206 protein-coding genes and 4 tRNA genes (1 of these 210 cut by a window edge) are annotated in these 220,784 nt (G+C 68.1%); 122 read left to right on the top strand and 88 right to left on the bottom strand.

Annotation, left to right across the window (positions count from 1 at the left end):
• Positions 1-204: 204 nt before the first annotated feature.
• Positions 205-483, top strand: coding sequence for a hypothetical protein (locus CDO46_RS20250; protein WP_140416887.1), 279 nt, complete (start codon positions 205-207; stop codon positions 481-483).
• A 136-nt stretch (positions 484-619) separates the two neighbouring features.
• Positions 620-1,396, top strand: coding sequence for a hypothetical protein (locus CDO46_RS20245; protein ID WP_140416886.1), 777 nt, complete (start codon positions 620-622; stop codon positions 1,394-1,396).
• A gap of 43 nt (positions 1,397-1,439) precedes the next feature.
• Here CDO46_RS20245 and CDO46_RS20240 read toward each other — a convergent pair whose 3' ends face one another.
• From CDO46_RS20240 to CDO46_RS20230, 3 genes are all read right to left on the bottom strand, one after another.
• Positions 1,440-2,369: an IS5 family transposase gene (locus CDO46_RS20240; RefSeq protein WP_087840257.1), complete on the bottom strand. Its 930-nt coding sequence runs from the start codon at positions 2,367-2,369 to the stop codon at positions 1,440-1,442.
• A 180-nt stretch (positions 2,370-2,549) separates the two neighbouring features.
• Entirely contained in the window at positions 2,550-3,518 is a 969-nt protein-coding gene (locus CDO46_RS20235; protein WP_087840256.1) for a LysR family transcriptional regulator, read from the bottom strand.
• Entirely contained in the window at positions 3,500-4,405 is a 906-nt protein-coding gene (locus CDO46_RS20230) for an SDR family NAD(P)-dependent oxidoreductase (RefSeq protein ID WP_087840255.1), read from the bottom strand. The genes CDO46_RS20235 and CDO46_RS20230 overlap by 19 nt, the downstream gene beginning before the upstream one ends.
• Before the next feature lie 135 nt (positions 4,406-4,540).
• Between CDO46_RS20230 and CDO46_RS20225 the strand changes: the two genes are divergently transcribed.
• Positions 4,541-5,314 carry an IclR family transcriptional regulator gene (locus CDO46_RS20225; protein WP_087840254.1) on the top strand — a complete coding sequence of 258 codons (774 nt, stop codon included), beginning with the start codon at positions 4,541-4,543 and terminating at the stop codon, positions 5,312-5,314.
• A 66-nt stretch (positions 5,315-5,380) separates the two neighbouring features.
• Positions 5,381-5,457 (top strand) — tRNA-Val (locus tag CDO46_RS20220).
• A 51-nt stretch (positions 5,458-5,508) separates the two neighbouring features.
• Here the strand turns inward: CDO46_RS20220 and CDO46_RS20215 are convergent.
• Positions 5,509-5,790 (bottom strand): helix-turn-helix domain-containing protein, encoded by a 282-nt coding sequence (locus tag CDO46_RS20215; protein ID WP_087840253.1) that lies wholly within the window; start codon positions 5,788-5,790, stop codon positions 5,509-5,511.
• On the bottom strand, positions 5,787-6,140 hold the full coding sequence (locus CDO46_RS20210) for a type II toxin-antitoxin system RelE/ParE family toxin (RefSeq protein ID WP_243724355.1): 354 nt from the start codon (positions 6,138-6,140) through the stop codon (positions 5,787-5,789). The genes CDO46_RS20215 and CDO46_RS20210 overlap by 4 nt, the downstream gene beginning before the upstream one ends.
• Positions 6,141-6,368: 228 nt before the next feature.
• On the opposite strand from CDO46_RS20210, the gene CDO46_RS20205 reads away from it, so the two are divergent.
• Together CDO46_RS20205 and CDO46_RS20200 are read left to right on the top strand one after the other, a co-directional pair.
• Entirely contained in the window at positions 6,369-6,821 is a 453-nt protein-coding gene (locus CDO46_RS20205) for a (2Fe-2S)-binding protein (protein WP_176400802.1), read from the top strand.
• Between the two features lie 8 nt (positions 6,822-6,829).
• The gene (locus tag CDO46_RS20200; RefSeq protein ID WP_087840250.1) at positions 6,830-9,010 is read left to right on the top strand and encodes a xanthine dehydrogenase family protein molybdopterin-binding subunit; all 2,181 of its coding nucleotides are present in this window, start codon (positions 6,830-6,832) and stop codon (positions 9,008-9,010) included.
• Positions 9,011-9,054: 44 nt separating this feature from the next.
• Here the strand turns inward: CDO46_RS20200 and CDO46_RS20195 are convergent, their stop codons facing one another.
• Together CDO46_RS20195 and CDO46_RS20190 are read right to left on the bottom strand one after the other, a co-directional pair.
• Positions 9,055-9,783 (bottom strand): class II aldolase/adducin family protein, encoded by a 729-nt coding sequence (locus CDO46_RS20195; protein WP_087840249.1) that lies wholly within the window; start codon positions 9,781-9,783, stop codon positions 9,055-9,057.
• A gap of 48 nt (positions 9,784-9,831) precedes the next feature.
• Positions 9,832-10,812, bottom strand: coding sequence for a tripartite tricarboxylate transporter substrate binding protein (locus CDO46_RS20190; protein WP_087840248.1), 981 nt, complete (start codon positions 10,810-10,812; stop codon positions 9,832-9,834).
• 124 nt (positions 10,813-10,936) lie between these two features.
• On the opposite strand from CDO46_RS20190, the gene CDO46_RS20185 reads away from it, so the two are divergent.
• From CDO46_RS20185 to CDO46_RS20145, 9 genes are all read left to right on the top strand, one after another.
• Positions 10,937-12,277, top strand: a complete 1,341-nt coding sequence (locus CDO46_RS20185) for a citrate synthase (RefSeq protein ID WP_176400795.1) — start codon at positions 10,937-10,939, stop codon at positions 12,275-12,277.
• Positions 12,278-12,511: 234 nt separating this feature from the next.
• Positions 12,512-14,461, top strand: coding sequence for a threonine--tRNA ligase (thrS, locus tag CDO46_RS20180; RefSeq protein WP_087840247.1), 1,950 nt, complete (start codon positions 12,512-12,514; stop codon positions 14,459-14,461).
• Positions 14,462-14,560: 99 nt separating this feature from the next.
• Positions 14,561-15,112: a translation initiation factor IF-3 gene (gene infC, locus CDO46_RS20175; protein WP_087840246.1), complete on the top strand. Its 552-nt coding sequence runs from the start codon at positions 14,561-14,563 to the stop codon at positions 15,110-15,112.
• A 252-nt stretch (positions 15,113-15,364) separates the two neighbouring features.
• A complete protein-coding gene (gene rpmI, locus CDO46_RS20170; RefSeq protein ID WP_087840245.1) occupies positions 15,365-15,562 on the top strand; it encodes a 50S ribosomal protein L35 in 198 nt (65 codons plus the stop codon).
• Positions 15,563-15,591: 29 nt separating this feature from the next.
• Positions 15,592-15,951 (top strand): 50S ribosomal protein L20, encoded by a 360-nt coding sequence (rplT, locus tag CDO46_RS20165; protein WP_087779861.1) that lies wholly within the window; start codon positions 15,592-15,594, stop codon positions 15,949-15,951.
• Positions 15,952-16,105: 154 nt separating this feature from the next.
• Positions 16,106-17,125 (top strand): phenylalanine--tRNA ligase subunit alpha, encoded by a 1,020-nt coding sequence (gene pheS, locus CDO46_RS20160; RefSeq protein ID WP_087840244.1) that lies wholly within the window; start codon positions 16,106-16,108, stop codon positions 17,123-17,125.
• Between the two features lie 73 nt (positions 17,126-17,198).
• Entirely contained in the window at positions 17,199-19,610 is a 2,412-nt protein-coding gene (gene pheT, locus CDO46_RS20155; protein WP_087840243.1) for a phenylalanine--tRNA ligase subunit beta, read from the top strand.
• A 15-nt stretch (positions 19,611-19,625) separates the two neighbouring features.
• Positions 19,626-20,030, top strand: coding sequence for an integration host factor subunit alpha (locus CDO46_RS20150; protein WP_303395837.1), 405 nt, complete (start codon positions 19,626-19,628; stop codon positions 20,028-20,030).
• A gap of 8 nt (positions 20,031-20,038) precedes the next feature.
• Positions 20,039-20,440 carry a MerR family transcriptional regulator gene (locus tag CDO46_RS20145; protein ID WP_087840242.1) on the top strand — a complete coding sequence of 134 codons (402 nt, stop codon included), beginning with the start codon at positions 20,039-20,041 and terminating at the stop codon, positions 20,438-20,440.
• Positions 20,441-20,446: 6 nt separating this feature from the next.
• On the opposite strand, the gene CDO46_RS20140 is transcribed toward CDO46_RS20145, so the two are convergent.
• Both CDO46_RS20140 and mdeB read right to left on the bottom strand, forming a co-directional pair.
• Complete coding sequence (locus CDO46_RS20140; protein ID WP_087840241.1) at positions 20,447-21,565, bottom strand: helix-turn-helix transcriptional regulator; 1,119 nt, start codon at positions 21,563-21,565, stop codon at positions 20,447-20,449.
• 104 nt (positions 21,566-21,669) lie between these two features.
• Positions 21,670-24,366: an alpha-ketoglutarate dehydrogenase gene (mdeB, locus tag CDO46_RS20135; RefSeq protein ID WP_176400794.1), complete on the bottom strand. Its 2,697-nt coding sequence runs from the start codon at positions 24,364-24,366 to the stop codon at positions 21,670-21,672.
• Positions 24,367-24,492: 126 nt separating this feature from the next.
• Here mdeB and CDO46_RS20130 point away from each other — a divergent pair, with 126 nt between their 5' ends.
• Positions 24,493-24,969, top strand: coding sequence for an Lrp/AsnC family transcriptional regulator (locus tag CDO46_RS20130; protein WP_087840296.1), 477 nt, complete (start codon positions 24,493-24,495; stop codon positions 24,967-24,969).
• A gap of 302 nt (positions 24,970-25,271) precedes the next feature.
• Here the strand turns inward: CDO46_RS20130 and CDO46_RS20125 are convergent.
• Positions 25,272-25,348, bottom strand: a tRNA-Pro gene (locus CDO46_RS20125).
• 428 nt (positions 25,349-25,776) lie between these two features.
• Here CDO46_RS20125 and CDO46_RS20120 point away from each other — a divergent pair.
• The 3 genes from CDO46_RS20120 to CDO46_RS20110 are packed head-to-tail and all read left to right on the top strand — an operon-like array spanning position 25,777 to position 30,502.
• On the top strand, positions 25,777-27,699 hold the full coding sequence (locus CDO46_RS20120; protein ID WP_165962998.1) for a PrkA family serine protein kinase: 1,923 nt from the start codon (positions 25,777-25,779) through the stop codon (positions 27,697-27,699).
• A gap of 11 nt (positions 27,700-27,710) precedes the next feature.
• Positions 27,711-28,970 (top strand): YeaH/YhbH family protein, encoded by a 1,260-nt coding sequence (locus tag CDO46_RS20115; RefSeq protein WP_087840239.1) that lies wholly within the window; start codon positions 27,711-27,713, stop codon positions 28,968-28,970.
• Positions 28,967-30,502, top strand: a complete 1,536-nt coding sequence (locus CDO46_RS20110; protein WP_087840238.1) for a SpoVR family protein — start codon at positions 28,967-28,969, stop codon at positions 30,500-30,502. The genes CDO46_RS20115 and CDO46_RS20110 overlap by 4 nt, the downstream gene beginning before the upstream one ends.
• A 277-nt stretch (positions 30,503-30,779) precedes the next feature.
• Here the strand turns inward: CDO46_RS20110 and CDO46_RS20105 are convergent, their stop codons facing one another.
• From CDO46_RS20105 to CDO46_RS20075, 7 genes are all read right to left on the bottom strand, one after another.
• On the bottom strand, positions 30,780-31,097 hold the full coding sequence (locus CDO46_RS20105) for an NIPSNAP family protein (protein WP_087840237.1): 318 nt from the start codon (positions 31,095-31,097) through the stop codon (positions 30,780-30,782).
• 56 nt (positions 31,098-31,153) lie between these two features.
• Entirely contained in the window at positions 31,154-31,669 is a 516-nt protein-coding gene (gene fabA / locus CDO46_RS20100) for a 3-hydroxyacyl-[acyl-carrier-protein] dehydratase FabA (RefSeq protein WP_087840236.1), read from the bottom strand.
• Between the two features lie 43 nt (positions 31,670-31,712).
• On the bottom strand, positions 31,713-32,681 hold the full coding sequence (locus tag CDO46_RS20095; protein WP_087840235.1) for a sterol desaturase family protein: 969 nt from the start codon (positions 32,679-32,681) through the stop codon (positions 31,713-31,715).
• A complete protein-coding gene (locus CDO46_RS20090; protein ID WP_087840234.1) occupies positions 32,668-33,474 on the bottom strand; it encodes a polysaccharide deacetylase family protein in 807 nt (268 codons plus the stop codon). Before CDO46_RS20090 ends, CDO46_RS20095 begins: the two co-directional genes overlap by 14 nt.
• Positions 33,458-34,426, bottom strand: a complete 969-nt coding sequence (locus CDO46_RS20085) for a hypothetical protein (protein ID WP_087840294.1) — start codon at positions 34,424-34,426, stop codon at positions 33,458-33,460. The genes CDO46_RS20090 and CDO46_RS20085 overlap by 17 nt, the downstream gene beginning before the upstream one ends.
• 202 nt (positions 34,427-34,628) lie before the next feature.
• Positions 34,629-35,798, bottom strand: a complete 1,170-nt coding sequence (locus tag CDO46_RS20080; protein WP_087840233.1) for an ABC transporter substrate-binding protein — start codon at positions 35,796-35,798, stop codon at positions 34,629-34,631.
• An 84-nt stretch (positions 35,799-35,882) separates the two neighbouring features.
• On the bottom strand, positions 35,883-36,923 hold the full coding sequence (locus CDO46_RS20075; protein WP_087840232.1) for an aromatic ring-hydroxylating dioxygenase subunit alpha: 1,041 nt from the start codon (positions 36,921-36,923) through the stop codon (positions 35,883-35,885).
• A gap of 157 nt (positions 36,924-37,080) precedes the next feature.
• Between CDO46_RS20075 and CDO46_RS20070 the strand changes: the two genes are divergently transcribed.
• The 3 genes from CDO46_RS20070 to CDO46_RS20060 all read left to right on the top strand — a co-directional run bounded on the left by CDO46_RS20070 (position 37,081) and on the right by CDO46_RS20060 (position 39,166).
• Positions 37,081-37,752: a TetR/AcrR family transcriptional regulator gene (locus CDO46_RS20070; protein WP_087840231.1), complete on the top strand. Its 672-nt coding sequence runs from the start codon at positions 37,081-37,083 to the stop codon at positions 37,750-37,752.
• A 283-nt stretch (positions 37,753-38,035) separates the two neighbouring features.
• The gene (locus CDO46_RS20065) at positions 38,036-38,359 is read left to right on the top strand and encodes a hypothetical protein (protein ID WP_087840230.1); all 324 of its coding nucleotides are present in this window, start codon (positions 38,036-38,038) and stop codon (positions 38,357-38,359) included.
• Between the two features lie 90 nt (positions 38,360-38,449).
• Positions 38,450-39,166 carry an MgtC/SapB family protein gene (locus CDO46_RS20060; protein WP_087840229.1) on the top strand — a complete coding sequence of 239 codons (717 nt, stop codon included), beginning with the start codon at positions 38,450-38,452 and terminating at the stop codon, positions 39,164-39,166.
• 6 nt (positions 39,167-39,172) lie between these two features.
• Here the strand turns inward: CDO46_RS20060 and atpC are convergent, their stop codons facing one another.
• The gene (gene atpC, locus CDO46_RS20055) at positions 39,173-39,556 is read right to left on the bottom strand and encodes an ATP synthase F1 subunit epsilon (protein WP_087840228.1); all 384 of its coding nucleotides are present in this window, start codon (positions 39,554-39,556) and stop codon (positions 39,173-39,175) included.
• Between the two features lie 241 nt (positions 39,557-39,797).
• Between atpC and CDO46_RS20050 the strand changes: the two genes are divergently transcribed.
• The 3 genes from CDO46_RS20050 to CDO46_RS20040 are packed head-to-tail and all read left to right on the top strand — an operon-like array spanning position 39,798 to position 42,109.
• Positions 39,798-40,343 (top strand): PadR family transcriptional regulator, encoded by a 546-nt coding sequence (locus CDO46_RS20050; protein ID WP_087840227.1) that lies wholly within the window; start codon positions 39,798-39,800, stop codon positions 40,341-40,343.
• 34 nt (positions 40,344-40,377) lie between these two features.
• Complete coding sequence (locus CDO46_RS20045) at positions 40,378-41,193, top strand: siderophore-interacting protein (RefSeq protein ID WP_087840226.1); 816 nt, start codon at positions 40,378-40,380, stop codon at positions 41,191-41,193.
• A gap of 4 nt (positions 41,194-41,197) precedes the next feature.
• Positions 41,198-42,109 carry a D-hexose-6-phosphate mutarotase gene (locus CDO46_RS20040; RefSeq protein WP_087840225.1) on the top strand — a complete coding sequence of 304 codons (912 nt, stop codon included), beginning with the start codon at positions 41,198-41,200 and terminating at the stop codon, positions 42,107-42,109.
• A gap of 15 nt (positions 42,110-42,124) precedes the next feature.
• On the opposite strand, the gene CDO46_RS20035 is transcribed toward CDO46_RS20040, so the two are convergent.
• Positions 42,125-43,108 carry a tripartite tricarboxylate transporter substrate binding protein gene (locus tag CDO46_RS20035; RefSeq protein ID WP_087840224.1) on the bottom strand — a complete coding sequence of 328 codons (984 nt, stop codon included), beginning with the start codon at positions 43,106-43,108 and terminating at the stop codon, positions 42,125-42,127.
• A gap of 100 nt (positions 43,109-43,208) precedes the next feature.
• On the bottom strand, positions 43,209-44,375 hold the full coding sequence (locus tag CDO46_RS20030; protein WP_243724353.1) for an MFS transporter: 1,167 nt from the start codon (positions 44,373-44,375) through the stop codon (positions 43,209-43,211).
• A gap of 130 nt (positions 44,376-44,505) precedes the next feature.
• On the opposite strand from CDO46_RS20030, the gene CDO46_RS20025 reads away from it, so the two are divergent.
• Positions 44,506-45,303, top strand: coding sequence for a helix-turn-helix domain-containing protein (locus tag CDO46_RS20025; protein WP_087840222.1), 798 nt, complete (start codon positions 44,506-44,508; stop codon positions 45,301-45,303).
• A gap of 45 nt (positions 45,304-45,348) precedes the next feature.
• Positions 45,349-46,257 (top strand): EamA family transporter, encoded by a 909-nt coding sequence (locus tag CDO46_RS20020; protein ID WP_087840221.1) that lies wholly within the window; start codon positions 45,349-45,351, stop codon positions 46,255-46,257.
• A gap of 44 nt (positions 46,258-46,301) precedes the next feature.
• Here the strand turns inward: CDO46_RS20020 and CDO46_RS20015 are convergent, their stop codons facing one another.
• Entirely contained in the window at positions 46,302-46,940 is a 639-nt protein-coding gene (locus tag CDO46_RS20015) for an FMN-dependent NADH-azoreductase (RefSeq protein WP_087840220.1), read from the bottom strand.
• 146 nt (positions 46,941-47,086) lie between these two features.
• Between CDO46_RS20015 and CDO46_RS20010 the strand changes: the two genes are divergently transcribed.
• The 6 genes from CDO46_RS20010 (at position 47,087) to rlmD (ending at position 53,048) form a co-directional block, all read left to right on the top strand.
• Entirely contained in the window at positions 47,087-47,998 is a 912-nt protein-coding gene (locus CDO46_RS20010; RefSeq protein ID WP_087840219.1) for a LysR substrate-binding domain-containing protein, read from the top strand.
• A 228-nt stretch (positions 47,999-48,226) separates the two neighbouring features.
• Positions 48,227-48,991 carry a 5'/3'-nucleotidase SurE gene (gene surE / locus CDO46_RS20005; protein ID WP_087840218.1) on the top strand — a complete coding sequence of 255 codons (765 nt, stop codon included), beginning with the start codon at positions 48,227-48,229 and terminating at the stop codon, positions 48,989-48,991.
• A gap of 218 nt (positions 48,992-49,209) precedes the next feature.
• Positions 49,210-49,896, top strand: a complete 687-nt coding sequence (locus tag CDO46_RS20000) for a protein-L-isoaspartate(D-aspartate) O-methyltransferase (RefSeq protein WP_338619168.1) — start codon at positions 49,210-49,212, stop codon at positions 49,894-49,896.
• Between the two features lie 17 nt (positions 49,897-49,913).
• A complete protein-coding gene (locus CDO46_RS19995) occupies positions 49,914-50,855 on the top strand; it encodes a peptidoglycan DD-metalloendopeptidase family protein (RefSeq protein WP_087840216.1) in 942 nt (313 codons plus the stop codon).
• Between the two features lie 8 nt (positions 50,856-50,863).
• A complete protein-coding gene (locus CDO46_RS19990; RefSeq protein ID WP_087840215.1) occupies positions 50,864-51,646 on the top strand; it encodes a 3'-5' exonuclease in 783 nt (260 codons plus the stop codon).
• Positions 51,647-51,677: 31 nt separating this feature from the next.
• Complete coding sequence (gene rlmD / locus CDO46_RS19985) at positions 51,678-53,048, top strand: 23S rRNA (uracil(1939)-C(5))-methyltransferase RlmD (RefSeq protein WP_087840214.1); 1,371 nt, start codon at positions 51,678-51,680, stop codon at positions 53,046-53,048.
• A gap of 336 nt (positions 53,049-53,384) precedes the next feature.
• On the opposite strand, the gene CDO46_RS19980 is transcribed toward rlmD, so the two are convergent.
• Entirely contained in the window at positions 53,385-54,086 is a 702-nt protein-coding gene (locus tag CDO46_RS19980) for a Bax inhibitor-1/YccA family protein (RefSeq protein WP_087840213.1), read from the bottom strand.
• A 212-nt stretch (positions 54,087-54,298) separates the two neighbouring features.
• On the opposite strand from CDO46_RS19980, the gene ndk reads away from it, so the two are divergent.
• The 12 genes from ndk (at position 54,299) to hflC (ending at position 66,851) form a co-directional block, all read left to right on the top strand.
• The gene (gene ndk, locus CDO46_RS19975; protein ID WP_087840212.1) at positions 54,299-54,724 is read left to right on the top strand and encodes a nucleoside-diphosphate kinase; all 426 of its coding nucleotides are present in this window, start codon (positions 54,299-54,301) and stop codon (positions 54,722-54,724) included.
• Positions 54,725-54,756: 32 nt separating this feature from the next.
• Positions 54,757-55,971, top strand: a complete 1,215-nt coding sequence (gene rlmN, locus CDO46_RS19970; protein ID WP_087840211.1) for a 23S rRNA (adenine(2503)-C(2))-methyltransferase RlmN — start codon at positions 54,757-54,759, stop codon at positions 55,969-55,971.
• A 54-nt stretch (positions 55,972-56,025) separates the two neighbouring features.
• Positions 56,026-56,958 carry a RodZ domain-containing protein gene (locus tag CDO46_RS19965; RefSeq protein ID WP_087840210.1) on the top strand — a complete coding sequence of 311 codons (933 nt, stop codon included), beginning with the start codon at positions 56,026-56,028 and terminating at the stop codon, positions 56,956-56,958.
• A 7-nt stretch (positions 56,959-56,965) separates the two neighbouring features.
• Positions 56,966-58,249 (top strand): flavodoxin-dependent (E)-4-hydroxy-3-methylbut-2-enyl-diphosphate synthase, encoded by a 1,284-nt coding sequence (gene ispG, locus CDO46_RS19960; RefSeq protein ID WP_087840209.1) that lies wholly within the window; start codon positions 56,966-56,968, stop codon positions 58,247-58,249.
• A 118-nt stretch (positions 58,250-58,367) separates the two neighbouring features.
• Positions 58,368-59,663, top strand: a complete 1,296-nt coding sequence (gene hisS / locus CDO46_RS19955; RefSeq protein ID WP_087840208.1) for a histidine--tRNA ligase — start codon at positions 58,368-58,370, stop codon at positions 59,661-59,663.
• A 124-nt stretch (positions 59,664-59,787) separates the two neighbouring features.
• Positions 59,788-60,420, top strand: a complete 633-nt coding sequence (locus CDO46_RS19950) for a tetratricopeptide repeat protein (protein WP_087840207.1) — start codon at positions 59,788-59,790, stop codon at positions 60,418-60,420.
• On the top strand, positions 60,420-61,598 hold the full coding sequence (gene bamB / locus CDO46_RS19945; RefSeq protein ID WP_087840206.1) for an outer membrane protein assembly factor BamB: 1,179 nt from the start codon (positions 60,420-60,422) through the stop codon (positions 61,596-61,598). The genes CDO46_RS19950 and bamB overlap by 1 nt, the downstream gene beginning before the upstream one ends.
• A gap of 16 nt (positions 61,599-61,614) precedes the next feature.
• Positions 61,615-63,021 carry a ribosome biogenesis GTPase Der gene (gene der, locus CDO46_RS19940; protein WP_087840205.1) on the top strand — a complete coding sequence of 469 codons (1,407 nt, stop codon included), beginning with the start codon at positions 61,615-61,617 and terminating at the stop codon, positions 63,019-63,021.
• A 173-nt stretch (positions 63,022-63,194) separates the two neighbouring features.
• Positions 63,195-63,431: an RNA chaperone Hfq gene (hfq, locus tag CDO46_RS19935; RefSeq protein ID WP_087780232.1), complete on the top strand. Its 237-nt coding sequence runs from the start codon at positions 63,195-63,197 to the stop codon at positions 63,429-63,431.
• 34 nt (positions 63,432-63,465) lie between these two features.
• A complete protein-coding gene (gene hflX / locus CDO46_RS19930; RefSeq protein WP_087840204.1) occupies positions 63,466-64,617 on the top strand; it encodes a GTPase HflX in 1,152 nt (383 codons plus the stop codon).
• A gap of 44 nt (positions 64,618-64,661) precedes the next feature.
• Positions 64,662-65,963 carry an FtsH protease activity modulator HflK gene (gene hflK, locus CDO46_RS19925; protein ID WP_087840293.1) on the top strand — a complete coding sequence of 434 codons (1,302 nt, stop codon included), beginning with the start codon at positions 64,662-64,664 and terminating at the stop codon, positions 65,961-65,963.
• Between the two features lie 15 nt (positions 65,964-65,978).
• Entirely contained in the window at positions 65,979-66,851 is an 873-nt protein-coding gene (hflC, locus tag CDO46_RS19920; RefSeq protein WP_087840203.1) for a protease modulator HflC, read from the top strand.
• A 272-nt stretch (positions 66,852-67,123) separates the two neighbouring features.
• Here hflC and CDO46_RS19915 read toward each other — a convergent pair whose 3' ends face one another.
• A complete protein-coding gene (locus tag CDO46_RS19915; protein ID WP_165962995.1) occupies positions 67,124-68,143 on the bottom strand; it encodes a tripartite tricarboxylate transporter substrate binding protein in 1,020 nt (339 codons plus the stop codon).
• Between the two features lie 61 nt (positions 68,144-68,204).
• Positions 68,205-69,743 (bottom strand): UbiD family decarboxylase, encoded by a 1,539-nt coding sequence (locus CDO46_RS19910; RefSeq protein ID WP_254914642.1) that lies wholly within the window; start codon positions 69,741-69,743, stop codon positions 68,205-68,207.
• Positions 69,744-70,115: 372 nt separating this feature from the next.
• Here CDO46_RS19910 and CDO46_RS19905 point away from each other — a divergent pair, with 372 nt between their 5' ends.
• The 3 genes from CDO46_RS19905 (at position 70,116) to CDO46_RS19895 (ending at position 73,243) form a co-directional block, all read left to right on the top strand.
• Complete coding sequence (locus tag CDO46_RS19905) at positions 70,116-71,309, top strand: ATP phosphoribosyltransferase regulatory subunit (RefSeq protein WP_087840200.1); 1,194 nt, start codon at positions 70,116-70,118, stop codon at positions 71,307-71,309.
• Between the two features lie 38 nt (positions 71,310-71,347).
• Entirely contained in the window at positions 71,348-72,643 is a 1,296-nt protein-coding gene (locus tag CDO46_RS19900; RefSeq protein WP_087840199.1) for an adenylosuccinate synthase, read from the top strand.
• A 63-nt stretch (positions 72,644-72,706) separates the two neighbouring features.
• Positions 72,707-73,243 carry a phosphoribosyltransferase gene (locus CDO46_RS19895; RefSeq protein ID WP_087840198.1) on the top strand — a complete coding sequence of 179 codons (537 nt, stop codon included), beginning with the start codon at positions 72,707-72,709 and terminating at the stop codon, positions 73,241-73,243.
• Between the two features lie 127 nt (positions 73,244-73,370).
• On the opposite strand, the gene prpR is transcribed toward CDO46_RS19895, so the two are convergent.
• Positions 73,371-75,365, bottom strand: coding sequence for a propionate catabolism operon regulatory protein PrpR (gene prpR / locus CDO46_RS19890; protein WP_087840292.1), 1,995 nt, complete (start codon positions 75,363-75,365; stop codon positions 73,371-73,373).
• Between the two features lie 166 nt (positions 75,366-75,531).
• Between prpR and CDO46_RS19885 the strand changes: the two genes are divergently transcribed.
• Entirely contained in the window at positions 75,532-76,728 is a 1,197-nt protein-coding gene (locus CDO46_RS19885) for a CaiB/BaiF CoA-transferase family protein (protein ID WP_087840197.1), read from the top strand.
• A gap of 29 nt (positions 76,729-76,757) precedes the next feature.
• The gene (locus CDO46_RS19880; protein ID WP_087840196.1) at positions 76,758-77,735 is read left to right on the top strand and encodes a tripartite tricarboxylate transporter substrate binding protein; all 978 of its coding nucleotides are present in this window, start codon (positions 76,758-76,760) and stop codon (positions 77,733-77,735) included.
• Positions 77,736-77,827: 92 nt separating this feature from the next.
• On the opposite strand, the gene CDO46_RS19875 is transcribed toward CDO46_RS19880, so the two are convergent.
• Positions 77,828-77,912, bottom strand: a tRNA-Leu gene (locus CDO46_RS19875).
• 86 nt (positions 77,913-77,998) lie between these two features.
• Positions 77,999-78,083 (bottom strand) — tRNA-Leu (locus CDO46_RS19870).
• A 114-nt stretch (positions 78,084-78,197) separates the two neighbouring features.
• On the opposite strand from CDO46_RS19870, the gene rnr reads away from it, so the two are divergent.
• Both rnr and rlmB read left to right on the top strand, forming a co-directional pair.
• Positions 78,198-80,648: a ribonuclease R gene (gene rnr, locus CDO46_RS19865; RefSeq protein ID WP_087840195.1), complete on the top strand. Its 2,451-nt coding sequence runs from the start codon at positions 78,198-78,200 to the stop codon at positions 80,646-80,648.
• Positions 80,649-80,744: 96 nt separating this feature from the next.
• On the top strand, positions 80,745-81,485 hold the full coding sequence (gene rlmB / locus CDO46_RS19860) for a 23S rRNA (guanosine(2251)-2'-O)-methyltransferase RlmB (protein ID WP_087840194.1): 741 nt from the start codon (positions 80,745-80,747) through the stop codon (positions 81,483-81,485).
• A 106-nt stretch (positions 81,486-81,591) separates the two neighbouring features.
• Here rlmB and CDO46_RS28090 read toward each other — a convergent pair whose 3' ends face one another.
• From CDO46_RS28090 to lexA, 4 genes are all read right to left on the bottom strand, one after another.
• Positions 81,592-81,918 (bottom strand): hypothetical protein, encoded by a 327-nt coding sequence (locus CDO46_RS28090; protein ID WP_140416885.1) that lies wholly within the window; start codon positions 81,916-81,918, stop codon positions 81,592-81,594.
• Between the two features lie 16 nt (positions 81,919-81,934).
• Complete coding sequence (locus CDO46_RS28085; RefSeq protein ID WP_132978874.1) at positions 81,935-82,342, bottom strand: hypothetical protein; 408 nt, start codon at positions 82,340-82,342, stop codon at positions 81,935-81,937.
• A gap of 239 nt (positions 82,343-82,581) precedes the next feature.
• Positions 82,582-83,451: a hypothetical protein gene (locus CDO46_RS19855; RefSeq protein ID WP_087840193.1), complete on the bottom strand. Its 870-nt coding sequence runs from the start codon at positions 83,449-83,451 to the stop codon at positions 82,582-82,584.
• Positions 83,452-83,472: 21 nt separating this feature from the next.
• Entirely contained in the window at positions 83,473-84,123 is a 651-nt protein-coding gene (gene lexA, locus CDO46_RS19850) for a transcriptional repressor LexA (protein ID WP_087840192.1), read from the bottom strand.
• A gap of 190 nt (positions 84,124-84,313) precedes the next feature.
• On the opposite strand from lexA, the gene CDO46_RS19845 reads away from it, so the two are divergent.
• The 12 genes from CDO46_RS19845 to CDO46_RS19790 all read left to right on the top strand — a co-directional run bounded on the left by CDO46_RS19845 (position 84,314) and on the right by CDO46_RS19790 (position 93,018).
• Positions 84,314-85,273, top strand: a complete 960-nt coding sequence (locus CDO46_RS19845; protein ID WP_087840191.1) for an asparaginase — start codon at positions 84,314-84,316, stop codon at positions 85,271-85,273.
• 263 nt (positions 85,274-85,536) lie between these two features.
• The gene (rpsF, locus tag CDO46_RS19840; protein WP_087840190.1) at positions 85,537-85,908 is read left to right on the top strand and encodes a 30S ribosomal protein S6; all 372 of its coding nucleotides are present in this window, start codon (positions 85,537-85,539) and stop codon (positions 85,906-85,908) included.
• 94 nt (positions 85,909-86,002) lie between these two features.
• Positions 86,003-86,335, top strand: a complete 333-nt coding sequence (gene priB / locus CDO46_RS19835) for a primosomal replication protein N (protein WP_087840189.1) — start codon at positions 86,003-86,005, stop codon at positions 86,333-86,335.
• 28 nt (positions 86,336-86,363) lie between these two features.
• The gene (rpsR, locus tag CDO46_RS19830) at positions 86,364-86,636 is read left to right on the top strand and encodes a 30S ribosomal protein S18 (RefSeq protein WP_087780204.1); all 273 of its coding nucleotides are present in this window, start codon (positions 86,364-86,366) and stop codon (positions 86,634-86,636) included.
• Positions 86,637-86,654: 18 nt separating this feature from the next.
• A complete protein-coding gene (rplI, locus tag CDO46_RS19825) occupies positions 86,655-87,110 on the top strand; it encodes a 50S ribosomal protein L9 (protein WP_087840188.1) in 456 nt (151 codons plus the stop codon).
• 226 nt (positions 87,111-87,336) lie between these two features.
• Positions 87,337-88,728 (top strand): replicative DNA helicase, encoded by a 1,392-nt coding sequence (locus CDO46_RS19820; protein WP_087840187.1) that lies wholly within the window; start codon positions 87,337-87,339, stop codon positions 88,726-88,728.
• Positions 88,729-89,070: 342 nt separating this feature from the next.
• Positions 89,071-89,697 carry a DUF47 domain-containing protein gene (locus CDO46_RS19815; protein ID WP_087840186.1) on the top strand — a complete coding sequence of 209 codons (627 nt, stop codon included), beginning with the start codon at positions 89,071-89,073 and terminating at the stop codon, positions 89,695-89,697.
• A gap of 13 nt (positions 89,698-89,710) precedes the next feature.
• Positions 89,711-90,718, top strand: a complete 1,008-nt coding sequence (locus CDO46_RS19810) for an inorganic phosphate transporter (RefSeq protein ID WP_087840185.1) — start codon at positions 89,711-89,713, stop codon at positions 90,716-90,718.
• Between the two features lie 163 nt (positions 90,719-90,881).
• On the top strand, positions 90,882-91,268 hold the full coding sequence (locus CDO46_RS19805; protein WP_243724351.1) for a DoxX family protein: 387 nt from the start codon (positions 90,882-90,884) through the stop codon (positions 91,266-91,268).
• 36 nt (positions 91,269-91,304) lie between these two features.
• Positions 91,305-91,619 (top strand): Dabb family protein, encoded by a 315-nt coding sequence (locus CDO46_RS19800; protein ID WP_087840183.1) that lies wholly within the window; start codon positions 91,305-91,307, stop codon positions 91,617-91,619.
• A gap of 6 nt (positions 91,620-91,625) precedes the next feature.
• On the top strand, positions 91,626-92,054 hold the full coding sequence (locus tag CDO46_RS19795; protein ID WP_087840182.1) for a PaaI family thioesterase: 429 nt from the start codon (positions 91,626-91,628) through the stop codon (positions 92,052-92,054).
• Complete coding sequence (locus tag CDO46_RS19790) at positions 92,047-93,018, top strand: alpha/beta hydrolase (protein ID WP_087840181.1); 972 nt, start codon at positions 92,047-92,049, stop codon at positions 93,016-93,018. Before CDO46_RS19795 ends, CDO46_RS19790 begins: the two co-directional genes overlap by 8 nt.
• On the opposite strand, the gene CDO46_RS19785 is transcribed toward CDO46_RS19790, so the two are convergent.
• From CDO46_RS19785 to CDO46_RS19775, 3 genes are read right to left on the bottom strand one after another with little or no spacing between them, the layout of a single operon-like run.
• Positions 92,979-93,785, bottom strand: coding sequence for an NRDE family protein (locus CDO46_RS19785; RefSeq protein WP_338618951.1), 807 nt, complete (start codon positions 93,783-93,785; stop codon positions 92,979-92,981). The two genes, CDO46_RS19790 and CDO46_RS19785, sit on opposite strands and share 40 nt — an antisense overlap.
• Before the next feature lie 13 nt (positions 93,786-93,798).
• Positions 93,799-94,107, bottom strand: coding sequence for a DUF4936 family protein (locus CDO46_RS19780; protein WP_165962994.1), 309 nt, complete (start codon positions 94,105-94,107; stop codon positions 93,799-93,801).
• 20 nt (positions 94,108-94,127) lie between these two features.
• Positions 94,128-95,198: a folate-binding protein YgfZ gene (locus tag CDO46_RS19775; RefSeq protein ID WP_254914641.1), complete on the bottom strand. Its 1,071-nt coding sequence runs from the start codon at positions 95,196-95,198 to the stop codon at positions 94,128-94,130.
• Here CDO46_RS19775 and mltG point away from each other — a divergent pair.
• The 5 genes from mltG to CDO46_RS19750 all read left to right on the top strand — a co-directional run bounded on the left by mltG (position 95,197) and on the right by CDO46_RS19750 (position 99,591).
• Positions 95,197-96,255 (top strand): endolytic transglycosylase MltG, encoded by a 1,059-nt coding sequence (gene mltG, locus CDO46_RS19770; protein WP_087840178.1) that lies wholly within the window; start codon positions 95,197-95,199, stop codon positions 96,253-96,255. The genes CDO46_RS19775 and mltG overlap by 2 nt on opposite strands.
• On the top strand, positions 96,252-96,905 hold the full coding sequence (gene tmk / locus CDO46_RS19765) for a dTMP kinase (RefSeq protein WP_087840177.1): 654 nt from the start codon (positions 96,252-96,254) through the stop codon (positions 96,903-96,905). The genes mltG and tmk overlap by 4 nt, the downstream gene beginning before the upstream one ends.
• Positions 96,902-97,984: a DNA polymerase III subunit delta' gene (gene holB, locus CDO46_RS19760; RefSeq protein WP_087840176.1), complete on the top strand. Its 1,083-nt coding sequence runs from the start codon at positions 96,902-96,904 to the stop codon at positions 97,982-97,984. The genes tmk and holB overlap by 4 nt, the downstream gene beginning before the upstream one ends.
• Positions 97,985-98,038: 54 nt before the next feature.
• Entirely contained in the window at positions 98,039-98,809 is a 771-nt protein-coding gene (locus tag CDO46_RS19755; protein WP_087840175.1) for a TatD family hydrolase, read from the top strand.
• A gap of 95 nt (positions 98,810-98,904) precedes the next feature.
• Positions 98,905-99,591, top strand: a complete 687-nt coding sequence (locus CDO46_RS19750) for an ankyrin repeat domain-containing protein (protein ID WP_176400793.1) — start codon at positions 98,905-98,907, stop codon at positions 99,589-99,591.
• Here the strand turns inward: CDO46_RS19750 and CDO46_RS19745 are convergent.
• On the bottom strand, positions 99,588-100,667 hold the full coding sequence (locus CDO46_RS19745; RefSeq protein WP_243724349.1) for an ABC transporter ATP-binding protein: 1,080 nt from the start codon (positions 100,665-100,667) through the stop codon (positions 99,588-99,590). The two genes, CDO46_RS19750 and CDO46_RS19745, sit on opposite strands and share 4 nt — an antisense overlap.
• An 83-nt stretch (positions 100,668-100,750) precedes the next feature.
• Between CDO46_RS19745 and CDO46_RS19740 the strand changes: the two genes are divergently transcribed.
• The 5 genes from CDO46_RS19740 to recD all read left to right on the top strand — a co-directional run bounded on the left by CDO46_RS19740 (position 100,751) and on the right by recD (position 112,785).
• Positions 100,751-102,376 carry an iron ABC transporter permease gene (locus CDO46_RS19740; RefSeq protein ID WP_087840173.1) on the top strand — a complete coding sequence of 542 codons (1,626 nt, stop codon included), beginning with the start codon at positions 100,751-100,753 and terminating at the stop codon, positions 102,374-102,376.
• A gap of 77 nt (positions 102,377-102,453) precedes the next feature.
• Complete coding sequence (locus tag CDO46_RS19735; RefSeq protein WP_087840172.1) at positions 102,454-103,479, top strand: extracellular solute-binding protein; 1,026 nt, start codon at positions 102,454-102,456, stop codon at positions 103,477-103,479.
• Positions 103,480-103,535: 56 nt separating this feature from the next.
• Positions 103,536-107,018 (top strand): exodeoxyribonuclease V subunit gamma, encoded by a 3,483-nt coding sequence (gene recC, locus CDO46_RS19730; protein WP_087840171.1) that lies wholly within the window; start codon positions 103,536-103,538, stop codon positions 107,016-107,018.
• Positions 107,015-110,707: an exodeoxyribonuclease V subunit beta gene (recB, locus tag CDO46_RS19725; RefSeq protein ID WP_087840170.1), complete on the top strand. Its 3,693-nt coding sequence runs from the start codon at positions 107,015-107,017 to the stop codon at positions 110,705-110,707. Before recC ends, recB begins: the two co-directional genes overlap by 4 nt.
• Positions 110,704-112,785: an exodeoxyribonuclease V subunit alpha gene (gene recD / locus CDO46_RS19720; protein WP_087840169.1), complete on the top strand. Its 2,082-nt coding sequence runs from the start codon at positions 110,704-110,706 to the stop codon at positions 112,783-112,785. Before recB ends, recD begins: the two co-directional genes overlap by 4 nt.
• 13 nt (positions 112,786-112,798) lie before the next feature.
• Here recD and CDO46_RS19715 read toward each other — a convergent pair whose 3' ends face one another.
• The 3 genes from CDO46_RS19715 to CDO46_RS19705 form a co-directional block, all read right to left on the bottom strand.
• The gene (locus CDO46_RS19715; RefSeq protein ID WP_087840168.1) at positions 112,799-113,764 is read right to left on the bottom strand and encodes a tripartite tricarboxylate transporter substrate binding protein; all 966 of its coding nucleotides are present in this window, start codon (positions 113,762-113,764) and stop codon (positions 112,799-112,801) included.
• Positions 113,765-113,838: 74 nt separating this feature from the next.
• A complete protein-coding gene (locus tag CDO46_RS19710; protein ID WP_087840167.1) occupies positions 113,839-115,305 on the bottom strand; it encodes a benzaldehyde dehydrogenase in 1,467 nt (488 codons plus the stop codon).
• The gene (locus CDO46_RS19705; RefSeq protein WP_087840166.1) at positions 115,302-117,029 is read right to left on the bottom strand and encodes a thiamine pyrophosphate-requiring protein; all 1,728 of its coding nucleotides are present in this window, start codon (positions 117,027-117,029) and stop codon (positions 115,302-115,304) included. The genes CDO46_RS19710 and CDO46_RS19705 overlap by 4 nt, the downstream gene beginning before the upstream one ends.
• Before the next feature lie 135 nt (positions 117,030-117,164).
• Here CDO46_RS19705 and CDO46_RS19700 point away from each other — a divergent pair, with 135 nt between their 5' ends.
• Entirely contained in the window at positions 117,165-118,064 is a 900-nt protein-coding gene (locus CDO46_RS19700) for a LysR family transcriptional regulator (protein ID WP_165962992.1), read from the top strand.
• A 239-nt stretch (positions 118,065-118,303) separates the two neighbouring features.
• Here the strand turns inward: CDO46_RS19700 and CDO46_RS19695 are convergent, their stop codons facing one another.
• The gene (locus CDO46_RS19695) at positions 118,304-118,744 is read right to left on the bottom strand and encodes a GNAT family N-acetyltransferase (protein ID WP_087840164.1); all 441 of its coding nucleotides are present in this window, start codon (positions 118,742-118,744) and stop codon (positions 118,304-118,306) included.
• Between the two features lie 86 nt (positions 118,745-118,830).
• The gene (locus CDO46_RS19690; RefSeq protein ID WP_254914640.1) at positions 118,831-120,144 is read right to left on the bottom strand and encodes a serine hydrolase; all 1,314 of its coding nucleotides are present in this window, start codon (positions 120,142-120,144) and stop codon (positions 118,831-118,833) included.
• A gap of 219 nt (positions 120,145-120,363) precedes the next feature.
• On the opposite strand from CDO46_RS19690, the gene CDO46_RS19685 reads away from it, so the two are divergent.
• Together CDO46_RS19685 and CDO46_RS19680 are read left to right on the top strand one after the other, a co-directional pair.
• Entirely contained in the window at positions 120,364-121,893 is a 1,530-nt protein-coding gene (locus CDO46_RS19685) for a TerC family protein (RefSeq protein ID WP_087840163.1), read from the top strand.
• Positions 121,890-123,317, top strand: a complete 1,428-nt coding sequence (locus CDO46_RS19680) for an MFS transporter (protein ID WP_087840162.1) — start codon at positions 121,890-121,892, stop codon at positions 123,315-123,317. Before CDO46_RS19685 ends, CDO46_RS19680 begins: the two co-directional genes overlap by 4 nt.
• Here CDO46_RS19680 and CDO46_RS19675 read toward each other — a convergent pair.
• Together CDO46_RS19675 and CDO46_RS19670 are read right to left on the bottom strand one after the other, a co-directional pair.
• On the bottom strand, positions 123,314-123,883 hold the full coding sequence (locus CDO46_RS19675) for a FecR domain-containing protein (protein ID WP_087840161.1): 570 nt from the start codon (positions 123,881-123,883) through the stop codon (positions 123,314-123,316). The genes CDO46_RS19680 and CDO46_RS19675 overlap by 4 nt on opposite strands.
• A gap of 46 nt (positions 123,884-123,929) precedes the next feature.
• The gene (locus CDO46_RS19670) at positions 123,930-124,838 is read right to left on the bottom strand and encodes a LysR family transcriptional regulator (RefSeq protein WP_243724347.1); all 909 of its coding nucleotides are present in this window, start codon (positions 124,836-124,838) and stop codon (positions 123,930-123,932) included.
• Between the two features lie 94 nt (positions 124,839-124,932).
• On the opposite strand from CDO46_RS19670, the gene CDO46_RS19665 reads away from it, so the two are divergent.
• The 4 genes from CDO46_RS19665 (at position 124,933) to CDO46_RS19650 (ending at position 128,183) form a co-directional block, all read left to right on the top strand.
• The gene (locus CDO46_RS19665; protein WP_087840160.1) at positions 124,933-126,198 is read left to right on the top strand and encodes an MFS transporter; all 1,266 of its coding nucleotides are present in this window, start codon (positions 124,933-124,935) and stop codon (positions 126,196-126,198) included.
• Positions 126,199-126,379: 181 nt separating this feature from the next.
• Positions 126,380-127,219, top strand: a complete 840-nt coding sequence (locus tag CDO46_RS19660; RefSeq protein WP_087840159.1) for a universal stress protein — start codon at positions 126,380-126,382, stop codon at positions 127,217-127,219.
• A 43-nt stretch (positions 127,220-127,262) separates the two neighbouring features.
• A complete protein-coding gene (locus CDO46_RS19655; protein WP_087840158.1) occupies positions 127,263-127,661 on the top strand; it encodes a carboxypeptidase-like regulatory domain-containing protein in 399 nt (132 codons plus the stop codon).
• Positions 127,662-127,694: 33 nt separating this feature from the next.
• The gene (locus tag CDO46_RS19650; RefSeq protein WP_087840157.1) at positions 127,695-128,183 is read left to right on the top strand and encodes a universal stress protein; all 489 of its coding nucleotides are present in this window, start codon (positions 127,695-127,697) and stop codon (positions 128,181-128,183) included.
• Here the strand turns inward: CDO46_RS19650 and CDO46_RS19645 are convergent.
• The 7 genes from CDO46_RS19645 to CDO46_RS19615 form a co-directional block, all read right to left on the bottom strand.
• A complete protein-coding gene (locus tag CDO46_RS19645) occupies positions 128,173-130,143 on the bottom strand; it encodes a PhoX family phosphatase (protein WP_087840156.1) in 1,971 nt (656 codons plus the stop codon). The two genes, CDO46_RS19650 and CDO46_RS19645, sit on opposite strands and share 11 nt — an antisense overlap.
• A 158-nt stretch (positions 130,144-130,301) precedes the next feature.
• A complete protein-coding gene (locus CDO46_RS19640; RefSeq protein WP_087840155.1) occupies positions 130,302-130,796 on the bottom strand; it encodes a TPM domain-containing protein in 495 nt (164 codons plus the stop codon).
• Positions 130,797-130,798: 2 nt separating this feature from the next.
• Positions 130,799-131,710, bottom strand: a complete 912-nt coding sequence (locus CDO46_RS19635; protein ID WP_087840154.1) for a YgcG family protein — start codon at positions 131,708-131,710, stop codon at positions 130,799-130,801.
• Positions 131,707-132,288, bottom strand: coding sequence for a LemA family protein (locus tag CDO46_RS19630; RefSeq protein WP_087840287.1), 582 nt, complete (start codon positions 132,286-132,288; stop codon positions 131,707-131,709). The genes CDO46_RS19635 and CDO46_RS19630 overlap by 4 nt, the downstream gene beginning before the upstream one ends.
• Before the next feature lie 79 nt (positions 132,289-132,367).
• Positions 132,368-132,880, bottom strand: coding sequence for an anti-virulence regulator CigR family protein (locus CDO46_RS19625; protein WP_087840286.1), 513 nt, complete (start codon positions 132,878-132,880; stop codon positions 132,368-132,370).
• Positions 132,881-133,011: 131 nt separating this feature from the next.
• Entirely contained in the window at positions 133,012-133,818 is an 807-nt protein-coding gene (locus CDO46_RS19620; RefSeq protein ID WP_087840153.1) for an ABC transporter permease, read from the bottom strand.
• Positions 133,815-134,429: an ATP-binding cassette domain-containing protein gene (locus CDO46_RS19615; protein WP_207958564.1), complete on the bottom strand. Its 615-nt coding sequence runs from the start codon at positions 134,427-134,429 to the stop codon at positions 133,815-133,817. Before CDO46_RS19615 ends, CDO46_RS19620 begins: the two co-directional genes overlap by 4 nt.
• Before the next feature lie 159 nt (positions 134,430-134,588).
• Here CDO46_RS19615 and CDO46_RS19610 point away from each other — a divergent pair, with 159 nt between their 5' ends.
• Complete coding sequence (locus CDO46_RS19610; protein WP_087840151.1) at positions 134,589-135,554, top strand: tripartite tricarboxylate transporter substrate binding protein; 966 nt, start codon at positions 134,589-134,591, stop codon at positions 135,552-135,554.
• 88 nt (positions 135,555-135,642) lie between these two features.
• Here CDO46_RS19610 and CDO46_RS19605 read toward each other — a convergent pair whose 3' ends face one another.
• Genes CDO46_RS19605 through CDO46_RS19580 form a run of 6 tightly spaced genes read right to left on the bottom strand, consistent with a single transcriptional unit; the run spans position 135,643 to position 140,570 of the window.
• Positions 135,643-136,635 carry a tripartite tricarboxylate transporter substrate binding protein gene (locus tag CDO46_RS19605; protein ID WP_087840150.1) on the bottom strand — a complete coding sequence of 331 codons (993 nt, stop codon included), beginning with the start codon at positions 136,633-136,635 and terminating at the stop codon, positions 135,643-135,645.
• A 38-nt stretch (positions 136,636-136,673) separates the two neighbouring features.
• Positions 136,674-137,036, bottom strand: coding sequence for a cupin domain-containing protein (locus CDO46_RS19600; protein WP_087840149.1), 363 nt, complete (start codon positions 137,034-137,036; stop codon positions 136,674-136,676).
• Positions 137,033-138,043 carry a zinc-binding alcohol dehydrogenase family protein gene (locus CDO46_RS19595; RefSeq protein ID WP_087840285.1) on the bottom strand — a complete coding sequence of 337 codons (1,011 nt, stop codon included), beginning with the start codon at positions 138,041-138,043 and terminating at the stop codon, positions 137,033-137,035. The genes CDO46_RS19600 and CDO46_RS19595 overlap by 4 nt, the downstream gene beginning before the upstream one ends.
• 29 nt (positions 138,044-138,072) lie before the next feature.
• A complete protein-coding gene (locus CDO46_RS19590) occupies positions 138,073-138,954 on the bottom strand; it encodes a 3-keto-5-aminohexanoate cleavage protein (RefSeq protein ID WP_087840148.1) in 882 nt (293 codons plus the stop codon).
• Positions 138,951-139,718 (bottom strand): SDR family NAD(P)-dependent oxidoreductase, encoded by a 768-nt coding sequence (locus CDO46_RS19585; protein ID WP_087840147.1) that lies wholly within the window; start codon positions 139,716-139,718, stop codon positions 138,951-138,953. Before CDO46_RS19585 ends, CDO46_RS19590 begins: the two co-directional genes overlap by 4 nt.
• A 30-nt stretch (positions 139,719-139,748) precedes the next feature.
• The gene (locus tag CDO46_RS19580; RefSeq protein WP_243724345.1) at positions 139,749-140,570 is read right to left on the bottom strand and encodes a dioxygenase; all 822 of its coding nucleotides are present in this window, start codon (positions 140,568-140,570) and stop codon (positions 139,749-139,751) included.
• A gap of 127 nt (positions 140,571-140,697) precedes the next feature.
• Here CDO46_RS19580 and CDO46_RS19575 point away from each other — a divergent pair, with 127 nt between their 5' ends.
• The 3 genes from CDO46_RS19575 (at position 140,698) to CDO46_RS19565 (ending at position 144,064) form a co-directional block, all read left to right on the top strand.
• On the top strand, positions 140,698-141,744 hold the full coding sequence (locus CDO46_RS19575) for a LacI family DNA-binding transcriptional regulator (protein ID WP_254914639.1): 1,047 nt from the start codon (positions 140,698-140,700) through the stop codon (positions 141,742-141,744).
• Positions 141,745-141,791: 47 nt separating this feature from the next.
• Positions 141,792-142,652 (top strand): archaetidylserine decarboxylase, encoded by an 861-nt coding sequence (asd, locus tag CDO46_RS19570; protein WP_087840145.1) that lies wholly within the window; start codon positions 141,792-141,794, stop codon positions 142,650-142,652.
• 152 nt (positions 142,653-142,804) lie between these two features.
• Complete coding sequence (locus tag CDO46_RS19565) at positions 142,805-144,064, top strand: alanine--glyoxylate aminotransferase family protein (protein WP_087840144.1); 1,260 nt, start codon at positions 142,805-142,807, stop codon at positions 144,062-144,064.
• A gap of 200 nt (positions 144,065-144,264) precedes the next feature.
• Here CDO46_RS19565 and CDO46_RS19560 read toward each other — a convergent pair whose 3' ends face one another.
• From CDO46_RS19560 to CDO46_RS19530, 7 genes are all read right to left on the bottom strand, one after another.
• The gene (locus CDO46_RS19560) at positions 144,265-144,537 is read right to left on the bottom strand and encodes a PsiF family protein (protein WP_087840143.1); all 273 of its coding nucleotides are present in this window, start codon (positions 144,535-144,537) and stop codon (positions 144,265-144,267) included.
• A 92-nt stretch (positions 144,538-144,629) separates the two neighbouring features.
• A complete protein-coding gene (locus CDO46_RS19555; RefSeq protein WP_087840142.1) occupies positions 144,630-145,082 on the bottom strand; it encodes a DUF126 domain-containing protein in 453 nt (150 codons plus the stop codon).
• The gene (locus CDO46_RS19550; RefSeq protein WP_087840141.1) at positions 145,079-146,362 is read right to left on the bottom strand and encodes an aconitase X catalytic domain-containing protein; all 1,284 of its coding nucleotides are present in this window, start codon (positions 146,360-146,362) and stop codon (positions 145,079-145,081) included. Before CDO46_RS19550 ends, CDO46_RS19555 begins: the two co-directional genes overlap by 4 nt.
• 43 nt (positions 146,363-146,405) lie before the next feature.
• Positions 146,406-147,269 carry an IclR family transcriptional regulator gene (locus CDO46_RS19545; protein WP_087840140.1) on the bottom strand — a complete coding sequence of 288 codons (864 nt, stop codon included), beginning with the start codon at positions 147,267-147,269 and terminating at the stop codon, positions 146,406-146,408.
• A 76-nt stretch (positions 147,270-147,345) separates the two neighbouring features.
• Positions 147,346-148,317: a tripartite tricarboxylate transporter substrate binding protein gene (locus tag CDO46_RS19540; protein WP_087840139.1), complete on the bottom strand. Its 972-nt coding sequence runs from the start codon at positions 148,315-148,317 to the stop codon at positions 147,346-147,348.
• 49 nt (positions 148,318-148,366) lie between these two features.
• Positions 148,367-149,635, bottom strand: coding sequence for an FAD-dependent oxidoreductase (locus CDO46_RS19535; RefSeq protein ID WP_087840138.1), 1,269 nt, complete (start codon positions 149,633-149,635; stop codon positions 148,367-148,369).
• 29 nt (positions 149,636-149,664) lie between these two features.
• Positions 149,665-150,678, bottom strand: coding sequence for a tripartite tricarboxylate transporter substrate binding protein (locus CDO46_RS19530; RefSeq protein ID WP_165962991.1), 1,014 nt, complete (start codon positions 150,676-150,678; stop codon positions 149,665-149,667).
• 200 nt (positions 150,679-150,878) lie between these two features.
• On the opposite strand from CDO46_RS19530, the gene CDO46_RS19525 reads away from it, so the two are divergent.
• From CDO46_RS19525 to purT, 11 genes are all read left to right on the top strand, one after another.
• Complete coding sequence (locus CDO46_RS19525; protein WP_087840136.1) at positions 150,879-152,603, top strand: dihydroxy-acid dehydratase; 1,725 nt, start codon at positions 150,879-150,881, stop codon at positions 152,601-152,603.
• Positions 152,604-152,824: 221 nt separating this feature from the next.
• Positions 152,825-153,586: a crotonase/enoyl-CoA hydratase family protein gene (locus tag CDO46_RS19520; protein WP_087840135.1), complete on the top strand. Its 762-nt coding sequence runs from the start codon at positions 152,825-152,827 to the stop codon at positions 153,584-153,586.
• Positions 153,583-155,454, top strand: coding sequence for a feruloyl-CoA synthase (locus tag CDO46_RS19515; RefSeq protein ID WP_087840134.1), 1,872 nt, complete (start codon positions 153,583-153,585; stop codon positions 155,452-155,454). The genes CDO46_RS19520 and CDO46_RS19515 overlap by 4 nt, the downstream gene beginning before the upstream one ends.
• Positions 155,451-156,212 (top strand): SDR family NAD(P)-dependent oxidoreductase, encoded by a 762-nt coding sequence (locus CDO46_RS19510; RefSeq protein ID WP_087840133.1) that lies wholly within the window; start codon positions 155,451-155,453, stop codon positions 156,210-156,212. The genes CDO46_RS19515 and CDO46_RS19510 overlap by 4 nt, the downstream gene beginning before the upstream one ends.
• A gap of 85 nt (positions 156,213-156,297) precedes the next feature.
• Positions 156,298-157,434, top strand: a complete 1,137-nt coding sequence (locus tag CDO46_RS19505; RefSeq protein WP_087840132.1) for an ABC transporter substrate-binding protein — start codon at positions 156,298-156,300, stop codon at positions 157,432-157,434.
• Positions 157,435-157,492: 58 nt separating this feature from the next.
• Positions 157,493-158,539 carry a branched-chain amino acid ABC transporter permease gene (locus CDO46_RS19500; protein ID WP_087840131.1) on the top strand — a complete coding sequence of 349 codons (1,047 nt, stop codon included), beginning with the start codon at positions 157,493-157,495 and terminating at the stop codon, positions 158,537-158,539.
• A gap of 41 nt (positions 158,540-158,580) precedes the next feature.
• Entirely contained in the window at positions 158,581-160,368 is a 1,788-nt protein-coding gene (locus CDO46_RS19495) for an ATP-binding cassette domain-containing protein (protein WP_243724365.1), read from the top strand.
• Positions 160,369-160,385: 17 nt separating this feature from the next.
• On the top strand, positions 160,386-161,123 hold the full coding sequence (locus CDO46_RS19490) for an ABC transporter ATP-binding protein (protein WP_087840129.1): 738 nt from the start codon (positions 160,386-160,388) through the stop codon (positions 161,121-161,123).
• A gap of 11 nt (positions 161,124-161,134) precedes the next feature.
• Complete coding sequence (locus CDO46_RS19485; protein WP_087840128.1) at positions 161,135-162,877, top strand: acyl-CoA dehydrogenase; 1,743 nt, start codon at positions 161,135-161,137, stop codon at positions 162,875-162,877.
• Entirely contained in the window at positions 162,864-163,364 is a 501-nt protein-coding gene (locus CDO46_RS19480) for a MarR family winged helix-turn-helix transcriptional regulator (RefSeq protein WP_165962990.1), read from the top strand. The genes CDO46_RS19485 and CDO46_RS19480 overlap by 14 nt, the downstream gene beginning before the upstream one ends.
• A 78-nt stretch (positions 163,365-163,442) precedes the next feature.
• The gene (purT, locus tag CDO46_RS19475) at positions 163,443-164,666 is read left to right on the top strand and encodes a formate-dependent phosphoribosylglycinamide formyltransferase (protein ID WP_087840126.1); all 1,224 of its coding nucleotides are present in this window, start codon (positions 163,443-163,445) and stop codon (positions 164,664-164,666) included.
• Here purT and CDO46_RS19470 read toward each other — a convergent pair.
• Positions 164,653-165,582 carry a BMP family protein gene (locus CDO46_RS19470; protein WP_087840125.1) on the bottom strand — a complete coding sequence of 310 codons (930 nt, stop codon included), beginning with the start codon at positions 165,580-165,582 and terminating at the stop codon, positions 164,653-164,655. The genes purT and CDO46_RS19470 overlap by 14 nt on opposite strands.
• A gap of 144 nt (positions 165,583-165,726) precedes the next feature.
• The gene (locus CDO46_RS19465; protein WP_165962989.1) at positions 165,727-167,328 is read right to left on the bottom strand and encodes an ABC-F family ATPase; all 1,602 of its coding nucleotides are present in this window, start codon (positions 167,326-167,328) and stop codon (positions 165,727-165,729) included.
• A 416-nt stretch (positions 167,329-167,744) separates the two neighbouring features.
• On the opposite strand from CDO46_RS19465, the gene CDO46_RS19460 reads away from it, so the two are divergent.
• The 6 genes from CDO46_RS19460 to mnhG are packed head-to-tail and all read left to right on the top strand — an operon-like array spanning position 167,745 to position 173,829.
• Positions 167,745-170,660, top strand: a complete 2,916-nt coding sequence (locus tag CDO46_RS19460; protein ID WP_087840123.1) for a monovalent cation/H+ antiporter subunit A — start codon at positions 167,745-167,747, stop codon at positions 170,658-170,660.
• Entirely contained in the window at positions 170,651-170,992 is a 342-nt protein-coding gene (locus CDO46_RS19455; RefSeq protein ID WP_087840122.1) for a Na+/H+ antiporter subunit C, read from the top strand. Before CDO46_RS19460 ends, CDO46_RS19455 begins: the two co-directional genes overlap by 10 nt.
• Positions 170,989-172,635: a monovalent cation/H+ antiporter subunit D gene (locus CDO46_RS19450; protein WP_243724343.1), complete on the top strand. Its 1,647-nt coding sequence runs from the start codon at positions 170,989-170,991 to the stop codon at positions 172,633-172,635. Before CDO46_RS19455 ends, CDO46_RS19450 begins: the two co-directional genes overlap by 4 nt.
• Positions 172,632-173,123 (top strand): Na+/H+ antiporter subunit E, encoded by a 492-nt coding sequence (locus CDO46_RS19445; protein ID WP_176400792.1) that lies wholly within the window; start codon positions 172,632-172,634, stop codon positions 173,121-173,123. Before CDO46_RS19450 ends, CDO46_RS19445 begins: the two co-directional genes overlap by 4 nt.
• The gene (locus tag CDO46_RS19440) at positions 173,120-173,398 is read left to right on the top strand and encodes a K+/H+ antiporter subunit F (RefSeq protein ID WP_087840121.1); all 279 of its coding nucleotides are present in this window, start codon (positions 173,120-173,122) and stop codon (positions 173,396-173,398) included. Before CDO46_RS19445 ends, CDO46_RS19440 begins: the two co-directional genes overlap by 4 nt.
• A complete protein-coding gene (gene mnhG, locus CDO46_RS19435) occupies positions 173,395-173,829 on the top strand; it encodes a monovalent cation/H(+) antiporter subunit G (RefSeq protein WP_087840120.1) in 435 nt (144 codons plus the stop codon). Before CDO46_RS19440 ends, mnhG begins: the two co-directional genes overlap by 4 nt.
• 67 nt (positions 173,830-173,896) lie before the next feature.
• On the opposite strand, the gene CDO46_RS19430 is transcribed toward mnhG, so the two are convergent.
• Both CDO46_RS19430 and tadA read right to left on the bottom strand, forming a co-directional pair.
• A complete protein-coding gene (locus tag CDO46_RS19430; RefSeq protein WP_087840119.1) occupies positions 173,897-174,925 on the bottom strand; it encodes an LD-carboxypeptidase in 1,029 nt (342 codons plus the stop codon).
• Complete coding sequence (gene tadA, locus CDO46_RS19425; protein WP_087840118.1) at positions 174,922-175,422, bottom strand: tRNA adenosine(34) deaminase TadA; 501 nt, start codon at positions 175,420-175,422, stop codon at positions 174,922-174,924. Before tadA ends, CDO46_RS19430 begins: the two co-directional genes overlap by 4 nt.
• Positions 175,423-175,588: 166 nt before the next feature.
• Between tadA and CDO46_RS19420 the strand changes: the two genes are divergently transcribed.
• The gene (locus CDO46_RS19420; protein WP_087840281.1) at positions 175,589-177,469 is read left to right on the top strand and encodes a choice-of-anchor I family protein; all 1,881 of its coding nucleotides are present in this window, start codon (positions 175,589-175,591) and stop codon (positions 177,467-177,469) included.
• Between the two features lie 22 nt (positions 177,470-177,491).
• Here the strand turns inward: CDO46_RS19420 and CDO46_RS19415 are convergent, their stop codons facing one another.
• From CDO46_RS19415 to CDO46_RS19380, 9 genes are all read right to left on the bottom strand, one after another.
• Complete coding sequence (locus tag CDO46_RS19415; RefSeq protein WP_243724342.1) at positions 177,492-178,700, bottom strand: MFS transporter; 1,209 nt, start codon at positions 178,698-178,700, stop codon at positions 177,492-177,494.
• Positions 178,701-178,785: 85 nt separating this feature from the next.
• Entirely contained in the window at positions 178,786-178,965 is a 180-nt protein-coding gene (locus tag CDO46_RS28080) for a hypothetical protein (protein WP_140416884.1), read from the bottom strand.
• Positions 178,966-178,997: 32 nt separating this feature from the next.
• The gene (locus CDO46_RS19410) at positions 178,998-181,352 is read right to left on the bottom strand and encodes a CHASE2 domain-containing protein (RefSeq protein ID WP_087840117.1); all 2,355 of its coding nucleotides are present in this window, start codon (positions 181,350-181,352) and stop codon (positions 178,998-179,000) included.
• Positions 181,353-181,367: 15 nt separating this feature from the next.
• Positions 181,368-183,044 (bottom strand): FecR domain-containing protein, encoded by a 1,677-nt coding sequence (locus tag CDO46_RS19405; protein WP_087840116.1) that lies wholly within the window; start codon positions 183,042-183,044, stop codon positions 181,368-181,370.
• Positions 183,041-183,763, bottom strand: a complete 723-nt coding sequence (locus CDO46_RS19400) for a response regulator transcription factor (RefSeq protein WP_087840115.1) — start codon at positions 183,761-183,763, stop codon at positions 183,041-183,043. The genes CDO46_RS19405 and CDO46_RS19400 overlap by 4 nt, the downstream gene beginning before the upstream one ends.
• Before the next feature lie 123 nt (positions 183,764-183,886).
• Positions 183,887-184,342 carry a hypothetical protein gene (locus CDO46_RS19395; RefSeq protein ID WP_087840114.1) on the bottom strand — a complete coding sequence of 152 codons (456 nt, stop codon included), beginning with the start codon at positions 184,340-184,342 and terminating at the stop codon, positions 183,887-183,889.
• Between the two features lie 165 nt (positions 184,343-184,507).
• The gene (locus tag CDO46_RS19390; RefSeq protein WP_087840113.1) at positions 184,508-185,983 is read right to left on the bottom strand and encodes an efflux transporter outer membrane subunit; all 1,476 of its coding nucleotides are present in this window, start codon (positions 185,981-185,983) and stop codon (positions 184,508-184,510) included.
• A gap of 16 nt (positions 185,984-185,999) precedes the next feature.
• Positions 186,000-189,191, bottom strand: a complete 3,192-nt coding sequence (locus CDO46_RS19385) for an efflux RND transporter permease subunit (RefSeq protein WP_087840112.1) — start codon at positions 189,189-189,191, stop codon at positions 186,000-186,002.
• Positions 189,192-189,208: 17 nt separating this feature from the next.
• The gene (locus CDO46_RS19380) at positions 189,209-190,450 is read right to left on the bottom strand and encodes an efflux RND transporter periplasmic adaptor subunit (protein WP_087840111.1); all 1,242 of its coding nucleotides are present in this window, start codon (positions 190,448-190,450) and stop codon (positions 189,209-189,211) included.
• A gap of 140 nt (positions 190,451-190,590) precedes the next feature.
• On the opposite strand from CDO46_RS19380, the gene CDO46_RS19375 reads away from it, so the two are divergent.
• Positions 190,591-191,607, top strand: coding sequence for a LysR family transcriptional regulator (locus tag CDO46_RS19375; protein WP_087840110.1), 1,017 nt, complete (start codon positions 190,591-190,593; stop codon positions 191,605-191,607).
• A gap of 42 nt (positions 191,608-191,649) precedes the next feature.
• Here the strand turns inward: CDO46_RS19375 and CDO46_RS19370 are convergent, their stop codons facing one another.
• A complete protein-coding gene (locus tag CDO46_RS19370; RefSeq protein WP_207958563.1) occupies positions 191,650-193,380 on the bottom strand; it encodes a phosphoethanolamine transferase in 1,731 nt (576 codons plus the stop codon).
• Positions 193,381-193,510: 130 nt separating this feature from the next.
• Here CDO46_RS19370 and CDO46_RS19365 point away from each other — a divergent pair, with 130 nt between their 5' ends.
• Genes CDO46_RS19365 through CDO46_RS19345 form a run of 5 tightly spaced genes read left to right on the top strand, consistent with a single transcriptional unit; the run spans position 193,511 to position 198,550 of the window.
• On the top strand, positions 193,511-193,981 hold the full coding sequence (locus CDO46_RS19365; protein WP_087840109.1) for a MarR family winged helix-turn-helix transcriptional regulator: 471 nt from the start codon (positions 193,511-193,513) through the stop codon (positions 193,979-193,981).
• Positions 193,978-196,029 (top strand): FUSC family protein, encoded by a 2,052-nt coding sequence (locus tag CDO46_RS19360; RefSeq protein ID WP_087840108.1) that lies wholly within the window; start codon positions 193,978-193,980, stop codon positions 196,027-196,029. Before CDO46_RS19365 ends, CDO46_RS19360 begins: the two co-directional genes overlap by 4 nt.
• Positions 196,019-196,225: a DUF1656 domain-containing protein gene (locus CDO46_RS19355; protein WP_087840107.1), complete on the top strand. Its 207-nt coding sequence runs from the start codon at positions 196,019-196,021 to the stop codon at positions 196,223-196,225. Before CDO46_RS19360 ends, CDO46_RS19355 begins: the two co-directional genes overlap by 11 nt.
• A 4-nt stretch (positions 196,226-196,229) precedes the next feature.
• Positions 196,230-197,132: an HlyD family secretion protein gene (locus CDO46_RS19350; RefSeq protein ID WP_243724364.1), complete on the top strand. Its 903-nt coding sequence runs from the start codon at positions 196,230-196,232 to the stop codon at positions 197,130-197,132.
• Positions 197,129-198,550 carry an efflux transporter outer membrane subunit gene (locus CDO46_RS19345; RefSeq protein ID WP_087840106.1) on the top strand — a complete coding sequence of 474 codons (1,422 nt, stop codon included), beginning with the start codon at positions 197,129-197,131 and terminating at the stop codon, positions 198,548-198,550. The genes CDO46_RS19350 and CDO46_RS19345 overlap by 4 nt, the downstream gene beginning before the upstream one ends.
• Before the next feature lie 7 nt (positions 198,551-198,557).
• Here CDO46_RS19345 and CDO46_RS19340 read toward each other — a convergent pair whose 3' ends face one another.
• From CDO46_RS19340 to CDO46_RS19330, 3 genes are all read right to left on the bottom strand, one after another.
• The gene (locus tag CDO46_RS19340; RefSeq protein ID WP_087840105.1) at positions 198,558-200,210 is read right to left on the bottom strand and encodes a bifunctional aspartate transaminase/aspartate 4-decarboxylase; all 1,653 of its coding nucleotides are present in this window, start codon (positions 200,208-200,210) and stop codon (positions 198,558-198,560) included.
• A 32-nt stretch (positions 200,211-200,242) separates the two neighbouring features.
• Positions 200,243-201,934: an aspartate-alanine antiporter gene (gene aspT / locus CDO46_RS19335; protein ID WP_087840104.1), complete on the bottom strand. Its 1,692-nt coding sequence runs from the start codon at positions 201,932-201,934 to the stop codon at positions 200,243-200,245.
• A 179-nt stretch (positions 201,935-202,113) separates the two neighbouring features.
• On the bottom strand, positions 202,114-202,737 hold the full coding sequence (locus CDO46_RS19330; RefSeq protein ID WP_087840103.1) for a DNA-3-methyladenine glycosylase I: 624 nt from the start codon (positions 202,735-202,737) through the stop codon (positions 202,114-202,116).
• 83 nt (positions 202,738-202,820) lie between these two features.
• On the opposite strand from CDO46_RS19330, the gene CDO46_RS19325 reads away from it, so the two are divergent.
• The gene (locus tag CDO46_RS19325) at positions 202,821-203,156 is read left to right on the top strand and encodes a co-chaperone YbbN (RefSeq protein ID WP_087840277.1); all 336 of its coding nucleotides are present in this window, start codon (positions 202,821-202,823) and stop codon (positions 203,154-203,156) included.
• A 12-nt stretch (positions 203,157-203,168) separates the two neighbouring features.
• On the opposite strand, the gene CDO46_RS19320 is transcribed toward CDO46_RS19325, so the two are convergent.
• From CDO46_RS19320 to CDO46_RS19305, 4 genes are read right to left on the bottom strand one after another with little or no spacing between them, the layout of a single operon-like run.
• On the bottom strand, positions 203,169-203,894 hold the full coding sequence (locus tag CDO46_RS19320) for an ROK family protein (RefSeq protein ID WP_087840102.1): 726 nt from the start codon (positions 203,892-203,894) through the stop codon (positions 203,169-203,171).
• A complete protein-coding gene (locus CDO46_RS19315) occupies positions 203,891-205,228 on the bottom strand; it encodes a lytic murein transglycosylase (RefSeq protein ID WP_087840101.1) in 1,338 nt (445 codons plus the stop codon). Before CDO46_RS19315 ends, CDO46_RS19320 begins: the two co-directional genes overlap by 4 nt.
• The gene (locus tag CDO46_RS19310; protein ID WP_347944230.1) at positions 205,225-205,980 is read right to left on the bottom strand and encodes a glutamine amidotransferase; all 756 of its coding nucleotides are present in this window, start codon (positions 205,978-205,980) and stop codon (positions 205,225-205,227) included. The genes CDO46_RS19315 and CDO46_RS19310 overlap by 4 nt, the downstream gene beginning before the upstream one ends.
• A gap of 43 nt (positions 205,981-206,023) precedes the next feature.
• On the bottom strand, positions 206,024-206,335 hold the full coding sequence (locus CDO46_RS19305; RefSeq protein ID WP_087840275.1) for a hypothetical protein: 312 nt from the start codon (positions 206,333-206,335) through the stop codon (positions 206,024-206,026).
• Positions 206,336-206,537: 202 nt separating this feature from the next.
• Here CDO46_RS19305 and CDO46_RS19300 point away from each other — a divergent pair, with 202 nt between their 5' ends.
• Positions 206,538-206,912, top strand: a complete 375-nt coding sequence (locus tag CDO46_RS19300) for a hypothetical protein (protein WP_087840100.1) — start codon at positions 206,538-206,540, stop codon at positions 206,910-206,912.
• 11 nt (positions 206,913-206,923) lie between these two features.
• Here CDO46_RS19300 and CDO46_RS19295 read toward each other — a convergent pair whose 3' ends face one another.
• Positions 206,924-208,003, bottom strand: coding sequence for a sterol desaturase family protein (locus CDO46_RS19295; protein ID WP_087840099.1), 1,080 nt, complete (start codon positions 208,001-208,003; stop codon positions 206,924-206,926).
• 118 nt (positions 208,004-208,121) lie between these two features.
• Here CDO46_RS19295 and CDO46_RS19290 point away from each other — a divergent pair, with 118 nt between their 5' ends.
• The 3 genes from CDO46_RS19290 to CDO46_RS19280 are packed head-to-tail and all read left to right on the top strand — an operon-like array spanning position 208,122 to position 209,994.
• Positions 208,122-208,526 carry a group III truncated hemoglobin gene (locus tag CDO46_RS19290; RefSeq protein WP_087840274.1) on the top strand — a complete coding sequence of 135 codons (405 nt, stop codon included), beginning with the start codon at positions 208,122-208,124 and terminating at the stop codon, positions 208,524-208,526.
• Complete coding sequence (locus CDO46_RS19285; protein WP_087840098.1) at positions 208,517-208,960, top strand: Rrf2 family transcriptional regulator; 444 nt, start codon at positions 208,517-208,519, stop codon at positions 208,958-208,960. Before CDO46_RS19290 ends, CDO46_RS19285 begins: the two co-directional genes overlap by 10 nt.
• A complete protein-coding gene (locus CDO46_RS19280) occupies positions 208,957-209,994 on the top strand; it encodes a nitronate monooxygenase family protein (RefSeq protein ID WP_087840097.1) in 1,038 nt (345 codons plus the stop codon). Before CDO46_RS19285 ends, CDO46_RS19280 begins: the two co-directional genes overlap by 4 nt.
• A 9-nt stretch (positions 209,995-210,003) precedes the next feature.
• On the opposite strand, the gene CDO46_RS19275 is transcribed toward CDO46_RS19280, so the two are convergent.
• Positions 210,004-211,989 carry a protein-L-isoaspartate(D-aspartate) O-methyltransferase gene (locus CDO46_RS19275; RefSeq protein ID WP_087840096.1) on the bottom strand — a complete coding sequence of 662 codons (1,986 nt, stop codon included), beginning with the start codon at positions 211,987-211,989 and terminating at the stop codon, positions 210,004-210,006.
• Between the two features lie 293 nt (positions 211,990-212,282).
• Here CDO46_RS19275 and CDO46_RS19270 point away from each other — a divergent pair, with 293 nt between their 5' ends.
• Both CDO46_RS19270 and CDO46_RS19265 read left to right on the top strand, forming a co-directional pair.
• A complete protein-coding gene (locus tag CDO46_RS19270) occupies positions 212,283-212,639 on the top strand; it encodes an SRPBCC domain-containing protein (RefSeq protein WP_087840095.1) in 357 nt (118 codons plus the stop codon).
• Between the two features lie 120 nt (positions 212,640-212,759).
• Positions 212,760-213,908, top strand: a complete 1,149-nt coding sequence (locus tag CDO46_RS19265) for a putative sulfate/molybdate transporter (RefSeq protein WP_254914638.1) — start codon at positions 212,760-212,762, stop codon at positions 213,906-213,908.
• Here CDO46_RS19265 and CDO46_RS19260 read toward each other — a convergent pair.
• Both CDO46_RS19260 and CDO46_RS19255 read right to left on the bottom strand, forming a co-directional pair.
• Positions 213,898-214,953, bottom strand: coding sequence for an ornithine cyclodeaminase (locus CDO46_RS19260; RefSeq protein WP_087840093.1), 1,056 nt, complete (start codon positions 214,951-214,953; stop codon positions 213,898-213,900). The two genes, CDO46_RS19265 and CDO46_RS19260, sit on opposite strands and share 11 nt — an antisense overlap.
• A gap of 9 nt (positions 214,954-214,962) precedes the next feature.
• Entirely contained in the window at positions 214,963-215,838 is an 876-nt protein-coding gene (locus tag CDO46_RS19255) for a dimethylarginine dimethylaminohydrolase family protein (RefSeq protein ID WP_087840273.1), read from the bottom strand.
• A gap of 191 nt (positions 215,839-216,029) precedes the next feature.
• Here CDO46_RS19255 and CDO46_RS19250 point away from each other — a divergent pair, with 191 nt between their 5' ends.
• A complete protein-coding gene (locus tag CDO46_RS19250; protein WP_087840092.1) occupies positions 216,030-216,449 on the top strand; it encodes an Lrp/AsnC family transcriptional regulator in 420 nt (139 codons plus the stop codon).
• Positions 216,450-216,458: 9 nt separating this feature from the next.
• Positions 216,459-217,316, top strand: coding sequence for a PhzF family phenazine biosynthesis protein (locus CDO46_RS19245; protein WP_087840091.1), 858 nt, complete (start codon positions 216,459-216,461; stop codon positions 217,314-217,316).
• A 35-nt stretch (positions 217,317-217,351) separates the two neighbouring features.
• On the opposite strand, the gene arsC is transcribed toward CDO46_RS19245, so the two are convergent.
• Positions 217,352-217,720, bottom strand: coding sequence for an arsenate reductase (glutaredoxin) (gene arsC, locus CDO46_RS19240; protein ID WP_087840090.1), 369 nt, complete (start codon positions 217,718-217,720; stop codon positions 217,352-217,354).
• A 161-nt stretch (positions 217,721-217,881) separates the two neighbouring features.
• Here arsC and CDO46_RS19235 point away from each other — a divergent pair, with 161 nt between their 5' ends.
• The 4 genes from CDO46_RS19235 to CDO46_RS19220 form a co-directional block, all read left to right on the top strand.
• Positions 217,882-219,123, top strand: a complete 1,242-nt coding sequence (locus tag CDO46_RS19235) for an MFS transporter (protein WP_087840089.1) — start codon at positions 217,882-217,884, stop codon at positions 219,121-219,123.
• The gene (locus tag CDO46_RS19230; protein ID WP_087840088.1) at positions 219,120-219,614 is read left to right on the top strand and encodes an NUDIX domain-containing protein; all 495 of its coding nucleotides are present in this window, start codon (positions 219,120-219,122) and stop codon (positions 219,612-219,614) included. Before CDO46_RS19235 ends, CDO46_RS19230 begins: the two co-directional genes overlap by 4 nt.
• Positions 219,615-219,687: 73 nt before the next feature.
• Positions 219,688-220,290 (top strand): HdeD family acid-resistance protein, encoded by a 603-nt coding sequence (locus CDO46_RS19225; protein WP_087840087.1) that lies wholly within the window; start codon positions 219,688-219,690, stop codon positions 220,288-220,290.
• A gap of 86 nt (positions 220,291-220,376) precedes the next feature.
• Positions 220,377-220,784, top strand: partial view of an ATP-binding protein gene (locus tag CDO46_RS19220; RefSeq protein ID WP_087840086.1) — the 5' portion only. It continues 792 nt past the right edge of the window; 408 of the gene's 1,200 nt are visible here — the first part of the coding sequence; it begins with the start codon at positions 220,377-220,379; its stop codon lies off the right edge, out of view.

The raw sequence follows: 220,784 nt of genomic DNA, 5'->3' as shown, positions 1-220,784 counted from the left end.
CGCTTCCAAGTGCCTGGCCCACTGCGCCTGCGCTTCCGACATCCTTGACTCCGTCTTCAATCATGACGGATTGAACTGTGCTCTTCATTTGCACTGGAAAATAGGATGGGGTTCATGGAGCAGTTACAAGGCAACGCCAAAGTTAGTTGCAATCCGATATGGTGACCCTACAATTGCCGAACGACGATGCACAGGGGGGTTCACATGACGAATGAGGCAATTACCGAATTGCGATATCACGAACAGCAGGAAGGCTGGACCCATGAACGGCTGCAGGACGACAAGTGTGTCTGCATCCTGCGGCCGCGCGAACTGGGCGGCGGTTTCGTTACCATCGACTTTGAGCGGCGGATCTACGGCTGCGGGTATGGAAAGCCTCGCCAGCACGCCGGCACCCGCACCTATACAGGTAGGGGCTGGCAAGACCGCATCTTGCGCGATGCGATCGACCACCTCGAAGCGATCATGTCCGCTGCGAATTAAGCTTGATCACCGACCTGCATTCCCGCCAGAGTGGGCCTGGCCGCGCCAGCGAATCTATCCCCTTCGGCAAAGGGATCGCCGATGGCCGCATGTATGAGCCGCGGCAGGTCCCGATCGGAAAGCAATGTGGTTGCGTATGTCCGGCGTGCTCGCGTCCTGTATATGCGAAGCATTGCCGAGCGGGCAAGCGCGCACCCCATTTCGCGCATTCCCAGGAGCCGATTGCGCTTCTGCGACCGAGACATCAATCCATCTCGCGGCGAAGCAGCTGATATACGACCGAAAGCTTTTCTTCTTCCCTGCCCTCATCGCTTCGGTTGAGGTGCCCGACGCTATGGCGACGGTCCACCGGGCCAGCAGGATGATATGGGCCTCGGCCAGCCGCGAGCTTCTGCACGTCGAGCTGGAGCAGGCCGTTGGCTCCATTCGACCAGACGTGCTGGTCGACCTCGCCGGCTTCGGCAAAATCGCGGTTGAGGTCGCGGTCACGCATTTTGCCGACGAGAGCAAGATAGCGACGCTGCGAGAGCTTGGCTTAGCTGCTGTCGAAGTCGATCTGTCCGATGTCCGCGATGCCACATTCGAAATTCTCGAAGCGATTCTATTCCGAGGGTGCAGCGCCACTACTTGGCTACACCATCCAGCTGTGGAAGCGGCTGAGGCCTCTCTGCTTGAAGAAATCGAGCCGGCCCTGGCCGCGGCACGAGTAGCGGCATTAAAGGCAAAGCGAGCGCGGGAGGCGAAGCGATTACTGGAGTACGAGCAACGAAGCCAGGCTGAGAGTGAGCGTACCGATCAGCAGCGCCAGCAAGGGTTCGACCGCCAGGCGGCCGAGGTCGAGCAGCAGCGCCGTGAAGAAGCTCAGCAACAGAAGACGGAGCAGTTTCTTGCCGCCGGCGAGAGGCTTTGTTGAGCAAATTGAGCGGAGACCGAGCTGACGCTATTTGTGGTTCGTTTTATAACACTGGGACCGTGACCGGGGTACCCAGTCGAGTAAAGCGGTTCAGCACGGCAGCCCGCACTTGTAGCTCGGCGACCTGACGGTCAAAGTCGCGTGCCATCACACGTTCACCCAGCAGCTTGAAGCAGCGCATTTTGGTTTCTACAAGGCTGCGCCGGTGGTAGCCGCTCCATCTCTTCCATATTGCCCGTCCTACCCTTTTGGTCGCCTGGAGGATATCGTTACGCGCATCTGCACCACAGCGGTTCGCCTTCCAAGGCTTGGCGTTCTTGCGGGTCGGGATGATGGCATGCGCGGCGCGCAAAGCGATGGCCTCATGGCAGTCCTTGGTGTCGTAAGCGCCGTCGCCACTGACACTGGCAATCTTCTCGTCGGCAGGAATCTGGCTGAGCAGTGCTGGCAGGACAGGTGCGTCGCCGACACTGTTGTCGGTCACTTCCATGGCCCGAATCTCGAGCGTGGACGCGTCGATCCCGAGATGCACCTTACGCCATTGGCGGCGATAGTCTGCGCCATGCTTTTTCGTCTTCCACTCGCCTTCACCCAGCATCTTGATGCCCGTGCTGTCCACCAGCAGATGCAAGCCCGTCGTGGTCGGTACTGCCCCGATAGCAACCTGCAGCGTCTTTTGCCGCCGGCTGACCGTGCTGTAATCTGGCACCGACCAGTCAAGTCCAGCCAGGCTCAGCAAGCTTTGCGTCATGGCCATGGCCTGGCGCAGCGGCAGATTGAACAGGCATTTGATACTCAGGCAGAACTGGATCGCCTCGTCGCTGAACATCTGGCTGCGCCCGCGCTTGCCACTCGGCTGGCCGTGCCAGTTCATCTTCGGATCAAGCCAGATGAGCAGCGAACCACGTGCCTTGAGCGCTTCGTTGTACGTCTTCCAGTTGGTCGTGCGGTACTTCTGTGGAGATGGTTTCATCCGTTCAGGCTACCAGACGTGCGGGTCCCATGCTGGCCCAGCCTGATTTGCGCAACAAAGCCCATATCAATACCGTGTCAGGAAGGATGCGTCCATTCCATTAAAGCCCGGTCGAACAGGGAAACCTGCCGTCGGCATGCCGCGGCGCGACGACCTGAAGCGCCTGCGCCGGCCGGAAAATCAATCGCCCTGGATGACTGTCTTGGCCAGGTCGGCACGCTCCACATCGCGCGAGATCGATCCGAGTATGTTGCGCAGCCAGACATTGCTCGGTTCGTGGTCGTAGCGCTGGTGCCAGTATTGCGTCACGTCGAACGATGGAAACTGGAACGGTGGCTGGACCAGCCGCAGTTTCCATGAATTCACGAAGGTCGTGGCCAGGTTTCTCGGCACGGTCGCAATCAGGCCGGTGTTGGCGATCAGCGGCGCGATCGACAGGAAGTGGTTCACCTTGAGCACAACGTTGGCATTCAGCGTAGGCGCCTTGAGGATCTTTTCGATAACGCCGGTATGCGCGCCGCCCGGAAGATCGGCCAGGACGTGGCCCATCTGTCTGAACGCTTCGAGCGAGATCGCCGGCGACCTGACCATTGGGTGATCCTCGCGCACCACGCAAACGTAATCATCGCTGAACAATACGCGCTGGTAGATCCCCGGGATCTTCCCCGAGATGAAACCTATCCCCACGTCGAGCTCACCGGTCGCCAGCGCCTCGGCGACCGGGCCGATGGTCTTGTCCTGGGTTTCGATGCGGACGTGCGGTGCCTCGACGGCGAGCCGCTTGACCAGCATCGGCAGCAGGAGCTGTTCGCCGAGGTCGGTCATGGCAATCCGGAAGGTGCGGTTGGCCGTCAGTGGATTGAACGACGTTTTCTCAAGCGTGCCGCGGACTATCTGGAGCGCCGCGGCGACCGGTCCGGCGAGCCGTTCGGCAAAGGGGGTTGGCTGCAATCCCTGGCGTGAGCGTACAAACAGCGGATCTTCGTACATCTCGCGTAGCCGCGACAGCGAGTGGCTCATCGCGGGCTGGCTCAGGCCGAGGGACTGGCCTGCTTCGGTAAGGTTTCTGGTCCTGAATATGGCGTCAAACAGATCGAGCAAGTTCAGGTCAACCTGACGCGAGATTGGTTTCACTGGAGCTTCACGCATCTCAAACTTTCCAAATCACTGCTGGTTGCCGGCAGCCTCGTGCGGATTGCCGCGCGAGGCTGCCCTGTCCATACATCTGACGGACCCAACGGGTCGAGGTCAACGGTCATCATACATGCAAAGCTCATAAATACTGTCGACAAATCATTCATCAGGGTCTGGCCGGTGATGAAGTCGCTGTCCGGTGAGGCGAAGAACACGACGGCGCCGGTCAGGTCCTGGGGGGCCTGGACCCGTTTCAGGGCGCGTACGGAGGCGGCGTCGTTGCGCATCTTGAGCGTGCCCGCGTCGGGACTTTCTTCCGAGAGCGTGCTGCCCGGAGCCACGCAGTTGACGCAGATGTTGTGGGCGCCGACTTCGTTGGCGAGCGTCTTGGTGAAACCCAGGACGCCGGCTTTCGATGCCACGTAGTGGATGCGGCCGGGCGAACCCTTGATGGCGGTGCTGGAGCTGATGTTGATGATCTTGCCGTAGCTCCGTTCCCGCATGTGGGGGATGACCGCGAGACTGGCGAGCCAGGCGCCTTTCAGGTTGACGCTCATCATGCGGTCCCATTCTTCGATGCTGATCTGGTCGAAGGCCGCGCGCGACATCGGCACCGTGGCGAAGATGGCCGCGTTGTTGACCAGGATGTCGATCTTGCCGAGATGCTCGACCGCCGAGGCGGCCATGCGCTTCACGCTGTCCGGGTTGGAAACGTCGGTCTGGATCGCCAGGGCTCGGTGGCCGCCGGCGACCAATTCCTGCGCGACGGCCGAACCTGCCTCGCCATCCAGTTCGGCAACGACGATCGCCGCGCCCTCCTGCGCCAGGCGGTGGGCATAGGCCTTGCCGATGCCGTGTCCGCCGCCGGTGACGATGGCTACCCGTCCTTCCAATCTACTCATTTCGTCTCCTTTTTGTCCATATAACGGACTCAATATTTATCTTATGGACAATTATTGGAACTGTCAATTTCTGAGATAATTGTCCGTACAGAGGACAAAACAAGTATCCGCGAACGAGCGGGGGAACATCGAATAATGGGAATAAAAAGAAAACCGGCATCCACGAGCCAGAACGAAAGTGTCCGCGCGGTCAGCCGAGCGCTGGACATCCTGAAGGCCTTCACCGTGCAGGATCCGGAGCTGACGGCAACCGAATTGCTCGACCGGGTCGACCTGAGCCGGCCAACGCTTTACCGCCTGCTCTACACGCTCGAAGACAGCGGTTTTCTGGTCTCCTCGGGCGATCCGCAGAAGTTCAACCTGGGCCCCGCCGTTGCGCACTTGTCCCATGTCTGGACGGCGTCGCTGAATCTGGCCGAGTTGGCCGAGCCGGTACTGCGCAACGTCTGGAAGCTGACGGGCGAGACGGTGGCGTTATTCGTGCGGCAGGGCGACTACCGCCTGTGCATCGCCGAGTTTCCGAGTGCACACGCGCTGAGTTTCAAGCGCGGGATCGGACACCGGGAACGCCTGGTTTTCGGCGCGAGCGGCCATGCGATCCTGGCGCATATGGAGATGACGCCGCAGGAGCTGAAGGACTATCTGGCAGGGGTGGACGTGGACTTCGATGCCTATCGCGCGGAGCTGGAGTTCGTTCGCAGCCATGGTTATGCCGTCAGCAAGGAAGAACTGCTACGCGGCGCGGTGTCGATCGCCGCTCCCTTTTTCGATAAACCGGGCAAGGTCGCTGGGGCGATCGTGGTTTTCGGTCCCAGCGCCCGCCTGGGGAAAGAACAGGTCGATGAAATCGCTGCGCTGGTGTCGCAAGAGTCGCGTACGTTGACCCGGCTGTTGTGCGGCAGCGCGTGAGGCGATCACTGTTTGACACTCATGAAAAAAACCATGTAGAATTTAATTCTTCGCTGCACAAACAGCAGGCGCGTAGCTCAGTTGGTTAGAGCACCACCTTGACATGGTGGGGGTCGTTGGTTCGAATCCAATCGCGCCTACCAGATTCCAGGGGCCCGGTACGAATTTTCGTGCCGGGCCTTTCTGTTTTGGGGTCAGGTGGATTCCAGGATCCGCATCTCGATGTGCAGCCCGGCGGCCGTCGCCATGTTCACCAGAGCATCGAGGCCAAACAGGTTGATCTTGCCACGCATCAGATCAGAGACCCGCGGCTGGGTTACACCGAAGAGCTTCGCGGCCTGCTGCTGGCTCATCTCGGTGCGGGCGATGTGGTTCTTCAGCGCTGTCATGAGGACCGAGCGCAACTTCATGTTCTCCGCTTCTTCCGGGGTGTCCTCGATCGCATCCCAGACGCTGGTAAAGCGTTGATTGCTCATAGCCTTAGTTCCTTCAACAAATCGCGGTAACGCTTGGACGCCAATTCCAAGTCCGCCTTGCTGGTTTTTTCTGTCTTCTTCTGGAAGCAGTGAAGGACATAAACGGCATCAGCGAACTTGGCAATGTATATGATCCGGAACGCTCCTGCTGCGTCACGAATCCGGATCTCCCTTACACCTTGGCCCACGGTGGGCATGGGTTTCCAGTCGTCCGGCTCCTGGCCATTCTGTACCTGATCAAGTTGATGGCCGGCCTCGCGTCTAGGTCCAAGCGGAAACGCGCGGAGGTCGTCAAGGGCACTGCCTCGGAACTCGACGGATTTGGGATTTACCATGCATGAATTATACAAAATTTTGTATTTTTGAATAGAGGCATTGACGTCGGAGATTCACGTCGATGATCGAGCGACGGGTCATAGCGGCCGCGCTATTGATGAAGATGAGCACGTTCAAAAATCGTGGAATTTACGCCACTTATTCGCTAGCATGGGACCGAAGCGGCCGCTCGCAGAAACCCGGCCGCGCCGCCTGGCCCAGCGTAGCCAGGAACATCCAAGGAGGAGTCCGTGATCGAGTTCATGCTCAATGGCAAGCAGGTGTCGGCCGACGTCGCCGACGACAAGCCCCTGCTGTGGGTGCTGCGGGAGGATTTCCAGCTCACCGGGACCAAGTTCGGCTGTGGCATGGCGCAGTGCGGCGCCTGTACCGTGCATTTCAACGGCCAGGCCACGCGTTCCTGCGTGCTGCCGGCGGCGGCCGTGAAGGGCGCGTCGGTCACCACGATCGAGGGGGTGATGGAGACCCGTGCCGGCCAGGCGCTGCGCCAGGCGTGGATCGCGCACCAGGTGCCCCAGTGCGGCTACTGCCAGTCGGGACAGATGATGACCGCCGCCGGCATGCTGGCGGGCGCGGACGGGCCGATGTCGCGCGAACAGGTGCTGGAAGGCATGGCGGGCAATCTGTGCCGCTGCGGCACCTACAACCAGATCGCCGACGCGGTGGTCAGCGTCGCCCAGAAACCCGCGGCATAGGAGGCGCCATGGAAACGAACAAGCTCACGCGCCGCGCCTTCATCGCCGGCTCGGGCGCCGCCGCGGTCGGTATCGTGCTGGGAGGCTGGGGCGCCGCGCGCGGCGGCCTGGCTGGCCTGCTGCCCGAGGCGGCAGCCGCCACCGCGCGTTTCAGCCCGGTGGCATGGGTCGCGCTGTCGCCGGACAATAGCGCCGTGGTCTATTCGCCCGCCTCGGAAATGGGGCAGGGCACGATGACGGCGATTCCGCTGATCCTGGCCGAGGAAATGGAGCTGGACTGGAGCACCGTCCGGGTCGAGCAGGCGCCCGCCGATCCCCGGCGGTTCGGCAATCCCGGTTTCGGCGGTGCGATGGTGACGGGCTCCTCGCGCACGGTGAAGGGCTATTACGAGGCGCTGCGCCTGGCCGGCCTGCAGGCCCGGCTGGTGCTGGCGCAGGCGGCCGCCGACAAATGGGGCGTGCCCGCCGCCGAGATCCGCGCCGAGCGCAGCACCCTGGTCCACGGCCCCAGCGGCCGCCGCATGACCTACGGCCAACTGGTCGAGGGGGCGCGCGCGCCGCAGACGCTGCCCAAGGTGGACAAGAGCATGCTCAAGCCCATGTCCGCCTTCACCCTGATAGGCAAGGAGCTGCCGCGGGTGGACGTGCCGGACAAGTCCGGCGGCGGTGCCCGCTTCGGCATCGACGTGCGCCTGCCCGGCATGCTGTGGGCCGCGGTGCTGCATACGCCGGTGCAGGGCGAGCAGCCGCTGGAGGTCAAGGATGCGGCTGCGCTGGCGGTGCCCGGGGTCCGGAAAGTGGTCCGCCTGCCGGGCGGGGTGGCGGTGGTGGCGGACTCATTCGCCACGGCCCGGAAGGCGCGCGAGCTGCTGGAGGTGAAGTGGAGCGAGCAGGCCAAGGGCCGGTCCTACGATAGCGAGGCCGCGCTGGCGGAATTCGTCGCGCGCGCCGAACGCCTGGACGAAGCGGGCGCGGTCTGGCACAAGCACGGCGACGCGGCGGCGAAGATCGCCGGGGCGGCGCGTGTCTTCCGCGCCACCTATACGACCGACCATGTCGCCCACGTGACCATGGAACCCATGAACTGCACGGCGCGCGCGCAGGGCGACGCCATCGAGATCTGGGTGCCGTCGCAGTCGCCGTCGGGCGTGATCGGCATCGTGGCCGCGGGCGCGGGCTACAAACCCGAGAACATCACGGTCCACATCACGCTGCTGGGCGGCGGCTACGGCCGGCGCGCCGAGGCCGACTACAGCCTGCATGCGGCGCTGCTGGCCAAGGCCATGCCCGGCGTGCCCATCCAGGTCATCTGGACCCGCGAGGACGATTTCCTGCGGGCCCGGCCGCGCCCGATGACGGCCCAGCACCTGGTGGCGGGCGTCGACGCGCAGGGGCGCATCATCGGCTGGCGCCATCGCCTGGTGTCCGAGAGCATCATGGCGCGGACGGCGGCCGCCGCCTACGAAAAGTCGGGTGGGCGGGATTCGCCCGTCATGGAAGGCGCCGACGGCGTCTACGGTATCGCCGATCAGTTGATCGAGCACGGCCGCGAACAGCGCGGCGTGGACGTCAGCTTCTGGCGGGCGGTGGGAGCCGGCTACACGAAGTTCTCCATGGAGTCCCTGATCGACGAGATCGCCACGGCCTCGGGCAAGGATCCGCTGCAGTACAGGCTGGACCTGACCGCCGGCCAGCCGCGCGCGCAGGCGGTGCTGCGCGAGGCCGCCACGATGGCCGGCTGGGGCCGCGATCGGGAGGCCGGCCGCGCGCTGGGCCTGGCTTTCTCGGATGCCTGGAACACCTTCATCGCGATGGTGGCCGAGGTGTCGCTGCGAGAAGGCCGCCCGGTGGTGCATCGCATCTGGGCCGCGGTCGATTGCGGCCATGCGATCAGTCCGGCCAACATCCGGGCCCAGGTCGAAGGCGCGGCGCTGTTCGGCCTGTCGGCGGCGCTGGGCGAGCGCCTGGTCTACAAGGGCGGACAGGTGCAGCAGCACAACCTCGATACCTACACGCTCCTGCGGGCCAACCAGGCGCCTGCGGTGCAGGTGAAGGTGATGCCGACCGACAATGCGCCGGGCGGCATGGGCGAGGTGGGCTTGCCGCCGGTGGCTCCGGCGGTGGCCAACGCGGTGGCCAGGCTGAGCGGCAAGCGGCTGCGCAGCCTGCCGTTCCCGACGCTGGCCTAGGCGAAGGGATTCCGGTCGGGCGGTATGCGCCGCCCGGCCGGGACTCAGCCTTCCATCGCCTTTTTCTTCCACAGCTCCCAGGGGCGGAACATCACGCCGGCCATCATGGTGTCGGCCTTCAAGGCTTCCTCTTCGTCCAGGTAGGTGATCTCGCCGCCCAGCCCGATGGCCTTCTGTTGCAGGGCCGCGTTGCTTTCGGTGTACATCGCGCGATAGACCGCGATGCGCACGTCGCTGCCGACGGTGACGAAGCCGTGGCCGCGCATCAGCGAGATGTTCTGCCGGCCCAGGGTCTTGGCCAGTTCCTTGCCGTGTTCGCGGTTACGCACCAGCAGGTCGGTCGCGCCGAAACAGCAGCGGATGTCGAACACCGGCGCGCCGCCCGACAGGAAGCCGGCCATGTGATAGATGGGCCGCAGCCGCACCGACGAACTGGCGAAGGGGATGACCGAAGGCGAATGGCTGTGGACCACCGCGTTCACGTCGGGCCGGGCGCGATAGATCTCGCCATGGATGTAGCGTTCGAGATAGGGCGTGCGTGTTTCGCCGGCCACGGGCTCGGATTCGGCGTCGAATTCCATGATGTCGGCGGCGGTGACCAGTTCCGGCGCGAGCGAGCGCGACAGCAGGAAATGGCCAGGCCGTTCGGGATGGCGGACGCTGACGTGGCCGAAGCCGTCCAGCACGTTGTACTTGGCCAGTACGCGGTTGGCGACGACGAGATCGTCGATCACTTGCTGCAGCGAGCCGGCGGTCGGGGTAGGGGTGGACATGGCGATACCTGACGAGAGAAGTAAAAGAGAAGAGGAGCGGCGGCGCGGCTATTCCAGCTTGATGTTGGCCCGCCTGGCCAGTTGCCCGTACATGGACAGGTCCTTGTCCACCTGCCGGGCCATGCCGTCGGCGCCCAGGGCGTCGACTTCGTAGTAGCGCGACTGGAAGTCCTGGCGCAGCTTGGGGTCCTTGAGCGTGGCCATCACCGCCTGCTCGATGCGGCCGCGCACGTCGGCCGGCGTGGCCGCGGGCGCGAACAGTCCGAACCAGACGCTGATGTCCAGGTCCTTGAACTCCGGGGTTTCCGCGATGGCCGGCACGTCGGGCATGAACGACAGGCGCTTGGCCGAGGCGACGCCCAGCATGCGCAGCTTGCCGGTCTTGGCATGGGGCGCCATGTTGGGGATGGTGCTGAACAGGATGGGTACCTGGTTGCCCAGCGCGTCGCTGACGGCCGGGGCGCAGCCGTTGTAGGGCACGTGCACCATGTCGACCTTGGCGCCCTGGTTGAAGGCCTCGCCGGCGAAGTGCTGGGGCGAGCCGTTGCCGCAGGACGAGTAGTTGGCCTTGCCGGGGTTCGCGCGCAGGTGGCTGACGAGTTCCGCCACGGTGCGGGCGGGATAGCTGCTATTGACCCCGACCGCGACCGGTGAGGACACGAGCTGGGCGATGGGCCGCAGGTCTTTCCTGACGTCGTAGCCCTGGGTGAAGTTCAGCGCGGCGTTGATCGTGATGGTGCTGTTGGTCAGCAGCAGCGTGTAGCCGTCGGCGGCGGCGCGCGCGACGTAGTTGGCGCCGATGTTGCCCGAGGCGCCGGCGCGGTTGTCGACGATGACGCTTTGTCCGTTGAACTGGCCGGCGATGTGCGTGGCCAGCAGGCGGGCCACGGTGTCGGCGCCGCCTCCGGCCTGGAACGGCACGACGATGGTGATGGGACGGGACGGATAGGCGCCGGGCTGGGCGTGGGCCGACGCGGCCAGGGCGAAGGCCAGGAAGGCCCGGCGGGGGCGGGGCATGCGCGGGGTCATGGTGAGTCTCCTGTCTGCGCCGGCGCTGGCGTGCCGCCGGCAATGGTATGTGCAGCGGAGTGTATGGATCGATTTACGTCGAATCAATCTCGATTGCATAATCGATGTATTACCGATTCGACGGGTGTCCGAAGCTCCCCTCACCACCATGGATCCATCAGAGAACGGCGCGGCCGGACAGCCCTGGCAGGCCGGCGGCTTCGTCGATTCCAAGGAAGCGTGCCGCCTGCTGCAGGTCAAGGCCGCCACGCTGTACACCTATGTCAGCCGTGGCCTGCTGCATCCGGTCGCGCAGCCCGGCCGCAAGACCCGCCTTTACCTGCGCGACGAGGTCGAGGGGCTGCGCACGCGCAGCCAGGCAAGGATGGGCCACGGCGCGGTGGCGGCGACGGCGCTGCGCTGGGGGCAGCCGGTGATCGATACCGGCATCACCGAAATCACGCCGGCCGGGCCGCGCTACAGGGGGCGCCTGGCGGCCGAGCTGGTCGAATATCCCGGGGCGTTCGAGAACGTGGCCGAGCTGCTTTGGACGGGGGTGCTGCCCGAGGGGGCCAGTATCTGGCCGGCCCAACCGCTGCCGGATGGAGCCCGCCGCGCGCTGGAGGCATTGGCGCCGCAGGCCGGCGAGACGCCGCGCATGGTCCGGGTGTTCCAGGCGGCGGCGCTGGCCCTGGGTGGCGGCTCGGTGGACGAGGAGGTGCGCGGCGGCGGGGCGGTCCCGGCGGCGCGGCAGCTCGTGCTGGCGTTCGCCGGCTGCTGCGGCCTGCTCTCGGACCCGCGCCGCTGCCGGACGCCGGCCGGGGCCAAGCCGCTGGCCCAGCACCTGGCCGAGGCGATGGGGAAGGAGCCTGCTGCGGATCTGCTGCGGGCGCTGAACGCGATGCTGATCCTGAGCGCGGATCACGAGCTGTCGCCGCCTACGTTCAGCGCGCGCATCGCGGCCTCGGTCGGCGCGGAGCTCCACGCCTGCGTGGGGGCGGCGCTGGCGGCCTTGTCCGGCACGGGCCTGGCCGGCGGCTGCGACCGCATCGAGGACACGCTGGCGGGCGTGCGGACGCGCGGCCAGCTCGATGCCTGGGTGGCGCGAGTGGTGCGCGACCGCGCGCGCTCGTCGGCCTTCGGCATCGAATCCTATCCCCAGGGGGATCCGCGCGCGGCGCTGCTGATCCGCATGGCGCGCGAACACCCGCGCCCCGGCCGCCGCGCCGGGACGCTGCTGCGCTTCCTGGACGAGGTCCATGCCAGGGTGGGCGTGCCGCCCCGGATCGAGCTCGGCCTGGTGGCGGCCTGCGCGGCCTGGGACTTGCCGCCCGGCGCCGCCAGCGCGCTGTGGGCCATGGGCCGGACCTCGGGCTGGATCGCCCATGTGCTGGAACAGCGCCTCAACGGCTTCTTCCTGCGTCCGCGCGGGCAGTTCCACGCTGGGCCGCAAGGGGGCGCTGTGCTAAAATCCCAGGCAACGTAGACCCTTGCTGCAACACGAACGGACAACGGCATGCGCATCGCTTCCATGCTCGATCGAACTACCTCGGGGAACATCGCCGGCTAGCCGCGTTGGTTTCCTGGATCGCATCGTCCGTTCCGCCGGGCCCCCTGGGCCCGGGATCCTGCAGAAAGCAAGAAACGCGGCCCGGTGCCGCGTTTTTTTTGTTTCAGGTTCGCCCAAGGGTTTTTCTTCATCTCTTACGAGGTCGCTTCAATGATCAAGGTAACGCTGCCCGATGGTTCCCAGCGTGAGTTCCCGGCCCCCGTCACGGTGGCGGACGTCGCCGCGTCCATCGGTGCCGGGCTGGCCAAGGCCGCCCTGGCCGGCCGGATCACCTACGAAGGCAGCGAGCCCACCCTGGTCGACACCAGCCACACGATAGACCGCGATGCCCGCCTGGCCATCGTCACGGGCAAGGACGCCGACGGGCTGGACCTGATCCGCCATTCGACGGCGCACCTGCTGGCCTACGCGGTCAAGTCGCTGTTCCCCGAGGCCCAGGTCACGATCGGCCCGGTCATCGACAACGGCTTCTACTACGATTTCTCGTACTCGCGGCCGTTCACGCCCGAGGACCTGGCCGCCATCGAGAACAAGATGCTGGAGCTGGCCAAGAAGGACGAGGTCGTCACCCGCGAGGAATGGAAACGCGACGACGCGGTGGCGTTCTTCAATTCGATAGGCGAGAAGTACAAGGCCGAGATCATCGCCTCCATCCCGGACAACCAGACGATCTCGCTGTACCGCGAGGGCGATTTCATCGACCTGTGCCGCGGTCCGCACGTGCCGTCCACCGGCAAGCTCAAGGTGTTCAAGCTGATGAAGGTGGCCGGCGCCTATTGGCGCGGCGACAGCAAGAACGAGATGCTCCAGCGCATCTACGGCACGGCCTGGGCGAAGAAGGAAGACCAGGACGCCTACCTGACGATGCTGGAAGAGGCCGAGAAGCGCGACCACCGCAAGCTGGGCCGCGAGCTGGACCTGTTCCACTTCCAGGACGAGGCGCCGGGCCTGGTGTTCTGGCACCCCAAGGGCTGGACGATCTGGCAGCAGGTCGAGCAATACGTGCGCGGCGTCTACCGCGACAGCGGCTACCAGGAGGTCAAGGCGCCACAGATCCTGGACCGTTCGCTGTGGGAAAAGACGGGACACTGGGACAATTATCGCGACAACATGTTCACGACGGAGTCCGAGAACCGCTACTACGCGCTCAAGCCCATGAACTGCCCGGGCCACGTGCAGATCTTCCGCGCCAACCTGCATTCCTATCGCGACCTGCCGCTGCGCTACGGCGAATTCGGCCAGTGCCACCGCAACGAACCTTCGGGAGCGCTGCACGGGATGATGCGCGTGCGCGGCTTCACGCAGGATGACGGCCACATCTTCTGTACCGAGGACCAGATCCTGGACGAGTGCGTGGCCTTCACGGCGCAGCTGCAGCGCGTCTACCGCGACTTCGGCTTCACCGACATCCTGTACAAGATCGCCACGCGGCCGGAAAGCCGGATCGGGTCGGACGAGGTGTGGGATAAGGCCGAGCAGGCGCTGATCGAAAGCCTGCGCCGCTCCGACTGCGAGTACGAGATCAGCCCGGGCGACGGCGCCTTCTACGGGCCGAAGATCGAATACACGCTGAAGGACGCCATCGGCCGCCACTGGCAGTGCGGCACGATCCAGGTGGACTTCTCCATGCCCGGCCGCCTGGGCGCCGAGTACGTGGACCAGCACGACCAGCGCGTGACGCCCGTCATGCTGCACCGGGCCATCCTGGGCTCGATGGAGCGCTTCATCGGCATGCTGATCGAGAATTTCGGCGGCGCCATGCCGCCCTGGCTGGCGCCGGTCCAGGCCGTCGTCTGCAATATTTCGGAATCCACGGCCGAATACGCCCAAAGTGTCGCGCAAACCCTGAAAAAACAAGGGTTTAGAGTGGAATCGGATTTGCGTGGTGAAAAGATCACCTATAAAATCCGTGAGCACAGCTTGCAAAAAATTCCCTATATCCTCGTGGTGGGGGAAAAAGAACGGCAAGCTGCATCGGTGGCCGTACGCGCCCGCGGCGGCATCGACCTGGGGGTTCTCCCGATCGATGTGTTCTCGTCGCGGCTCGCTGCCGACGTGGCCGAGCGCCGCAACCCGGAAGCCCCGGCCAATCCGTCCTGATCGCGTGGTTGGCCGTTCCGGGGGCCGGGCACGGCTCGTGCTGGCGGCGGGGCAACCCGCCGCACGCGGCCGTTTCAATCAAATTCAGGAGTTTTAGACATCGCTACCGACAAGCCGAATCGCATCAATGGTGAAATTACCGCACCTGAGGTGCGCCTGATTGGGGTCGACGGCGAACAGCTTGGCATCGTCAAGCTGGCCGAAGCAGTTAGGCTTTCCGAACAGAATGATGTTGACCTGGTAGAAATTGCCCCGAACGCGCAGCCTCCGGTCTGCCGCCTGATGGACTACGGCAAGTTCAAGTACCAGGAGCAAAAGCGGCAGCACGAAGCCAAGCTCAAGCAGAAGATCATCCAGGTCAAGGAAGTCAAGTTCCGTCCCGGCACCGACGAAGGCGATTACCAGGTCAAGCTGCGTAATCTGCGCCGGTTCCTGGAAGAGGGCGACAAGGCCAAGGTCACGCTGCGCTTCCGTGGCCGCGAGATGGCTCACCAGGAATTGGGGATGCGCGTGCTGGAGCGCGTGCGCGACGACCTGGTGGAGATCAGCGCCGTCGAGGCGATGCCCAAGCTGGAAGGCCGCCAGATGGTGATGGTGCTGGCCCCCAAGAAAAAGGCCCTGCCGGCGGGCAAGGGCGCAGCCGGCGAATAACGCGGTATAATCATTGGTTTTCCGGGATGGCCGTACCCTTCGTGGGGGCATCCCGGCGAATCCCGGTGCGAAATTCCTGGCACCGGGCAATCCGGCCTCCTAGCGACGCCTTCAAATCCGCCAGGCGGGGTAGAACCCGCGCCGGCGGTGCGCCGCAGGGACCCGGAGCAGGTAAAACAAGTGAATGCGGGTCGTCAAGTCCGGCAGGATATCGCCGGCACCCGTGAGCATGTAAACGTACAGGAAGCAGTCATGCCTAAGATGAAGACCAAGAAAAGCGCCGCCAAGCGCTTTAAGGTCCGCGGTAGCGGTTCCATCAAGCGGGGCCAGGCGTTCAAGCGCCACATCCTCACGAAGAAAACCACCAAGAACAAGCGTCAGTTGCGCGGTTCCACCGCGGTCCACGAGGCCGATGTGAAATCCGTGCGGGCAATGATGCCGTTTGCCTGATCCCAACCCGCTGATATTGGAGTTTTCAAATGCCTAGAGTCAAACGTGGGGTAACCGCCCGGGCCCGTCACAAGAAAGTCATCAGCGCCGCCAAGGGATACCGTGGCCGCCGCGGCAACGTCTTCCGCGTCGCCAAGCAGGCGGTCATGCGCGCCGGCCAGTACGCCTATCGCGACCGCCGCGCCAAGAAGCGCACCTTCCGCGCGCTGTGGATCACGCGTATCAATGCCGCCGTGCGCGAGCATGGCGTGTCGTACAGCGTGTTCATCGCCGGCCTGAAGAAGGCCGCGATCGACCTGGACCGCAAGGTGCTGGCCGACCTGGCTGTGCGCGACAAGGCCGGCTTTGCCGCGATCGTGCAGCAAGTCAAGAACGCCCTGGCCGCCTGAGCTCGCTAGCGACGTACGCGGGGCGTGGCCGGAACGCCGGCCATGTCCGGGCGCGCGTCGCGAGCCACGAGTGCAACACCCGAACGGGGCTTCTCTTGAAGCCCCGTTCGTGTTTGTGGCGACCCATTTTTTCCCTTATTGATACGAATCCGCCATGTCCCAGAATCTGGACGATCTGATACGCCAAGCCGGGGAGGCCTTCGCGGCCGCGTCCGACCCCAACGCGCTGGAGAACGAAAAGGCCCGGTTCCTGGGTAAGCAGGGCGCCTTGACGGCGCTGCTCAAGGGGTTGGCCAGCCTGACGCCGGAACAGAAGCGCACAGAGGGGGCGCGCATCAACGAGGCCAAGGGCCGGATCGAGGGGCTGCTGAACGAGCGCCGGCAGGCCTTGGCCGATGCCAGGCTGAATGCGCGCCTGGCGGAGGAAACCATCGATGTCACGCTGCCCGGCCGCGGCCGTGGCCGGGGCGGCATCCACCCGGTGATCCGCACCTGGGAACGGATCGAGCAGATCTTCCGCTCCATCGGCTTCGACGTGGCCGACGGCCCGGAAATCGAGAACGACTGGACCAACTTCACGGCGCTGAACAATCCCGAGAACCACCCGGCCCGGTCGATGCAGGATACGTTCTACGTCGACATGAAGGACGACAAGGGCCTGCCGCTGCTGCTGCGCACGCACACCAGCCCGATGCAGGTGCGCTACGCGCGCGCCCACCAGCCGCCCATCAAGGTGATCGCCCCCGGGCGGACCTACCGCGTGGACAGCGACGCCACGCATTCGCCCATGTTCCACCAGGTGGAGGGCCTGTGGATAGACGAGAACATCTCGTTCGCCGACCTGAAGGGCGTCTACACCGATTTCCTGCGCGCCTTCTTCGAGACCGATGACCTGGTGCTGCGCTTCCGCCCGTCGTTCTTCCCGTTCACGGAACCGTCGGCCGAGATCGACATGATGTTCACTTCCGGCCCCAACAAGGGCCGCTGGCTGGAGATCTCCGGATCGGGCCAGGTGCATCCTGCCGTGGTGCGCAACTTCGGCCTGGATCCGGAACGCTACATCGGCTTTGCCTTCGGCTCCGGGCTGGAACGGCTGACGATGCTGCGCTACGGCGTGAACGACCTGCGCCAGTTCTTCGAAGGCGACCTGCGTTTCCTCAGACAATTCAATTAAGGGAGGTGCCCCCCTGCGCGCTGGCGCGCGCCCCTGGGAGGCGCGCGAAGCGCGCAGGGGGGAACTTACAGACATGCAATTTCCCGAATCCTGGTTGCGGGCCCTGACGAATCCCGCCATTTCGACCGACGAGCTGGCTCATCAATTGACCATGGCCGGTCTCGAGGTCGAAGAAGCCGAGCCGGTGGCGCCCGCCTTCAGCGGCGTGGTGGTGGCGCAGGTGCTGGCGCTCGAGCCGCATCCGAACGCCGACAAGCTGCGCGTGTGCAAGGTCGACGCGGGGCAGGGCGAGCCCTTGCAGATCGTGTGCGGCGCACCCAATGTGGCGGTCGGCATGAAGGTGCCGCTGGCCACCGTGGGCGCCCGTCTGCCCGGCGACATCAAGATAGGCGTGGCCAAGATGCGTGGCGTGGAGTCCTCGGGCATGCTGTGCTCGGCGCGCGAACTGGGCCTGTCGCAGGACCACGCGGGCCTGCTGGACCTGGGCGCGGATGCCACGGTCGGCATGTCCGTGCGCGAATGGCTGCAATTGGACGACACGGTCTTCACGCTCAAGCTCACTCCCAACAAGGCCGATTGCCTGTCGGTGCTGGGCGTGGCGCGCGAGGTCTCGGCCCTGACCGGCGCGCCGCTGGCCGCGCCGAAGCTGGATCCGGTGGCGGTCGCCATCGACGACCGCGTGCCGGTGACCGTGCATGCCCCGGATCTGTGCGGGCGCTACGTAGGGCGGGTCATCCGCGGCGTGGATGCGTCCGTTCCCACGCCGGAGTGGATCAAGCGGCGCCTCGAGCGCGCCGGCCAGCGCTCGATTTCCGCGCTGGTCGACATTTCCAACTATGTCATGCTGGAACTGGGCCGTCCCAGCCACGTGTTCGACCTGGCCAAGGTGCGCGGCGGCCTGCACGTGCGGTGGGGGCAGCCGGGCGAGCAGGTGCTGCTGCTGAATGGCCAGACCGTCGAGGTGGACGGGCAGGTCGGCGTGATCGCCGACGACAACGGCCCCGAGTGCCTGGCCGGGATCATGGGCGGCGAGGCCACCTCGGTGTCCACCCAGACCCGCGACATCTATCTCGAGGCCGCCTTCTGGTGGCCCGCCAGCATCGCCGGCCGCGCGCGCCGCTACAACTTCAGCACCGACGCCAGCCATCGCTTCGAGCGCGGCGTGGACTACGCCAACATTCCCGCCGACCTGGAATACCTGACCAGCCTGATCGTGCAGGTGTGCGGCGGCCAAGCCGGCCCGGTCGACGACCAGGTGGTCAACCTGCCCGAGCGCAAGCCCGTGCGCCTGCGCGTGGCGCGTTGCCACAAGGTCCTGGGCGTGGACGTGCCGGAAGACGAGATCGCCGGCATCTTCACCCGCCTGGGGCTGCCCTTCGTGCGCGAGCCCGGCGCCTTCGTCGTGACGCCGCCGTCGTTCCGCTTCGACATCGAGATCGAGGAAGACCTGATCGAGGAAGTCGCGCGCGTCCACGGCTTCGAGCGCATTCCCGACCTGCCGCCGCTGGCGCGGGCCGCGGTACGCGCCGTGCCGGAAGAGCGCCACACCTTCCACGCGCTGCGCCACACGATGGCCGACCTGGACTACCAGGAGGTGATCAACTTCAGCTTCGTGGAGGCCGATTGGGAGCGCGACTACGCGGGCAACACGGACCCCGTCCGCCTGCTCAATCCGATCGCGAGCCAGTTGTCGGTCATGCGCAGCAGCCTGATCGGCGGCTTGGTGGCCAACGCCCAATACAACGTGAACCGCAAGACCAGCCGTGTGCGGGTGTTCGAACTGGGCCGGGTCTTCTGGCGCGACGCGGCCGTGGCCGACGGTCCGCTGGCGGTGGCTGGCGTGAACCAGCCCATGCGCCTTGCCGGCCTGGCCTACGGGCCGGCGGTGGAAGAGCAGTGGGGGACGCAGACCAGGCAGGTCGATTTCTACGACGTGAAGGCCGACGTGGAGGCCCTGCTGGCCGGCGGTTCCACCCAGGCGCCGCGCTTCGTGCCCGATGCGCATCCGGCCCTGCATCCCGGCCGCAGCGCCCGTATCGTCATCGACGGCGAGACGGTGGGCTGGATAGGCGAGCTGCACCCGCGCTGGCTGCAACGCGCGGAACTGCCGCACGCCCCGGTGGTGTTCGAACTGGACGCCGACCGCATCGCCGTCCGTCCGCTGCCGTCGCTGCGAGAGATCTCGCGCCAGCCGGTGGTGATCCGCGATCTGGCGCTGTGGGTGGCCGAGGCGGTGACGGCACAGCAGATGCTGGATACGGTGCGCCATCTGGTGGCCAGGGAGCCCGAACTGGCGGTCGTCCAGGATGCACGGATTTTCGACGTTTGGCGGGATAAGTCCTTGTTAGAAAAGGAAAAAAGCCTTGCCTTCCGGTTCTGGCTACAGGATACTTCGGTAACCCTGGACGACGCCCGAGTCGAGGCGTGCCTGGCCCGTATCCGCGCCGCGCTCGAGTCCGAGCACGGCGCGCGGCTGAGGGTTTGATACCGCTTCCCATCCGTGTCTATGCATTCTCTCGTTTCCGATAGCTACGCTTCCCCGGACTCCCTCGACGCCGATCCCGAGTCCGACCTGCCGCAGGGCGGGCTCGATACGCGTACCCTGACCAAGGCCGAACTGGCCGACCTGCTGTTCGAGCGGGTCGGCCTGAACAAGCGTGAAGCCAAGGACATGGTCGAGACCTTCTTCGAGGAAATCCGCGACGCGCTCGAACGCGGCGACATGGTCAAGCTATCGGGTTTCGGCAACTTCCAGGTGCGCAACAAGCCGCAGCGGCCCGGACGCAATCCCAAGACGGGCGAGGAAATCCCCATCGCCGCCCGTCGCGTCGTCACCTTCCATGCGAGCCAGAAGCTCAAGAGCATGGTCGAACAGGTCGCGCTGCGCGAACAGAATCCGTCCTGAGAGGTCCTATGGCGCGCATCGAGCCACCCGTCGTTCTTCCGCCCATTCCCGCCAAGCGCTATTTCACGATAGGCGAGGTCAGCGAACTCTGTGGCGTCAAGCCTCACGTGCTGCGCTACTGGGAACAGGAATTCACCCAGCTCAAGCCCATCAAGCGACGGGGCAACCGCCGTTACTACCAGCACCACGAAGTGCTGCTGATCCGCCGCATCCGCGAACTGTTGTACGAGCAGGGCTTCACCATCAGCGGCGCCCGCAACCGCCTGGACGAGTCGCGCGGACACGTGGACGAGGCGCCCCAGGTGGCGCTGGTGTCCATCGAGGAGCCCGAGCTGCAGGCCATCCGGGCCGAGCTGGCCGACATCGCCAGCCTGTTGCAGTCCGCCCGCGAGACCAGCCTGGCGCGATAACGCGTTTCAGTCCATGTGGCCGTAGGTCAGCTTGCGCACCAGGTCGATGAGCTGGCTCTGGCGCGAGGTCTGGGTCCGGCGGAACAGCGACTTGAGCTGGGTCCTGGTCGTCTCCTGGGAGACGCCCAACTGCTGCGCGCACTCCTTGACGTGGTGTCCCTGCATCAACAACAGCAACAGCCGGTATTCCGCGGGCGGGATGCCGAACAGCGCATGCAGCAGGCGATGCGCGCTGATGGGGGTGGCATCGTGGGTATGGACCTTTACCAGTGCCAGGGGCTCGTACGTGGACAGCGGGAACGACATCGGTTCTGGCAGCGGCATGGCCACTACCGCGTAGCGGATCGGTGGCGTGCCGAACTCGACATGGGCGCCGGTGGCCAGCCGGGTCCGCCGGGTACAGGCAGCCACGAGCGCCTCGGCAAGCCGGGAACCCGCCCCGGCCCGCGATGGCTTCAGGCCCGAGGCGCCGAAAGGATTGCCGGGCAGGGAAAGCCAGGTCGCGCCGGCCCGGTTGGAAAGATACACGCGGCCCTGCGCGTCGGTGGCCAGCAGCGGGAAGCTGAAATCGTCGAGCAGTTGCTGCGCCAGCTCGGCCCGTTGCTGCAAGTTCAGGAATTCATGGCGCAACGTCGCGGCCTGTTGCAGGTGTGGAGCGAGCAGGCGCAGCAGCGGGGATTTGGACGGCTCATCGGTGTCGGGCTGCGACAAAGGGAATTGCAGTGAAAGGCAGCATTCGGCCACGCCGTTCTTCAGGATGGGAAGGGCATGCACGGAGCGCAGCCCATACGGCCGCATGAATTCCTGATAGAAGGGATCACGGTCGAGGGCGTGGCGGGTGAACCACTGCCAGTCGATGTACCAGTTGCCCAGTTGCAGCCGATGGCGCACGTTTTCCGCCGGGTCGTAGCGGCTGTAGCGATTGGTGTACTCGTCGAACGCCCGCTCGTCCCCGCCGCTGTGGTCGCCGACCGCGGCGGCCGGGGCGCGCCGGTCCAGGATGACCGTGCAGGCCGATTCGGCTCCCGTCAGGTTCCGGATACGCTTGAGCGCCGCATGCCATCCCTCTTGCCCAAGGACGCCGCCGTACAGGTCGTGGGCAATGCTAAGGGCCAGTTTTTCCATTCTCGTTCTTGCGACCGCTCCATCGTCCGCAAAGAATATTACGGCGGCGAACGGCGAGGCAAACAATGGCGCGGTCCGGCTTGGGCCGGTGTATCTCCGGCGCGTCAGGCCTCCCACGCCGGACGCGGATCGGTCCGTATCGGGTAGCGTGCGATGGCCTGCGCGCACCGTTCGCGAGGGCATGAGCCGGCGTCGGCCAGCGCATGCAGCGCGGCCAGGACGATGTGGAAACGATCGACCTCGAAGAACTGGCGCAGGGCGCCGCGGGTATCGCTGCGGCCGAAGCCGTCCGTTCCGAGCACCGTCATGCGCGCGGGGCAATGGGGCGCGATCAGCGACGGCCAGGCGCGCACGTAGTCGCTCGCTGCCACCACGGGGGCGCTCCCCGCCAGGCAGTGTTCGACGTGGCTGCGGCGCGCGGGCTGCTCGGGATGCAGGCGGTTCCAGCGCTCGGCCGCGCGCGCGTCCCGTGCCAGTTCCGCGTAGCTGGTCGCGCTCCAGGTCTCGCTGGCGATGCCCCAGTCGTCGGCCAACAGCTCGCCGGCGGCGATGGCTTCGCGCAGGATGGCGCCCGACCCCAAGAGACGCACGGCGGGCTCGCCCCGGCCGTGCACGCCGTACCGATAAAGCCCCTTGATCACGCCCTCGCGGGCCTCGGCCGGCAGGCTGGGCTGGGGAGCGTTCTCGTTGCCCAGCGTCAGGTAGTAGAAGACGTCTTCCTGTGTTTCGAGCATGGCCCGCATGCCGTGGTCGATGATGACAGCGACTTCGGCGGCGGACGCGGGATCGTAGGCGCGGCAGTTGGGGACGGCGGCCGCCGCGACCAGGCTGGAGCCGTCCTGGTGCTGCAGCCCTTCGCCGCCCAGCGTGGTGCGGCCGGCCGTGGCGCCCAGCAGGAAGCCGCGGGCACGCTGGTCGGCGGCGGCCCAGATCAGGTCGCCCACGCGCTGGAAGCCGAACATCGAGTAGTAGATGTAGAAGGGCAGCATCGCCGTGCCGTGCACGGCATAGCTGGTGGCGGCCGCCGTCCAGGAACTGATCGCGCCGGCCTCGCTGATGCCTTCCTCCAGGATCTGGCCGTCCAGCGCCTCGCGATAGCTCAGTACCGAACCGATGTCCTCGGGTTCGTAGCGCTGGCCGACGCTGGAGTAGATGCCGATCTGCCGGAACAGCGCCGCCATGCCGAAGGTGCGCGCTTCGTCGGCGACGATGGGCACGACGCGCGGGCCCAGCCGGCTGTCCTTGAGCAGGCTGGACAACAGGCGCACGAATGCCATTGTGGTGGACATTTCCTTGCCGTCCGCCTGAAGGGCAAAACCGGCGTAGCGTTCCAGCGGGGGCACCGGCACCGGATCGGCCTGCGGCGATCGGGCCGGCACGGGGCCGCCGAGTTCGCCGCGCCGGGCATGCAGATAGCGGATCTCGGCGCTGTCTTCGCCGGGGTGCAGGAAGTCCAGCGATGCGGCCTGATCGTCGCTCAGTGGCAGCGAGAATCGGTCGCGGAAGGCGATCAGGGCGTCGCGGTCCAGCTTTTTTTGCTGGTGGGTGGTCATCTTGCCCTGGCCTGCCTCGCCCATGCCGTAGCCTTTCTTGGTCTGCGCCAGGATGACGGTGGGGCGCCCCGTGCTGCGCGCGGCCGCGTGATAGGCGGCATGGATCTTCACCAGATCGTGGCCACCGCGCCGCAGGCGGTCGATCTCCTCGTCCGTCAGGCCCTGCGCCAGCCGGGCCAGTTGCGGGTCCTGGCCGAAGAAATGGTCGCGGTTGAAGCGGCCGTCCTTGGCGGCGAAAGTCTGCAATTGCCCGTCCACCGTCTGCGAGAAGACCCGCCGCAGGGCGCCGCCGGTGTCGCGCGCGAACAGGCCATCCCAGTCCGACCCCCATAGCAGCTTGATCACGTTCCAGCCGGCGCCCGCGAACAGGGATTCCAGCTCGTCGACGATGCGGCCGTTGCCGCGCACCGGACCGTCCAGCCGCTGCAGATTGCAGTTCACCACCCAGACGAGATTGTCGAGCCCCTCGCGCGCCGCCAGCGTCAGCGCCGACATGCTCTCGGGCTCGTCCATCTCGCCGTCGCCGAAGATGCCCCAGACCTTCCGGCCGGCGGTGTCCAGCAGGCCGCGGTGAGCAAGGTAGCGCATGAAACGCGCCTGGTAGATGGCGTTGATGGGGCCGATGCCCATGGAGCCGGTGGGAAACTGCCAGAAATCGGGCATGAGCCAGGGGTGCGGGTAGCTGGACAGGCCGAGCGCCCCGTGCGCCCGCGCGGTGATCTCCTGCCGGTAGTGCGCCAGGTCGGCTTCCTGCAGCCGGCCTTCCAGGAAGGCCCGGGCATAGATGCCCGGCGCCGAATGGGGCTGGCAGAACACCAGGTCCGCCTGGCCGGCCGGGCCGCCGCGGAAGAAGTGGTTGAAGCCGACCTCGAACAGATCGGCGGCACTGGCATAGCTGGCGATATGCCCGCCCAGTTCGCCATGGGCGAGGTTGGCGCGGACCACCATGGCCAGCGCGTTCCAGCGCATCAGCGCGGCCAGCCGCTCTTCGGTGGCGAGATCGCCGGGGAAGGGGGGCTGTGCCTCGACGGGGATGGTGTTGACGTAAGGGGTATGGCGCGGCGGTCGCCACCCGACCGCCGAATCGCCAGCCGCCTGCGCCAGCATGTCGAGGATCTGCCGTACGCGTTCAGGTCCGTTCGTCTCCAGCAGCGACAGCAGGGCGTCCCGCCATTCGGCGGTCTCCATGGGGTCGGGGTCGGCTCGCGGGCCGTCCAGCCGCGCCAGGTGCCGGGATTCGTCGTACATGCCTGCCTCTCCTCGTCTTTTCATGAAAAATTCTACGCTTGAAGGTCCGGAATTTTTCCCCGAAAATTCTTTGAATAAGCGGGATAAGCGGCAGAAAATTCTTTCAAGGGGAAGAAATCAAGCATGATCGATCTCGATGACATCGACCGGCGCATCCTGGCCGAGCTCCAGGCCGATGCCAGCATCTCCAACGTGGAACTGGCGCGCCGGGTGCATCTGTCGCCATCCCCGTGCCTGACCCGGGTCAAGGCGCTGGAGGCCGCCGGCCTGATCCGCCAGTACGTCGCCTTGCTCGACCCGCAGCAACTGGGGCTGCACCTGAACGTGTTCATCTCGATCAGCCTGAAGCAGCAGAACCGCAAGGCGCTGCAGGTATTCGAGGATGCCATCTGCGCCCGCGAGGAAGTCATGGAGTGCTACCTGATGACGGGGGATGCCGACTACCTGCTGCGGGTGGCCGTGCCGGACATCCAGGCGCTCGAGAGCTTCATCCTGGAGCAGTTGTCGCCCATCGCCCAGGTCGAGAAGATCCGCTCCAGCTTCGCGCTCAAGCAGGTGCGCTACAAGACCGCGTTGCCGCTGCGGGCGGCGGGCGCGCGCTAGCGCCGCCTCCGGGCGCGGATGTCCCTAGTGGGCACTACAACGCCGTGGGCGACGGCCTGGCGGACGTGGCCCTGACAAAAGGAGGGTTATTGGTCGGACGAATCGCCCGGAAATTATTGATTGTTTTTGTAAAAGATAATGCAATGTCGGATGCCATGCAGGATCACGGCAGTTTCACGTTTTCCTGGGCGATTCCGTTCGCATTGACTGGAAACAAATCAGCAAAACAAAAAGCCCGGCAGCTTGTGGCCACCGGGCTTTTTTTCTTCGGTTCCGACAAATACAGGTCAAGAACTTGTATATGGTCGGGGCGGCGGGATTCGAACTCGCGACCCCTTGCACCCCATGCAAGTGCGCTACCAGGCTGCGCTACGCCCCGAAAGAAAAAAAGTATAGCAAATTTTCGAGGGTGTAGGAAAGGTGCGCCGCATTTTATTTTGCATAGGGTTGCGACGATCGAAAGGGATGAAACGTGGCGCGCAGTTTGCGGAACTCTGCCCATTGGTTCACAGCCTTAGGAGTGTATACCCCTAGGAGATGCGTCAAAAAAATATCGTGCGTGCGCAACAGAAAGCGAGTCGTCCGTGTGGATGCGCCGTATGATGTTTGCAAGGAGGTCGCCCAAGGAGCGTTTCGCAATAGATCGGACATGTCGAGGCAGGATCGGGAGTTGCTGGTTTCGATCGGCCCCGGGCATGGCAGGAAGTTCATCCGGCAGGAAAGAACCGGAAGCCGGCTCGACCGGCACTAACAACAACAGAGTCGTGTAGGCAGTTCTCATTCACTCGCTGTTGGAGGTTGTCCGTGCTGAACATCGTCGAAGGGTTCAAGTCTCAATACGCCAAGACGCAGGAAACCGAACTTTCTCTCGAGGAGTACCTGGACCTCGCCCGCCGGGATCCCATGGTCTACGCCAGTGCGGCCGAGCGCATGCTTGCCGCGATAGGCGAGCCCGAGCTGGTCGATACGCGCAACGATCCACGGTTGTCGCGCCTGTTTTCCAATCGCATGATCCGGCGCTATCCCGCCTTCAAGGAATTCTTCGGGATGGAGGACGTGATCGACCAGATCGTGGCGTTCTTCAAGCACGCGGCCCAGGGGCTGGAAGAACGCAAGCAAATCCTCTATCTGCTGGGACCGGTCGGCGGCGGCAAGTCGTCTATCGCCGAGCGCCTGAAGGCGCTGATGGAAGCGCACCCCATCTACGCGCTCAAGGGCTCGCCCGTCAACGAGTCGCCGCTGGGCCTGTTCCACCCCGACCGCTTCGGCGACCAGCTCGAGAAGGAATACGGCATACCCCGCCGCTACCTGACCGGCATCATGTCGCCTTGGGCCATCAAGCGGCTGCACGAATTCGACGGCGACATCTCGCAGTTCCGCGTGGTCCGGCTCCAGCCTTCGGTGCTGCGGCAACTCGCCATCGCCAAGACCGAGCCGGGCGACGAGAACAACCAGGACATCTCCTCGCTGGTCGGCAAGGTGGATATCCGCAAGCTGGACCGCTACTCGCAAGACGATCCCGATGCCTACAGCTATTCGGGAGGGCTGTGCCTGGCCAACCAGGGCATGCTCGAATTCGTTGAAATGTTCAAGGCACCCATCAAGATGCTGCATCCCTTGCTGACGGCGACCCAGGAAGGCAACTTCAAGGGCACCGAAGGGTTTTCGGCCATCCCGTTCAACGGGATCATCCTTGCGCATTCCAACGAGTCCGAATGGCAGACCTTCCGCAACAACAAGCACAACGAGGCGTTCCTGGACCGTATCTACATCGTCAAGGTGCCGTACTGCCTGCAGGTGTCGGAAGAGGTCAAGATCTACCGCAAGCTGCTGCAGAACAGTTCGCTGGCCGAGGCGCCATGCGCGCCGGGCACGCTGGACATGATGGCGCAGTTCTCGGTGCTGACCCGGCTGAAGGAACCCGAGAACTCCAGCATCTATTCGAAGCTGCGGGTCTATGACGGCGAGAGCCTGAAGGACGTCGATCCCAAGGCCAAGGTCCTGCAGGAATACAAGGACTACGCCGGCACCGACGAGGGCATGACGGGCGTCTCGACGCGCTTCGCCTACAAGATACTGTCCAGCGTCTTCAACTACGACCAGACCGAGATCGCCGCCAATCCGGTGCACCTGATGTACGTGCTGGAGCAGCGCATCGGCCGCGAGGACTATCCCGACGAGATCCGCCGGCGCTATCTGGAGCACATCAAGGGCTACCTGGCGCCGCGCTACGCGGAATTCATCGGCAAGGAAATCCAGACGGCGTACCTGGAGTCGTATTCGGAGTACGGACAGAACATCTTCGACCGCTACGTCACGTTCGCCGACTGCTGGATCCAGGACGAGGAGTTCCGCGACCCGGAAACGGGCGAGAGCTTCGACCGCGCTGCGCTCAACGCCGAGCTCGAGAAGATCGAGAAACCGGCGGGCATCGCGAATCCCAAGGATTTCCGCAACGAGATCGTGAACTTCGTGCTGCGCGCCCGTGCCAACAACGGCGGCCGCAATCCCGCGTGGACCAGCTACGAGAAGCTGCGCGAGGTGATCGAGAAGAAGATGTTCTCCAACACCGAGGATCTGCTCCCGGTCATTTCGTTCAACGCCAAGGCCTCGGTCGAGGACAAGCGCAAGCACGAGAGCTTTGTCGAACGGATGGTCGAGAAAGGCTATACCGAAAAGCAAGTCCGCTTGCTGTGCGAGTGGTACTTGCGGGTGAGGAAGTCTTCGTGAGCTAGGTGAATATGAATTCACTCATCGATCGGCGGCTCAACGGCCGTAACAAGAGCGCTGTCAACCGGGAGCGCTTCATCAGGCGGTACAAGGACCAGATACGCAAGGCAGTACGCGAGCTGGTCCAGGAACGGTCCATCGAAGAGATGGACCAGGGCGGCGAAATCAACCTCCCGGCCAAGGACATCTCCGAACCCAGCTTCCGCTACGGCAGGGGCGGGGATCGCGAGATCGTCCATCCCGGCAACCGGGAGTTCGCCAAGGGCGACAAGATCGACCGGCCCCGGGGCGGCGACGATGGCGATCCTTCCGAGCCGGGCGAGGGCGACTCGGTGGATCCGTTCACGTTCAGCCTGTCGCGGGAGGAGTTCCTGAACCTCTTCTTCGAGGACATGGAGCTTCCCCACCTGGTCCGTACCCAGCTAGGCGAGATCAACCAGCAGAAGTGGCGGCGCGCGGGCTACACCACCACGGGGTCGCCCAGCACGCTGAGCGTGGGCCGCACGCTCAAGACCTCGCTGTCGCGGCGCATCGCGCTCAGCGGCGGGTCGCGGCTGGGGCTGCAGGAGGCGCAGCAGAAGCTGGAGGAGTCGGAAGAGGCGGGGGCCCCGGAAGACGAGCTCGATGCCCTGCGCGCCGAGATCGACGTGCACCGGTCCCGGCTGGCGCGCGTGCCGTTCCTCGATTCGCTGGACCTGCGCTACCGGCATCGCGTGGTCGAACCATCGCCGGTGGCGCGCGCGGTGATGTTCTGCCTGATGGACGTCTCGGGGTCCATGGACGAGAACAAGAAGGACCTCGCCAAGCGCTTCTTCACGCTGCTGTACCTATTCCTGTCGCGCAAGTACGAACGCGTCGACCTGGTGTTCGTGCGCCACACGGACAACGCGGAAGAGGTGGACGAGCAGACCTTCTTCCACGATCCCAAGAGCGGGGGCACGGTGGTGCTCTCGGCCCTGGAGCTGATGCACGAGATCGTGACCGAGCGCTACTCGCCCGCCACCTGGAACGTCTACGCGGCGCAGGCCACCGACGGCGATTCCTTCGGCGCGGACGCGGCCAAGAGCGCCCGCTTCCTGTCCGAACACCTGCTGCCGCTCACGCGCTACTACGCCTATATCGAGATTCCCGACGTGGACGAGATGCGCAAGAGCAGCCTGTGGGCCGAGTACGAGCGCGAGACGGCGCCGCACTTCGCGATGCGGCGCATACGCGAGCGGCGCGAGATATTCGGCGTGCTGCACGACCTGTTCAGGAAGGAGACCGCATGAGCGCCGTCCATCCGCCGCGCGAAGCGCCGCCCGCCCGGGCGGTCCAGCCCATCTCGACCACCTCGGAATGGACCTTCGAGCTGATCCAGCGCTATGACGAAGCCATCGGCGAGGTGGCCCGGGAGTTCGGGCTGGACACCTATCCGAGCCAGATCGAGGTCATCACTTCCGAGCAGATGCTGGACGCGTACGCCTCGGTCGGCCTGCCTATCGGATATCCCCACTGGTCCTACGGCAAGGAGTTCATCCGCAACGAGCAGGCCTACCGGCGTGGCGTGCAGGGGTTGGCCTACGAGATCGTCATCAACTCGAACCCTTGCATCGCCTACCTGATGGAAGAGAATTCCATGGCCATGCAGGCGCTGGTGATCGCGCACGCCTGCTACGGCCACAATTCCTTCTTCAAGGGCAACTACCTGTTCCGGCAGTGGACCGAGGCCGACGGCGTGCTGGACTACCTGGTGTTCGCCCGCAAGTACGTCATGGACTGCGAGGAAAAATACGGCATCAGCGCCGTCGAGGCCACGCTGGATTCCTGCCACGCGCTGATGGCCCACGGCGTGGACCGCTACCGGCGGCCGCATCCCATTTCCTACCGGGAAGAGATGCAGCGCCAGGCCGAGCGCGAGGAGTATGCGCGCCAGCAGTACAACGACCTGTGGCGCACCGTGCCCACGCGCGACCACGTCGAGCGCGAGGGCAAGCCGGCGGTGTTCCCGCCGGAGCCGGAAGAGAACATCCTGTATTTCATCGAGAAATACTCGCCTTCGCTGGAGCCCTGGCAGAAGGAACTGGTGCGCATTGTCCGCAAGCTGTCCCAGTACTTCTATCCGCAGACCCAGACCAAGGTCATGAACGAGGGATGGGCGACCTTCTGGCACTACACGCTGCTGAACCGCATGCACGAGAAGGGGCTGGTCAACGACGGCTTCATGATCGAGTTCCTGCAAAGCCACACCAACGTGGTGGCGCAGCGCGGCTTCGACCAGCGCGGCTACGGCGGCATCAACCCGTATGCCCTGGGCTTCGCGATGATGCAGGACATCCGCCGCATTTGCGAGAACCCCACCCCCGAGGACAGGAAGTGGTTCCCCGACATCGCCGGGAGCGATTGGCTGAAGACGCTGGACTTCGCGATGCGCAACTTCAAGGACGAGTCTTTCATCGCGCAGTTCCTGTCGCCGCGCCTGATCCGCGAGTTCCGCTTCTTCGCGATCGCCGACCACGAGTCCAACCCCAAGCTGGAAGTCGAGGCCATCCACGATGACGACGGCTACCGGCGGGTGCGCCGGCTGCTGGCGGACCAGCACAACCGCGACATGCAGGTGCCGGACATCCAGGTGGTGCGCTACAACCGGGATTCCGACCGGTCCCTGGTCCTGCGCCACGTGACGATGCGGGGGAGGCCCTTGCAGGCCGAGGATGCCGACCAGGTGATGAAGCACCTGGCCCGGCTATGGGGATTCAAGGTCCGCCTGGAAGAGGTCGACGCGGAAGGCAGCGTAAAAACCTTCCGCGAGCGATCAGGGTAGAGGTAGAGGTCCCCCCCTACGCCCTTCGGGCGCCCCCCAGGGGGCGGCACTGGCGGACCGGCAAAGCCGGATCCGCTGTGCCCTGGGTCTGGGGCGACCGCGAATACGAGAACGGCCCTGCATCAGATGCGGGGCCGTTCTCGTTTACGCTGACAAGAGGTAAGAGCGCCAGTCCCCCGCCAGCCCGTTGGTACCCCAGGATGCGGTGGATCCGGCTCCGCCGGTCCACCCGCATCGCCCCCTGGGGGGCGCCCGAAGGGCGTAGGGGGGGCCTACCCTACGGTTTGAAGAAAGGGGTGGGCACCATCAAGTGGTTCTCTTGCGAGACCAGGTTGCCCATCTCCACGCTTTTCTTCAGGTAGACCTGCCAGTCCGGATCCTGTTGCAGCGCGGCGCGGCGCGCCATGCGGTCGGCGGCGTCGCGGTAGGCCCAGATGTGGGTGAAGCTGTTGACGTTGCCGGTCTCGGTCTGCAGGTACAGCACCGGGTCGCCCAGGTGCTTGCGCTGCGCCTCGAAGCCCAGTTCCTGGTAGAGCTCGAGCTGTTTCTTGATCGTGCCGGGCCGGCACGTGTAGGTGCGAACGTCGTACAGCATGGAAAGTCTCCCCGGGGAATGCCGGCCCGAGCGCAGGGGCGCTCCGGGCCGTGCGGTCAGAACGAATCGGTGGAAGTGAACAGGCCTACGCGCAGTCCCTCGGCGGTGTAGATTTCGCGGCCGTCCACGCTCATGGTGCCGTCGGCGATGCCCAGCACCAGCGTGCGGTTGATGGTGCGCTTGATGTCGATGGTGTAGGTCACCTTCTTGGCGGTCGGCAGCACCTGCCCGACGAACTTCACTTCGCCCGAGCCCAGTGCGCGGCCCCGGCCGGGGTTGCCCTGCCAGCCCAGGAAGAAGCCCACCAGTTGCCACATGGCGTCCAGGCCCAGGCATCCCGGCATGACCGGGTCGCCCTCGAAATGGCAGGCGAAGAACCAGAGGTCGGGATGGATGTCCAGTTCGGCGATCACCTGGCCCTTGCCGTACTTGCCGCCCTGGTCCGAGATGTGCGTGATGCGGTCCATCATCAGCATGTTGGGGGCCGGCAGTTGCGCATTGCCTTTCCCGAACAATTCGCCGCGCGCGCAGCGCAGCAGGTCTTCACGGGAGAAGGCGTTCTGTTCAAGCATTAGGAAGTCCTCGTTGGAAACCGGGATTATATCGTCGGCCCGTTCAGCTCCGGCCGGGCGCGCCGCCCAGCAGCCGCTTGAGCCCCAGCCATTGCTGGGCCAGGAAGCCGCGGCCGTAGTCGCGGCCGCCGTGCTCGGGAAGCTGGTCGCTGATGCCGGTCGGCCCGTAGTTGCCGTCGAAGCGCGCGGTGCGCAGCAGGATGTCCCAGATCGGGAACAGGACGCCGAAGTTGTAGTTGGCCTCGGGCCGGCCGGGCAGGGACGGAGGTTCGATGGCGTGGTGGTGCCGGTGGAATTTCGGCCCCACTACCAGATATTGGCCGATGCGGCCGAAGCCGGTCCGCAGGTTGGCGTGCGAGAGGCTCTCGACCAGCCGGGTGATGATCACGACCATGACGAATTGTCCGGGCGGCACGCCCACCAGGTGCGAGACCAGCACGACCATCGCGTCGCGCAGCAGGTCGCTGAGCAGGTGGTTGCGATTGTCGGACCACATGGTCATCTGGCGCTGGCTGTGGTGGACGGCGTGCAGCGCCCACAACCACTGGAAGCGATGCTCGGCGCGGTGGAAGGCGTAGTCGACGAAATCGAAGATCAGCAGGTACAGGATCAGGCTGACCCAGGCGCGGTCGGTCACCCCGGGCCAGATCTCGTCGAGATGGAAGGGCGAGAATCCCAGCACGTGCAGCTGGCCGAACACGTGGTCGGCCAGCGGCTGGGTCGTGAAGAACAGCACCAGCCGGAACAGGCCCAGCGAGTGGATGGCGGTGTACAGGATGTCCAGCCGCACCGAGGTCCGGTCGACGATTTTTTCGACGGGACGCCAGCGTTGCAGGGGACCGAACACGGCCAGCATGATGATCAGTTGCACGACGCCGAGCAGCAGCCACATGGTGCCGTCGTAGGCGTCCTCGAGGATGCTGCCGAGACCGAGGTGAAAGAGCAGGGGCTGGACGAGCGTCTCGAACAGCCACTGCTGCATGCCGGAAAAAAGATCGCTAAGGAGTTCCATGGACGTGATGCGTGGCCAGCCAGGCCCGGTATTGCGGATGGTCGGCCAGCGTGGCGAAGCAGTAACCCTTCTGCCTGAGCCCGGTGATGAGCGGTTCCAGCACGGCCGGCGCCCAGGGGTCCTGACGGGACCAGATGCCCAGGTGCGCCATCAAGATATCGCCGGGACGGATGTTGCGCAAGGCGCGCGCCAGCAGCGCGGCGTTGGGGTATTTGTCGCTGGGCAGCTCGTCGCCCAGGAAGCCGGCGTCGGCCCAGCCCACGTGGCGATAGCCGCAGCGGTCTTCGGCGGCCCGGAGCAGGGCGGCCGAGGTCTTGCCGCCGGGGGCGCGGAACAGCGGCAGCATGGACTGCCCGGTCATTTCCTTGAACCGCGCGGCGCTGCGGTCCAGTTCGGCGCAATAGGCCTCGACGCTCATGGCCTGGACCCGTCCGGCCTGCGGGCCGAAGGTCGGCTTGACGCGAAAGCCGCCGCCCGGCAGGTTGGCGAGCCAGTACACATGGTCGTAGGTGTGCGAGCCGAAGACGTGTCCGCGCGCCGCCATGGCCTTCCACCAGGGCGCCCAGCGGTCGTCCAGGCTGGTGCCGCCGTCGCGGGTCTTTTCGTTGGCCAGGAAGAAGCTGGCCTTGACCTGCTGGCGGTCGAGCACCTCGGCCACCAGCGGGGCGACGCCCATGTGTCCGGTGTCGAAGGTCAGGTAGACCGGGCGGGCGCATTCCGCGGCCTGGGCGCCAGCGGCAGCCAGCAGCAGGGCGGCCGCGCCCGCGCGCGCCAGGCTACTGGCGCGGCGCATGGGACAAGGTCCAGACGCCATGGGGCGAGCGGCCCACCTTGGTCTGGTGCACGACCTTGCGGGTGGCCGTGTCGATGACGGTGAGCTTCTTGGCCCAGCGCGAGGTGACCAGCAGGGTCTTGCCGTCGGCCAGCACTTCCATGCAGTCCGGGCCGCCGGGGGCGGGATAGGCGTCGACCACCGCCAGGGTCTGCAGGTCGATGCGGCTGATGGTGTTGGCCACGCGGTTGCTGACGAACAGGTGCCGTCCGTCGCCCTGGGCCCGGAAGGCGTGCGCGCCGGCCGCCGTGGGGATGCGCTTGACGAGCTTGGCGGGCGAGGCCGCCAGGTCATAGACCTCGACGTAGCTGTCGCCCGTCAGGGCGACCAGCAGGTAGCGGTCGTCGCTGGTGATGTAGACGTCGGCGGGCGTCTTGCCCAAAGGAATGGTCCACAGCGGCGTCTGCGTGGCCAGGTCGATGGCGATCAACTGGTCGCTGTCCTGCAGCGACACGTACAGGTTGCGGCTCTTGCTGTCTATCGTCAGGTGGCTGGGCGTACGGCCGGCGGGGATGCGCTTGACCAGCTTGGGGTCGGCCGATCCGGCCTGTCCGTTCCACTGGTAGATGTCGATGTGGTCGAGCCGGTTCGCCGCGGTCACGAACCACTTCATGTCGGGCGAGAAACGGAGCTGGTAGGGGTCGACGATGCCGGTCAGCGTGCGCTGCACGTTGCCGGTGGCGGGATCGAAGAAAGTGAGCGAGTCGCTGCCGGCATTGGCCACCAGCAGCGATTTCTCGTCAGGCGTCAGGTACAGGTGGTGGGGTTCCTTGCCGGTGGGAACGCGCCGCAACTCCGCGTAGGTCGAGGGATCGAGGATGCTGACCGAGGCATCCAGCGAGTTCAGGACGATCACGGGGGGAGGTGCCGCGGAGGCGGCAAACACCGCGCACAGGCCGAGGGCGCCGGCCAGGCGGGCAAAAAGCTGAGATTTCAATGTCGGATCCCGCAGGTTCTACAACGCCGCTGGGCGCCGATGCGGGCCCGCGGGCAGCCCGCGGCCGGGGGACGGCCGCCAGAGTTCGCATAGTCTAGGCGGCCGGGCTTGCCGTTGCTGTCGTTTTTGGGTGAATGTTGGTTTGCCGCGACATCCCCGGGACGCCGGCCGCCGGGCGTCAGGACAACGGGCACTGCCGGTGGTAGGCGTCGGGCTGCTTGTGGAAGGGAGTGGCCAGCGTCTTGAGGGTCATGCGTCCCTGTTCGTCCTTGACCGCCTGCAGCACGTGCATGTCCTGCAAGGGGAAGTGGTTGTTGTTGAAGCGGAACTCGCCTCGCACCGAAGGAAAATCGGCTTGCTTCAAGGCCGCCATGAAGGCGGGCTTGTCGCTTACCCGGCCCTGGACCCGGGCGATGGCAGCGTCCAGCAGCAGCGCCGCATCATAGCTCTGGGCCGCGTAGTTCGAGGGGATGCGCTTGTAGCGCTGCTCGAACGCCTGGACGAAACGGCGGCTCGAGACATTGTCGAAATCGGGCGCCCAGAAGCCGCCGCTGATCATGCCCTGCGCGGATTCGCCCAGCACCGGCAGCGAGATGGCGTCGATGGTGAAGGTCGACAGCAGCGGCGTCTTCTGCAGGCCGGACTGCGCATACTGCTTGGCGAAGCTGACGCCCAGGCCGCCGGGGAAGAACGCGAATACCGCATCGGGCTGGCGGGCGGCGGCCTGAGCCAGTTCGGTGGAGAAGTCGAGCTGCTGCAAGGAGGTATAGACCTCGTCGGCCAGCGGCGCCTTGTAGTAGCGCTTGAAGCCGGCCACCGTGTCCTTCCCGGCCTGGTAGTTGGGGGCCAGGACGACGACGCGTTTGTAGCCCTTGTCGGCAGCGTACTGGCCCACCGCTTCGGACGCCTGGTCGCCTTGCCAGGAGGTGATGAACTGGTAGGGCGAGCACCGCGGCCCGGCGATCTGCGAGGGGCCCGCGTTCGAGCCGATCACGAAGACCTCGCGGTCGGTCAGGTACTTGTGCACGGCCAGCATGACGTTCGAGAACGAGATGCCGGTGACGATGGACACCTTCTCGCGCTCCACCAGGCGCCGCGCGGCCTGGTTGGCCACGTCGGGCTTGAGCTGGGTGTCCTCGCGCAGGATCTCGACCGGATGGCCGCCCAGCTTGCCGCCGTTGCGTTCGACCAGCAGCATGAAGCCGTCGAGCTGGTCCTGCCCCACGGCGGCCTGCGGGCCGGTCAGTTCCCCCATGAAGCCGATCTTGATCGGCGCCTGGGCGTGGGCGGCGCCACAGGCCGTGATCAGGGCGGCCGCGGCCGCCACGCTGCGCAAGCGGTGGTGCATGATGTCTGTCTCCTGGTGGTGGGGCAGGGCGGGCCTGCCGGGGAAGGCGGCCGCGATACGTCGCCGCGGCCGGCAAAAAACGGGTCAGCGCGCCTGGGCGGCCGCGGCTTCGGCCTTGCGCAGGCGTTCGAGCGTATGGCGCATGCGCACCGGCCCGAGGTCCACGTTCAGCAGCACGGGCTTCATGTCCCAGAAATCGTTCTCGCCCAGGGCATCCTGCTGCGCGTCGATGATGGGCTTGTCCTGGTCCTCGAACGCGATGCGGCGCATTTCCGCCAGCCGGGCGTTGGTCTCGGGATCCAGCTCGGGGCCGGGCGGGCGAGCGGCGGCGAAGTGATAGTGCGTGGTGCGGGCGGTCTCCGGGGTCAGGATGTGGATGCCGTAGTACCAGGCGCCGCGTTCGCGCGACTCCCCCGGCGCGTGCACGCCGGTGTCCAGCAGGAAGCAGCCGGGCGGATCCCAGCGCATGTTGGTCCACATGTCCACCGGCTGGCCGTCGCGGCGGAACAGCATGTCGAAGACGCCGGGCACCGATACGTTGGGCATCCAGCGGTTGCATTGCAGGCGGTCGCCGTCCTGGACGACTTCCTGCTTGGCATGGACCTGCTCGGGGCTGCCCAGCAGGCCTTCGTGCAGGAAGCTGATGTGGCTCAGGTCGAGCAGGTTCTCGCCCATCAGTTCGTAGTTGGCGTTGATGTGCAGCCGGCCGCGGCTGGTGCGATAGCCCGAGCCTTCGTCCAGCATGCCGTAGTCGGGGATCAGCGCGGGGTCGGCGGCGGCCTCGCCCATCCAGATCCACAGCATGCCGTGGCGGTCGTGCACCGTGTAGGCCTGCACGCGGGCCGCGGCGGGGATCCTGCCGTCGCCGTGAGGATTCCTGACGCAGGCGCCGCTGCTGTCGAATTGCAGGCCGTGGTAGGCGCACTCGACCACGTCGTCACGGAGCCTACCCATGCTGAGCGGGATGAAGCGATGGGGGCAGCGGTCGCGCAGCGCCACCGGCGTGCCGTCCGGCCGGCGGTAGAACACGACCCGCTCGTCCAGCAGGGTGCGGGTGAACAGTTCACCGGCCTTGACCTCGTCGCTCCAACAGGCCACGTACCAGGTGTTCTTCACGAAGGACATGGGTGTCTCCTTTTGCGTTCGTCTTGAATGGCTTCGTGGGGAGATTTATACAAACAGAGTGATCGGTTTGTAAGTGGCGGAAAACCCTAGGCCTGCCTCGCGGCCGGCAGGGGAGGCTAAGATGCGGCCTTGGCCGTATCGAGGATGCCCGGGAGCGATGCCACCCAACCGCCCACAGACGATGTCCCCCACGCCCGAGACCGAACCGGCGCGCGCGCGCCCGCGGCGCACGCAGGCAAACCGCAGCCGCGACGCGCGCGAGCGCCTGCTGGCGGCGACGATAGAGGTGTTGATGCGCTCGGGCTACAACGGCCTGACCACCAAGGAAGTGGCGCGTTGCGCCGGCATGTCCAACGGCGCCCTGATGCACCACTACGCGACCAAGGCCGAACTGGTGGTGGCCGCGACGGCCGAGATCTACGAGGAATCCATACGCCGCGGCCAGCGCGAGGCCCATACGCCCGAGGCGATCGAGCGCCCCATCGAGGGCTTCATCAAGGACTGCTGGAGCGTCTACTTCGACTGGCCGTTCATCGCCGCGATCGAGGTCATCATGGTGGCGCGGACCGACCCGGACCTGATGAGCAAGATCCTGCCCGTGATGGAGCGCTACCGCTCCTCGACCAACACGCTTTGGCTGGAGGTGTTCCGGAAGGCGGGTTTTTCCGGCGAGCAGGCGCAACTGGCGCTGAACCTGTCCTTGAATCTGGTGCGCGGCATGGCCCTGAACAATCTCTGGCAACACGACGCGGCGCACTACGAACGCTACATCCAGGACTGGGTACGCATGGTCTACCAACAGTTTCCGCGGCATGCCGAAGGCGGTTGAAGCAGGCGAAGCGTTTGACGCCTAGGGTTGTCCCTAGGCCGCGACTGGGCTAAAATCGAAGGATTCCAATCTTTCTTGAGGCAAGTCGTGGATAACGACGGCAGTAGTTCCGCCGTTCCGGCAAACGCCGCTTAGCAGGTCCGCAGATTTGTCTGCCGCGTCCTGCCAAGCCAGGATGCGGTCGTCCCTTTGCCAGGGTTCCCATCTTTTTTCCTGCCTCCGGGCAGCTTCCCCGCGTATGCCGAGCGGCATGGTCCGTCTTCCTGTCTGCCAGGAGGTCAACATGCGTTTCGCCCATATCCTGAGCGCATGGGGCGGCAAGGCCGCGCGCGCCCCGCGCAAGCAGCTCCAGTCCTATCGCCTGACGGTGTTCAGCGCCAGCCCGCGGCTGGACAGGCTGCGCCAGCACCTGCACGCCGAATTGTCGGCCCGCGACCTGCGCATCTCGCAGATGCGCGTGGCCAGCGCCGCGTCCGGCGACGACATCCACCGGATGTCGGTCACGCTGCAATGCGCGCCGCACCTGCGCGGCGCGTTGAACTCGGTGGCCCTGGGCCTGGGACGCCATCCCGACATCCAGCGTGTGCATTACGAACAACTGCAATAAAAACGCCGGCGGGGCCGCGCTATCCTGCGAAGGCCGGACGCGCGGCACCGGCCCGTTCCGGTCGACGACAAGAACAACCCACGAGGTCCCATGAAGGCAATCGCCAACATCCAGACGCTGGATCTGCTCGACACGCTCGTCAGCCTGACGAGCGCGTTCATCCTGGGGGCCCTGGTCGGGCTGGAGCGACAGTACCGGCAGCGTACCGCCGGATTGCGGACCAACGTGCTGGTGGCTCTGGGCGCCGCCATCTTCGTCGACATGGCCATGCGCATCGCGGGCTCGGACGGCGCGGCGCGGGTGGCCTCGTACGTGGTCTCGGGCGTCGGGTTCCTGGGGGCCGGGGTCATCATGCGGGAAGAGGGCAACGTGCGCGGCCTGAACACCGCCGCCACGCTCTGGGGATCGGCCGCGATCGGCGCCTGCGCGGGTGCGGATCTCATCGCCGAGGCCGTGCTGGCCACGATCTTCGTGCTGGCCGCCAACACGCTGCTGCGGCCGGTGGTCAATACCTTCAATCGTCAGCCGGTGGACGTGCTGTCCTCCGAGGTGACGAGCATCATCCACGTGATCACCGGCACGGCCCATCGCAGCGCCGCGTTGACGGCGCTGGAGGCCGAACTGGAAGAGGCGAACTATCCGCTGGCCGACCTGGAGGTCGTGCCCTTCGGCGACGAGGAGATCGAGATCAAGGCCACGCTGATGGCCACCTCCATCCACGGCAGCGACCTGGACCGCGTCACCGAGAAGCTGGGCCGCAATCCCGCCATCGCCCAGGTTTTCTGGGCGCCCAGCATTTCCGACTGAGGCGGCTCAGCGGCCGCGTTTCAATTCCAGGCTGGTCACGAGCTCGGCGCGCGCGGCGGCATAGCGCATGGCGTCCAGGCGGTCGTGCATGCGCTCGCGCGCCGCGGCGCGCGCCTGCTCGGCCCGCGCATCGTCCAGCCCCGTGGTGCGCACGGCGGTGTCGGCCAGGACCGTGATGCCGCGAGGCATGACTTCGGCCAGGCCGCCCGACACGTAGACGTATTCATCGCCTTCGGCGCGCCGGATGGTGATCATTCCTTCCTTGAGCAGTGTCAGCAGGGGGATGTGGCCGGGCAGGATCCCCAGCGATCCGTCCTTGCCGGGAAGCTGCACGTAGTTGCCTTCGCCCGAGAAGACGGTGGCCTCCGCGTTGACGATGTCTATCTGCATGATGTCCTTTGGGCCAGGCGGGCGCCCGGTGCCCGCCTTTTGTGCCAAGTGTTTCCAAGCCTGTCGCCACGCGGTTCCGGCCGCGCTCCCGTCATGCTATCCCCAAGCTTGTCCACAGAAGTGGTGGATAAGCCCACAAGCTGCGTTTCCCGTCTTGGCATCCTGTTTTTTATGTCTTAAGATATGTCGAAAGATATGTTTTTAGATATTCCATTCCGCCCGCAATGGGCTGGAGGCGGTCATGCAACGCAATGAGATTTCTCCTGGCGGACGCGGCATGGGCATGCGCATGGGGCGCAAGCTCGCCGCCGAAGACCTGCAGCTCATCCTGCTGGCGCTGCTGGAAGAGCAGCCCAGCCACGGCTACGAACTGATCAAGCAACTGGCCGAGCGCTCGTCGGGTTTCTACAACCCCAGTTCGGGCATGGTGTATCCGGCGTTGGCCTACCTCGAGGACGTGGGCCACGCGGTGGTCTCCGTGGAAGGCACGAAGAAGCGCTATCGCCTGACCGAGGAAGGCAGCGCCCATCTGGCGCGCCATCGCGGGCAGGCCGAGCGCATCCTGGCCGAGCTCGCCAAGGTGGGCGCCCGCATGGCGCAGGTGCGCCGCGTGTTCGAAGGCGAGGACGGCCTGGACACCATCGCGCCGGGCACGCCCGAGGACCTCATGCTGGCGCGCTACGGCCTGAAGCAGGCGCTGCTCCAGGCAGGCGCCTGTGAGGGCGGCGAGGCCATCCGCATCGCCGCCATCCTGAGACGCGCCACCGCCGAGATCCTGGGCAAGTAGGCGCTCCTCCAACCTCATTCTGGAAAGATCCATCATGGAAAAAACCGAACGCGCGGTGCGCCGCGTCCGTCACGAACTGAAGTTCCGCCTGCTGCGCGTGCGCGCGGTGCGCAAGGTCACGCCGCGCCTGTTGCGGGTGACGCTGGAGGGCGACGACCTGGCCGGCTTCTCCAGCGCCGCGCACGACGATCACGTCAAGCTGTTCTTTCCCGCGCCCGGCCAGCAGCGGCCGGTGGTGCCCACGCCGGGGCCCAACGGCATGGTGTTTCCCGAGGGCCAGCCCCGTCCGGCGGCGCGCGACTACACGCCGCGCCGCTACGACGCCCAGGCGGGCGAGCTCGACATCGAGTTCGCGCTGCATGGCGACGGCCCCGCCGCCGAATGGGCGGCACGCGCCGAAGCCGGGCAGTACCTGGGCGTGGGCGGTCCCCGCGGCTCCTTCGTGATGGAAGGGGAGTTCGACGGCTATCTGCTGGTGGGCGACGAAACCGCGCTGCCGGCCATCGCCCGCCGGCTGGAAGAACTGCCCGCGGGCGCGCGCGCCGTGGTCGTGGCCGAAGTGGCCGACGCAGCCGAGGAGCAGTCGTTCGACACGCGGGCCGACGTGGACGTCCGCTGGGTCCATCGCGACGGCGTGGCGCCCGGCAGCCCCGAGCTGCTGGCGCAGGCCGTGGCGGGGCTGGGCAAGCCGCAGGGCGACTGGTACGCCTGGGTCGCGGCCGAGTCCGGCGTGGCCAAGCGGGTGCGCCAGGTCTTGGTCGAGAACTGGCAGCTACCCAAGGAATGGATCAAGGCGGCCGGCTACTGGAAGCTGGGCGCCGCGGCCACCCACGACAAGCACGAGGATTGAAGGCATGAGCGCACACCGTCCGGCGGCCGTCGTCGCCACGACCGTCAAAAGCCTGCCGTGCTGGCGCCTGGTTTCTCCCCATGGCGAGGCGCTGGTGGCGCGCCAGGGCGCGCAGGTCCTGTACTACGCACCCACCGGACAGCCGCCGGTGGTATGGCTGAGCGACCAGGCCGAATTCCGGACCGGCTCGTCGCTGCGTGGCGGGATTCCCGTCTGCTGGCCGTGGTTCGGCCAGTTCGACCGCAATCCCGAGGCGGTCCGCGCGATGCTGGCGCCCGGCGCCGACGCGCCGGCGCATGGTTTCGTACGCGCGCTGGACTGGCAGGAAGACGGGGCGCGGGTCGATGGCGACGCCGCGTGCCTGCGGCTGCGGCTGGACCTGCCGGCCGGCCACGGCGGCTGGAACCACCCGGCCGCCGTGGCGCTGGATATCCGCCTGGGCGATGCGCTCACGCTGACCCTGTCCACCCGCAACCTGGGTCCGGACACCTTGGCCCTGAGCCAGGCGCTGCATACCTATTTCGCCGTGAGCGACGCACGCGACGTGGCGATCGAAGGGTTGGACGGCGCGGCCTACGTCGATACCTTGAGGGGCTGGAGCTCGCAGGTGCAGGAGGGGCCGCTGGCCATCCGGGGGGAAACCGACCGCATCTATACCGGCCTGTCCGGACCGATACAGATCCGCGATCCGGGCTGGCGGCGCAGCATCCAGATCCACGCGGCGGGCTCGCGTTCGGCCGTGGTCTGGAACCCCTGGGTGGACAAATCGCTGCGCCTGTCGCAGTTCCGTCCCGATGCCTGGCGCGACATGTTGTGCATCGAGACGGCCCGGGTCTGGGACGACGTGCTGGAAATCGCGCCGGGCGCCACCGCGGACATGGGCGTGACGATGCGCGCGGTGGGCTGGGGCGCCTGAGCCGCTGGGCAGCCCCTAGTCGACCGTCGCGCCGGATTTCTTCACCACGGCTTCCCACTTGGGAATCTCGGCCCTGACCATGTCGACGAATTCGGCCGGCGTGCTGGAGGTCGCTTCTATTCCCATGCCCGCCAGCCGGCGCCGCGCGGACTCGTCCGCCATGCCGCGGACCACGGCGCCGTGCAACCGGTCCACTACCGCTGCCGGCGTGCCCCGGGGGGCCAGCAGCCCGAGCCAGTTCGAGACGTCGTAGCCGGGCAGGCCGGCTTCGGCGATCGCCGGCACGTCGGGCAGCGCGCTCATGCGCTTGAGGCTGGTGACGCCCAGCGCGCGTACCTTGCCGCTGCGTATGTGCTCGGCATACACCGCGTACGAATCGAAGGTCATGGACACCCGTCCCGCCAGCACGTCGTTCAGCAGCGGAGCGCTGCCCTTGTAGGGAACGTGCAGCAGCCGCACATCCGCCATCGATGCGAACAACGCGCCCGACAGGTGGCTGGAGCTGCCGTTGCCGGCCGAGCCGTAGGTCAGCGCGCCAGGCTGCGCCTTCGCCAGCGCGATCAGTTCTTCCACGGTCTTCGCCGGCACCGAGGGATGGACGACCAGCACGCGCGGCGTGGTGTGGGTCAGGCTGACGTATTCGAAATCCTTGATGGGGTCGTAGCGCAGCTTGGGGTACAGCGAGGGGTTGATGGCCTGCGTGCCCATGGTGGCGAAGAACAGCGTGTAGCCGTCCGGGGCCGCGTGGGCGACGGCCTCGGCAGCCGTCGTGCCGCCCGCGCCGCCGCGGTTTTCGATCACCACCTGCTGGCCCAGTTGCTCCGTCAGTTGCTGGGCCAGGCCGCGTGCCATGATGTCGGCGGCGCCTCCGGCGGGAAACGGAACGACGAGCCGCAGCGCGCGATCGGGAAATCCGGCCGCCCCCGCGCCGCCGGCCACGGCCAGCAGGAGCGCCGCCTGCGTCAGCGCCAGGCAGGCGCGTCGTCGATGAAAACCCATGGACATCTCCTCTGTTGTGGTTCTTTTCACGCCACACTTTAGAAGGAGGAGCCGGGCCCGCCTATCGTCGGGCCATCAAAGCTGTTATGTGTCTCGGGCCCTAGGCCAGTTGGCGGTGCCGTCCGGCGTACAGGCCGAACACGGCCTGGGCGCAGGCAAAGACCAGGCAGATCAGCAGCGCGACCGTCCATCCGCCCGTGAGGTCGTGTACCGCGCCGATGGCGGTGGGACCGCCCGCGGCCAGCAAATAGCCCACGGCCTGGGCCATGCCGGACAGCGCGGCCGCCTGCTGTGCGTTGCCGACACGCAGGCTGACGAATGCCAGCCCCAGGATGATGGACGCGCCGCCGCCGCAGCCATACAGGATGGCCCACGCCGCGGCCCACGATGGAGCGACCAGCAGGCCCAGCAGGGCCGCGATGGACAGTCCCGTGCAGCCGACCGCCAGCCAGCGCTGGTCGCGCACGCGGCGCACCAGCGCGAGCAGCGGCAGGCCGACGACGGCCGAGGCGATCTGCAACATGCCATGGACCGATCCGGTCGAGCCCGGCGGGTAGCCGGCGTCGTGCAGCATGGAGGGCAGCCAGCTGGAAACGATGTAATACACCAGCGAGTTCAGGCCGAGGAACAGCGTGATCTGCCACGCCAGCGCCGATTTCCACACCGGCCGGGGGCGGGCCTGGGTGGGACCGGCGGGCGCCGCGACCGGAGCCGGGGTGCGCAGTTGAGGCAGCCAGACGAGGGCGCTGGCGATGGCGATCACGATGGGGGCGAGCAGGGCCAGCGGCCACCCCGGGCCGGCGGACCAGAGCGCCAGCGGCACCGCGATCATCGAGGCGAGGCCCGAGGCCACGCCCATCGTCAGCGCATAGGCGGAGGTCAGGCTGGCGATGCGTCCGGGGAAATCGCGCTTGAGCAGGCTGGGCAGCAGCACGTTGCCGAAGGCGATGGCACCGCCGATCAGCAGGGTCCCGGCGAACAGGGCCCAGACCGCGCCGGAGGACCGCAGGCACAGGCCCGCCACCAGGGTCAGCAGCGCCGCCATCAGCGTGCGTTCCAGGCCGTGCCGGCGGGCAGCCAGGGCCGCGATGGGCGATCCGGCGGCGAAGGCCAGCAGGGGCAGGGTGGTGAGCAGGCCCGCCTGGGCGGCGGTCAGGTCCAGGCTGGTCCGTATCATGTCCAGCACGGGCGCCACGCCGGTGACCGGCGCGCGCAGGTTGGAGGCGATCAGCAGGATGCCGGCGATGAGCCAGGCTTGGCGAGACACGGAATGCGAAGCGGAAAGCGGGAGCATGGGGCGGCAATCGGAAACGATACCCATGGACTGTAGGCATTTTGCGCCTGTCTGTCTTTGGATAAGATGACATTAAATTGCCAAAATCTGCCAAACGTTCGCCATGCCAGCATTCGAAGCCGCCTTCGCCGAGTTCGATCCGGACGCCACGGTCGCGCCCGTGGTGGCGGTGCACCTGACGGCGCAGCAGCGCCGCAGCGAACAGCCGGTGCACCGGCATCGCAAGGGCCAGTTGATCCTGGCGCTGCGGGGTTCGGTCACCTGCCATGTGCCCACCGGCCTGTGGATGGTGCCGCCGCAATGCGCGGTCTGGATTCCTCCCGGCATGGCGCACAGCAACAGGGTGTCGCAGCATGGCCAGGTCTGCCTGCTGTTCGTCGAGCCGGACACGGCCCCGTTGCCCGAAGTGTGCTGCACGCTGTCGATTTCGCCGCTGTTGCGCGAACTGATCCTGTACCTGGCGGCCGACTCCACCGACTATCCGCCCGACGGGCCGACCCACCGCCTGGTGGGCGTGCTGCTGGAACAACTGGGGCGCATGCCCACCGAGCAACTGCACCTGCCCGTGCCCGCGCACAGCCGCCTGCGCCGCATCGCCGACGCGCTGGCGTCCGACCCCGCGAACCGCAACACCGTGGCCGAGTGGGCGCAGCAGGTGGCGATGAGCGAGCGCAGCCTGGCCCGGTTGATCAAGGCGGAGACGGGCATGAGTTTCGGCCGCTGGCGCCAGCAACTGCACGTCATCGTCGCGCTGCAGCGCCTGTCCGCCGGCATGGCAGTGCAGCGCGTGGCGATGGACCTGGGCTACGAGTCGGTCAGCGCCTTCATCACGATGTTCAGGAAGGCCATGGGCAAGCCGCCCGGCCGTTACCTGGCCGAACGCAACCGGGGCGAAGGGTAGGGCGGCGCGGTATCATCGCCGGCTGATCGATCGCAGGCCACGCCCTTGGACATCTCGCTGCTCTGGATTCCCGCCACGCTCATCGCCGCCGCCGCGCAAACGGCGCGCAACACCATGCAGCACCGGCTGACTGAAACGCTGGGCACGCTCGGGGCGGCGCAAGTCCGCTTCCTGTACGGCCTGCCGTTCGCCCTGGTGTTCCTAGCCGGGGTGCTGGCGGTGGGAGGCGACTCCCTGCCGCACCTGGACAGCCGTTTCCTGCTGTATTCGGCGGCCGCCGCCGCGGCGCAGATCCTGGCGACCGTGCTGATGCTGGCCACCATGCAACTGCGCAACTTCGCGCTCAGCACGGTCTATGTGAAGACCGAGCCGGTGCTGGTCGCCATCTTCGCCGTGGTGGTGCTGGGCGACCCGCTTTCGCTCATGGGCGCCTGCGCGGTCCTGGTGGCGACGGCGGGCGTGGTGGCCATGTCGTGGAAGCCTGGCGCGGGGGCGGGCAGCAACTGGCGGCCGGCGCTGCTGGGCATCGCTTCCGGGGCTTTCTTCGCCTTGTCGGCGGTGGCCTTTCGCGGCGCCATCGTGGCGCTGGACAGCGGTTCGTTCGCCACGCGCGCCAGCGTGACGCTGGTCGCGGGCCTGATCATGCAGACGGGCGCGCTGGTGCTCTGGCAGGCTGCGTTCCGCCGCGACGTGCTGCGCGGCGTGCTGGCGCAATGGCGCTCTTCGCTGCCGGCGGGTTTCATGGGCGCGTTCGCGTCCCAGTGCTGGTATATCGGCTTCGCGCTGACCTCGGCGGCCAACGTCCGCACGCTGGGCCTGGTGGAGGTGCTGTTCGCGCAGTTCGCCTCGCGGCGGATCTTCGCCCAGCACGCCAGCCGCCGCGAACGCGGCGGCATGGTACTGGTCGTGCTGGGGCTGCTGTTGCTGCTTTACGGTACGCGAGGCTCCTCCTAGCGGGAACAGGCCCCGGACGGCGGGACCCGTTCCGCATCCTGGCCTCAGGCCGCGGCGGCCAGCTCCTCGGCCAGCAGGCCGGCCTGTTCCAGCGCCTGGTTGACGGCCGCTTCGCGTGCCTCGCCGCCCAGCGCGACACCCTCGGCGCGCAGGACGCTCACGTCGGTCACGCCGAAAAAACCGAGCACCGCCCGCAGGTAGGACTCCTGGTGATCCAGCAGGGTCTCGACCGGCGTGCCGGCATACTTGCCGCCGCGCGAAGAAACGATCACGACTTTCTTGTCGCCGGCCAGGCCCTCGGGACCGTTGGCGGTGTAGCGGAAGGTCTTGCCGGCCTGGGCGACACGGTCGATCCAGGCCTTCAACTGGGAAGGAATCGAGAAGTTGTACATCGGGGCGCCGATCACCACCACGTCGGCGGCCAGGAATTCGGCCAGCAGCTCGTCGGTATAGGCGACTTCCTTGCGGAACCCCTCGTCATCGGGGAACACGGCACCGGGCTGGGGGCGCAGCGATTGCAGCAGGGCCCCGTCCAGGTGCGCCGGCGGCTGGGCAACCAGATCGCGGTGCTTGACCGTCGATCGCGGTTCGCTGTGGCGCAGGGCCTCCACGACCGCGGCGGTCAGTTCGCGGGATACCGAGGCGGCGCCGGTGGAGCTCGAGTCGATGTGCAGGATATTCATGAAGATTCCTAGTTCGTCGAATTCTTAGGGTTAATGCGGATGACTTCCGCCACATCGACAAGATATAGCGACAATAATTCTTTTTAAACTGCCGCCACTGGGAATTACTTTTCTATATTTGGAATAATTCAGCGTCCGGGGGGACCATGCAGGACCTCAACGACATGTATCTGTTTGCCAAGGTGGTCGAACACGGCGGCTATACCGCGACCGCCCAGGCATTGGGCATCCCGGTCTCGCGCATCAGCCGGCGCATCGCCGCCCTGGAGGACGAACTGGGCGTGCGGCTGCTACATCGCACCACGCGCAAGATATCGGTGACCGAGATCGGGCAGACCTACTACCAGCACTGCGCGGCGCTGGCCGCCGAGGCCGCCGCCGCCCGCGAAGCGGTGGACAGGACGACGTCGCAGCCGCAAGGGCTGATCCGCTTCAGCTGCCCGGTGACGTTGTTGCATAGCGACATCGGTGCCATCGTCGCGCAGTACCTGGAGCGCTATCCGCAGGTGCGCGTGCAGATAGACGCCACCTCGCGCCGGGTGGACGTGGTGGAGGAGGGCTTCGATCTCGCATTGCGAGTGCGTACGCCGCCGCTGGAGGACTCCGAACTGGTCGTGCGTCCCCTGGCCACCAGCAGGCTGGTGCTGGTGGCCACGCCGGACTTCTTCGCGCGCCACGGCGAACCGCAGGATATCCGCGACCTCGAACGCCTGCCCACGCTCAGCATGATGCAGGCGGCCGAGCGGCATGTCTGGCGGTTCGTCGGCCCGGACGGCGCGGAAGTGTCCGTAGGGCACGTGCCGCGCCTGTCGGTCGACGACCTGAACACGCTGCGCAGCACGGCGCTGCAGGGACTGGGCATCGCCTGCCTGCCCTGGCCGATGGTGGCGGCCGACGTCGAGGCTGGCCTGCTGCGTGTCACGCTGGCCCGGTATTCTCCGCCGGAAGGCATCGTGCAGGCGGTGTTTCCGTCGCGGCGGGGCCTGGTGCCGGCGGTGCGGGGTTTCCTGGATGCGCTGGTGGCGGCGTACGAGCGGCAGTCGCCCGCCCCGGGCTAGGGCCCGAGGCGGCTTTCCCCGGGGAAAGCGCCACGGCAGCCGGGGGGCTCATGTACAATCCGGGGGCACTCGGCGGGCCGGAAACGGACGCGGGACCGGAACTGTCAAGCGACCGGGAGGCTGCCGGTTTTCCGGACGACACTAGCTCGCAGGGACGCCGTGCGGGCTTTTTTTATCCCATGGTGACGCCAACTGGAGATCGCATTGCGTAAGAGGTCGGGGCGATAGATGTTGATATTGATTTCCAACGACGACGGTTATTTCGCGCCCGGGCTGGCCGCGCTGGTCGAGGCGCTGCGGCCGCTGGCCGAACTGATCGTCGTCGCGCCCGAGACCAATCGCAGCGGATCGTCGAATTCGCTCACGCTCGATCGGCCGCTGTCGGTACGCACCGCGGCCAACGGCTTCCTGTACGTCAACGGGACGCCGTCCGATTGTGTGCACGTGGCGCTGACCGGGCTCCTGGACCGGCGCCCCGACCTGGTGGTGTCCGGCATCAACGACGGACAGAACATGGGCGAGGATACGCTGTACTCCGGCACGGTCGCCGCGGCTACCGAAGGCTATCTGTTCGGCCTGCCGTCGATCGCCTTTTCGCAGGTATCCAAGGGCTGGACGCACCTGGACGCGGCGGCGGCGGCCGCCCGCAGCTTCGTCGAGCGTTTCATCGCCAATCCGCTGGCCGCGCCCAGCCTGCTGAACGTCAATATCCCGAACCTGCCCCTGTCCGAACTCAAGCCTCCCCGCGTGACCCGACTCGGCCGGCGCCACCCTTCGGAGCCGGTGGTGCGTTCGTCCACCCCGTACGGCGAACCGGTCTATTGGATCGGCCCGGCGGGCAAGGCCGCCGACGCCACGCCCGGCACTGACTTCCACGCCTGCGCCGACGGCGCGGTGTCGGTCACGCCGCTGCGGTTCGATCTCACGCACAACGCACAGCTCGAACCCATGCGCGAATGGATCCCCACGGAATGGATAGGCGCAAACCGTTGACCCCGGCGCCGGCGCCGCGGCGGGAGGGGGCGGAAGCCCGCGCCGCGGCCGCCCGGCGGCCCGCCGCGCCGTTGCCGCCGGTCACGGCGGCGAACAGCAATACGCGCGTCACCACCGGGCGTCCGCCGGTCGCCCGCGGCACGCCCGCGCGGCCGCTGCGCCCCGACGAGGCGCGGGCCACGAACAGCAACACCCGGGTGGCGCCCGCCAGGCTGATCGTGCCGGCACCCATCCAGGTCCGCACGCCGGCGCGCGAGGCCAATCACGGACTCAATTCCGAGCGCATGCGCGCCGCGCTGGTGGCGCGGCTGCGCGCGCAGGGCATCGCGGACGAGCGCGTGCTCGAGGCGGTCCACGCGATCCCGCGCCATCGATTCGTCGACGAGGCCCTGGCCAGCCGCGCCTACGAGGACGCGGCGTTGCCCATCGGCCATGGGCAGACCATTTCGCAGCCCTGGATCGTGGCGCGCATGATCGCCGCGGCCCGCAACGGGCGCGAACTCGGCAAGGTGCTGGAGGTCGGAACAGGGTGCGGCTACCAGGCCGCCGTGCTGGCGGGCGTGGCGCGCGAGGTGTATTCCATCGAGCGCATCAAGGCCTTGCACGAACTGGCCCGCAATCAACTGCGGCCTTTCCGGCTTCCCCATGTGCGCCTGGTGTTCGGCGACGGCATGCTGGGCGTGCCGAGCGCCGCGCCGTTCGACGCCATCGTCGTCGCGGCCGCGGGGCTGAAGATACCCGATGCGCTGCTGGCGCAACTGGCGGTCGGGGGCCGTCTGGTGGCCCCGGAAGGGGGGGCCAGGCAGCGACTGGTCATGATCGAGCGCACCGGAGCCCAGAGCTGGGTGCGAACCGAACTGGAGGCGGTGCGCTTCGTGCCCCTGCAGTCCGGCGTGTTGTTGTAATGAATAGGAGATCTGGGATGCAGAATTGGCGCAAGCCGGGCCGCGACGAAACCAATCGACCCCGCCTGGGCGCGGGGACGCTCGAAAGGACCGCACGACAGGTGCTGCTCTGGACGGGCTGCGCATTGGTGCTCGCGGCCTGCGGCACGGCACCCAGGACGGTACCGGTCGTCGACCGGACCACGCCGGCCAAGCAGCCGAGCGGCCCCGCGGCCACCGCGGGCCGCGAATCCTCGCGACTGATCGATGCCGATACCTACATCGTCAAGCGCGGCGACACGCTGATCCGTATCGCCCTGGACCACGGCGAGGACTGGCGCGACATCGCGCAGTGGAACAGCCTCGAGGACCCCAACCAGATCCGGCCGGGCCAGGTCCTGCGCGTGACGCGCCCAGGTTCGACCACCGCCAAGCCCGCCGATTCCAGCGTGGCGCAGGTCACGCCGGTACCCGCGCCGTCGCAGTCGGCCTCGCGGCCGCTGGGCACGCCGGCGCCTGCCCCCGCGACGCCGTCCCCGGCGCCGGCCGAACCCGTGGCGCCGCCGGCGACTCCGGCCACGCCGCCCGCCGCGCGCAACGATCCGGCCAGCGAGCGGGTGGAGTGGGGCTGGCCCGCCAACGGCAAGATCATCGAGAACTTCCACGAGACCCGCAACAAGGGCCTGGACATCGCCGGCACCCCGGGCGATCCCGTGCTGGCCGCGGGCGACGGCAAGGTGGTCTATAGCGGCAGCGGCCTGCGCGGCTACGGGCAACTGATCATCATCAAGCACAACAACACCTTCCTGTCCGCCTACGCGCACAACCGCGCCATGCTGGTCAAGGAAGGGCAGGCCGTGCGGCGTGGGCAGAAGATCGCCGAACTGGGCAGCACCGACGCCGAGTCGCCGCGCGTGCATTTCGAGATCAGGCGCCAGGGCCGTCCCGTCGATCCGGCCGGCTACCTGCCGCCGCGCTGAGGCCCGCCATGACACCGATGCTGGTCTTCGACCTGGAAACCATTCCCGACGTGGAAGGCCTGCGCGCGCTGAACGGGTGGGGCGAGGACGTCCCCGATGCCGAGGTGGTCGAGCGTGCCACGGCGGCCCGCCGCGAAGCCGTGGGGCACGACTTCCTGCCGCTGCACCTGCAGAAAATCGCGGTGGTGGGGTGCGTGTTCCGCGATGACGACGGGTTTCGCGTCAAGTGCATAGGCAAGGCCGACGATCCCGAGGCCACGCTGATCTCCGGTTTCTTCAAGACCATCGATCGCTACACGCCGCAGCTCATCAGCTGGAACGGCTCGGGCTTCGACCTGCCGGTCCTGCACTATCGCGGGCTGATCCATGGCATCCAGGCCTCGCGCTACTGGGACATGGGCGAGGACGACCGCGATTTCCGCTACAGCAACTACATCAGCCGCTACCACAACCGGCATTGCGACCTGATGGACCTGCTGGCGAAATACAATGGACGCGCCAACGCGCCCCTGGACGAATTGGCCAAGCTGTGCGGCTTCCCGGGCAAGATGGGCATGGACGGCAGCCAGGTCTGGCCCGCGTGGAGTTCCGGGCGCCAGGAAGAGGTGCGCGCCTATTGCGAGACCGACGTCGTCAACACCTGGCTGGTCTACTGCCGCTTCCGGCTGATGCGCGGCATGCTGTCGCGCAGCCAGTACGACGCCGAAGTGGACCTCGTGCGCAGCACGCTGGAAACGCTGGACCTGCCTCACTGGCGTGAATACCTGGCGAACTGGCCCGCCTCGCGCTAGCACGCCGCGCGGGAAAACTGATATTCCGAACATGAGTCAAGAAGCAGAAATCGCGGCCGCGGACGGCCTGGAAGGGGCGGCTGTTGCCGTCGAATCCGACGATGGTTCCGTGGCCATCGAATCGGTGGACCTGGAAGGGCGCGGTATCGCGCGCCGCCAGGGCAAGGTGGTGTTCGTCGATGGCGCGCTGCCCGGCGAACGCGTGATGCTGAAGGTGACCAAGCGCAAGCCCTCCTACGAACTGGCCGAGGTCGAGAGCGTGGTGCGGGCGTCGTCGCAGCGCGTGGCGCCGCGCTGCGCGCATTTCGGCGTGTGCGGCGGCTGTGCCATGCAGCACGTGGATCCGGCGGCGCAGGTGGCGATCAAGCAACGCGTGCTGGAAGACACCCTCTGGCACATCGGCAAGCTGGTGCCGCAACGTGTCCTGCCGCCCATCCACGGCCCGGCCTGGGGATACCGCTACCGCGCGCGGCTGTCGGTGCGGGTGGTCGTGAAGAAGGGCGGGGTGCTGGTGGGCTTTCGCGAGCGCAAGAGCAGCTACGTGGCCGACATGCGCGAATGCCATGTCCTGCATCCGCATGTGGCTTCGCTGCTGGTGCCCTTGCGCGAGATGGTCGCGGCCATGCCCGCGCGCGACCGCGTGCCGCAGATCGAGGTCGCCGTGGGCGATAGCCAGGTCGTGCTGGTGCTGCGCCACCTGGTCCCGCTGGTGGACGAGGACCTGGCCGTGCTGCGCGCATTCGCGGCGCGCCATGGCATCCATTGGTGGCTACAGCCCAAGGGCCCCGACACGGTCCATCCGCTGGAGCCCGAGGACATCGACGGACTGGCCTACACGCTGCCGGAGTTCGGGCTGCGCATGCCCTTCAAGCCGACCGACTTCACCCAGGTCAACCACGCGATCAACCGGGTGCTGGTGTCGCGCGCAATCGCGCTGCTCGACCCCCAGCCCGGGGATCGGGTGGCCGACCTGTTCTGCGGCCTGGGCAATTTCACGCTGGCGCTGGCGACCCGCTGCCGCGAGGTGGTGGGCGTGGAAGGCAGCCAGGCCCTGACCGACCGGGCGCTGGAAGCCGCCCGCCGGCATGGCGTGGACGCGCATACGGCATTCTCGACCCTGAACCTGTTCGAGGTGGACGAGGCGTGGCTGCGCAGCCTGGGCCACTTCGACCGCATGCTGATCGACCCCCCGCGCGAAGGCGCCCTGGCCGTCGCCAAAGCCCTGACGACACTGGGCGCCGACCGCCCCCGGCGCATCGTCTACGTCTCCTGTAACCCCGCCACCCTGGCCCGCGACGCCGCCATCCTGGTGCACGAGGGCGGCTATACCTTGAAGGCGGCAGGCGTGGTCAACATGTTCCCCCATACCGCCCACGTGGAATCCATCGCTGTGCTGGAATGAATCCCCCCCTACGCGCTGACGCGCGCCCCCCAGGGGGCGGCACTGGCGGACCGGAAGGGAAGCCCACCCCCACGCCCTTCGGGCGCCCCCTCAAGGGGGCGATGCGGGTGGACCGGCAAAGCCGGATCCAGCGCATCCTGGGGTACCAACGGGCTGGCGGGGACTGGCGATGCTGCCTGGCATCCGGTTCGGTTGAAAAAGAAAACGGCCTTGCGTGCAAGCAAGGCCGTTTTTATTTCCTGAGTGCCCCCAGACCCAGGGCACAGCGGATCCGGCTCCGCCGGTCCGCCAGTGCCGCCCCCTGGGGGGCGCGCGTAAGCGCGTAGGGGGGATCTTCTACTCTCGTTCTCCGCCGAAGATGCCCAGGAGCATCAGCAGGTTCACGAAGACGTTATAGATGTCCAGGTAGATCGCCAGGGTGGCCGAGACATAGTTGGTCTCGCCGCCGTTGACGACGCGCTGCAGGTCGACCAGCATGAAGGCCGAGAAGATGCCGATGGCCAGGACCGAGATGGTCAGCATCAGCGCCGGCAGTTGCAGGAAGATATTGGCCAGGGCCGCCACGAGGATCAGGATGGCGCCGACGAACAGCCATTTGCCCAGGCCGGACAGGTCGCGCTTGATCGTGGTGGACAGCAGGGCCATGGTGCCGAACACCACGGCGGTGCCGCCGAAGGCGGTCATGATGAGCGTGGACCCGTTGGCCATGCCCATGACGAAGCCGATCATGCGGGACAGCATCAGTCCCATGAAGAAGGTGAAGGCCAGCAGCAGGGCGACGCCCAGCCCGTTGTCCTTGTTCTTCTGGATGGCGAACATGAGGCCGAAGGCGCCGATCAGGAACACCATGGTGGTCAGGCCGGGGCTGCCGCCCATGACCTGGGCGAGACCGGTGCCCACGCCGATCGCCGCGCCCAGCACGGTGGGGATCAGCGACAGCGCGAGCAGCCAGTAGGTGTTGCGCAATACGCGATTGCGCGCGACTTCGCCGGGCGCAGTCCCGGTCCTGTTGAAGGGAGAAGTGCGTAGATCGTTCATGGTCGAGCGACTCCTTGTGGTCTTTTTGCTCTGTTTCGCCCCGCGAGGGCATGATGTGTCTGACCCCAAGTATGCCGCAGGGTTCCGCCCGGTTCCAGTAGGACCGGCACGGTCCGTCCGAGGGGGGCGGGGGTAGCGGTCCTGTCAAGGAGCCGTGATACAATTTAACGTTTAAGTTCCCCTCAAAGTATTTGTTTTTATTGGAGTTTTTGATGGCTATCGAGCGCACCCTGTCGATCATCAAGCCGGACGCCGTTTCCAAGAACGTCATCGGCCAGATCGTTTCCCGTTTCGAGGCTGCCGGCCTCAAGGTCGTCGCCGCGCGCATGATGCAACTCTCGCGCAGCGACGCCGAGCGCTTCTATGCCGTGCATGCCGCGCGCCCCTTCTTCAAGGACCTGGTCGACTTCATGGTCTCCGGTCCCGTGTTCGTGCAAGTGCTGGAAGGCGAGAACGCCATCCAGAAGAACCGCGACCTGATGGGCGCGACCGATCCGAAGAAGGCCGAGAAGGGCACGATCCGCGCCGATTTCGCCGACAGCATCGACGCCAACGCCGTGCATGGCTCGGACGCCGTCGAGACCGCCAAGGTTGAAGTCGCCTTCTTCTTCCCCGAACTGAACATCCACAGCCGCTGAGCCCGGATGTCCGTTTTTCCCAGGAGGCCGGGATGAATACTATCTCGCCGCTCGCCGAGGCCGCGCAGGCCGAGGTTCCACGTTCCGAATCCCCGCGCATCAACCTGCTGGGGCTGGACGGGGCCGAGCTCGCCTCGCTGGTGGAAAAATGGGGGGACAAGCCGTTCCGCGCCAAGCAGTTGCAGCGCTGGCTGCACCAGCGCGGCGTGGACGATTTCGAGCAGATGTCGGATCTGGCCAAGTCCTTCCGCGAAAAGCTCGCGCGACATTGCGAGGTACGGCTGCCCGAGGTCGTCACCGCCCACAAGTCGGCCGACGGCACGCGCAAGTGGCTGCTGGACGTCGGCAACGGCAATGCCATCGAAACCGTCTTCATTCCCGAGGACGACCGCGGCACGCTGTGCATATCGACGCAGGCCGGCTGCACCGTCGCCTGCCGTTTCTGTTCCACCGGCCACCAGGGCTTCAACCGCAACCTGGGGGTCGACGAGATCATCGGCCAGCTGTGGCTGGCGCGCCGCACGGTCGAGGCCGACCGCGACGGCGCGCGCCTGTCGGGCGGCATGCCCGCGCCGCTGGCCACGCAGGACGACCGGGTCATCAGCAACGTCGTCATGATGGGCATGGGCGAACCCCTGCTCAACTACGACAACACGGTATCGGCGCTGCGCCTGATGCTGGACGACAATGCCTATGGGTTGTCGCGCCGCCGGGTCACGGTGTCGACGTCGGGCGTGGTGCCGATGATGGACCGTCTCTCGCGCGACTGCCCGGTCGCGCTGGCGGTGTCGCTGCACGCGCCCAACGACGCGTTGCGCGACGACCTCGTGCCGCTGAACCGCAAGTATCCGCTGCGGGAGCTGATCGCGGCGTGCCAGCGCTACCTCGAGTTCGCCCCGCGCGACTTCATCACTTTCGAATACGTCATGCTCGACGGCATCAACGATGGCGACGAGCATGCCAAGCAATTGATAGACATTGCGCGGCAGGTGTCGTGCAAGTTCAACCTCATTCCGTTCAATCCCTTCCCGCAGTCCGGGCTCAAGCGCTCGCCCACGGCCCGTGTCAGGCTGTTCGCGCAGCGCCTGATGGACGCCGGCATCGTCACCACCGTGCGCAAGACGCGCGGCGACGACATCGACGCGGCCTGCGGGCAGTTGGCCGGCGAGGTCAAGGATCGCACCCGCCTCAAGGAACGCCTGGCGGGCGAGACCCGCTTCGGCCGCATCGTGGAGGTGCGCGAATGATGCAACCGCGGTGCCGGTCCGGCCGTTGCGGCAGGGCCGGACAAGGAGTCGTCGATGTCTGAACCCCACGAAACCGGTGCCGCCGGAAGGCAGGAGGGCCAGGCGCCCGCCGCCGGCTCGCCGTCTTCGTCGTCGGTAGGGCCGGAGCTGGCACGCCTGCGCGAGGCGCGTGGCTGGTCGCAGGAATATGTGTCCGATCGCCTGAAGTTCGCCGTGCGCCAGATCCGCGCGCTCGAGAACGAACAGTGGAGCGAGCTGCCGCAAGGCATGCCGCTGCGGGGCTTCGTGCGCAATTACGCACGGCTGCTGGACCAGGATCCGGCGCCTTTGCTGCAGGCGCTGTCGCCGCAGCTGCAGGTGGCCGATCCGGTGTCGCTCGAGCAGGCGTCGTCGTTGTCCAGCCCGCTGGCGCATTCGTCGGGCCGCGCCTGGCCGGTGGCCGCCAGCCGCAGGAGGCTGGCCCCTTGGCTGGTGGGCGGCGTGATGGCGGTGCTGGCGCTGGTCCTGCTGGGCTACGCGCTCAGCCAGCAAGGCAAGCTTTCGTTCGGGCAGGCTTCCACGGCCGGCCTGGAGACGCCCGCGGCAGGCATGACCTCGGTCCAGACTGAAACGCCGCTGGCCACGACGGCTGAACCGGCGCCGGCCACGCCGGCGGAGGCCGCGCCGGCGTCCACCGCTCCGGTCGCACCCGCGCCCCTACCCACGCCTGCGCCCGAACCGGCCCCCGCCGCAGCGGCGCCAGCTCCGGCGCCCGGCCTTGCCCTGACCCTGAAGCAGGCAAGCTGGGTGGAAGTCCGGCGCGCCGACGGCACCGTGGCGGTGTCGCGGATCATTCCCGCCGGCGAACCGTATGAGCTGGACGTGGCGGGCGCCCCGTATCGTGTCGTGATCGGCAATGTCAACGGGGTAGACTTGACCTGGCGCGGCGCGCCCGTCGATCTCGCGCCGTATCGCCGGGACAACGTCGCCCGGCTCACCCTCCAGTAGCCGCATCATGAATCCTAGTCCGTCCACGACCGCCAACGCCGAGGCCGAGCCGTTCCCCGCCGGCCCGGCGGCCCGCCGGCCCACGCGCCAGGTCCGCATCTCCTGGGAAGGCAAGTCGGTCGCCGTCGGCGGCGATGCGCCGGTCATGGTGCAGTCCATGACCAACACGGACACGGCCGACGCCATCGCCACCGCGATCCAGGTCAAGGAGCTGGCCCTGGCCGGCTCCGAGGTGGTGCGTATCACCGTGAATACCGCCGAGGCGGCCCGCGAGGTGCCCGCGATACGCGAGCAGCTCGACCGCATGGGCGTGGATGTGCCGCTGGTGGGCGATTTCCACTACAACGGCCACAAGCTGCTGACCCAGTATCCGGAGTGCGCGCAGGCGCTGTCCAAGTACCGCATCAACCCCGGGAACATGGGCGCGGGGAAGAAGCGCGACGACAATTTCGCGCAGATGATCGAGGTGGCCTGCCGCCACGAGAAACCGGTGCGCATAGGCGTGAACTGGGGCAGCCTGGACCAGGACCTGCTGGCCCGCATGATGGACGAGAACGGCCGCCGGGCGCGGCCCTGGGATGCCCAGTCCGTGATGCGCGACGCGCTGGTGGTATCCGCGATCGACAATGCCCGGCGCGCCGAGGAACTGGGCCTGCCGGGCGACCGCATCATCCTGTCGTGCAAGGTCAGCAACGCCCAGGACCTGATCGCGGTCTACCGCGACATCTCGCGCCGCTGCGACTACCCGCTGCACCTGGGATTGACCGAGGCGGGCATGGGCAGCAAGGGCATCGTGGCCTCGACCGCGGCGATGGGCATCCTGCTGCAGGAGGGTATAGGCGATACGATCCGCGTATCGCTGACGCCGGAGCCCAACGGCGACCGTGCCCGCGAGGTCGTGGTGGCCCAGGAGATCCTGCAAAGCCTGGGCCTGCGCGCCTTCGCGCCGGTGGTCGTCGCCTGTCCGGGCTGCGGCCGGACCAGCAGCACGGTGTTCCAGGAACTGGCCGCCGACATCCAGAGCTACCTGCGCGCGCAGATGCCCGTGTGGCGCCTGAAATACCCGGGTGCCGAGAACCTGCACGTCGCGGTCATGGGCTGCGTGGTCAACGGCCCGGGCGAGAGCAAGTTCGCGGACATCGGCATCAGCCTGCCGGGCACGGGCGAGCAGCCGGTCGCGCCGGTCTTCATCGACGGCCAGCGCTCGGTCACGCTCAAGGGCGAACACATCGCCCGGGAGTTCCAGGCATTGGTGGAAAGCTACGTCGAGAATCGCTACAGCAAGAGATAACCTTTACACCCCTAGCAGCCCCTGGACGGCAATCCAGGGCACAGCGGATCCGGCTCCGCCGGTCCGCCAGTGCCGCCCCCCGGGGGGGGCGCGCGAAGCGCGTAGGGGGGGGACCTACATGAATAGTTTCAAGAAAGTGACCGCGATCCGCGGCATGAACGACATCCTGCCGGCCGATTCGGGCCAGTGGGAGCGGCTGGAGTCGCTGGTGCGCGAGTGGCTGCGCAGCTATGGCTACCGCAACCTGCGCACCCCCGTGCTCGAACAGACGCGGCTTTTCACGCGCGGGATCGGCGAAGTCACCGACATCGTCGAGAAAGAGATGTACAGCTTCACCGATTCGCTGAACGGCGAGTCGCTGACGATGCGTCCTGAGTTCACCGCGGGCATGGTGCGCGCCACCATCGAGCACAACCTGACCTACGACCGGCCCCAGCGGGTGTTCGCGATCGGGCCGGTATTCCGCCATGAACGCCCGCAGCGCGGCCGCTACCGCCAGTTCCACCAGATCGACGTGGAAGCCCTGGGTTTTGCCGGGCCGGACGTCGACGTCGAGCTGATCCTGATGCTGGCGCGGCTCTGGAAGATCCTGGGCCTGACGGACATCCGGCTGGAGATCAATTCGCTGGGCTCGGCCGAGGAGCGCCTGGCGCACCGGCAGGCCTTGATCACCTACCTGGAAGGGTTCAAGGACCAGCTGGACGAGGACGGCCAGCGCCGGCTGTACACGAATCCGCTGCGCGTCCTGGATACCAAGAATCCGGCCTTGCAGGAGATGGCCGACAACGCGCCGCGCCTGCTGGACTACCTGGGCGAGGCCTCGCGGGCCCATTTCGACGGCGTGCGCCAGCGGCTCGAGGATGCGGGCATCGCCTACCGGGTGAACCCCCGGCTGGTGCGGGGCCTGGACTACTACAACCTGACCGTGTTCGAGTGGGTGACCGATCGCCTGGGCGCCCAGGGCACGGTGTGCGGCGGTGGCCGCTACGACGGCCTGGTTTCGCTGCTGGGCGGCAAGCCGACGCCGGCCGTGGGCTTCGCCATCGGCGTCGAGCGCCTGCTGGACCTGTGGTCCCAGGCGCAGCCCGCGGAACCGCAGCCCGAGTGCGACGTCTATGTGTTGCACCAGGGCGAGCCCGCGGCGCGCGCGGCGATGCGGCTGGCCGAGGACCTGCGCGATGCGGGCCTGGACGTCGTCCTGCACTGCGGCGGCGGCAGCTTCAAGTCGCAGATGAAGCGCGCCGACGGCAGCGGGGCGGAATACGCCGTCATCCTGGGCGAGGACGAAATGGCCGAAGGCGCGGCCAGCGTCAAGGCGCTGCGGGCCGAGGGCGTGGCCCAGCGCCGCGTCGCCATGGCCGAGCTGCCGGCTTTCCTGGTAGAGGAACTGGTCCGGGCGGGCGGCCCTGAATAGCCGTGCGCGCGGGCCCGGATACGAATCGGCGCCGAATCCGTTAATCTTGCGGCTCTCGGAGTCCGCACGGGCCGCCGGCCGGCCCGCCACTACTCTTGCGATCACCACATCAACCGGGGCATAAATGGCCTACGACATCGAAGAACAGGAACAACTGGAATCCCTCAAGGCATGGTGGGCGAAGTACGGTAACTTCATCCTTGCCGTGGCGACCATCGTGCTGCTGGCCGCGGCCGCCTGGAACGGCTGGCAGTGGTACCAGCGCAACCAGGCCGCGAACGCCCTGGCGCAGTTCGAGGCCCTGGAGAAAGCAGCCGAGGCGGGCGACCTGACTCGCGTCAAGGATGCCGCCGGCACCATCCTGGAACAGTATTCCGGCACGGGCTACGCCCCGCGCGCCGCGCTGCTGGCCGCCCATGCCTATGAAAAAGCCGGCGACGCCCGCTCGGCCCGCGCCCAGTTGCAATGGGTGGCCGATCGCAGCGGCGACGAGGCCCTGGCCGCCGTGGCCCGCCTGCGGCTGGCGGGCCTGCTGCTGGACGAGAAGAGCTACGACGAGGCGCTGGGTGTGCTGGCGCCGCAGCCGCCCGCATCCTTTGCCGCGCTGTACGCCGACCGCCGGGGCGACGTGCTGGCCGGGCAGGGCAAGCGGGACGAGGCGCGCAAGGCCTATGAAGAGGCGCTGGCCAAGCTCGACGCGTCGACCGACCTGCGCTCGTCCATCCAACTGAAACTCGATGCCCTGGGAGGCGCTTGATGACGTTGCATAACGGCTTTACCGGCGAGCGCCTGGGCTGGCGCCACCTGCGCCGCGCCGCCGCGCTGGCGGCAGTGCTGGCCCTGGCCGGATGTTCCCTGTTCTCGAGCGAGAAGCCGCGGTATCCGCCGGCTCCGCTCACCAACTTCAACGCCACGCTGCCGGTCAGCAGCGGCTGGTCGGTGTCGGTGGGCAGCAAGGGCGGCGTGGGCTTCGTGCCCGTGGTCGTCGGCGACGCGGTCTACGCCGCCACGGGCAACGGTTCGGTCGGCAAATACGCGCTGGCCACTGGTGCCGAGATCTGGCGCTCCTCGGCCAAGACAGATTTGTCCGCGGGCGTGGGCAGCGACGGCCGCGTGACGGCGGTCGCGACGCCGCGCGGCGAAGTGATCGCCTTTGACGATACCGGCGCGATCAAATGGCGCGCCCAGGCTTCCAGCGAGATCACCATTCCGCCCCTGGTGGGCGAGGGCCTGGTGGTGGTGCGCAGCGGCGACTACCGCATCCAGGCGTACGACGCCGAGAGCGGCAAGCGCCGCTGGAGCGTCCAGCGTCCGGGCCCGGCCCTGGCCCTGCGCGCGCCGGGCGAAATGTTGCTGTCCGGCGGCTATATCTTCACCGGCCTGCCGGGCGGCAAGCTGATCGCCATCGCCACGAACAGCGGCGCGGTGCGCTGGGAAGGCACGGTCGCCAACCCCAGCGGCGCGAGCGAACTCGAGCGCGTGGCCGACGTGGTCGGCGCGCCGGTCATCTCGGGCCGCCAACTGTGCGCCGTCACCTACCAGGGCCGCATCAACTGCTTCGACGTGGGGTCGGGCAATTCGACCTGGTCCCGCGAGTTCTCCAGCGTGACCGGCCTGACCGCCGACGTGCGCTTCGCCTATGCGGCGAACGACCGCAGCGTGGTCTTCGGCTTCGCCCTGGACAGCGGCGCGAACATTTGGAAACAGGACGTGCTGCAGAACCGCGGCCTGACCGCGCCGGCCTCGGTGGGCCGCGCCATCGCCCTGGGCGACTACCAGGGCTACGTGCATTTCCTGCAACGCGAGGACGGCACCCTGCTGGCGCGCATCGCCACCGACGGCAGCGCCATTCTTTCCCAGCCCGTGGCGACCGACCGCGGGGTGCTGGTGCAGACTTCCAAGGGTAATCTGACCCTGATCAATGTCGGTCAATGAGCAAGGCTTTTCGACGATGAAACCCGCTGTCTTCAAACCGGTGGTCGTCCTGGTGGGACGGCCCAACGTGGGCAAATCCACGTTGTTCAACCGGCTGACCCGCTCGCGCGACGCGCTCGTGGCCGATTTCCCCGGGCTCACGCGCGATCGCCACTATGGCGAGGGCAGGGTGGGGGATCATCCCTTCATCGTCGTGGACACCGGTGGTTTCGAGCCGGTGGCCAAGAACGGCATCATGGCCGAGATGGCCAAGCAGACCGTGCAGGCGGTGGACGAGGCCGACGCCATCGTGTTCCTGACCGACGGACGCGTGGGCCTGACCGGCCATGACCGCGAGATCGCCGAGCGCCTGCGCCGTTCCGGACGCAAGGTGCTGCTGGCGGTCAACAAGGTGGAAGGCATGTCGCGCGCCGCCGCCGCGGCCGAGTTCTACGAACTGGGGCTGGGCGAGCCGCACGCGATTTCGTCCGCCCATGGCGACGGCGTGGTGGACATGATCGAGGAGGCGCTGCGAGGCCTGGTCGAGACGGCGCCCGAGGTGGACGACGACGAAGCCGCCGAAACGGCCCGGCAAACGGACGAGGAAGCCTTCTCGCCGGTCGACGCCATCGACCACCGCATCAAGCTCGCCATCGTCGGGCGTCCGAACGTCGGCAAGTCCACGCTCGTGAATACGCTGCTGGGCGAGGAGCGGGTCATCGCCTTCGACCAGCCGGGCACCACCCGCGACGCCATCGAGATCGAGTTCGAGCGGGGCGGGCGCCGCTACACCCTGATCGACACCGCCGGACTGCGCAAGCGCGGCAAGGTGTTCGAGGCGATCGAGAAATTCTCCGTCATCAAGACGCTGCAGGCGATCGAGGCCAGCAACGTCGTGCTGCTGATGCTGGACGCCAGCGCGGAAATCTCCGAGCAGGACGCCCACATCGCCGGTTTCGTGCTGGAGACCGGGCGCGCGCTGGTGGTGGCGATCAACAAGTGGGACCGCGCCGACAGCGAGCGCCGCGACGAGATCAAGCGGGAGTTCGAACGCAAGCTGCGCTTCCTGTCGTTCGCCAAGATGCATACGGTTTCGGCGCTGCGCGGCGCCGGCATCGGGCCGCTGCTCAAGTCCATCGAGTCGGCCCATGCGGCGGCCTTCGCCAAGCTTTCCACGCCCAAGCTGACCCGCACGCTGCAGGCCGCGGTCGAGCAGCAGCAACCGCCGCGCAAGGGAATCTTCCGGCCCAAGCTGCGCTACGCCCACCAGGGTGGCCAGAATCCGCCGCTGATCGTGGTCCATGGCAGCGCCCTGGACGAAATCCCCGATTCGTATCGCAGGTTCCTCGAAACCCGGTTCCGGGAAACTTTCCGGCTCGAAGGCACTCCATTGAGAATCGAGTTCAGAAACTCGAGGAATCCTTATCTCGACAAGGCGGGGTAGCCGAGTATCTTCCGGGACGTGCTCTTGTGGGAACGCAACCGCGTCCCCACATGGGATTTGGGGAAAAAAGCGGTCTTCTTCTCAGTTTTGAGATTCGCTAGTTTCCCTGGGGAAAACCCGGTACAGTAACAGAGTTGGCATCCGCCAAGAAAAACACATCCAGGAGCCCACTAATGAGCAATAAAGGGCAATTGCTACAAGACCCCTTCCTTAACGTGCTGCGTAAAGAGCACGTACCCGTCTCCATTTACCTCGTCAACGGCATCAAGCTGCAAGGCCAGATCGAATCCTTCGATCAGTACGTGGTCCTGCTGCGCAATACCGTGACACAAATGGTCTACAAACACGCCATTTCGACCGTCGTGCCCTCGCGCCCGGTCAATTTCCAGGTTGAAGCCGCTGCAGACTAATCCAACTCCTACCGGGCAGAACCACGGGCCGCTGATGCGCGCGCTGATCGTCAGCGTGGACTTCGGCGAGCCCGAGTTCCAGGCCCAGACCGACGAATTCATCATGCTGGCCAAGGGGGCCGGCGCGCAGATCGTCGACACCATCATTGCCCGACGGGCGCGTCCTGATGCAGCGCTCTTCGTGGGGTCGGGCAAGGCGGAAGAAATCGCCCTGGCGGCTGCGGCCGGCCAGGCCGAGATCATCCTGTTCAACCACAACCTGACGCCTGCCCAGCAGCGCAACCTGGAACGCGCCCTGAAGATACGGGTGGTGGACCGGGTCGCACTCATCCTGGACATCTTCGCGTTGCGCGCCCATAGCCACGAAGGCAAGCTCCAGGTCGAGCTGGCCCAGTTGCAGCACCTGGCCACGCGCCTGACCCGGATGTGGTCCCACCTGGAACGCCAGCGCGGCGGCATAGGCATGCGGGGCCCGGGTGAATCCCAGCTGGAAATGGACCGCCGCATGATCGGCGACAAGGTCCGGTACCTGCGCGAGCGCCTGGACAAGCTCGAACGACAGCGGCAGACCCAGCGCCGTTCGCGCGCGCGGGGCGGGGCGCTCTCGGTCTCGCTGGTGGGCTATACCAACGCCGGCAAGTCCACGCTGTTCAACGCGCTGACCCGGGCCGACGTCTATGCGGCCGACCAGCTCTTCGCCACCCTGGACACCACCACCCGGCGCATCTGGATCGAGGGTGCCGGTTCGGTGGTCGTGTCCGACACCGTCGGCTTCATCCGCGAGTTGCCGCATACGCTCATCGCGGCGTTCAAGGCCACGCTCGAGGAAACCGTCCATGCCGACCTGCTGCTGCATGTCGTGGACGCGTCCTGCCCCCAGCGCGACGAACAGATCGCCGAGGTCGACAAGGTCCTGGAGGAGATCGGGGCGGCGGACATTCCCCGCATCCTGGTCTACAACAAGATCGACCGCAGCAGCCACGAGGCGGGAGTCGAGCGCGACGAGCATGGTACGATCTCGCGAGTGTTCGTCAGCGCGATCGAACGTACCGGCCTGGATGCACTGCGGGGTGCCATCGTCGAGGCCGGACAGGCAGATCCCGTGGTCACAGGTAATAATAGTAGCGACCCACGCTTTCGTACGCTGTCTTCGTCCGTCGGCCCCACGGCCGACGCCCGATCCTAGGCGACGGGTTCGGCCCGTCCGCTTCGCTTACTACAAAGATGCGTCTGCCTGCGATAATTCGAATATTCAATCTGAACGACTCGAACTGGGGCCGCGGAAGCGGCGGTGGCTCCGGCAACGAGCCTCCCCGGCGTCCACAGAACGACGGACGGGACAACAATAACGGCGGACCGCCGGATCTCGACGAGTTGTGGCGCGATTTCAACCGCAGGCTCAGCGGCCTGTTCGGCCGCAAGCCCTCGGGGCCTCCCGGCGGCGGCAACAACGGCGGTGGCCGTTTTTCGCCGTCCTCGCGGGGTACCGGCGTCGGCCTGCTGGTCGTCGTGGTCGTGGTGGCCCTGCTGTGGCTCGCCTCGGGCTTCTTCATCGTCCAGGAAGGGCAGGTCGCCGTCATCACGCAGTTCGGCAAGTACAAGGAAACCACGCGGGCGGGTTTCCAATGGCGCCTGCCGTATCCCATCCAGAGCCACGAGACCGTCAATCTCTCGCAATTGCGCACCATCGAGGTGGGCTTCCGCAATACCTCGCGCAGCAAGGTGTTGCAGGAGTCCCTGATGCTGACCGACGACGAGAACATCGTCGACATGCAGTTCGTGGTCCAGTACCGGTTGAAGGAAACGGGCGCGCGCGATTACCTCTTCAACAACCGTGGTCCCGACGAAGCGGTCAAGCAGGCCGCCGAGACCGCCATGCGCGAGATCGTCGGCAAGAAGAAGATGGACTTCGTGCTGTACGAGGGGCGTACCGAAGTGGCCACGGAAGTCGCGGCGCTGATGCAGCAGATCATGGATCTGTACCGTACCGGCGTCCTGGTCAGCACCGTGGCGATCCAGAACGCCCAGCCGCCCGAGCAGGTGCAGGCCGCGTTCGACGACGCGGTCAAGGCCGGGCAGGACCGCGAGCGCCAGATCAACGAAGGCCAGGCCTATGCCAACGACGTGGTTCCCCGCGCCTCGGGCGCCGCGTCGCGCCTGATCCAGGAAGCCGAGGCCTACCGCCAGCGCATCGTCGAGAGCGCCGAGGGCGACGCCGCGCGCTTCTCCCAGGTGCTGACCGAGTACAAGAAGGCGCCGCAGGTCACGCGGGACCGCCTCTATCTCGAGACCATGCAGCAGGTCTTCACCAACACCTCGAAGGTGCTGGTGGACACGCGCAACGGCAGCAACCTGCTGTACCTGCCGCTGGACAAGCTGATGCAGCAGGTGTCGCACGAGTCCGCGGCCGGGGCGCGCTCGTCGTCCGCCGCGAGCGGCTCCTCGTCCGTGAACGTGCCGCCGCCGCTGGCCGGCAGCGTGCTGCCGGAAGCTGGACGCGACGCGCTGCGCTCGCGGGACCGCAACAGATAATCGAGAAGGAATAGCATGGACCGTTTGATTCCTGCGGTAATCGGTCTACTCGTGGGGGTGGCCGTATTGTCGTCGTGCGTGTTCGTCGTCAACGAACGCAACTATGCCGTCGTCTTCGCCCTGGGTGAAATCAAGGAAGTCATCGACGAACCTGGCCTGTATTTCAAGCTGCCGCCGCCGTTCCAGAACGTGCAGCAGTTCGACAAGCGCATCCTGACCATCGACTCCGCCGACAGCGAGCGGGTGCAGACCTCGGAAAAGAAGAACCTGCTGATCGACGCTTTCGTGAAGTGGCGCATCTCCAATCCGCGCACCTACTACGTCACCTTCGGCGGTAACGAGCGTGCGGCGCAGGAGCGCCTGCTGGCGCTGATCCGCGATGCGCTGAATGCCTCGATCAACCGCCGCACCGTGAACGACGTCACCTCCAAGGAGCGTGACAAGATCATGCAGGAGATCCGCACCAACACCGAAGCGGCGGCCAAGCTCCTGGGGGTCGAGATCGTCGACGTGCGTCTCAAGCGCGTGGATTTCGTGCCCGAGATCTCCGAGTCGGTCTATCGCCGGATGGAAGCCGAGCGCAAGCGCGTGGCCAACGAGCAGCGTTCCATCGGCGCCGCCGAGGGCGAGAAGATCCGTGCCGATGCCGACCGCCAGCGCGAGGTCATCCTGGCCGAAGCCTACCGCAAGGCCCAGGAAATCAAGGGCGAGGGCGACGCCAAGGCCTCCGCCGTCTACGCGCAGGCCTTCGGCCAGGACCGCGACTTCTATCGCTTCTACAAGAGCCTGGAAGCCTACCGCAGCTCGTTCGGCTCCAAGTCCGACATGCTGGTGGTGGACCCGAGTTCGGAGTTCTTCCGCTTCATGAAATCACCAGCTGCGAATTGACCCCCCCCTACGCCCTCCGGGCGCCCCCCAGGGGGCGATGCGGGTGGACCGGCAAAGCCGGATCCACCGCATCCTGGGGTACCAAAGGGCTGGCGGGGACTGGCGATATTGCCTAGCATCCGGTTCGGTTGAAAATAAAAACGGCCTTGCACGCAAGCAAGGCCGTTTTTCTTTCCTGAGCGTCTCCAGACCCAGGGCACAGCGGATCCGGCTCCGCCGGTCCGCCAGTGCCGCCCCCTGGGGGGCGCGCGTCAGCGCGTAGGGGGGATCCTCTACTCAGGAGTAATGCCAGCGGCTTTGACGACGGCGCGCCATTCGGGGATTTCCGTGCGGATGCGGTCGGCCATTTCCTGGGGGGTGCTGGGCAGCAGTTCCACGCCCAGGTCGACGAATTTGTCGTGCGTGGCGGGTTGCTTCAGGATACGGACGACTTCGCGGTTCAGTTTGGCGACGACGGGGGCCGGCATGCCGGCGGGGCCGGACAGGGCGAACCAGACGTTGGCGCTGAAGCCTGGCAGCGTTTCGTTGATCGTGGGCAGGTCGGGCATGATCTCGGTGCGCTTTTCACCCGAAGTGGCCAGCGCCGTGAGCTTGCCGGCGCGGACGTGGGGCAGGGACGAGGCGCCGCCTTCGAACATCATGTCGACCTGGCCGGCGATCAGGTCCGTGCTGGCATTGGAGCTGCCCTTGTAGGGCACGTGCAGGATGTCCACGCCGGCCTGTTTCTTGAACATTTCCGCCAGCAGATGGTGCGAGCTGCCGGAGCCCAGCGAGGCATAGGTGTACTTGCCGGGCGAGGCTTTGGCGGCGGCGATGAGGTCGGCCACGGTGCGCATGGGCAGGGCCTTGTTGACCACCAGGTAGGTGGGCGTGTCGAACAGCATGGAGATGGGGGTGAAGTCCCGCTGCGAATCGTAGGGCAGCTGCTTGCGCAGCAGGGGATTGAACACCATGGCGCTTTGCGTGGCGATCAGCAGCGTATAGCCGTCGGGCGGTGCCTTGGCCACGGTCTCGGCGGCGATGGTCTGGCTGGCGCCGGGGCGGTTTTCCACGATCACGGGCTGGTTGAAGGTCGCCGACAGTTGCTGAGCGATGTAGCGGGCGAAGGTATCGCCCAGCCCGCCGGCCGAGTGGGGGGAGATGATCCGGATCGGCTTGGTCGGGAAATCGGTCGCGGCATCCTGGGCGGACGCCGGCTGGCAGGCGAACAGCCCCGTGGCGGCAAGCGCCGCGAGCAGGGTACGGCGATGGGTATCCAGGCCGGCGGGGCGCCGGCTCAGCGGTTGGGTCATGGCGTGTCTCCTGTGCGGGGCTGGTCGGCCGTGCCGCCGCCCCGTCGTTTGCCGTGGAAAATCAACGGAAGTGGTAGCGGCCTTCTTCATCCCGGGCCAGGGGACGCTTGCCGGCGGTATCCTCCAGCCAGCGCACGATCTCGCGGCCGTCGTCGCTGCCGGTCGCGGCCATCAGCTCCTCGAAGTACTTGGGGCCGTCCTCCAGCGCTTCCTCGAGGGAGGCGAAGCGGGCGCCCTCGTAGCGCGGGGCGGCGGGAACCCGGTATTCCAGGGGACGTTGCGTGCCCGGGGCGAGCAGGGGCAGGGTCAGGTCGAAACCCGCCTTGGCCCCGGTGCGGGCGCCGTTCAGCGAGGGGTCCAGCGGCATGGCGCGCATGCCGGTCTGGATCACCAGGTCGCGATCGGCCTGGAATCGGGTGCCCAGGGCCCAGTCCATCTGCGCATCCGAGAAGATGTCGATGTCGGGATCGACCACGAATACGTGCTTGACGTTCGAGAGCGAGCCGAACACCGCGGCGATGGCGTTGCGGGCCTCGCCCGGCACGCGCTGCTGCAAGGCGATGCGCACGTTGAACATGCCGCCGTTGGCCGGCGCGGCGAAGACGCCGCGCACTTCCCGCACCGCGGTCTCGAGCGCGCGCCAGATCATCACTTCGGTGCGCAGCGCGTTCAGCTGCGCGGTATCGGTCCAGGCCATGTTGGGGCCGCTGATGGTGGCGGTCTGGAACACGGCGTCGCGCCGGCGCGTGATGGCCGTCACGTGGAACAGCGGATTCTTCTTGACCACGCCGTAGTAGCCCAGGAACTCGCCGTAGGGGCCCTCGGGCTCGACGTGGCCGGCCTCGTCCAGATAGCCTTCGATGATGAATTCCGCGTCGGCCGGCACCAGCAGGTCGTTGGTCACGCACTTGACCACGGGCAGCGGGGCGGCCCGCAGGCTGGAAAGCAGGCCCAGCTCGTCGCCGGGAATGCGCATGGTGGCGGCGATGTGGTCGATGGGGTTCGAGCCCACCGCGAAGGCGATGGGTACCCGCTGGCCGCGGCCCGCCTGCTTCAGGTACAGGGCGCGCAGGTCCGACGGCGCGACCAGGTCTATCCCGGCCGTGCGGCGGCCGCGCAGCATGAGGCGGCGCACGCCCACGTTGGTCCAGCCGGTGTCGGGGTCCCGCGTGAAATCGATGGAGGCGGAAATATAGGGCGCTCCGTCCAGTCCGTGCTGTAGGTGGACGGGCAACCGGGTAAGGTCGCAGTCATCGCCTTGCAGGACGATCTGCTGGACGGGGGCCCGGGACGCCGGGATCTCCACGAACTCGGGCCGGTTGCGCAGCCGCCGGGTCACTTCGGCGGGCAGTTCGGCCGGCGTCGTGCCGAATGCCAGGGCGAGCCGTTCGCGGCTGCCCGCGGCGTTGCCGCACAGCGGCGTGTCGGCGCCGCCAGGGCGTTCGATGAGGACCGCCTTGGGGCTGCGCTCCAGGATGGCGGCGACGTCGCGCAAGGCCGCTTCGGGCTCGCGCACCAGGGCACCCTCGTCCAGGGATTCCAGGAAGCGCCTGAGACGGAAGGCGTCCAGGTCGGGCAGGGCGGGGGAAGGCGAAGGCACGGCGGTCTCCGGGGGCTGGTTCGGGAAAGAGGACCTCCGGGCCGCCGCCGTCGCGGCGCCGCCCATCGGTCCGGGCTGCCGCGTTATTTAAATGCACCCCACCGTGGGGCGTAAGCAAAACATTTGAATGACGTGATAGAAGAACGTGAACAATGCGTCGGCCCCGCACCACGCAAGCTTGATTTTGTCGTGATTCGAGCGGACAATAGCGTGTAAGCCAAGAGGTATGTCCGAATTCATCATTGCACCAACTTGGTGCGATTCGGGCGACCCAAGCTTGGAAGAAGCGGTTGATGGGCTTGCACGTGTGCATACCCGCAGCCGCTTTTTTTTCGTCCATCGTTTTCATTGAATCGTTTGCGAGATCCCCGCATGGGCAAATGGCTGTTGCCCGAAAGCCTGGCAGACATCCTGCCGGCCGAGGCCCGGCGCATAGAAGAATTGCGCCGCTTGTTGCTGGACCTGTACCGCACCTATGGCTATGAGCTCGTCATGCCGCCGCTGGTGGAGTACCTCGACTCGCTGCTGTCGGCCAGCGGAGGCGACATGGACCTGCACACCTTCAAACTGGTGGACCAGATGTCGGGCCGCTCGCTCGGCATCCGGGCCGACATGACGCCCCAGGTGACGCGCATCGACGCGCACCTGCTCAACCGGGCCGGCACCACCCGCCTGTGCTATTGCGGAAGCGTGCTGCACACCTTGCCGCGCGGTCTCTGGGCCACGCGCGAGCCGCTGCAGATCGGCGCCGAGCTGTATGGCCATGCCGGCCCCGAGGCCGACATCGAAATCCTGCAACTGGCGCTGGAAAGTGTCCGCCGCGCCGGCGTGGCCGATTACCGGATCGACCTCAGCCACCTGGACGTGGTGCGGGCGCTGCTGGAAACCGATCCGGCCGCGGCGGCCCGCGCCGACGAGATCTTCGGCCTGCTGCGCGAAAAGGACATCCCCGGCCTGGCGGCGCTGAGCCCCGGGCTGGCGCCGGCCACCGCCCAGGCGCTCCAGGTGCTGCCGACGCTGTACGGCGAACTGGACGTGCTGGAGAAGGCCCGCGCGGCGCTGCCCGCGCTGCCCCGCATCAGCCAGGCGCTGGACATGCTGGCCTCGCTGGCCAAGGCGCTGCCGGGCGTGGACATCGGCATCGACCTGGCCGACGTGCGCAGCTTCAACTATCACACCGGCGTGGTCTTCGCGGTCTATTGCGGCGGCTGGCCCAATGCGGTCGTGCGCGGCGGCCGCTACGACGACGTCGGCAGGGTATTCGGGCGTGCGCGTCCGGCCACGGGCTTCAGCCTGGATCTGCGCGAATTGGCCGGGCTGCTGGCGCCCGCCACCGCCAGTCCGGCGGTGCGCGCCCCGTGGGGCCTCGAGCCCGGTCTGGTGGAAGCCGTGCGCGCGCTGCGCGCCGCCGGCCAGATCGTGGTCCAGATCCTGCCCGGACATGAACACGATCAGCAGGAATTCGTCTGCGATCGCGAGCTGGTGCTGCGCGACGGCGCCTGGCGGGTCGAACCCCTGGCCAGCGCCGAGACCGCCGCCCGGCCATCCCCACCCACCGCAATCTGACGCCCGTCGCGGGCGGATTTTAGAGAAGCAGAAGCAACATGGCTAATAACGTCGTGGTTATCGGCACCCAGTGGGGTGACGAAGGCAAAGGCAAGATCGTCGATTGGCTGGCGGAGTCCGCCCAAGGGGTGGTCCGCTTCCAGGGCGGCCACAATGCCGGCCACACCCTGTGGATCGCTGGCAAGAAGACCATCCTGCGCCTGATCCCCTCGGGCATCATGCATCCCGGCATGACCTGCTACATCGGCAACGGCGTGGTGCTGTCGCCCGAGGCGCTGCTGCGCGAAATCGAAGAGCTCGAAGCCGCCGGCGTCGAGGTGCGGGCGCGCCTGCGCGTGTCCGAGGCCTGCCCGCTGATCCTGCCGTATCACGTCGCCGTCGACCAGGCGCGCGAAGCCCGCAAGGGCGCCGGCAAGATCGGCACGACCGGCCGCGGCATCGGCCCCGCCTACGAGGACAAGGTCGCGCGCCGCGCCATCCGCGTCCAGGACCTGTACGATCCGGCTTCCTTCGATGCCAAGCTGGAAGAGGCGCTGGACTACCACAACTTCGTGCTGACCCAGTACCTGGGCGCCCAGGCCGTGGATGCCGCGCAGGTGCGCGACCAGGCCATGGCGCTGGCTCCGGTGCTCAAGCCCATGGTGGCCGACGTCGCCAACGCGCTGTACGAAGCCTCGGCCGGCGGCCAGAAGCTGCTGTTCGAAGGCGCGCAGGGCGCGCTGCTGGACGTGGACCATGGTACCTATCCCTACGTCACCAGCAGCAACTGCGTGGCCGGGGCCGCCTCGGCGGGATCGGGCGTCGGACCGCAGAAGCTCGAGTACGTGCTGGGCATCACCAAGGCCTATGCCACGCGCGTGGGCTCGGGCCCGTTCCCGACCGAGCTGGAAGACGACATCGGCGCGCGCCTGGCGTCGGTGGGCAAGGAATTCGGTTCGGTCACCGGCCGGCCGCGCCGCTGCGGCTGGTTCGACGGCGCCGCGCTCAAGCGCTCGATCCGCCTGAACGGCATCTCCGGCCTGTGCATCACCAAGCTGGACGTGCTGGACGGCCTGGAAACCATCAAGCTGGGCGTGGGCTATCGCGTCAACGGCGAGTTCCGCGACGTGCTGCCCTATGGGGCGGCGGCCGTGGCCAGCAGCGAGCCGGTCCTGGAGGAAATGCCCGGCTGGACCGAATCCACCGTCGGCGTGACCGAATACGATAAACTCCCGGTCAATGCCCGACGCTACCTGGAGCGGATGGCCGAAGTCTGCGGCGTGCCGATCGACCTGGTGTCGACCGGTCCGGACCGCACCGAGACCATCGTGCTGAGGCATCCCTTCAAGGCCTGATCGGACCCGAATCCATCCTGGCGCCCCGGTTGATCCGGGGCTTTTTTGCAACATCCGCACACCATGCAGCAAGATACCGACAAAGATCTCTGGATCAGCTGGGACCGCTACAACCAGCTCATCGAACAACTGGCCCTGCAAGTCCACCAGTCGGGCTGGAAGTTCGACCAGATCGTCTGCCTGGCCCGCGGCGGCATGCGCGTGGGCGACGTGCTCTCGCGCATCTACGACGTGCCCCTGGGCATCCTGGCCACCAGCAGCTACCGCGAGGCGGCCGGCACGGAGCAGGGCCGCCTGGACATCGCGCAGTTCATCACGATCACGCGCGGCACGCTGGAAGGCAAGGTGCTGCTGGTCGACGACATGGTCGACACGGGCGTGACCTTCGATCGTGTGCACCAGCATCTGCTGCAGCAGTTCACGGCGATCACGGAAATGCGCACGGCCGTGCTGTGGTTCAAGGGGCACTCGAAGGTGGTGCCCGACTATTACGTGCAGAAGCTGCCCACCAATCCTTGGATCCACCAGCCGTTCGAGGACTACGACAGCATCCGGCCGTATCAGCTCGAAGCCTGGGTGCGCAAGGGCAAGAGCGACTGATCGTCGCCTGCGTCGTGCGCGAAAGCCCGGTGGGAGCCATCCCTGCCGGGCTTTTTTGCTGCCAGTGATCCGGAACGGCTGGTGGGATGGCGAAGCCAACGCCAGCCATGCCCGCGTGTGCCGGAAGCTACTCGTTCCCGTTGATGGCGGCGCCGCGCCCGGCCTGGCCCTGGAGGAAGCCGTGATGCGGGTGCGCCTGAGCGGCGCCAGGATCGAGCTCGGCCAGCCATCGCCACAACGTCGAGCGGCTGACGCCCAGCAGGCGCGCGGCTTCGGCGCGCCGGCCTCCCGCTTGCGCCAATGCCGCGCGCACGCGCTGCTCCAGCGGGCGCCCGGCGGCCGGACCGGCCCCGCCTGCATTGAACAGTTCAGGGCAGTCATGGACCAGCGCGTCGAGGGGGATGTCACGCGCATCGGCATACTGCGCCAGCGTCACGGCGATCCGCTCGGCCAGATTCTCCAGCTCGCGCACGTTGCCCGGCCAGTGGTAGCTGCGCAGCGCATCCATCCACGGGCCCAGCGCAGTGGCCGCGTCCAGGGATGACCCCAGGCGTTTCAGGCAACGGTCGGCCATGGGAAGAATGAGCGCCGGGATGTCGTCCCGGCGTTCGCGCAGCGCGGGCAGGGCCAGCCGCAGGATGTTGAGGCGGTAGTACAGGTCGCGCCGGAACCGGCCCTGTTCGATCAATGACTCCAACGGCTGGTGCGTGGCGGCGATTACCCGCACGTCGATGGGCAGCGGCGCGGTCGCGCCCAGGCGCATGATTTCCCGTTCCTGCAGCACCCGCAACAGCCGGGTCTGCAGGGGCATGGGCATGTCGCCGATCTCGTCCAGGAACAGCGTCCCGGTATGGGCCGCCTCGAACAGGCCGCATTTGCCCCCGCGCCGCGATCCGGTGAAGGCGCCTTCCTCGTAGCCGAACAGTTCGCTTTCCAGCAGCGACTCCGGAAAAGACGCGCAATTCACGGCCACGAAGGGGCGTCCCGCCCGCCGGCTTTCGTTGTGGATGGCCTGGGCGAACAGTTCCTTGCCGACGCCGCTTTCGCCGGTGATCAGCACGCCCAGGTCCGTGCGCGCGTAGCGATGGGCGGTGGCGACGGCGGTGCGCATGGCCTGGCTGCGGCCGGCCAGGCTGGCGAAGGTATGGCGGGCCGTATGTTGCTGGCGCCGCTGCAATATGCGCAGGCTGGCGTCGGCCGCCTGGATGGCGCTTGCGTCATGCAGCGTCAGCGCCGCGCCGACGATGTCCCCATGTTCCCGTATCAGGGTGCGGTCGACCACCCAGTCGCGCTGCCCGAAGCGCAGCGCGATGGCCCGTTCCTGGCGTCCGCTGGCCAGCGTGGCGCGCAGGGAAAGCGCTGGTTCGAGATCGCCCAGCGTCTGCCTCCGCAGGAGCGCGTCCGGCTTGCCCAGCAATTGGCGCATGGGCGGGTTGATGGCGATGATGCGGTCTTCGCGGTCGACCGCCACCACGGCTTCCTGCAGGTTGTGCAGGACGCTGTGCAACTGCTCGTAGCGGCCTGCCTCCAGGCGCGCCACCCTGGCCAGTTCCAGGGCGTCGTCGAATCCCTTGCGGATGCTGGCCAGGGAATAGGCCAGCAGTCCCCGCAGCCCGGCCTGCTCGGCCAGTTCCACCACCAGGCTGGAACCGACGATGACCTCGTATCCCTCCTTGCGCAGCGTCTCGAAGCGACGCCGGGCGTCGTCCGGTGTCCGGTAGGCGTGCTGGCTGATGCCGATGTTCAGCAGGTCCTTGACGTCGTCGAGCTCGGGGATGGTCTGGCCGTACATCACCACGCCGACGCGATCGGCGACCCGGCGCGCCCGGATCAGCGCCTGCAGCAGGTCGAAACCGCCCAGGTGGATGGTGGCCACCGGCGCCTGCAGGCCGGCCCGCAGGGTGGCGGCGTTCGAACCCGCGCTGACGAAGGCATCGGCCATGCCGCGCTCGACCCGGTCCTGCGCCACGGCAAGGGCATCGCCGAACGTGGCGTCGACCACCTCGATGCGCGCCCGCTGCGCATATTCGGCGACCACGGGCATGGCCAGTTCGCGGATGTGCCGGTAGCTGACGAAGCACAGGCGCGGCAGGCCGGACGGAGGCGAGGAAAGGGGAGGCATGGTCATGTCTTGGTAAGACGTACGGTTCGTCTCATGATTGTTCCATGAAACGTCCGGACAAAGTCGCCATTCCGGGAAAACGCCGATGGATCAAGGGCTTGGCGCGCAAACCTCGGATGGCACGGGGATTGCAGTGTCCCGGCATCGTCTTCAAGGAGATACCGGATTGGCCCTCGAACACATTACCGTGCTGGATCTGACCCACATGCTTTCCGGGCCCTACGGCACCATGCTGCTGGCCGACCTGGGCGCCCGCACGATCAAGGTCGAACCTCCCGGGCGAGGCGAAGGCACGCGCCGGCTGCTCGAGAACGACCCGCAGCATTCGCGCGACGGCATGGGCGCCTACTACGTCACGCTGAACCGGAACAAGGAAAGCGTCTGCGTCGACCTGAAGCAGCCGGCGGGCCGCGAGATCTTCCTGGACCTGGTGCGGCGCGCCGACGTGGTGTTCGACAATTTCAGCGTGGGAGTGACCGAAAGGCTGGGTATCGATCATGCGTCGCTGGCCAAGGTCAATCCACGCATCGTCACCTGCTCGGTGACGGGATTCGGGCAGACCGGGCCGGCCACGCAGCGTCCGGCGTTCGACCAGGTGGTGCAGGCCATGGGCGGCGGCATGTCGATCACCGGCACGCCGGCCACCGGGCCGATGCGCAGCGGCATCCCCATCGGCGACCTGGGCGGGGGCACCTTCGGCGCGATAGGCGTGCTGGCGGCCCTGGTCGAGCGCGAGCGGACGGGCAGAGGGCAGCACGTCGACATCGCCATGCTGGACGTGCAGATTTCGCTGCTGAACTACATGGCCACGATGTACTTCATGTCCGGCCAGATTCCCGAGGGCATCGGCAACGGCCATTTCGTACACGTGCCCTACAACTGCTATCCGACCGCGGACGGCCACATCATCATCGCCTGCATCGGCGACGCCTTCTTCGAGCGCTTCGTGGAGTTCATCGACGTGCCCGAGCTGCGGCGACCGGAGTATCGCCAGCAGCCGGTGCGCTTCGCCGACAAGGCGCGCATCGACGAGATCATCTCGGCCGAGCTGCGCAAGCAGCCCACCGCGCATTGGCTCGCGCGGCTGGAGGCCGCCCGCATTCCCTGCGGCCCGGTCAACGACTTCGCGCAGGCGCTGGCCGACCCGCAGGTGGTGGCGCGCGGCATGGTGGCCGAGGTGCCGCTGCCGGATGGAACGTCCCTGCGCATGCCGGGCAATCCGGTCAAGCTCTCGGGCTCGGCGGCGGCGACCTTCGGCGCGCCGCCGCGGCTGGGTGCCCAGACCGACGCCGTGCTGGGCGACTGGCTGGGCTATGCCCCGGACCGGCTGGCCAGCCTGCGCGGACAAGGCGTGATCGGCTGACGACAAGACCAACACGAGGAGGAGACAACATGGCGATACGATGGCTATCCGCATTTTCCGCGCCCTTGCTGGCCGCGCTTTGCCTGGCGGCCGGAAGCGTCCGCGCCGAGACGTACCCGGCCAAGCCGATCCGGCTGATCGTGCCGTTCGCACCCGGCGGCGTGACCGACACCGGCGCCCGCATCGTGGCCGAGCACCTCGGCCACCGGCTGGGCCAGCAGGTGGTGGTGGAGAACAAACCCGGCGCTTCAGGCAACATCGGCACGCAGCTCGCGGCCACGGCCGCGCCGGATGGCTACACGCTGGTGGTGGGTTTCGATGGCACCCTGGTCATCAATCCCCACGTCTATGCCAAGGTACCGTTCGACACCTTGCGCGACCTTGCCCCCGTCAGCAAGATCGGCGATGCCGCGCTGGTCATCGTGACCAACCCCGCGCTGCCGGTGACCGATTTCGCGTCACTGGTCGCCTACTCCAAGCGCAACCCGGCCGGCGTCTCGTATGGCAGCGCCGGCACCGGCAGCACGCCGCACCTGGCGGGTGAGTTGCTGCGGGTGCGCACGGGCGCCAATTTCGTCCACATTCCCTACAAGGGCGGCGGCCAGGCCATGGCCGACGTGGTCGGCGGGACGCTGCCCATGCTGTATACGGCCGTGGCGGGGGCGTACCCCTTCATCCAGCGCGGCCAGATGCGCGCCGTGGCGGTGTCCAGCGCGCAGCGCCTGGCGTCGTTGCCGGACGTGCCTACCGTGGCCGAGACGGTGCCGGGGTTCGAAGTGACGTCGTGGATAGGTATCCTGGCGCCAGCGGGCACGCCGTCCGCGATCGTCGACCGCCTGCAGCGGGAGATCCGGGCCGTGGTGTTCCAGCCCGAGGTAAAGGAGCGTCTGGCGGGGCTGGGCATCGTCGCATCGGGCAATACGCCGGCGGAGTTCCGCGGCCAGATCGAGGCCGATCTGCGCAAGTACGCCGACGTGGTGAAGGCGGCCAACATCCGCATCGATTGATGTCCTGATGCGCGCAGGCAACAAAAAACCCCGCCAACCGAAGCTGCGGGGTCTTGCCTGCGGATCCTGCCGGATCCGGAACTGCCATCAGTTGGTGCCCAGGAGAGGACTCGAACCTCCACGCCGTTAAGCGCTAGTACCTGAAACTAGTGCGTCTACCAATTCCGCCACCTGGGCACTGCCGTACAACCAAAACCACCCTTCGAGCGGGTATTCCAACTCGGATTTCCAACTACCTGGAAGGCTTGCGCCTGCCAAAGAATTGGTGCCCAGAAGAGGACTCGAACCTCCACGCCGCTAAGCGCTAGTACCTGAAACTAGTGCGTCTACCAATTCCGCCATCTGGGCATTGTCGCAACGGCCTAACATTTGCTGCGGTAAACTCAAGTTATTCCTTGCGTGTACCGTTGCATGCGGGGCAGTAGCAACAGAAGCTGCGCATTATAAAGAGAACCTGAAACTTTGACAACTCGATCCCATAACAATCTTCCCTCTACGCCCGCGGACTTCGATCCCGACGTGCCCACTCGCGAGCAAATCCTAGGATTGCTGCGGGAGGCGAATGCCCCCATCGCTCCGGCGGAACTGGCGCGTCGACTGGGTGTGGACCCGGGCAGCGTGGGCTTCGAGCGCCGGCTCGCCGCCATGGAGCGCGACGGCCAGTTGATGCAGAACCGCAAGGGCGCGCTGCTGCTGTCGACCAAGCTCGACTTCATCGCCGGCCGCGTACAGGGGCACCGCGACGGTTTCGGCTTCCTGATCCGCGACGACGGCCAGACCGACCTTTTCCTGCCGCCCAAGGAAATGCTGAAGGTCCTGCACGGCGACCGCGTGCTGGTGCGGCCGGCCGGCAGCGACTACCGCGGCAAGCCCGAAGGCACCATCGTCGAGGTGCTGGAGCGGCGCACCAACAAGCTGGTGGGGCGTTTCCTGAACGAGCGGGGCCTCTCGATCGTGGTGCCCGAGGACCAGCGGATCAAGCACGACATCCTCGTGCCGCCCGGCGAAACCGCCCAGGCGCAGCACGGCCAGGTCGTCACGGTCGAGATCATCGAGCAGCCCACGCGGCATACGCAGCCGCTGGGCCGCGTGGTCGAGATCCTGGGCGAGATCGACGATCCCGGGATGGAGATCGAGATCGCCGTCCGCAAGTTCGACGTGCCGCATGAGTTCTCGGCCAAGGCGCTGGCGCGCGCCGAGCGCCTGCCCGCCGAGGTGGTCAAGGGCGACCTGGCCGGACGCTACGACCTGCGCGACGTTCCGCTGATCACCATAGACGGCGAGGATGCCCGCGACTTCGACGACGCCGTCTACTGCGAACGCGTGGAACTGGGCACGGGGGCCCGCAAGCGGGCAGGGTGGCGGCTGATCGTCGCCATCGCCGACGTGGCGCACTACGTCACGCCCGGCGACGCGCTGGACGCCGATGCGCTCGAGCGCAGCACCAGCGTGTATTTTCCGCGCAAGGTCATCCCCATGCTGCCGGAAAAACTCTCCAACGGCCTGTGCTCGCTGAATCCCAACGTCGACCGGCTGGTGCTGGTGTGCGACATGGTGATTCCCGCCACCGGCGCCAAGGGCGGGACGGTCCAGGCCTACCAGTTCTACAACGCCGTCATGCACTCGCATGCGCGCACCACCTATACCGAGGTCTGGGCGGCGCTGCAGCAGCCCGACGGGCCGGCCGCGCGCAAGCATGCGGACGTCCTGCCGCAGATCCAGGACCTCTATGCGTTGTACCAGTTGCTGGCGCTGGCCCGCGAGAAGCGGGGCGCGATCGACTTCGACACGGTCGAGACCAAGATCGTCTGCAATGAACTGGGCCGCATCCAGAGCATCGTTCCCTACGTGCGCAACGATGCCCACAAACTGATCGAGGAATGCATGCTGGCCGCCAACACCTGCGCGGCCGACTTCATGGAGCGCAGCAAGCATCCGGGGCTCTACCGCATCCATGAAGGGCCCACCCCGGAAAAACTGCAGGCCCTGCGCGACTTCCTGAAAACGCTCGGCCTGTCGCTGGGCGGCGGCGACAAACCGGCCGCGGCCGATTACTCGGCGCTGCTGGCCAGCGCCAAGAACCGGCCCGACGCGCCGCTGCTGCAGACCATGGCACTGCGGTCCATGCAGCAGGCGATGTACAGCCCGGACAACGTCGGCCACTTCGGCCTGGCCTATCCGGCCTATGCCCACTTCACCTCGCCGATCCGGCGCTATCCCGACCTGCTTACCCATCGCGTGATCAAGGCGCTGCTGCACGGCAAGCGCTATGTCCCCAACGCGCTGGAAGACATGCCGGTCATGCCTGGCACCGCCAAGGAGCAGGAGCACGCCCTGTGGGAAAAACTGGGCCTGTTCTGCTCGGCCAATGAACGGCGCGCCGACGATGCCTCGCGCGACGTCGAGGCCTGGCTCAAGTGCTGGTACATGCGCGAACGCGTGGGCGACGTCTTCAGCGGCACGGTCACCGGCGTCGCGCCTTTCGGCGTGTTCGTCACGCTGGACGAACTCCACGTCGAAGGGTTGGTCCACGTGTCCGAACTGGGCGCAGAGTACTTCCAGTTCAACGACGGCCTGCACGAGCTGCGCGGCGAACGTACGGGTATGCGCTATCGCCTGACCGACAAGATGCAGGTGCAGGTGGCCCGCGTCGACCTCGAGGCACGCCGCATCGAATTCAAGCTGGTCAAGGGCGTGACCTACGAGGGACTGCGCAAGGCCATCAAGCGCGACAGCGCGCCCGCGCCCGAGCGCAAGCCGGCCAAGCCCAAGGCCGTGCTGCTGACCGACATGTCGAAGATGCCCAAGGGCAAGAAGGCCGCGGCAAAGAAGCACGCCGCTCCGGAGAAACCCGCCAGCGCGCGCAGCGGCAAGCGCGCGGCGGCCAAGCATGGCCGCGGCAAGCGGCACTGAATCTCTGGTCTAATAACGGCATTGCGGCGCTGCCTGGGGCAGCGCCGCGTCGTTTTTGCCGCCGCGTCGCGGCAGGTATTCATGTCGGGGTGAAAGATGGCAGCAAGCCAGGTTTTGGTCGGATTCCACGCGGTGGCCGCACGGCTGCGCCATGCGCCGGCGTCGATCAAGGATATCTACGTCGAGGAGGCACGCCGCGACCGGCGCATGCTGACGCTGGTCGAACAAGCCCAGGCCGCCGGATGCAAGGTGCATCCCGTGGCGCAGACGCGCCTGGACGGGCTGGCCAAGGGGCAGCGCCACCAGGGCGTGGTCGCGCTGGCGGAGTCGCTGGAATTGGCGATGGACGTGGATGAAGTGCTGGACGATGCCGAGGGCCCGGCCTTCCTGCTGGTGCTGGACGGCGTCACCGATCCGCACAACCTGGGTGCCTGCCTGAGAACCGCGGACGGGGCCGGCGTCCATGCGGTGATCGCGCCCCGCGACCGGGCCGTGGGCCTGAACACGACCGTCCAGCGCGTGGCCTGCGGGGCCGCAGACAGCGTTCCCTACCTGACCGTGACCAATCTGGCTCGGACCATGCGCAGCCTGAAGGAGCGCGGCGTCTGGGTGGTCGGGACCGACGACGAAGCCACCGAGACCATGTACGACGTGGACGCTCGCCAGCCCATCGCCTGGGTCATGGGCGCCGAAGGCGAGGGCATGCGCCGCCTGACCCGCGACACCTGCGATCAACTGGTCCGGATCCCCATGCAAGGGTCCGTGGAAAGCCTGAACGTCAGCGTGGCGTCGGCCGTCTGCATGTACGAGACGCTCAGACAGCGGGCGGCGAAGTAGAACGGCCGGGAGGCGTCAGAACAGTTTCTCGGACGCCTCGATTTTCCTGCACTGGCCGCTGGCAAGCGGAGTGTTCAATCTGCCGCTGATCCTGTCAGGGCGGCGCTCAAAACTTGGTGTCCGGGACATAGCTTCCCACGCTGCATACGCCGCTGAAGTTGTTAGCCATCTCCGTGGTTTCAATGCTTATTCGGCCGGTTTTTCTATTGATTTCCCCTCCGGTGTACATTCTTTTGTTGCTGATCAGCCTGCTGTGGAAAACGATTCTTTCGGACAGGACTTCGTAGTCTTGGGAGTAGTCGCCGGGGGTTCCATAGCCATTGTCTAGTGGATCTGACTCGCTAAAGGCATAAGCCGGCCAGCATGCCGCCCATGCGATCAGACCGGCCATTGCCGCCATTGATCGGCCCCTGGTTTTCCCGCGTTTCTTCATGGCTCGTCTCTGGCGGCTATTTGAGCGAAATACGGGCGGTGACCGTGCATTCGTGGGTGTCGACAGGACCTGTGGGAGGGGGCATGCCTGTTTCCATCGCGTATTGAGCCTGCAATGCTGGCTGCCACGGCTTGGTCTTGGTGGAGGAGCAGTCGCAGGCGCCCAGACTGATGTCCTTGAAGTTGCTCTTGCGCTGGGCGAACTCCGAGGCGCGGGACTTGGCCCGTGCGCAGGCCGCCGCGCGAGAGCTGTAGCTGATGGCTGCGGACTGTTCCTCGACGGCACGGGGGCCGTCCGAACCCGAGCTTGAACCCGAGCCTCCGATCGAGACGCCTTGGGCAGCCGCGCTGGCACACCAGACGGATGCGGCCGCAGCCGTGGCAAGTACCGCAAGGGCGTGGAGGACGTGGGATTTCGCTTGCATGATGGCCTCTTCCGGGATTGGCGCAGCGAGGGGAGTGGAGCAACCAGCCTAGCAATGAGTACGAAAAAATACGTACTCCAAATGGGGGGGGATTGCTGGCTTACAACAACTTCCGCAAGTGCGTAGATCCGCCGGTGAGACGTAAAAAAGCCCACGAATTTCAAAAATTCGTGGGCAATGGAGCATCGGAGCACAGGCTCCGCAGCAGTCTTATCCTGCTGCGAGTGCCGTAGGGAGACTCAGGCGTTCCAGCCTCGAGAAAACAGCAGCGCCAGTGCGGAAGGATAGCTTCGGCTGCTGCTTGCGCCGCGACGTTGCTTGAAGGGCCACGGGCTGCGATTCGCGGGAGTCGGTTTGGCATGCGGCCCATGTTGCCCGGTTCGCGGGATGATGGGCCGTTGCGCCGGCAGCGTATCCGCATCCGTGCCATGCGTGTCCGTTTCCTCGGCGGTGCGCGTGTGCGTTCCCGCCGCGGCGAGCCCGGCCGCACGTTTGAACCCCGGCTTGAACCCCGCACGCACCGTTTGCTGGCCGATGTCCAGCGTGACCGCGCCTTCGCCGCCCTGGGCAGCCGGCGCGATGCGCTGGAGCCGGATCTGGCCGGCCTGGCTCATGTCCGCCAGCAGCCGCAATTGGGATGCCGAGGTCGTGGCGGGCGTGCTGCAGGTATGGAACAGGAAGGCGGGGCAGGCGGCCAGCCGCGCGGCCATGTACAGGCGGCGCACCGTGCTTTCGGATTGCGCGGCCGCCTGGTCAGGGGGCAGGATGGCGACCAGCGCCGCGAACTCGCCCGCCCGCACGCCGGATTCCAGCTGGTCCAGGCCGTCCAGGGGGTGGTCGGTGCGCACGAGCTTGACGCATTCCAGCGAAACGCCGTGCTGGATCAGCGCGGGGGCGTAGGACAAGTACGGCGGCACCAGCAAGGCCACCGTGCGGCCGGCCTTGGTGAGCCGGCTCAGCAGCGGGCCGAGCAGGTTCAACTCGCCATGCCCGACGCGCGGGACCAGGATTTCGGTAAGTGCGCCGACGGGCCATCCGGCCTGGGGCAGGGCGGCGTCGAGCGCGGGAAAGCCGCTGGAAAGACTGGAGCTGGGCGTGCAGTGTTTCATGATGGTCGTCCGTCTGGGTCTTCAATGCACCAGGCCGGCCCGGATCAGGCCGACGGCGATGCCCTCGAGCGCGAAATCGTCGCGCTCGCGATCGACTTCGATGGGTTGGAAGTCGGGATTGGCCGGCAGCAGGCTCAGGCCGGTTTCGGTGTAGCGCAGTTCCTTGACGGTGACGTCGTCGCCCAGGCGGGCCACGATGATCTGCCCGTCGCGGGCCTGGGCGGCCTTCTTGACCGCGAGCAGGTCGCCGTCGAGGATGCCGGCGTCGCGCATGCTGTTGCCGCGTACCTTGAGCAGGTAGTCGGGCCGCTGCGAGAACAGGGCCTCGTCCACGCCGATTTCCTTGTCGATGTGCTCGGTGGCCAGGATGGGGCTGCCGGCGGCGACCCGGCCCACCAGCGGTAGCACCAGTTGCGCCAGCACGGGGTGCGTGAGCTGGAGCGGCGGTTCGGCCGCGACGGGGTCTTTCAGCCGTATCCCGCGGGAGGTGCCCGCGGACAATTCCAGTACGCCCTTGCGCGCCAGCGCCTTCAGGTGTTCCTCGGCCGCGTTGGGCGAGCGAAAGCCCAGCGCCTGGGCGATTTCGGCCCGGGTGGGCGGAAAGCCGGTCTTGACGATGGCCTGGCGAATGAGATCCAGGATTTCTTGTTGGCGTGCGGTCAGCTTGGACATCTCGGGCTCCGTGGCGGGGCGCCCGCCACCGGGTGGCGACGGCGCGTGTCGGGCTTCTGTGGTTTTATCCAGTAACTGTATTTTTATACAGTATCGATGCGCGACGCAAGCGAAAAACGCAAGTGTCGCGGGAACGCCAATCCGGCCGCGGGTATCATCGGGCTCTCGTCCTTCCGTGCCCGCGTCCGCCATGTCCCTGCCACGTCTTTGCATCGTCGCCACCGGCGGCACCATCGCCGGGGCCGGCGCCCGCCCCCAGGCCACGATGGCCTATGCCGCCGGCGCGCTGGACGTGGCCGAGCTGTGCGCCAGCGTGCCAGGCCTGGACGAAGTGGCCGACATCCGGGCCGAGCAGTTCGCGGCCATCGACAGCAAGAACGCCACGCCCGCCTTCTGGCAGTCGCTGGCCGGGCGGGTGCAGTCACTGCTCGACGCAGGCGCCGACGGCGTGATCGTCACCCACGGTACGGACACGCTCGAGGAAAGCGCGTATTACCTCCACCTGGTGCTCAAGACCGACAGGCCGGTGGTTCTGGTGGGCGCGATGCGCCCGGCGACCGCGCTGTCTCCCGACGGCCCGCTGAACCTGCTGGACGCGGCCACGGTGGCCGCCCATCCGCAGGCGGCCGGGCGCGGCGTGCTGGTCGTGCTCAACCACCAGATCCTGGGCGCGCGCGACGCGTCCAAGACCAATGCCAACCGGCCCGATGCCTTTGCTTCGCCCAACGCGGGCGCCCTGGGCTGGGTCCAGGACGGCCGGGTCGCCTGGATGGGGCGGCCGGAACGTCCGCACACCAGCGCCACGCCTTTCACGGCCGCCACGCCGCTGCCTCCGGTCGAGGTGCTGGCCGGCTATGCCGGCGGCTCGGCCGCCCTGATCCGGGCGGTGGGATCCACCGGGGCGCGCGGCCTGGTCTGGGCCGGGACCGGCAACGGTTCGGCCAGCGCCGACGCGCAAGAGGCGCTGGACGGACTGGAGCGCGGCGGCGTGGCCGTGGTCCGCGCGACCCGCACGGGCAGCGGCTGCGTCGCGGCCTCGGGCGGGCTGCCCGGCGCCGGTACGCTGTCGCCGTGGAAGGCGCGCGTGCTGCTGATGCTGGCGCTGGGCGCGGGCATGGACGACATCCAGGGCGCCTTCGACACGTATTGATCCGCCCGTGCGAGGCCGGCCAGCCCGCAACCGCGGCGGTGCATCCATGCCCGGAAATGGGCCCCGAAACCACGCCGCACGGCGGTTCTCGGGCCTTTGGCTTGCTTTTTGCCCTTCTGCGGGCGATAATAGAGGGCTTGATTTTTGGCGGAAGCCATTTTTTCGCCAGATTGATCCCTTGTCCGACTCTAGACGCTTGAGCGGACTTGCGCCTACAGCGGGCCCCATCCGGACGCCCGCGGGACCATCCATAAGGAGCTTCGATGCGTCACTATGAAGTAGTTTTCATCGTTCACCCGGACCAGAGCGAGCAGGTTCCGGCCATGGTCGACCGTTACAAGTCGCTGATCACCAGCCAGGGCGGCACGATCCACCGTCTGGAAGACTGGGGCCGCCGCCAGCTGGCGTACCCGATCCAGAAGCTCGTCAAGGCTCACTACGTGTGCATGAACATCGAGTGCGGCCAACTCACGCTGGACGAACTCGAGCACGCTTTCCGCTACAACGATGCCGTGCTGCGCCATCTCGTCGTCAAGATGAAGAAGGCCGAGACCGCCCCGTCGCCGATGATGAAGATCGTCGAGCGCGAGGAGGCCCGCAAGGTGTCCACCGAAGCCGCCCCCGCCGAGGCCTGAGCCCCGGCTGGACTGGCATGACAGGTCGTTGCCGACCGCCCGCATCGCAGGCCCGCCGTAGCGGGAGCCCGTCGATGCCACGGACGACACGGCGTTGAACAAGGTTCATCTGACCGCCCAGGTGGTCGAGTGCAAGCCGCTCAGGTATACCCCCGCCGGAATCCCGGTGCTGGAACTGGCGCTTGCCCACGAATCCGAGCTGATCGAAGGCGGGAGACCCCGCCGGGTCGAGATGCTCGTCAACGCAGTCGTCGTCGGCGATCTGGCCGGCAGGCTCGAGCGCGAGGCGCTGGGCCGGTCGATCCGGATCGAAGGGTTCCTGGCACCGACCCGGAAAGGTTCAAGCAGACTGAGGCTGCACATCCAGCAGGCCGCCATCGTCCGGCAGGGCGAGGAGGGCGGGCCGGCAGGACAGCCCCAGGTGTGAAACGGATTGAATACCCAAGAGGTACATCATGGCCGCATTCGGCAAACGCAAGGAAAAGAAGAAGTTCGGTCAACAGAATCCGCTGTTCAAGCGCCGCAAGTTCTGCCGCTTCACGGCAGCCGGCGTCGACCAGATCGATTACAAGGACATCGAAGTCCTCCGTGACTTCATCCAGGAAAACGGCAAGATCATTCCTGCCCGCCTGACCGGCACCAAGGCGCACTACCAGCGCCAGCTCGACACGGCTATCAAGCGCGCCCGCTTCCTGGCGCTCTTGGCCTACACCGACAACCACAATTGATTGCCGGGAGAGACCATCATGCAAATCATCTTGCTCGAAAAAGTCGTCAACCTCGGCAACCTGGGTGACGTCGTCCGCGTGAAGAACGGCTATGCCCGTAACTTCCTGATTCCCCAGAAGATGGCCAAGCGCGCCACCGACGCCGCGCTGAAAGAGTTCGAGGCGCGCCGCGCCGAACTCGAAAAGACCCAGGCCGACAAGCTGGCCGCCGCGCAGGCCGTGGCCCAGCGGCTGGAAGGCTACTCGGTGTCCATCACCCAGAAGGCGGGTGTGGACGGCCGCCTGTTCGGCTCGGTTACCAACTTCGACGTCGCTTCCGCGCTGAAGCAGGCGGGCTTCGAGTCGGTCGAAAAGGGCATGGTTCGCCTGCCCAACGGCCCGCTCAAGACCATCGGCGAATTCCCGCTGGAAGTCGGCCTGCATACCGATGTCGTGGCCAACATCACGGTGGTCGTGGTCGGCGAAACCGCCTGACGCTTCTCCGGTCGCGCTTCTCCGAGCCGGCCGGACGTCCACCGCCAGCGCATCCTTCCTGGATGGCGCCGGCACAGGAACCCTCCATTTCTTCACAGAATGGGGGGTTCTTTTTTCGGGGTCGCCCCCGGGGCAGGCGGATGGATTCCTCTTCCGTCCAGCCGGGCTAAACTGTCGTGGGCCGGCATTCCCGCCGCCCATGCTCGAACACCAGGTTTTCCGCTCTATGAATTCGCCCGTCGATCCCCAGCTCGAGTCCCTGCGCGTCCCGCCTCACTCGGTCGAGGCGGAGCAATCGGTGCTGGGCGGCCTGCTGCTGGACAACGCCGCCTGGGACCGCATCGCGGACATCCTCAAGGAAGACGACTTCTATCGCTACGACCATAGGCTGATCTGGCAGCAGATGGCCAAGCTGATCGGGCTGGCGCGTCCCGCCGACGTGGTGACGACCCACGAGTCGCTCCAGACGGCCGGCAAGGCGGAAGAGGCGGGCGGCCTGGCCTACCTGAATTCGCTGGCGCAGAATACGCCGTCCGCGGCCAATATCCGCCGCTATGCGGAAATCGTGCGCGACCGCGCGGTGCTGCGGCGGCTGGTCACCGTGGCCGACGAGATCTCGGCCGCGGCCTTCAACCCCCAGGGCAAGGACACGCGGCAACTGCTGGACGAGGCCGAGTCCAAGATCTTCAAGATCGCGGAAGAGGGCGCGCGCGGAAGCGCGGGCTTCCTGTCGCTGCAGCCGCTGTTGACCCAGGTGGTCGAGCGCATCGACGAACTCTACCACCGTGACAGCACCTCGGACGTCACCGGCGTGCCCACGGGGTTCACCGACCTGGACAAGATGACCTCGGGGCTGCAGCCGGGCGACATGATCGTCGTGGCCGGCCGCCCCTCCATGGGCAAGACCGCGTTCTCGGTCAACATCGGCGAGCACGTGGCGGTGGAAGAGGGCTTGCCGGTGGCGGTCTTCTCCATGGAAATGGGCGCCTCGCAGCTGGCCATGCGTGTGCTGGGCTCGATCGGCCGCCTGGACCAGCAGCGCCTGCGCACGGGCAAGCTGCTGGACGAGGACTGGCCCAAGCTGACGCACGCCATCCAGAAGATGCAGGATACCCAGCTCTACATCGACGAAACTCCCGCGCTCAGCCCCATGGAACTGCGCTCGCGCGCCCGCCGCCTGGCCCGGCAGTGCGGCCAGCTGGGCCTGATCATCATCGACTACCTGCAGCTGATGTCGGGCAACGGCGGTGGCGGCAGCGAGAACCGGGCGTCGGAGCTGTCGGAAATCAGCCGCTCGATGAAGGGCCTGGCCAAGGAACTGAACTGCCCCCTGATCGCGCTTTCCCAGCTGAACCGGGGCCTGGAACAGCGCCCCAACAAACGCCCGGTGATGAGCGACCTGCGGGAATCCGGCGCCATCGAGCAGGACGCGGACGTGATCATCTTCCTGTACCGCGACGAGGTCTACAACCCTGACACGCCCGACAAGGGCACGGCCGAGATCATCATCGGCAAGCAACGTAACGGCCCGATCGGCACTGTCCGGCTGACCTGGCAAGGGATGTACACGAAGTTCGCCAACTTCTCGGGCAACGCGTTCGTCGATTCTGATTATTAGGCCCCCCCCTACGCCCTGCGGGCGCCCCCCAGGGGGCGAAACCGGCGGACTGGCGGAGCCAGATCCGCGGTTTCCTGGGTCTAGGGAAACTGTCTTGGACTGAATCACCGGTGCTTCGCCTGGCAGCCAGCGAAGCACCGGCGCCACAACCCGAGAAACGGGTACTAGACCCAGGATGCGGGTGGATCCGGCTCCGCCGGTCCACCCGCATCGCCCCCTTGAGGGGGGGCGCGCCAGCGCGTAGGGGTGGGCTTCCCCGCGCGAAGCGCGAAGGGGGTGCTACACTCTCGCGGTTTTTTAAACACGTCATGTAACTGTCACGTGGCGTACTGCGAGGACGTGATGTTTGGACGCTTGATGCCCAAAGAGGGCCGCTTTTTCGATCTGTTCACGGCGCATGCCGATCTGTCGCGCCAGGGCAGCCGGGAGCTGGCCGCCCTGATGGCCGATCTGGGCCAGGCCGAGGAGCGGGTCAAGAACATCGAGACGCTGGAGAAGAAGGCCGACAAGGTCACCCACGATACGATCGATATGCTGCACAAGACCTTCATCACGCCGCTGGACCGGGACCAGATCCACAACCTCATCACGACCATGGACGACATCCTAGACCTGATGGAAGACGCGGCCCAGTGCATCAACCTCTATGACATCCGCGCCGTCACGCCGGATGCCCGGGCGCTGGCCGACATCGGGGTCCAGTGCTGCGACCGGCTGCACATGGTCGTGAGCCTGCTGCACAACCTGAACGATACGGCCAGCATCATGAAGATCTGCGAAGAGATCGACCGGCTGGAATCGGATGCCGACCGGGTGATGCGCCGCGGCATGGGCCGCCTGTTCCGCGACGAAGCCGACACCCGTCAACTCATCAAGATGAAAGCCATCTACGAACTGCTGGAAGAAATCACCGACAAGTGCGAGGACGTCGCGAACCTGATCGAAGGCATCGTCCTGGAAAACGCCTAGTCGGAAGGATTTCATGGATACGCTTCAGATCAGCTTCGCCACGCTTGCCTTCCTGGTCGTCCTGGCACTCATTTTCGATTTCATGAATGGGTTCCACGACGCCGCCAACTCCATCGCCACCGTGGTTTCCACGGGGGTGCTCAAGCCTCATCACGCGGTCGTTTTCGCCGCGTTTTTTAATTTCGTCGCGATTTTCGTCTTCCACCTGAAGGTGGCGGCCACCGTCGGCAAAGGCATCATCGACCCGAGCGTGGTGGACCACTACGTCGTCTTCGGGGCGCTGGTCGGCGCCATCGCCTGGAACGTGATCACCTGGTTCTTCGGCATTCCGTCCTCGTCGTCGCACGCGCTCATCGGCGGCATCGTGGGCGCGGGCCTGGCCAGCTCCGGCCCCAGCGTCCTGATGGTCCGGGAAATCCTCTACATCGTCGCCTTCATCGTGGTTTCCCCGGTGTTGGGCTTCGTGCTGGGCGGCTTCCTGATGCTGCTGGTGTCCTGGCTGTTCCGCCGGACGCGGCCGCTGCGGGTGGACGGCTGGTTTCGCCGCCTGCAACTGCTTTCGGCCGGGCTCTACAGCCTGGGACACGGCGGCAACGACGCGCAGAAGACCATCGGCATCATCTGGCTGCTGCTGATCGCGGCCAATGTCCCGGGGGCCAAGGATCACGTCCCGATCTGGGTGGTGGTCAGCTGCTACGTGGCGATCGCGCTGGGCACCATGTTCGGCGGCTGGCGCATCGTCAAGACCATGGGGCAGCGCATCACCAAGCTCAAGCCCGTGGGGGGCTTCTGCGCCGAGACGGGCGGCGCGATGACGCTGTTCCTGGCGGCCATCCTGGGTATTCCCGTCTCGACCACCCACACCATCACCGGCGCCATCGTCGGCGTCGGCTCCAGCCGCAAGTTCAACGCCGTGCGCTGGGGGCTGGCGGGCAACATCGTCTGGGCCTGGATCCTGACCATCCCGGCTTCCGCCCTCGTGGCCGCGGGCGCCTGGTGGGTGGGCAAGACCCTGTTCTGAGGCCGGGACGCCGCGTTACGACTTGTTTCCAGTATGATGGCGCGCCATGGCGGCCGGTAAAGGCCGCCTGGCGCCGCCGCGCGGAGAAGAAGGGAGCACCCGGGCGTCGGCATGATCCCTCTTTCCCGGAACCGCCACCATGACACCTGCACCGATACAATCCTTGCTTGAATCGCGCGCGCTGCTGCTGTTCGGCCGCATCGTCCTGACGTTCATGTTCTGGACCAGCGGCCTGGTCAAGCTGTTCGATTTCCAGGGCGGGGTCGCCGAGATGAGCCATTTCGGGCTCGAACCGGCCTGGCTGTTCAACGTGCTGACCATCATCGTCCAGCTGGGTGGATCGCTGTTGATCATTTTCAACCGCGCCGCGTGGCTGGGCGCCGGGGCCCTGGCGGTGTTCACGGTGCTGACCATTCCGGTGGCGCACCCGTTCTGGAAGTTCGAGGGCGAGGCCGCGTTCCATGAAATGATGGTCGTGCTCGAGCACATCACCGTGATCGGCGGCCTGATCGTCGTGGCCATCCTGGGCCAGCGCGTCGCGCGCAGGTAATTCCGTTCACGCCCCAGCAAGAGGACCGACCCCGCCATGATCCGCCATATCGTCATGTGGAAACTCAAGGACGAAGCCGAAGGCGCCGACCGCCAGACCAACATGCAGAAGGTCCGGCGGCTGCTCGAGAGCTGCCGCGATTGCGTCCCCGGCATCCTCGAATTCGAGGTAGGGCTGGCCGCCGACGGCCACGAGGCCACGCACGACGTCGTCCTGAACTCGCTGTTTGCCAGCCGCGAGGCGCTGGACGCCTACCAGGCGCATCCGCGCCACGTGGCGATCAAGCCGTTCATGGGGGCGGTGCGGGCCGAGCGGGCCTGCCTGGACTACGACCTGCCCGTGGCGAGGTAAGAGGGGATGTCCATCACGAATCCCGCCACCGTCACGGATGTGCCCATCCCGTTCCTGGCCTGGCTGGGCGCCAGGCTGGTCAAGGCCGAGGGTGGACAGTCCGAGGTCCGGCTCGATGTCCTGCCGCAGCATTGCAACAGCTGGCACGTCTGCCACGGCGGGGTGCTGATGACCATGCTCGATGCGGCCATGGCCACGGCGGCGCGGTCCCTGCATCCGGAGCTGCGTGGCAGCGCGACGGTGGACATGACCACCAGCTTCGTGCGTCCGGGCGAGGCCGGCAACCTGGTGGCCTACGGCAAGTGCTACCACCGCTCCAGCACCATGGCCTTCTGCGAGGCCGAGGTCAGGGACGAGGGGGGCGGGCTGGTGGCCCGGTCCAGCGGCACGTTCAAGTACATCAGGAAGCGCAGCGACCAGGGCGTCGATGGCTGAGCTGCGGCACCCGCGGCCCCTGGATCCCCAGGTGGCCGATCTCGTATCGCGGGTGCGGCGGGCCAATCGTCCGCCTTATTGGCAGTACACGCCGCAGCAGGCGCGCGCCGTCCACGAAAAAGCCAGCAAGGTGCTGGAAATCGCCGCGGCCGAGGTAGCCGCGGTGCGCGACCTGGACATTCCGGTGGGAGACGGGGCCACGATAGGCGCCCGCCTGTACACGGGCATGCTGTCCGCGGATCCCGCGCCGCTCGTGATTTTCTCGCATGGCGGCGGCTTCACCGTCGGCAGCGTGAACGACTACGACGCCATCTGCCGCATGCTGGCCAACGGCGCCCGCTGCAAGGTGTTGTCGCTGGACTACCGGCTGGCGCCCGAGCACCGCTTTCCCACCGCCGCCGACGACGTCTACGCCGCCTGGCGGTGGGCGTTCGAGCGGCATGACATGCTGGGCATCGACCCGGCGCGGGTGGCCGGCATGGGAGACAGCGCCGGCGGCACGCTCACGGCCCAGGCCGCGCTGCGAGCGCGGGACGACGGCCTGCCGCTGGCGGCGCAGGTGCTGCTGTACCCGGGTACCAGCGCGTGGCAGGACACGGCTTCGCACCGGGCGTACGCCACCGGCTACCTGCTGGACGAGCGCACGATACAGTGGTTCTTCAACCTGTACCTGCGAGACGACGCCGACCGGCTGGACTGGCGCTTCGCGGTACTGGACGCCCCGGAGTTCGTCGGGCTGGCGCCGGCCTTCCTGCAACTGGCCGAATGCGACCCGCTGGTGGACGAAGGGCTGGCCTACGGACGCAAACTGGAAGCGGCCAGGGTGCCGGTCCGGATCCAGGTGTACGAGGGGGCCATCCACAGTTTCTACAACATGGGCGGGGCCTTGCGCGTGGCGCGGCAGGCGCACCGCGATTCGGTGGACTACCTGCGCGCGGTGTTCGAGACCTCGAACGAGGCCTGACGCAGCGAAGCGGGAACCAGCAGCCGCGCCTGCTCGGCGTTGTCGAAGCTGCGTTCTGCCACTTCGACATGGCCGTCGCGGGTGGCCTGGATCACCGTCTGGGCCCGCGTGCCGTAGTCGGGCGTGATGATGAAGGCGGCCGACAGGGCCCGCTCGCGTTCCAGGCTGATGCCGGTGCTGGGCAATTGCGTGTCTTCCGCGATGGTCGTGTCGCTCAGCATCTGGAGGTAGGCCGGCGTGCGGGCCTCGGTGGCCTTGAGCGTGGCCAGCGCGGCGGTGGTGCGCACGACCTTGGGCCAGGGCGTGTCCAGTACCGCGTTCGACAAGCCGTACACGCCGGCCGCCAGCGCCTCGGGCGAGGTGGCGGAATGGCCGCGGCGATGCGACAGGTACCACAGCGACGGGCTCCGCCCGAACAATTCCCCCACCACCAGGTTGAATCCGTTGAAGGGCCCGGCACGCCGGGCCAGGTCGCGCAGATAACCCGCGGGGGTCGAGGTGCCAGCCAGGAAACCGGACACCAGTCCGCCGCGCGAGGGCGCGGCTGGATCGTTCCGGCCTCCCTCGCGGTAATTCGTGATGGCGGCGAAGCGCCCATGCCGCGTGATACCCATCCAGGTCCCGCCGGCCGCCAGGTCGCGTCCGGCCCAGATGTCGGGATGATCCTGCCACCAGTCGGCGGGCGCCGTGGGCCGGGCATAGAACTCGTCTCGGTTGGCCACCATCAGCAAAGTGGTCGGACCGCGCGGATCCCAGGCGAAGGCCATCAGGCACATGGCGTCAGTCTTCCCATCCCGCCGGATCGGCGGGCAGGTCGACGAAGACCTCGCTGCGGCGAGGGGCCAGCAGGAGGGCCGCCAGGCCGCTGGCCTGCACCGCTTCGGCCAGCGCGGCCTCGAGTCCGGGCACGTCGGCCACGTCTTCGTAGACCTCCATCCAGGTGACCACGCCGTCGTCGGCGGCGGGGCGCGCCAGGAGGGCCGCCCGGGCGCTCCGGGCGCGGCCGGCCTCGAGCACCCGGCGGGCGGGCGCCAGGGCCTCGGCGCGCCGGGCTTGCGGCAGTTTGTAGTAGACGTAGAGATTGTGCATGGCGGGTCCCGGCGCTGGGCTCATGCCGAGCGGGTATCGTCGGACAGGGCGTAGGGCAGCGCCCGCGGCTGGATGATCGGACCGGCGGGCGAGCCGGCGTGCAGGGGGGCCTGGCCTTGCGCGGCAGCCAGCGAGCTTTCGTACAGGATCGCGACCCCGCCGCCTTCGCGCGCCGCGTTGACGATGCGGCCGCAGGGCTGCTCGTCGCCTTCCTGGAAGACGTCGGCACCGGCCAGCGCCTGCGGATCCGGCTGCCCGCCGGCGACATGGCCGGCGAACATGCGGCGCTTGAGCTTGCCGAGGTAGTGGCTGCGCGCGACCACTTCCTGGCCAGGATAGCAGCCCTTGGTGAAGCTGACCCCGCCGATCAGCTCCAGGTTGACCATCTGCGGCACGAACAGGTCCTGCGTCGGCGCCGTGATCCAGGGCAGGCCCGAAGCGATGTCGGCGGCGCGCCAGGCCTGGGCCAGGCCGGCCTGCGCCGGGGCCCCCAGCGCGGTGCCCAGCCGTTGCAGCGCGTCGTCCGTTCCTATCCACCACCAGCGCGGCGACGCGTCGGCGGCGGGGGCCGCGATCCAGGTGGCGTCGGGCAGGTCGGCGCGCGACCAGGGCGCGGCGGGCAGCAACCCGCCCGCGGCCGCCTGCAGGGCCGCCGCATCGGTCCCGCGCCAGACGCCGGCCACGCGCAGCGGCGTGGCGGCAAGCTTGACCTTGGCGCGCAGCACGAACATGGACAGGCGCTTCTGCAGCGCCTGGGCGATGCTGGCATCGACCAGCGCCAGCACGCGCGGGACCGGATCGGCGGGATCGGGCTGGGCGCGCCAGACGATGGCGCTGGCAAGCAGCCGGCCCTTGGCCGTGCAATAGCCGGCAAGCCGCGCGTCGGCGTCGCCGAGTTTCTTGACGTCTTGGGTCAGTTGTCCCTGCAGGAATTCGATCGTGTCTGCACCCCGGGCTTCGAGCACGGTCAAATGGTCCAGCGGCGCGATGTGCGCGAGGGCGGCATCCGGCCGCGCGCTCGCGGATAAAATCTCTTGGACGGACATCTTGAAACGGTCGATGAGGTCGATCGAAGTATTATAGGCGCCCATGCCCAAACGACATTTTTCCCTGAAACGCGCGCTGGCCATATCGTTCGCCGCGCTGTTGCTGGCATCGCTGGCCATCGTCGGCGCAGGCGTCGCGTGGCTGCGCATGCCGCTTTCCCTGCCCGCGGACAAGGTGGACTTCGTCATCGACGAAGGCACGACCATGCGGGGCATCGCCCGGCAGGTGCGCGAGGCCGGCATCGCCGTGCCGCCCGAGGTCCTGATCGCCTATGCGCGCGTGACGGGCACGGAACGCCGCATCAAGGCCGGCGGCTACGAAGTGGCGCGCGGCGATTCGCTGTGGACGCTGCTGAACCGGCTCGCGCGCGGCGACGTCACGCAGCGCGAGATCCGTTTCATCGAGGGCTGGAACTTCCGCCAGATACGCGCGGCCCTGCGCCGCCATCCCGACGTGCGCCAGACCCTGGACGGCCTCGACGACGCCACGGTCACGGCCAAGATCGGCGCCTCGACCAGCCATCCCGAAGGGCTGTTCTTTCCGGACACCTATCTGTTCGCCGTGGGCTCGAGCGACATCGACATCCTGCGCCGCGCCTATCGCGCGCAACAGCGGGAACTGGCCGAGATCTGGGCGCAACGCGATCCGGACCTGCCGCTGGGCTCGCCGTACGAAGTCCTGATCCTGGCCTCCATCATCGAAAAGGAAACCGGCATGGAGGCCGATCGCCGGCGCATCGCCGGCGTGTTCGTCAACCGGCTCAGGGTCGGCATGCCGCTGCAGACCGACCCGACTGTCATCTACGGCCTGGGCGAGGTCTTCGACGGCAACCTGCGCCGCCGCGACCTGCGCGCCGACACCCCGTGGAACACCTACACGCGCCGCGGGCTGCCGCCCACGCCCATCTCGAACCCGGGCCGGGCCTCGCTGCTGGCCGCGGTCCAGCCCGAGAAGCACAAGTACCTGTATTTCGTCTCCCGCGGCGACGGCACCAGCGCCTTCTCCGAGACCCTGGACAGCCACAACCGCTACGTCGCGCGCTACCAGCTCAGGGGGTTGCAGCCGCCGCCGTCCATGCAGACCGAGGCGGTGCAGCCATGAGCGCCGGCGCGAACGCGGCGGTGCGCCGCGGCCGTTTCATCACGCTCGAGGGCGTGGACGGCGCGGGCAAGAGCACGCACCTGGAATGGCTCGTGGCCCGGCTGCGCGAGGCCGGCCTGGATGTGGTGCAGACCCGCGAGCCCGGCGGCACGCCGCTGGCCGAGAAACTGCGCGAGCTGCTGCTGAACGAACCCATGCGGCTCGATACCGAGACCCTGCTGATGTTCGCGGGGCGCTGCGAGCACGTGCGCACCGTGATCGAGCCGGCGCTGGCGCGGGGCCAGTGGGTGGTCTGCGACCGCTTCACCGACGCCACCTACGCCTACCAGGGGGGCGGCCGCGGCCTGGCCGCCGAGCGCATCGCGTTGCTGGAGCAATGGGTGCACGGGGACTTGCAGCCGGACGTGACCTGGTTGTTCGACGTCCCGCTGGAAGTGTCCCGCGAACGGCTGGGGCGGGGCCGCACCCTGGACCGTTTCGAGCGCGAGGACGACGCCTTTTTCGAACGCACGCGCGCGGCCTATCATGCCCGGGCCAAGGCGGATCCGGCGCGTTTTCGCATCATCGATTCGACCCGGCCGATCGAGGCGGTCCGGGCGGAGCTGGCCGCCCAGCTGCAGGCCTGCATCGCCGCGGCGGATGGCCCATGAGCCTGCCCCGGTTCTATCCCTGGCATGAAGAAACGGCCCGCGCCTGGCTGGGCGAAGAACAGCGGCGACGCTTTGCCCACGCCTGGCTCATCCACGGACTGGCGGGCATAGGCAAGGTCGAGTTCGCGCGCGCCGCCGCCGCCGGCCTGTTGTGCGAGTCGCCGCAGGACGGCATGGCCTGCGGGCGGTGCCCCGCCTGCACCTGGTATGCCTCGGGCAACCATCCCGACTTCCGCCGCGTCCGTCCCGAAGCCGTGGCGCTGGCCGAAGGCCAGGCCGAAGAGGGCGATGCCGAGGAAGAAGCCGTCGATGCTGACGGCAAGAAGGCCGGCAAGCGCGCCCCCTCGCGCGAGATCCGCATCGAGCAGATACGCGCCCTGGAATCCTGGGCCAATACCGGCACGCACCGGGGCGGCCTGCGGGTGGTGGTGCTGTATCCGGCTGAAACGCTCAACACCATTTCAGCCAACGGCCTCCTGAAGATCCTGGAGGAACCGCCCCCCCAGACCGTGTTCCTGCTCGTGTCCGACGCGCCCGACCGGCTGCTGCCCACCCTGGTGTCGCGCTGTCGCCGGCTGCCCCTGGGAACGCCGGCGCCCGAACCCGCCCTGGCCTGGCTGCAAGAGCAGGGCGTCCAGGACGCGGCCGCGCAACTGGCCGCCGCCGGGGGGGCGCCGGTCGCGGCCTGGCGCCGTGCCGAAGCCGGCGTTCCGCCCAGGGCGCCATGGCTGGACACCTTCGTGACCGCGCTCGCGCAAGGCAAGCCGCCCGACCTGGGGCAGATCGTCGACGCGCTGGACAAGATTCCCGCCGCCGAGTGGATCGACGCCCTGCAACGCCTGGCCATCGACGTGGCCCTGGCCCAGGCCGGCATGGGCGCGCGCTATTTCCCCGACCTGGCCTCCCAGAGTGCGAAGATAGGCGAGCGCGCCGAGCGCGGCCGGGTGGCCGAGCTGTCGCGCTGGCTCACCCGCCAGCGCAGGATCGCCGACCATCCGCTCAATGCACGGCTGTTCGCCCAGGATGTGCTGGCCCAGGCCAGCGCGGCCTGCCTGGGCCGCCGCCCCAAGCGGGCCTAGGTGCCCGCTCCCGCTGGTACTATGGATTCCGCAGCCTTACCGTCTTCCTTTCCCATGTTCGTCGATTCGCATTGCCATCTGGATTTTCCCGAACTGGCCGCGCAACTGCCCGAGATCCTCGAGCGCATGCGCGGCAACCACGTCGCCCAGGCGCTGTGCGTCAGCGTGAACCTGCCCGACTGGCCTCGGCTGATGGAGCTGGTGCGGGGCCATGACAATCTTTGGGCCTCGGTGGGCGTGCACCCCGACTACGAGGACACCCCCGACCCCACGGTCGAGCAATTGGTCGAGCTGGCGGCGACTCCGAAGGTCGTCGCGATAGGAGAAACCGGGCTGGACTACTACCGGCTGACGGGTGACCTGACCTGGCAGCGCGACCGCTTCCGCAACCATATCCGTGCCGCCCGGCGGACCGGCAAACCCCTGATCATCCACACCCGCTCGGCGGCGGAAGATACGCTGCGCATCATGGAAGAAGAGGGGGCGGCGGAAGTCGGCGGCGTGATGCATTGCTTCACCGAATCCCAGGCAGTGGCGGACGCGGCCATCGCGATGAATTTCCACATCTCCTTTTCGGGCATCGTCACCTTCAAGAATGCGCGGGAACTGCAGGAAGTGGCCCGCAACATCCCGCTGGACCGGATCCTGATCGAAACCGATTCGCCATACCTGGCGCCCGTACCCCACCGGGGCAAGCTGAACGACCCGTCCAAGGTGATCCACGTCGCCGAGAAGATCGCCGACCTGCGGGGCATCACGGTCGAAGCGGTGGCGGAAGCGTCGACCAAGAATTTTTTCAATCTATTCAAAGATATACAGCGTTAACTTAAAGTTAGAAATAACTTTAATCCAGCTGTTCGATGTTGAAGAAAAAAGCTTTTCAATCAATGGCTTGGAAAGCAAATATAAGGAAACGCATTATGTTTGGCTCGTGGGCGCGGCGCGGATGGGGGTTCCTGTTGCTGTGGTGCTGGCTGACCGCGTTCTCGGCGGCGCAGGCAGGCGCGGAAGAGGATTTCTGGATCGCCATCCGCAACGACCGCGCGTCCACGGTCAAAACGCTGCTCGCGCGGGGCATGGATCCCAACATGCCGAATGCCGCCAGCAATACGCCGCTGCTCGAAGCCATCAAGGAAGAGGCCTGGGGCGTCTATGACGTCCTGCTGGCCGACAAGCGCATCGACGTGAATCGCCAGAACCGGCTGCGCGAGACGCCGCTGATGTACCTGGCCATCCGGGGCGAGGCCGCGCGGATGGAAAAACTGATCGAGCGCGGCGCCGAGGTCAACCAGGAGGGCTGGACGGCGCTGCACTACGCCGCATCCAAGGGCAACGACGACGCGGTGCGCGTGCTGCTGGAGCACTATGCCTACATCGACGCCGAATCGCCCGGGAAGATGACGCCCCTGATGATGGCCATGCGCTACGACCATACTTCGACGGTGAAGCTGCTGCTGGACGAAGGGGCGGATGGCTACGTCCGCAATGCCGAGGGCAAGAACGCCGTGGATGTCGGCCGGGACGCGGGCAACACGATACTGGCCAACAACCTGGTCGAACGCCTGAACCAGGACCGCCAGCGCCGGCAACAGCAGCAGCGCCGCTAAGCGGGAAAGGCGGGCAGGCTGCCCGTCCGCAGGCGGATGCCGATCTCGTCGCCCATGCGATGCCCGTCCTCGCGGGGCATCTGCGCCAGCACTTCGCTGCCCGAGGGCAGGCGCAAGGTGTACAGGTAGCCCGGGCCGCGAAAGACCTTGTGGACCAGCCGCGCCCGGATGGGGCTGTCGGCGTCGGCCAGCAGGTCGTCGGGCCGCAGCAGGACCCGGACATCGCCGTTCGTGGAAACAGGGCCGGGCGCATCGATATCGCCGAATTCAAGCCGGATGCTGCCGTTGCCTGTCGGCCGGCCCGGCACCAGCACGCCGGCGCCGATGAAGCCGGCCACGAACGCCGTGGCGGGGTGGTGATAAAGATCGTAGGCCTTGCCCCACTGCACGATCCGGCCTTGCTCCATCACGCCGATCTCGTCGGCCATCGCGAAAGCCTCGGCCTGGTCGTGCGTCACCAGGATCGCAGTCGCCTCGGCCTCCTTCAGGATGTCCCGTATTTCGCCGGCCAGTCGCTCGCGCAGGTCCACGTCCAGGCTGGAAAAGGGCTCGTCCAGCAGCAGCAGTTCGGGGCGTGGCGCCAGCGCGCGGGCCAGCGCCACGCGCTGCTGCTGGCCGCCGGACAGCTCGTGCGGATACTTGCCGCCCAGCGAGGCCATGCCGACCAGGGACAGGAGCCCTTTTACCCGCGCGGCGCGGGCCGCGGCCGGTTCGCGCCGCAGGCCGAAACCGACGTTGTCTTCCACCGACAGGTGAGGGAACAGCGCGTAGTCCTGGAACATGACACCCACCCGGCGTTTCTCGGGGGCCAGGCTGCGGCGCGGCGTGGCGACGACTTCGCCGTGCAGCGCGATGCTTCCGGCCAGCAGGGGTTCGAAACCGCTGATCGCGCGCAGCACCGTGCTCTTGCCGCAGCCCGATGGCCCCAGCAGGCAGCCGATGCGGCCTTCGTGCAGGGCCAGCGACAGGTCGTCGACGACGACGTGCATGCCGGTCGGCATGCGATAGCCCAGGCGGACGTGATCGAGCTGCAGGTGAGGGTGGGGCATGGGGGCGGACGGATTGCGCAAGCGCATGAATATAATTCGTATTCCTGCTTGCCGCCAACGCCAGGCGGACCTTCGCGCCCGCGTCGTCCGTCGATTTGTCCTGGTATCCGATGCACCGACGCACCGCGCTTTCCTGGCCGGCCGCCGCCGTGGCCGCCTTCATCGCCTTGCCCATCGTCAGCCTGCTGTGGTCGGTGTCGAACGCCGACGCCGGCGCCCGGGACATCCTTGCCCACCTGGCCGGCACGGTGCTGCCGGGCTATGTCGCCACCTCGCTGCTGCTGATGGCGGCCGTGGGCGCGGGCGCCGCCGTCGTGGGCGTCGCCACCGCCTGGGTCGTGGCGGCCCACGATTTCCCCGGGCGGCGCGTCTACGAATGGGCGCTGATCCTGCCGCTGGCCATGCCGACCTATGTCATGGCCTATGCCTTCACCGACTTCTTCCAGTTCTCGGGGCCGGTGCAGACCCTGCTGCGGGACCTGACCGGTCAGCCCCGGCTGCCATGGTTCCCGGCCATCCGGTCGTGGTACGGGGCGGCGCTGGTCTTCATCTTCGCGTTCTATCCCTACGTCTACCTGCTGACGCGCACGGCCTTCCTCGAGCGCAGCCCGCGCCTGTCCGAGGCCGCGCGCACGCTGGGCTGCGGCCCGGCGCGGGCTTTCTTCGCGGTGGTGCTGCCGCTGGCGCGGCCCGCGGCCGTGGCCGGCATCACGCTGGTGCTGATGGAGACGCTGGCCGACTACGGCGCGGTGTCGTACTTCGGCGTGCAGACCTTCACCACCGGCATCTACCGGGCCTGGCTGTCCATGGGGGACCGCATCGCCGCGGCCCAGCTGGCGTCGGCCCTGCTGGCCTTCGTGTTCGTGCTGGTCTGGCTGGAGCGCCGCAGCCGGACCCGCCTGCGCTTTCACGCGGGCGCCCAGCGCCACGAGCAGGCGCCGCGCCGGCTGTCGGGCCGCCGGGCGGTCTGGGCCAACCTGGTATGCCTCGTACCGCTGACCTTGGGATTCCTGCTGCCCGTGGCCATCATGCTGCGGTTCGCCGCCCAGGATTTCCACGTCATCGACTGGAACCGCTATGCCATGTGGCTGGGCAATACCCTGCGGCTGGCGGCCACGACCTCGGTGCTGGCCGTGGTGCTGGCGCTCGGGCTGGCCTACGCCGCCCGCCTGGCGCCCGGGCGGCTGGTGCGCGCCGCCAACAGCGTGGCGGGCATGGGCTACGCGGTGCCCGGCGCGGTGCTGGCGGTGGGCCTGTTGATCCTGGTGGGCGCGCTGGACGGCCGGCTGGAGGCGTGGGGATGGTCGTTCCAGGGCACGCTGACCGGCACGCTGACGCTGCTGGTCTATGCCTACCTGGTCCGCTTCCTGGCGGTGGCGCTGCAAACGACGGAGGCGGGGCTGGCCAAGATCACGCCGTCCCTGGATGCCAGCGCGCGCAGCCTGGGGGCGGGGACCTGGGAACTGCTGGCGCGTGTGCACCAGCCGCTGTTGCGGCGCAGCCTGCTGACCGCCGCCTTGCTGGTGTTCGTGGACGTGATGAAGGAGCTGCCCGCGACCCTGGTGCTGCGGCCGTTCAACTTCGACACCCTGGCCGTCATCACCGACCACCTGGCGGCGGACGAACGGTTGGGAGAGGCCGCCGTCCCGGCCCTGACCATCGTGCTGGCCGGCCTGCTGCCGGTGATCGTGCTGGCCCGGGCCATTTCCCGGCGGGACAAGCTTACGAAAAGCTGAAAGATTTGACGGGAGAGATGGGAATGACAATAATTCCCATCTCGTTGCCAACTCGACCTTATCCCGAGGCCTCGTCCATGCTCAAGCTTTCCCTGCTGACCGCCGCGTTGCTGGCCGTCTCCGCCGGCGCCCACGCGCAGGAACTGAACATCTATTCCGCCCGCCATTATCAGACGGACGAGCTGCTCTACAAGGGATTCACCGACCAGACCGGCATCAAGATCAACCGCATCGAGGCCGGCGATGCCGCGCTGGTCGAGCGCCTGAAGAGCGAGGGCGCCAAGAGCCCGGCCGACGTGATCCTGATGGTCGACGCCGCGCGCTTGTGGCGCGCCGAGGCCGACGGCCTGTTCCAGCCGGTCAGCTCCAAGGTGCTGGCCGAGCGCATTCCCGCCAACCTGCAAGGCGGCGAACCGGGCAAGGACCCGCAATGGTTCGGTTTCTCCACGCGCGCCCGCGTCATCGTCTACAACAAGGCGACCGTCAACCCGGCGGACGTCGATACCTACGAAAAGCTGGCCGACCCCAAGAACAAGGGCAAGGTCTGCACGCGGTCCGGCTCCCACCCCTACATGCTGTCCCTGCTGGGCTCGCTGATCGAGCGCAACGGCGAGGCCGCGGCCGAGAAGTGGGCCCAGGGCATGGTGGCCAACATGGCGCGCAGCCCGCAGGGCGGCGACACCGACCAGATCAAGGGCGTGGCCTCGGGCGAATGCGGCGTCGCGCTGACCAACAACTACTACTACGTGCGCATGGCCCGGTCCGACAAGCCCGAGGACAAGGCCGCAATCGCCAAGATCGGCTTCCTGTGGCCCGACCAGGCGGGGCAGGGCGTGCACATGAACGTCGCCGGCGGTGCGGTGGCCCGCCATGCGCCGCACAAGGAAGCCGCGGTCAAGTTCCTGGAGTACCTGGCCAGCGACAAGGCGCAGAACTATTTCGCCGCGGGCAACAACGAATGGCCGGCCGTGCGGTCGGTCAAGACCGACAACGCCGCGCTGGAAGCGCTGGGTCCGTTCAAGGCCGAGACGGTGTCGATCGGCGCGATCGGCCGCAACCAGGTCACGGCCCAAAAGATCCTGGACCGTACCGGATACCGTTGATCGTTCCTGCCGCTCTGTAGAATGGGGGGATCGCCCCCCATTCTCATTGTTCGCGCATGCCCGCTTCTTCGCCGCTCGCTCCCGGTTTCATGGTCGTCCACGGCAATCGGCTGGAGGAACTGCGCGGGCTGGCGGTGTCATGGATGAAGCGGTATCCGCTGGCGCCGCTCGAGAACGAAATCATCCTGGTGCAGAGCAACGGCATCGCGCAGTGGCTGAAGTTCGCCCTGGCGGCCGATCCGGACGAGGCGGGGGCGCAAGGCTGCGGGATCGCGGCGGCGGTGGCGGTGCAACTGCCGGCGCGCTTTCTCTGGCAGGCCTACCGCGCGGTGCTGGGCAAGGACCTGCTTCCCGAAACATCTTCGCTCGACCGCAACGGCTTGACCTGGCGTCTGCTGCGCCTGTTGCCGCAGGTGCTGGGCGACGAGGTGTTCCTGCCGCTGCGGCGCTTCCTGGCCGACGACGACAGCATGCGCAAGCGCCATCAACTGGCCGAGCGGCTGGCGGACCTGTTCGACCAGTACCAGGTGTACCGCGCCGATTGGCTGGACGACTGGGAGCATGGGCGCGACGTGTTGCGGACATCGCGGCGCGGCACCGTGCCGCTCGGCGCGGAGGACCGCTGGCAGGCCGCCTTGTGGCGCGCGGTGCTGGCCGACGTGGGCGACGATGGCGTGATCCAGAGCCGGGCGCGCGTGCACCGGCGCTTCCTGGCGCGGCTGGCCGAGGCCGATGCGCCGCCGCGGGACCTGCCGCGCCGGGTGATCGTATTCGGGATCTCGTCCATGCCGGCGCAGTCGCTGGAGGCGCTGGCGGCACTGTCCAAGTTCTGCCAGGTCCTCTTGTGCGTCCACAATCCCTGCCAGCATCACTGGACCGACATCGTCGCCGACCAGGACCTGCTGCGCCACCAGTACCGGCGGCACCAGCGCAAGCCCGGCATGCCCGCGGCGCCGGACGCGCAGGCCATGCACCGCTTCGGCAATCCGCTGCTGGCGGCCTGGGGCAAACAGGGCCGCGACTACATCCACCTGCTCGATACCTACGACATTCCCGAGCGCTACCAGGAGCATTTCGCTTCCATCAGCGACCGCCGCATCGACCTGTTCAGCGAACCGCCCGCCGAGCACCTGCTGGCCCAGGTCCAGGACGACATCCTCAATCTGCGCTCGCTCGAGGAAACGCGGGAACAATGGCCGCCGGTGGACGTCGAGACCGACGCCTCCATCCGTTTCCACATCGCCCACAGCCCGCAGCGCGAGGTCGAGATCCTGCACGACCAGCTCCTGGCCCGCTTCGATGCCGACCCCAGCCTGCGGCCGCGCGACGTCATCGTCATGGTGCCGGACATCGATGCCTACGCGCCGCACATCCGGGCAGTGTTCGGCCAGATCGATCCGCGCGACCGCCGCCACATTCCCTATACGCTGGCCGACCAGGGGCAGCGCGGCCGCGAGCCGCTGCTGATCGCGGTCGAGCACCTGCTGCGGCTGCCCGAGAGCCGTTTCGCGGTCAGCGAGATACTGGACCTGCTGGACGTGCCGGCCGTGCGCCAGCGCTTCGGCCTGCGCGAAAGCGACCTGCCGCAGTTGCATCGCTGGATCGCCGGGGCGGGCGTGCGCTGGGGCGTGGACGCCGGCCAGCGCGCCAGCCTGGGCCTGCCCGGGGGCATGGAGCAGAACACCTGGCGCTTCGGCCTGCGCCGCATGCTGCTGGGCTACGCGGTGGGCGCCGCGCCGGCGTTCGAGGGCATCGAACCCTATGACGAAGTGGGCGGCCTGGACGCGGCGCTGGTCGGATCGCTGGACGCCTTGCTGGAGAGCCTGGAACGCATCCGCGCCGCCCTGGCGACGCCGGCCGCGCCCCAGGCCTGGGGATTCCGGCTGCGGACCCTGATGGCCGATCTCTTCACGCCGACGACCGAGCGCGAGGAAGCCGCGCTGGCCAGCCTGTCGCAGTTGCTGGACGACTGGCTGGAGGTGTGCGAGCGCGTCGGCCTGGAGGAAACGCTGCCGCTGGTGGTGGTGCGCGAGGCCTGGCTGGGCGACCTGGATCGCAGCCGCCTGAACCAGCGCTTCCTGGCAGGGTCGGTCAACTTCTGCACCCTGATGCCGATGCGGGCGATCCCGTTCCGCGTCGTCTGCCTGCTGGGCATGAACGACGGCGACTATCCCCGGGTCCAGACGCCGCCCGATTTCGACCTGATGCGCGCCGACTACCGGCCGGGCGACCGTTCGCGCCGCGAGGACGACCGCTATCTGCTGCTCGAGGCGCTGCTGTCGGCGCGCGACGCGCTGTACGTGAGCTGGGTCGGCCGCAGCGTACGCGACAACGCCGAGCGGCCGCCTTCCGTGCTGGTGGCGCAATTGCGCGACCATCTTGCCGCGGGCTGGAAAAGCCAGGACGGCGCGGACCTGCTGGACGGCCTGACCACGGTCCATCCGCTGCAGCCTTTCAGCCCGCGCTATTTCGCCTCGCGCTCGGGGCGGCTGTTCACCTATGCGCGGGAATGGGCGGTGATGCACGAGCCCCGGGCGTCCGGGGCGCCCATGCCGCAGGCCCTGCCGCCGCCCCCGGCCGGCGCCGTCCTGGAACTGGCGCAGTTGCAGGCCTATGCCCGAGACCCGCTGCGGGCCTTCTTCAACCAGCGGCTGAAGATCCATTTCGACGATGCCGAAGAGGCGGCGGAGGACGAAGAACCCTTCGCGCTCGACGGCCTGACCCATTACCAGTTGAGCGAGCGCTTGTTGCTGGCCGGCTTGTCCGCGGACGACGCCGACGAGGCCCTGGACAGGCTGCACGCGACGGCCAGGATGTTGGCGCGCGGCGGCGAGCTGCCGCTGGCCGGATTCGGCGAACGCGTGGCGCAGGCGCTGATCGCGCCGCTGCCCGACGTGCTGGCGCGGCATCGGGAGTGGCGCGCGCGCTGGCCGCTGGCATGCGAGGTGCCGGCCGCGGTGGAGTTCCGGCATGGCGAGATCTCGTTGCAGGGCTGGCTGGGCGGACTGCGGCGCAACGACGACGGCGGGCACCTCTGGCTCGAGGCCATTCCCGGCGAGCTGGGCGTGGCCGCGCGCCTGCCACGATGGCATCGGTTGATCCGGCCTTGGGTGGCGCATCTGGCCGGCAATGCGACGGGGCTGTCCCTGCACACCGTGCTGGTCGCCACCGACGGCGAATTCAGCCTGCCGCCCGTGGCCGAAAGCGAGGCGCGGGCCTGGCTGGGCGACCTGATCGACGCCTGGGACGCCGGCATGCGCCTTCCGCCGCCGGTGGCCGTGCGCACGGCGTTCGCGTGGCTGGCCGCGCTGCCGGACGAGGCGGCGGCATACGAGCAGGCGCGCAAGACCTACGAGGGCGGGCCCACCATGCCCGGCGAGGTCGACCGCAATCCCTATCTGATGCGCCAGTTCCCGGACTTCCAGGCCTTGTGGTCGGACGAGGAGTTCGGTTCCTGGGCCCGGACGCTGTATCTGCCGCTGTTCGAAACGGCCCGGCCGGCGCGTACCGAGAGGAAAACCGGGGGAGAGCGGGCATGAGCGCTTCGTCCCCGACACGCGACCTGGCACTGACCCTGCCGCTGCGTGGCAGCCGCCTGATCGAGGCCAGCGCCGGCACGGGCAAGACTTTCACCATTTCCGCGCTGTTCGTCCGACTCGTGCTGGGGCATGGTGGCGAGAGCGCCTTCGGCCGCGAGCTGCTGCCGCCCGAGATCCTGGTCGTGACCTTCACCGATGCCGCCACCCAGGAACTGCGTGACCGCATTCGCGCCCGGCTGGCGGAGTCCGCACGCTATTTCCGCGAGGAAACCGAGGCGCCGGATACCTTGATCGCTGCTTTGCGTGGCGACTACCCCGAGGCCGACTGGCCCGCCTGCGCCAGCAAGCTGGACGTGGCGGCGCAATGGATGGACGAGGCCGCGGTGTCCACCATCCACGGCTGGTGCCAGCGCATGCTGCGCGAACACGCCTTCGACAGCGGCAGCCTGTTCACGCAGACACTGGAAACCGACCATACCGACCTCCTGGCCGAGGTCGTGCGCGACTATTGGCGCGAACATTGCTATGCATTGCGGGACGAGACGCTGGACTGGGTGTCGACGAACTGGATCACCCCCGATGCCTTGCGGCGGCGGATTTCGCCTTTGCTGGCCCATGCATCGCCACGCGACATCCCCGGCACCTTGGCGGACATCTACGCCAGTGCCCGTGCCCGCCGCGCCGCGGCGCTCGCCCAGCTGAAAGCTCCGTGGACCGCCTGGAGCCAGGAATTGCGCGCACTGTGCGATGCGGCCTGCGCCGCCAAGCGCGTCAACGCCCGCAAGTTCCAGGCACGCTGGTACGGCCCCTGGTTCGACCGCTTGTCCGCCTGGGCGTCCGATCCCGCGCTGGAAATCCTGGACCTGGGAACGGGATTCCAGCGCCTGACTCCGGCCGGCATGGCCGAGATCTGCGAGGCCGGCCATCGCATCGACCATCCCGCGCTGGATGCCATGGTCGACCTGCCGCGCCTGCTTGCCCGACTGCCATCGGCCGATGCCGACATGCTGGCGCACGCCGCGTATCGGGTGCGGATCCGCTTCGACGAGGAAAAGCGGCGCCGCGCCGAAATGGGTTTCGACGATATGCTGACCCGCCTGGATGCGGCGCTGCGCGGCGAGAACGGCGATCGGCTGGCCCAGGTCATCCGCGCCCAGTTCCCGGTGGCGCTGATCGACGAATTCCAGGATACCGATCCTGTCCAGTACCGGATCTTCGACCGCGTCTACCGCGTCGCCGACGACTCCGACGATTGCGCGCTGCTGATGATCGGCGATCCCAAGCAGGCCATCTACGCCTTCCGCGGCGCCGACATCCATACCTATCTGCGCGCCCGCCGGGCGACCGCCGGCCGCCACTACACGCTGGGCACCAACTTCCGCTCCAGCGCCGGCATGGTCGCCGCGGTCAACGCCGTATTCGAGACTGCCGAGAACCGGCCGGACGGGCAGGGCGCCTTCCTGTTCCGGCGCGGCGGCGACGACCCGCTGCCCTTCGTGCCGGTAGCGGCGCAGGGCAGGGCGGAGTCCCTGGTCACGGACGGCGCGCCCGCCGCGCCGTTGACCTTCTGGCTGGCCGACCAGGACGCGCCCATCGCCGGCGGCACCTACCGCGCGGCCATGGCCGCCACCTGCGCCACCGAGATCGTCCGCCTGCTGGCCGGCGGCCGGGCGGGGAACACGGGCTTCCTGCAAGACGGCGCGATCCGCGGCCTCGCGCCCGCCGACATCGCGGTGCTGGTGCGCGACATGGGCGAGGCCCATGCCATCCGTTCCGCGCTGGCCGAACGCGGCGTGCGCAGCGTCTACCTGTCGGACAAGGACTCGGTGTTCGACGGCCAGGAAGCCGCCGACCTGCTGCGCTGGCTGCATGCCTGCGCCGAACCCGACGACGACCGCAAGCTGCGCGCGACGCTGGCCAGCGCGACGCTGGACCGGCCGCTGGCCGAGCTCGACCGGCTGAACCGCGACGAGCGCTTCTGGGAGTCCTGGGTGCTGCGTTTCCGTGGCTACCGCGACCTGTGGCGGCGCCAGGGCGTGCTGCCCATGCTGCGGCGCTTCATGGACGACTTCGGGCTGCCGGCGGCGCTGGCCCGGCGCGCGGACGGCGAACGCGCCCTGACCAACCTGCTGCACCTGGCCGAACTGCTGCAACAGGCGGCCGGCGAACTGGACGGCGAGCAGGCCCTGATCCGCCACCTGGCGGAGCACCTGGCGCAGGACGGCCAGGCCAACGAAGCCCAGATCCTGAGGCTGGAAAGCGATGCCCAGTTGCTCAAGGTCGTGACGGTCCACAAGTCCAAGGGGCTGGAATATCCGCTGGTCTTCCTGCCGTTCGCCTGCTCATTCCGGCCCGCCGACCGTACCCGCCCGCCGCTGCGCTATCACGACGAATCCGGCCGACTGGTCGTCAGCATCGCGCCCGGCGAGGCCGAGGAGGCGCTGGCCGACCGCGAGCGGCTGGCCGAAGACCTGCGTCTGTTGTACGTGGCGCTGACGCGGGCGCGCCATGCCTGCTGGCTGGGCGTGGCCGACCTCAAGCGCGGCCGCGCCGCCGAATCGGGTTGGCCGCTGTGCGCGCTGGGCTATCTGGCCGGTGGCGGCGAACCGCTGGCGGGATCGGCCCGGCTGGAGTCCGTGCTGCGCGCCCTGGATCCTTCCGGGGCCTTGCTGCGCACCGTGCCGGCCCCACGGCCGGACACCGTCGTCCTGGACATGCAGGCCGACGGTCCCGCCGAACCCGTGTACCGCACGCCCGGACGCCAGCCCGGCGAACCGTGGTGGATCGCTTCCTACAGCGCCTTGCGCGTCGCCAGCCTGGCCGACGGCGACGAAGATGCGCGCGAGGCCCGCCTGCACGGCGACACCAGCCCCGAGACGCCCGAGGCGCAAAAGCTGTTCGACGACGACGTTCCCGACACGGACGAGACGCTGGCCGCGCCGGCAGGCACCGGCATGCATCGCTTTCCGCGCGGGCCGGGACCGGGCACCTTCCTGCACGGCCTGTTCGAGTGGGCAGGGGAGGAGGGCTTCGGCGCCGCCGCGGCCGATCCGGACCGCTTGGCCGACGCCGTCGCGCGCCGCTGCAACCGCCGCGGCTGGGAAAGCTGGATCACGCCGCTGAGCCGCTGGCTGTCGGGCGTGCTGACCGAACGGCTGCCGCTGGGCGCGGGGCGGAGCTTCCGGTTCGCGGAGCTCGAGTCCTACCGGGTCGAAATGGAATTCTGGTTCGAAAGCCGCCACGTCGACGTCGCGCGCATCGATGCGCTGGTCCGGCGCCACGTCGTGCCGGGCGCGGCGCGGCCCGGGCTGGAGCCGGCCATGCTCAACGGCATGTTCAAGGGCTTCATGGACCTGACCTTCGAACACCAGGGGCGCTATTACGTGGCCGACTACAAGTCGAACTGGCTGGGCGCGACCGACGCGGCCTACACCACCGCCGCGATGGAAAGCGAGATCCTGGCCAAGCGCTACGACCTGCAGTACGTGCTGTACCTGCTGGCGCTGCACCGGCAGTTGACGGCGCGGCTGCCGGACTACGACTACGACCGCCACATGGGCGGCGCGCTGTACCTGTTCCTGCGCGGCACCCGGGCGCCGACACGCGGCGCGTACTTCGATCGCCCGCCGCGCGAACTGATCGAGCAACTCGACCGCCTGTTCGCCGGCGTTGCGGAGGCACAGGCATGACCCGGGCTTCCTCGAACTACGAATTGCCGTTCGATGCGCCCGCGCCGCAGGCTTCGCCGGACCTGCGCGACCGCGAATCGCTGCTCGGGCTGCTCGATGCCTGGGTCGAGCGCGGCTGGTTGCGGCGGCTGGACCGCGCCTTCGTCGGCTTCCTGCTCGAGTGCCGTCCCGATACCCAGCCCCTGGTGGCGGTGGCCGCCGCGCTGGCCAGTCATCAATTGGGGCACGGTCACGTCTGCCTGGACCTGGCCCTGACGCTGGAGCGGCCCGACGAGGCGCTGTCCCTGCCGCCTGAGGGCGACATGGGGCCCTCGATGCGCCTGCCGTCCGACCTGCTTGCCGGCGTGGATGCCGCGACGTGGCTGGCCGCGCTGGCCGGCAGCCCGCTGGTGGCGGATGCCGCTAGGGCGGACTCGACCGACGAGGGGCGGCCGCTGGTGCTCGATGCCGGCCGCCTGTACCTGCGGCGCTACTGGGACTTCGAGCGACGCATCGCCCAGGCCCTGCGGGAGCGCCTAGCGCACCCGGTCGAGACACCGCCGAACCTCGCGCAATCGCTGGCGTTGCTGTTCGACGAAACCCAAGCCGCGGACAGCGGTCCCGACTGGCAGAAGCTGGCCTGCGCGCTGGCCGCCCGGGGCCGCATCGGCATCGTCACCGGTGGACCGGGAACCGGCAAGACCACCACGGTCGTGCGCCTGCTCGCGCTGCTGCAGATGGCGGCGGTAGAAGCGGGGCGGCCGCTGCGCATCCTGCTGTCCGCGCCCACCGGCAAGGCGGCGGCCCGCCTGTCGGCATCCATCGCCGAACAGGTCGGACGACTTCCCGTTTCCGACGCTGTCCGGGCGGCCATCCCGACCGAAGTCTCGACGCTGCACCGGCTGCTGGGCAGCCGGCCGGACACGCGCCATTTCCGCCACCATGCCGGTAATCCCTTGCTCATCGACATGCTGGTCGTGGACGAGGCGTCGATGATAGACGTCGAAATGATGGCGCACTTGATGGCCGCCTTGCCGCCTCACGCCAGGCTGGTCCTGCTGGGCGACAAGGACCAGCTCGCGTCGGTGGAGGCGGGCGCCGTGCTGGGCGATCTCTGCCGCGACGCCGATGCCGGCCACTACACGCCCGAGACCCTGGCCTGGCTCGAACAAGCCAGCGGCGAAAGCCTGGCCGGCACGGGGCTGTCGCCCGGCGATGCCGAACGCCATGCGATGGCGCAGCAGATCGTCATGCTGCGCCGCTCGCGCCGCTTCGGCGCCGGCAGCGGCATCGGGCAACTGGCCCGCGCGGTCAACGCCGGGCTGCCGCAGGAAGTACGAACCGTGCTGGAACGAGAATCCGCCGCGCCCGATCCCGACGTCTATGACACGCGCGGCATCCGGCCGGACGCGCTCGACCGGCTGCTGCTGGATGGCCATCCGGCCTCCGCGCGCGGCAAACCCTGTGGCTATGCGCACTACCTGGACGTCATGCAGCGCACCCGTCCGGCCGCGGATATCCCGGGCGACGATCCCGCCTGGGAAAGCTGGGCGGCCCGGGTGCTGGCGGCCTTCGACGCCTTCCGCCTGTTGTGCGCCGTCCGCAAGGGAGAGCAGGGGGTCGAAGGCCTCAACGCGCGCATCGCGAGGGCGTTATGCGCGCGCGGACTGATCGAACAGGAGCTGGGCTGGTACGAAGGTCGTCCCGTCCTCGTCACCCGCAACGACTACGCCCTGGGCCTGATGAACGGCGACATCGGCATCGCGCTGCGCGTGCCGCAAGGCGACGGGGAAGGCACCGCGCTGCGCGTGGCCTTCCCGCGCAGCGACGGCACCGACGGCGTGCGCTTCGCGTTGCCGAGCCGGCTCAACGCGGTGGAAACCGTCTACGCCATGACCGTCCACAAATCGCAAGGCTCGGAATTCGCGCACACCGCCTTGCTGCTGCCGGATCGGACCAGTCCCATCCTTACGCGGGAACTGGTCTATACCGGCGTGACGCGCGCGCGGACGTGGTTCACGATGGTGGAGACGGCGCCGGGGGTGCTGGAGGAAGCGGTGGCCCGGCGGGTGCGGCGCATCAGCGGATTGTCGGTCTGAGGTTGAAGCCGTATCAATCCATGGTCACGCCGGCTTCGACGATGACCTTTTTCCACCGTACGCGCTCAGCCTCGATGAACGCCTGGGCTTGTTCCGGGGTCGAGGACCTGGCTTCGGCCCCCAGTGCGAGGAAGCGTTTCTTCACGCCGTCGTCGGCCAGAATGGCCGCCAGTGCCTCGTTCAGCCTGTCGACGATGGGGGCCGGCGTGCCCGGCGGCGCCATCAGCGCGAACCAGGCACTGCTCTCGAAGCCTGGAAACCCGGATTCGGCGGCGCTCGGGACATCGGAGGCGATCTCGGTACGTGCGTGGTCGGCTACCGCCATGATGCGCACCTTGCCGGTGTCGCGCAGCTTGAGCACGGCCGAAATGTTCCCGAAGAAAAGATCGACGCGGCCCGCCATCAGGTCGGTCAGCGCGGGACCTTCGCCCTTGTAGGGAACGTGGACCAGCGAGGTGCCCGACATCGTCGCGAACAACTGTCCGGTCAGGTGCGACGTCGAACCGTTGCCCTGGGAGCCGTAGGTCAGCTTGCCGGGATGGGCCTTGGCGTAGGCGATCAGTTCCTGCACCGATCTGACCGGCAACGAGGATTTGACCGTGATGGCGTTGGGGCTGCCTGCCAACAAGCCTATTGCCGCGAAGGACGAGGGTTTGAAGGTCAGGTCCTTGTACAGGTACTCGTTGATCGACAACGGCCCAGGGGGCGTGGCCAGCAGGGTATAGCCGTCGGGTGCGGACCCGTAGACCTCGTGGGCACCGATGTTGCCACCCGCGCCCGGGCGGTTCTCGACCACCACCGGTTGCCCCCATCGATCGCCCAGTCGCTGGCCGACGATGCGTGCAAGAGAATCGATGGTACCGCCGGCCGGGAAGTCGACCACGATACGGATCGGGCGCGAAGGATAATCGGCGGCGCCAGCGGAGGTGGCACAAGCCAGCGCGCAAGCTGCCAGCAACGGGTAAGCCTGGAATTTCATGGAAATGTCTCCTCTCCTTGCCGTTCTGCGACGGCTGGACGGCTGGATGAACCGGCGGGTGCCGGGGTAATGGATCAGAAGGGGTAGGCGGGGGGCCGGTCCTGAACGGTGACCCACTGCCACTGCGTGAATTCGTCCCAGTTGGCGGGGCCGCCGATACGGCCGCCATTCCCCGAGGCCCCGACGCCGCCGAAGGGCACGCGAGGATCGCCAGCCACCGTCTGGTCGTTGATGTGCAACAGCCCTGTACGCAGGCGGCGACCCAAGGCCATTGCCCGCGCCACCGAGCGCGAGACGACCGCGGCAGACAGCCCGTACTCGGTACGGTTGGCCAGGGCAACGGCTTCCTCGTCCGAGGAGAAAGGCGTCACCACGGCGACCGGTCCGAATACTTCCTCGTCGAAGGCCGGCATGCCCGGCCGCACGCCATCCAGCACCGTGGCGGCATAGAACGGGCGATCGGCCATGCCGCCCGCGCACAGCCGCGCGCCGGCTGCGATCGTGCGCTTGACCAGTTGGTCGACGCGCTCGAGCTGGCGGGCATTGATCATGGGGCCGAGCCGCACGCCCGCTTGCCGCGGATCGCCCGTTTTCATCTTGCCGGCCCTGGCGGCCAGCAGATCGGCCAGGCGACGGGCGACGCTTTCGTGGGCCAGGATGCGGCCCGTGGCCATGCAGATCTGGCCCTGGTGCATCCATGCGCCGAACGCGGCGCAACCGGCGGCGAGCTCCAGATCGGCATCGTCGAGGACGATCAGCGAATTCTTGCCGCCCAGTTCGAGCGACACTTTCTTCAAATGCTCGCCACACAGCGCCCCTACGCGCCTGCCTGCGGCGGTCGATCCGGTGAAGGCCACCATGCCGACCAGCGGATCCACGCACATCGCCTCGCCCACCTCGGCGCCACCCGGCAGTACGTGGAACAGGCCGGCCGGCAGCCCGGCGTCCTCGAACAAGCGAGCGATATAAAGACCGCCGCTGACCGCTGTCTGCGGGTCCGGCTTGAGCACGACGGCATTACCCGTGGCCAGGGCAGGCGCCACGGCGCGCATGGACAGGGTCAGCGGGAAATTGAACGGTGCGATCACGCCCACCACGCCATGCGGAATGCGCCGGCCATAGCTCAGTTTGTCGGCGGCGGAAGGAAATACCAACCCCTGGGGTTCGCCCAGCATCGAGGCAGCCTGGTGGAGGGTCAGCATGGCCGAGCGCAGCTCCATGTCCGCCTTGGCCCGAATGGCGCCTGTCTCGCGCATGATCCATTGCGCGGCTTCGTCGCGATGGCCGTCGACCAAGTCGGCTGCCCGGCGCAGGATCGCCGCCCGTTCCTCGTGCGGTGTGGCGGCCCACGCCGGCTGGGCATGCGCGGCCTGGCGGGCCGATGCCGACAGCGCGGCGGGCGTCGCCAGCGTCAGGCTCGCCAGGCGGGCACCGTTCGCCTTGTCGACCGCGTCATAGGCCAGGCCATCGGCCGGGGTCCATGCCCCCTGGAACAGCTTGCCGGCCCAGGCCCCGGCATCCAGGAAGTCCGGAGTCCTCATGCCAGCACCTGCTCGGAAATGGGATCAAGCATGACTTCGACGACGGCACTGCGGCCTGCCCGCACGGTTTCCAACGCTTCCTGCAACGTGCCGCGCAGCGCCTGGCCTTCGCTGACGCGAAAGGCCGCCGCGCCGCCCGCCGCGGCGGCTATGTCCGCCAGCCGGGCGCCGTCCGCCACCGTTATCCAGTAGCGATCCCTGCTTTTCGCCGTGGAATGGGCATGTACCAGGTTCGTGGAGACCTTGGGGGAATTCCAGCCCCGGTTGTTGTAGACGACGGTAAGAATGGGGGCGCCGTAGGTCTGCGCCACCCAATAAGTGCTGCTGGGCACGCCGAACAGGAAGCTTCCGTCGCCGCTGAGCGCGATCACCTCGGCCCCGGGATCCGCCAGCTTGACACCCACGGCGGCGTTGATGCCCCAGCCCAGGCCGCTGCCGCCGTTGACGTAGTAGCTACCGGGCCGGTTCAGCCGCAGCGTCGATAGAATGGTCTCGGTTCCGGAAGGCTCTTCGCACACGATCACCGTGCGGTCGTTGACCAGTTCGCCCACCGCTTCCGTCAACTGCCTGACAGTGATGCCGCCCTGCCTGACGGATAGGGAGGGCAGGGGAGCGGCCGCCACCCGCTGGCGCGCCTCGGCTATCCATCGCAGCCGCTCGGCCGGCACCGGTTCCGCGCGATCGCGGCCGTAGTCCAGCAACTGCCGCAGGACATAGTCGCTGTCGGCAAGATAGCTGCGGTGCGCGGGGAAATGCCAGAACCCCATGCCTTCCTTCACCGGGTCGGCATCGATGTGAAACAGACGCGCGCCCGCGGCCGGGCCCGTGCGCGAGACGATCCACGGCACGTCCACGTCCAGCATCAGGATGAGATCGGCGTCGGCCACCAGCGCATTGCGCCGGTAACCGGCATGGTGCGGATGCCCGCCAGGAAAGTTGACGTACTGCGGCGCGATCTCGGCCACCGGCAGGCCCAGCCGCTCCGATAATTCCACCAGGCGGCCGACGGCGGCCTGATTGCGTCCCAGGTAGGTCGTCAACACCAGGGGCCGCCGGGCTTGCGACAGCGCCCCGTGCAATTCCGCCACGGCTTCCTCGCGCAAGCCGCCGAGACGGGCAGGGGACCAGTGCTCAAGCGCCTCGTCGGGCAGGGGCTCGGCCGGGCCTTCCCAGACTTCCCGCGCGCCGGTCAGATAGATCGGGCCTTCGGGTGCGGTGGTCGCCACCTGCATCGCGCGCATCAGCACGTTGTCCAGCATCTCGGGTGCGCGCAATTCGTAGGTCCACTTCATGTACTGCGCCGCGATTTCATGCTGGCGCGGAGCATCCTGCGTGTAGTGGATGAACTCGGTGCGCGCGCCGGCGCGGTCGCCGCTTACGGTCACGGGCGACAAACCGGCCACGATGATGGCGGGCACACGGCCCCGCGAGGCGTTGTGCAGGCTGCAACCCAGGTTCTGCGTACCGACGTCCACGTGCACCAGCACGATCTGCGGGCGGCGCGTCACCATGGCATAGCCGTGGGCGGCGGTGAGGGCGGTCATCTCGTGCGGACAAACGACGATCCGGGGCATGGCGGTGCCTTCGCCGTCGATGGCCGCGAAGGCCTCGATGAACGCCGGGTGGTCGCTGCCCAGGTTGGTGAAGAAGTAATCCACGCCCAGCCTGGCAGCAAGCTCCAGCAGGCGGCGCGCGGCAGTGGTGGCAACTGCCCGGGAAGTCATGACTGCGGTATCTCCATGTTCGCGGCGGCCGCATCTGGCGTGCGCCCGCGTCGGAATTCATAGTAGGCTTGCCGTAGTCATTTTTTAAGTTTATTTGCTGTATTCCAAGAATTCACAAAATGAATGCATAAGGCCATGAACCTATACCGTTCCGACCTCAATCTGTTCTCTGTCTTCCAAGCCATGCTGGAGACCCGCAGCGTGACGCTGGCCGCAGACCGCTTCGGCATCACGCAGCCCGCGATGAGCAATGCCCTGACCAGGCTGCGCCAACTCTTGGGCGATCCATTGTTCGTCAACAGCACGAGCGGCATGCAGCCTACGCCGTACGCGCTGGAGATCGCCGAGACCGTGATCAACGCCCTGAGCGGCCTGCAACAGGCGCTGGATCACCGCAAGAATTTCGACCCTGGCGTCAGCGAGCAAACCTTCCGTTTCCACATTCCCGACATGGGGCAGGTCAACATCCTGCCCATGCTGCTGGAGCGCTTGCAGCAGGTGGCCCCTAGAGTGCGGGTGCAAACCGAGACCCTGTCGCAGGAGGACATACGCGTCGGACTCGAGAACGGACGCATCCATTTCGCCGCCGGCCACCTGCCCAGGCTGCGCGGCAGCCGCCTGAGAACCCAGCATCTGTTCGAGGAACGCTACGTGGTCCTGATGCGCGCCGGACATCCGTTGTCCCGCGGCACGCTGACCCAGAAATTGCTGTTGCAGGCACCGCACGCGGTGGTGACATCCCTGGGAGGCGGTCACCAGATCATCGAGGAGGTGCTCCTGAAGAAGCACGCCCGCATCGTCACGTACTTTCCCAACATCATGGCGCTGGCCATGACGCTGACGCGCACCGACCTGGTCGCTATCGTGCCGCGCCGGGTCGCCACGGAACTGGCCAAGGAAGGCAGGCTGCAAGTCGCGCAGTTGCCCATAGCCATGCCGGCCTTCGACGTGGCGATCTTCTGGCACGAACGCTCGCACACCAGCCCGGCGTGTATCTGGATGCGGGAACAGATGATCGATCTCTTCATGACATGACGCGAAGCAGGCACGGGGGCCGGCGTATCGACGAGCCTGATGTGGCGCCGTGGGAAACGGTGGCTCCGACATCCCGATTATGCGCATAATGTATATTATGTAAAGTCACGTAATATGAAAGACAACCCGACCGGGTCCAGTTGCTCCCTACGCATGCACATGTCCCTTTTCCTTGGCAACGGCGGTCAGCGACACGCCAAGCGCATCCATGACCCTGCCGCAATCGTCTCGACCCACGCCTATCCCAGCGCCTTCCTGTACTGCACGAACCCGCTTTTCTCCGCCACCTGGTCATACAGCCGCATCGCCTGCGCATTGCTCTCGTGGGTCAGCCAATACACGCGCGCCGCGTTGGCGTCGGCTGCGGCCCGGTAGACGTGTTCGATCAGCGCCCGGCCCACGCCTTGCCCGCGGCATTCGGGCTGCGCGTACAGATCCTGCAGGTAGACGTAGTCGCCCCGTGTCCAGCAACTGCGGTGGAAGATGTAGTGCACCAATCCGACCAGGCGGCCGTCGGATGCGGCGACCGCGCAATGCATGGGTTCGCTTTCGTCCATCATGCGGGTCCAGGTCAATTGCGTGGTTTCCAGCGGGATGTCGACCCGGTAGAACGCCTGGTAGCCGCGCCACAGCGGCAGCCATTGATCGAAGTCGGTCTCGGCGGCAGGGCGGATGAGCATGGCGGGAATGTTCCTTGTGAATGAACCGAGGGACGAAGGAAAGCGGGGGCGCCCCGCCCTCCTCGTCCCCGGCGGCCGCCCTGCCCTTATTGCAGCGCCTTCACCACGGCGTCGAAGAACGCCGTGTTGTTGATGACGCCGGCGCCCGTGGGCTTGGACTGCGCGCCCCAGGTCACGATCACCACCTTTTCCTTCTTGTTGATGTAGATGTTCTGGCCGAAGATGCCGGTGGCGTAGAACGCCTTGTCGATCGCCGACTGGCCGTCGGTGTTCACCCACCACATGTAGCCGTAGTACGGCAGGGGATCACCGCCGCTGAGCGTCTTGCCGCTGCCGGCATCGGCCACCCAGCCGTTGGGCAGGATGGATTTGCCGTCGATCACGCCATCGTTCATGAAGAATAGCCCGAAGCGGCCCCAGTCGCGAAGCGTGGCGCTCAGGCCGCTGCCGCCGATCTCGATGCCGTCCGGCGAGTCCAGCCACCAGTTGGCCTCGGCCTCCATGCCGAACTTCGACCAGATCTTCTCCGACAGGTAGTGGGCCAGCGGCTTCTTGATGGCACCGTGCAGCAATTCGCCGGCGATCTGCGTTTCCCCGGTGCTGTAGTTGAAGGTGGAGCCGGGTTCGGCCGCGCGCGGCAGCTTGCTCATCAGCTCCAGCGCCGAGCCCGGCTTCTGGCTGATCTGGGCCTCCAGCAACGCGCGGCGGTCCGAGGCGGGATTGGTATAGGTCTCGTCCCACTTCACGCCCGAAGACATCATCAGCACGTCGCGCACCGTGGCCCCGTCGTAGGCGCTACCCGCCAGCTTGGGCACGTACTTGACCACCTGGTCGTGCACGCTGCCGATCAGGCCGTCCTGGATGGCGACGCCGATCAGCGTCGACGTGATGGACTTGGCGACCGACATGGACATCCAGCGGGTCTTCTCGGTGTTGCCGTACTGGTAGGTCTCGTAGGCGATCTCGCCGTTCTTGAGCACCAGCAGGCCCGAGACGCGATTCAGCGCCAGGTAGTCGTAGATGTCGTAGTTCTTGCCACCGGCCGTGAACTTGATCGCGGGCAGTTGCCTGGCCGCCTTGGGCAGCGGGCGCGGCGTCGCGGCGGGAGCGATGCTGCGGGTGGGAAACAGACGATCGATGTTGCGGAAGGTGTTGACCGCGAGATCGGGCGTCAGCGTGCCGTCGTACATTTCCCGCACCGTCCCTATCGGTTCCTTCGCATGCGGATAGGTATTGGCGGGCGGTTCCGGCGGCGCGGGCGGAGGATCGTCGTCGCTGCCGCAGGCGGCCAGGCCGATCATGCCGGCCAGCGCCAGGCTGTAGACGAGGCCGCGGCCCAGCGGCGGCATCCAGCAAGGACGGGATGAGGACTGCGGTAAGGACGCTGAGTGGGTTGTCACCTTTGTTCTCCTTGCCATGGCAAGCGGCCCGGACGCGGTCCGCCGCAGGCGCCAACCAAGCAATATGCGGACCATTGCAGCTCATGCATGGCCGCTCCAGGCCACGCCCCGTCCGGCCTTCGGATACTGGCGGAAACACGGAATCGCCACCCGTGCGGTGTCCGGATTCCCGGACGCCATGCGACACTGCGCGAATCTTCCCTTCCCGCGGAGCAAGCCATGGATTGGTTGATGGACCCCACTGCCTGGGCCGGCCTGCTGACCCTGATCGTGCTCGAGATCGTGCTGGGTATCGACAACCTGGTCTTCATCGCCATCCTGGCCGACAAGCTGCCGGCCGCCCAGCGCGACCGGGCCCGGGTCATCGGCCTGGCGCTGGCCCTGGTGATGCGGCTGGCGCTGCTGTCCGCCATATCGTGGCTGGCCACGCTGACCCGGCCGCTGTTCAGCGTGGCCGGCTTCTCGTTCGCGGGACGCGATCTGATCCTGCTGGCGGGCGGCCTGTTCCTGCTGTTCAAGGCCACGCTGGAACTGCACGAAAGGCTGGAAGGCAGCGGCGACCACGCGGGCAACCGCAAGGTCGAAGCCGGATTCTGGCTGGTCGTGGCGCAAATCGTGCTGCTCGATGCCGTCTTCTCGCTGGACTCGGTCATCACGGCCGTGGGCATGGTCAACGAGCTGTCCATCATGATGATCGCGGTCGTCGTGGCGATGGCCATCATGCTGCTGGCGTCCAAGCCGCTCACGCGCTTCGTCAATGCCCATCCGACGGTCGTGGTGCTTTGCCTGAGCTTCCTGCTGATGATCGGCCTGAGCCTGGTGGCCGACGGGCTGGGCTTCCATATCCCCAAGGGCTACCTGTACGCGGCCATCGGCTTCTCCATCCTGATCGAGGCCTTCAACCAGACCGCGCGCCGCAACGCGCTCCGGCACGCGGCCCGCCGCCCGCTGCGGGCACGGACCGCCGATGCGATCCTGACCATGCTGGGCGGGCGGCGGGCCTCCCAGGGAACCGACGAAAGCGCCCCCTCCCCCGCGCAGGGCGCCTTCGCCGAGGAGGAGCGCCACATGGTCAGCGGCGTACTGACGCTGGCCGACCGCTCGGTGCGGTCCATCATGACGCCGCGCTCGGAGATCTCGTGGGTGGACCTGACGGCCGGCGCGGACGAACAGCGCGCGCGCATCCTCGATACCCCCCACAGCTACATGCCGGTCTGCCGGCGCAACTTCGACGACGTGGCCGGCGTCGCGCGCGCCAAGGATCTCCTGGCCAGCCTGCTCGAGACCGGAGCCATCGACGCTTCGCGCCTGCGCGCGCCCATCTACGTGCACGAATCCATCCCCATCCTGGACCTGATGGACGTGCTGCGCGATTCGCGCGGCCAACTGGTGCTGGTGACCGATGAATACGGCACCGTACTGGGCCTGGTCACTCCCGTAGACCTGCTGGAGGCCATCGCCGGCGACTTCCCCGACGAAGACGAGACACCGTCCATCCAGCCGCTGGGGCCGGGGCGATGGCGCATGGACGGCTCCGCCGACCTGCGGCACGTGGAACAGGCGCTGGACCTGCCGTCCGGCCTGGCGGGCCCGGGCTACACCAGCCTGGCCGGTTTCCTGCTGGACCGGTTCGCCGAACTGCCTCCGGTGGGAGCCTGGCTGGACCATGCCGGCTACCGCTATACCGTCAGGGAATTGGACGACAACCGCATCTCCGTGGTGGAGGTGGCCAGGCAGGACGAGCCATGACGCGGACCGATCTGCCCAATCGCCTCGACCGGCTACCGTGGTCGCCCTGGCATACCCGCGTGGCCGTCGCGCTGGGCGTGGCCTGGGTGCTGGACGGCCTGGAGGTCACGCTGGTCGGCAGCGTGGGCGGCGTCCTGGAACGCGGCGACACGCTGGCCCTGAGCGCGGCGCAGGTCGGCTGGTCGGGCTCGCTGTACATCGCGGGCGCGGTGCTGGGAGCGCTGGCCTTCGGCCGGATGACCGACCGCCTGGGCCGCCGGCGGCTGTTCCTGATCACCCTGGCGATCTACATGGCCGGCAGCCTGGCGACGGCCTTCGCGCCCGGCTTCGCCTTCTTCGCCGCCTGCCGCTTCGTGACGGGCCTGGGCATAGGGGGCGAATATGCCGCCATCAATTCCGCCATCGACGAACTGATCCCGGCCCGCGTGCGCGGACGGGTGAACCTGGCCATCAACGGCAGTTTCTGGCTGGGCGCGGCCCTGGGCGCGGGACTGAGCCTGCTGCTGCTCGATGTCCGCGTGCTGGGGCCGGTATGGGGATGGCGCGCGGCCTTCCTCGCCGGCGGCGTCATGGCGGCCGCCATCCTGCTGGTGCGGCGCCATGTTCCGGAAAGCCCGCGCTGGCTGGCCGCGCACGGCAGGCTGGACGAGGCCCGGCGCATCGTGCTCGCGATCGAGGACGAGGCGATTCGCCGCCATGGCGCGCTGCCGCCGGTCGCGGGCACCTCGCCGGTGGCGGGCCGCTCCCCCACCCTGCTCCAGGTCGCCCGCATCCTGGTGCGCGACTATCGCCGCCGCAGCGCCGTGGCCCTCGGACTCATGGTGGCCCAGGCATTCTTCTACAACGCCATCTTCTTCACGTATTCGCTGGTGCTGACGCGCTTCCACGGGGTGGCGGAGGGCCGCGTCGGCCTCTACGTCTTTCCGTTCGCGCTGGCCAACGTGCTGGGCCCTCTGCTGCTGGGGCCGCTGTTCGACGTCGTCGGCCGGCGGCGCATGATCGCGGCCACCTATGTCTCGGCCGGCCTGGGCCTGGCCTTGACCGGCTGGGCCTTCGCGCAAGGCTGGCTGGACGCGCGCAGCCAGGCCTGGTGCTGGTCGGCCGTATTCTTCCTCGCCTCGGCGGCGGCCAGCTCCGCCTACCTGACCGTGAGCGAGATCTTTCCGCTGGAAATGCGGGCGGTGGCGATCGCGGTGTTCTACGCGGTGGGAACCGGGCTGGGAGGATTCGCCGGCCCGGCCCTGTTCGGCGAACTGATAGGCACGGGCAGCCATGCGGCGGTGGCCCTCGGCTATGCGGTGGCGGCGGCCATGATGGCGGCCGCGGGCCTGGGCGCGCTGCGCCACGGCGTGGACGCCGAACGCAAGTCGCTGGAGGACATCGCCCCGCCCCTGCCGGCGCGGCGGCCGGACGAACCGTCCTAGCGCGCGGGGGCCGGGCTCGCGTGGGTGAGCTGGTGGGTGCGCGTGCCCATGTCCACGGTCAGGGCGTCGCCCGGCTGCAGCTCCACGAACTCGCGGGGGCCGGCCGTCACGGTACGCACCTTGAGCGCGCCTTCCACGAGTTCGACCCGCAGGCGCTCGGGCTCGGCCGCGACCCGGAACAGGATGTCGGGCGTTTCGATGCGGGTGCCGTCGATGACCACCTCGTTCACGCCCCACTGCACCGAGAAGGCGGCGCGGTACTGCCAGCGCACGTGGAAGGATGCCTCGCCGCGGGCCAGGATCACCTGGCGCCGGCGCGAGTAATAGGCCACCGACAGCGAGGTGCCGGGACCGGCGTCGATGCGGGAACCGTCGGGCAGCTCCAGCGACCGCGCCTGGCCTTCTGTACGCAGTTGTTCGCCGAACTGCGGCGAGCTCTCGCGCATGACCCAGCTCACGGTCAAGGCCCCCGTCAGCCCCAGTGCCAGGGCCAGGCAGGCCCAGCCCAGCCATCGTTTCCAGGGCCGGGGTTGCGTGGACGGAGTACGGGGGGAAGGCAGGGACATGGCGATGCGGCGGGAGGCGGGAGCGGAATTCGGTACGGTGGGACGATTATAAGGAGGCGGGCTGCGGCCCCACCGCCAGGCGCCGGAAAGCGGCCCCGGTGGCCGAGGCGCCGTCGCGCCGGCTGGCCAGCCACAGCTTCGAAGCGGCCTCGGGTTCGCGCAGCGTCCGGATGACCACGCCGGCCACGTCCAGCCGGCGCACCGAGGCCGGCAGGATGGAGACGCCCAGCCGCGCCGCCACCAGCCCCGCGATGGTCACCACTTCCCGGGCCTCCTGGGCGATGCGGGGCGCGTAGCCCGCCGCCCGGCACAGGTTCAGTGCCTGGCTGTAGACGCCGGTGCCCGCGCCGGGAGCGAAGAAGACAAAGGGTTCCTGGGCCAGTTCGGCAACGCCCAGCGCCTCGCTGGCGCCGGCCAGCCGGTGCCGGCGCGGCAAGACCGCGACCAGCGGATCGGACAACAGCGGATGCGCGTCGAGTTCCGCGGGAAAGGCGCCGCTGGCGGGCAGGCGCATGAATCCCACGTCGCTGCGTCCGTCCAGCAGGGCCTGGATCTGTTCCTGGCTGGTCTCTTCGATCAATTGCACCGCCACGGCCGGATGGCGTTCGCGGAAACGCGACAACAGGTTGGGCAGCGCCCCCGTCAGGACCGCGCTTTCGGTGAAACCCACGCGCAGCGTGCCCAGTTCGCCCCGCGCGGCACGCGCCGCGATGGATGCCGCGCGTTCGGCCTGGGCCAGCAGCGCGCGGGCCTCGGGCAGGAACAGCTGGCCTGCCTCGGTCAGGGAAACCTGTCGCTTGTTGCGGTGGAGCAGCCGCGCTCCCAGGTCCTGCTCCAGGGCCTGCAATTGCTGGCTCAGCGGCGGCTGGGAAATGCCCAGCCGGGCCGCTGCCCGGCCGAAATGCAGTTCCTCGGCCACCGCCACGAAATACCTTACCCGGCGCAGATCTATCATAGGGATTGGATATTACTGGGCATGATTTCAGTATTGGACGATATCAGACAAAAGGCCTAGAGTTAACCCCTAGAACGTCACTTGCTCGACTGCCATGTCTTCCGCTCCGCCCGCCGGCGCCCCTCTGTCTCGCGCGGATACCACCGTTTCACCGGCCGTGCCGGCCCAGCCGCCCGGCCACATCGAACGCGGCACGCCGGCCTTCTGGCGCGCGGTGGTCGCGCTGTTCGCTTCCGGCTTCTCGACTTTTTCGCTGCTGTATTTCGTCCAGCCGCTGATGCCGCTGTTCGCCCATGATTTCGGCCTGTCGGCCGCCGCCAGCAGCCTGGCGCTGTCGCTGTCGACCGCCCTGCTGGCCATCTCCATGCTGGCAGCCAGCGCGGTGTCCGAGCGGCTGGGCCGGCGCACGCTGATGTTCGCCTCGCTGCTGGGCTCGGCGACCCTGACCACCGCGATGACCCTCTTTCCGCAATGGCCGGCGCTGCTGACGCTGCGCGCCTTGATGGGCATCACCCTGAGCGGCCTGCCGGCCGTCGCCATGGCCTACGTGGGCGAGGAAATGGAGCCCCGCGCCGCCGGCCTGGCCATGGGCCTGTACATCGGCGGCTCCGCCATCGGCGGGATGTCCGGCCGCCTGCTGGCCGGCGTGATCGCCGACGGCCACGGCTGGCGCGTCGCGGCCCTGGTCATCGGCCTGATCGGCTTCGCCGGGGCGGTGCTGTTCTGGAGGACATTGCCCGCGTCGCGGCATTTCAAGCCGCGCGCGCTGGACCTGGCCGGCGCCCTGGGCAGCTTCCGGTCCCATCTGCGCAATCCCGCCATGCTGCGGCTGTTCGCCCAGGGCTTCCTGCTGATGGGCGGTTTCGTCGCCGTGTACAACTACATCGGCTTCCGGCTGCTCGCCCCGCCGTTCTCGCTCAGCCACGCCGTGGTCGGCATGGTGTCGGTGGTCTACCTGGCGGGCATCGTCAGTTCCGCCTGGATGGGCGACCTGGCCGCGCGCCTGGGACATGGCCGCGTCATGGCGGCGGGCGTCCTGCTGCAATTGGCCGGCGCGCTGCTGACCCTGTCGGACAACCTGTGGCTGCTGGTTCTCGGGATGGCCGTGCTGACCTTCGGCTTCTTCGGCGCGCACTCGATCTGCAGTTCCTGGGTCGCGCGCGCAGCCCGGCAAGGCCGTGCCCAGGCGTCTTCCCTGTATCTGTTCGGGTACTACTGCGGATCCAGCCTGATCGGGCTGGGCGGCGGCTACGCGCTGGACCTGGCCGGCTGGAACGGCTTCATCGGCCTGGTGACCGTCCCGCTGGCGCTGGCGGCGGCCAATGCCATCCTGCTGGCGCGGCGCGCGGCGGCGGTCTAGCACCCGTTCAGTTCTGGTTACCAACTCTCCCGCCAGCGCCCTTTCCTTTTGGCTTTTTTCGTACCAGACTATTTATGAGTTGCCACCGTCGCCCACGCGTGCGGCGGACTTGAGCCAGATCAAGGTTCACGCATCGCGTCGCGGCTAGGATGGAGTCATCCACTCACGGCTGGAGGCGCATATGCTGGGACGTATCGCAGTTCATCTGGATCTGGACCGGGGCTGCAGGCGGCGCGTACGCGCCGCGGCGCAACTGGCCGCCGAGCACGATGCCACGCTGGTCGGCATCCACGCCAGCTTCGGCCGCCCCCTTCCCTACCTCTACGAAGGTTTCTTCGTTTCCGACGACGTCAATCGCATGCTGCGCCAGCGCGTGGACGACGACCGCGCCGCCACCGAGGCCCTGTTGCAGGAAGTCGCTGGCGAGACCGGCGTGACGGCGCACTGGCGCACCGGCAATGGCCTTGCCGAGAACGTCCTGTGCGAGCAGGCGCGTTATTGCGATCTGCTGGTCATGAGCCAGCCCGACGATGCCGACCCGGGGCCGCAACAAATGCCGGTCCTGCTGGCCACCGTGATGCTGGGCGCGGGCCGTCCGCTCCTGATGTGGCCATCGGTGGGCGAATTCAACGCCATCGGCCGCCGCGTGCTTTTCTGCTGGGACGAACGCCGCGAGTCGGCCCGCGCACTGGCCGATGCCGGCCCCATCCTGGAAGAAGCCACCGAACTGTTCGCGCTGCGGGTCGACCCGCCGTCCGAACCGGAGCAGGCGGCCCAGACCAAGCGAGCCGACTTCCTGGCCTACTGCGCCGGACGGCAATATCCCATCCCGCAGGAAACGGTGCGCGAAAGCGCGGGGATAGGAATCGGCAATTGCATCCTGAACGCGGCCGCCGACAACGCCTGCGACCTGATCGTGATGGGCGCCTACGGCCACAGCCGCGTGCGGGAGGCGGTCCTGGGCGGCACGACTCGGACCTTGTTGGAGTCGATGACCGTGCCGGTCCTGTTTTCCCATTGATACATGGGCCCGCGTGGCCCGGAGATCGGCAAGGAGCAGCATCATGAAGCAGAACCTACGATGGGCGGCGCCGCTGGCGCTGGCGCTGGCGGCCGCGTGGCCGTTGGCCGGCCAGGCGATGGACAAGGGCGAACAGAACGGCATCGCCTACGTGACGGGCGGCGTGGGCCAGGACGAGTCGGCCGCCATCCGGGGCATGAAGGACTACAGCCTGCGCGTGCTGGCGGCCGCCAAGAGCGGTGAATACGTAGCCGACGTACGCGTGGCCATCCGCGACAGCGGCGGCAAGGACGTCCTGTCCGTGACCACCCAGGGCCCCTACCTGTTGGCCCGGCTCGCGCCGGGCGACTACCGCATCGATGCGGAGTACGGATCGGCCCGGCAAAGCCGCCAGGTCCGCGTCCCGGCCTCGGGGCGTGCCGAGGTTTCCTTCTATTTCTGACCCGAGCGGTCACCACGAACCAGGAGCATCCCCATGTACCAGCGCATACTCGTTCCCGTCGACGGCAGCCCCACCTCCAACCGCGGGCTGGACGAGGCCCTGCGCATCGCCGCGCTGACCAAGGGGCAGTTGCGCCTGATGCACGTGATCGACGAGTTGTCGCTGGCCGGTTCCATGGGCGCCTACGCCGCCTATTCCGACTGGATCAACGTCCTGCGCGCCAACGGCGCCGAACTGATCCAGCAGGCCGAGGCCAAGGCGAAGGCCGCCGGCATCGCGGCGGATACGGTGCTGCACGACAATTTCGCCGGCCCCGTGCACGACTTGGTCATCCAGGAAGCGCGCACATGGCCGGCGGACCTGATCGTGATCGGCACCCACGGCCGGCGCGGCCTGCCCCGCATGGTGCTGGGCAGCAGCGCCGAGAAGATCCTGCGCGAGGCGCCGGTGCCGGTGCTGCTGGTGCGGCAGCCCGAGGCCGGCGGCGAAGCCGGCCCGGGCTCCCCGGCCGTCAACCCTTGAGCTTGATGCTCGTGGGATCGGCGGTCAGGTACCCCACCGCGGCGCCGAAGCGGTCCTTGTAGTTGGAGCGGATCAGCGGATCCAGCGTGTCCTTGACCTTGTCGTGCAGCGAGCTCCAGTCACCGGCGTGCTGGAAGTTGCTCATGATGTAGGTCCAGCCGTTGATCTCGTCCACGGCGTGCAGGCCGGTCGACTCGCCGCCCGCGGGTACCGACAGCAGCCGCGACAGCGACTTGGTGTCGACGTTGTAGGCCCACAGGAAGTTGTTCACGTGCGAGCCGCTGTCCTCGCCGATGAACAGCGTGCGCAGTTTTTCCGAGAACTTGAGGTTGTCCGGGTTGGCCACCAGTTCCGGGTTGGCCTTGTTGCCCAAGGCGTCGGCCGCGATATCCTCGCCCACCAGCAGCATCCTGGTGTGCACCGGCATCCATTCGCTGTTGATGGCCGCGCCGGTCTGGTCTTTCTGGCCGCCGGCCAGGGTATGGGCCAGCACGCCGCCGGCGATCAGCGCCTTGTCCAGCGCGATGCCGCTTTGCTCGTTCCAGCCCTTGGCATTGCCCTTGACCATGGAGTCCTGGATGTTCTGCAGGGCCGAGTAGGCCACCTTGTCCTTGATGTTGACCGTGGTGCCCTCCATCTTGGTGAAGCCCATGCTGCCGCCCATCAGATAGGCGTAGCGGTGCGTCTCCAGGAAGGCGGCGGCCTTCTCCATGCCAGGCTTGACCTTGACCCAGTTTGCCGCGCCGTTCGAGAAGATCTTCGTATAGGTCGCGTCCGAGGGATCGGACTTGAGCACCGTCATGATGTCCTCGGGATCGAGCGTGTTGGCCATCTGCTCGATCTCCGCGCTGGTGGCGTGGCCCAGCTTGATCCAGGTCAGGTTGGCGCCGGGCGCGGCCGGGTCGACCGAGAAACCGGACCCCAGCTTGGCGACATACAGCGTGCCCGCCGACAGGTCCTTCTCCTTGTCCGCCACGAACACGAACAGGCCGCTGTTGGTGGCGTCGTCGCCCATCAGCACCGTGCGGTTGTCGGGCATCACCTGGATCAGCTCGTGCGAGATCCGCCCCATGCAATAGTGCTTCTTGATCGAACCCGTGCCGTCCGGATTCACCGTGACTTCGGGAATGTGGCCATAGTGGTAGGGGCGGGCCTTGGTCTCGTCGCCGTACAGGTTCTTGCTGAAGGCCTTGAACTGGGCGTTGGTCGAAACGAAAGGAGCATCCGGTTCGTACTCCTCGCTAGACAGGTGGGTGTTCCAGGGCGACAGGCTCGCGCCACAAGTGATCCACAGGCCATGCGCCGCCGAGGTGTCGACGTTGTGGTACTTGACCAGGCTCAGCTTGCCGGTGGCCTGGTCCTGGTCCAGGGTCAGGACGGCGATGGGCGACGGCAGCGTGCCGTAGGTATCGGCGCCGCTCTGGTCGCGCGTCGTGTACTCGAACTGCACCACGGCGAACACGGCCTTGCCCTTGATGCCCGGGACGTTGGCGTTGGACAGCGCGAGCAGCGAGGTGCCGTCCGGCGAGTCCGAGAAGATCTGGCGTTCCTTGCCTGCCACCGACTTGTCGATGATCGGCTTGTTGTTGATGTCGACGTAGCCGCCGGCCAGGATCTTGCCGCCCTTGCCATCCGAGACCATGTCGCCGGTGATGAAGAACGGCTGGTACGCCAGCTTGTAGGCGTGGGAACTGCCGTCGCTCAGCTTCACCGTCAGGGTGGAGTTCACGGTGGTCGTGGCCATCGCCGCCGGATTGGACAGCGACGGCGCGGGGGTGGAGGTGAACGAGGCCGACACGAAATCCGCGGACGGCTGGGGCGTGGGCGTGATGGGATCGTCGTCCCCGCCACAGGCGGCCAGCAGGGACGCGGTGACCGTCCCGAGAGGCAGCATGGCGGGCGCGCCGGCCAGGAACTTGAGCGCCTGGCGGCGCGAGTTGTTGAGTAACGTATCGGACATTGTTCTGGTTTCCAAGGAGGGGTGCGTTGCAACGTCGAATCGACGGCGGCATCCCGGTTCCGGAAACCAGGGAATCATGCCTCCCGATTCGCGTCTGGGCGAATGCTAGGAGGCATGGGTGACACTTTCATGAAAGGGACGCGGCCGTCCCCTGAGCGCTACATGATCCGCGGACGATCGGGCAGCGTGTTGGCGCGGGACGCGCCGGGGTAGTGCCGGGCCAGCGAGGCGCCCAGCGCGGTGATACCCTCGATCACGCCCTGCTCGTAGCGGCCCTGGGCAAACGCCTCCTGGATGCCGCGGCAGACGGCTTCCCAGGTCCCGGCGGTTTCGCAGGCGTGGATGCCCCGGTCGCAGACGATCTCGACCGCATGGTCGGCCATCAGCACGTACAGAAGGATGCCGTTGTTGTCGGGCGTGTCCCATACGCCTTGCAGCGCGAAGACTTCCAGCGCCCGTTCCCGCGGCGACTGCTGCTGCCACAGCGGGCCCATGTCCAGCGCGGCCTCGACCACGAAACGGATCTGGCCGTCATGGCGCGACTCGACCTCGCGGATGGTTCGCTCGATGCGGTCCAGCGACCGGGCCGGGAAAGCCCGGTGCGCCGCGCGGCGGGTCGTCACCAGATGCTTGAGGAATCGTTTGATCGCCATGCCTACCACCGTCCCGAAGCGCCGCCGCCACCGAAGCCGCCGCCCCCACCACCACCGAAGCCGCCGCCGCCGAATCCTCCGCCGCCAAAGCCCCCTCCTCCGCGGCCCCCGCGATGGCTGCCGCCGTAGCCGCCCGGCAGGCCGGCGAAGCCGCCACCCACCAGGGTGAAGAAGAACGCCAGCACGGCGCCCAGGATCGCGATGGCCACCGCGCCGGACAGCAGCCAGGCCGCGCCGCCCACGACACCGCCGGTCACGAGCGCGCCCGGCAGCCTGCCCAGGGCACGCCGCAGCATGCCGCCCGCCACCAGCGCGACGATCAGCAATACGGGGGCGATGCCTTCCAGGTCACCGCCTTCCCGGGCGGCGCGCTGGGGCGGCGGCGGCAGCGGTTCGCCGTCGATGAGCCGCATGATGCGGTCGGCTCCCTGGGAGATGCCACCGTAGTAATCGCCCTCGCGGAATCGCGGCGTGACGATCTCGTTCAGGATGCGGTTCGCCGTGGCATCGTTCAGCACCCCCTCCAGTCCGTAGCCCACTTCGATCCGCATGCGCCGATCGTCCTTGGCCACCAGGAACAGCACGCCGTCGTCCACGTTCTTGCGGCCGGGCTTCCAGGCCTCGGCCACCCGCAGCGAATACTGCTCGATGCTCTCTGGCACGGTGCTGGGGACGATCAGGATCGCGACCTGGCTGCCCTTGCGCTCCTGGAACGCCCGCAATTGCTGTTCCAGTCCGGAGCGCTGCTCGGCGGTCAGCGTCGAGGTCAGGTCGGTGACCAGCCCGCCGAACGGCGGAATCGCCACCAGGCCATCGCTGGCGGCCTGGACCGGCGCGGCAGCCAGCCACAGCACGGCAAGCCCGGCGGCCAGCCATGCCGACGCCCGGCGTCCCCAGGCCCGCCATGCGCTCATCGGGCGCCCGCGGGCTTGTTGCCGCCGAAGTCGACGGTGGGCGGCGTGGAAATGGCGCTTTCGTTGGCCACCGAGAAATTGGCCTTCACCGGATAGCCGAAAGCCTTCGCGGTCAGGTTGCTCGGGAACGAGCGCACGATCACGTTGTAGTCCTGGACCGACTTGATGTAGCGATTGCGGGCCACGGTGATCCGGTTTTCGGTGCCTTCGAGCTGTGCCTGCAGGTCGCGGAAGTTCTCATTCGCCTTCAGGTCCGGGTAGCGCTCCACCACCACCATCAGGCGCGACAGCGCGCTAGTCAGCTGCTGCTGGGCGGCATCGAACTTGGCGAAGGCCTCGGGATCGTTGACCAGCTCGGGCGTCGCGTTGATGCCGGTGGCCTGGGCGCGGGCGTTGACCACGGCGGTCAGCGTATCCTGCTCGTGGCTGGCATAGCCCTTGACCGTGTTGACCAGGTTGGGGATGAGGTCAGCGCGCCGCTGGTACTGGTTCAGGACCTCGGACCAGCTGGCCTTGACCTGTTCGTCCGCGCGTTGCAGGTCGTTGTAGCCGCAGCCGGACAGCGTGGCCGCCAGCATGACGAAAAAGGCAGTGATCAGGCTTCGCACCTTGTTCTCCTTGGAAATGCGTGCTTGGAATGGATGCTTCGCAGTCCGGTCAACGGAATACGTCGGCGAGCACGTCGGCTACGACCAGGGTGGCCAGCGACACCAGGATCAGGTCCGTGCCCGCCACACGCCACTCGTAGCCGGGATAGACCGGCAACCTCGACAGCATGCCGGACGGCACGGCCTTCTTGGCGATGCCCGGTGGCAGCGGCTTGCCCCGGGCCAGGTTCTTGCGTATGCCCGGGGGCAAGGGGCCATAGCCCACCGCCTGGTAGTCGGAGGCATAGTTCCTGGCCAGCGATACCGTGATGCCCGCGCGGACCAGGTCGTCGCCGCCATCGGCGCGCTTGCCCTGCTTGGGGCCGCCGCCCTTGCCCGACACCTTGTCGCCCTGCCCTTGCCCGTGGCCCTTGCTTCCCTGCCCCTTGCCGCCCCCGTGTCCGCCTCCGGCGTGGGCATTGCCGTTGCCTTTGCCGCCGGGCGGATCAGCCCATGCGGGCGTCATGCCCAGCGAACCTGCCAGCAGCAGGACAAGGAAAATTTCGCGTCGCGGTTTGAGCATCATTTTCAATCGGCTCCTCGAGCACAGGTGTGCAACGAGCCAAGCATAGCGCAAGGCCGCGGCAGGCGGCCCCGACAAGGTATCCAGTTGCAGCGGCCGGTTGCAACGGCATCGGCCGCGCGGCCGCAGCGTCAGCCGCCGTGCCGCGAGACCAGCCGCTCCAGCCTCAGGCGGTCGCGTGCGTCGGTCAGCCGCCACACCGCCAGGTAGACCGAACCGGCCGACGCCGCGAAGCCGCCGCCGGCCAGCAGGAACATCAGCAGGATCTGGTACTTGGCCGATTCGATGGGGTCCATGCCGGCCAGGATCTGGCCGGTCATGATGCCGGGCATGGTGATGACGCCCGCCGCCGCCATCTGGTTCATCACCGGCAGCACCCCCGCCCGCACCGCGCCCCGGATGATGTTCCGGAACGCGGTGTAGCGGTCGGCGCCCAGGGCCAGCCGGGCCTCGATGGCCGCGCGTTCGCGCGAGACCGAGGTGAACACGCCGTTCAAGGCCAGGCTGGCGCTGTTCATGGCCGTGCCCAGGACGATGCCGGCCAGCGGGATTGCGTGGCGCGGGTCGTACCAGGGGTCGGGACGCAGCGCCGTCGCCAGCGCCAGCAGCGCGATGCCCAGCGTGGCGACGCCCACCGGCACGCCGCCCACCCCATAGCGCCATGCTCCCTGGAAGCGCCGCTCCTGCCTGGAGCCGACTTCGTGGCAGGCCGCGGCGATCATCAGCGCAACGACCGCGCCGGTCACCCAGGGCGAGGTCAACGCGAACACCTGCCGCAGGAACAGGCCCACCAGGACCAGTTGCACGACCATGCGTGCCGCCGCCACCAGCAGCGGACGCTGGATCCCCAGCGCCAGCCGCAGCGACAGCGCGGCGCTGGCCAGCACCAGCACGGCCGCCATGGCCAGTTCCATCGGCGTCAGTGAAATGGGGCTCATGGCGTTTCGTCCTCCAATCCGCCGGGGGTCACGCGCAACCGCCGGGTGGCGATGCGCACGGCCTGGGCCGCGTCATGCGTGACCACCAGCAGACCGGTGCCCTGCTCGCGCAGCCGCGCCAACAGGGCCTCGACCCGGGCGGTGGCTTCGGGATCCAGGGCCGAGGTCGGTTCGTCCAGCAACAGGAAACGCGGGTGCTGCGAGATGGCTCGCACCAGCGCGAGCCGCTGGCGCTGTCCGGTCGACAGCGTGGCCACGGGCGCCTCGAACAGTGCATCGGCCAGCCCCAGCTCGGGCAGCAGCGCCCGCGCCCGCTCCGGATACGCCATGTGATCGGCCACGATGTCCGCCCACCATCCGGCGTCGGCGGCGACATAGGTAACCTGGCGCCTGAAGGCCGGGGCCGGCATGCGGTCGCGGTCCACGCCGTCCAGCTCGACGCGGCCCCGGGCCGGTTCAAGGTCGGCGATCATGCGCAACAGCAGGCTCTTGCCCACGCCGGACGGGCCGGACAAGGCCACGCACTCCCCGCCTTCGATACCCAGGTCGAAAGGGCCGGCGAGACGGCCGTGCAGGCCATTCACGATCAGGGAGGAACAGGTGTCGGTCAAGGTCGTATTCGCCAGGGGGCGGATGCTCGGACGGAGCGACAGTCTAGCGCGAAGCCCGCGTGGCACGGGGCTTTCCGGCTCATGCACGTATAATGGATAGTTGCTCGCGGCAACGATAAGACCACAAAGCCCATTTACCATTTCAAGGTTGTTTCATCTATGTATCGCGCACTCGCCGCCGCCCTCGTGCTGGGCACCCTGGCCGTCGCTCCCGCTCATGCCGGACCCTACCCCGACCGCCCCGTCCGCATCATCAATCCGTTCCCTCCCGGCACGAACACCGACACGGTCGCGCGCCTGCTCGCCCAGAAGCTGCAACAGAACTGGGGCCAGGCCACCATCGTCGAGAACAAGACCGGCGCGGGCGGCGCGATCGGCGCGAACTTCGTCGCCAAATCGCCGGCCGACGGCTACACCCTGCTGCTGACGTCCTCGTCCACGCACCTGGTCGCCCCCGTGCTGCGCAAGGACGTGCCCTACGACGCGAACAAGGACTTCACGCCCATCATGACGGTGACCGTGTCGCCGCACGTGGTGGTCGCCACCCGTTCGCTGCCGGTCAAGGACTTCAAGGACTTCGTGGCCTACGTGAAGTCGCACCCGGGCACCACCTTCGCGTCCTCGGGCAACGGCACCGGCTACCACCTGGCGGGTGAACTGTTCGCCCACGGCGTCGGCGCCAACATGCTGCACATTCCCTATCGCGGCGCGGCTCCGGCCATGAACGACCTGATGGGCGGACAGGTCCAGTCCATGTTCGACTCCCCGGGCAGCGTCGCGCCCAACGCCAAGAGCGGCCGCGTCCACGCGCTGGCCGTCATGGGACCCAAGCGCTGGCCGACCCTGCCGGACGTCCCCACCACGGTGGAGCTGGGCTATCCCCAGCTGCAGTTCTCCACCTGGCTGGGCCTGTACGCGCCGGCGAACACCCCGCCCGACGTGATCGCCAAGATCACCAACATCCTGACCACCGAACTGTCCAAGCCCGGCATGAGCGAACAGTTCGACCAGATGGGCTCGCAGTTGAACATGATCGTCGGCAAGGACTTCGCCAAGTTCATGCTGGACGGCCAGGCTTCGCTGAAGAAATTGGCCGAAGAGGCCAAGCTGCCGATGCTGGACTGATCGCGTCCCCCCGAAACGGGAACGGCCTCGCTTTCGAAAGAAGCGAGGCCGTTTTTCCTTGGGGACGACCGGCGGGAGCGACGCTAGCCTACTCGATCTTGATGCCTGCGGCTTTCACCAGCTGCGACGCGGACTTCGTCTCGTCGGCCAGGTACTTCTCGAAGGCCTTCTGGTCCATGGGCATGGGGGCGGCGCCCAGGTTGGCGAAGCGGGTCTTGATGTCGGGCATCTCCAGCACCTTCAGCACGCCGGCGTGGATCTTGTCGACCACGGGCTGGGGCGTCTTGGCCGGCGCGAACAGGCCCACCCAGAACGTGTAGGCCGCGGCCGGCAGGCCCGAGTCGGTCATGGAGGGCACGTCGGGCAGCGCGGCCGAACGCGCGGCGGTACCGACGGCCAGCGCCTGCAGCTTGCCGTCCTTGATCATGGGCAGGGCCGATACCAGGGGCGCGAAGAACCAGGTCGTACGGCCGGCGATGGTCTCGGTGATGGCCTCGGGCGTCCCGCGGAACGGCACGTGCACGGCATCGATGCCGGCGGCCACCCGGAACTGTTCCGCGTTCATGTGCGTGGCCGAGCCGTTGCCGGCGGAGGCATAGAACAGCTTGCCGGGATCGGCCTTGGCCTTGGCGACCAGGTCGCCCAGGTTCTTGTACCCTGCCGAGGGCGAGACCACCAGCACGTTGGGCAGGCTGGCCAGCGGCGTGATGCCCTCGAAGTCCTTGAGCGTGTCGTACGGCAGGTTCGGGTAAATGGACGGATTGACGAGGTGGCCCGAACTGTGGATCAGCAGCGTGTAGCCATCGGCGGGCGCCTTGGCCACCTGCGCGGCGCCCAGCGTGCCGCCCGCGCCCGGCTTGTTCTCGACCACGATCTGTGCGCCCAGGATGGGGCCCAGCTTGTCGGCGATCGAACGCGCCACCACGTCGGTGCCGCTGCCGGCGGTGAACGGGACGATGAAGCGGATGGGGCCGCCTTGCGGCCAGTTGCCCTGGGCCTGAGCGCTCGCGCCCGCGGCTAGCATGGTCGCGGCCGCGAGGACGCGCAGCGAGGTCCGGCGAGCGTGGGAATGTCGTTGCATGGTGTGTCTCCTCTGGTTTATCGAATGGAACGGCGGCCCTAGCCCGGGACGGGCGGGCTGAATGGCATGGCCAGCAGCACCGATGCCGTCCGGCCGCTGCGGTTGATCAACTGGCGTTTCTCGCCGGGCGCCAGGCGGCATGAATCCAGGCGCGCCAGCGTGGCTTCCTGCCGCACCCCGTCCAGCTCGCTCACGACGGTCAGCTCGCCTTCCAGGACCACGTAGTGCTTCTCCATGGGCGAGCCATCCAGCGAGGTGTGGCCGCCGGGTTCCAGCGTCGAGACGCCCAGCCACAGCTGTTCGGCCGGGCCGGCTTCCCTGCCTTGCAGGCGCACGCAGCGCATGTCGAAGTGGTTGGGAGCCTCGTAGACGGGAGCCTCGGGATAGCGGGTGACGTTCATGCCCGGCCTTCCCACGGCCGCAGCACGATGCGCTGGTCCGATCCGCCGATTACCGTGCGGTAGGCATCGAGCGCGTCGGTCAGTGCATAGACGGCATCGGCGCCGACGGGGAACGGCCGCAGCGTGCCGGCCTCGAACCCCGGCCGCAGCGCCCGCAGGTGCGCGGCCGCCTCGGTGCAGTCCATGGCCAGCGAATCCACGCCCACGTAGGTGTGCATGGCGCGGTAGAACGTGAAGATGTCGAACGGCACCGGGCGCTCGACCGTGGAGATGAAGATCTGCGTGGCGCGCTTGGCCATGGCCTGGTTGGCGGCCTGGAAGTACGGGCTGCCCACGGTGTTGTAGACCAGGTCCACGCCGCGGCCGTCGGTGAGCTCGCGCAGCCGCGCGGCCACGTCTTCCCGGCTGGCGTCCACGACCTCGACCGGCGCGCAGGCGAAGCCGGCGTAGGGTCCCGGCCGGCGCTGGACCGCGATGACGCGGGCTCCCGCCTGCGCCGCGAGCTGGACGGCGGCCTGCCCCACCTTGCCGTTGGCCCCCATGACGGCGACCACCTGGCCCGGCAGCGGCATGCCGCTGCGTTGGAAACCTTCGTAGGCCGTCACGAACGGCACGCCTATCGAGCCGGCGGCATCGAAGTCCAGGCCCGCGGGCATTTCCTCCAGCGCGGCCAGCGGCAGCGTGAGCCAGGCGGCATGGGAGCCGTCCCGCGTGATGCCCAGGTCGCCGCCCGAGCCCCAGACGCGGCGGCCTATCCATTCGGTGGGGCCGGCCACCACCGTGCCGGCGAAGTCGCGCCCGGGCGTGCGCGGCCAGACGGCCTGCGGCATCAGGCCCAGCGCCGCCTTCACGTCGCTGGGATTGACGGCCGCGCTGGCCACCTTGACGACGGCGTGGCCCGGATCCGGCCGGGGCATGGCCAGGGTTTCGATGGCCGGGGCCAGGTGGGCGGCGGACTCGGCCTTGGCCTGTACGCGCACGGCCGGCCCGTGTTGGGTTTCTTGCATGACGGTGGACATGATCGGTAGCGGTTCCTTCAATTCCTGATGGGCAGGCCCAGCATGTCGCGCGCCTCGCCGGCGCTCGCCACGCTTCCTCCCAGGTCCTGCACGATGCGCGCGGCACGCTCCACCAGCGCCGCGTTGCTGGGCGCCAGGACGCCCCGGGACAGGTAGATGTTGTCTTCCAGGCCTACGCGGACGTGGCCGCCCGACACGAAAGCGGCCGCCAGCATGGGGAACTCGTGGCGGCCCACCCCGAAGGCGGACCAGAAGGCGCCCGCCGGCAGCAGGCCGCGCGCATACAGCAGCGTCTCGGGCGTGGCCTCGAATCCGTACTTGACGCCGGTGACGAAGGTCCACATGCCCGGCCCGTCCAGCGTGCCGTCGGCGATCAGGTCGCGCGCGAGGTGGATGTCGCCGCTGTCGAAGATCTCCAGTTCCGGCTTGACGCCCGCCTCGCGGATGACGCCGGCCATGATGCGCACGTTGCGCGGGGTGTTGATGACCACCTCCGCGCCCGAGTTCATGGTGTTCAGGTCCAGCGAGCAGACGTCGGGCCGCAGCCGCGCGATGTGCTCGACCCTTTTCTCCGGGGGCAGCAGCGTGGTGCCGGGGCCGGCCACGCGGGGCTCGGCCTCGCTCGGCACGTAGCGGCCGCCCGGGCCGGTGGTCAGGTTGATGATGACTTCGCGGTTCTCGGCCCGGATGCGGCGGATGACCTCGTCGTACAGCGCGACGTCTATCGACGGGCGGCCGGTTTGGGGATCGCGCACGTGGATGTGGACCTGCGCCGCGCCGGCGCGGGCCGCCTCGAGCGCCGAATTGGCGATCTGCTCGGGCGTGATGGGCAGGTGCGGCGTCTGCTCCGGCTTGGTCAGGTTGCCGGTGATCGCGCAGGTGATGACGGTCGGGTTCACAGGTGGCGTCCTCCATCGACCACGATGCGGGTGCCGGTGGCAAAACGCAGCGAGGTGGCGCAGGCTTCCACGGCGGCGGCGATGTCGTCGGTGGTGCCGATGCGGCCCAGCGGCGTGGTGGCGGCAGTCTTGGCGTTGAAGTCGGCGCCCCGGCCCGGCACGAAGGTGGAGTCGACCACGCCCGGGCTGACCGACAGCACGCGCACCTGCGGCGCGAGCACGCGGGCCAGGGCCTCGCCCACCACGTCCACGCTGGCCTTGGCCGCAACGTAGGCCAGGTTGCTGCCGACGCCCGTGAAGGCCGCGATCGAGGACAGCGTCACGATCAGGCCATCGCCGCTTTCCTTGAGCAGCGGCGCGAAGGCGCGGATGGTCGAGAAGACGCCCCGGAAGTTGACCTTCAGGATGTCGTCGATCAGTTCGTCGGTCAGGCCCTCCAGGTCGGCCGCGGGCACGGGCTTGGTGTAGCCGGCGCTATTGACCAGGATGTGGCAGGTGCCGAAGTCGGCGCGGACGCGCTCGGCCGCCGCCTTCAGGGCCGGGCTGTCGGTAATGGAGGCCCGGACCTCGGCGTGTCCTTCCCCGGGCAGTTCGCCCACCCGGGAAGCGGCGGCGGGATCGCCGTTATGCAGCAGCACGCAACGCGCCCCGCGGGCCGCCAGGCGCCGCGCGCTGGCATGGCCGATTGCGCCGGTGCCGCCGGCTATCACGGCCACCTTGCCGTCCAGGCGGTCCTGCGGCGCGAATGTGGATGCTTGTGTCATTGGGAGTTCCTTTGGTGATGCGTGGGAAGTTCAGGGAATCGGGGGATGCGGGAAGACCATCTCGCCTTCCAGCAGCGTGAAGCAATGATCGAAGACCGCGACGTCGCCGCCCGGGCGCGATTCCACCCGGTACTGGCCGACCAGCCGGCGCGTCACGCCGAAAGTGGGATCGCTGTGCAGGAACTCCGAGTCGTCGGCGTAGACCTGGGTGATCAGGACCTTGTAGCCGGGCTTGGAGAACATGAAATGCAGGTGTGCCGGCCGGAACTCGTGGCGCGCCTGGGCGCGCAGCAGCACGCCGCCCGGCCCGTCCACCGGCACGGGATAGCCCGCCGGCCGCACCGAACGGAAGCGGAAGCGTCCGTTCTCGTCGGTCGTGAAGCGGCCGCGCAGGTTCATGTCGGGCTGGGTCTCGTCCTGGTTCTCGTACAGCCCGCTGGGCGATGCATGCCAGATGTCCACCGTGACGCCGGCCAGTGGCCGGCCCTCGCGGTCCTGGACCAGCCCGCTGCCTTCGAGCGGGATGCCGGGCGTGCCCGGCGCCGCCAGCGAGGCCCCCGGTTCCAGGCTGGGCGAGTTGGCGCGCCAGAACGGACCGAGCAGCGCGGCGTCCGACTCGCCATGATGGTCAGCGTTGTTCAGCAGCGCCACCAGCGACGACACGCCCAGCAGGTCGGCCACCAGCACCGCCTCGTTCTTGGTGTCGCAGGTGGCCTGCCCGATGGCATTGAGATAGCCCAGCGCATATTCGAACTCGGCCTCGGTCAGCCGCGTTTCCAGTACGAAGGCGTGCAGATGCCGGACCAGGCTGCATAGCAGTTCCTTGACGCGCGGATCGGCGGTATTTGCCATCGATTGCAAAACAATGGGGGTAAGAGACTCTGGCGTGCTGGGCAACATTTGGCATAACCTCATGCTATCGATAGCATTCAGTTTAGCCGGATCGTTCCACTTGTCAACAAGGAGATTTCCCGCCCCCATGCGCCGGCACTTCGCTATCATCTCGCCCATGCCCAAGCGTTCTTCCGCCGCCACCCTTGCCGACATCGCCCTGCACGCCCAGGTGCACAAGACCACCGCTTCGCGCGCGCTGGACCCCGAACGACGCCACATGGTCAGCCCCGAAGTGATCGGCCGCGTCGAGGCCGCCGCCCGCGCCCTGAACTACCGCGTCAACCGCGCGGCGTCGGCGCTGCGCACCGGGCGGTCGGGCACGGTGGGCGTGCTGTTGCCCGACATCACCAATCCCGTGTTCCCGCCCATCCTGCGCGGCATCGAACAGGCGCTGGCGGCCGAGGGCTTCTTCGTGCTGGTGGCCGATACCGGCAACGAACAGGCGCCGGACGAGGCCGCCGACCGCATGCTGGCCCAGCGCGTCGAAGGGCTCATCATCGCGACCTCCAGCCTGCACGACCCGCTGGTCGAGCGCCTGGTGCGCGACCAGGTCAAGGTCGTGCTGGTCAACCGCCGCGACGAAGACGGCAGCCTGCCCGCCGTCGTCAGCGACGACATGCTGGGCATGAAACTGGCCGTCGATCACCTGGTGTCCATCGGCCATCGCCGCATCGCCCACCTGTCCGGGCCGCTGGCGCTGTCCACCGGTTCGCTGCGGCAGGCCGGCTTCATCCAGGCCATGGCCGCGCACGGGCTGGAGCCGGCCGGCTTCGCCCAGTGCGACGCCTATTCCTGCGATGCCGGCGAGGAAGGCACGCGCGCGCTGCTGGGCACCGGAGCCGAGTTCACGGCCATCGTCGCGGCTAACGACCTGATCGCGCTGGGGGCGATCCAGGCGTTGCAGCAGCGCGGACGCACGGTGCCGCAGGACGTCTCGGTCGTGGGACATAACGACATGCCCTTGATGGACAGGGTGTCGCCTCCCCTGACCACGGTACGCATCCTGCACTACGAGATGGGGTTCCGGGCGGCCCGCTTGTTGCTGGACAGCCTGCGCGGCGTGCCGGGCACGACGTCCACGGTCGTCCTGCGGCCCGAGCTGGTCGTGCGCGGCTCCTCCGCACCGCTGTAATATCCAGGCGCGAACCCGAAACTGCCTCGCCCGCGCGAGGCCCCGACATGTCCATCAAAGACCAGCTTTTCATCTACGGCCAATATCTCGCGCCCCAGGCGCTCGTCTCCAGCCTGTTCGGACGCCTTGCGCACTGCCGCGTCGCCGGCCTGAAGAATCCCGCCATCGCCCGTTTCATCCGCCAGTACGGCGTGGACATGAGCGAGGCCCTGGAGCCCGACCCCACCGCCTACGAACACTTCAACGCCTTCTTCACCCGCGCGCTCAAGCCCGGCGCGCGTCCGCTGGATCCCGCCCCGGACGCCGTGCTGTGTCCCGCCGACGGCGCCATCAGCCAGTTGGGCCCCATCCGCGCCGGCCGCATCTTCCAGGCCAAGGGGCACGATTTCAGCGCCGACGAGCTGCTGGGCGGCGATGCGCGGCGCGCCGATCCCTACCGGGATGGCGGCTTCGCCACCATCTATCTGTCCCCCCGCGACTATCACCGGGTGCACATGCCGGTGGCCGGCACCTTGCGCGAAACGGTCTACATCCCCGGACGCCTGTTCTCGGTCAATCCGCTCACCGCCCGGACCGTGCCGCGCCTGTTCGCGCGCAACGAACGCCTGGCATGCCTGTTCGATACCGAACTCGGCCCCATGGCGGTGGTGCTGGTGGGCGCCATGATCGTGGGCGCCATGGAAACCGTCTGGGGCGGCCAGGTCGACCCGCACGGCTCGCGCATCGTGACCACGCGCTACGACGACGGCGCCGTGCGGCTGGACAAAGGCGCCGAGATGGGCCGCTTCAAGCTCGGCTCGACCGTGGTCCTGCTGTTCGGTGCCGGCCGGGTGGATTGGAACGATGCGCTGGGGCCGCTGGTCGGCGTGCGCATGGGCCAGGCGCTCGGACGCGCAGTGAATCTATAATCGACATCGTCGAGCATGCTCGACCCCCACGGCGCCCGTCCCCCCTGGCGCCGCGGATCCGGCCCCGCCGGTCCGCCAGCGCCGCCCCTAACGGGCATGCGGCCGACAGACCGCCCGGCTCCGGGCTTTCCACTCACAGCCGCGTATCCAACATGCCAACCCGCCCGCTTCGCGCCGCCGAAGAAACCGCTGACACCGCTTCCTCGACCGACCATCCCCCGCTTGTCTACTCGCAGCCGCCCCGTGTGCGCCTGCTGAGCGAGATCCTGCCCGACGATCCCCTGCTGATGATGGGCGCCGGCCCCGTTCCCATTCCCGACGTGGTGGCCCATGCCAACTCGGTGGTCATCAACCACCTGGGCGCGACCATGTCGACCATCATCTCCCAGGTCAAGCAGATGGCGGGCTATGTGTTCCAGACGAAGTCGGAATGGGTGCTGGGCGTGGCCGGCCCGGGTTCGGCTGCGATGGAGATGGCGATCTGCAACCTGGTGTCGCCCCGCAGCAAGGTGCTGTGCGTGGTCAACGGTTTCTTCAGCGCCCGCATGGCCGAGATGAGCCGGCGCCTGGACGCCGACGTCGTCACGCTGGAAATCGACGGCCACCAGGCCGCGTCGGCCCAGTTGGTGGAGCAGGCGATCGAGCAGCACCGCCCCGACGTCCTGACCATCGTCCAGGGCGAGACCTCCAACACGGTCTTCAACCGCGAACTGCCCGCCATCGCCAAGGCCGCCAAGAAGCGCGGCTGCCTGGTCGTGGTCGATGCCGTCTGCACGCTCAGCACCATGCCGCTGCAGATGGACGACTGGCAGATCGACGCCGTCATCACCGGTGGCCAGAAGGGCCTGTCGTCGATTCCCGGCGTCTCGCTGATCGCGTTCTCCAACGATGCGTGGGAACACATCAGCCGGCGCAAGACGCCCAATACCCACTGGGTGCTGGACGCCAGGCTGGCCGAGAACTTCTGGCACAAGGGGTCGTACCACTACACCGCCCCGGTGTCCGGGGTGCTGGCGCTGCACGAGGCGCTGCGCCTGGTCTGCGCCGAGACCCTGCCGGTGCGTTTCGCGCGCCATTCGCGTTCGTCCTTCGCCTTGCAGAACGGCATCGAGGCCATGGGCCTGCGCCTGTTCGCGCCACCGGCCTCGCGCCTGAACTCGGTGGTCGGCATCACGGTGCCCGACGGCCTGACCAACACCGGGATCTGCGCGCACATCTCCGAACGCTACCGGGTGGAAATCTCGGGCTCGTTCGGCCTGCCCATCGTGCGCATCGGCCAGATGGGCGAACAGTGCCGGACCCACAACCTGTTCCGCACGCTGCACGCGCTGGGCTCGACCATGCGCGACCTGGGCGCCAAGGTCGACATGCCCGCCAGCATGGCCACGCTGGAATACAGCCTGCAGGTGTAGCCCCCCCCTACGCGCTTCGCGCGCCCCCCAGGGGGCGATGCGGGTGGACCGGCGGAGCCGGATCCACCGCATCCTGGGTCTAGTGGGGTTGTCTCGGTGCGAAGCACCGCGTTCTTGCTTTGATCCAGGGCGCCGCGGATCCGGCTTTGCCGGTCCGCCAGTGCCGCCCCCTGGGGGGCGCCCGAAGGGCGTAGGGGGGATTAACTACTCAAGCACTGCTTCATGAAGGCCTTGCGGTCGTCGCCTTTCTTGCCGGTGGCTTCCTTGTTGCAGGCGGTCATTTTTTCCTGCTGGGTCATCTTCTTGGCGGACAGGCACTCTTTCATGAAAGCCTTGCGGTCGTCGCCCTTGCGGTCGCCGGCGTCCTTGTTACAGGTGGTCATCTTGTTCTGCTGGGTGTTTTCGGCGGCCAGGGCGGGGCCGGTCAGGGCCATGAACAGGGCGGTCAGGGACACTGCTAGCGTTTTTTTCATCGTGAACTCCGAACCTTGGTTTGCGGGGACTCCGGTCGCCCACGGCTGACTGCCGGGCGGCAGCCCATTATCGTGCTCGACCGGGGAAATGCCTAGCCCCTGGCCCGCTTGGCCACTTCGACCCGGCCCAGGTCCCCGTCCACCCGGACCCAGTCTCCCGTCTCGATCACCGACAAGGGGTCGATGTCGAAGTCGGTGACCGACGGCGCGTGCGTGACCACGGCCCCGAGCGCGATCTTGGTCGTCATCTCGTTGAACAGCATGGCCGCGGGCGCCATGCCGGAGATGCGGGCGATGTGGAACTGGCCGGACCAGCCCGAGGACCCCTTCGCGCCGGGAAACACCAGCACCTTGCCGGCGAAGCTCACTCCGCGCAACTCGTGGCGGGTCTCGATGACGGTGCCGGTGCGGGGATCGATGCCGCCCCACCCCGAGATCCGGTCGCGCGTGACCAGCGCCTCGCCCTCGGCCCGTCCGCCCACGATGCCCCGGCCTTGCAGCACGATGACCCGGGAAACGGCCGTGGAACTGTCCTGCGCGCTCATCGCAAACCTCCTTTCCAGCGGCCGGTCACCGCGGCCTCGATGCAATCGGCGGTGCTGCCGAACCATGCCTGTATGCCCATGATGGCCGGCAGGTAGTGGACCTGCTTGGCCGAATCAACGGCCGCCACCTTGGTTCCCTGGGGAATGACGCGCCCCAGCGCCGAACAGGTGTCCGACATCAGGTAGCCGCCCGCGTCCTCGATGATGCGGGTGTAGCCGTTCTGGTCGGCGATCTGCTTGGTGGCACGGGGCGTGAAGATCCAGAGCTGCGTATTCTCATGCACGCGCTTGCCCTGCAGCAGCCGGCACACTTCCCAGATCTGCTCGATGCTGTAGTGCGGGCAGCCCAGCATGACGAAATCGACGTCGGGGTCGTGCGCCGTGGCGTTGAGGTTCTCGTAGGTCTCGCGCAGCTCCCTGGGCCCGAAGCGGAACACTTCGCGCCGGCGATTGCCACCGAAGGCGGCCTCGACCGTCGGCGCCTCGGGAGTGAAGCCGGGAATGTGGTACATCTCCACGCCGCCCGACGACGCCGCGGCCGCGCCGAAGTGCTTGAGCTTGAGGGTGCTGGGCGCCAGTCCCGCGCCGGTGATGACCGGGACCTTGTCCTGCACCTTGTCTCCCACGTAGTAGCCCAGCATGCCCCAGTCCGACATCGACTCGATGGGCATGTCCAGCTCCACCAGGTGGGTGCCGCGCCGTTCTGACTCGATGTGGTAGCCCCAATAGGGAATGCGGCCCGTCAGCATGGCCGCACCCGTGCTCTCGCGCCCTTCGGCGTTCGACCGCGCGCCCAGCACGGCGTTGATGTAGATGACGGCCGAAGACTCCATCCATGCGCAGTGCTCGCCCCGGGCCGGCAGGTTGCCGACCTGGTAGGGCGTGCAGGTGTTCAGGAGCTGCACGCCCAGGCCCGCGCTGTAGGCATCGCCCTTGCGGAAGATGCGCACGACCTCTTCGCCCACCCCCTGCTGGGCGGCGTGCTCGGGATCGATGCCCTGTTGCAGGTGGCTGCTGTAGACCTCGACGGGCGGAATGGCCACGACCTCGGCGCTGTCCAGGTTGAACTCGGAGAACACCGCGTCCAGGCCGCCCCGCTCGTCGGCGAACTTGCGCATGAACGGCGTGGTGGCGCCGATGGTACCCGCCACGTTGCGCGTCTCGACCAGGCGCTCGGCCCCCAGCGCGTTGCCGTAGCGCAGCAGCAGGTCCATGGCCTTCTGCTTGGCCGGGCCATGCGCGCCGTCGAGCATGGCTTTCTCGTGATCCGTCAGTCGCATTGCCGCCCTCCTTCCTGGCAGCCGGCCCGCGACGCCGCGCGGGTCAAGAAACCTTGAGCAATTTGTCCGGCAGCGGCACCTTGCCGCCCGTATCGCGCGCGATCGCCTGCGCGGTCTCGATCAGGCGCGGCGCCACCTCGTTGCGCAGGCGCTTCTCGGTGAACGAGAAAGCCGGCCCGCCGCAGTTCAGCGCCATGATCTCGCCGCCCGGCACGACCAGCGGCACCGATACCGAATTGATGTCGCGGTGGAACTCGCCCAGCGACAGGCAATAGCCGTGCATGCGCGCATCCCGCTGCGAGCGCTCGAGCCCCTTCTCCAGCCGCGCCCACTCCGCCTCGCCGCATTCCTTGCGTATGCTTTGCAGCAGGCGATCCTTCTCGTACTGGTCGGTCATCGCGCTCAGGTAGGCGCGCCCCAGTGCCGAACTGGCCACCGAGAAGCGCGACCCCACCCGCAGCCGCGCCAGGAGCAGCGCCGATTGCGGCGAGGCCGTCTCGATCAGCACGATGTGCAGCTCGTCCCGTATCGCCAGATAGACCGAGCCTTCGGTTTCGTTGGCCAGCGCGAGCATGTGCGGGCGCGCGATCGAGCGCGTATCGACCCCGCCCAGGAACGCCTGGGCCAGCGACACCACGCCCGCCGCCAGCGAGAAGCGCTCGGTCTCGGGTTCCTGTTTCATCAGGCCCAGGGAAACCAGCGTGGTGGCCAGCCGCGTGACCGTGGGCTTGGGGATCCCGGTCATCGCGGCCAGTTCGGCATTGCTCAATACGCGCAGGTCCTCGCGAAAGCAGCGCAGCACCGCGATCCCCCGCTCCAGGGCGGACACGGTGCCACTCGGTTCGGCCGCGGCGGACGCCCGCCGGGTCTTGGCGGCGGATGGGGCTCGGGGGGCGTTTCGTGGCATGGCGGGACTCCGGATGCGGCGGAAAAAAAGGATCGCCCATTTTATAGAGAAGCCGGCAGGTTTCCATGGAAGCGCCTCAGTCGGCGGTGGCGCCCGAGGCCTTCACCACCGGGGCCCACTTCTCGATCTCGGCCTTGACCAGGGCGTCGAACTCCTCGGGCGTGCTGGGCGCCGAGGTCAGGCCCACTTCGGCCAGGCGAGCCTTGAAATCCGCGCTGCGCAGGATGGTGCCCACGTCGGCGCTGATCTTGTTGATCACCTCGCGCGGCGTCGCCGCCGGCGCCACCAGGCCGAAGATGCTCTGCACGTTGAAGCCCGGAATGGTCTCGGCCACCGTGGGGATGTCGGGCGCGCTGGGATCGCGCGTCTTGCCGGTGACGGCGATAGGCTTGAGCTTGCCCGACTTGATGTAGGGCATGGACGAGAACAGCGGGTCGATCAGCAGCGGCACGCGGCCGGCCATCACCTCCGTGTAGGCGGGGCCGCTGCCCTTGTACGGAATGTGCAGCATGTCCACCCCGGTCATGCTCTTGAGCAGTTCGCCGGTCAGGTGCATGGAGCTGCCGCTGCCCGGCGAGGCGTAGCTCATCTTGCCCGGATCCTTCCTGGCCATCGCGATCACGCCGGCCAGGTCGTTGGCCGGCAGCGACGGCGTCGCGGTGATGACGATCTGCGAGGTCACCAGCATCGAGACGCCCGCCAGGTCCTTGACCGTGTCGAACGGCATGGTCTTGCGCAACGTCGGGTTGATGACGTGCGAGGTCACGACGATGCCCAGCGTGTAGCCGTCGGGCGCGGACTTGGCGACGTGATCCGTGCCGACCACCGTGTTGGCGCCCGGCTTGTACATCACCACCACCGGCTGGCCCCAGGTCTTCTGCAGGCGCTCGGACAGGAGGCGGCTCAGGATGTCGATGGCGCCGCCCGGGGCATTGGGCACGATCAGCGTGACCGGCCTGGACGGATAGGCGGGGCCGGCGGCCGCGACGGCATGGGTGGCGGTCGCGGCGCAGGCCGCGCCCAGCAGGGACGCGAACAGGATTTTCATGGAGTCTCCTTGAGGAATGGCGCGGGAACCTCGGCGTTCCCGCTTATGTTCAGATGTTGTTGCGGATGCGTTCCTGCAGGGCGGACACGTCCACGTCCCGCACCTTGCCGCCCAGGGTCAGGTCCAGGGCGTGGGCAGCCGCCGCTCCCATGGCGATGCACGGCCCCATGACGCGCACGCTGGACAGCGCCGCCGCGTCGGCGTCGATGCAGCGCCCGGCGGCCACGAGATTGTCGCTGCCGGCCGGGATCAGGCTGCGCAGCGGCACCGTGTGGACGTGGTCCTCGCCGAAGGGCTCCCACACGTAGCCCTCGGGCTGGTCGTGCAGTTCCACCGGCCACGAAGTCCGCGCGACGGCATCCGGGAAACGCGTGGCCGCGCGCACCTCCTCCGTCGTCAACTGATGCAGGCCGGCGATCCAGCGTGTCTGCCGGATGCCCGGCAAGGCATAGGCGCGGATGCGGGCGGCGCCGAAGGCTTGCGGATACTCCGCCTTCAGGAATTCGATGACGCGGTCCACCTGCTCGCGGCCGGCCAGGGCCGTGGCCGAGGCGGCCAGCGGATCGAGCGGTGTCTCCATGTGGGTCATGTTCATCGCCGCCACGCCTCGCCCGGGGAATCGGAAGAAGAGCCCGTCGTCGCGCGAGATGCCGTACTGCGCGGCCTTTTCCTTGATGCGCGCCGTAAAGGCCTCGCGCGTGGGCAGGTGGGCTTCGTCCAGGTGCTCGAGCACGAACATCTGGGTGCCGAAGATCGGCACGTCGGGCTCGCGGCAATCCAGGCCCGCCAGCCACGCCAGCGCCGCGTCGCCGCTGGCGTCCACATAGCCGCGCGCGTCCACGTGCACGTCGCCGTAGCGCGTGGCCAGCTCCAGCCGCTGCAGCCGGCCGCCCTCGCGCCGGGCCTCGCGCAACACCGCGCCCAGCACCACCGTGATGCCGGCGTCGCGGATCTTCTGTTCGATCCAGCGGCCCAGCGCCACCTCGTCGTAGTACACCACCGTCGTCAGCGGACCGACGTTATGGTGCAGCGCGCCGGCCTTGCCCAGGTCCTCCAGGATGTCGTCGGCGATGCCGTGGGTGAGCTGGATGCGGTTCGGGCCGTTCGAGAACAGCCCGCAGAACGTGCCGATGATGGAGCCCACCGCCTGGCCGCCCAGCATGGGCAGGCTGTCGACAAGCACGACCCGGCGGCCCAGCGCGGCCGCCTCGAGCGCGGCCGAGACCCCCGAGATGCCGGCGCCGACCACGCACAGGTCGGCATCGACATGCCAGGGCCGGTTTTCCGTTCGCCGGACGGTTCGTACTTGATTTGCCATGCGGATTCTCCTTGATGCGGCAATGATGTTCAGGTCTTCAGGCCCAGGCGTGCGACCATGGCCTTCTCGCGCTCGTAGGAAGCGCGCATCTCCTCGGTGAAGCCGGCCGTGTCCCGGTAACCGGGAATGAGGTCGAACTTGTCGAGGATGTCCTTGTGCGCGGGCTGGTCGATGGCCCGCTTGTAGGCGTCGTGCAGCACGCGCACGACCGCCGGATCCATGTTCTTCGGACCGGCCAGGCCGATCGGCGAGGTGTAGACGATGGGCACGCCCAGCTCCGTGGCCGTCGGCACGTCGGGAAACTTCTCCAGCCGCGATTCGCTGAAGGTCACCAGCAGCCGCATCTTGCCGGCCTGTACCTGGGGCGACCAACTGGCCGAATCGGACATCGCGTCCACGTGTCCGCCCAGCGCCGCCTGGATGACGTCGGCGCTGCCCTTCATCGGAATGACGTTGAATTTCACGCCCTTCAGCCGCGCGACCTCCTCCATCAGGAGATGGCCGCCGTTGGCGAAACCCACCGTGCCGTAGCTGATCTCTCCTGGCCGCGCGCGGGCGGCGGCGATCAGGTCGTCGAAGCTGCGCAGCGGGGAATCGGCGCGCACCGCGATGCCGAACGGACTCGTGACCATGCAGATGATCCAGGTCAGGTCGCGCAGCGCGTCGTAGCGCACCTTCTGCAGGTGCGGCATGCGAACCTGGATCTGCAGGGCCTGCGTCAGCAGATAGCCGTCGCCGCGGTCCTGGCGCGCCATGGCGTCGGCGCCCAGCAGCAGGTTCGCGCCGGGGCGGTTCTCGATGATGATCGGCTGGTTGTTCAGGAACGGCGCCGCGAGCTTGTCCACGAAGCGCTGGTAGACATCCAGCAGCCCGCCCGCGCTGGCCGGCACGATGATGGTGATGGGCCGGCTGGGAAAGCCCTGGCCGGCCGTGGCCAGGCGCGGCAGGGCCGCCGCGGGCATGCTGGCGGCAAGGCCGCGCAGCAATTGCCGGCGGCCGGACGACATGCGGGGACCGGCCGGGCTTCGCGGGTACGTGCTCATCTTGTCTCCTGTTCCGGCATCCATGCCGTGTCGAATTCGGTCCAGTGCGGATCCGCGGCAGATTCTCCGACAGTCGCCCGCCATGCGTCAATATTTTTCGAAATGACGTTTCATTTTAATTTTAACCACGGATCGGCGTTGCTCGAAAGACATGCCGGATGATAAATTGAAATAACGTTTCAAATTTTCATGGAGACCTCATGTCATCGTCCGACCCAGGCAAGACGGCGCCGCGCCGTGCGCTGCGCAGCAACTTCGAACCCGGCACCTCGCGCTGGGCGGTCAGGCGGGCGCAATGGCGCGCGCTCGGCCTGACCGACGCCGACATGGAGAAACCCAAGATCGCCGTGGTCAACACCTCGTCGGAACTGTCGAGCTGCTTCAGCCACCTGGACGGCGTCGCCGCCGCCATCAAGCAAGCCATACGCGAGGCCGGCGGCCTGCCCTTCGAGGTGCGCACCGCCGCTCCCAGCGACTTCATCACCAGCGCCGGCGCCCGCGGCGGCTATATCCTTCCCAGCCGCGACCTCATCGCCAACGACATCGAAGTGGCGGTGGAAGGCGCGCTGCTGGACGGCATGATCTGCCTGGCCTCGTGCGACAAGACCACGCCCGGCCAGCTCATGGCGGCCGCCCGGCTGGACCTCCCGACGCTGGTCGTGGTGTGCGGCTACCAGCGCAGCGGCCACCACAAGCAGCAACACGTCGACATCGAGGAAGTTTTCCTGGCCGCGGGCCACGTCGCGGCCGGCCGCATGGATCCGGCCGAGCTGGCGGCGATGAGCGAACAGGCGGTGCGTGGCCCGGGAGTCTGTGCCGGCATAGGTACCGCCAATTCCATGCACATGGTGTGCGAGGCATTGGGCATGGCCCTGCCCGGCAGCGCGCCGGTGGCCGCCAACAGCCCGCGCATGATGGCCACCGTCGCGCAGGCCGGCGCCCGCATCGTCCAGATGGTCTGGGAGGACCTGCGGCCGCGCGCCATCCTCACCGCCGAGGCCTTTGCCAACGCCGCCCGCCTGGTGCTTGCGCTGGGCGGCTCCATCAATACCATCAAGCATCTGCAGGCCATCGCGAACGAAGCGCAGGCCGGCGTGGATGTCTACGGGCTGTTCGAGCGGCTGGCGGATACCACGCCCCTGATCGCCGCCATCCGCCCCAACGGCGACCACTCCATCGAGGACCTGGAGCGCGCGGGCGGGACGCTGGCCGTGTTCAAGCGCCTGGCCGGCCTCTATCACCCCGAGGCGCTGACCGTGTCCGGGCGGCCGCTGGGCGACGCCGTGGACCAGGCCCAGGTGCGCGACGAAGCCATCCTGCGCCCGGCCGACCAGCCGCTGTCCACCCGCCCCTCCATCGTCATCCTGCGCGGTTCGCTCGCGCCCGACGGCGGCATCGTCAAGCTGGGCCTGGCCACCGGCAAGGCCATGCGCTTCGAGGGAACGGCCCGGGTATTCGAGTCCCAGGAAGATGCCATCGCGGCCCTGCAACGGGGCGAGATCGAGCGCGGCACCGTGGTCGTGATGCGCGGCCTGGGCGTGCGCGGCGGACCAGGCATGGGCATGGCCTCGCGCTTCGTGTTCGTCCTGGACGGTGCGGGCCTGGGCGAACACGTCGCGGTCGTCACGGACGGCCAGTTGTCCGGCCTGGTCAACAAGGGGCTGGTCGTGGGCGAGGTGTCGCCCGAGGCGGCCGCCGGCGGGCCGCTGGGCCTGGTCCAGGATGGCGACCCCATCGCCATCGATATCGATGCGCGCACCGTGGACCTGAAGGTGGCGGAACAGGAACTGGCCCGCCGGCGCGAAGCCTTCGCCCCGCCCGCCCCGGGGCGGGTGCGCGGCTGGCTGTCGGTGTACGAGCAGGTCGTGCGCCCCTTGCCCGAGGGCGCGGTCATCGCCCATACCGGAACCGCCCGCCCGCGCTGAGCCCTCGTGGCGTCCGGCCCGACAGACAATTATTCTTCTTAATCATATTGTCATGTACGGGCCGGACTCCACCGTTCCTCCATCTTCTCTCCCAACCTCTGTACGGCTTGAATCCACCTAGGGTAAGCCCCAGCGTTTCGTACGCAAAATTAGTTCATACTAATAACTAATACAGAGAGAAATCCGTGGCACTCGCCGCGGATACCAGTGGAGAAGACAGCTTGTTGTCCGTCGATACCAGCGGGCCGATCGGACGCATTGCGCTCGCTCGCCCCGGCAAGCGCAATGCGCTGAACGATGACCTGATCGCCCAGTTGCACATTGCCTTCATCAACATGCCCGAGCACGTGCGGGTGGTCATCCTCACGGGCGAAGGCGACCATTTCTGTTCCGGCCTGGACCTGTCGGAGCTGCGCCAGCGCAGCGTGGCCGACGGCATCGTCCATTCCCGGGGCTGGCATGCCGCGTTCGAGCAGGTCCAGTTCGGCAAGGTCCCCGTCGTGGCGGTACTGCACGGCGCCGTGGTCGGCGGCGGCCTGGAGCTGGCCAGCGCCTGCCACATCCGCATCGCCGAACAGACGGCGTTCTACGGGCTGCCCGAGGGCCAGCGCGGCCTGTTCGTGGGTGGCGGCGGGTCGGCCCGCATCTCCCGCCTGATCGGTGTCGCCCGCATGAGCGACATGATGCTGACGGGCCGCGTCTACGACGCGCAGGAAGGCCTGGCGGCGGGCCTGTCGCAATACCTGGTTCCCGAGGGCGAGGGGCTGCGCAAGGCCGAGGAGCTTGCCGCCCGCATCGCCGCCAATGCCCCGCTCAGCAACTACGCCGTGCTGCAAGCCCTGCCCCGCATCGCCGACCAGTCGCAAAGCGACGGCCTGTTCACCGAATCGCTCATGGCCGCCATCGCGCAGGGCGACATCGACGCCAAGGCCAGGCTGGAGGCTTTCCTGCAAGGGCGGGCCGCCAAGGTGGGCAAGCCATGACGACCTCGCACATCCCGTACCGCCAGGCGTCGCGGGGAGGCTCCCTGTCGGCGCACATAGAACGCGGGGAAGACGGCACGTTGCGCCTGCGTTCGACCGAGCCGCTGCGCCCCTACCCCGGACGCCTGACGGACTGCCTGCTGCACTGGGCGGCCATGTATCCGGACCGCCTGTTCGCCGCCAAGCGCCAGGATGGCGGCCCGTGGGTCGAGATGCGCTACGGCGACGCATTGCACAAGGCGCGCGCCATCGCCCAGGCGCTGATCGACCGCGGCCTGTCGGTCGACCGGCCCATCGTCGTGCTGTCGGACAACGACCTGGAGCACCTGCAGATCGCACTGGGCGCCATGCTGGCGGGCGTGCCCTACGCGCCCATCTCGGCCGCCTATTCGCTGGTGTCGCAGGATTTCGCCAAGCTGGAACACACGCTGCAGGTGCTCACGCCGGGCCTGGTGTTCGTCTCGGATGCCACCGCGTATGCGCGGGCGATCGCCGCCAAGGTACCCGCCGATGTCGAAGTGGTGGCGGTGCGCGGCGAGATCCCGGGCCGCCGGCTCACGCCCTTCGGCGACCTGCTGGCCACGCAGGCCACGGAGGCGGTCGACGCCGCCCATGCGCGCGTGACGCCCGACACCATCGTCAAGTTCCTGTTCACCTCGGGCTCGACCCAGTTGCCCAAGGCCGTCATCAACACCCAGCGCATGCTGTGCGCCAACCAGCAGATGCTGGTCCAATGCCTGCGCTTCCTGGCCGAGGAACCGCCCGTGCTGGTCGACTGGCTGCCGTGGAACCACACCTTCGGCGGCAACCACAACATCGGCATCGCCCTCTACAACGGGGGCACGCTGTACATCGACGAAGGCAAGCCCACGCCCCAGGGCATGGCCGAGACCCTGCGCAACCTGCGCGAGATCTCGCCCACGATCTATTTCAACGTGCCCAAGGGGTTCGAGGAAATCGTCTCCGCCATCGAACGCGACGAAACCCTGGGACGCACCTTCCTGGCCCGGGTCAAGGCCTTCTTCTTCTCCGGCGCCGGCCTGTCGCCCCAGGTCTGGGAACGCCTGGATCTGGCGGCGCAGCGCCTGTGCGGCGAACGCATCCGCATGCTGACCGGCCTGGGCATGACCGAGACCGCGCCGTTCGCATTGTGCGCCAATTCCGACCTGGTCTTCTCGGGCGTCATCGGCCTGCCCGCTCCGGGCCTGGAGGTCAAGCTCGTACCCGTGCAAGGCAAGCTCGAAGTCCGCTACCGCGGCCCCACGGTCACGCCCGGCTACTGGCGCGCCCCGCAGCAGACGGCCGAATCCTTCGACGAGGAAGGCTACTTCCGTTCGGGCGACGCGGCCCGCCCCATCGATCCCGAGCGGCTGGAACTGGGCCTGGCCTTCGATGGCCGCATCTCGGAAGACTTCAAGCTCTCCACCGGCACCTTCGTGTCGACCGGACCGCTGCGGGCACGCATCATCGCCGCCGGCGAGCCCTATGTGCAGGACGTGGTCATCGCCGGCCTCAACCGCAACGACGTCGGCATCCTGATCTTCCCGCGCATGGCCGAGTGCCGCCAGCTCGCGGGCCTCGCGGCCGACGCGCCGGCGGCGCAAGTGCTGGCCGTGCCCGCGGTGCGCGAGATGTTCCAGGAACTGGTGGACCGGCTATGGGCCTCGGGCACCGGCAGCGCGACCCGCGTGGCGCGCGCGCTGGTCCTGGACACGCCGCCGTCCATAGACCTGGGCGAGGCCACCGACAAAGGTTCCATCAACCAGCGCAACGTGCTCAAGCATCGCGCCGATGCGGTCGAGCTGATGTATGCCGGCACCGATCCGCGCGTCATTCTTCCCCACACGCCTTCCGGGAGCGCATCATGAAGATCGAAGGACTGGCCGCACTGGTGACCGGCGGCGCCTCCGGGCTCGGCGCGCAGACCGCGCGCCTGCTGGCGGCACGCGGCGCGCGGGTGGCGGTACTGGACCGCAACGCCGCGCAGGCCCAGGCCGTCGCCGCCGACATGGGAGGACTCGCGCTGCCCTGCGACGTCACCGACGCAGACAGCGTGCAGCAGGCGCTGGACGCGGCGCGCCAGCGGCACGGTCCCGCGCGCGTCCTGGTCAACTGCGCCGGCGTCGGCGGCGCGCACCGGATCACGGGCAGGCAGGGCCCGATGCCGCTGGCCGATTTCAGCCGCATCGTACAGATCAACCTGGTCGGCACCTTCAACGTCATGCGCCTGGCCGCGGCCGAGATGACCGCGCTCGACCCCCTGGACGACGGCGAACGCGGCGTCATGGTCAATACGACGTCGATCGCCGCCTACGACGGCCAGATGGGCCAGACCGCCTACGCCGCCTCGAAGGGCGGCATCGCCGCGCTGACCCTGCCGGCGGCGCGCGACCTGGCCCAGTTCGGCGTGCGCGTCATGGCGATCGCCCCGGGCCTGTTCCGGACGCCGCTGCTGGACGAACTTCCGCCGGAAGTCCAGACCAGCCTGGGCGGCTCGGTCCCCTTCCCCAGGCGGCTGGGCCAGCCCGCGGAGTTCGCCGCCCTGGTGGCGCACATCGTCGAGAACGCCTACCTGAACGGCGAGGTGATCCGCCTGGACGGCGCGCTGCGCATGCCGCCGCGTTGACGTCCGGGTGCCTGTAGTCGAACCGGCGCAAGGGCGTCCCAGACACGCCCACCGCCCCATGAAAAAGCCCCAGAGGAGACACACCATGACCTTACGCAAGCTGATCGTCCCCACCCTCGTCGCATTGCTGTTCCAATCCGCCGCGCAGGCCGAGATCACCATAGGCGTCAGCCTGCCGCTGACCGGCCCCGCCTCGGGCCTGGGCATTCCCTGCAACAACGGCTTGGCGTTGTGGCCCAAGTCCATAGGCGGCGAAACCCTGCGTGTCATCGTGCTCGACGATGCCTCCGATCCCACGGTGGGCGTCAAGAACGCGCGCCGCTTCGTGTCCGAGGACAAGGTGGACCTGATCGTCGGCTCGGCGGCGACCCCGGTCGCGCTGGCGATGTCTGACGTCGCGGCCCAGGCGAAAACGGTGCAACTGGCGGCCTCGCCCATCGTGACCGCGCCGGGCAAGGACGAATGGTCGTTCCGGCTCGCCCAGTCCAACGCGGTCATGGCCATCCCGGTCGTCGCCCACATGAAGAAACACGGCGTCAAGACGGTCGGCTTCCTGGGCTACTCCGACACCTACGGCGAAAGCTGGCTGAACGATTTCACCAAGGAAGCCAAGGCGGCGGGCATCACGGTGATCGGCGCCGAGCGCTTCGCGCGCACCGATACCAGCGTGACGGCGCAGGCGCTGAAACTGACGGCCGCCAATCCCGACGCCATCCTGATCGCGGCCTCGGGCAGCGGTGCCGCCATGCCGCACAAGGCGGTGGTCGATCGCGGCTATCGCGGCAAGATCTACCAGACCCACTCGGCCGCCTCGCGCGACCTGATGCGAGTGGGCGGCAAGGACGTCGAAGGCGCGTTCGTCGTGTCGGGTCCGGCCACGGTGGCCGACCAGTTGCCCGACAGCAATCCGTCCAAGAAATTCGGCGTGGACTACATCGCCCGCTATGAAAAGATCTATGGCGCCGGCTCGCGCAACCAGTTCGCCGCGCACATGTACGATGCCGCCATCCTGCTCGAGAAGGCGGTGCCCGTCGCGCTGAAGAAGGCCCGGCCGGGCACGCCGGAATTCCGCGCCGCGCTCAAGGAGGCGCTCGAGAGCGGCGGCGTGACGCCCGTCTCGCAGGGCATCATCGACTACACCCCGCAGGACCATTGGGGCTTCACCAAGGAAACCGGGCTGATCATGAAGGTCGTCAACGGCGACTGGAAGGTCGAGCAATAAGCCGCCACGGCCGGCGTGCGGGCGCCGGCCCATCCCACTCCATACCAAGAGTTTGCACATGGACTTGACGATAGCCGGCGTCTTGACGCTGGACGGCCTGACCAACGGCGCGATCTACGCGCTGCTGGGCATCGCCACTGTCCTGATCTTCACCGTTACGCGCATCCTGTTCATTCCCCAGGGGGAATTCGTCGCCTTCGGCGCGCTGACCCTCGCCCTGTTCCAGACCGGCCAGGTGCCCGGCACGGTCTGGCTGCTGCTGGTTGCTTCGGCCGCGGCCTTCCTGCTCGACCTGCGCATCCTGCTGCGCACCCCCGCCGCGCCGGGCCGATCGCGCACCGTCCTGCGCCTGGCTCTGGGCCAGCTGGCCCTGCCGGCCGTGATCGCCGCCGTCTCGGTCTGGGCAGCGCCACGGGACCTGCCCATCCTGCTCCAGGGCCTGCTGACGCTGCTGATCGTCACGCCGCTGGGTCCCCTCACCTATCGCCTCGCCTACCAGTCCATCGCCGAGGCCAGCGTACTGGTGCTGCTCATCGTCTCGGTGGGCGTCCATTTCGTGTTGCTGGGCCTGGCGCTGTTCTTCTTCGGCGCCGAAGGGTTCCGCAATCCGCCCTTCGTCGATGCCCGCTATGCGCTGGGGCCGCTCAGCCTGTCCGGGCAGGTCGTCGCCATCTTCATCGCCTTCGTCCTGCTGATGGTGCTGCTCAAGCTCTTCTTCGGCCGCACGCTGTACGGCAAGGCCTTGCGCGCCACCGCCGTCAACCGCCTGGGCGCGCGCCTCCTGGCGATTTCGGCCGACGCCGCCGGCAAGCTGGCGTTCGCGATGGCAGCCTTCATCGGCGCCTTGTCCGGCCTGCTGATCGGCTCGACCACGACGGTCTTCTACGATTCCGGCTTCCTGATCGGACTGAAGGGCTTCATCGCCGCCGTCGGCGGCGGACTCGCCAGCTACCCTGCCACCGCCGTGGGCGCGCTGCTGCTGGGCGTAGCCGAATCCTTCGGCTCGTTCTGGGCCAGTTCGCTGAAGGAGGCCATCGTCTTCACGCTGATCCTGCCGGTGCTGCTGTGGCGCTCGCTCTACACCCCTCATCACGAAGAACACTGATGAAGCACCATTCCGACACCCTGCGGGCCGCCGCGCCCGACATGGCCCGCCGGCCCGGCGGCTACCCGGTGCGCGCCGCGGTCTTCGCGCTGTTCGTCGCGGCCCTGCTGGCGCTGCCGCTGCTGCCGGTGCCCGAATTCTGGATCACCCAGCTCAACTACATCGGCCTGTATGCGATCGTCGTGGTCGGCGTCGTCCTGCTGACCGGCATGGCCGGCCTGACGTCCTTCGGGCAGGCGGCCTTCGTCGGCCTGGGTGCCTATGCCACCGGCGTGCTGTCGGTCACCTACGGCGTCTCGCCCTGGCTGGGGCTGCTGGCGGGGCTGGCGGTCACGGCCTGCGCGGCGCTGCTGATCGGCCCGCTTACCCTGCGCATGTCGGGCCACTACCTGCCCGTCGCCACCATCGCGTGGGGGCTCGCGGTGTTCTACCTGCTCAGCAGCATCGACTGGCTGGGCAAGTACGATGGCCTGATGGGCATCGCGCCGGTGTCCATCGGCAGCCTGGTCTTCGACACCGGTCGCTCGCAGTTCTATCTGATCTGGGCCTTTGCGCTGGCCGCCATGCTGGTCGCCGGCTGGCTGCTGGATTCACGCAGCGGACGGGCCATCCGCGCGCTGCGCGACGGCACCGTGCTGGCGGAGGCCATGGGCGTGAACACGCTGCGCTACAAGATCGGCGTGTTCGTCCTGGCCGCGCTGTTCGCCTCGGTATCGGGCTGGCTGTTCGCCCATTTCCAGCGCAGCGTGAACCCCTCGCCCTTCGGGCTCCACATGGGCATCCAGTACCTTTTCATGGCCGTGCTGGGCGGCTTGGGTTCGGTATGGGGCGCGCTGACGGGCGCGGCGGCGGTCAAGCTGATCGAGGACCAGCTCCAGGTGCTGATTCCCGCCCTGCTGGGCCGCACCGGCAGCTTCGAGGTCATCGCCTTCGGCATCATCCTGGTGCTGGTGCTCAAGTACGCCCGCCAAGGCATCTGGTCCTTCCTCGACGGCCTGGCGCCACGCGCGCGCCGCCGGCGCGACTGGGCCGAGGCCGCCGCGCTGCCGGTACGCCCCAAGCCCGAACGCGGCGCCGTCGTACTCGAGGGCAAGGGCCTGCGGCGCCAGTTCGGCGGCCTGGTGGCGGTCAACGACGTGGACCTGGCGGTGCGCGCCGGCGACATCGTCGGGCTGATCGGCCCCAACGGCGCCGGCAAGTCCACCACCTTCCACCTGCTGAGCGGCGTGCTGGCGCTGAGCGCGGGCGAGATCCTGCTGCACGGCTGGCGCGTGGACGGGCTGCCCTCGCGCGTGATCGCCAGCCGGGGCCTGGCCCGTACCTTCCAGCACGTCAAGATGATTCCCGACATGAGCGTGCTGGAGAACGTCGCGCTGGGCGCGCACCTGCGCGGCGGCACGGGCCCCTTGCGTTCCATGCTGCGGCTGGACCGCCCGCAGGAGCGCAGTCTGCTGCGGGAGGCCGAAGCGCAACTGGTGCGGGTGGGGCTGGGCGAACACCTGCACGAGCCGGCCGGCAACCTGGCCATGGGCCTGCAACGCCTGATGGAGATCGCCCGCGCGCTGTGCAGCGACCCCGCCGTGCTGCTGCTGGACGAACCCGCGGCCGGCCTGCGCCACTTCGAGAAACAGGCCCTGGCCAAGGTGCTGCGCCAGTTGCGCGAAGAAGGCATGGGGATCCTGCTGGTCGAGCACGACATGGACCTGATGATGAACGTGGCCGACCGCATCGTCGTGATGGAGTTCGGCACCCGCCTGATGGAAGGCACGCCCGCCGAGGTTCGCGCCAGCCCCGCGGTGCGCGCGGCCTATCTCGGCACGGAACATTGATATTGATGGAGCGCCCCATGAACCAGGCATTGCTGGAAGTCTCGGACCTGCACGCGGGCTATGGCCGGGCCGAGGTCCTGCACGGCATCGGCCTGCGGGCCGAGCGAGGCTCGGTCGTGACCGTGATCGGCCCCAACGGCGCCGGCAAGTCGACCCTGCTCAACACCCTGATCGGCGCCGTGGGCGCGCGCGGCCGGATCCACTATGAAGGCCGGGACATCGCCCACATGCGCCTGGAGGACCGGGCCATGCTGGGGATCTCGCTGGTGCCCGAGAAGCGCGAACTCTTCTCCAGCATGACGGTCGAGGACAACCTCGTGCTGGGTGCTTTTCGCCAGGTGCGGCTGCGCAACCGCGCATGCATGGAAACGCTGGACGAGATCTACGCCATGTTCGGCCGGCTGCATGAACGGCGCCACCAGCCGGCCGGCACGCTGTCGGGCGGCGAACGCCAGATGCTGGCGGTGGGCCGCGCGCTGATGAGCCGGCCCGAACTGCTGATGCTGGACGAACCCAGCCTGGGGCTCGCGCCCCGCGTCGTCGCCGAGGTTTTCGAAGTGATCGAGCGCCTGCGCCGCACCGGCGTGACCATCCTGCTGGTCGAGCAGAACGCGCGCGCCGCGCTCGAGGTCGCCGACTACGGCTACGTGCTGGAAATGGGAGAGATCTCGCTGCATGGACCGGCCCGCGAACTGGCCGGCGACGATCGCGTGGTCGACAGCTACCTGGGAGCCGCGCCGGCTCCCGCCCTGTAAGAGGACGAACCGTGCGCCGCTACGTGCCGCCGCTGGAAGACATGTTGTTCGTGATCGAGCGCGTGCTGCATGCCCCGGGTCAATGGGCGACCCTGCCCGGGCTGGCCGACCCCGGCATCGAGACGGCCCGGCACGTGCTGGCCGAGGCTGGGCGCTTCGCCGCCGAAGCGCTGGCGCCGCTGAACGCGGTGGGCGATCGCGAAGGCTGCGCCTACGTGGACGGACGGGTCGCGACCCCTACCGGTTTCGCCGCCGCCTACCGCGCCTATGTCGATGCCGGCTGGGCCAGCCTGGGCTGCGCTCCCGAATGGGGCGGCCAGGGCCTGCCTCATCTGCTCGAGGCCGCCATCCAGGAGATGCTGGTGTCGGCCAACCATGCATGGTCCATGTATCCGGGCCTGCTGCACGGCGCCTATGCCTGCCTGGCGGCCCACGGCGACGCCGCCTTGAAGGCGCGCTACCTGCCCCGGCTGGCCAGCGGGGAATGGCTATGCACCATGTGCCTGACCGAACCGCAGGCCGGCTCGGACCTGGGGCGCATCCGCACCCGCGCCACCGAGCGCGACGGCGCCTATGTCATCGACGGCGGCAAGCTCTTCATCTCCGGGGGCGAGCATGACCTGACCGACAACATCGTGCACCTGGTCCTGGCCCGCCATCCCGGCGGCCCGCCGGGATGGCGGGGCCTGTCGCTGTTCCTGGTGCCGAAGATCCTGCCCGAGACCGGCCAGCGCAACGGCGTGTACTGCGACGGCGTGGAAAGCAAGCTCGGCATACGCGGCAGCGCCACCTGCTCCATGCGCTTCGAGAACGCACGCGGCTGGCTGCTGGGGGAGCCCTGCAAGGGCCTCGCGGCCATGTTCGTGATGATGAACGCCGCGCGGCTGGGCGTTGGCCTGCAAGGGGTGGCCCACGGCGAAGCCGCCTACAAACACGCGCTGCGCTATGCCCGCGAGCGCATCCAGGGACGCCCCGTGCCCGGCATCGCAGCGGGCACGGATCCCGTGCCCATCGCCCTTCATCCGGCCGTGCACGCCAGCTTGGCGGCGCAGCGCTGCGCGGTCGAAGGCGCGCGCATGCTGGCCTACTGGACGGCGCAACTGCTGGACGAATCCGAATACGCGGCCTCTCCGGACCAGCGCCGCCACGCGCACGAACGCCTGGCGCTATTGACTCCCATGGTCAAGGCCTGGGCCACGCGGGCGGGGTTCGAGGTCGCCGACCAGGCCCTGCAAGTGTTCGGCGGCTACGGCTACATCGAGGAAACCGGCGCCGCGCAGGCGTTGCGGGACAGCCGCATCCCGCCCATCTACGAAGGCACGAACGAAATCCAGGCGGTGGACCTGCTGGTGCGCAAGGTAATCGCCGACGGCGGCGCGGCCTACGGCCGCCTGCTGGACGAACTGGAGGCGGCGGCCCGCCACGACGGCCAGGGGCTGGAACAGCAGGCCGTCCAGCTGGATGCGCTGGCCGCGCATCGCCGCCTGCTGGCCGATATCGTCCAGGACTCGGCCCGGGATCCCGGCTACCCGTACCGTGCCGCGGACGATTTCCTGCGCGCCACCGCCCTGCTCTGCCTGGGCCGCTGGTGGCTCAAGGTGCTGGCGCTGTCCCGCGAAGGCGGCGCGGCGCCGCGCGGCAAGGCCGCAACGGCCCGCCATTTCTTCGATACCGTGTTGCCAGGGATAGCCCATGTCGAACATCGCATACGGTGCGCCCGGCGCGCGCTGCCCGAACTCGATGACTGCGATTGAAACCCCGCCCGGCCTCGAACGGCCGGACGACGGCCGGAATCGGCGGGGCGGCCTGGACCGGCGCAGGCTGGACCATCTGCTCGGCTTCATGACCTCGCTGGCGGACGCCACCCTGCGCAAGGCCTTCGTCGCGCACCTGGGCGACCTGAAACTGCGTCCGGTCGAGTTCTCCATCCTGGCGCTCCTGGCCGTCAACCAGCGGGTCACGCAGAAAAAGCTCTGCCTGGCGCTGGACACGCCGGCGCCCAACCTCGTCGTCGTCCTGACCCGGCTGCAGGAGCGCGGGCTGCTGCGCCGCATACGCAGCGACGAGGATAGGCGCGAACAGCATGTGCAACTGACCGACGAAGGCAGGCAATTGGCCGATCGCGCCCATGCGCGATCCCTGGCCATGGAGGCCGAGGCCCTGTCGGTGCTGACCGAGGGCGAACGGCTGCTGCTGGCCGAGCTGTTGCGCAAGATCGCCGCCGGAGGCCGCCGGACCTGAGGTCGGCCGCGCGGGCGGCGCAGCAAGACCCGCCGGTTCGCGCTACATTTCGGTTTTCGCTTCTGGACGACCCCCGCGATGACCGCCACCCGTTTCCCCACCCTGGGCACCCCGCTCTCCCCCGCAGCCGTGCGCGTCATGCTCCTGGGCTCCGGCGAGCTCGGCAAGGAGGTCATCATCGCCCTCCAGCGGCTGGGCGTGGAAGTCATCGCCGTCGACCGCTATGCCGACGCCCCTGGCCACCAGGTCGCGCATCACGCCCGCACCGTCGCCATGACCGACCGGGATGCGCTGAAGGCGCTGATCGAGGCCGAGCGGCCGGACATCATCGTCCCCGAGATCGAGGCCATCGCCACCGACCTGCTGGTCGAACTGGAGGCCGCCGGCGTGGCTCGCGTCACGCCCACCGCCCGCGCCGCCCAGTTGACGATGAACCGCGAGGGCATACGGCGCCTGGCGGCCGAAACCCTGGGCCTGCCCACCTCGCCCTACCGCTTCGCCGCGACCCGCGAGGAATTGCAGGCCGCCATCGACCAGCACATCGGCTACCCGTGCATCGTCAAGCCCGTCATGTCCTCTTCCGGCAAGGGCCAGTCCAAGCTCGACGGACCTCAGGACGTGGAACGCGCCTGGCGCTATGCGCAGGAAGGCGGCCGGGTGGGCGCCGGCCGGGTCATCGTCGAGGGCTTCGTGCGCTTCGACTACGAGATCACCCTGCTGACCGTCCGCTCGCGCGGGGCCGACGGCCAGGATCGCACCGATTTCTGCGAGCCCATCGGCCACGTGCAGGTGGACGGCGACTACGTCGAGAGCTGGCAACCCCACCCCATGTCGCCCGCTGCCCTGGCCCGCTCCCGCGAGATCGCCGCCAAGGTCACGGGCGAGCTGGGCGGCTACGGCATCTTCGGCGTCGAGCTGTTCGTGGCGGGCGACGAGGTCTGGTTCTCCGAAGTCAGCCCGCGCCCGCACGACACCGGCATGGTCACCATGATCTCGCAGGTCCAGAACGAGTTCGAACTGCATGCCCGGGCCTTCCTGGGGCTGCCGGTGGACACCTCGCTGCGCCAGCCCGGTGCGAGCAGCGTGATCTACGGCGGGATCGAGGCGGGCGCGGTGGCCTTCGACGGCGTGGCCCAGGCGCTGGCCGAGTCGGGCACCGACCTGCGGCTGTTCGGCAAGCCGGAGTCCTTCGTCAAGCGCCGCATGGGCGTCGGGCTGGCCTCGGCCGCCACCGTGGACGAGGCCCGGGCCAAGGCCAAGCGTGTCTCGTCGGCGGTCACGCCGCGCGCTATATCCGGCTGAGCAGCCCGCTCAGGTCGAATTCCCGTCCCGAATATTCGCGGCTGGGAACGACCTCGCCCCGCACCAGGGCCTGGCTCCATTCCTCGACGGCCTGCCGCGTGGACGCCCCGGCCAGCGGGCTGAGCGCCAGCCGGACGTATTCGGGGCGCTCCACCCCGTAGTCGGTACGGGTACCGAAGGGCAGGCTGCCCTCGGCATGGTCCTGGATGGCCGCCGCGATGCAGCGGCCGGTATCGGAAATGGCCGACCCCACGAACAGCTTCGGATCGGTCTCGGTCCAGTCGACGATTGCACCAATCTGGCGCAGCCGGAACTTCTGGCAGGCCAGCACCGCACCCGGCCGGCCACCATCGACGGCCGCGAACACCACGTCCACGCCGCGCTTGGCCATGGCTTCGCAGGTCTCGAAGGCCAACCCCTCGTCGTCCTGGCTGCCGCAAAAGGACGTCATCATGCCCATGCCCGGCGACTGCCGCATCGCCCCGTCCACATAGGCCGCCCGCGCCCACAGCGCTGCCTCGGTCTTGACCGCCGACAGGTGGCCCAGTCCGCCGGTGCGGCTCTCGGCGGCCGCCGCGACGCCGGCCAGGAAGGCCGACTGCTCCTGCTTGACGCCATAGACCGCGCAGTTCTCGGCCAGGTGCGACCCCTGGATGACGACGAAATGGATGTGGGGGAAGCGTTCGGCGGCCATGGCCACCGGATAGTCGCCGGCGCTGCCGTAGGCCACGACCAGGTCGGCGCCGTGGTGGCAGACGTCGATCACGCGCGCCGCGCGTATGGCCGGGCCCGTGGACTCGATCCAGATCAGTTCGACCTGGCGTCCCGCGCGCCGGGCAATTTCCACGCCCGCCACGCCGCACTGGTTGAAGCTGCCATAGCCGGGGGACCCGAAGAGCAGGACCTTGACCCGCATGGCTCAGCCCGCCGCGCCGGGTACCCCCGGCGCCGTGAGGATGGCGATAGACAAAGATTTCCGCATCGTCTTCTCCTTGGCGGTGGACGGGATGCCACCGGACTCGAAGCAGACCAAAGCAATCTTCGTGCCGTTCTGCCCCGGTCAGTCCTCGATGCCGCGCGAGGCCAGGTACTCGTCGTACGTGCCCTTGTAGTCGATGAGCTGGCCGTCGGGCAGTATCTCGATGATACGACTGGCCAGGCCCGACACGAACTCGCGGTCGTGCGACACGAAGAACAGCGTACCCTGGAATTTCTCGAGCGCCAGTTGCAGCGACTCGATCGACTCCATGTCCAGGTGGTTGGTCGGTTCGTCCAGCAGCAGCACGTTGTGCTTGCGCAGCATGAGCTTGCCGAACATCATCCGGTTCTTCTCGCCGCCCGACAGCACGCCCACGGCCTTGCCGATGTCGTCGCTCGAGAACAGGAGGCGCCCCAGCACCGAGCGGATGGCCTGGTCGTCGTCGCCCGGCTGGCGCCACTGGCCCATCCAGTCGAAGACGTTGTCCTCGGTCTGGAAATTGTCGGAGACGTCCTGCGCCATGTAGCCGAGGTTGGCGTTCTCGGACCACTTGATCGTGCCCTGGTCGGGCGCCAGGTCGCCGGCCAGCATGCGCAGCAGCGTGGTCTTGCCCACGCCGTTGGCGCCGATGATGGCGATCTTCTCGCCAGCCTCGACCATGGCCGAGTACTTCGGGATGACGGGCTTGTCGTAGGCCTTGACGATGCCCTCGATCTCGACCGCCTGGCGGTGCATGACCTTGGCCAGCTCGAAGCGGATGTAGGGGTTCTGGCGCGACGACGGCTTGACCTCGACCGTCTCGGCCTTGAGCTTGTCGATCTGCTTCAGGCGCGACGTGGCCTGGCGGGCCTTGGACTTGTTGGCCGAGAAGCGGCGCACGAAATCCTGCAATTCGGTGATGCGCTCCTTGGCCTTGGCGTTCGAGCTCATCAGGCGCTCGCGCGCCTGGGCCGAGGCCAGCATGTAGTCGTCGTAGTTGCCGGGATAGATGCGCACTTCGCGATAGTCCAGGTCGGCCATGTGGGTGCAGACCTGGTTCAGGAAGTGGCGATCGTGGCTGATGATGATCATCGTCGACTGGTACTGGTTCAGCACCGTTTCCAGCCAGCGGATCGTATTGATGTCGAGGTTGTTGGTCGGCTCGTCCAGCAGCAGCACGTCGGGATTGGAGAACAGCGCCTGCGCCAGCAGCACCCGCAGCTTCCAGCCCGGCGCGATCTCGCGCATCGGCTGCTGGTGCTGCTCGACCGGGATTTCCAGGCCCAGCAGCAATTCGCCGGCTCGGGCCTCCGCCGTGTAGCCGTCGTACTCGGCGAACTTGGCCTCGAGGTCGGCCGCCCGCATGTAGTCTTCGTCGGTGGCGTCGGGATTGGCGTAGATCGCGTCCCGCTCGCTCATGGCCTGCCACATTTCCGCGTGGCCCATCAGCACGACGTCCAGCACGCGCACGTCTTCGTAGGCGAACTGGTCCTGGCGCAGCTTGCCCAGGCGCGTGTTGGGCTCGAGCGAGACGTTGCCGGCCGACGGTTCGAGGTCGCCGCCGATGATCTTCATCAGCGTCGATTTGCCGCTGCCGTTCGCACCGATGAGGCCATAGCGGTTGCCTTCCCCGAACTTGACCGAGACATTCTCGAACAGGGGTTTGGGACCGAACTGGATGGTGAGGTTGGCGGTGGAAATCACGGCGGAAACGGGCTCGCAAAAAAGAGAAACGTCGCGCGCAAGCATGACGAAAGCGCGAAGATCAACCTATTAGTGTAACAGCCCGGATTCGGGTTGACCCGAACATTTACACAATGCCCGCCAACGGCGACGGGGCAGCCCGTGCCGCCCAGCACGGCTCCGCCGTTTGTTACCATTGGGCGCATAGCCACGAAGCCGGAACTGCGGCCGGCAACGTGCGCACGCCTCTCCTGGACACGATGGCGTCCCCGGAGCGGGCGCCCCGCGGCCGGCGCGGGACGCCTTCCGGCGAACGCCCATGGCGCAAGACCGAGCGCGGGACCATACCCGCCCCGTGTCCCGGCTAGGTGCGTTCTTTGTTGCTCGCATCTGCGTTGCCCCACCCATACCTATATCAAAGAGAGTGACCGCCACCCATGTCCTTGCTGATTCTCCTAGCGCTTCCCTTCGCCGGCAGTGTCTTGGCGGCCTTGCTGCCCGCCAATGCGCGAAACCGAGAAGCCTGGCTTGCCGGTTTGGTCGCATTGGCGGGAACGGTACAGGCCGCCCTGCTCTACCCCGAGGTGTCGTACGGCGGCGTGGTCCGCTACGAATTTGCCTGGCTGCCTTCGCTGGGGCTCGATTTCGTCCTGCGCATGGACGGGCTGGCCTGGATATTCACCCTGATGATCAGCGGCATCGGCCTGCTGGTCGTGCTGTACGCGCGCTACTACATGTCGCCGGAAGATCCGGTGCCGCGCTTCTTCTCTTTCTTCCTCGCCTTCATGGGCGCCATGCTGGGCGTGGTCCTGTCCGGCAACCTGATCCAGCTCGCCCTGTTCTGGGAACTGACCAGCCTGGTGTCCTTCCTGCTGATCGGCTACTGGCACCACCGGCCCGACGCACGGCGCGGGGCGCGCATGGCGCTCACGGTCACGGCCGCCGGCGGTCTGTGCCTGTTCGCCGGCATCCTGGTGCTGGGGCACATCGTCGGCAGCTATGACCTCGAAGCGGTGCTGTCCTCGGGCGAGCTGATCCGCTCCCACCCCGTCTACGAAGTGGCGCTGGTCCTGATCGCGCTGGGCGCGCTCACCAAGAGCGCCCAGTTTCCCTTCCACTTCTGGCTTCCCCACGCCATGGCGGCGCCCACGCCCGTGTCCGCCTACCTGCACTCGGCCACCATGGTCAAGGCCGGCGTCTTCCTGCTCGCGCGGCTGTGGCCGGTGCTGGCCGGCACCGAGGAATGGTTCTGGATCATCGGGGGAGCGGGCCTGTGCACGCTGCTGCTGGGCGCCTATACCGCGATATTCCAGCAGGACCTGAAGGGGCTGCTGGCCTACTCCACCATCAGCCACCTGGGGCTTATCACGCTGCTGCTGGGCCTGGGCAGCCCGCTGGCGCTGGTGGCGGCGGTCTTCCACATCATGAACCACGCGACCTTCAAGGCCTCGCTGTTCATGGCGGCCGGCATCATCGACCACGAATGCGGCACCCGCGACATCCGCCGGCTCAGCGGGCTGGCGCAGGTCATGCCCATCACCGCCACGCTGGCCATGGTGGCCGGGGCCGCGATGGCCGGCGTGCCGCTGCTGAACGGCTTCATTTCCAAGGAGATGTTCTTCACCGAGGCCGTGGTGGTCGGCAACGCCGTGGGCATGAGCCATGCACTGCCCATCGCCGCCACCGTGGCGGGCGCCTTCAGCGTGGCCTATTCGTGGCGCTTCCTGCACGACGTGTTCTTCGGGCCGCCGCCGCACGACCTGCCGCGCACGCCGCACGAGGCCCCCCGCTGGATGCGCTTTCCGGCCGAGGTCCTGGCCTTCCTGTGCCTGGCCGTGGGCGTGGCGCCCGGCTACACCATCGCCCCCTTCCTGGCCACCGCGGTACGCGCCATCCTGGGCGACGCGGTGCCCAGCTACAGCCTGGCCATCTGGCATGGCTTCAACCTGCCGCTGGTCATGAGCTTCGTGGCGCTGGTGGGTGGATCGGCGCTGTACCTGATCCTGCAGAAGACCTTGCGCCTGAGCACGGTCGAGCGCCTGCCGCTGTTCTACAAATTCAACGGCAAGCGGGCCTTCGAGCGCGTCATGAGCTTCGCCATCGGCCTGGCCGACCGGCTGACCAACAGCCTGGGCGCACGCGGACTGCAATCCCAGTTGCTGGGCATCGTCGCCTTCGCCATCCTGGTGGCCGCCGTCACGCTGTACGGCCAGCCGCTGCTGCTGCCCGCCGTCCAGACCTCGCCCATCGACCCGACCTTCGCCATCCTGTGGCTGATCGGCATCGCCTGCGCCATCGGCACCGCCTACCAGGCCAAGTATCACCGTCTGGCCTCGCTGATCATGATGGGCGGCGCCGGGCTGGTCACCTGCATCACCTTCGTCTGGTTCTCCGCCCCCGACCTGGCGCTGACGCAGCTGCTGGTCGAGGTGGTCACCACCATCCTGCTGCTGCTCGGCCTGCGCTGGCTGCCGCGCCGCAAGGAACCCCGGGAACTCGGCATACGCGTGCCGGCCATGGCCTGGGTGCACCGCGTGCGCGACCTGGCCATCGCCGTGGCGGGCGGCGCCGGCATGGCGCTGCTGGCCTACGCCGTGCTGACGCGCCCCTATCCCGACACCATCTCCAACTATTTCCTGGAGCGGGCGTTGACCGAAGGCGGCGGCACCAACGTCGTCAACGTGCTGCTGGTGGATTTCCGCGGCTTCGACACGCTGGGCGAGATCTCGGTGCTGGGCATCGTCGCGCTGACCGTCTACGCGCTGCTGCGGCGTTTCCGCCCGGCTCCCGAGAGCATCGCCCTGCCCCACCAGCAGATCGACCAGGGCAAGACCGACGCCGCCGCGCGCGCCGGCGACGATCCGGCCGTGGGCTACCTGCTGATGCCCTCGGTGCTGATCCGGCTCGCGCTGCCCATCATCGCGCTGTTCGCCGTCTTCCTGTTCATGCGCGGGCACAACCTGCCCGGAGGCGGCTTCGTCGCCGGGTTGACGCTGTCGGTGGCCTTCATCCTGCAGTACATGGTGGGCGGTACCGCCTGGGTCGAATCCAAGATGCGCCTGCATCCCCAGCGCTGGATAGGCCTGGGCCTGCTGTTTGCCGTGCTGACCGGCATGGGGGCCTGGCTGTTCGGCTATCCCTTCCTGACCTCGCACGGTGCCCACCTGCACCTGCCCCTGGTGGGCGAGATCCACGTGCCCAGCGCCTTTCTTTTCGACCTGGGCGTGTTCAGCCTGGTCGTCGGAGCCACGATGCTTATCCTTACCGCCCTGGGCCACCAGTCCATACGCAGCCACCGCGCCGCGCAGCAGGCCGAGGCCGAGCTCCCCCGGGGAGGTGCCCGGTGGAAGTGATCATCGCCATCGCCATCGGCGCGCTGGGCGGCTCGGGCATCTGGCTGCTGCTGCGGCCCCGGACCTTCCAGGTCATCATGGGCATCTCGCTGGTGTCCTATGCCGTGAACCTGTTCATCTTCTCGATGGGCAAGCTGTCGCTGGACCAGATCCCCATCCTGCGCGCCAACCGCGCCAGCGAGGTCGCCGACTACGCCGATCCGCTGCCCCAGGCGCTGGTCCTGACCGCGATCGTCATCGGCTTCGCGATGACCGCGCTCTTCCTGGTCCTCATGCTCGCCTCGCGCGGCCTGAGCGGCACCGACCACGTGGACGGCAGGGAGGGTGAATGATGCTGTCCTGGCATGACCATCTCATGATCGTCCCCATCGTCCTGCCCATGCTGGTGGCCGGCCTGATGCTGCTGCTGGGCGAGGGCCGCGCCACGGCCAAGGCCGTGGTCAACGTGGTGGCCACCGTGGCGCTGCTGGCCGTGGCGATCGCGCTACTGCGGCAGGCGGACGCCGGGCCGGTGCGGGTCGCGGTCTACCTGGCCGCCAACTGGCCGGCGCCCTTCGGCATCGCGCTGGCGCTGGACCGGCTGTCGGCCATCATGCTGCTGCTGACCGCCATCATGGCGCTGGGCTCCCTGCTGTACTCGCTGGCCAGGTGGCACCGCGCGGGGGTTCATTTCCATCCGCTGTTCCAGCTCCAGCTCATGGGCCTCAACGGCGCCTTCCTGACGGCGGACCTGTTCAACCTGTTCGTGTTCTTCGAAATCCTGCTGGCGGCCTCCTATGGCTTGCTGCTGCACGGATCCGGGCCGCAGCGGGTCAAGGCGGGCCTGCACTACATCGCCGTCAACCTGGTCGGGTCGTCGTTGTTCCTGATCGGCGTGGCGCTGATCTACGGCGTGACCGGCACGCTGAACATGGCCGACGTGGCCGTGCGCATCGGCCAGGTCGCGGGCTCGGATCGCATGCTGATGGAGGCCGGCGCCGCCATCCTGGGCGTGGCCTTCCTGATCAAGGCGGGCGCCTGGCCGCTGAACTTCTGGCTGCCGCCCTCGTACGCCGCCGCCTCGCCGCCCGCCGCCGCCCTGTTCTCCATCATGACCAAGGTGGGCGTGTACGTGATCCTGCGGCTCTCGCTGCTGATGTTCGGCGAGCAGGCCGGCGAGTCCAGCGGCTTCGTCCAGCAATGGATCCTGTACATCGGGCTGGCGACGCTGACCTTCGGCACGCTGGGCATGCTGGCCTCGCAGAACACCGGACGCCTGGCGGGCTTCGCGGTCATCATTTCCTCGGGCACGCTGCTGTCGGCCATAGGCTTCGGCCGCGACAGCGTGACGGCCGCGGCCCTGTTCTACCTGGTCAGCTCGACCCTGGCGCTGGGGGCCTTCTTCCTGCTGCAGGAACTGATGGAGCGCAGCCGGACCTTCGGCGCCGACCTGCTGGCGGTCACGCTGGAAGCCTTCGGCCTGGACCGCTCGGTCGACGCGGAAGAAGACATGAGCACGACCGACATCGGCGTGGCCATTCCCGCCGCCATGGCCTTCCTGGGGCTCAGCTTCATCGCGTGCGCCCTGGTGCTGTCCGGGCTGCCGCCGCTGTCGGGCTTCGTCGCCAAGTTCGCGCTGCTGACCACCATCCTGAACCCCGACGGCCTCACCCCCGAGGTCGGCAATCCCGAACCGGTGCTGGCCTGGGTGCTGCTGGGCCTGCTGGTGGTCTCGGGCCTGACGACCGTGGTGTCGCTGACCCGCATCGGCATACGCGCCTTCTGGGTCCCCTCCAGCCGCGCCCAGCCCCGGCTGCGCGTGATCGAGGTCTTTCCCATCGCCGCCATGCTGGTGCTGGGCATCGTGCTGATGGTCCAGGCCCAGCCCGCGATGCGCTATTTCACCGACACCGCCCGTGCCCTGCACCATCCCGGCGACTACGTGCGCGGCATCATGTCGGCCCGGCAGGCCGGCCCCGGAGGCGCCAACCCATGATCAGACGCATCGTTCCCTGGCCGCTCACCTCGCTGTTCCTGCTGGCGATGTGGCTGCTGCTCAACCAGACGCTCTCGCTCGGCCACATCCTGCTGGGCACCCTGCTGGCCATTGCCGTGCCGCTGTGGACCGCGCCGCTGCGGCCCGTCAGAGCCACCTTGCGCCGGCCCGGCGTGGCCCTGAAGCTGCTGGGCGTCGTCATCCTGGACAGCATCAAGTCCAATTTCGACGTCGCGCGGGTCATCCTGGGCTCGAAGTCCAGGCGCGACAATTCCGGGTTCATCCGGATGCCGCTGGTCCTGCGGGACCCGCACGGCCTGACCACCCTGGCGCTGATCCTGACCGCGATCCCGGGCACCGTCTGCATCGAGCTCGCCGACGACAAGAGCTGGCTGCTGATCCACGTGCTGGACCTGAACGACGAGCAGTACTGGATCGATACGATCCATAGCCGCTACGAACAACCGCTGATGGAGATCTTCGAATGAATGGCATGCTCGAATGGGCCAGCCTGTGCTCGCTGCTGTGCATCGCCATCGCCATGCTGCTGGCCACGCTGCGGCTGCTGAAGGGCCCGGCCGCGCAGGACCGGGTGCTGGCGCTGGACACCATGTACATCTGCGCGATGCTGATGCTGCTGGTGCTGGGCATACGCACCGGCAGCACCGAGTATTTCGAGGCCGCCGTCACCATCGCGCTGCTGGGCTTCGTCAGCTCGGTGGCGCTGGCCAAGTTCCTGCTGCGCGGCGAGGTGATCGAATGACGGACGGGATGACCTTGCCGCTGTGGGCGGAGATCCTGACTTCGCTGCTGCTGGTGGCGGGCGGCCTGCTGACGCTGGTCGGTTGCCTGGGGCTGTGGCGCTTCCACAGCTTCTATCAGCGCATGCACGGGCCCACGCTGGGAGCGACGATGGGGATGGTGTTCATCGTGCTGGCCTCGATGCTGTACTTCACGATGACGGACGAAGGGCCGGCGTTGCATGAGGTGCTGATCGCGGTGTTCCTGACGATGACGGTGCCGGCGACGACGCTGATGCTGGCGCGGGCGGCGCTGTATCGGCATAGGCGTGCGGGAAAGGACGTGCCGTTGCCGGACGGGGACGCGACCGCTGCGCGGTTCCGTACCGATACGCTGGATGACGAGCGCTATTACTCCGTGGACGAGAAAAAAGGCCCTCCCCCTACGCCCTGACGGGCGCCCCTCGAGAGGGCGGCACTGGCGGACCGGCCAAGCCGGATCCGCGGCGCCCTGGCAAACTTCAATGTCCGTGCGGAAAGACCAGGTAGGCCATGCCGGCTTCGGTCGCCAGGCCGATCTTCGCTCCGACCGGGAGCGTGGCCTTGGTCTTCACGTGGCCGAACGGCAGGCCGGTCACGACCGGAATCCTCACTTCGCGGCGCAGCCACCGCACGACCGAGCCCAGGTCGTAGCCGGCGTCGTGCGGGGTCAGCTTGTAGTCGGTGAAACTGCCCAGCACGATGGCCTTCTGGCGGGCCAGCACGCCGGCCTGGGCCAGTTGCACCAGCATGCGTTCGACCCGGTACGGGTGTTCGTTGACGTCCTCCAGGAACAGGATGCCCCGGGTGCGCGGGAAATACGGGGTGCCCAGCAGCGAGACCAGCACCGCCAGGTTGCCGCCCCACAGGATGCCTCGGCAGTCGACCGGGTCGGAGCCTTCCGATTCGAAGCTCAGGATTTCCAGTTCGCCGCGCAGGGTCTCGCCGAACATCGCCGCGGTCAGGTCGTCCACGCGTTTGCCGCCGAAGTCGAAGGCTGCCATCGGGCCGGCATAACTGACCGCGCCCGTGCTGGCCAGCAGCGCAAGCTGGAAGAAGGTGAAGTCGCTGTGTCCGACGAAGCGCTTGCCGCTGTCGGCCATGGCCTTCCAGTCGATGCGCGGCAGCAGGCGCGACAGGCCGTAGCCGCCCCGGGTCGCCATCACGATGGGATGCTTCTGGGTGATTGCCCGCGCCAGCGCGGCCAGCCGCTGGTCGTCCGTGCCGGCGAAGCGCTCGTGGCGCACCAGGGCACCCCGGTCCGCCACCGGATGGAAGCCCTGCGCCTTCAGGTGCTCCCGCGCGCGCGCGATGACCTCGGGATCGGGCACCGCGCCCGAGGGCGAGACGAGGTAGATGCCGGGCCGGCTTCCCAGGGACGGGAAGCCCGGACCGGGCCCATGGGCGTGGTCATGGCCATGATGGTGGCCGCCGGCCTCGTCATGCGGGTGGCCATGATGCGCGTCGTGGTCGTGGTGGGCGTCGGCGGGAGAAGAACGGCGTCGGTTCATGCGGACTCGGAAGGAAGTGGCGGGCCGCCGCGGGCGGCCTCGCGTTTCTGGCGGAAGAAAGCGCGGAGCAGCTCGCCGCATTCGGTGGCGAGCACGCCGCCCTCGACCCGGGTCTGGTGGTTCAGCACGGCGATGGACGGCAGGTCCAGCACGCCGCCGCAGGCTCCGGTCTTGGGGTCGGGCGCGCCGTACACCACGCGCGCCAGCCGCGCGTGCAGCATGGCGCCCATGCACATGGCGCAGGGTTCGAGGGTGACGTATAGCGTGGCGCCGGGCAGGCGGTAGTTGCCGGCCGCCAGGCAGGCCGCGCGCAGCGCCTGGATCTCGGCGTGGGCGGTGGGGTCGTGGCTGCCGACCGGCCGGTTGGCGCCCTCGCCCAGGATGCGGCCCGAGGCGTCGCAGACCACGGCACCGACCGGCACCTCGCCGTCGCGCCAGGCTTGCTCGGCCAGCGCCAGCGCGCGCCGCATCAGGATGACATCGGGAGAGTCGGACATGGGAGGGAAGGAATGAACCGCCGCATTCTACCGCGCGCGGCGGCTCCGGCCGGTTCCGGGCTCGGCCGGGGATCCTTACATATGACTGTCATGTTACTCCGTCATGATGCGGCGCTTGTCCAACCCACCCCACCGAACGATGACATTCGCCACCCAGCCCTCGCGCATGACGATCCTTGCCCGCAGCTTGTGCGCCCTGGCGGTCGCCATCCCCTTGGCGGCATGCCTGGGCGATGGCGGCGACGACGCGGCGCCCACCACGCCGCCCGTGACCCCGCCTCCCGCCGCCGAGCCGACGCCCAAGAGCATCAGCCTGAAGATGCTGGGTCGCTATTCCGCCGGCCAGTTCGGCGTCAGCGCCGCCGAAATCCCCGCCTTCGACGCGGCCAGCAAGCGCGGCTTCGTCGTCAACGCCCGCAACGGCGTGGTCGACGTGCTGGATCTGAGCACGCCCGCCAGCCCCAAGCACATCGGCACCATCGATGCCTCGACCATCTCGACCGGCGCCGAGATCAACAGCGTCGCCGTCCACGACGGCATCGTCGCCGTCGCCATCCAGGCCGCGAAGAAGACGGATCCGGGCTTCGCCGCGCTGTACAAGGCCGACACGCTGGCCCTGCTGGGCAAGGTGGGCGTGGGCGCCCTGCCCGACATGCTGGCCTTCACCCCCGACGGCAAGACCCTGCTGGTCGCCAACGAGGGCGAGCCCAGCGACGACTACCACGTCGACCCGGCGGGTTCGATCAGCGTCATCGACGTCTCCAACCCCGCCGCGCCGTCGGCCAGGGTGGCCGGCTTCACCGCCTGGAACGGCAAGGAAGCCGAACTGCGCGCCAAGGGCGTGCGCATCTTCGGGCCCAAGGCCAGCGCCTCCCAGGATTTCGAACCCGAATACATCGCCGTGTCCGCCGACGGCAAGACGGCATGGGCCACGCTGCAGGAGAACAACGCCCTGGCGCGCATCGACATCGCCACGGCCACCGTGACCGACATCCTGCCGCTGGGCTACAAGGACCATGGCCTGGAAGCCAACGCGCTGGACGCCAGCGACGAGCCCGCCAAGCTGGACATCCGCACCTTTCCCGGCGTGCGCGGCATGTACCTGCCCGACGCCATCGCCTCCTACACCGCGGGCGGCAAGACCTATCTCGTGACGGCCAACGAAGGCGACGCCCGGGCCTGGGGCGAGGACGATGATGCTTACTGGGCTGGCGACGCCGGCAAGGGCTTCGTCGAGGAATTCCGCGTCAAGCATCTGGTCCATGCCAGCGGCTTCGCCCGCCGCCGTGGCGATGACCTGCCCCCGCAGCTGGACGCGCTGGCCGCCGGCGCCCTGCTGAACCCCGAGACCTTCGCCTACTGCGGCGCCACGGCCGGCAAGCCGGGGGCCTGCCGCGACGACGATGTCCTGGGCCGCCTGCAGATCTCGTGGACCATGGGTTATCGCCAGGACGCCAGTGGCAAGCCGGTCAAGTTCAACGCCCAGGGCATCGAGGACCCGACCGGCGATCGCATCATGTACGACCACCTGTACGCCTACGGCGGCCGTTCGTTCTCCATCTGGGACCAGGACGGCAAGCTGGTGTGGGATTCGGGCGCGCAGTTCGAGCGCATGCTGGCCAGCGACTCGTGCAAGCTCGGCCCCGACCGCGACGTACCCTGCGCCACCTACTTCAACACCGGCCATGACGAGAAAGCCACTTTCGACAGCCGCAGCGACGCCAAGGGCCCCGAACCCGAAGGCGTGGAAATCGGCGTCATGGGCGACAAGACCTTCGCCTTCATCGGCCTGGAGCGCATGGGCGGCGTGATGGTCTACGACATCACCGATCCCAAGGCGCCGGTGTTCATGGATTACTTCAACACCCGCGCCAATTGGACGGACGAGCCTTCGAACGAGAACCTTGCCAAGATGGGCGACCTCGGTCCCGAAGGCCTGAAGTTCGTACCCGCGGCGAAGTCGCCCACGGGCCAGCCGCTGCTGATCGTCGGCAACGAGGTCAGCGGAACGACAGCCATCTACGAAGTATCGCGCGTGCTGGAGTGACCGGCATGCCGGGGCGCCAGGCTCAGGCGCCCCGCTGCGGTTCCCTGCCCATGCCGAACACGATGACGGCGAAGGAGATGGCGCAGGCGGCCAGGCCGGCCAGGAAGGCCGCGCGATAGCCGTAGGCACCGATCAGCAGGCCCGCCAGCGGCCCGGTCACGCCCGAGGTGATGTCCACGAAGGCCAGGAATCCGCCCACGGCCACGCCCCGGCTCTCGGGCGGCACGCGGCGCATGGCCTCCACGCCCATGGCCGGGAACACCAGCGAAAATCCCACGCCCGTCAAGGTGGCGCCTGCCAGCGCGAAACCGGGGCTGGGCGCCATCCACAACAGGAACTGGCCCAGGGCCTCGATCACCAGCGAGATGGCCGCGACCTTGCGTCCGCCCAGCTGGTCGGGCAGCCTGCCGAAGAACAGCCGGACCAGGATGTAGCCCGCGGCGAATCCCGTCAGGGCCAGGCCGGCGCCATCCCAGCCACGGCTTGCGAAGTACAGCACCACGAAGGCGGTCAGCACCGCGAAGGGCGCCGAGGCGAGCGACAGCGCGCCGCCCTGCCGCCAGATCATGCCGATCACGCGCAGGAACGGCACCTGCTTCCTGGCCCCGCCGACCACGGGCACCGGCGGCACGCGCCAGGCGATCGCCAGGCCCAGCAGCGGGAAGGCGACGGTGGCCAGCCCGACGGCCAGGAAGTCGACCTGCTGCATGACCCAGACGCCCAGCGGCGCGCCCAGGCCGAGCGCCGCGAACATCGCAATACCCTGCCAGGACATCACGATGCCGGTGCGCTGCGGCCCCACCCGGCCGATGCCCCAGGTCATGGTGCCGGTCAGGAACAGGCTTTCGGCCGGCCCCATCAACACGCGGCCGACGACCAGCACCGCAAGCGCAAGCGACGGATGGGGAATCAGCGCCGAGGCCACGTAGAGCAGCCCCGCCATGGCGGCCATGGGCAATCCCATCATCACCGACTGGCGCGGCCCGTGCCTGTCGACGTAGGTACCGGCGAACTTGCGGGTCAGGATCGTGGTCAACGGCTGCAGGCCGATGATCCAGCCCACGACCAGCGGGCTGAAGTCGAGCACGCCGTTCACGTAGAGCGGCAGCGCTGGAAGCGGCAGGCCGACGGCCAGGAAGCCGGAAAAGACGATGGCGACCAGCGGCAGCAGGCGCAGCGCGGATTCGTGGGAGGAAGGAGAGGAGACGGAAGGAGAGGCGTTGTTCATCATCGGACGTCGATAAGCGGCGCACACGGGCCCGGCGGGCTGGCGCGACGTTCAGCGCGTTGGATGACGTTAACGCTTACGACTGCGGTCAGGAAGACAGGACGGCATCATACCATTCCGACCCGGGCGCCCCTTTGCATATCGCCGCCTGCGGCGGATAGACGACGACCAGATCGGTCCAGATCTGCCGCGCATTCAGCCAGATCAGGCCGAACGGCGCAGCCATCGCCGCGCACAGGATGAGTATCACCAATAATCGTTCAGCCATTCGTACCACTGACTTCGTAGACAGCCTGCAGTCTACGCGTGTCCGCCGCGGCCACTCGCCCGGGGTTCAGTGTTGTTTACCGTGGCAGGCAGGAACAGCCGGAATTCGCTGCCCTGCCCCGGCGCGCTCTGGCACTCTATCTTTCCGCCATGCCGCTCGACTACGGCCTTGACGAAGGCCAGGCCCAGCCCGAAACCCGGTTCGTCGCCGTCCGCCGCGCCACCCACGCGCGAGAACTCCTGGAACAGGCGGGCCTGGTCCTCGGCGGCGATGCCTCGTCCCTGGTCCCGCACCGCGATGCACCACAGGTCTTCCCGGCGCACCATGCGGCAATCCACCCGCGTATGCGGCGGGCTGTACTTGATCGCGTTGCCGATCAGGTTGATCAGGGCGCGCGTCAGTTGCGCACGGTCGCCGCGCAGCGGCGCGCCGTCGTCCGGCACGTCGGCATCGAGTTCGATGTGCTTGGCCTGGGCCAGGCTCCAGCATTCGTCGGCGGCGTCCAGGACCACGTCCGTACCCTCGAATACGTCGTCGCGGACCGGCGCCGTCGCCAGCCGTGCCAGCTCGACGAACGATTCCGCCAGGGCCTGCGTGCGCAGCACGTAGCGCCGGATGCGGTCCAGGAGTTCGTCCTGCGGAAGTTCGCCGGGGTCGCTGCGATGCAGGTCCAGCAGGGCCAGGATGGCCCCCTGCGGCGACCGGATGTCGTGCGACAGGAAGCGCAGGGCCTGGTCGCGCTTGCGCTCTGCCTCGCGCAGCGGATTAATGTCGACCAGCGTGGCGATCCAGGCGGTCTCGCCGCCCTCTTCTCCCGCGCACCGCGCATACTCGAACAGGAAGGCCCGCCCGGCGGCATCGCGGCATTCGGCGAAATGTCCCGGCGCCACCGCCGCGGGCCAGCTGAGCGGGCCGCCGCCCACCAGCGTGAAATCCGCCAGCAGGCGGGCCATCTCCTCGCCCTTGGCGGCGGCCGCGCCGAACTGCCGCACGGCTTCGCGATTGGCAAGCAGGACGCGGCCGTCCTCGCCCACCGCCAGCGCCGCCTCGGGCAGGCTTTCTATCACGGACGACATGAAGGCCTGCACGTCCAGCAAGCGCCCCGTGGCGCGGGCCAGGTCGTGGATCCGCCGGTCGATGAGGTCGCCGGCCGGCGCGGCCGCATCCTGCGGCAGCACCGCGCCATGGCGCTTCAACCGGCCCAGTTCGTCCACCAGATAACCGGCCGCGCGTTCCAGGCGCCGCCAGTTCCATCCCAGGTAGAAAGCCGCGATGGCCAGCACCGCCGCGCCGGGCGGCCACCAGACGCCCTCGGCCAGCAGCATGGCGCCGCTCGCTGCCGCCGCCACGCCTATCCCCGCCACCGATGCCGCCAGCGCCCAGCCCTGCGCGAACAGCCAAAGCGCCGGCAGCATCGCCGCCACCAGCAGTACCGTCAGCAGCGCCCCCGCCCACGGGGCGATGACGCGGCGCGCCGTTCCCGACATCAGGTTGTCGATCACGTTGGCGGAAATCTCCACCCCCGGGGTGAAGCTGTGGCGCGCCGACAAGGGCGTGGGATAGACGTCCCCCAGGCCCGCCGCGGTGGATCCGACCAGCACGATGCGTCCGTCCAGCGCGCCGTCGGGCAGCTCGCCCGCCAGCACCTGGGCGGCGGAAACAGTGCGATAGGTTCCGGCCGGCCCGGCATAGTCGATATGTATCCAGAAATCCCGCCACCATGCCTCCGGTGCCGTCTCCGGGCCAGCCGGCGCCCGGTTCCCCGGCAGCGGCCGGGCGACGGCCCTGCCGGCGATCTGCAGCAGCGCCAGCGCGAAGTGGTTCCACTGGCGGTCCCGGGTGCCTTCGCGCAGGAAGACGCTGCGCACCACGCCGTCGGCGTCCGGTTCGACCGAGACATGCCCCAGTGACCGGGCCGCGGCGGCAAGCGGCGGCACCGGCAGCATGGCCTGCACCCTGCCGCCCGTGTTGGCGGTGAAGACCGGAAGCACGACGTTGCCGCTGCGGCGGATGGCTTCGGCCATGCGCAGGTCCACCGACGGATCGGCCGACGGCTCGGACAGCAGCAGGTCCAGGCCCAGCGCGGCCGGCGACTGTTGGGCGATGCGCTCGATCAGGTCGATCTGCTGGTCGCGGCTCCACGGCCAGCGGCCCACCTTCGCCAGGCTGGCCTCGTCGATGGCCACCACCACGATGTCCTGGCTCGGCACGGCGGGATCCAGCCGGCTGAGGAAGTCGTACAGGGCCGCGTCCAGACGGCCCAGGCCGTTCTGCCAGGCCAGCAAGGCAGCCAGCAGCAAGCCCGCGACGACCGCGATGCCGCGGACCGGGGCCCGGGGCCGCCCGGGCCCCGGGCGCAGCGTGGCGGATGCGGCCTGGCGGTCCATGCGCGTGAACAGGCCCTAGGGAAGCTGGATTTCCTGGCCGTCACCCGATCGCAACGCACCGTCCCCGCTGCGGACCGTGCGATTGACGCGGAAGCGCTGCGGACGCGTGAAATCGCGCACATAGCCGTCGCTGTCCGTCGCCTGGATGCGGACGAAATACTCGCCGGCGGGCAAGGACTCGAGCGCCCATTTGCGCTCCGTGATGCGGCGCTCGGCGGCGATGCCGGCAAAGCCGGCGTCGCGCGCGACCTGGACGAGGTAGTTCTGCCCTTCCTCGCCGTCCCAGGTCAGCACGACTTCGTCGCCCTGCTGGCTCATGCCGAGCTTGCCGCCCACGGGCAGGCGCACCATGAAGCGGCGCGGATCGCTGTAGGGTCCGGCATCGGGTCTGCCGTCCTTGCCCTGGACGACACTGCCCACGCGCCAGAAGTAGTTGCCCGAGGCCAGCCCGCGCACGGCGTGGGAATCCGTGGACAGCATGCTTTCGTCGACGAAGGGGTTGGCGAAGGCCTGGTCGCGCGACACCTGCAGGCGGTAGCCGATGGTGCCGTCCGCGCCCGTCCAGCGGAGCACGGCCTCGGTCTGCTCGACCACGCCACCGTCGGGCGGCGCGATGGTGACCGGCGGCTCGGGCCGGGCCTTGAGCTTGATCGGCCAGGTGACCGGGCGGCCCTCGATGCCCTGCGCGTCGACGCCATTGATCCGCACCACGTAGTCGCCGTCGTCGAGGCCGGCGAAGCGCACGCGCGGCGTGGCGGTCACGAGGTTGCTGACCACCTGTTCGGCGGCATGGGCGGGCCAGATGAAGGCGCGGTACGAGGCCGCGCCGGCCAGCGCGGGAAACGCCAGATCGATGATGAGTCGCTGCTGCAATGCCTGGACGCCGGACAGGTCCGGCGCCGCCAGCAACGGCGACAGCGTGGCGGTCGGCGCATCGGTGGCGACCGCGCCCCCCAGGCCCGCCGCGACCCGCGTGGTCGAACCCGAACGCGCCACGCGCAGTTCGACTTCTCCCTCCAGCACGTCGCTGGTGGCCGAGCTGCCCTCGCGCATCGAGACGCCGAACTCGGTACCTCGCACGCCGGCGGCCATCAGCGGCGTGTCGACCTGGAAACGGCTGCCCGTGGGCCGCTGCGGTGAGACGCGCGATTCGACACGGCCCTTGTCCAGCACCAGCGAGGTGTCGGCGCGCTTCTTCGTCAGGCTGTACTTCAGGCGTTCCAGGCGCAGTTCGGAGTCGCCCGCCACGCGCACCACCGAGCCGTCCGCCATCTCCAGCGTGGCAAAGCCGCCGGCATCGGTGCTCAGGCGATCGCCGTCGATCAGCCGCATGTCGCGTTCCAGCGCGCCGGTCGAGCCGCTGCGCGTCGTATAGCGCACGCCTCCCGAGACGTGGACCACGCGCGCGCCGCCGGGCTTCTTGCGCAGCAGCGCGTCGGGCACGACGATGACCGAACCCGGCTTGAGCCTGAGCGGATTGGGATTGCCGTTCTCGCGGGCCAGGGCCTGCCATTGGCCGGGGTCTTCCAGGTAGGCCTGGGCGAGGTCATACAAGGTGTCGCCGTCGCGCACCAGGTGACGCACCGGCTCGGCCTGCTGGGCATGAGCCGGCGCCGTGCCGAACACGCAAGCGGCGGCGATGGCCCACGCGGACAGCCGGATGCCGGCGTCCATGCTGGGTAGGTTCTTCATAGAGGGTCGTCGTTGGATTCGTTCGTTGCCGGCGGGTCGGCCAGTATCTCGAAGCGGTAGCCCAGCCCGTAGACCGGCACCAGCCGCACGCCGTTGTGCGGCCGCAGGTCGAGCTTGCGTCGCAGTTGCGACATGTGCGTGGTGACGGTGCGCGTGTCGATGGCGCTCGTGCCCCACAGCTCCTCGAGCAGGTGCTCGTGCGTCAGCAGCCGCCCCAGGTTGCGGAACAGGTACAGCGCCAGCTCGTATTCCTTGGGCTTGAGTTCGACCGGCTCGCCCTTGATCCGCGCTTCCCGGCGGTGCAGGTCGAAGGTATAGACTCCGAAGCCCGGCTGGCTCGGGCGCGAAGCCTCGGGATAGGCCCGGCGCAGCAGCGCGGCCACCCGGGCCTGCAGTTCGATGGGCCGGATGGGCTTGGCCATGTAGTCGTCGGCACCCGCCTGAAGCCCGTCGACCACGTCCTGCTCTTCGTCGCGGCTGGTGACGAACAGCACCGGCAGCTGCGGCGGCAGGTTGCGGCGGATCCACCCCAGGATCTCGGGGCCTTCGATGTGCGGCACGTGCCAATCCAGCACGAACATGTCGTAGCTCTGGCGATGGAGGTCGCGCAACATCGCCCTGCCGTCCTCGAACAGATGGCAGTCGTGCCCCGCCTGCAGCAGCGTCTTTTCTATGATCCGGGCATGTGCCGGATCGTCTTCCAGTATGGCGATGCGCACCTGGCCCCCCAAAGATCGATGTAAAGCCAGCGCATTTTATAACGGGGCGCGCCGCGACGCCCGGAAAGCGCCACTTTCCGGGGAATTCCGCGGCGGATCAAGGGGAAATGCTTCGGGAGGGTGTCAGCGCATGCCCGGGCCGTCGGGCCTTGGCATCGCCGGGCCGGGCGAGCCCGAGGGCATGGCCGGGGAGCCGGGCGCGGGTGTCACCACTTCCCGGTACTCCCGCAGCACGCCTCCGCCTTCCACGCTCCCGCTGACCGTCCCTCTTCCGTCCACCCGCGCCATGCAGGCCGCGCGGTCGGCTTCCGGCAAGGCGTTGCAGCGCTGGGTGCGGTTCTGCTCGTAGGCCGAATCGCTGGCGCCGCGCAGATTGCCGCGCCGCGCTTCCTGCAAGGCAGCGCCGGCCTCCCGCCTGCATGTCGCGCGGTCCTGGCCCGACTGGCCGCTGTTGCAACGAGCCAGTTCCTCCTGGTAGGTGGTGTCGGCGGCGGAAGCGGCGTGCGCCGAGGTGAACAGAACGGTGCCCAGGGCGACCGCAGCCAGTCCCAGGGTGCCACGCTTGGATTTCGTATTCATGCCTGACTCCTTTCGCGCGGAAAGGCCCCGGCGCGCGGGACCTGCGCGTCGATCCAGTGTAGGCTCGGCATGTCTGTCCGCAACGGGCACGGCGCCTGACTATGTAAGCGTTCCGTACAGCAAAGACCGCAGCCCCCAAGACTGCGAGGCCGCGGCCACGGCTTGTTACGAAGGCTGGCGTGGAAGCAACAGCGCCGCCGCGGGCGCCGGCGCCTGCCCTTCCCAGCCGCCGCCCAGCGCGCGGATCAGGTTGACCGTGGAGCGAGCCAGTTCCCCGTCCAGCCGGGTGGCCACACGGCGCTGCTGGAGCACGCTGCGATCGGCATCGATCACGTCCAGGTAGCTCACCGATCCTTCGCGGTACTGGATCTGCGACAGCCGGGCCGCGCGCGCGGCGGATGCCACCGCTTCGTCCTGCGCCCGGTACTGGTCGGCCAGGATGCGCAGGTTGGCCAGGTTGTCCTCCACCTCCTTGAAGGCCGCCAGCACCGTCTGGCGGTAACGGGCGGCCTCTTCCTCGTAGGCCGCCCGCGCCGCCTGCAGCCCCGCCTCGCGCCGCCCGCCGTCGAAGATGGGCAGGGTCAGCATCGTGCCCACCAGGGGGCCGAGCAGGAACGTGCGGCTGGACCAGTTGAACAGGTCGCCCAGTTGCGCGGACTCGTAGCCTAGCGCGCCGGTCAGCTCCAGCCTGGGGAAGAATGCCGTGCGCGCGACGCCGACGCGGGCATTGGCGGCCGCCATGGCGCGTTCGGCGGCGGCGATGTCGGGCCGGCGTTCCAGCAGATCGGATGGCAGGCCCGGCGGCACGGACACGGCCAGCCTCGCCAGCGGACTCGGGGGAAGGCTGAAGGAAGCCGGCGCCTCGCCCAGCAGGATCGCCAGCGCATGTTCGGCCGTCGCCCGCTGGCGGGCGATATCCAGGGCCTCGGACCGCGCCGATGCGAGTTCCGTGCGGGCCCGCGCCAGGTCCAGTTCGCTGATGTCCCCTTCGTCGTAGCGGCGCTGGATCAGCGCCAGCGTACGCTCGCGCAGCGCCACGGTGCCGCCGTACAGTTCCTGGCCCGCATCCAGTTCCCGCACCAGGAAATAGGCCTGCGCGACGTCGGCCTGCACGGCCAGTTGCACCGAACGCAGCAGGGCCTCGCCCTGTTCGGCCTGGGCCGACGCCGCCTCGACCCCGGCCGCCACCCGGCCGAACAGATCCACTTCGTAGGCCACGGAAGCCTGGGCTCGCCACAGCGTCGACGGCGACGTGTTCGCCTCGGCGGGCAGGCCCCTTGAAGCCGGCGACGGCCGCTGCCTCGTGGGGCCCGCGCCCGCGTCGACGCGGGGGTACAGGTCGGCCCGGGCCTCGCCCAGCCGCGCCCTGGCCTGCGCCAGGCGCGCCACGGCGGCCTTGAGATCCTGGTTCGCGTCCGCCGCTCGCTCCTGCAACCGGTCCAGTACCGGGTCGCCGAACACCGCCCACCAGCGTCCGCGATGGGCAGCCTCGGCCGGCTGGGCGGCCTTCCAGTTCCCGCCGGCCGCTTCCTTGAACGATGCCGGCACCTCGGGCCGCGGGGGATCGTAGGCCGGCGCCACCGCGCAACCCGCCAGCACGAGCAAGGCCGTCAATGCCGCGCTTCGCAAACCGCTTTTCATCAGATTCTCTTTCACATCAATGCCCCGCGTGATGAGCCGCCACGATGGGCGCCTCGTGATGCGCGGCCGAGTGCAGCTTGCGCGCACCGCTGGCCAGCCTCAGCAGTACATAGAAGACCGGCGTCAGGAACAAACCGAACAGGGTCACGCCCAGCATGCCGAAGAACACCGCCACGCCCATGGCATGCCGCATCTCGGAACCGGCGCCGGTGGAGGTCACCAGCGGCACCACGCCCATGATGAACGCGATGGACGTCATCAGGATGGGGCGCAGCCGCAGGCGGCTGGCCTCGATGGCCGCCTCGACCACCGACCTGCCCTGCAGTTCCAGTTCGCGCGCGAACTCGACGATCAGGATGGCGTTCTTCGAGGCCAGGCCGACCAGCACCATCAGGCCGATCTGGGTGAAGATGTTGTTGTCGCCCCGTGTCAGCCAGACGCCCGTGAGCGCGGCCAGGATGCTCATCGGCACGATCAGGATCACCGCCAGCGGCAGCGTCAGGCTCTCGTACAGGGCCGCCAGCACCAGGAACACCAGCAGCACGCTGATCGGGAACACCCAGATGCCGGCGTTGCCCGCCAGGATCTGCTGGTAGGTCAGGTCCGTCCACGCCAGCTTCATGCCGCGCGGCAGGACCTGCTCGGCGATGCGTTCGGCGGCGGCCTGGGCCTGGTCCGAGGAATAGCCCGGGGCCGGCCCGCCGTTGATGTCGGCGGCGGTATAGCCGTTGTAGCGCACCACCATTTCCGGTCCGAAGGTCGGACGCACGTCCACCAGCGACGACAGCGGCACCATCTCGCCGGCGGCGTTGCGGGTCTTCAGCGCCAGGATGTCGTCCGGATGCGCACGGAACGGCGCATCGGCCTGCGCGCGAACCTGGTACACCCGCCCGAAACGGTTGAAGTCGTTCACGTACAGCGAACCCAGGTAGATCTGCATGGTGTCGAACACATCCGTGACCGCGACACCCAGCTGCTTGGCCTTGACCCGGTCCAGTTGCACGTCCAGTTGCGGCACGTTGATCTGGTAGCTGCTGAACGTCGGCCCGAGCTCCGGCGCCTTCTGCGCCGCCGCCACGAAGGCCTGCGCCGCCGCGTCCAGCTCGGCGTAGCCCAGCGCGCCCCGGTCCTCGATCTGCAGCTTGAATCCTCCCAGCGTGCCCAGTCCCATGACGGGCGGCGGCGGGAACACCGCGATGAACGACTCCTTGATGGCCGAGAACTGCTGGTTCAGTGCGTTCGAGATCGCCTCGGCCGAGACCTCCTTGCCCTTGCGCTCATGGAAGTCCTTCAGGGACACGAAGACGATGCCGGCGCTCGAGCTGTTGGTGAAGCCATTGATCGACAGCCCGGGAAACGCGATGGCGCTTTCCACGCCGGGTTGCTTGAGCGCGATGTCGGACATGCGCCGGATCACTTCCTCGGTGCGGTCTAGCGAGGCGCCGTTGGGCAACTGCGCAAAGGCCACCAGATATTGCTTGTCCTGCGCGGGCACGAAGCCCCCCGGCACGATGGACGAGACGCCCAGCGTCAGCGCCAGCAGCACGCCGTACACGCCCATGACCATGGCCTTGCGCGAGATGACGCCCGTGACCCCGGCGCCGTAGCGATCGGACGCCCGGCCGAACATGTCGTTGAAGCGGCGAAAGAAGCCGCCGAACAGGCGGTTCATCACGCGCGTCAGGCCATCGGGCCGGGCGTCGTGCGACTTCAGCAGCAGGGCCGCCAGCGCCGGCGACAGCGTAAGCGAGTTGAAGGCCGAGATCACCGTCGAGATGGCGATGGTCATCGCGAACTGCTTGTAGAACTGCCCGCTCAGCCCGGTCATGAAAGCCAGCGGCACGAATACCGCGACCAGCGTCAGCGCGATGGCGATGATGGGACCGCTGACCTCTCGCATGGCGCGGTACGTGGCCTCGCGCGGCGTCAGCCCGGCCGCGATGTTGCGCTCGACGTTCTCCACCACCACGATGGCGTCGTCCACCACGATGCCTATCGCCAGCACCATGCCGAACAGCGACAGCGCGTTGATCGAATAGCCGAAGCCCAGCATCAGCGAGAACGTCCCGATGATGGAGACCGGCACCGCCAGCAGCGGAATGATGGAGGCCCGCCAGGTCTGCAGGAACACGATCACCACCAGCACGACCAGCGCCACCGCCTCCAGCAGCGTGACCACCACCGCCTTGATGCTGGCGCGCACGAACTGCGTCGGGTCGTAGACGATGCGATAGTCCACCGAGGGCGGGAAGTCCTTGGCCATGTCCTTCATGGCCGCCCTCACCTGGTCCGACACCGCCAGCGCGTTGGCGCCCGGCGACTGCATGATGGCCAGCGCCACCGCCGGCTTGTTGTCCAGCAGCGAACGCAGGCCGTACTCGGCCGCCGCCAGTTCGATGCGCGCCACGTCCGACAAGCGCGTCACGCCGCCGTCGGGCGAGGTCTTGAGCACGATGTTGGCGAAATCCGATTCGGTCTGCAGGCGGCCTTGCGTGTTCACCGACAATTGCAGCGACACGTCGGACGCGCTGGGCGAGGCGCCGATCACGCCGGCCGCGACCTGCACGTTCTGCTCGCGTATCGCCGCCACCACGTCCGAGGCCGTCAGCCCGCGCTGCGCGACCTTCTGCGGATCCAGCCAGACGCGCATCGAGTAGTTGCCGGCGCCCCACAGCTGCACCTCGCCCACGCCCGGTATGCGCGCCAGGCGGTCCTTGACGTTGATCAGCGCGTAGTTGCGCAGGTAGGTGATGTCGTAGCGGTCATCCGGCGAGATCAGGTGGGTCACCATCGTCAGCGTGGGCGAACTCTTGATGGTCGTGACGCCCAGCCGCTGCACGTCCTCGGGCAGGCGCGGCAAGGCTTGCGACACCCGGTTCTGCACCAGTTGCTGCGCCTTGTCCGGGTCCATGCCCAGGCGGAAGGTGACGGTAACGGCCAGGTTGCCGTCGCTGTTGGCCTGGGACTGCATGTACAGCATGTCCTCGACGCCGTTGATGGATTCCTCCAGCGGCGAAGCCACCGTCTCGGCGATCACCTTGGGGTTGGCGCCGGGATACTGCGCGCGCACCACGACCGAGGGCGGGACGACTTCCGGATACTCCGAGATGGGCAGCTGGAACATCGCCAGCGCACCCGCCAGCAGGATCAGGACCGACAGCACGCCCGCGAAGATGGGCCGGTCGATGAAGAACTTGGAAATATTCATGATCGTGTCCGGCCGCCTCAGACCTGCCTGGGCTGGCGCGCGGCAGGCGTGCCGGACGGTCCGCCGTCGGCCGGCGGACCATCGCCCGCGAACCGGCCCGGCTGCCCCGCCATGGGCACTTCGCGCGGCGTCACGGGCTCGCCCGGCCGCACGCGTTGCAAACCGTTCACCACGATGCGCTCGCCCGCCTTCAGGCCGGCGTCGACCACTCGCAGGCCGCCGCTGGCGCTACCCAGCCGCACCTCGCGATAGCGGGCGCGATTGCCCTCGTCCAGCACCAGCACGAAACGCTTGTCCTGGTCGGTGCCCACTGCGCGCTCGTCGATCAGCAGCGCGTCGCGCGGCTTGCCGCCCCCCAGTTGCACGCGCGCATACAGCCCCGGGATCAGTTGTCCGTCCGGGTTATCGAACACCGCGCGCACACGGATGGTGCCCGAAGCCACGTCCAGGCGGTTGTCGATGAAGCTGACCGTGCCCTTGCGGGGATGGCCCTCCTCGTTGGCCAGGCCCAGGTAGACCGGGATGGCGCCCGAGCCGGCGCGGCTGGCCTGCGCCATCTTCAGGTAGGTAGGCTCGTCCACGTCGAAGGCCGCGTACATGCGCGCCGTCGAAACCAGCGTGGTCAGCGGAGCCGACGCCGCGCCGGCGGCGACCACGTTGCCCACCGTCACCTGCGCGCGCGAGATGCGGCCGGTGACCGGCGCCGTGATGCGCGTGTATTCCAGGTTCAGGCGAGCCGCCTCCAGGGCGGCCCGGGCGGCCTGCAGGTTCGCGGCCGCCTCGCGCGCGGCGTTCTGCTTCTCCTCGAAATCGCGTTTGGCGATCGCGTTGTCCGACAACAACCGCTGGCCGCGCGCCAGTTCGGAGGCCGCGTAGGCGTCGCGGGCCTCGGCCGCGGCAAGCTGGCCCTGGACCCGGGCGACCTCGGCCGCATAGGGACGCGGATCGATGGTGAACAGCACGTCGCCTTTCCTGACCAGGGCGCCGTCCTGGAAGTGCACCGCGGTCAGCGTTCCGGACACCAGGGGCCGGATCTCGACGCGGTCGACCGCCTCCAGCCGGCCTGAATAGCCGCGCCAGTCCGTGATGGTGCGGCTGACGACCTCGGCCACGTCCACGGCAGCCGCCGGGGCCGGCGCGGCGGGGGCTTCTTCCTGGCCGGCCAGGGCCGGCATCCTCTGCACGGCGATGCCCCCGGCAACGCCAAGCACGGCAACGCCCAGCGTGACCGCCAGCGCGCGTTTGCGAAAACGAAACATGAAAAACCTCGGGCTCGTATGGGTGAATACAGCGATGCCCGATTCTGAGTGTTATCGTGTTTCCGATAAATCCTGCGTTTTTACAAACACTATTCATCCAGAACGAACAATTGCCGCCCATCAGGCGGCAGGAGCCTCTCGTGGACAAATTCCAGGCCATGCAGGTGTTCACACGCGTGGTGGAAGCCAACAGCTTCACCCTGGCGGCCGACAACCTCGGACTGCCGCGCGCCACCGTCAGCACCACCATCCGTAATCTCGAACGTGCGTTGCAGGTCCGGCTGCTGAACCGTACCACCCGCAAGATCAGTCTCACGCCCGACGGCGCCTCTTACTACGAGCGCTGCGTGCGGCTGCTGGCGGACCTGGAGGAAGCCGAGACGTCCTTCCGCGACGTCGCGCGCCGGCCGCGCGGCCGGCTGCGCATCGACACGCCGGCCTCGATCGGCCGTTCCATCCTGATTCCGTCGCTGTGCGAATTCCATGAGCGCTATCCGGACATCGAGCTGGTGATAGGCATGAGCGACCGTCCGGTCGACCTGGTCCAGGAAGCCGTGGACTGCGCCATCCGCGTCGGCGAATTGCAGGACTCTTCCATGGTGGCCCGGCGCATCGGCACCTTCGAAAGCCTGACCTGCGCGGCGCCCTCCTACCTGGAGGCCTATGGCGAGCCACGCACGCTCAAGGACCTCGAGCGCCATCACGCCGTCCATTATTTCTCCGCCCGCACCGGCCGCACCATCGACTGGGACTTCGTCGTGGACGGCGTGGCTACCGAGGTCAAGGTCAAGGGCATCGTCTCGGTCAACGACTCGGACGCATACGTGGCCTGCGGCCTGCAAGGCTTCGGCCTGATCCAGCCGGCCCGGTACATGGTGCGCCCCCATCTGGAGTCCGGCCTGCTGCGCGAGGTGCTGACCGACTGGAAGCCTTCGCCCATGCCGATCTCGGTGGTCTACCTGCACAACCGGCACCTGTCGCCCAAGGTGCGGGCATTCGTGGACTGGGTAAGCGAACTGTTCGGCCGGTGTCCGCTGCTGGGCGGCGAATGCCACGCGAACGACATGCCGCAGGAATGCGAGTTCGCCTGCCAGCCCAGCGGCCACACGGTCCGGTCGGTCATCGAACAGCACAACCTGGCCGAAAGCGTCTTCTGAGGCCCCAGGGCCTGGCGAGCCTCTTTTTAGCGTGGACAGGCGCTAGCCCCGGGCGCGGCCCTTTCCCGCCCGGGCCTCGAGCGCCGCACGGCACGGCGCGAGCATGTCCAGCTGCTGCCTGTACACGCTCGTCCTTACCTCGAACATTCCCAGGACGGAATGGAACAGGTTGTCGTGGCTGTAGGGCGCGTCGCGACGGGCGGCCAGGCAGGCGGTGTCCACGCCCCAGTCGCGCGCCGCGCCGGGCGACATCCACATCACCATGGGCACGTGGGTCTGGGCCCGCGGCGCGATCGCATACGGCGCGGCGTGCAGGTAGAGACCGTTCTCGCCCAGCGACTCGCCATGGTCGGATACGTAGACCATGGCCGTATCCCGCGTGGCGGCCTGCTTCTGCAGCAGGCCGACGACCTGCGCCAGGAAGTAGTCGGTGTAGAGAATGGAATTGTCGTAGCCGTTGACCAGCGCCTCGTGCGGGCAGTCGCCCAGTTGGTTGGTGCGGCAGACGGGCTTGAATCGCTCGAATTCCGGCGGGTAGCGCCGGTAGTAGGCGGGGCCGTGGCTGCCCATGGTGTGCAGCACGATGAAGGCGTCGCCCGGATGCTCGTCCATGTAGGCGGACAGGCCTTCCAGCAGCGCCTCGTCGCGGCACCCCTCGGCGTCGCAGTGGGGAAGGCGCGGGTTGCCCATGATGCTGTCGTTGGGCACGCGCAGGCAGGTGCCCTTGCAATCGCTGTTGTTCTCGCGCCAGTAGACCGCCACGCCCGCCCGCTGGAGCACGTCCAGCAAGCCCTCGCGCGTCTTGGCGGCGCGGTCCGAATAATCCGCCCGGCCCAGGTCCGAGAACATGCACGGGACCGATACCGCCGTGGACGTGCCGCACGAGGCGACGTTGGAGAAATTGAGCACCCCCAGGCGCGACAGTTCCGGCGTCGTATCGCGCGCATAGCCGTTCAGCCCGAAGTGGTCCGCGCGCGCCGTCTCGCCCACCACGAATACCACCAGGGACTTGCGGGGCCGCGCCGCGGCCGCGGCCGAGCGGACGGCATCCAGGCCGATGGGCGCCACGACCAGGGCGGCCTCCTTGGCCCCCCAGCGCTGCCGCGCATACTTGCCCAGCGCGTACAGGTAGCTCGTCGGATTGATCTTCTGCGTCACCTGCCGGTGTTCGCGGAACAACGGCGCGTACACGGAATAGAAACCGCCCAGCATCGCCAGGCCGGTCACCAGGCAGGCCGAGGCCACCAGCAGGCGAGCCATCACGCCCCGCACGCCAGCCGCGTACTCCACCCGCAGGCGCCACAGGCCCGCCACGGGCAGCACCCCCAGCACCAGCAGGTAGCCCAGCAGCCCCGGGCTCAGCAATGCGCCGGCCTCGCGTACGTCGGTCTCGGCCAGGTTCTGCACCATCACGTTGTCGATTGCGACACCGTAGGTGCCCATGAAGTACGCCGTCAGGGCAGACACCGGCAGCAGCAGCGTCAACAGCGGCTTGAACACCGTCTTGAACGAACACAGCGTCAGCAGCAGCCCGAACGCCGACCACATCAGGATGGCGAACGATAGATAGAAGACGACCGAGCCCGCCCCGTTCCAGGGAACGATGCGCACGATCTCGCGCCAGACCGCGATGTTGTAGAAAAGCACCAACCCGGCGGCGATGGCGAGCGCCAGCCGCGTACTGCCCCGGAGCCCCCAGCCGCGGTTCTGCCCGGCCGCGACCAGGCCCCAAATGAACGTCCCCGAGCGATGCCCGTGTAGTGCGGAAGACAAACTGGCGCTCCCATGAAGCAATGCCGCCACGTTATCGGGCGCGCCATCGAAGAAACGTCGAAGCCTTGTCGAATTTTTGTCGAATCGGCAAATACTTCACAAACAAATAGTTTGCATGCTAATATTTTTCATGGACAAAATTGACAAGCAACTCGCCACCCTGACCATGGCCCTGGGCCGCACGGCTCGCGCCTACAAATCGGCGGCCGACACGTTGACCGCCGATTTCGGCCTGTCCCAGGCCACCGCCTGGCCGGTGGTCATGATCGGCCGCCTGGGCGACGGCGCCCGCCCCGGGGCTGTCGCCGACGCGCTGGGCATCGAGCCCTCGTCGGTGGTGCGCGTCATCGACCGCGTGATCGAGCTGGGCCTGGTCGAACGCCGCGAAGACGCCTCCGACCGCCGCGCCAAGTCCCTGTATCTCACGGCCTCCGGCCGGCAATGCGCCGACCGGGTCGAAGCCGCCCTCATCCCCTTTCGCCGCGCCCTGTTCGCAGGCAGCAGCCAGGACGACATCGAAGCCTGCCTGCGCACGCTCGAAGGCCTGCAGGCCGCGATCGAACAACTCGCCCGGGAATCCGGGCCCGCGTCGTCCTCATGAAGCCCCCCACCCTTTCCGAGGCGCTGTTCTCGCTCAAGAGCTATGCAGCCGCGGTGCTCGCCCTCTATCTTGCGATGCGCATGGGCCTGCCGCGTCCGTTCTGGGCCATGACCACCGCCTACGTGGTCAGCAGCCCGCTGGCCGGCGCGGTGCGCTCGAAGGCGGTCTACCGCGTCACCGGCACCACGCTGGGGTCGGCCATGGCCCTGGCCGCCGTGCCGCTCCTGGCCAACGCGCCGGAGCTGCTTTCGCTCGCCTTCGCGTTGTGGGTAGGGCTGTGCCTGTACATCTCGCTGCTGGATCGCACGCCCCGGTCCTATCTCTTCATGCTGGCGGGCTACACCGCCGCGCTGATCGGCTTTCCCGCCGTCACACAGCCCGAGCAGATCTTCGACACCTCGCTGGCGCGCGTCGAAGAGATCCTGCTGGGCATCACCTGCGCCACGCTGATCCACAGCCTGGTGATGCCGCAGGGCATCGGCCCGGTTCTCGTCGCGCGCGTGCAGCGGGCCTACGACGATGCCCAGCGCTGGATCGCCGACACGCTGGGCGGCAAGTCCGACGTCGGCCAGCTGGATCGGCGCAAGCTCGCCGCCGACGTCACCGACCTGCGGCTGATGGCGACCCACCTGCCCTTCGATACCTCGCACCTGCGCTGGACCACCAACGCCATCCACGCCGTGCAGGACCGCATCTCGCTGATGATGCCGTTGCTGTCCGCCATCGAGGACCGCCTGGCGGTGCTGCGGTCGATGCCCGCCGGCCTGGCCCGCCGCTGGGAAGCCGTGATGCGCGACGTGGCCGCATGGACCGGCGATCCCGGACCGCGTGACCCTGCCCGGCTGGCCGGGCTGGTGCGGGCCATCGACGCCAGCCATCCCGCGGTCTCGCGGGACATGGGGTGGCGCGAGATGGTCGAGCTCAGCCTGGGCTCGCGCCTGAAGGCACTGATCAATGCCTACGCCGACTCCAGCGCGCTGCGCACGCACATCGAGGCGGGCCTGCACGATGCCCGTTCCGAGTCCGTCCGCGAGCAGCCCAGTTCACCGCGCGTGCTGCACACCGACCGCGGGCTGGCCCTGCTGTCGGCCTTCGCGGCCACGGTCGCCATCCTGGCCTGCTGCCTGTTCTGGATCGCCACCGCGTGGCAGGCCGGCTCGGGCGCGGCGCTGATGGCGGCCATCTTCTGCTGCCTGTTCGCCACCATGGACAACCCCGTGCCGGCCATACGGGTGTTCCTGAAGTTCACGCTGCTGTCCATCCCGTGCTCGGCCTTCTACCTGCTGGTCGTGCTGCCGGCCGTGCACAGTTTCGAAATGCTGGTGCTGACCACCGCGCCGCTGTTCCTCCTGCTGGGTGTACTGATCGCCCGGCCGCCCACCACCGGCCGGGCGATGGCCTTCCTGTTCGGCGTGACCTCGGCGCTGGCCATGCACGACACCCAGACCGCCGATCTCGTCTCCTTCGCCAACAGCATGCTGGCGCAGGTGGCGGGCATCGTGGCCGCCGCCGTCTGCACGCGGCTGTTCCGCACCATCAGCGCCGACTACAGCGCGCTCAGGCTGTTGCGCGCGAACTGGCGGGAACTGGCCGAACTGGGACGCGCCGACTCGGCCCGCAACATCATCGTAACCGAGATCTCGGCCCGCATGCTGGACCGCCTCGCGCTGCTTGCGCCCCGCATGGCGGCTGCCCGCGCCAACGCCGACCTGCAAGGCGCCGACGTACTGGCGGACCTGCGCGTGGGCCTGAACATGACGCAACTGCTGCGCCTGCAGCCCGAGCTGGTCCGCGGCCACGTGCGCGTGCGGCCGCTGCTGGCCGCGCTGTCCTCGTTCTTCGCCAGCCGGCGCCTGCCCACCCAGCGCCCCGCCCCCGACTTGCTCGCGCGGATCGACGACCTGCTGCGCGCGGTGTGCGCGCTGCCGGCATCGAACGTGCAGCCCGACGCGGTGGCCGCGCTGTGCGGCATACGCCGCGACCTGTACCCCGATGCCGACGACTACCAGCCGGCGCCTTCCCTGCCGGAGTCCGACCATGTTCGCTGAAATCAACGTCTATGGCCTGTACGTGCCAGCCCTGTTGTTGCTGGCCTTCGCGGCCATCGTCGTGTCCAGGCTGCTTGGGCACGGACTGGCCCGCCTCGGCCTCTACCGCCTGGTCTGGCATCCCCCGCTGTTCGACGCCTGCCTGTTCGTCATAGTCCTGGCCTGCCTGTCGTTTTTCTTTACCCGCGAGTTCTGACGTGATACCCAAGATTTCATTGCCGGCGCTGGGCCGGTTCGCATTGACCCTGCTGGTCCTGGCCATCGCCATCGGCGCCGGCTGGACCCTTTGGCAGCGCTACGAGGTCCGTCCCTGGACGCGCGACGGCCGCGTGAAGGCCTATGTCGTCCAGGTCGCCCCCGATGTCACCGGCCCCGTCACCAGGGTGCTGGTGCGCGACAACCAGGCCGTCCGCGCCGGGCAGGTGCTGTTCGAGATCGACAAGGCCCGCTACGAACTGGCCGTGCGCCAGGCCCAGGCCGCCGTGCAATCGCAGCGCGCCGCCCTGGCCCAGGCCACGCGCGAGATCCGCCGCAACGGCGAACTGGGCGAACTGGTCGCCCAGGAAAGCCGCGAACAGGCCCAGTCGCGCGCCGAGCAACTGCGCGCCGCGCTGGCGCAGGCGCAGGCCAATCTCGACCTGGCCCGGTTGAACCTGACCCGCAGCACGGTGGTGTCCCCCGTCAACGGCTACGTCACCAACCTGGATCTGCAAGGCGGCGCCTACGTCACCGCCGGGCATGCCGTCATGGCGCTGGTCGACCGGGACTCGTTCTATGTCGAAGGCTATTTCGAGGAAAACAAGCTGCCGCGCATCCATGTCGGCGACCAGGCGTCGGTGCTGCTGATGGGCGCGGGCGAACCGCTTGAAGGCCACGTCGAGAGCTTCTCCGAAGGCATCGCCGACCGCGACCGCAGTACCGCCGCCAACCTGCTACCCAACGTCAACCCGACCTTCAACTGGGTGCGGCTGGCCCAGCGCATTCCCGTGCGCGTGGCCATCGACCGCGTTCCGGACTCGGTCAGGCTGGTGGCGGGCCAGACGGCCACGGTCGAAGTCCGCGAACAGGCCAAGGCCCGCGATCCCCAAGGAGCGGCCTCATGAAACCCCTCGTCTTGCGCTGCCTGGCCGCCGCGCTGCTGGGCGCGATGGCTGCGTGTTCTACCGTGGGCCCCGACTACCACGTGCCGGAGCAGGCCGCCGTCAACCTCGACGCCGCCAACGGACCATTGGCCGGACTGGAGGCCTCGTCCGCCCGGGCTGCGCCGCTGCCCGCCCATTGGTGGCGCCTGTACGACGATCCGGTGCTGGACGACCTGGTGGGCCAGGCCTTCGCCGCCAATACCGACCTGCGCGTGGCCGCCGCCAACCTGCGACGCGCCGCCGCGATCGTGGACGAGGCTGGCGCCGGCCGGCGACCGAACGTCTCGGTCAGCGCCGCTCCCGCCTATGGGCGCGCCTCCGGCGCCGCCAAGGGCGTGCCCTACGCGCTGCCCGACGTCGGCACCTACGACGCGGGCGCGGCCGTGTCCTACCAGGTCGACCTGTTCGGCAAGATATCGCGCGGGCTCGAGGCGGCGAACGCCGACGCGGAGGCGGCCCAGGCCGCCTACGACCTGGCTCGAGTCAACGTCGCGGCGGGCACGGTGCGAGCCTACGCCGACGTCTGCGCCGCCGGCCAGCAGCTGGAGACGGTCCGGCACTCCATCGCGCTGCAGGAACGGTTCGCCCAGCTCACTCGCAGGCGTGCCGACATGGGCCGCGGCACCTCACTGGACATCAGCCGCGCCCAGGGGCAGCTCGAGCAGCTGCGGGCGGCCGTGCCGCCGCTGGAGGCGCAACGCACCACCGCGCTCTACCGGCTGGCCGTCCTGGTGGGCAAGGCACCGGGTACGCTGCCCGCGTCCCTGGCCGCCTGCCATGTCCCGCCCACGTTGCGCGATCCCGTCCCGGTGGGCGACGGCGCGGCGCTGCTGCGCCGGCGGCCCGACATCCGCCAGGCCGAGCGCTCGCTGGCGGCCGCCACCGCCCGCATAGGCGTGGCCACGTCCGAACTGTATCCCAGCATCTCGCTGGGCCTGTCGGCCGGCAGCACCGGCACGCTGTCGCGCTTCGGCGCCGACAACAGCTTCCGCTGGAGCCTGGGCCCGCTCATCTCCTGGAGCCTGCCCAACACCGGCCTGGCCCGCAGCCATATCGAACAGGCCGAGGCCGGCAGCGCGGCCGCCCTGGCCCGCTTCGACGCAGCGGTGCTGAACGCGCTGCGCGAGACCTCCAGCGCGCTGACCGTATATGCCCGGGACCTGGACCGGGCCGACGCGCTGCGCGCCGCCCGCGACCGTAACCGCGAGGCCGCCGAACAGGCGCGCACGCTGTACCGCCTGGGGCGTACCGACTTCCTGACGGCGCTGGACGCCGACCGCACCCTGGCCGGTTCGGAAAGCGCGCTGGCCGCCGCCCAGGGACAACTGGCCACCGACCAGGCGGCCTTGTTCCTGGCGTTGGGCGGCGGCTGGGAATAACTTCCGGCTACTTCTTGCCGCCCTTCTTCGCCTTGTCCTTGCCGGCGGCGCGCTTGCCGGCGGGTCCGGGCCGGCCCTTGCGGTAATCGTCGTAGAACTGTTCGGCCATCTGCCGCAAGGCCCGGCCGATCGCGGCATATTCGTATTCGTTCAGGTTGGCCAGCGATACGCGCCCGGCCGGCCGCAGCGTGCCGAAGCCGCTGCCCGGCAGCATCACGATGCCGGTCTCGTCCGCGATGCGGAACAGGAGATCGGTGGGCGCCACGTTCTTCTGCACCCAGGCCGCGAATTCCGGGCCGTGCAGGTCCCTTGCGATGGCGCCCAGGTCGAGCAGCGTGTAGTAGTCCACCGCATTCTCGTCCTGGCTCCTGGCGATGCCGAGTTCGCGGTACAGCGCCGCCTGGCGCCGGCGGATCAACTTCTTGAGTTCGGCCTTGTAGCCGTCGTGCTCGTCCATCAGCGCGAACAGCGAGAACAGGGCCATCTGCACCTGCTGCGGCGTGGACAGTCCCGCCGTGTGGTTCAACGCCACGGATCGGCTGTCGGCCACCAGCCGATCGATGAATTTCAGTCCCGGCACGTCCGGCGTGAGCGAGGCATAGCGCTCGTTCAGGGCCTTCTTCATCGACGACGGCAGGCCGCGCAGGATCTCGTCCATGACGTTGTCCTGGTGCACGGCGATGGCCCCCAGCCGCCAGCCGGTCGCGCCGAAGTACTTCGAGTACGAATAGACCAGGATGGTGTTGCGCGGGCACGTGGCGAACAGCGACTGGAAATCGTCGGCGAAGGTCCCGTAGACATCGTCGGTCAGCACGATCAGGTCGCGCCGCCGGGTCTCGATGATGTTCCGGATGCGCTCCAGCCCATGGGCGTTGATCTTGTAGGACGGCGGATTGCTGGGGTTGATGCAGAAGAAGACTTTCACCGCCGGATCGAGCAGCTTGTCGATCTCGGCGTCCGGATATTGCCAGCCCTGGTCCGGATCGGCATTGACGTAGACCGACTCCAGCTGATAGCCGTTCAGGCGCGGGATCTCCATGTAAGGGGTGAAGGCCGGCATGCCTATCGCCACCTTGTCCCCGGCCTTGATCAACCCGTTTTCCTTCATCGTGTCGAAGACGTAGGTCATCGCGGCGGTACCGCCCTCGGTGGCGAACACGTCGATGTGCTGGTTGCTCAGGAACCCGCCTATCATCTCCTTGACCAGGTAGGTTCGGACGATTTCCTCGGTGATCCGCAGCATGCGCGGCGGCACCGGATAGTTGTCGCCCAGTACGCCCTCCACCATCTCGTGCAGGAACTCGGACGCGGACAGCCCCATCTGGTCGCGCACGTAGCTCAGGGCGCGCCCCAGGAACACCACGCCTTCCTGGTCCCGGTTCTCGGCGATGTAGGCGTTGAAGCGATTCTCGATGCCCTCGATCCGGGGCAGCCCCCCTATGCCGTGCGGCATGTAGGAAAAGGACAGCTCGGATTCCAGCGCGGCGAACAGCCCCAGCCGGAAGAATGCGCGCCGCGGCACGATGGCCAGGAAGTTGGGATTGCCCCGTCCGGCGTTGAGCATGAGCCGGTTCTGCTTGCTCGATGCCAGTTCGATGAGCGCGTCCTTCAGTTCGAAAGGACTCAGTTTGGCGTACCGACTGTAATCCGCTGTCGACATGACGGCCTCCGTGGATGGCTTGCGATGGGACCCTAGGCAAAGGCGACGACCAGCGGGCCGAGCAGGGTCAGGAAGACATTGGCCAGGGCATAGGTCACGGCGAAAGGCACCGTGGGAACCGAATTGCCCGCCTTGTCCAGCACCTCGCCGAAGGCCGGGTTGGCGCTGCGGGACCCGGACAGCGCGCCGGCGAACACGGCCGCGTTGTCGTAGCGCAGCACGTAGCGGCCGAACAGCATGGTGATGAGCAGCGGCACGATGGTGACCGCCACGCCGATCAGGAACAGCGACAGGCCGCTGGTGCGTATGGTGTCGACGGCCTGCAGCCCGGATTGCAGCCCGACCACCGCGACGAACCCCGCCAGGCCCAGGTCCCGCAGCAGCGTCGAGGCGCCGGTGGGCATGTTGCCCACGCTCATCCTGCGCGTGCGGTACCAGCCGAACAGCAGCCCGGACAACAGCGCCCCGCCTCCGCTGCCCAACGTCAGGGGAATGGACCCGATGCGCAGCACGGCCAGCCCGATGACCAGGCCCAGGGCCAGCCCCAGGCCGTGATAGACCCAATCCGTCTTGTCGCTGGGCACGATGACCGTGCCGACGCTGTGGGCCGCGCGCTGGATGTCGTTGCCCGTGCCGAACAGCACCGCGACGTCGCCGGCCCGGATGACCGTGTCCGGCTCCATCGGCAGCGGCCGGCCGTCGCGTTTGAGGCCCAGCACCACGATGCCGTGGCGAATGTCGGCGGCGATGCCCGCCCGTATCTGCGCGACGGTCTTGCCCAGGTAGGCGGGGCCGGTGATCAGCACGTCGCGCGTCAGCATGACCATGTCCATGCCGCTGGACGACAGCACCTCGTCTCCCAGCGCCTGGCGCGCGGCCATCACCGCCGCCCGCCTGCCGGCCAGCAGCACGATGTCGCTGGCGTGCAGCTTCAGGTCGGCCTGCGCGGGAATGATCTGGCCGTCGCGCTTGATGCGTTCGACCGTCACCGCCATGCCGTCGGGCGCCAGCGCCTCGATTTCGCCCACGGTGGTGCCCGCAGCCGGCCCGGCCCGGTAAAGCCGTCCCACCACCTCGGGCGCGGCGAGCTGTTCACCCGCGCCGGGCACGATCATGCCCGCGTTCATCGAAGTCTCGGCCTTCACCGCATCCTCGCGGATGTCGCGGCCCATGAACTTCGGCAGTACGTTGACGCAGATGATGATGGCCCCGAACGAGCCGAAGATGTAGGTCACGGCATAGCCGATGGCCACGTTGGCCTGCAGGCGCTGGAGCTCGTCGGGCGGCAGGCCCAGCTTGGCCAGTGCCGAGCCGGCGGTGCCGATGATGGCCGACTGCGTCAGCCCCCCCGCCGCCACCCCGGCGGCCAGGCCCTTGTCCAGGCCGAACATGCGCGCCAGCACCACCACGGTCACCAGGCCGGTGATGGCCAGCACCGCGGCCATGGCGATTTCCTTCAGGGATTGGCGCCCGAGGGACTTGAAGAACTGGGGGCCGCTCTCGAAACCGACGGCATAGATGAACAGCGCGAAGAGCACCGCCTTGACGCCGTTGTCGATGGAGACGCCGAGCTGGCTGAACAGCACCGCCACGAGCAGCGAACCCGCCACGCCGCCGAGCTGGAACCTGCCGAACTGGAACTTGCCTATCCAGAAGCCGATCGCCAGCGAGAGAAACAGCAGGATTTCCGGCGACTGCCTGATGGCCTCGAGTACCCACGTCATGATCTGCCCCCGTGTGAATGCTGCGGTCCTTCGCCCGCGGCACACCACTCGTGACACCGGGGATCGGACAGGGAAACCAACCGGTAACGCGACAAGGCACTGCATCCAGCCCGGATACTCTATCCGAAGTCATCGCAACGTGCTACCTGTGCACGCCGCTTCATAAGGGGCGTCCGCTTTCAGGGCCGCTTGCGCCGGCCCAACGCGCCCGGCCGCGGGAAGGCGGCGCGCAGCGCCTCCACCTCCTTCCTGCAGACGCAGTCCGGTCCGTGGTCGTTGACCATGCCGACGGCCTGCATCAACGAATACATCGTGGTCGGCCCCACGAAGCGCCAGCCGCGCCGCTTGAGCTCCTTGGACAGGGCCCGGGATTCCGGCGACTCGGCGCGCGGCGGCCCGTCGTAGGTACCGGCGGGTTCGTAGCGCCACAGGAAGGCCGCGAGCGAGCCTTCCTCGGCACGCAGTTCGCGCGCCCGGCGCGCGTTGTTGATCACCGCCTCGATCTTGCCCCGGTGCCGCACGATGCCCGTGTCGGCCAGCAGGCGTTCGACGTCCCGGATGCCGAAGGCAGCGACCTCGTCGACGTCGAATCCTGCGAAAGCCTGCCGGAAGGCCGGCCGCTTGCGCAGGATGGTGAGCCAGCTCAGGCCGGCCTGGAAGCCCTCCAGGCTGATGCGCTCGAACAGCGCCGCCTCGCCGTCCAGGGGGCGGCCCCACTCCTCGTCATGGTAGGACACGTACAGGGCATCGTTGCCGGCCCACGCGCAGCGGCGCGGCGGCTGGTTCGGTTCATTGGCGTGCATGGCTGGGGGACGAAAAAAGGAAATCCGATATATTCTCGCCCATGAACTCCGCGCGGAACCCACCGGCGCCCGCTTTTTTTCCCATGGAACAGATCGACATCGACGACGGCACCGCCGACCGCTTCCTGCTGGATGCCCCCGGCACCTCGCTGCTGGTATTCACCAGCGACACCTGCCCCAACTGCCGGCTGGCGCGCGCCCAGCTTCCCGACATGAGCCTGCCGGTGGCGCGCATCTGCTGGATCGATGCGGGCCGCAACCGCGGGCTGGTCGAACGCTACGAGGTGTTCCACCTGCCCTCGATGTTCGTGGTCAAGAACGGCGTCTACTACGGCGCGGTGCAGGCGACCCTGGCCGATTGGGACATCAGGCGCCAGGTCTCGCTGGCGCTGGACAGCTATCCGGCCGAGCTGCCGTAGGGATCGCGCCCGTCAGGCGTGGGCGGGATTCCAGCGTCGCCACAGCGCCGCCCCGCCGGCCAGCCCGGCATCGTTCGAGCCCACGCTGACATGAGGCGGCAAGCCCGCCTCCACCTCGCGCGCGTTGCCGCCACCCAGGTGGATGCGGTCCGGCTTGAGCAGGACGTCGACCAATGCCAGCGCGCGCCCCAGGCGCCGGTTCCAGCACGGCCTGCCCTCGGCCCGCAGCGCCGCGTCCCCCAGGCATTCCTCGTAGGTCTTGCCATCCTCCATGGGATGGTGCGCCAGTTCCAGGTGCGGCATCAGCTCGCCATCGCGGAACAGCGCCGTGCCCACACCCGTGCCCAGCGTCATGACGAACTCCAGGCCGTCTCCCAGCGCAAGGCCATAGCCCTGCATGTCGGCATCGTTGACCATCCGCGCGGGGCAGCCCAGCCGGTCGCCCAGCGCCTGCGCCAGCGGAAACCCCACCCACGCGGGGGAACCGAGGTTGACCGCGGTCAGCACGCGCTGCCGGCGGATGACGCCCGGAAAACCGATGGAGATCCGATCGTAGCCTTCCAGCATGGCGGCCATGCCGGCGACCTCGTCCAGCAGCCGGTCCGGCGGGCATGGCCTGGGCGTGGATACCCGCAGGTGCCGGCCCAGCAGCCGGCCCGCATCGTCGATGACGGCGGCCTTCAAGCCCGTGCCGCCGATGTCGACCGCCAGGATGCCCGGTCCGGGCGCTGCCTTCATGCGCCGCCCCCCGGCTGCGGCTCCGGTGCCGGCGCGGTACGCGGCAGTGGATCCTGCCGCAGCGTCCGCAGGATGCGCTGGCCCACCCGCCCATCGACGGCCAGGCCGGCCCGCTGCTGTTCGGCGGCCACGGCATCGCGCGTGCGGGTGCCCGGAATGCCGTCCGGCGTGCCGACGTCATGGCCTCGCGCCAGCAGCAACGCCTGCAACTCACGGATCTCGGCGCGCGACAGGCCGGGATCGTCGGTCGGCCAGGGAGTGGCGATGGGCGGCTCACCGCGCAGCCGGTCGATCAGCAGGCTGACGGCCAGCGCGTACTTGTGCGAGCCGTTGTAGCTCAGGATGGCGTCGAAATTGCGCGTGGCCAGGAATACCGGGCCCTCCGCGCCGGTTGGCGCGAACAGATAGGCGGGCGAATCGGGTGCCGGCTCGCCGCCGCGCAGCCGATCCGGCCTGCCGCCGTCCACCCGCGTGACGCCGCGGGCGGTCCATTCGGCCAGCGTGCGGCGCTCCGAGCCCGCGAACTCCTGGCCCGCGGGCACGCCTGCCGCCACGCCGGCCGGCAGCTTGACCTCGATGACCGGCAAGAGCCCCCGCGTCCACCGCGCCCGCCGCTTGCGCAGATGGCTGGCCGTGGACGCCAGCGCGTCGGGCAGCGATCCGTACAGGTCTATCCTTCCGTCGCCGTCGCCGTCGGCCGCGAGCTCGTAGTAGGAGGTCGGAATGAACTGGGTCATGCCGAAGGCGCCGCTCCACGAGCCGACGAAGGTATCCGGCTGCACCAGTCCGTCGCGCAGCATCCGTATCGAGGCATAGACGTTCTTGATCCACAGCGGCTTGTTCTCGGTGCACGCGCGGGTCAGCCATGCATCCAGCACCCGCGTTTTGCCCAGGACCCGGCCGAAGTTGGTCTCGATGCCGAAGATGGCCACCATCACTTCGCCATCCACTTCGTAGCGGGCGGCGATCTCCGATAGCGGCGCCGCCTCGGCCTCCATCAGCTTGCGCCCGTCGACCACCCGTTCCTCGTCCACGGTCTTGGCCAGGTAGTCCCACCAGGTCTCCCTGCCTTCGGGCTGAGCCCGCGCCGAGGCCACCGTGGAAGCCAGCAGCGTCGCGCCCTGGGTGTAGGTATCGAAATCGGCCACCTGGATGCCGTTGGCCGGGGCTGCCGGCCGCAGCCGGGCCAGGCAGGCGCCGGTATCGAGTTGGGCCTGGGCCTGGGAGGCGGCGAGCATGGCCAGGCTTGCGGCCAGCAGCCTGGCGCGGGCGAGAACCTGCGTGGAAATGACGGTCTCCTTGGTCGAATCGTGGATGAAGGTCGCAGCACTCATCGAGCGTCCGCCGATGCCGCCGGCGCGGCGATGCGTTCGAAGAAGCGCCGCATGATGGCATGGGACACCGGCGTCTCGGCCACGCCCGAGCGCAGCGCCTGCACGTCCAGGCCTTCATCGGCCAGCCCGGCCCGCATCACGTCGAAATACGCCCTCATGACGGGCACCGTGAACTCGGGATGGAACTGCACCGAGACCGCATTGGGGCCATAGCGCAGCATCTGGTGGCTGTCCTTGCCGTTGCGGGCCAGCACGGCGGCGCCGGCTGGCGGCTCGGCCACGGTCTGCTCGTGGATGAAATGGGCGGCGAAGATCGACGGCATACCCGCCACCAGGGCATCGCCGGCCGCCGCCGGAGTCAGTTCGACCTGCTGGGTGCCGATCTCCCGCCCGCCCTCGAGGTAGCCGACACGCCCCCCCAGCGCATAGCTCATCAGTTGGTGGCCATAGCAGATGCCGAACAGGGGCAGCGACGCGTCCATGGCATCGCGCACCCAGCTCGCACAGGCTTCGCTCCAGGGCGCGTGGTCGGTCACGTTGGCGCGCGAGCCGGTGATCAGCGCGGCCGCGTAGCGCGACGGCGCCTCGGGCGTCTCGCCCTTGTAGGCGGCCACGCGGGCCAGCCGCCCGGGATTCAGGCCGGCCACCTCGCCCACCATGCGATCGAAGCCGCCATAGGCCGCGCCGACCGCCTGCGGCGGGCCGCCGGTCTGAAGGATGAGGATGGGAAGCATCTGGGGCACCTCTGCCATGGACATCCTTCCATGACACCTTATTTCCCGCGTCGCGGCAACCTCAGGCGGACGTGCCCGCTTCGCCGATCAATCCGCCCAGGAGCAGCACCGCCAGCAGGAACCAGAAGATGGCGCCCAGCACCGAGCGGTTCAGCAGCGAGCGTATGCCGGCGTAGAGCAGCAGCAGGCCCAGGACCAGCAGCGCGAAATTGAACAGGGTCGGGCTCATGCCCAGGGCCTCGGCCAGGCCGGAGGAAAACGCGCCGACGGCTTCGCCGAAACCGCCGAATACCGTTTTCAGCGCGGCGACGATGGTGCGGATGGCCTCGCCCAGCATGGCCCCCAGCCATTCGAAAGTGGATTCGCTTTTCATGTGCGGCGACGTGGTTGGCACGCGGCCATTATGGCCCATGCGCCGCGCCGCCAAGCCCGCCGACATCCTTGGAAACATCGCGCAGGCGGCGGTTGCAAAACCTTACAACCCATGTGGGCGCGGACATGTGGCGACGCGCCGAAAGCCACCATACTGGCCGCTGATCCTTCCCATGGACCACGCACCGACTCAAGGAGGCATCATGGTTCGAGCTTTCGTCCACGCCACTTGCGCCGCCGCCCTGCTCGCGGCCGGCTGCTCATCGCTGATGGTGAGCGAGCCCGCCAGGATCAGCGACGGCGCGATGGTGGCCCCCAACGGCATGAGCCTGTACACCTTCGATCGCGACCCCGTCGGCCAGAGCGCCTGCAACGGCGTCTGCGCGCAGAACTGGCCTCCCCTGACCGCGCCGTCGGGCGCCACCCGCAGCGGGGATTGGATGGTCATCACCCGCCAGGACGGCGTCCGGCAATGGGCCTATCGAGGCAAGCCGCTGTATTTCTGGACCAAGGACCGGGCCCCGGGGGACCGCACGGGCGACGGCGTCAACGGACTCTGGCACCTGGCCCGGCCCTGACGCGGCCGGATTCAGGCCGCAGGCGCTCCGCCCGCCGGCCCCGCGTCCGCAGGCACGGGCAGGTGCTCGGCCTCGTCGCTGGGGATGGGGGCATAGTCGGGGCCGAACGAGACCTCGCCCAGTCTCCATCCCGCCGGCCGCCGTACCGCTCCCCAGAAACGCCGGGCGGCCTGCCACTGCTGGCCGACCAGGCCACGGTCGTTGTCGGCATCGACCATGGGATCGCTGACGCCGGTCGGGCGGATCTTCTCGCCGTACAGCGCCGTGCCGAACAGGATGTCCCAGACGGGCAGGACCTGTCCGAAGTTGCAGTTGTGCAGCGAGGGGCGTTCGGGATCCCGCACCATGTGGTGCAGGCGATGGAACTTGGGATCGACCAGCAGGCGTTCGCCGATGCGGCCGAAGCCGAAGCGCACGTTGGTGTGCGACAGGTTCTGCACCAGCTCGCTCAATAGGCCCAGCAGCGCGAACTCGGAAGGCTCCACGCCCATGGCCAGGCCGACGGTGGCCAGGATGAAGGATTGCAGCACCCCGTCGATGTAGCTGCCGCGATCGTTGGTCCAGCAGCTCATCTGGCGCTGGCTGTGGTGCATGCTGTGCAGCGCCCACCACCACGGAATGGCATGCTGGGCCCGGTGCATCCAGTAATAGACGCAGTCGTAGACCAGGTAATAGACCAGGAACAGCAGGTAGGGATGGTCCTCGAACCAGGGCACCCAGTGCTTGAGCCCGGAGGAGACGGCGGGACCGGCCTCGGCCTCGCCGCCGAGCCCGCCCAGCATGTTGGCGAATGGCGTCAGGACCAGGTAGCTGAACAGCGGGAACAGGCCCAGCAGCATCAGCAGCGTGTACAGCCGGTCGATGCGCGTGAGTTTCCTGTCCTCCCAGCGCTCGGCCGGCGCCAGGGTTTCCAGGGGACGGAAGATGAACCCTATGATGAAGAGCTGCAGCAGCGCGATCAGCAGCGCCTCGGAGATCTCCAGCGGATTGCCCGCGGTATCGGCGATGTGCAGGAAAAGCACGGCCGGTTCGACGAGATGGGTGCTGACCCAGGCGATCAGCTGGGTCCAGAGCGATGCCAGGTAAGACATGGAAATCGGTATCGGATTCGACGCTGCGCATACTGTAGCACCCAGCCGGCCGGGACTGGCCTGGCCGGCTGGGGCAATGATAAGATACATCTAATATATATCTTATTGGGTGATGTCCATGCTCGACCTCAACCTGTGCACCGACGAGGAAATCGCCCGCCTCGTCGCCGCCTTCTACGCCCGGGTCCGGCGGGACGACAAGCTGGGCCCCATCTTCGAAGCCCATGTGGACGACTGGGACGGCCACCTGTCCAAGCTCACCGACTTCTGGTCCTCCATCCTGCGCGGCACGCGGCGCTACGGCGGCACGCCGATGACGCGGCACGCCGCCCTGCCCGACCTGGACGAGACGTTGTTCTCGCGCTGGCTGGCGCTGTTCGACCTGACGGCCGGAGAGCAGGAGAACCAGGCCATGGCCAGGCGGGCCCAGGTCATGGCCCGGCGCATCGCGCAAAGCCTGTGGCTGGGCTATCAGATGCATCGTCATCCCGATCGCCTCGCGCGCGAACTGCCATGCGCCTGACGGTCCAGAGCGACTACGCGCTGCGGCTGCTGATGCATGTCGGCGCACATGCCGACAGGTTGTGCACGATCGCCGAGGTCGCGCAGGTGCACGGCATATCCGCTGCCCACCTGATGAAGGTCACCCACCGGCTGGGCCTGCTGGGCTATCTGGAGACGGTACGCGGCAAGGGCGGCGGCATGCGGCTGGCCCGGCCGCCCGAGCGCATCGGCCTCGCCCAGGTGCTGCGCGACCTGGAACCGGACTTCCACCTGGTCGAGTGCCACGCCACCGGCAGTGCCTGTGTGCTGACCGGACATTGCCGGTTGACGGGCATACTGGATGCCGCGCTGCAGCGCTTCCTGCAGCACCTGGATCACTACACGCTGGCCGATCTGCTGCCGGCGGACGGACCTCCCCTCTTTTCCTCGTTTCCCATCAAGGCCGCGTCATGAATCTGCAAGAACTGCTGGGCATCGCCCTTCCCGTCATCCAGGCGCCCATGGCCGGTTCGCAGGCCAGCGCGCTCGCGATCGCCGTATCGAACGCGGGCGGCCTCGGGTCGCTGCCCTGCGCGATGCTGGGGCCCGACGCGCTGCGCGCCGAACTCGACAAGCTGCGCGCCGGCACCGACCGGCCCTACAACGTCAATTTCTTCTGCCATGCGCCGCCCGTTCCCGACGCCGCGCGCGAATCGCAATGGCGCCAGGCCCTCGGCCCGTACTACGCCGAATTCGGCATCGATCCGGCCGGCATACAGCCCGGCCCCGGACGCGCGCCGTTCACGGCCGAGATCGCCGACCTGGTCGAACCCTACCGGCCGCCCGTGGTCAGCTTCCATTTCGGACTGCCCTCGGCCGACCTGCTGGCCCGCGTGAAGTCATGGGGATCCAAGGTGCTGTCGTCCGCCACCACCGTCGGCGAAGCGCGCTGGCTGGAAGACCACGGCGCCGACATCATCATCGCCCAGGGCAACGAAGCCGGCGGCCACCGGGGCATGTTCCTGTCCGACGACCTGGACACCCAATCGGGAACCTTCGCGCTGCTGCCGCAGATCGTGGCGGCGGTGCGCGTGCCCGTGGTCGCGGCCGGCGGCATCGTCGACGCGCGTACGGTCGCGGCGGCGCGGGCGCTGGGCGCGGCCGGGATACAAGCCGGGACGGCCTATCTGCTGTGTCCCGAATCCACCGTCAGCGCCATACACCGCGCAGCGCTGAAACACCCCGCCGCGCACACCGCGCTCACCAACCTGTTTTCCGGCCGTCCGGCGCGCGGCATCGTGAATCGCGTGATGCGCGAACTCGGCCCGATGTCGCCGGCGGCGCCGGCCTTCCCGCTCGCGACCTCGGCCATCGCCCCCCTGCGTGCCAAGGCCGAAGCCCAGGGCTCGGGCGATTTCTCTCCGCTCTGGTGCGGGCAGAACCCCGGCGCCTGCCGCGAACTGCCGGCCGCCCAGGTCACGCGCGAACTGGGCGCCGCCTGGGGCTGATCCGCGCCGCTAGACGCCGAAGGGATAGGTCTCGGGCGCGCCCGCGCCCGGCCCGCCGGCCAGCGGCTGCACGGCGCGCGTCGTGTCCAGCCACAGCCACGCGTCGAACTGCCGGGACAGCGAGGCGTCGGCGTAGTGGCTCATCAATTCCGTTCCCGGCCGGTAGATCACGCCTATGTAGCGCTCCAGGCGCGGCTGCCGCAGCTCCTGCGCCAGCGCCTCGCCGCCCGGCGCCTGGAAGTCCAGCAGGAAGCGGGGAATGCCGCACTCGTGCGCCAGGCGCTCGACGCTGTCCTCGCGCGACGGGCGGACCTCCATGATCTCCATCCGCCCGCCCCAGTCGTGCGCGGCGGCCACCGTACCCGTGTGCGTGTCCATGCCCACCAGCGCGGCCGCCTCGCCCAGGTGTTCGCGGCACAACTGCCCGATGTTCAGCTCCCCGCGCGACTGTCCCATCTCGGTGGCGGCGGCATCGCCGATGTGCGAGTTGTGCGCCCAGACCACCGCCCTGGCCGTCGGCCCATGGGCCTCCAGCAGATGGGCCAGCGTCTCGTACATATGGGTGTCGCGCAGGTTCCACGACTCCGCCGTCCCGTAGTACATGGCCCGGTAGTAGCGCTCGGCCGCGGCCACCAGCCTGGCGTTCTGCGCCGCGTCCAGGAAGGCGCCATCCTGGCCTTGCGCATACTCCATGCGCCGGGCCAGCAGGTCCTTCAGTTGCGCCACCACTTGTTGCTCGCAGCCCCGGTAGCCATCGGTCAGCACGGCGCGGCCGTATACGGCCGGATCCTTCTGCCACGGCGTCAGGCAGCCATAGCGCTCGCGCGCCACACCGGCCGCCTCGGGATCGACCCGGTCCAGGTAGGCCAGGACCGCGCCGATGGAGTCCGACAGGCTGTACAGGTCCAGGCCGAAGAAACCGGTCCGCCGCGACATCGCCCGCCCTTCGTTGTGCGCCCGCAGCCATTCGACGAAGGCGGCGACGTCGGTGTTGCGCCACATCCAGCGCGGAAAGCGCTGGAAGGCCGGCATCGCCACGGCCAGGTGCGGCAAATGCCTGACGTGGCGGTCCACGGCCGCCGCGTCTGGCCAATCCGCTTCCACCGCGACGATGTTGAAGCCATGGTGCTCGATCAGGCGCCGCGTGATGGCCGCCCGAGCCTGGTAGAACTCGGACGTGCCGTGGCTGGCCTCGCCCAGCAGCACGACACGCCGGTCGCCCCAACGGTCGAACAGGCCCCCCGCGGCAGCCTCGTCCAACCCGGCAAACGCCTCGGCCCTGCGCCCCATGCGCGCGGAAAGGCTTTCGGCGCGGGGCGTAGCCGCGTGCTTGCTTGCCGCGCGCGTATCGTCCCACCCCTGTTCCCCCACCAGCGGCACGAAGCGCACCGGCCCCAGGTCCTCCCTGGCCAGGCGGCCATGGTCCCCGCGCACCATGCGCAACAGCCGCTGGCGCTCGCGGCTGGCGCCCACCGGCATGATCAGCCGCCCGCCCGGCGCCAGTTGCCCGACCAGCGCCGGGGGCACCTCCGGACCGCCGGCCGCGGCCAGGATCGCGTCGTACGGGGCGCCCTGCGGCCACCCCAGCGTGCCGTCCCCGACATGCACGTCCACGTTCGGGTAGGCGCGCAGGTTCTCGCGGGCCCTTGCTGCCAGTTCAGGCCTCAGTTCCACCGTTTCCACGCGGGCCGCGAGACCGGCCAGAACCGCCGCCGCGTACCCCGAGCCGGTACCGATCTCCAGCACCCGGTCGCGCGGATCCAGGCGCGCGGCGGCCGCCATCAGCGCGACGATGTAGGGTTGGGAGATCGTCTGCCCTTCCCCTATGGGCAAGGGCGTGTCGTCATACGCGAACTCGCGCATGTCGGCGGGCACGAATGCCTCGCGGGGCACCGCTCCCATCGCGGCCAGCACGCGCGCGTCCTCCACGCCGCGTCCCGCGAGCTGCCGCTCGACCATGCATGCGCGCCTGCGCGCCGATTCGGTCTCTTCCATGCCGGTCCCCTGCCGTGGTGGGCATGGCCCCAGCTTGGCGCCTCCGGCGGCATGGCGCATCTCGCGCGGTTAAAGATGCAACCTTCGCGCGCGCTCATCCGCCCGCGCCCGCGCCGGAACCGCGCGTCCCTGCCGGCGCCGAAACACTTTGTAGGCGATCGCGCCCGCCACGCCACCTATCCCGACATGGCTTCCGGGATATTGTGGACACTGTACACAAAATTCGCTACGCTGCGCGTCTCCCTGCCCGGCGATTCCGCCCGCCGGGTGTCCCGCAGCCAGGAAACTCCAGCATGAGCCGAACGATAGACGTCTCCACTATCCGGCATCTTCCCGTTCCCGCCGAGCACGCCTTCGACGCCTGCCTGGCCGCCATCGCCCAGCGGCGCGCCGTCGGCCAGGAGCGGGACCAGGGCGCGTACCTGATCGTGGACCGGCCGTATTGCGTGGCCTTCGAATGGCATGCGGCCAACGCCGCGCGCGCGGACGTCGTCACCGTCGCGCTGATCGACGCCGATCCCGGCTGCAAGATCAAGGTCACCCAGCAACTGGACGTCGAACACGCCTCGGATGCCGAACGCGTCCGCAAGGACTGGGCACGCATGCTGGACGGCATGTCCCGGGCGCTGCGCGCGCGGGCCTGCGCCTGAGGCCCAGCCGGGCCGCCATACGGCCCGCGTGTTTACACGCCTCGCAGCGTGGCCGACAATCGTCCTTTCCTTCGTCCGCATAGCCAGGGGGTCCGGGTGCAAGAGCCCGCCAGTCGCTCCGTGCCGCAACCGTCCGCCACGGGCAATCGCTACGACCGCATGGAATGGGCGGGCGCCTTCGGCGATCTCGGCACCCTGATTCCCTTCGTCGCCGCCTACATCGGCGTGCTCAAGCTCGATCCCTTCGGCGTGTTGTTCGCCTTCGGCCTGTGCATGCTGGCCTGTGGCCTCCATTACAAGACGCCCATCCCCGTGCAGCCCATGAAAGCCATAGGCGCGGTGGCGGTCACCCAGGCCGCCCAGACCGCGGTGGTCACCCCGGGAGCGGTCTACGGCGCCGCGCTCGCGACCGGCGTTGCCTGGCTGTTCCTGGGGCTGAGCGGCATGGCCGCCCGGGTGACGCGCCTGGTTCCGCCAGCCGTGGTCCTGGGCATCATGCTGGGCCTGGGCTTCGGCTTCATGCTGGAAGGCGTGAAAATGATGCAGACCGACTGGCCCATCGCGGCGCTGGCGGGCGTGGGCACATTGCTGCTGATGGGCAATCGCACGCTGCCCGCGATGTTCGTGCTGCTGATCTTCGGCGCGGCGGTGGGCGCCTGGCGCCAGCCCACGCTGCTGCATGAACTGGCGCAGGTTCCGCTGGGGCTGCCCACGCCCTCGTTCGCCCTGTCGGACATCAGCTTGCACGAACTGGCGATCGGCGCGGCGCTGCTGGCCCTGCCCCAGCTCCCGCTCACGCTGGGCAATGCCGTCATCGCGGTCAAGGAAGAGAACAACCGGCTGTTCCCCCAGCGCCCCGTGTCCGAGAACGGCCTGGCGACCTCGACCGGCATCATGAACATCTTCAGCTCGGTGGCCGGCGGGGTGCCCATGTGCCACGGCGCCGGCGGCATGGCCGGCCACGTGGCCTTCGGCGCCCGCACGGGGGGCGCACTGGTCATCCTGGGGGTCATCCTGCTGGTGCTCGCGCTGTTCTTCAGCGCGGGGATCTCGCTGCTGTTCAAGCTGTTCCCGCTGTCCATCCTGGGCGTGATCCTGTTCCTGACCGGTGCCCAGCTGGCCCTGGGCAGCAGCGTCCTGCCGGCGGACAGGAACCAGCGCCTGGTGGCGCTGGCCACCGCCGCCCTGTGCATGTGGAACGTCGCCGCCGGCTTCCTGCTGGGCCTGGCGCTGCACGTGATGGTGACGCGCGGCTGGGTCAGGATGTAGCGGCCGCCGGCTCGGCGGCCCGGGCGTGGGCCGCCAGCAGCGCATACAGGTTGCGCGGATCCGCAAGGTCGGGCACCAGTTGCAGGTCCTGTCCGGCTCCGGTGGCGCGGGCCAGGTCCAGCAGGCAGCGCAGGGCCGAGAAGTCCTCCAACGCGAAACCCACCGAATCGAACACGGTTGTCTGCTCCGGCGTTTCCCGTCCCGGCTGGGCGCCGGACAGTACCTGCCACAGCGGCACCACCGGCGCGCCGGCCGGCAGTTGCTGGATCTCGCCCTCGATACGGGTCTGCGCCTCGTACTCCACCACGATGCGGGCCTGGCGCAGGATGGCCGGATGCAGTTCGGTCTTGCCCGGGCTGTCGCCGCCCACCGCGTTCACATGCGTGCCCGGCGCCAGCCATTGCGGCCGCAGCACCGAGGCGCGACGTTTGTCGGCGGTCGCCGTGGTCACGATGTCCGCGCCCCTCGCCGCTTCCTCGGCCGATCCGGCGGCCGTCACGCGCAGCCCCTCGATCCCGGCCAGATTGGCCATGAGCTTGTCGGTGGCGTGGCGGTCGATGTCGTAGGCGCGGATCTCGGTAATCCCGACCAGCGCGTGGAAGGCCAGCGCCTGGAACTCGCTCTGCGCGCCGTTGCCGATCAGCGCCATGGTGCGTGAGCCCGCGCGCGCCATGGCCCCCGCCGCCAGCGCCGAGGTGGCCGCGGTGCGCAGCGCCGTCGCCAGGGTCAGGTCCGCCAGCAGCAAGGGGTACCCGGTCGCGACGTCGGCCAGGACGCCGAAGGCCAGCACGGTGGGCAGGCCGCTCAACGCATTGCCGGGATGGCCGTTGACGTACTTGAACGCATAGCGCCTGCCGTCGGACACCGGCATCAGCTCGATCACCCCCATGCTGGAATGGTGCGCCACCCGGGCGCACTTCTCGAACTCCGGCCAGCGCACGTAATCGTCGCGGATGTCCCGCGCCAGCAATTCGATCATGCGCACCGTCCCGTATCCGGCGATCATGCGGGCCACCGCGGCCGCATCCAGATAGAGAGTCTTCATACGCCCTCCTCAGGCCGCCGCGGCCTCCCTGGCGCGCGCGGGCTCGGCGCCCTCGGCCAGGCTCGCGCGATCCAGGCGCAAGGTCATGCAATAGGCACCCCCGCCGGACATCATGAAGGGCGCGAGGTCGACCGGCGCCACATGGTAGCCACGCTCGGCCAGCACCGCCCGCAGGCGATCGGAGGGCGTGGCCATGACGATCTCCCGGCCCACGCTGACCGCATTCACGCTGAAGCGTGCCAGGTCGTCTTCCGTGGCCTCGATCAGCAGTTCCGCCGGTACGCGTTCGCGCAGGTTGCGCAAGGCCTGCGCGGTCAGCGCGGGCGGGAAGTACAGGATCTCGCCGCCGGCCAGCGGACAGAAGCACACATCCAGGTGGTAGCAACGATCGGAGACCAGCTCCATCGCCACCGTTTCCTTGCCGAAGAATTCGCGGATGCGCGCCAGCGACTCGCGCGACGACCGCGGTCCGTAGGCGGCCCAGAACCAGTGCCGGCGGGCATCCCAGATGGCGTCGCCCGCCCCTTCCTGGAAGCAGCCTTCGGGAAACTGCGCGACCTCCGCCAGCAGGCCCTCGTCGCGCAGCGCGCGGAACATCTCCAGGAAAGCGGCTTCCTCGCCCTGGCGCTGCGGATAGCGGAAACGGGCCAACAGGGCACGGCCATCGAGCACGATGGCCGCATTGGCGGGAAAGACCATGTCGGGCAGGCCGGGGCTGCCCGCGCGCACGACCACCTCGCAGCCGGCACGTGCCAGCGCGCGGCGCAGGGCTTGCGACGCTTCGTTCGCGGCGGCCGCGCATCCCTTGGGATCTCGCGCCCACGCATCGGGTTGCATCCATGGATTGATGCGATAGCTGACGTCGAAATACCGGGGTTCGACCATCAGGATCCTGGCTTCGGTCTTCACCGCGCACTCCTTTCAACCTGGGGCGGCCGGACTGGCCTTTGCCTTATTCTGCTCGTCCGTGCCGCCAAGAAGGAGTGCAAGAAACTGCGCATTTCTACCGACGGATTGCCATAACGCCAGACTCTGCTATCGTTTTGCCATCCTCACCCGCGCCGGGGGACACCATCATGGACGACGTCGACCATCGCCTGATCGCCCTGCTGCGCGACAACGCGCGCACGCCGGTCTCCACGCTGGCCCAGAAGCTCCGCGTCTCGCGCGGCACGGTCCAGAATCGGCTTGCCCGCCTCGAGGAACAGGGCATCATCGTCGGCTACACCGTGCGCCTGCGGCCTGACGCCGAACCCCGCGGCATACGCGCGTGGATGAGCATAGAAATCGAGGGCAACACGGCCCGCCGGGTCCTGCAGTCGCTGCGGGGCGAACCGGCCATCCAGGCCTTGCACACGACCAACGGCCGGTGGGACATCGTGGCCGAGTTGCGCGCCGGAAACCTCGAGGACTTCGACCGCGCGCTGGAACGCATCCGGTTGATCCCCGGCATCGCCAACACCGAAACCAATATCCTGCTTTCCAGCTACGTTTGACCCCGATCCATGACGACACCGCTCCCCTCTCTCCACGATTTCAGCCAGGTCGACGTGTTCACCGCCGTCCCGCTGCAAGGCAACCCCCTGGCCGTGGTGCACGGCGCCGACGATCTCGATGAAACGCGCATGGCCGCGCTTGCCCGCTGGACCGGGTTGAGCGAGACCACCTTCCTGCTGCGCCCCACCCAGGACGGAGCGGACTACCGGGTACGCATCTTCACGCCGGCCGGCGAACTGCCTTTCGCCGGCCATCCCACGCTGGGCAGTTGCCATGCCTGGCTGCGGGCCGGTGGCCAGCCGCGGGGAGCGGACATCGTGCAGGAATGCGGCGTGGGCCTGGTCCGGATACGGCGCACGCAGGGGCGCCTGGCATTCGCGGCGCCACCGCTGCGCCGCGCGGGCGACGTCGATCCGGCCACGCTCGCGCAGGCCGCGCGAGGCCTGGGCATCGCGCCCGATGTCATACGCGCCGCCAACTGGGTGGACAACGGACCGGCCTGGATGGCGGTCATGCTGGCCACGCGCGCGCAGGTCCTGGCGCTGAAGCCGGACCACGCAGCCATGGGCACGCTCAAGATCGGCGTCGTCGCGCCCTGGGATCCCGCTCTGGATGGCACCGAGGCGCAGTTCGAGGTACGCGCCTTCGCCCCCGGCCTGGGCGTGCCCGAGGATCCCGTGACCGGCAGCCTGAACGCCGGCATCGCGCAATGGCTGATCGGCGCCGGGCTCGCCCCGGGCCGCTATGTGGCCAGCCAGGGCACCGCCCTGGGCCGCGCCGGCCGGGTGCACGTCAGCCGGGAAGAAGATGACATCTGGGTGGGCGGCGACGTGGCCGACTGCATCGAAGGCCGGATCCTGCTCTAAGGCCAGTACCTTGCGTGGATCAAGCGAGCCTCTTTTTAGCGGGAACTGGCCCCAGGCAGCAGCTCCAGCACCGTCTCCATCGGCCGGCACAGCCGCGTGCCGAGCGGCGTCACGACGATGGGGCGGTTGATCAGGATGGGATGCTGCATCATGAAGTCGAGCAGTTCGTCGTCGCTCCATTTCGGATCGCCCAGCCCGAGCTCCTTGTAGGGACTGCCCTTGACCCGCATCGCCTCGCGTATCGGCAGGCCCATCGCGGCGATCAGGGATTTGAGCGTGTCGCGGCTGGGCGGCGTCTTCAGGTACTCGATCACGGTGGGCTCCAGGCCGCGCTCTTCCAGCAGGGCCAGGACCTTGCGCGAGGTGCCGCAGGCGGGATTGTGATAGATGGTGATGTCGCTCATGGGGCCTCCGTCGTGATTCCTGCACCGCGGTCCCCGGAAGGAACCGCGTTCGAGCCCCGCATCATAGCCCGCGTCCGGCGGCCATGTTTTTGTGCACTGCAACCTGCACCTGCTAAGCTATCGGACCCGCATTCGCGCCCCCGCGGCCATATCTCCCCTCCATGCACGCCCCCGCCTCCCCGACCGCAGCACTTCCCGATTCCGCCGCCGCTTCCTCGCGGCCGCCCTCCTTCGGCCGCGCCCTGCTCGCGCTCGGATTGGGCGGGTTCGGCATAGGCACCGGCGAATTCGTCATCATGGGGCTGCTTCCCGACGCGGCCCAGGATCTCGGCATCTCCATCCCGACCGCCGGGCACCTGATCAGCGCCTACGCGCTGGGCGTCGTCGTGGGGGCGCCGGTGCTGGCGGTCCTGGGCGCCCGCATGCCGCGCCGCGCGCTGCTCGTGGCGCTGATGGTCTTCTTCGCGCTGGGCAACTTCGCCAGCGCGGCGGCGCCCGGCTACCTGTCGATGATCCTGATGCGCCTGATGACCGGCCTGCCACACGGCACCTACTTTGGCGTAGCCGCCCTGGTGGCCGCGCACCTGGCGCCGGCGGGCCAGCGCGCGCGTGCCGTGGGCTACGTCATGCTGGGCCTGACCGTGGCCACGCTGATCGGCGTGCCGCTGGCCACGGGCCTGGGCCAATGGCTGGGATGGCGCGCCGCTTTCGCGCTGGTGGGCGTCATCGGCGTCCTGGCCTCGCTGCTGGTCTGGCGCTGGATTCCGGACATCCCCGCCAGCGAAGGCGCCAGCCCCTGGCGCGAACTCGGCGCGCTGCGCCGCAAACAGGTCTGGCTGACGCTGGGCATAGGCGCGATCGGCTTCGGCGGCATGTTCGCCGTGTTCAGCTACATCAAGCCCACGATGATGGAACTGGCCGGCCTGCCGGTGCACGGGGTCCCCTTCGTTCTGGCGCTGTTCGGCGTGGGCATGGTCACCGGCAACCTGGCCGGCTCCCGGCTCGCGGACAAGGCGCTGATGCCCACCATAGGCGGGCTGCTGGTCTGGTCGGGGCTGGTGCTGGGGCTGTTCTGCCTGACCGCCTCCAGCATCTGGCTGGGTGCGTTCAACGTCTTCCTGATCGGCACCGTCGTGGCCATCGGCCCGGCCTTGCAGATCCGCCTGATGGACGTCGCAGGCGACGCGCAGACGCTGGCCGCGGCCCTGAACCATTCGGCCTTCAACCTGGCCAACGCGCTCGGCGCGTGGCTGGGCGGCCTGACGATCTCGGCCGGCCTGGGCTGGGCCTCCACCGGCTGGGTCGGCCTGCTGCTGGCCGCGGGCGGCCTGGCCATCTTCGGCCTGGCCTGCGCCGACATGCGCCGCGCTCCCTTGCCCGCCGGCCGGACCGGCCATTCATGAGCGGCGCCGCGCGATCCACCCCGGCCCGCGCGTCGAGCGCCGGCCTGCTGTTGTATCGCCGCGGCGCGCATGACTGGGAAGTCCTGCTCGTCCACCCCGGCGGCCCGTTCTGGCGCAGGCGCGACGCCGGCGCCTGGTCCATCCCCAAGGGCGCGCCCGAACCCGGCGAGGACGACGCGGCCGCCGCGCTGCGCGAATTCCACGAAGAAACGGGCACCCTGCCGGCCGGCACGCCCGTGCCGCTGGGCCGGGTCCGGCAGAAAGCCGGCAAGGAAGTCGTGGCCTTCGCCCTGCAAGGCGATTTCGACCCCGCCACGCTGCGCAGCAATACCTTCGAACTGGAATGGCCCCCGCGCAGCGGCCGCCTCCAGGCCTTCCCCGAGGTGGACCGCGCCGAGTGGTTCGGCCTGGATGCCGCGCGCGAAAAGCTGATCGAGGGGCAGCGCCCCCTGATCGAGCGGTTACAAGATTTGCTGGGCGCCCCCGGCTAGACGCTGGTACCGTACGAGGTGGATACACCGCGTATGGGGACGCGCGGCGTGCCGAACCACGGAGGGAACAGACATGGCAGATGCTCCAAATCCCGCGCCTGTGCCGGGTGGCGTCGACTTGACCGGAACCTTGAAAGCGCTGGGCGCCCGCTGGGGCTGGTTCGTCGCGCTGGGCGTGCTGATGCTGGTCCTCGGCTTCGTGGCCGGGGCCTACGTCCTGGCCGCCACCGTCGCCAGCGTCCTGTTCGTCGGCGCCATGATGCTGGTCGCGGGCATCGGGCAACTGGTGCAGGCCTGGCGCGTGAAGGACTGGCGCGGCTTCCTGTTCTGGACGCTGGGCGGCCTGCTCTACGCCATCGCCGGCGGCGTGGCCCTGTACAACCCGCTGGCAGGCGCGGCGGTGCTGACGCTGCTGCTGGGAGCCTTCCTGATCGCCTCGGGCGCGCTGCGCCTGTGGATCTGGTTCCAGCATCGCGGCCAGCGGGGCTGGGGCTGGCTGGCGCTGTCGGGCGCCGTCACGCTGCTGGCCGGACTCCTGGTGGCCATGGGCTGGCCCGAGAACAGCCTGTGGATACTGGGCCTGCTGCTGTCGCTGGACCTGCTCTTCCAGGGCATCACGCTCATCATGCTGGGCCTGGCGCTGCGCCGGGGCCAGCCGCCCGCCTCCCAGGCCTGAACGCGCGCCGCCTCCCGGCGGCGTCCACTGCTCGTGCGTCATAATGGAGCTTGCCGGCGCGTCCGCCGCCGGCCATCTCCCATCGTATGAGCCGCACAGAAATCTCCTTCCTCCGCACGCTGTCCAGCCTGCGCTGGCTTGCCATAGGCGGCCAGGCCGCCACCATCTTCATCGCCAGCGGCCCCCTGGGCGTGGACCTGCCCCTGGGCATGCTGTGGAGCGGCGTCGCCACCCTCGTGCTGTTCAATCTCTACGCCGGCTGGCGCCTGCGCACCGGCGACGAACCCTCGCACGCGACGGCCTTCCTGCACATGCTGGTCGACATCGTCGTGCTGGCGTGGATGGTGGCCTGGAGCGGCGGCATCAGCAATCCCTTCGGCCTGCTGTTCCTGGTGCTGATCGCCCTGGCGGCGATGGCGCTGCCGAACCGCTGGGCCTACGCCACCGCGGGCGCGGGCGTGGTCGGCTACGCCGCGGCGGCCATCTTCGGCCAT

The sequence above is a fragment of the Pigmentiphaga sp. NML030171 genome (genome assembly GCF_002188635.1).
GTDB classification, from domain to species: domain Bacteria; phylum Pseudomonadota; class Gammaproteobacteria; order Burkholderiales; family Burkholderiaceae_B; genus Pigmentiphaga; species Pigmentiphaga daeguensis.
This window is presented reverse-complemented; position numbering and strand designations above follow the sequence as displayed.

What these genes read in the sequence shown, in the direction of transcription:
- CDO46_RS19785 (WP_338618951.1), bottom strand. Translation starts at nt 93,785, where the DNA reads ATGGCCTTCGCCTGGGATCCGCGCGGTCCGACCACTTTGCTGATGGTG.
- CDO46_RS19555 (WP_087840142.1), bottom strand. Translation starts at nt 145,082, where the DNA reads ATGAGCGCGCAGGACAGTTCCACGGCCGTTTCCCGGGTCATCGTGCTG.
- holB (WP_087840176.1), top strand. Translation starts at nt 96,902, where the DNA reads ATGAGCCTGCCCCGGTTCTATCCCTGGCATGAAGAAACGGCCCGCGCC.
- CDO46_RS19705 (WP_087840166.1), bottom strand. Translation starts at nt 117,029, where the DNA reads ATGACTTCCCGGGCAGTTGCCACCACTGCCGCGCGCCGCCTGCTGGAG.
- CDO46_RS19490 (WP_087840129.1), top strand. Translation starts at nt 160,386, where the DNA reads ATGAACCAGGCATTGCTGGAAGTCTCGGACCTGCACGCGGGCTATGGC.
- bamB (WP_087840206.1), top strand. Translation starts at nt 60,420, where the DNA reads ATGACGTTGCATAACGGCTTTACCGGCGAGCGCCTGGGCTGGCGCCAC.
- CDO46_RS19635 (WP_087840154.1), bottom strand. Translation starts at nt 131,710, where the DNA reads ATGAGCGCATGGCGGGCCTGGGGACGCCGGGCGTCGGCATGGCTGGCC.
- CDO46_RS19810 (WP_087840185.1), top strand. Translation starts at nt 89,711, where the DNA reads ATGGATACGCTTCAGATCAGCTTCGCCACGCTTGCCTTCCTGGTCGTC.
- CDO46_RS19310 (WP_347944230.1), bottom strand. Translation starts at nt 205,980, where the DNA reads ATGGCAGAGGTGCCCCAGATGCTTCCCATCCTCATCCTTCAGACCGGC.
- CDO46_RS19525 (WP_087840136.1), top strand. Translation starts at nt 150,879, where the DNA reads ATGTCATCGTCCGACCCAGGCAAGACGGCGCCGCGCCGTGCGCTGCGC.
- CDO46_RS20200 (WP_087840250.1), top strand. Translation starts at nt 6,830, where the DNA reads ATGGAAACGAACAAGCTCACGCGCCGCGCCTTCATCGCCGGCTCGGGC.
- recC (WP_087840171.1), top strand. Translation starts at nt 103,536, where the DNA reads ATGCCCGCTTCTTCGCCGCTCGCTCCCGGTTTCATGGTCGTCCACGGC.
- CDO46_RS19650 (WP_087840157.1), top strand. Translation starts at nt 127,695, where the DNA reads ATGTACCAGCGCATACTCGTTCCCGTCGACGGCAGCCCCACCTCCAAC.
- pheT (WP_087840243.1), top strand. Translation starts at nt 17,199, where the DNA reads ATGCAATTTCCCGAATCCTGGTTGCGGGCCCTGACGAATCCCGCCATT.
- CDO46_RS20250 (WP_140416887.1), top strand. Translation starts at nt 205, where the DNA reads ATGACGAATGAGGCAATTACCGAATTGCGATATCACGAACAGCAGGAA.
- CDO46_RS19260 (WP_087840093.1), bottom strand. Translation starts at nt 214,953, where the DNA reads ATGAAGACTCTCTATCTGGATGCGGCCGCGGTGGCCCGCATGATCGCC.
- CDO46_RS19305 (WP_087840275.1), bottom strand. Translation starts at nt 206,335, where the DNA reads ATGAAAAGCGAATCCACTTTCGAATGGCTGGGGGCCATGCTGGGCGAG.
- CDO46_RS19755 (WP_087840175.1), top strand. Translation starts at nt 98,039, where the DNA reads ATGTTCGTCGATTCGCATTGCCATCTGGATTTTCCCGAACTGGCCGCG.
- CDO46_RS19980 (WP_087840213.1), bottom strand. Translation starts at nt 54,086, where the DNA reads ATGAACGATCTACGCACTTCTCCCTTCAACAGGACCGGGACTGCGCCC.
- CDO46_RS20070 (WP_087840231.1), top strand. Translation starts at nt 37,081, where the DNA reads ATGCCACCCAACCGCCCACAGACGATGTCCCCCACGCCCGAGACCGAA.
- CDO46_RS19315 (WP_087840101.1), bottom strand. Translation starts at nt 205,228, where the DNA reads ATGAGTGCTGCGACCTTCATCCACGATTCGACCAAGGAGACCGTCATT.
- CDO46_RS19780 (WP_165962994.1), bottom strand. Translation starts at nt 94,107, where the DNA reads ATGCACAATCTCTACGTCTACTACAAACTGCCGCAAGCCCGGCGCGCC.
- CDO46_RS19290 (WP_087840274.1), top strand. Translation starts at nt 208,122, where the DNA reads ATGCTCGACCTCAACCTGTGCACCGACGAGGAAATCGCCCGCCTCGTC.
- CDO46_RS19365 (WP_087840109.1), top strand. Translation starts at nt 193,511, where the DNA reads ATGGACAAAATTGACAAGCAACTCGCCACCCTGACCATGGCCCTGGGC.
- CDO46_RS19665 (WP_087840160.1), top strand. Translation starts at nt 124,933, where the DNA reads ATGTCTTCCGCTCCGCCCGCCGGCGCCCCTCTGTCTCGCGCGGATACC.
- CDO46_RS19750 (WP_176400793.1), top strand. Translation starts at nt 98,905, where the DNA reads ATGTTTGGCTCGTGGGCGCGGCGCGGATGGGGGTTCCTGTTGCTGTGG.
- CDO46_RS19360 (WP_087840108.1), top strand. Translation starts at nt 193,978, where the DNA reads ATGAAGCCCCCCACCCTTTCCGAGGCGCTGTTCTCGCTCAAGAGCTAT.
- rlmD (WP_087840214.1), top strand. Translation starts at nt 51,678, where the DNA reads ATGAGTCAAGAAGCAGAAATCGCGGCCGCGGACGGCCTGGAAGGGGCG.
- CDO46_RS19395 (WP_087840114.1), bottom strand. Translation starts at nt 184,342, where the DNA reads ATGAATACGAAATCCAAGCGTGGCACCCTGGGACTGGCTGCGGTCGCC.
- aspT (WP_087840104.1), bottom strand. Translation starts at nt 201,934, where the DNA reads ATGACGTGGGTACTCGAGGCCATCAGGCAGTCGCCGGAAATCCTGCTG.
- CDO46_RS19815 (WP_087840186.1), top strand. Translation starts at nt 89,071, where the DNA reads ATGTTTGGACGCTTGATGCCCAAAGAGGGCCGCTTTTTCGATCTGTTC.
- CDO46_RS19355 (WP_087840107.1), top strand. Translation starts at nt 196,019, where the DNA reads ATGTTCGCTGAAATCAACGTCTATGGCCTGTACGTGCCAGCCCTGTTG.
- CDO46_RS20080 (WP_087840233.1), bottom strand. Translation starts at nt 35,798, where the DNA reads ATGCACCACCGCTTGCGCAGCGTGGCGGCCGCGGCCGCCCTGATCACG.
- CDO46_RS19510 (WP_087840133.1), top strand. Translation starts at nt 155,451, where the DNA reads ATGAAGATCGAAGGACTGGCCGCACTGGTGACCGGCGGCGCCTCCGGG.
- CDO46_RS28090 (WP_140416885.1), bottom strand. Translation starts at nt 81,918, where the DNA reads ATGAAGAAACGCGGGAAAACCAGGGGCCGATCAATGGCGGCAATGGCC.
- CDO46_RS19995 (WP_087840216.1), top strand. Translation starts at nt 49,914, where the DNA reads ATGCAGAATTGGCGCAAGCCGGGCCGCGACGAAACCAATCGACCCCGC.
- rpsR (WP_087780204.1), top strand. Translation starts at nt 86,364, where the DNA reads ATGGCCGCATTCGGCAAACGCAAGGAAAAGAAGAAGTTCGGTCAACAG.
- CDO46_RS28085 (WP_132978874.1), bottom strand. Translation starts at nt 82,342, where the DNA reads ATGCAAGCGAAATCCCACGTCCTCCACGCCCTTGCGGTACTTGCCACG.
- CDO46_RS19480 (WP_165962990.1), top strand. Translation starts at nt 162,864, where the DNA reads ATGACTGCGATTGAAACCCCGCCCGGCCTCGAACGGCCGGACGACGGC.
- CDO46_RS19295 (WP_087840099.1), bottom strand. Translation starts at nt 208,003, where the DNA reads ATGTCTTACCTGGCATCGCTCTGGACCCAGCTGATCGCCTGGGTCAGC.
- CDO46_RS19600 (WP_087840149.1), bottom strand. Translation starts at nt 137,036, where the DNA reads ATGAACGTCACCCGCTATCCCGAGGCTCCCGTCTACGAGGCTCCCAAC.
- CDO46_RS19965 (WP_087840210.1), top strand. Translation starts at nt 56,026, where the DNA reads ATGTCTGAACCCCACGAAACCGGTGCCGCCGGAAGGCAGGAGGGCCAG.
- CDO46_RS19300 (WP_087840100.1), top strand. Translation starts at nt 206,538, where the DNA reads ATGGTTCGAGCTTTCGTCCACGCCACTTGCGCCGCCGCCCTGCTCGCG.
- CDO46_RS19470 (WP_087840125.1), bottom strand. Translation starts at nt 165,582, where the DNA reads ATGCGGGTCAAGGTCCTGCTCTTCGGGTCCCCCGGCTATGGCAGCTTC.
- CDO46_RS19410 (WP_087840117.1), bottom strand. Translation starts at nt 181,352, where the DNA reads ATGGACCGCCAGGCCGCATCCGCCACGCTGCGCCCGGGGCCCGGGCGG.
- CDO46_RS19800 (WP_087840183.1), top strand. Translation starts at nt 91,305, where the DNA reads ATGATCCGCCATATCGTCATGTGGAAACTCAAGGACGAAGCCGAAGGC.
- CDO46_RS19505 (WP_087840132.1), top strand. Translation starts at nt 156,298, where the DNA reads ATGACCTTACGCAAGCTGATCGTCCCCACCCTCGTCGCATTGCTGTTC.
- CDO46_RS19270 (WP_087840095.1), top strand. Translation starts at nt 212,283, where the DNA reads ATGAGCCGAACGATAGACGTCTCCACTATCCGGCATCTTCCCGTTCCC.
- CDO46_RS19530 (WP_165962991.1), bottom strand. Translation starts at nt 150,678, where the DNA reads ATGAGCACGTACCCGCGAAGCCCGGCCGGTCCCCGCATGTCGTCCGGC.
- CDO46_RS19595 (WP_087840285.1), bottom strand. Translation starts at nt 138,043, where the DNA reads ATGCAAGAAACCCAACACGGGCCGGCCGTGCGCGTACAGGCCAAGGCC.
- asd (WP_087840145.1), top strand. Translation starts at nt 141,792, where the DNA reads ATGTCCATCAAAGACCAGCTTTTCATCTACGGCCAATATCTCGCGCCC.
- recB (WP_087840170.1), top strand. Translation starts at nt 107,015, where the DNA reads ATGAGCGCTTCGTCCCCGACACGCGACCTGGCACTGACCCTGCCGCTG.
- recD (WP_087840169.1), top strand. Translation starts at nt 110,704, where the DNA reads ATGACCCGGGCTTCCTCGAACTACGAATTGCCGTTCGATGCGCCCGCG.
- CDO46_RS19740 (WP_087840173.1), top strand. Translation starts at nt 100,751, where the DNA reads ATGCACCGACGCACCGCGCTTTCCTGGCCGGCCGCCGCCGTGGCCGCC.
- rpsF (WP_087840190.1), top strand. Translation starts at nt 85,537, where the DNA reads ATGCGTCACTATGAAGTAGTTTTCATCGTTCACCCGGACCAGAGCGAG.
- CDO46_RS28080 (WP_140416884.1), bottom strand. Translation starts at nt 178,965, where the DNA reads ATGGCTGAACGATTATTGGTGATACTCATCCTGTGCGCGGCGATGGCT.
- CDO46_RS20040 (WP_087840225.1), top strand. Translation starts at nt 41,198, where the DNA reads ATGAGCGCACACCGTCCGGCGGCCGTCGTCGCCACGACCGTCAAAAGC.
- CDO46_RS19235 (WP_087840089.1), top strand. Translation starts at nt 217,882, where the DNA reads ATGCACGCCCCCGCCTCCCCGACCGCAGCACTTCCCGATTCCGCCGCC.
- CDO46_RS19320 (WP_087840102.1), bottom strand. Translation starts at nt 203,894, where the DNA reads ATGAAGGCAGCGCCCGGACCGGGCATCCTGGCGGTCGACATCGGCGGC.
- mnhG (WP_087840120.1), top strand. Translation starts at nt 173,395, where the DNA reads ATGACGGACGGGATGACCTTGCCGCTGTGGGCGGAGATCCTGACTTCG.
- CDO46_RS20145 (WP_087840242.1), top strand. Translation starts at nt 20,039, where the DNA reads ATGGCGCGCATCGAGCCACCCGTCGTTCTTCCGCCCATTCCCGCCAAG.
- CDO46_RS19620 (WP_087840153.1), bottom strand. Translation starts at nt 133,818, where the DNA reads ATGAGCCCCATTTCACTGACGCCGATGGAACTGGCCATGGCGGCCGTG.
- CDO46_RS19450 (WP_243724343.1), top strand. Translation starts at nt 170,989, where the DNA reads ATGATGCTGTCCTGGCATGACCATCTCATGATCGTCCCCATCGTCCTG.
- CDO46_RS19415 (WP_243724342.1), bottom strand. Translation starts at nt 178,700, where the DNA reads ATGATGAACAACGCCTCTCCTTCCGTCTCCTCTCCTTCCTCCCACGAA.
- CDO46_RS19550 (WP_087840141.1), bottom strand. Translation starts at nt 146,362, where the DNA reads ATGCGACTGACGGATCACGAGAAAGCCATGCTCGACGGCGCGCATGGC.
- CDO46_RS19560 (WP_087840143.1), bottom strand. Translation starts at nt 144,537, where the DNA reads ATGAAAAAAACGCTAGCAGTGTCCCTGACCGCCCTGTTCATGGCCCTG.
- CDO46_RS19565 (WP_087840144.1), top strand. Translation starts at nt 142,805, where the DNA reads ATGCCAACCCGCCCGCTTCGCGCCGCCGAAGAAACCGCTGACACCGCT.
- CDO46_RS19255 (WP_087840273.1), bottom strand. Translation starts at nt 215,838, where the DNA reads ATGGTCGAACCCCGGTATTTCGACGTCAGCTATCGCATCAATCCATGG.
- CDO46_RS19535 (WP_087840138.1), bottom strand. Translation starts at nt 149,635, where the DNA reads ATGGCAAATCAAGTACGAACCGTCCGGCGAACGGAAAACCGGCCCTGG.
- der (WP_087840205.1), top strand. Translation starts at nt 61,615, where the DNA reads ATGAAACCCGCTGTCTTCAAACCGGTGGTCGTCCTGGTGGGACGGCCC.
- atpC (WP_087840228.1), bottom strand. Translation starts at nt 39,556, where the DNA reads ATGCAGATAGACATCGTCAACGCGGAGGCCACCGTCTTCTCGGGCGAA.
- CDO46_RS19715 (WP_087840168.1), bottom strand. Translation starts at nt 113,764, where the DNA reads ATGAAATTCCAGGCTTACCCGTTGCTGGCAGCTTGCGCGCTGGCTTGT.
- CDO46_RS19735 (WP_087840172.1), top strand. Translation starts at nt 102,454, where the DNA reads ATGCTCAAGCTTTCCCTGCTGACCGCCGCGTTGCTGGCCGTCTCCGCC.
- rpmI (WP_087840245.1), top strand. Translation starts at nt 15,365, where the DNA reads ATGCCTAAGATGAAGACCAAGAAAAGCGCCGCCAAGCGCTTTAAGGTC.
- tadA (WP_087840118.1), bottom strand. Translation starts at nt 175,422, where the DNA reads ATGTCCGACTCTCCCGATGTCATCCTGATGCGGCGCGCGCTGGCGCTG.
- CDO46_RS19245 (WP_087840091.1), top strand. Translation starts at nt 216,459, where the DNA reads ATGACGACACCGCTCCCCTCTCTCCACGATTTCAGCCAGGTCGACGTG.
- CDO46_RS20215 (WP_087840253.1), bottom strand. Translation starts at nt 5,790, where the DNA reads ATGAGCAATCAACGCTTTACCAGCGTCTGGGATGCGATCGAGGACACC.
- rlmN (WP_087840211.1), top strand. Translation starts at nt 54,757, where the DNA reads ATGAATACTATCTCGCCGCTCGCCGAGGCCGCGCAGGCCGAGGTTCCA.
- CDO46_RS20065 (WP_087840230.1), top strand. Translation starts at nt 38,036, where the DNA reads ATGCGTTTCGCCCATATCCTGAGCGCATGGGGCGGCAAGGCCGCGCGC.
- CDO46_RS19640 (WP_087840155.1), bottom strand. Translation starts at nt 130,796, where the DNA reads ATGGCGATCAAACGATTCCTCAAGCATCTGGTGACGACCCGCCGCGCG.
- CDO46_RS20035 (WP_087840224.1), bottom strand. Translation starts at nt 43,108, where the DNA reads ATGGGTTTTCATCGACGACGCGCCTGCCTGGCGCTGACGCAGGCGGCG.
- CDO46_RS19225 (WP_087840087.1), top strand. Translation starts at nt 219,688, where the DNA reads ATGGCAGATGCTCCAAATCCCGCGCCTGTGCCGGGTGGCGTCGACTTG.
- CDO46_RS19900 (WP_087840199.1), top strand. Translation starts at nt 71,348, where the DNA reads ATGGCTAATAACGTCGTGGTTATCGGCACCCAGTGGGGTGACGAAGGC.
- CDO46_RS20195 (WP_087840249.1), bottom strand. Translation starts at nt 9,783, where the DNA reads ATGTCCACCCCTACCCCGACCGCCGGCTCGCTGCAGCAAGTGATCGAC.
- hflX (WP_087840204.1), top strand. Translation starts at nt 63,466, where the DNA reads ATGCGCGCGCTGATCGTCAGCGTGGACTTCGGCGAGCCCGAGTTCCAG.
- ispG (WP_087840209.1), top strand. Translation starts at nt 56,966, where the DNA reads ATGAATCCTAGTCCGTCCACGACCGCCAACGCCGAGGCCGAGCCGTTC.
- CDO46_RS19445 (WP_176400792.1), top strand. Translation starts at nt 172,632, where the DNA reads ATGATCAGACGCATCGTTCCCTGGCCGCTCACCTCGCTGTTCCTGCTG.
- CDO46_RS19605 (WP_087840150.1), bottom strand. Translation starts at nt 136,635, where the DNA reads ATGCAACGACATTCCCACGCTCGCCGGACCTCGCTGCGCGTCCTCGCG.
- surE (WP_087840218.1), top strand. Translation starts at nt 48,227, where the DNA reads ATGTTGATATTGATTTCCAACGACGACGGTTATTTCGCGCCCGGGCTG.
- CDO46_RS19905 (WP_087840200.1), top strand. Translation starts at nt 70,116, where the DNA reads ATGGGCAAATGGCTGTTGCCCGAAAGCCTGGCAGACATCCTGCCGGCC.
- CDO46_RS19380 (WP_087840111.1), bottom strand. Translation starts at nt 190,450, where the DNA reads ATGTTTCGTTTTCGCAAACGCGCGCTGGCGGTCACGCTGGGCGTTGCC.
- CDO46_RS19915 (WP_165962995.1), bottom strand. Translation starts at nt 68,143, where the DNA reads ATGACCCAACCGCTGAGCCGGCGCCCCGCCGGCCTGGATACCCATCGC.
- CDO46_RS19275 (WP_087840096.1), bottom strand. Translation starts at nt 211,989, where the DNA reads ATGGAAGAGACCGAATCGGCGCGCAGGCGCGCATGCATGGTCGAGCGG.
- CDO46_RS20095 (WP_087840235.1), bottom strand. Translation starts at nt 32,681, where the DNA reads ATGGAACTCCTTAGCGATCTTTTTTCCGGCATGCAGCAGTGGCTGTTC.
- rplT (WP_087779861.1), top strand. Translation starts at nt 15,592, where the DNA reads ATGCCTAGAGTCAAACGTGGGGTAACCGCCCGGGCCCGTCACAAGAAA.
- CDO46_RS19645 (WP_087840156.1), bottom strand. Translation starts at nt 130,143, where the DNA reads ATGTCCGATACGTTACTCAACAACTCGCGCCGCCAGGCGCTCAAGTTC.
- CDO46_RS19990 (WP_087840215.1), top strand. Translation starts at nt 50,864, where the DNA reads ATGACACCGATGCTGGTCTTCGACCTGGAAACCATTCCCGACGTGGAA.
- CDO46_RS19585 (WP_087840147.1), bottom strand. Translation starts at nt 139,718, where the DNA reads ATGACACAAGCATCCACATTCGCGCCGCAGGACCGCCTGGACGGCAAG.
- CDO46_RS19330 (WP_087840103.1), bottom strand. Translation starts at nt 202,737, where the DNA reads ATGCACGCCAATGAACCGAACCAGCCGCCGCGCCGCTGCGCGTGGGCC.
- purT (WP_087840126.1), top strand. Translation starts at nt 163,443, where the DNA reads ATGACCGCCACCCGTTTCCCCACCCTGGGCACCCCGCTCTCCCCCGCA.
- CDO46_RS19775 (WP_254914641.1), bottom strand. Translation starts at nt 95,198, where the DNA reads ATGGGCGCCTATAATACTTCGATCGACCTCATCGACCGTTTCAAGATG.
- CDO46_RS19430 (WP_087840119.1), bottom strand. Translation starts at nt 174,925, where the DNA reads ATGAACCGACGCCGTTCTTCTCCCGCCGACGCCCACCACGACCACGAC.
- CDO46_RS19500 (WP_087840131.1), top strand. Translation starts at nt 157,493, where the DNA reads ATGGACTTGACGATAGCCGGCGTCTTGACGCTGGACGGCCTGACCAAC.
- hfq (WP_087780232.1), top strand. Translation starts at nt 63,195, where the DNA reads ATGAGCAATAAAGGGCAATTGCTACAAGACCCCTTCCTTAACGTGCTG.
- CDO46_RS19855 (WP_087840193.1), bottom strand. Translation starts at nt 83,451, where the DNA reads ATGAAACACTGCACGCCCAGCTCCAGTCTTTCCAGCGGCTTTCCCGCG.
- CDO46_RS19420 (WP_087840281.1), top strand. Translation starts at nt 175,589, where the DNA reads ATGACGATCCTTGCCCGCAGCTTGTGCGCCCTGGCGGTCGCCATCCCC.
- mltG (WP_087840178.1), top strand. Translation starts at nt 95,197, where the DNA reads ATGCCCAAACGACATTTTTCCCTGAAACGCGCGCTGGCCATATCGTTC.
- CDO46_RS19460 (WP_087840123.1), top strand. Translation starts at nt 167,745, where the DNA reads ATGTCCTTGCTGATTCTCCTAGCGCTTCCCTTCGCCGGCAGTGTCTTG.
- CDO46_RS19405 (WP_087840116.1), bottom strand. Translation starts at nt 183,044, where the DNA reads ATGAAGAACCTACCCAGCATGGACGCCGGCATCCGGCTGTCCGCGTGG.
- CDO46_RS19280 (WP_087840097.1), top strand. Translation starts at nt 208,957, where the DNA reads ATGAATCTGCAAGAACTGCTGGGCATCGCCCTTCCCGTCATCCAGGCG.
- CDO46_RS20245 (WP_140416886.1), top strand. Translation starts at nt 620, where the DNA reads ATGTCCGGCGTGCTCGCGTCCTGTATATGCGAAGCATTGCCGAGCGGG.
- lexA (WP_087840192.1), bottom strand. Translation starts at nt 84,123, where the DNA reads ATGTCCAAGCTGACCGCACGCCAACAAGAAATCCTGGATCTCATTCGC.
- CDO46_RS19580 (WP_243724345.1), bottom strand. Translation starts at nt 140,570, where the DNA reads ATGGCAAATACCGCCGATCCGCGCGTCAAGGAACTGCTATGCAGCCTG.
- tmk (WP_087840177.1), top strand. Translation starts at nt 96,252, where the DNA reads ATGAGCGCCGGCGCGAACGCGGCGGTGCGCCGCGGCCGTTTCATCACG.
- CDO46_RS19285 (WP_087840098.1), top strand. Translation starts at nt 208,517, where the DNA reads ATGCGCCTGACGGTCCAGAGCGACTACGCGCTGCGGCTGCTGATGCAT.
- CDO46_RS19345 (WP_087840106.1), top strand. Translation starts at nt 197,129, where the DNA reads ATGAAACCCCTCGTCTTGCGCTGCCTGGCCGCCGCGCTGCTGGGCGCG.
- CDO46_RS20075 (WP_087840232.1), bottom strand. Translation starts at nt 36,923, where the DNA reads ATGTCCTTCGTGAAGAACACCTGGTACGTGGCCTGTTGGAGCGACGAG.
- thrS (WP_087840247.1), top strand. Translation starts at nt 12,512, where the DNA reads ATGATCAAGGTAACGCTGCCCGATGGTTCCCAGCGTGAGTTCCCGGCC.
- CDO46_RS19660 (WP_087840159.1), top strand. Translation starts at nt 126,380, where the DNA reads ATGCTGGGACGTATCGCAGTTCATCTGGATCTGGACCGGGGCTGCAGG.
- CDO46_RS19625 (WP_087840286.1), bottom strand. Translation starts at nt 132,880, where the DNA reads ATGCTCAAACCGCGACGCGAAATTTTCCTTGTCCTGCTGCTGGCAGGT.
- CDO46_RS20140 (WP_087840241.1), bottom strand. Translation starts at nt 21,565, where the DNA reads ATGGAAAAACTGGCCCTTAGCATTGCCCACGACCTGTACGGCGGCGTC.
- CDO46_RS19545 (WP_087840140.1), bottom strand. Translation starts at nt 147,269, where the DNA reads ATGCCACGAAACGCCCCCCGAGCCCCATCCGCCGCCAAGACCCGGCGG.
- hisS (WP_087840208.1), top strand. Translation starts at nt 58,368, where the DNA reads ATGAATAGTTTCAAGAAAGTGACCGCGATCCGCGGCATGAACGACATC.
- CDO46_RS20110 (WP_087840238.1), top strand. Translation starts at nt 28,967, where the DNA reads ATGAGCGCCGTCCATCCGCCGCGCGAAGCGCCGCCCGCCCGGGCGGTC.
- CDO46_RS19675 (WP_087840161.1), bottom strand. Translation starts at nt 123,883, where the DNA reads ATGTCCCTGCCTTCCCCCCGTACTCCGTCCACGCAACCCCGGCCCTGG.
- CDO46_RS19575 (WP_254914639.1), top strand. Translation starts at nt 140,698, where the DNA reads ATGCGCCGGCACTTCGCTATCATCTCGCCCATGCCCAAGCGTTCTTCC.
- CDO46_RS19325 (WP_087840277.1), top strand. Translation starts at nt 202,821, where the DNA reads ATGGAACAGATCGACATCGACGACGGCACCGCCGACCGCTTCCTGCTG.
- CDO46_RS20010 (WP_087840219.1), top strand. Translation starts at nt 47,087, where the DNA reads ATGCAGGACCTCAACGACATGTATCTGTTTGCCAAGGTGGTCGAACAC.
- CDO46_RS20190 (WP_087840248.1), bottom strand. Translation starts at nt 10,812, where the DNA reads ATGACCCCGCGCATGCCCCGCCCCCGCCGGGCCTTCCTGGCCTTCGCC.
- CDO46_RS19250 (WP_087840092.1), top strand. Translation starts at nt 216,030, where the DNA reads ATGGACGACGTCGACCATCGCCTGATCGCCCTGCTGCGCGACAACGCG.
- CDO46_RS19745 (WP_243724349.1), bottom strand. Translation starts at nt 100,667, where the DNA reads ATGCGCTTGCGCAATCCGTCCGCCCCCATGCCCCACCCTCACCTGCAG.
- CDO46_RS19495 (WP_243724365.1), top strand. Translation starts at nt 158,581, where the DNA reads ATGGCCCGCCGGCCCGGCGGCTACCCGGTGCGCGCCGCGGTCTTCGCG.
- CDO46_RS20050 (WP_087840227.1), top strand. Translation starts at nt 39,798, where the DNA reads ATGCAACGCAATGAGATTTCTCCTGGCGGACGCGGCATGGGCATGCGC.
- CDO46_RS20025 (WP_087840222.1), top strand. Translation starts at nt 44,506, where the DNA reads ATGCCAGCATTCGAAGCCGCCTTCGCCGAGTTCGATCCGGACGCCACG.
- CDO46_RS20240 (WP_087840257.1), bottom strand. Translation starts at nt 2,369, where the DNA reads ATGAAACCATCTCCACAGAAGTACCGCACGACCAACTGGAAGACGTAC.
- CDO46_RS19230 (WP_087840088.1), top strand. Translation starts at nt 219,120, where the DNA reads ATGAGCGGCGCCGCGCGATCCACCCCGGCCCGCGCGTCGAGCGCCGGC.
- CDO46_RS19710 (WP_087840167.1), bottom strand. Translation starts at nt 115,305, where the DNA reads ATGAGGACTCCGGACTTCCTGGATGCCGGGGCCTGGGCCGGCAAGCTG.
- CDO46_RS19795 (WP_087840182.1), top strand. Translation starts at nt 91,626, where the DNA reads ATGTCCATCACGAATCCCGCCACCGTCACGGATGTGCCCATCCCGTTC.
- CDO46_RS19790 (WP_087840181.1), top strand. Translation starts at nt 92,047, where the DNA reads ATGGCTGAGCTGCGGCACCCGCGGCCCCTGGATCCCCAGGTGGCCGAT.
- CDO46_RS20230 (WP_087840255.1), bottom strand. Translation starts at nt 4,405, where the DNA reads ATGAGTAGATTGGAAGGACGGGTAGCCATCGTCACCGGCGGCGGACAC.
- ndk (WP_087840212.1), top strand. Translation starts at nt 54,299, where the DNA reads ATGGCTATCGAGCGCACCCTGTCGATCATCAAGCCGGACGCCGTTTCC.
- CDO46_RS19340 (WP_087840105.1), bottom strand. Translation starts at nt 200,210, where the DNA reads ATGTCGACAGCGGATTACAGTCGGTACGCCAAACTGAGTCCTTTCGAA.
- CDO46_RS20060 (WP_087840229.1), top strand. Translation starts at nt 38,450, where the DNA reads ATGAAGGCAATCGCCAACATCCAGACGCTGGATCTGCTCGACACGCTC.
- CDO46_RS19820 (WP_087840187.1), top strand. Translation starts at nt 87,337, where the DNA reads ATGAATTCGCCCGTCGATCCCCAGCTCGAGTCCCTGCGCGTCCCGCCT.
- CDO46_RS20115 (WP_087840239.1), top strand. Translation starts at nt 27,711, where the DNA reads ATGAATTCACTCATCGATCGGCGGCTCAACGGCCGTAACAAGAGCGCT.
- CDO46_RS20090 (WP_087840234.1), bottom strand. Translation starts at nt 33,474, where the DNA reads ATGCGCCGCGCCAGTAGCCTGGCGCGCGCGGGCGCGGCCGCCCTGCTG.
- CDO46_RS20105 (WP_087840237.1), bottom strand. Translation starts at nt 31,097, where the DNA reads ATGCTGTACGACGTTCGCACCTACACGTGCCGGCCCGGCACGATCAAG.
- hflC (WP_087840203.1), top strand. Translation starts at nt 65,979, where the DNA reads ATGGACCGTTTGATTCCTGCGGTAATCGGTCTACTCGTGGGGGTGGCC.
- CDO46_RS19540 (WP_087840139.1), bottom strand. Translation starts at nt 148,317, where the DNA reads ATGAAAATCCTGTTCGCGTCCCTGCTGGGCGCGGCCTGCGCCGCGACC.
- CDO46_RS19670 (WP_243724347.1), bottom strand. Translation starts at nt 124,838, where the DNA reads ATGATAGATCTGCGCCGGGTAAGGTATTTCGTGGCGGTGGCCGAGGAA.
- rlmB (WP_087840194.1), top strand. Translation starts at nt 80,745, where the DNA reads ATGGCAGCAAGCCAGGTTTTGGTCGGATTCCACGCGGTGGCCGCACGG.
- CDO46_RS20045 (WP_087840226.1), top strand. Translation starts at nt 40,378, where the DNA reads ATGGAAAAAACCGAACGCGCGGTGCGCCGCGTCCGTCACGAACTGAAG.
- CDO46_RS19515 (WP_087840134.1), top strand. Translation starts at nt 153,583, where the DNA reads ATGACGACCTCGCACATCCCGTACCGCCAGGCGTCGCGGGGAGGCTCC.
- CDO46_RS19880 (WP_087840196.1), top strand. Translation starts at nt 76,758, where the DNA reads ATGGCGATACGATGGCTATCCGCATTTTCCGCGCCCTTGCTGGCCGCG.
- CDO46_RS19680 (WP_087840162.1), top strand. Translation starts at nt 121,890, where the DNA reads ATGACGCGGACCGATCTGCCCAATCGCCTCGACCGGCTACCGTGGTCG.
- prpR (WP_087840292.1), bottom strand. Translation starts at nt 75,365, where the DNA reads ATGCCTCCCCTTTCCTCGCCTCCGTCCGGCCTGCCGCGCCTGTGCTTC.
- CDO46_RS19655 (WP_087840158.1), top strand. Translation starts at nt 127,263, where the DNA reads ATGAAGCAGAACCTACGATGGGCGGCGCCGCTGGCGCTGGCGCTGGCG.
- fabA (WP_087840236.1), bottom strand. Translation starts at nt 31,669, where the DNA reads ATGCTTGAACAGAACGCCTTCTCCCGTGAAGACCTGCTGCGCTGCGCG.
- CDO46_RS19610 (WP_087840151.1), top strand. Translation starts at nt 134,589, where the DNA reads ATGTATCGCGCACTCGCCGCCGCCCTCGTGCTGGGCACCCTGGCCGTC.
- CDO46_RS19440 (WP_087840121.1), top strand. Translation starts at nt 173,120, where the DNA reads ATGAATGGCATGCTCGAATGGGCCAGCCTGTGCTCGCTGCTGTGCATC.
- CDO46_RS19895 (WP_087840198.1), top strand. Translation starts at nt 72,707, where the DNA reads ATGCAGCAAGATACCGACAAAGATCTCTGGATCAGCTGGGACCGCTAC.
- CDO46_RS19845 (WP_087840191.1), top strand. Translation starts at nt 84,314, where the DNA reads ATGTCCCTGCCACGTCTTTGCATCGTCGCCACCGGCGGCACCATCGCC.
- CDO46_RS19390 (WP_087840113.1), bottom strand. Translation starts at nt 185,983, where the DNA reads ATGAAAAGCGGTTTGCGAAGCGCGGCATTGACGGCCTTGCTCGTGCTG.
- CDO46_RS20205 (WP_176400802.1), top strand. Translation starts at nt 6,369, where the DNA reads ATGCTCAATGGCAAGCAGGTGTCGGCCGACGTCGCCGACGACAAGCCC.
- CDO46_RS19695 (WP_087840164.1), bottom strand. Translation starts at nt 118,744, where the DNA reads ATGCTCATCCGCCCTGCCGCCGAGACCGACTTCGATCAATGGCTGCCG.
- CDO46_RS19685 (WP_087840163.1), top strand. Translation starts at nt 120,364, where the DNA reads ATGGATTGGTTGATGGACCCCACTGCCTGGGCCGGCCTGCTGACCCTG.
- CDO46_RS19385 (WP_087840112.1), bottom strand. Translation starts at nt 189,191, where the DNA reads ATGAATATTTCCAAGTTCTTCATCGACCGGCCCATCTTCGCGGGCGTG.
- mdeB (WP_176400794.1), bottom strand. Translation starts at nt 24,366, where the DNA reads ATGTACGACGAATCCCGGCACCTGGCGCGGCTGGACGGCCCGCGAGCC.
- CDO46_RS20225 (WP_087840254.1), top strand. Translation starts at nt 4,541, where the DNA reads ATGGGAATAAAAAGAAAACCGGCATCCACGAGCCAGAACGAAAGTGTC.
- CDO46_RS19950 (WP_087840207.1), top strand. Translation starts at nt 59,788, where the DNA reads ATGGCCTACGACATCGAAGAACAGGAACAACTGGAATCCCTCAAGGCA.
- CDO46_RS20235 (WP_087840256.1), bottom strand. Translation starts at nt 3,518, where the DNA reads ATGCGTGAAGCTCCAGTGAAACCAATCTCGCGTCAGGTTGACCTGAAC.
- CDO46_RS20015 (WP_087840220.1), bottom strand. Translation starts at nt 46,940, where the DNA reads ATGAATATCCTGCACATCGACTCGAGCTCCACCGGCGCCGCCTCGGTA.
- CDO46_RS19630 (WP_087840287.1), bottom strand. Translation starts at nt 132,288, where the DNA reads ATGCTGGCGGCCACGCTGTCCGGCTGCGGCTACAACGACCTGCAACGC.
- pheS (WP_087840244.1), top strand. Translation starts at nt 16,106, where the DNA reads ATGTCCCAGAATCTGGACGATCTGATACGCCAAGCCGGGGAGGCCTTC.
- arsC (WP_087840090.1), bottom strand. Translation starts at nt 217,720, where the DNA reads ATGAGCGACATCACCATCTATCACAATCCCGCCTGCGGCACCTCGCGC.
- rplI (WP_087840188.1), top strand. Translation starts at nt 86,655, where the DNA reads ATGCAAATCATCTTGCTCGAAAAAGTCGTCAACCTCGGCAACCTGGGT.
- CDO46_RS19700 (WP_165962992.1), top strand. Translation starts at nt 117,165, where the DNA reads ATGAACCTATACCGTTCCGACCTCAATCTGTTCTCTGTCTTCCAAGCC.